The sequence below is a fragment of the Microlunatus phosphovorus NM-1 genome (assembly GCF_000270245.1).
GTDB lineage: Bacteria > Actinomycetota > Actinomycetes > Propionibacteriales > Propionibacteriaceae > Microlunatus > Microlunatus phosphovorus.
This window is the reverse complement of record NC_015635.1, coordinates 3860512-4091197: the sequence shown is the minus strand read 5'-3', so window position 1 is coordinate 4091197 and position 230686 is coordinate 3860512. Positions and strand designations below refer to the sequence as shown.

At 67.1% G+C, this 230686-nt stretch carries 216 protein-coding genes, 5 tRNA genes and 2 pseudogenes; 151 read left to right on the top strand and 72 right to left on the bottom strand.

The features are described 5' to 3' along the window. The first annotated feature begins 48 nt into the window (after positions 1-48). Complete coding sequence (locus MLP_RS29040) at positions 49-363, top strand: helix-turn-helix domain-containing protein (RefSeq protein WP_013864650.1); 315 nt, start codon at positions 49-51, stop codon at positions 361-363. A 52-nt stretch (positions 364-415) separates the two neighbouring features. On the opposite strand, the gene MLP_RS18315 is transcribed toward MLP_RS29040, so the two are convergent. Then, the gene (locus MLP_RS18315) at positions 416-658 is read right to left on the bottom strand and encodes a hypothetical protein (RefSeq protein ID WP_013864649.1); all 243 of its coding nucleotides are present in this window, start codon (positions 656-658) and stop codon (positions 416-418) included. Next, on the bottom strand, positions 655-1032 hold the full coding sequence (locus MLP_RS18310) for a hypothetical protein (RefSeq protein WP_013864648.1): 378 nt from the start codon (positions 1030-1032) through the stop codon (positions 655-657). Before MLP_RS18310 ends, MLP_RS18315 begins: the two co-directional genes overlap by 4 nt. A 218-nt stretch (positions 1033-1250) precedes the next feature. Here MLP_RS18310 and MLP_RS28675 point away from each other — a divergent pair, with 218 nt between their 5' ends. Together MLP_RS28675 and MLP_RS28670 are read left to right on the top strand one after the other, a co-directional pair. Then, entirely contained in the window at positions 1251-1700 is a 450-nt protein-coding gene (locus MLP_RS28675) for an LOG family protein (protein WP_197536439.1), read from the top strand. Then, positions 1618-2238: a DNA-processing protein DprA gene (locus MLP_RS28670; RefSeq protein ID WP_197536644.1), complete on the top strand. Its 621-nt coding sequence runs from the start codon at positions 1618-1620 to the stop codon at positions 2236-2238. Before MLP_RS28675 ends, MLP_RS28670 begins: the two co-directional genes overlap by 83 nt. Before the next feature lie 12 nt (positions 2239-2250). Here the strand turns inward: MLP_RS28670 and MLP_RS18300 are convergent, their stop codons facing one another. Continuing rightward, positions 2251-3228 (bottom strand): helix-turn-helix transcriptional regulator, encoded by a 978-nt coding sequence (locus MLP_RS18300; protein ID WP_013864645.1) that lies wholly within the window; start codon positions 3226-3228, stop codon positions 2251-2253. 125 nt (positions 3229-3353) lie between these two features. On the opposite strand from MLP_RS18300, the gene MLP_RS18295 reads away from it, so the two are divergent. The 5 genes from MLP_RS18295 to MLP_RS18275 all read left to right on the top strand — a co-directional run bounded on the left by MLP_RS18295 (position 3354) and on the right by MLP_RS18275 (position 7083). After that, positions 3354-3749: a RidA family protein gene (locus tag MLP_RS18295; protein ID WP_041790242.1), complete on the top strand. Its 396-nt coding sequence runs from the start codon at positions 3354-3356 to the stop codon at positions 3747-3749. Between the two features lie 75 nt (positions 3750-3824). Next, positions 3825-4307, top strand: a complete 483-nt coding sequence (locus MLP_RS18290) for a DUF488 domain-containing protein (RefSeq protein ID WP_013864643.1) — start codon at positions 3825-3827, stop codon at positions 4305-4307. Then, on the top strand, positions 4304-4678 hold the full coding sequence (locus tag MLP_RS29555) for a DUF4186 domain-containing protein (protein ID WP_013864642.1): 375 nt from the start codon (positions 4304-4306) through the stop codon (positions 4676-4678). The genes MLP_RS18290 and MLP_RS29555 overlap by 4 nt, the downstream gene beginning before the upstream one ends. Positions 4679-4710: 32 nt before the next feature. Continuing rightward, on the top strand, positions 4711-6048 hold the full coding sequence (locus MLP_RS18280; RefSeq protein ID WP_156821214.1) for a replication-associated recombination protein A: 1338 nt from the start codon (positions 4711-4713) through the stop codon (positions 6046-6048). Positions 6049-6246: 198 nt separating this feature from the next. Further along, positions 6247-7083 (top strand): helix-turn-helix transcriptional regulator, encoded by an 837-nt coding sequence (locus MLP_RS18275; protein WP_231851337.1) that lies wholly within the window; start codon positions 6247-6249, stop codon positions 7081-7083. Between the two features lie 2 nt (positions 7084-7085). Here MLP_RS18275 and mobF read toward each other — a convergent pair whose 3' ends face one another. Beyond that, positions 7086-10625: a MobF family relaxase gene (gene mobF / locus MLP_RS29035; protein WP_231851336.1), complete on the bottom strand. Its 3540-nt coding sequence runs from the start codon at positions 10623-10625 to the stop codon at positions 7086-7088. Between the two features lie 119 nt (positions 10626-10744). Then, positions 10745-10939 carry a hypothetical protein gene (locus MLP_RS28095; protein ID WP_156821213.1) on the bottom strand — a complete coding sequence of 65 codons (195 nt, stop codon included), beginning with the start codon at positions 10937-10939 and terminating at the stop codon, positions 10745-10747. Between the two features lie 14 nt (positions 10940-10953). Here MLP_RS28095 and MLP_RS29550 point away from each other — a divergent pair, with 14 nt between their 5' ends. The 19 genes from MLP_RS29550 (at position 10954) to MLP_RS18175 (ending at position 31126) form a co-directional block, all read left to right on the top strand. Next, positions 10954-12054: a DNA cytosine methyltransferase gene (locus MLP_RS29550; protein ID WP_013864638.1), complete on the top strand. Its 1101-nt coding sequence runs from the start codon at positions 10954-10956 to the stop codon at positions 12052-12054. Positions 12055-12289: 235 nt separating this feature from the next. Then, positions 12290-12535, top strand: a complete 246-nt coding sequence (locus MLP_RS18260; protein ID WP_013864637.1) for a YHS domain-containing protein — start codon at positions 12290-12292, stop codon at positions 12533-12535. A 91-nt stretch (positions 12536-12626) separates the two neighbouring features. After that, the gene (locus MLP_RS18255; RefSeq protein WP_156821212.1) at positions 12627-13148 is read left to right on the top strand and encodes a DUF6153 family protein; all 522 of its coding nucleotides are present in this window, start codon (positions 12627-12629) and stop codon (positions 13146-13148) included. Between the two features lie 294 nt (positions 13149-13442). Beyond that, positions 13443-13886, top strand: coding sequence for a DUF305 domain-containing protein (locus MLP_RS18250; protein WP_197536437.1), 444 nt, complete (start codon positions 13443-13445; stop codon positions 13884-13886). Between the two features lie 162 nt (positions 13887-14048). Beyond that, on the top strand, positions 14049-14915 hold the full coding sequence (locus MLP_RS18245; protein ID WP_013864634.1) for a F510_1955 family glycosylhydrolase: 867 nt from the start codon (positions 14049-14051) through the stop codon (positions 14913-14915). Between the two features lie 32 nt (positions 14916-14947). Next, positions 14948-17467 carry a heavy metal translocating P-type ATPase gene (locus MLP_RS18240; RefSeq protein WP_013864633.1) on the top strand — a complete coding sequence of 840 codons (2520 nt, stop codon included), beginning with the start codon at positions 14948-14950 and terminating at the stop codon, positions 17465-17467. Next, the gene (locus MLP_RS18235; protein ID WP_013864632.1) at positions 17464-19014 is read left to right on the top strand and encodes a multicopper oxidase family protein; all 1551 of its coding nucleotides are present in this window, start codon (positions 17464-17466) and stop codon (positions 19012-19014) included. The genes MLP_RS18240 and MLP_RS18235 overlap by 4 nt, the downstream gene beginning before the upstream one ends. A gap of 104 nt (positions 19015-19118) precedes the next feature. Next, positions 19119-20057 (top strand): helix-turn-helix domain-containing protein, encoded by a 939-nt coding sequence (locus tag MLP_RS18230; RefSeq protein ID WP_013864631.1) that lies wholly within the window; start codon positions 19119-19121, stop codon positions 20055-20057. Positions 20058-20387: 330 nt separating this feature from the next. Then, a complete protein-coding gene (locus MLP_RS18225) occupies positions 20388-21461 on the top strand; it encodes an ArdC-like ssDNA-binding domain-containing protein (protein ID WP_013864630.1) in 1074 nt (357 codons plus the stop codon). Beyond that, entirely contained in the window at positions 21461-22402 is a 942-nt protein-coding gene (locus MLP_RS18220; protein WP_013864629.1) for a bifunctional DNA primase/polymerase, read from the top strand. Before MLP_RS18225 ends, MLP_RS18220 begins: the two co-directional genes overlap by 1 nt. Next, entirely contained in the window at positions 22399-23094 is a 696-nt protein-coding gene (locus MLP_RS18215; protein WP_013864628.1) for a DUF2637 domain-containing protein, read from the top strand. The genes MLP_RS18220 and MLP_RS18215 overlap by 4 nt, the downstream gene beginning before the upstream one ends. Then, positions 23091-23498: a hypothetical protein gene (locus MLP_RS18210; RefSeq protein WP_013864627.1), complete on the top strand. Its 408-nt coding sequence runs from the start codon at positions 23091-23093 to the stop codon at positions 23496-23498. Before MLP_RS18215 ends, MLP_RS18210 begins: the two co-directional genes overlap by 4 nt. 17 nt (positions 23499-23515) lie before the next feature. Beyond that, entirely contained in the window at positions 23516-24457 is a 942-nt protein-coding gene (locus MLP_RS18205) for a hypothetical protein (RefSeq protein WP_013864626.1), read from the top strand. Continuing rightward, positions 24457-25452, top strand: a complete 996-nt coding sequence (locus MLP_RS18200; RefSeq protein WP_013864625.1) for a ParB N-terminal domain-containing protein — start codon at positions 24457-24459, stop codon at positions 25450-25452. The genes MLP_RS18205 and MLP_RS18200 overlap by 1 nt, the downstream gene beginning before the upstream one ends. Positions 25453-25503: 51 nt before the next feature. Then, positions 25504-26190, top strand: a complete 687-nt coding sequence (locus tag MLP_RS18195; RefSeq protein WP_041790236.1) for a hypothetical protein — start codon at positions 25504-25506, stop codon at positions 26188-26190. Between the two features lie 67 nt (positions 26191-26257). Next, positions 26258-27808 (top strand): M23 family metallopeptidase, encoded by a 1551-nt coding sequence (locus tag MLP_RS18190; RefSeq protein WP_197536436.1) that lies wholly within the window; start codon positions 26258-26260, stop codon positions 27806-27808. A gap of 173 nt (positions 27809-27981) precedes the next feature. Next, entirely contained in the window at positions 27982-29109 is a 1128-nt protein-coding gene (locus tag MLP_RS18185) for a tyrosine-type recombinase/integrase (RefSeq protein ID WP_013864622.1), read from the top strand. After that, entirely contained in the window at positions 29106-29450 is a 345-nt protein-coding gene (locus MLP_RS18180) for a helix-turn-helix domain-containing protein (protein WP_013864621.1), read from the top strand. Before MLP_RS18185 ends, MLP_RS18180 begins: the two co-directional genes overlap by 4 nt. 8 nt (positions 29451-29458) lie before the next feature. Further along, positions 29459-31126 carry a hypothetical protein gene (locus tag MLP_RS18175; protein ID WP_013864620.1) on the top strand — a complete coding sequence of 556 codons (1668 nt, stop codon included), beginning with the start codon at positions 29459-29461 and terminating at the stop codon, positions 31124-31126. Between the two features lie 31 nt (positions 31127-31157). Here the strand turns inward: MLP_RS18175 and MLP_RS18170 are convergent, their stop codons facing one another. Next, positions 31158-31538, bottom strand: coding sequence for an ArsR/SmtB family transcription factor (locus MLP_RS18170; protein WP_013864619.1), 381 nt, complete (start codon positions 31536-31538; stop codon positions 31158-31160). 90 nt (positions 31539-31628) lie between these two features. On the opposite strand from MLP_RS18170, the gene arsM reads away from it, so the two are divergent. From arsM to MLP_RS18150, 4 genes are all read left to right on the top strand, one after another. Continuing rightward, positions 31629-32438: an arsenite methyltransferase gene (arsM, locus tag MLP_RS18165; RefSeq protein ID WP_013864618.1), complete on the top strand. Its 810-nt coding sequence runs from the start codon at positions 31629-31631 to the stop codon at positions 32436-32438. A 59-nt stretch (positions 32439-32497) separates the two neighbouring features. Continuing rightward, positions 32498-33166, top strand: coding sequence for an aquaporin (locus MLP_RS18160; protein ID WP_049804779.1), 669 nt, complete (start codon positions 32498-32500; stop codon positions 33164-33166). Further along, positions 33163-33564 (top strand): arsenate reductase ArsC, encoded by a 402-nt coding sequence (locus MLP_RS18155; protein ID WP_013864616.1) that lies wholly within the window; start codon positions 33163-33165, stop codon positions 33562-33564. Before MLP_RS18160 ends, MLP_RS18155 begins: the two co-directional genes overlap by 4 nt. 135 nt (positions 33565-33699) lie before the next feature. Beyond that, positions 33700-34056, top strand: a complete 357-nt coding sequence (locus MLP_RS18150; protein ID WP_013864615.1) for an inorganic diphosphatase — start codon at positions 33700-33702, stop codon at positions 34054-34056. 113 nt (positions 34057-34169) lie between these two features. Here the strand turns inward: MLP_RS18150 and MLP_RS18145 are convergent, their stop codons facing one another. Next, on the bottom strand, positions 34170-35402 hold the full coding sequence (locus MLP_RS18145; protein ID WP_013864614.1) for an MFS transporter: 1233 nt from the start codon (positions 35400-35402) through the stop codon (positions 34170-34172). A 51-nt stretch (positions 35403-35453) separates the two neighbouring features. On the opposite strand from MLP_RS18145, the gene MLP_RS18140 reads away from it, so the two are divergent. Next, positions 35454-36038 (top strand): CGNR zinc finger domain-containing protein, encoded by a 585-nt coding sequence (locus MLP_RS18140; RefSeq protein WP_013864613.1) that lies wholly within the window; start codon positions 35454-35456, stop codon positions 36036-36038. 107 nt (positions 36039-36145) lie between these two features. Here the strand turns inward: MLP_RS18140 and MLP_RS18135 are convergent. Beyond that, positions 36146-36400: pseudogene (locus MLP_RS18135) on the bottom strand (IS1380 family transposase); the annotation flags it as partial. A 250-nt stretch (positions 36401-36650) separates the two neighbouring features. On the opposite strand from MLP_RS18135, the gene MLP_RS18130 reads away from it, so the two are divergent. The 4 genes from MLP_RS18130 (at position 36651) to MLP_RS18115 (ending at position 40277) form a co-directional block, all read left to right on the top strand. Further along, positions 36651-36917, top strand: a complete 267-nt coding sequence (locus tag MLP_RS18130) for a DUF6112 family protein (RefSeq protein WP_013864611.1) — start codon at positions 36651-36653, stop codon at positions 36915-36917. 149 nt (positions 36918-37066) lie between these two features. After that, positions 37067-37387, top strand: a complete 321-nt coding sequence (locus MLP_RS18125) for a DUF6112 family protein (protein ID WP_013864610.1) — start codon at positions 37067-37069, stop codon at positions 37385-37387. A gap of 31 nt (positions 37388-37418) precedes the next feature. Continuing rightward, positions 37419-38804, top strand: coding sequence for a hypothetical protein (locus MLP_RS18120; protein ID WP_041792916.1), 1386 nt, complete (start codon positions 37419-37421; stop codon positions 38802-38804). Between the two features lie 3 nt (positions 38805-38807). Beyond that, the gene (locus tag MLP_RS18115; protein ID WP_013864608.1) at positions 38808-40277 is read left to right on the top strand and encodes a PrgI family protein; all 1470 of its coding nucleotides are present in this window, start codon (positions 38808-38810) and stop codon (positions 40275-40277) included. A gap of 54 nt (positions 40278-40331) precedes the next feature. On the opposite strand, the gene MLP_RS18110 is transcribed toward MLP_RS18115, so the two are convergent. Then, entirely contained in the window at positions 40332-40598 is a 267-nt protein-coding gene (locus MLP_RS18110) for a hypothetical protein (protein ID WP_013864607.1), read from the bottom strand. 166 nt (positions 40599-40764) lie between these two features. On the opposite strand from MLP_RS18110, the gene MLP_RS18105 reads away from it, so the two are divergent. Continuing rightward, positions 40765-41595, top strand: a complete 831-nt coding sequence (locus MLP_RS18105) for a hypothetical protein (protein ID WP_013864606.1) — start codon at positions 40765-40767, stop codon at positions 41593-41595. Then, positions 41592-43106, top strand: a complete 1515-nt coding sequence (locus MLP_RS18100) for an ATP-binding protein (protein WP_013864605.1) — start codon at positions 41592-41594, stop codon at positions 43104-43106. The genes MLP_RS18105 and MLP_RS18100 overlap by 4 nt, the downstream gene beginning before the upstream one ends. Here the strand turns inward: MLP_RS18100 and MLP_RS18095 are convergent. Further along, a complete protein-coding gene (locus MLP_RS18095) occupies positions 43078-43674 on the bottom strand; it encodes a GNAT family N-acetyltransferase (protein WP_013864604.1) in 597 nt (198 codons plus the stop codon). The two genes, MLP_RS18100 and MLP_RS18095, sit on opposite strands and share 29 nt — an antisense overlap. Before the next feature lie 23 nt (positions 43675-43697). Beyond that, positions 43698-44045 carry an ArsR/SmtB family transcription factor gene (locus tag MLP_RS18090; RefSeq protein WP_013864603.1) on the bottom strand — a complete coding sequence of 116 codons (348 nt, stop codon included), beginning with the start codon at positions 44043-44045 and terminating at the stop codon, positions 43698-43700. Positions 44046-44133: 88 nt separating this feature from the next. On the opposite strand from MLP_RS18090, the gene MLP_RS18085 reads away from it, so the two are divergent. From MLP_RS18085 to MLP_RS18060, 6 genes are read left to right on the top strand one after another with little or no spacing between them, the layout of a single operon-like run. Beyond that, positions 44134-45453 carry an FAD-dependent oxidoreductase gene (locus MLP_RS18085; RefSeq protein WP_013864602.1) on the top strand — a complete coding sequence of 440 codons (1320 nt, stop codon included), beginning with the start codon at positions 44134-44136 and terminating at the stop codon, positions 45451-45453. Next, the gene (locus tag MLP_RS18080) at positions 45450-46514 is read left to right on the top strand and encodes a flavin-containing monooxygenase (protein WP_013864601.1); all 1065 of its coding nucleotides are present in this window, start codon (positions 45450-45452) and stop codon (positions 46512-46514) included. Before MLP_RS18085 ends, MLP_RS18080 begins: the two co-directional genes overlap by 4 nt. 32 nt (positions 46515-46546) lie before the next feature. Further along, positions 46547-47752: an MFS transporter gene (locus MLP_RS18075; protein WP_013864600.1), complete on the top strand. Its 1206-nt coding sequence runs from the start codon at positions 46547-46549 to the stop codon at positions 47750-47752. A gap of 48 nt (positions 47753-47800) precedes the next feature. Then, positions 47801-48160, top strand: coding sequence for a Cd(II)/Pb(II)-sensing metalloregulatory transcriptional regulator CmtR (gene cmtR / locus MLP_RS18070; RefSeq protein ID WP_007633539.1), 360 nt, complete (start codon positions 47801-47803; stop codon positions 48158-48160). Continuing rightward, positions 48157-50064, top strand: coding sequence for a heavy metal translocating P-type ATPase (locus MLP_RS18065; protein ID WP_013864599.1), 1908 nt, complete (start codon positions 48157-48159; stop codon positions 50062-50064). Before cmtR ends, MLP_RS18065 begins: the two co-directional genes overlap by 4 nt. Further along, positions 50061-50369 carry a hypothetical protein gene (locus MLP_RS18060; protein WP_013864598.1) on the top strand — a complete coding sequence of 103 codons (309 nt, stop codon included), beginning with the start codon at positions 50061-50063 and terminating at the stop codon, positions 50367-50369. The genes MLP_RS18065 and MLP_RS18060 overlap by 4 nt, the downstream gene beginning before the upstream one ends. 135 nt (positions 50370-50504) lie before the next feature. Here the strand turns inward: MLP_RS18060 and MLP_RS18055 are convergent, their stop codons facing one another. The 8 genes from MLP_RS18055 to MLP_RS18020 all read right to left on the bottom strand — a co-directional run bounded on the left by MLP_RS18055 (position 50505) and on the right by MLP_RS18020 (position 57557). After that, a complete protein-coding gene (locus MLP_RS18055) occupies positions 50505-50909 on the bottom strand; it encodes an arsenate reductase ArsC (protein ID WP_013864597.1) in 405 nt (134 codons plus the stop codon). A 15-nt stretch (positions 50910-50924) separates the two neighbouring features. Beyond that, positions 50925-51926, bottom strand: coding sequence for a metalloregulator ArsR/SmtB family transcription factor (locus MLP_RS29030; protein WP_013864596.1), 1002 nt, complete (start codon positions 51924-51926; stop codon positions 50925-50927). Continuing rightward, complete coding sequence (arsB, locus tag MLP_RS18045; RefSeq protein WP_013864595.1) at positions 51923-53023, bottom strand: ACR3 family arsenite efflux transporter; 1101 nt, start codon at positions 53021-53023, stop codon at positions 51923-51925. The genes MLP_RS29030 and arsB overlap by 4 nt, the downstream gene beginning before the upstream one ends. Next, entirely contained in the window at positions 53020-53346 is a 327-nt protein-coding gene (trxA, locus tag MLP_RS18040; RefSeq protein WP_013864594.1) for a thioredoxin, read from the bottom strand. Before trxA ends, arsB begins: the two co-directional genes overlap by 4 nt. Next, a complete protein-coding gene (trxB, locus tag MLP_RS18035) occupies positions 53343-54317 on the bottom strand; it encodes a thioredoxin-disulfide reductase (protein WP_013864593.1) in 975 nt (324 codons plus the stop codon). Before trxB ends, trxA begins: the two co-directional genes overlap by 4 nt. A gap of 89 nt (positions 54318-54406) precedes the next feature. Then, positions 54407-56131, bottom strand: coding sequence for a hypothetical protein (locus tag MLP_RS18030; RefSeq protein WP_049804778.1), 1725 nt, complete (start codon positions 56129-56131; stop codon positions 54407-54409). 26 nt (positions 56132-56157) lie between these two features. Continuing rightward, positions 56158-56487 carry a helix-turn-helix domain-containing protein gene (locus MLP_RS18025; RefSeq protein ID WP_013864591.1) on the bottom strand — a complete coding sequence of 110 codons (330 nt, stop codon included), beginning with the start codon at positions 56485-56487 and terminating at the stop codon, positions 56158-56160. Beyond that, positions 56484-57557 (bottom strand): tyrosine-type recombinase/integrase, encoded by a 1074-nt coding sequence (locus tag MLP_RS18020; RefSeq protein WP_197536434.1) that lies wholly within the window; start codon positions 57555-57557, stop codon positions 56484-56486. The genes MLP_RS18025 and MLP_RS18020 overlap by 4 nt, the downstream gene beginning before the upstream one ends. 192 nt (positions 57558-57749) lie before the next feature. Between MLP_RS18020 and MLP_RS18015 the strand changes: the two genes are divergently transcribed. The 6 genes from MLP_RS18015 to MLP_RS26620 all read left to right on the top strand — a co-directional run bounded on the left by MLP_RS18015 (position 57750) and on the right by MLP_RS26620 (position 63226). After that, the gene (locus tag MLP_RS18015; protein ID WP_013864589.1) at positions 57750-58298 is read left to right on the top strand and encodes a hypothetical protein; all 549 of its coding nucleotides are present in this window, start codon (positions 57750-57752) and stop codon (positions 58296-58298) included. Then, positions 58295-60103: a type IV secretory system conjugative DNA transfer family protein gene (locus MLP_RS18010; protein ID WP_013864588.1), complete on the top strand. Its 1809-nt coding sequence runs from the start codon at positions 58295-58297 to the stop codon at positions 60101-60103. The genes MLP_RS18015 and MLP_RS18010 overlap by 4 nt, the downstream gene beginning before the upstream one ends. A 48-nt stretch (positions 60104-60151) precedes the next feature. Beyond that, on the top strand, positions 60152-60589 hold the full coding sequence (locus MLP_RS18005) for a single-stranded DNA-binding protein (RefSeq protein ID WP_013864587.1): 438 nt from the start codon (positions 60152-60154) through the stop codon (positions 60587-60589). Continuing rightward, positions 60586-61164, top strand: coding sequence for a hypothetical protein (locus MLP_RS18000; RefSeq protein WP_006594214.1), 579 nt, complete (start codon positions 60586-60588; stop codon positions 61162-61164). The genes MLP_RS18005 and MLP_RS18000 overlap by 4 nt, the downstream gene beginning before the upstream one ends. Positions 61165-61166: 2 nt before the next feature. After that, positions 61167-61373: a hypothetical protein gene (locus MLP_RS17995; RefSeq protein ID WP_218881135.1), complete on the top strand. Its 207-nt coding sequence runs from the start codon at positions 61167-61169 to the stop codon at positions 61371-61373. Between the two features lie 173 nt (positions 61374-61546). Next, the gene (locus tag MLP_RS26620; protein ID WP_013864586.1) at positions 61547-63226 is read left to right on the top strand and encodes a recombinase family protein; all 1680 of its coding nucleotides are present in this window, start codon (positions 61547-61549) and stop codon (positions 63224-63226) included. Here the strand turns inward: MLP_RS26620 and MLP_RS17985 are convergent. From MLP_RS17985 to MLP_RS17975, 3 genes are all read right to left on the bottom strand, one after another. After that, positions 63219-63294 (bottom strand) — tRNA-His (locus MLP_RS17985). The genes MLP_RS26620 and MLP_RS17985 overlap by 8 nt on opposite strands. 85 nt (positions 63295-63379) lie before the next feature. Beyond that, entirely contained in the window at positions 63380-64036 is a 657-nt protein-coding gene (orn, locus tag MLP_RS17980; RefSeq protein ID WP_013864585.1) for an oligoribonuclease, read from the bottom strand. Then, a complete protein-coding gene (locus MLP_RS17975) occupies positions 64033-65250 on the bottom strand; it encodes an MFS transporter (protein WP_013864584.1) in 1218 nt (405 codons plus the stop codon). The genes orn and MLP_RS17975 overlap by 4 nt, the downstream gene beginning before the upstream one ends. A gap of 71 nt (positions 65251-65321) precedes the next feature. Here MLP_RS17975 and MLP_RS17970 point away from each other — a divergent pair, with 71 nt between their 5' ends. Next, positions 65322-65669: a DUF2200 domain-containing protein gene (locus MLP_RS17970; protein ID WP_013864583.1), complete on the top strand. Its 348-nt coding sequence runs from the start codon at positions 65322-65324 to the stop codon at positions 65667-65669. Positions 65670-65874: 205 nt separating this feature from the next. Here the strand turns inward: MLP_RS17970 and MLP_RS17965 are convergent. Next, positions 65875-65947 (bottom strand) — tRNA-Arg (locus MLP_RS17965). A 45-nt stretch (positions 65948-65992) separates the two neighbouring features. Between MLP_RS17965 and MLP_RS17960 the strand changes: the two genes are divergently transcribed. The 8 genes from MLP_RS17960 (at position 65993) to ettA (ending at position 76713) form a co-directional block, all read left to right on the top strand. Beyond that, positions 65993-66706: an alpha/beta fold hydrolase gene (locus MLP_RS17960; protein ID WP_013864582.1), complete on the top strand. Its 714-nt coding sequence runs from the start codon at positions 65993-65995 to the stop codon at positions 66704-66706. Between the two features lie 255 nt (positions 66707-66961). Continuing rightward, positions 66962-68431 (top strand): PrsW family intramembrane metalloprotease, encoded by a 1470-nt coding sequence (locus tag MLP_RS17955; protein ID WP_013864581.1) that lies wholly within the window; start codon positions 66962-66964, stop codon positions 68429-68431. A 25-nt stretch (positions 68432-68456) separates the two neighbouring features. Next, positions 68457-70406 carry a P-loop NTPase family protein gene (locus MLP_RS17950; RefSeq protein WP_013864580.1) on the top strand — a complete coding sequence of 650 codons (1950 nt, stop codon included), beginning with the start codon at positions 68457-68459 and terminating at the stop codon, positions 70404-70406. After that, positions 70406-72094 carry a GTPase gene (locus tag MLP_RS17945; RefSeq protein ID WP_013864579.1) on the top strand — a complete coding sequence of 563 codons (1689 nt, stop codon included), beginning with the start codon at positions 70406-70408 and terminating at the stop codon, positions 72092-72094. Before MLP_RS17950 ends, MLP_RS17945 begins: the two co-directional genes overlap by 1 nt. Positions 72095-72411: 317 nt before the next feature. Further along, positions 72412-73224: a hypothetical protein gene (locus tag MLP_RS17940; RefSeq protein ID WP_156821210.1), complete on the top strand. Its 813-nt coding sequence runs from the start codon at positions 72412-72414 to the stop codon at positions 73222-73224. A 202-nt stretch (positions 73225-73426) separates the two neighbouring features. Beyond that, positions 73427-74014 carry a single-stranded DNA-binding protein gene (locus MLP_RS26615; RefSeq protein WP_013864577.1) on the top strand — a complete coding sequence of 196 codons (588 nt, stop codon included), beginning with the start codon at positions 73427-73429 and terminating at the stop codon, positions 74012-74014. Between the two features lie 187 nt (positions 74015-74201). Next, positions 74202-74876: a CBS domain-containing protein gene (locus MLP_RS17930; protein ID WP_013864576.1), complete on the top strand. Its 675-nt coding sequence runs from the start codon at positions 74202-74204 to the stop codon at positions 74874-74876. Between the two features lie 154 nt (positions 74877-75030). Further along, a complete protein-coding gene (gene ettA, locus MLP_RS17925) occupies positions 75031-76713 on the top strand; it encodes an energy-dependent translational throttle protein EttA (RefSeq protein ID WP_013864575.1) in 1683 nt (560 codons plus the stop codon). Positions 76714-76814: 101 nt separating this feature from the next. Here the strand turns inward: ettA and MLP_RS17920 are convergent, their stop codons facing one another. The 3 genes from MLP_RS17920 to MLP_RS17910 all read right to left on the bottom strand — a co-directional run bounded on the left by MLP_RS17920 (position 76815) and on the right by MLP_RS17910 (position 81755). Next, positions 76815-78107 carry a ferredoxin reductase domain-containing protein gene (locus MLP_RS17920; RefSeq protein ID WP_156821209.1) on the bottom strand — a complete coding sequence of 431 codons (1293 nt, stop codon included), beginning with the start codon at positions 78105-78107 and terminating at the stop codon, positions 76815-76817. A gap of 130 nt (positions 78108-78237) precedes the next feature. Further along, positions 78238-81138: an FAD-binding and (Fe-S)-binding domain-containing protein gene (locus MLP_RS17915; RefSeq protein WP_013864572.1), complete on the bottom strand. Its 2901-nt coding sequence runs from the start codon at positions 81136-81138 to the stop codon at positions 78238-78240. Between the two features lie 158 nt (positions 81139-81296). After that, complete coding sequence (locus MLP_RS17910; RefSeq protein ID WP_013864571.1) at positions 81297-81755, bottom strand: MarR family winged helix-turn-helix transcriptional regulator; 459 nt, start codon at positions 81753-81755, stop codon at positions 81297-81299. Between the two features lie 98 nt (positions 81756-81853). On the opposite strand from MLP_RS17910, the gene MLP_RS17905 reads away from it, so the two are divergent. The 4 genes from MLP_RS17905 to MLP_RS17890 all read left to right on the top strand — a co-directional run bounded on the left by MLP_RS17905 (position 81854) and on the right by MLP_RS17890 (position 87056). Continuing rightward, positions 81854-82405 (top strand): YceI family protein, encoded by a 552-nt coding sequence (locus MLP_RS17905; protein ID WP_013864570.1) that lies wholly within the window; start codon positions 81854-81856, stop codon positions 82403-82405. A 194-nt stretch (positions 82406-82599) separates the two neighbouring features. Continuing rightward, positions 82600-83760 carry an acyl-CoA dehydrogenase family protein gene (locus MLP_RS17900; RefSeq protein WP_013864569.1) on the top strand — a complete coding sequence of 387 codons (1161 nt, stop codon included), beginning with the start codon at positions 82600-82602 and terminating at the stop codon, positions 83758-83760. Positions 83761-83770: 10 nt separating this feature from the next. Beyond that, positions 83771-85027, top strand: a complete 1257-nt coding sequence (locus MLP_RS17895) for an acetyl-CoA C-acetyltransferase (protein WP_049804776.1) — start codon at positions 83771-83773, stop codon at positions 85025-85027. A 211-nt stretch (positions 85028-85238) separates the two neighbouring features. After that, a complete protein-coding gene (locus MLP_RS17890) occupies positions 85239-87056 on the top strand; it encodes an AMP-dependent synthetase/ligase (RefSeq protein WP_013864567.1) in 1818 nt (605 codons plus the stop codon). A 37-nt stretch (positions 87057-87093) separates the two neighbouring features. Here MLP_RS17890 and fabG read toward each other — a convergent pair whose 3' ends face one another. Beyond that, on the bottom strand, positions 87094-87849 hold the full coding sequence (fabG, locus tag MLP_RS17885; protein ID WP_013864566.1) for a 3-oxoacyl-ACP reductase FabG: 756 nt from the start codon (positions 87847-87849) through the stop codon (positions 87094-87096). Between the two features lie 37 nt (positions 87850-87886). On the opposite strand from fabG, the gene MLP_RS26610 reads away from it, so the two are divergent. Both MLP_RS26610 and MLP_RS17875 read left to right on the top strand, forming a co-directional pair. Continuing rightward, entirely contained in the window at positions 87887-88726 is an 840-nt protein-coding gene (locus MLP_RS26610) for an acyl-CoA thioesterase (protein ID WP_013864565.1), read from the top strand. Between the two features lie 127 nt (positions 88727-88853). After that, entirely contained in the window at positions 88854-89933 is a 1080-nt protein-coding gene (locus MLP_RS17875) for an alcohol dehydrogenase catalytic domain-containing protein (RefSeq protein ID WP_041790222.1), read from the top strand. Positions 89934-89991: 58 nt separating this feature from the next. On the opposite strand, the gene MLP_RS17870 is transcribed toward MLP_RS17875, so the two are convergent. Beyond that, positions 89992-90663, bottom strand: a complete 672-nt coding sequence (locus MLP_RS17870) for a TetR/AcrR family transcriptional regulator (RefSeq protein ID WP_013864563.1) — start codon at positions 90661-90663, stop codon at positions 89992-89994. Positions 90664-90888: 225 nt separating this feature from the next. On the opposite strand from MLP_RS17870, the gene MLP_RS17865 reads away from it, so the two are divergent. After that, positions 90889-91443 (top strand): hypothetical protein, encoded by a 555-nt coding sequence (locus MLP_RS17865; protein WP_013864562.1) that lies wholly within the window; start codon positions 90889-90891, stop codon positions 91441-91443. 80 nt (positions 91444-91523) lie between these two features. Here the strand turns inward: MLP_RS17865 and MLP_RS17860 are convergent, their stop codons facing one another. Further along, positions 91524-92009, bottom strand: a complete 486-nt coding sequence (locus MLP_RS17860) for a globin (RefSeq protein WP_013864561.1) — start codon at positions 92007-92009, stop codon at positions 91524-91526. Between the two features lie 193 nt (positions 92010-92202). On the opposite strand from MLP_RS17860, the gene MLP_RS17855 reads away from it, so the two are divergent. Then, entirely contained in the window at positions 92203-92631 is a 429-nt protein-coding gene (locus MLP_RS17855; protein WP_013864560.1) for an OsmC family protein, read from the top strand. Positions 92632-92862: 231 nt separating this feature from the next. Here MLP_RS17855 and MLP_RS17850 read toward each other — a convergent pair whose 3' ends face one another. Beyond that, positions 92863-94317 (bottom strand): HNH endonuclease signature motif containing protein, encoded by a 1455-nt coding sequence (locus MLP_RS17850; RefSeq protein WP_156821208.1) that lies wholly within the window; start codon positions 94315-94317, stop codon positions 92863-92865. 192 nt (positions 94318-94509) lie between these two features. On the opposite strand from MLP_RS17850, the gene MLP_RS17845 reads away from it, so the two are divergent. Next, on the top strand, positions 94510-95046 hold the full coding sequence (locus MLP_RS17845) for a GNAT family N-acetyltransferase (protein ID WP_041790220.1): 537 nt from the start codon (positions 94510-94512) through the stop codon (positions 95044-95046). A gap of 118 nt (positions 95047-95164) precedes the next feature. On the opposite strand, the gene MLP_RS17840 is transcribed toward MLP_RS17845, so the two are convergent. Beyond that, positions 95165-95479, bottom strand: coding sequence for a hypothetical protein (locus tag MLP_RS17840; protein ID WP_013864557.1), 315 nt, complete (start codon positions 95477-95479; stop codon positions 95165-95167). A gap of 130 nt (positions 95480-95609) precedes the next feature. Here MLP_RS17840 and MLP_RS17835 point away from each other — a divergent pair, with 130 nt between their 5' ends. Together MLP_RS17835 and MLP_RS17830 are read left to right on the top strand one after the other, a co-directional pair. Further along, positions 95610-96131 (top strand): 2'-5' RNA ligase family protein, encoded by a 522-nt coding sequence (locus MLP_RS17835; protein ID WP_013864556.1) that lies wholly within the window; start codon positions 95610-95612, stop codon positions 96129-96131. 63 nt (positions 96132-96194) lie between these two features. Then, complete coding sequence (locus MLP_RS17830; protein ID WP_041792893.1) at positions 96195-96959, top strand: inositol monophosphatase family protein; 765 nt, start codon at positions 96195-96197, stop codon at positions 96957-96959. Positions 96960-97094: 135 nt separating this feature from the next. On the opposite strand, the gene MLP_RS17825 is transcribed toward MLP_RS17830, so the two are convergent. From MLP_RS17825 to pyrR, 5 genes are read right to left on the bottom strand one after another with little or no spacing between them, the layout of a single operon-like run. After that, positions 97095-97655: a mycothiol transferase gene (locus MLP_RS17825; RefSeq protein WP_041790218.1), complete on the bottom strand. Its 561-nt coding sequence runs from the start codon at positions 97653-97655 to the stop codon at positions 97095-97097. Positions 97656-97700: 45 nt separating this feature from the next. After that, positions 97701-98378: a mechanosensitive ion channel family protein gene (locus MLP_RS17820; protein ID WP_013864553.1), complete on the bottom strand. Its 678-nt coding sequence runs from the start codon at positions 98376-98378 to the stop codon at positions 97701-97703. Between the two features lie 3 nt (positions 98379-98381). Further along, the gene (locus tag MLP_RS17815; protein ID WP_041792891.1) at positions 98382-99665 is read right to left on the bottom strand and encodes a dihydroorotase; all 1284 of its coding nucleotides are present in this window, start codon (positions 99663-99665) and stop codon (positions 98382-98384) included. A 5-nt stretch (positions 99666-99670) separates the two neighbouring features. Further along, positions 99671-100633, bottom strand: coding sequence for an aspartate carbamoyltransferase catalytic subunit (locus MLP_RS17810; RefSeq protein ID WP_013864551.1), 963 nt, complete (start codon positions 100631-100633; stop codon positions 99671-99673). Next, positions 100633-101280, bottom strand: coding sequence for a bifunctional pyr operon transcriptional regulator/uracil phosphoribosyltransferase PyrR (gene pyrR / locus MLP_RS17805; protein WP_013864550.1), 648 nt, complete (start codon positions 101278-101280; stop codon positions 100633-100635). The genes MLP_RS17810 and pyrR overlap by 1 nt, the downstream gene beginning before the upstream one ends. Positions 101281-101365: 85 nt before the next feature. Between pyrR and MLP_RS17800 the strand changes: the two genes are divergently transcribed. Both MLP_RS17800 and MLP_RS17795 read left to right on the top strand, forming a co-directional pair. Next, the gene (locus MLP_RS17800; protein ID WP_156821207.1) at positions 101366-101656 is read left to right on the top strand and encodes a hypothetical protein; all 291 of its coding nucleotides are present in this window, start codon (positions 101366-101368) and stop codon (positions 101654-101656) included. Beyond that, positions 101643-102035, top strand: a complete 393-nt coding sequence (locus MLP_RS17795) for a DUF5130 family protein (RefSeq protein WP_013864548.1) — start codon at positions 101643-101645, stop codon at positions 102033-102035. Before MLP_RS17800 ends, MLP_RS17795 begins: the two co-directional genes overlap by 14 nt. Positions 102036-102318: 283 nt before the next feature. Here MLP_RS17795 and pepN read toward each other — a convergent pair whose 3' ends face one another. After that, positions 102319-104886 (bottom strand): aminopeptidase N, encoded by a 2568-nt coding sequence (pepN, locus tag MLP_RS17790; RefSeq protein ID WP_013864547.1) that lies wholly within the window; start codon positions 104884-104886, stop codon positions 102319-102321. A 64-nt stretch (positions 104887-104950) separates the two neighbouring features. Between pepN and MLP_RS17785 the strand changes: the two genes are divergently transcribed. Then, positions 104951-105655 carry a mycothiol-dependent nitroreductase Rv2466c family protein gene (locus tag MLP_RS17785; RefSeq protein WP_013864546.1) on the top strand — a complete coding sequence of 235 codons (705 nt, stop codon included), beginning with the start codon at positions 104951-104953 and terminating at the stop codon, positions 105653-105655. 4 nt (positions 105656-105659) lie between these two features. Here MLP_RS17785 and MLP_RS17780 read toward each other — a convergent pair whose 3' ends face one another. Continuing rightward, a complete protein-coding gene (locus tag MLP_RS17780; RefSeq protein ID WP_172641594.1) occupies positions 105660-106490 on the bottom strand; it encodes an extensin family protein in 831 nt (276 codons plus the stop codon). 152 nt (positions 106491-106642) lie between these two features. On the opposite strand from MLP_RS17780, the gene MLP_RS17775 reads away from it, so the two are divergent. The 3 genes from MLP_RS17775 to MLP_RS17765 are packed head-to-tail and all read left to right on the top strand — an operon-like array spanning position 106643 to position 107819. Next, a complete protein-coding gene (locus MLP_RS17775) occupies positions 106643-107092 on the top strand; it encodes a ribose-5-phosphate isomerase (protein WP_041792883.1) in 450 nt (149 codons plus the stop codon). Between the two features lie 56 nt (positions 107093-107148). Then, positions 107149-107388: an AbrB/MazE/SpoVT family DNA-binding domain-containing protein gene (locus MLP_RS17770; protein WP_013864543.1), complete on the top strand. Its 240-nt coding sequence runs from the start codon at positions 107149-107151 to the stop codon at positions 107386-107388. An 11-nt stretch (positions 107389-107399) separates the two neighbouring features. Continuing rightward, entirely contained in the window at positions 107400-107819 is a 420-nt protein-coding gene (locus MLP_RS17765) for a type II toxin-antitoxin system VapC family toxin (RefSeq protein WP_197536432.1), read from the top strand. A 10-nt stretch (positions 107820-107829) separates the two neighbouring features. Here the strand turns inward: MLP_RS17765 and MLP_RS17760 are convergent, their stop codons facing one another. Continuing rightward, positions 107830-108027, bottom strand: a complete 198-nt coding sequence (locus MLP_RS17760) for a hypothetical protein (protein WP_013864541.1) — start codon at positions 108025-108027, stop codon at positions 107830-107832. Positions 108028-108067: 40 nt separating this feature from the next. Between MLP_RS17760 and MLP_RS17755 the strand changes: the two genes are divergently transcribed. The 3 genes from MLP_RS17755 to MLP_RS17745 are packed head-to-tail and all read left to right on the top strand — an operon-like array spanning position 108068 to position 111475. Then, on the top strand, positions 108068-108874 hold the full coding sequence (locus MLP_RS17755) for an Fpg/Nei family DNA glycosylase (RefSeq protein WP_013864540.1): 807 nt from the start codon (positions 108068-108070) through the stop codon (positions 108872-108874). Then, on the top strand, positions 108847-110583 hold the full coding sequence (locus MLP_RS17750; RefSeq protein ID WP_013864539.1) for a hypothetical protein: 1737 nt from the start codon (positions 108847-108849) through the stop codon (positions 110581-110583). Before MLP_RS17755 ends, MLP_RS17750 begins: the two co-directional genes overlap by 28 nt. Further along, a complete protein-coding gene (locus MLP_RS17745; protein WP_013864538.1) occupies positions 110576-111475 on the top strand; it encodes an alpha/beta fold hydrolase in 900 nt (299 codons plus the stop codon). The genes MLP_RS17750 and MLP_RS17745 overlap by 8 nt, the downstream gene beginning before the upstream one ends. A 90-nt stretch (positions 111476-111565) precedes the next feature. Here the strand turns inward: MLP_RS17745 and MLP_RS26605 are convergent, their stop codons facing one another. The 3 genes from MLP_RS26605 to MLP_RS26600 form a co-directional block, all read right to left on the bottom strand. Then, positions 111566-112381 (bottom strand): glycosyltransferase family A protein, encoded by an 816-nt coding sequence (locus MLP_RS26605; protein ID WP_013864537.1) that lies wholly within the window; start codon positions 112379-112381, stop codon positions 111566-111568. 128 nt (positions 112382-112509) lie between these two features. Next, positions 112510-113154 carry a response regulator gene (locus MLP_RS17735; RefSeq protein WP_013864536.1) on the bottom strand — a complete coding sequence of 215 codons (645 nt, stop codon included), beginning with the start codon at positions 113152-113154 and terminating at the stop codon, positions 112510-112512. Beyond that, positions 113151-114407 carry a sensor histidine kinase gene (locus MLP_RS26600; RefSeq protein WP_013864535.1) on the bottom strand — a complete coding sequence of 419 codons (1257 nt, stop codon included), beginning with the start codon at positions 114405-114407 and terminating at the stop codon, positions 113151-113153. Before MLP_RS26600 ends, MLP_RS17735 begins: the two co-directional genes overlap by 4 nt. 141 nt (positions 114408-114548) lie before the next feature. Here MLP_RS26600 and MLP_RS17725 point away from each other — a divergent pair, with 141 nt between their 5' ends. Further along, the gene (locus MLP_RS17725) at positions 114549-115472 is read left to right on the top strand and encodes a CPBP family intramembrane glutamic endopeptidase (protein WP_013864534.1); all 924 of its coding nucleotides are present in this window, start codon (positions 114549-114551) and stop codon (positions 115470-115472) included. 172 nt (positions 115473-115644) lie between these two features. On the opposite strand, the gene MLP_RS17720 is transcribed toward MLP_RS17725, so the two are convergent. Then, a complete protein-coding gene (locus MLP_RS17720; RefSeq protein WP_041790214.1) occupies positions 115645-115944 on the bottom strand; it encodes a DUF503 domain-containing protein in 300 nt (99 codons plus the stop codon). 156 nt (positions 115945-116100) lie between these two features. Here MLP_RS17720 and MLP_RS17715 point away from each other — a divergent pair, with 156 nt between their 5' ends. After that, the gene (locus MLP_RS17715) at positions 116101-116850 is read left to right on the top strand and encodes a gamma-glutamyl-gamma-aminobutyrate hydrolase family protein (RefSeq protein ID WP_013864532.1); all 750 of its coding nucleotides are present in this window, start codon (positions 116101-116103) and stop codon (positions 116848-116850) included. A 20-nt stretch (positions 116851-116870) separates the two neighbouring features. Here the strand turns inward: MLP_RS17715 and MLP_RS17710 are convergent, their stop codons facing one another. Beyond that, complete coding sequence (locus tag MLP_RS17710; RefSeq protein WP_013864531.1) at positions 116871-118334, bottom strand: DNA polymerase IV; 1464 nt, start codon at positions 118332-118334, stop codon at positions 116871-116873. Positions 118335-118487: 153 nt separating this feature from the next. Between MLP_RS17710 and glgX the strand changes: the two genes are divergently transcribed. The 7 genes from glgX to MLP_RS17675 all read left to right on the top strand — a co-directional run bounded on the left by glgX (position 118488) and on the right by MLP_RS17675 (position 129471). Then, a complete protein-coding gene (gene glgX, locus MLP_RS17705; protein WP_013864530.1) occupies positions 118488-120686 on the top strand; it encodes a glycogen debranching protein GlgX in 2199 nt (732 codons plus the stop codon). A 61-nt stretch (positions 120687-120747) separates the two neighbouring features. Further along, positions 120748-121947 (top strand): ferritin-like domain-containing protein, encoded by a 1200-nt coding sequence (locus tag MLP_RS17700; protein WP_013864529.1) that lies wholly within the window; start codon positions 120748-120750, stop codon positions 121945-121947. Then, complete coding sequence (locus MLP_RS28360; protein WP_013864528.1) at positions 121944-122789, top strand: hypothetical protein; 846 nt, start codon at positions 121944-121946, stop codon at positions 122787-122789. The genes MLP_RS17700 and MLP_RS28360 overlap by 4 nt, the downstream gene beginning before the upstream one ends. Then, positions 122782-126228, top strand: coding sequence for an AAA family ATPase (locus MLP_RS17690; RefSeq protein ID WP_172641593.1), 3447 nt, complete (start codon positions 122782-122784; stop codon positions 126226-126228). Before MLP_RS28360 ends, MLP_RS17690 begins: the two co-directional genes overlap by 8 nt. After that, entirely contained in the window at positions 126209-127282 is a 1074-nt protein-coding gene (locus MLP_RS17685) for a DUF917 domain-containing protein (protein WP_013864526.1), read from the top strand. Before MLP_RS17690 ends, MLP_RS17685 begins: the two co-directional genes overlap by 20 nt. Before the next feature lie 31 nt (positions 127283-127313). After that, positions 127314-128357, top strand: a complete 1044-nt coding sequence (gene mgrA, locus MLP_RS17680) for an L-glyceraldehyde 3-phosphate reductase (protein WP_269453401.1) — start codon at positions 127314-127316, stop codon at positions 128355-128357. Positions 128358-128499: 142 nt separating this feature from the next. Beyond that, complete coding sequence (locus MLP_RS17675; RefSeq protein WP_013864524.1) at positions 128500-129471, top strand: ferritin-like domain-containing protein; 972 nt, start codon at positions 128500-128502, stop codon at positions 129469-129471. Positions 129472-129519: 48 nt separating this feature from the next. On the opposite strand, the gene MLP_RS17670 is transcribed toward MLP_RS17675, so the two are convergent. After that, positions 129520-130587 (bottom strand): Ldh family oxidoreductase, encoded by a 1068-nt coding sequence (locus MLP_RS17670; RefSeq protein ID WP_013864523.1) that lies wholly within the window; start codon positions 130585-130587, stop codon positions 129520-129522. A 156-nt stretch (positions 130588-130743) separates the two neighbouring features. Beyond that, positions 130744-131847 carry a PAS domain-containing hybrid sensor histidine kinase/response regulator gene (locus MLP_RS17665; protein WP_172641592.1) on the bottom strand — a complete coding sequence of 368 codons (1104 nt, stop codon included), beginning with the start codon at positions 131845-131847 and terminating at the stop codon, positions 130744-130746. Between the two features lie 341 nt (positions 131848-132188). Between MLP_RS17665 and MLP_RS17660 the strand changes: the two genes are divergently transcribed. The 8 genes from MLP_RS17660 (at position 132189) to MLP_RS17625 (ending at position 139571) form a co-directional block, all read left to right on the top strand. Then, a tRNA-Pro gene (locus MLP_RS17660) sits at positions 132189-132261 on the top strand. 66 nt (positions 132262-132327) lie between these two features. After that, positions 132328-132401, top strand: a tRNA-Gly gene (locus tag MLP_RS17655). A gap of 152 nt (positions 132402-132553) precedes the next feature. Next, positions 132554-133936, top strand: coding sequence for a trigger factor (gene tig / locus MLP_RS17650; protein ID WP_013864521.1), 1383 nt, complete (start codon positions 132554-132556; stop codon positions 133934-133936). Between the two features lie 491 nt (positions 133937-134427). Further along, positions 134428-135045, top strand: coding sequence for an ATP-dependent Clp protease proteolytic subunit (locus MLP_RS17645; RefSeq protein WP_041792870.1), 618 nt, complete (start codon positions 134428-134430; stop codon positions 135043-135045). Between the two features lie 11 nt (positions 135046-135056). Further along, the gene (locus MLP_RS17640) at positions 135057-135722 is read left to right on the top strand and encodes an ATP-dependent Clp protease proteolytic subunit (RefSeq protein WP_013864519.1); all 666 of its coding nucleotides are present in this window, start codon (positions 135057-135059) and stop codon (positions 135720-135722) included. Positions 135723-135858: 136 nt separating this feature from the next. Further along, complete coding sequence (clpX, locus tag MLP_RS17635; RefSeq protein ID WP_013864518.1) at positions 135859-137148, top strand: ATP-dependent Clp protease ATP-binding subunit ClpX; 1290 nt, start codon at positions 135859-135861, stop codon at positions 137146-137148. Between the two features lie 29 nt (positions 137149-137177). Beyond that, the gene (gene nhaA / locus MLP_RS17630) at positions 137178-139073 is read left to right on the top strand and encodes a Na+/H+ antiporter NhaA (protein ID WP_013864517.1); all 1896 of its coding nucleotides are present in this window, start codon (positions 137178-137180) and stop codon (positions 139071-139073) included. A gap of 57 nt (positions 139074-139130) precedes the next feature. Next, positions 139131-139571, top strand: a complete 441-nt coding sequence (locus MLP_RS17625) for a hypothetical protein (RefSeq protein WP_013864516.1) — start codon at positions 139131-139133, stop codon at positions 139569-139571. 57 nt (positions 139572-139628) lie between these two features. Here the strand turns inward: MLP_RS17625 and MLP_RS17620 are convergent, their stop codons facing one another. After that, entirely contained in the window at positions 139629-140420 is a 792-nt protein-coding gene (locus MLP_RS17620) for a carbon-nitrogen hydrolase family protein (RefSeq protein ID WP_013864515.1), read from the bottom strand. A gap of 152 nt (positions 140421-140572) precedes the next feature. After that, entirely contained in the window at positions 140573-143158 is a 2586-nt protein-coding gene (valS, locus tag MLP_RS17615; protein WP_013864514.1) for a valine--tRNA ligase, read from the bottom strand. 231 nt (positions 143159-143389) lie between these two features. Here valS and MLP_RS17610 point away from each other — a divergent pair, with 231 nt between their 5' ends. Further along, a complete protein-coding gene (locus MLP_RS17610; RefSeq protein WP_013864513.1) occupies positions 143390-144274 on the top strand; it encodes a phenylalanine 4-monooxygenase in 885 nt (294 codons plus the stop codon). 545 nt (positions 144275-144819) lie between these two features. Here the strand turns inward: MLP_RS17610 and MLP_RS17605 are convergent. Next, positions 144820-145245: an Rrf2 family transcriptional regulator gene (locus MLP_RS17605; protein ID WP_013864512.1), complete on the bottom strand. Its 426-nt coding sequence runs from the start codon at positions 145243-145245 to the stop codon at positions 144820-144822. Positions 145246-145337: 92 nt separating this feature from the next. Here MLP_RS17605 and MLP_RS17600 point away from each other — a divergent pair, with 92 nt between their 5' ends. Further along, positions 145338-146180, top strand: coding sequence for an NAD(P)H-binding protein (locus tag MLP_RS17600; RefSeq protein ID WP_013864511.1), 843 nt, complete (start codon positions 145338-145340; stop codon positions 146178-146180). 236 nt (positions 146181-146416) lie between these two features. Here MLP_RS17600 and MLP_RS28090 read toward each other — a convergent pair whose 3' ends face one another. Beyond that, positions 146417-146638: a hypothetical protein gene (locus tag MLP_RS28090; RefSeq protein ID WP_156821204.1), complete on the bottom strand. Its 222-nt coding sequence runs from the start codon at positions 146636-146638 to the stop codon at positions 146417-146419. Between MLP_RS28090 and MLP_RS17595 the strand changes: the two genes are divergently transcribed. The 3 genes from MLP_RS17595 to MLP_RS17585 all read left to right on the top strand — a co-directional run bounded on the left by MLP_RS17595 (position 146605) and on the right by MLP_RS17585 (position 149396). Beyond that, positions 146605-147327 (top strand): ABC transporter substrate-binding protein, encoded by a 723-nt coding sequence (locus tag MLP_RS17595; RefSeq protein WP_156821203.1) that lies wholly within the window; start codon positions 146605-146607, stop codon positions 147325-147327. The genes MLP_RS28090 and MLP_RS17595 overlap by 34 nt on opposite strands. An 87-nt stretch (positions 147328-147414) precedes the next feature. Next, a complete protein-coding gene (locus MLP_RS17590) occupies positions 147415-148962 on the top strand; it encodes a bifunctional folylpolyglutamate synthase/dihydrofolate synthase (RefSeq protein ID WP_013864508.1) in 1548 nt (515 codons plus the stop codon). Positions 148963-149024: 62 nt separating this feature from the next. Continuing rightward, positions 149025-149396 carry a DUF4233 domain-containing protein gene (locus tag MLP_RS17585; protein WP_013864507.1) on the top strand — a complete coding sequence of 124 codons (372 nt, stop codon included), beginning with the start codon at positions 149025-149027 and terminating at the stop codon, positions 149394-149396. A gap of 133 nt (positions 149397-149529) precedes the next feature. Here the strand turns inward: MLP_RS17585 and MLP_RS17580 are convergent, their stop codons facing one another. The 4 genes from MLP_RS17580 to MLP_RS17565 form a co-directional block, all read right to left on the bottom strand. Continuing rightward, entirely contained in the window at positions 149530-150456 is a 927-nt protein-coding gene (locus MLP_RS17580; protein WP_013864506.1) for an HAD family hydrolase, read from the bottom strand. A 42-nt stretch (positions 150457-150498) separates the two neighbouring features. After that, positions 150499-151455, bottom strand: coding sequence for a formylglycine-generating enzyme family protein (locus tag MLP_RS17575; RefSeq protein WP_013864505.1), 957 nt, complete (start codon positions 151453-151455; stop codon positions 150499-150501). A gap of 46 nt (positions 151456-151501) precedes the next feature. After that, entirely contained in the window at positions 151502-153001 is a 1500-nt protein-coding gene (locus tag MLP_RS17570; protein ID WP_013864504.1) for an arylsulfatase, read from the bottom strand. A gap of 275 nt (positions 153002-153276) precedes the next feature. After that, complete coding sequence (locus tag MLP_RS17565; RefSeq protein ID WP_013864503.1) at positions 153277-154263, bottom strand: nucleoside-diphosphate kinase; 987 nt, start codon at positions 154261-154263, stop codon at positions 153277-153279. 172 nt (positions 154264-154435) lie between these two features. Between MLP_RS17565 and MLP_RS17560 the strand changes: the two genes are divergently transcribed. The 8 genes from MLP_RS17560 to MLP_RS17525 all read left to right on the top strand — a co-directional run bounded on the left by MLP_RS17560 (position 154436) and on the right by MLP_RS17525 (position 163843). After that, positions 154436-157495, top strand: coding sequence for a Na+/H+ antiporter subunit A (locus MLP_RS17560; protein ID WP_013864502.1), 3060 nt, complete (start codon positions 154436-154438; stop codon positions 157493-157495). Continuing rightward, entirely contained in the window at positions 157492-158022 is a 531-nt protein-coding gene (locus tag MLP_RS17555) for a Na(+)/H(+) antiporter subunit C (RefSeq protein WP_013864501.1), read from the top strand. Before MLP_RS17560 ends, MLP_RS17555 begins: the two co-directional genes overlap by 4 nt. Beyond that, entirely contained in the window at positions 158019-159548 is a 1530-nt protein-coding gene (locus MLP_RS17550) for a Na+/H+ antiporter subunit D (RefSeq protein WP_013864500.1), read from the top strand. The genes MLP_RS17555 and MLP_RS17550 overlap by 4 nt, the downstream gene beginning before the upstream one ends. A gap of 22 nt (positions 159549-159570) precedes the next feature. After that, positions 159571-160215, top strand: coding sequence for a Na+/H+ antiporter subunit E (locus MLP_RS17545; protein ID WP_013864499.1), 645 nt, complete (start codon positions 159571-159573; stop codon positions 160213-160215). Then, positions 160212-160616 (top strand): monovalent cation/H+ antiporter complex subunit F, encoded by a 405-nt coding sequence (locus MLP_RS17540; protein WP_013864498.1) that lies wholly within the window; start codon positions 160212-160214, stop codon positions 160614-160616. Before MLP_RS17545 ends, MLP_RS17540 begins: the two co-directional genes overlap by 4 nt. Further along, on the top strand, positions 160613-161008 hold the full coding sequence (gene mnhG / locus MLP_RS17535) for a monovalent cation/H(+) antiporter subunit G (protein ID WP_013864497.1): 396 nt from the start codon (positions 160613-160615) through the stop codon (positions 161006-161008). The genes MLP_RS17540 and mnhG overlap by 4 nt, the downstream gene beginning before the upstream one ends. A gap of 133 nt (positions 161009-161141) precedes the next feature. Continuing rightward, a complete protein-coding gene (locus tag MLP_RS17530) occupies positions 161142-163073 on the top strand; it encodes a TIGR03960 family B12-binding radical SAM protein (RefSeq protein WP_013864496.1) in 1932 nt (643 codons plus the stop codon). 125 nt (positions 163074-163198) lie between these two features. Further along, positions 163199-163843 carry a pyridoxamine 5'-phosphate oxidase family protein gene (locus tag MLP_RS17525; RefSeq protein ID WP_013864495.1) on the top strand — a complete coding sequence of 215 codons (645 nt, stop codon included), beginning with the start codon at positions 163199-163201 and terminating at the stop codon, positions 163841-163843. 28 nt (positions 163844-163871) lie between these two features. Here MLP_RS17525 and MLP_RS17520 read toward each other — a convergent pair whose 3' ends face one another. The 6 genes from MLP_RS17520 to MLP_RS17495 form a co-directional block, all read right to left on the bottom strand. After that, on the bottom strand, positions 163872-165122 hold the full coding sequence (locus MLP_RS17520) for an MFS transporter (RefSeq protein WP_013864494.1): 1251 nt from the start codon (positions 165120-165122) through the stop codon (positions 163872-163874). Positions 165123-165212: 90 nt separating this feature from the next. Next, on the bottom strand, positions 165213-165650 hold the full coding sequence (locus MLP_RS17515) for a DUF6884 domain-containing protein (protein WP_156821202.1): 438 nt from the start codon (positions 165648-165650) through the stop codon (positions 165213-165215). 65 nt (positions 165651-165715) lie between these two features. After that, complete coding sequence (locus MLP_RS17510; protein WP_013864492.1) at positions 165716-166819, bottom strand: glycosyltransferase; 1104 nt, start codon at positions 166817-166819, stop codon at positions 165716-165718. Positions 166820-166913: 94 nt separating this feature from the next. Then, a complete protein-coding gene (locus MLP_RS17505; RefSeq protein ID WP_013864491.1) occupies positions 166914-168353 on the bottom strand; it encodes an FAD-binding oxidoreductase in 1440 nt (479 codons plus the stop codon). 231 nt (positions 168354-168584) lie between these two features. Next, entirely contained in the window at positions 168585-169139 is a 555-nt protein-coding gene (locus MLP_RS17500; protein ID WP_013864490.1) for an SRPBCC domain-containing protein, read from the bottom strand. Continuing rightward, positions 169132-169452 carry an ArsR/SmtB family transcription factor gene (locus MLP_RS17495; protein WP_013864489.1) on the bottom strand — a complete coding sequence of 107 codons (321 nt, stop codon included), beginning with the start codon at positions 169450-169452 and terminating at the stop codon, positions 169132-169134. Before MLP_RS17495 ends, MLP_RS17500 begins: the two co-directional genes overlap by 8 nt. A 118-nt stretch (positions 169453-169570) precedes the next feature. On the opposite strand from MLP_RS17495, the gene MLP_RS17490 reads away from it, so the two are divergent. The 3 genes from MLP_RS17490 to MLP_RS17480 all read left to right on the top strand — a co-directional run bounded on the left by MLP_RS17490 (position 169571) and on the right by MLP_RS17480 (position 175164). Then, positions 169571-170275: a TIGR03936 family radical SAM-associated protein gene (locus MLP_RS17490; protein WP_013864488.1), complete on the top strand. Its 705-nt coding sequence runs from the start codon at positions 169571-169573 to the stop codon at positions 170273-170275. A gap of 354 nt (positions 170276-170629) precedes the next feature. Next, complete coding sequence (locus MLP_RS17485) at positions 170630-173644, top strand: Rne/Rng family ribonuclease (RefSeq protein WP_013864487.1); 3015 nt, start codon at positions 170630-170632, stop codon at positions 173642-173644. Positions 173645-173685: 41 nt separating this feature from the next. After that, positions 173686-175164, top strand: coding sequence for an FAD-dependent oxidoreductase (locus MLP_RS17480; RefSeq protein ID WP_013864486.1), 1479 nt, complete (start codon positions 173686-173688; stop codon positions 175162-175164). Here the strand turns inward: MLP_RS17480 and MLP_RS26595 are convergent. Next, on the bottom strand, positions 175161-178145 hold the full coding sequence (locus MLP_RS26595; RefSeq protein ID WP_013864485.1) for an MFS transporter: 2985 nt from the start codon (positions 178143-178145) through the stop codon (positions 175161-175163). The two genes, MLP_RS17480 and MLP_RS26595, sit on opposite strands and share 4 nt — an antisense overlap. 99 nt (positions 178146-178244) lie before the next feature. Beyond that, positions 178245-178640: an ArsR/SmtB family transcription factor gene (locus tag MLP_RS17470; protein WP_013864484.1), complete on the bottom strand. Its 396-nt coding sequence runs from the start codon at positions 178638-178640 to the stop codon at positions 178245-178247. A 53-nt stretch (positions 178641-178693) separates the two neighbouring features. Here MLP_RS17470 and MLP_RS17465 point away from each other — a divergent pair, with 53 nt between their 5' ends. Continuing rightward, entirely contained in the window at positions 178694-179935 is a 1242-nt protein-coding gene (locus MLP_RS17465; protein ID WP_041792845.1) for a sodium:proton exchanger, read from the top strand. 35 nt (positions 179936-179970) lie between these two features. Then, positions 179971-180618, top strand: a complete 648-nt coding sequence (locus MLP_RS29545) for a nucleotidyltransferase domain-containing protein (protein WP_083843864.1) — start codon at positions 179971-179973, stop codon at positions 180616-180618. A gap of 205 nt (positions 180619-180823) precedes the next feature. Here MLP_RS29545 and MLP_RS17450 read toward each other — a convergent pair whose 3' ends face one another. Then, positions 180824-181189, bottom strand: a complete 366-nt coding sequence (locus tag MLP_RS17450) for a DUF3037 domain-containing protein (RefSeq protein WP_013864481.1) — start codon at positions 181187-181189, stop codon at positions 180824-180826. Between the two features lie 47 nt (positions 181190-181236). After that, the gene (locus tag MLP_RS17445; protein WP_013864480.1) at positions 181237-181995 is read right to left on the bottom strand and encodes a HipA family kinase; all 759 of its coding nucleotides are present in this window, start codon (positions 181993-181995) and stop codon (positions 181237-181239) included. 185 nt (positions 181996-182180) lie between these two features. Here MLP_RS17445 and rplU point away from each other — a divergent pair, with 185 nt between their 5' ends. From rplU to MLP_RS17420, 5 genes are all read left to right on the top strand, one after another. After that, entirely contained in the window at positions 182181-182489 is a 309-nt protein-coding gene (rplU, locus tag MLP_RS17440) for a 50S ribosomal protein L21 (RefSeq protein WP_013864479.1), read from the top strand. A gap of 25 nt (positions 182490-182514) precedes the next feature. Further along, on the top strand, positions 182515-182781 hold the full coding sequence (rpmA, locus tag MLP_RS17435; protein WP_013864478.1) for a 50S ribosomal protein L27: 267 nt from the start codon (positions 182515-182517) through the stop codon (positions 182779-182781). Positions 182782-182938: 157 nt separating this feature from the next. Beyond that, a complete protein-coding gene (gene obgE, locus MLP_RS17430) occupies positions 182939-184429 on the top strand; it encodes a GTPase ObgE (protein ID WP_013864477.1) in 1491 nt (496 codons plus the stop codon). After that, entirely contained in the window at positions 184419-185612 is a 1194-nt protein-coding gene (gene proB / locus MLP_RS17425; RefSeq protein ID WP_013864476.1) for a glutamate 5-kinase, read from the top strand. The genes obgE and proB overlap by 11 nt, the downstream gene beginning before the upstream one ends. Positions 185613-185748: 136 nt before the next feature. Beyond that, positions 185749-186969 carry a glycosyltransferase gene (locus tag MLP_RS17420; RefSeq protein ID WP_156821201.1) on the top strand — a complete coding sequence of 407 codons (1221 nt, stop codon included), beginning with the start codon at positions 185749-185751 and terminating at the stop codon, positions 186967-186969. On the opposite strand, the gene MLP_RS17415 is transcribed toward MLP_RS17420, so the two are convergent. Then, the gene (locus MLP_RS17415) at positions 186917-188167 is read right to left on the bottom strand and encodes an FAD-dependent oxidoreductase (RefSeq protein ID WP_013864474.1); all 1251 of its coding nucleotides are present in this window, start codon (positions 188165-188167) and stop codon (positions 186917-186919) included. The genes MLP_RS17420 and MLP_RS17415 overlap by 53 nt on opposite strands. A 194-nt stretch (positions 188168-188361) precedes the next feature. Here MLP_RS17415 and MLP_RS17410 point away from each other — a divergent pair, with 194 nt between their 5' ends. From MLP_RS17410 to MLP_RS17340, 16 genes are all read left to right on the top strand, one after another. Next, on the top strand, positions 188362-190032 hold the full coding sequence (locus MLP_RS17410) for an ABC transporter substrate-binding protein (RefSeq protein ID WP_197536430.1): 1671 nt from the start codon (positions 188362-188364) through the stop codon (positions 190030-190032). 105 nt (positions 190033-190137) lie between these two features. After that, a complete protein-coding gene (locus tag MLP_RS17405; protein ID WP_013864472.1) occupies positions 190138-191163 on the top strand; it encodes an ABC transporter permease in 1026 nt (341 codons plus the stop codon). Between the two features lie 22 nt (positions 191164-191185). Then, positions 191186-192118, top strand: coding sequence for an ABC transporter permease (locus MLP_RS17400; RefSeq protein WP_013864471.1), 933 nt, complete (start codon positions 191186-191188; stop codon positions 192116-192118). Positions 192119-192286: 168 nt separating this feature from the next. After that, a complete protein-coding gene (locus MLP_RS17395; RefSeq protein ID WP_013864470.1) occupies positions 192287-193387 on the top strand; it encodes an ABC transporter ATP-binding protein in 1101 nt (366 codons plus the stop codon). Then, a complete protein-coding gene (locus tag MLP_RS17390; protein WP_013864469.1) occupies positions 193380-194483 on the top strand; it encodes an ABC transporter ATP-binding protein in 1104 nt (367 codons plus the stop codon). The genes MLP_RS17395 and MLP_RS17390 overlap by 8 nt, the downstream gene beginning before the upstream one ends. Further along, a complete protein-coding gene (locus MLP_RS17385; RefSeq protein WP_013864468.1) occupies positions 194480-194983 on the top strand; it encodes a methylated-DNA--[protein]-cysteine S-methyltransferase in 504 nt (167 codons plus the stop codon). Before MLP_RS17390 ends, MLP_RS17385 begins: the two co-directional genes overlap by 4 nt. A 260-nt stretch (positions 194984-195243) precedes the next feature. Further along, complete coding sequence (locus MLP_RS17380) at positions 195244-196128, top strand: siderophore-interacting protein (protein WP_013864467.1); 885 nt, start codon at positions 195244-195246, stop codon at positions 196126-196128. Positions 196129-196459: 331 nt separating this feature from the next. Beyond that, positions 196460-197071, top strand: coding sequence for a PQ-loop domain-containing transporter (locus tag MLP_RS17375; RefSeq protein WP_013864466.1), 612 nt, complete (start codon positions 196460-196462; stop codon positions 197069-197071). 29 nt (positions 197072-197100) lie between these two features. Next, positions 197101-198336, top strand: a complete 1236-nt coding sequence (locus MLP_RS17370; RefSeq protein WP_013864465.1) for a glutamate-5-semialdehyde dehydrogenase — start codon at positions 197101-197103, stop codon at positions 198334-198336. Positions 198337-198406: 70 nt separating this feature from the next. Further along, complete coding sequence (locus MLP_RS28085) at positions 198407-198559, top strand: hypothetical protein (protein ID WP_013864464.1); 153 nt, start codon at positions 198407-198409, stop codon at positions 198557-198559. A gap of 109 nt (positions 198560-198668) precedes the next feature. Beyond that, on the top strand, positions 198669-199295 hold the full coding sequence (nadD, locus tag MLP_RS17365; protein ID WP_041792834.1) for a nicotinate-nucleotide adenylyltransferase: 627 nt from the start codon (positions 198669-198671) through the stop codon (positions 199293-199295). A gap of 47 nt (positions 199296-199342) precedes the next feature. Then, positions 199343-199711, top strand: a complete 369-nt coding sequence (gene rsfS / locus MLP_RS17360; protein WP_013864462.1) for a ribosome silencing factor — start codon at positions 199343-199345, stop codon at positions 199709-199711. Continuing rightward, the gene (locus tag MLP_RS17355) at positions 199708-200334 is read left to right on the top strand and encodes a histidine phosphatase family protein (protein WP_013864461.1); all 627 of its coding nucleotides are present in this window, start codon (positions 199708-199710) and stop codon (positions 200332-200334) included. Before rsfS ends, MLP_RS17355 begins: the two co-directional genes overlap by 4 nt. A gap of 85 nt (positions 200335-200419) precedes the next feature. Continuing rightward, positions 200420-201619 (top strand): MFS transporter, encoded by a 1200-nt coding sequence (locus tag MLP_RS17350; RefSeq protein ID WP_172641590.1) that lies wholly within the window; start codon positions 200420-200422, stop codon positions 201617-201619. Between the two features lie 224 nt (positions 201620-201843). Further along, positions 201844-202119: a GlsB/YeaQ/YmgE family stress response membrane protein gene (locus tag MLP_RS17345; protein ID WP_013864459.1), complete on the top strand. Its 276-nt coding sequence runs from the start codon at positions 201844-201846 to the stop codon at positions 202117-202119. A 102-nt stretch (positions 202120-202221) separates the two neighbouring features. Next, positions 202222-202294, top strand: a tRNA-Ala gene (locus MLP_RS17340). Positions 202295-202357: 63 nt separating this feature from the next. Here the strand turns inward: MLP_RS17340 and MLP_RS29540 are convergent. Then, entirely contained in the window at positions 202358-202795 is a 438-nt protein-coding gene (locus MLP_RS29540; RefSeq protein WP_407939016.1) for a DUF6308 family protein, read from the bottom strand. A gap of 290 nt (positions 202796-203085) precedes the next feature. On the opposite strand from MLP_RS29540, the gene MLP_RS17335 reads away from it, so the two are divergent. Then, complete coding sequence (locus MLP_RS17335) at positions 203086-205374, top strand: AAA family ATPase (RefSeq protein ID WP_013864458.1); 2289 nt, start codon at positions 203086-203088, stop codon at positions 205372-205374. A gap of 27 nt (positions 205375-205401) precedes the next feature. Here MLP_RS17335 and MLP_RS17330 read toward each other — a convergent pair. Further along, positions 205402-205711: pseudogene (locus MLP_RS17330) on the bottom strand (transposase); the annotation flags it as partial. Between the two features lie 192 nt (positions 205712-205903). Here MLP_RS17330 and MLP_RS17325 point away from each other — a divergent pair. The 3 genes from MLP_RS17325 (at position 205904) to MLP_RS17320 (ending at position 209174) form a co-directional block, all read left to right on the top strand. Then, a complete protein-coding gene (locus MLP_RS17325) occupies positions 205904-207106 on the top strand; it encodes an ISAs1 family transposase (protein WP_013863144.1) in 1203 nt (400 codons plus the stop codon). A gap of 138 nt (positions 207107-207244) precedes the next feature. Beyond that, positions 207245-207469 carry a hypothetical protein gene (locus MLP_RS28080; RefSeq protein ID WP_013864456.1) on the top strand — a complete coding sequence of 75 codons (225 nt, stop codon included), beginning with the start codon at positions 207245-207247 and terminating at the stop codon, positions 207467-207469. 532 nt (positions 207470-208001) lie between these two features. Beyond that, positions 208002-209174, top strand: a complete 1173-nt coding sequence (locus MLP_RS17320; protein ID WP_013864455.1) for an SIR2 family protein — start codon at positions 208002-208004, stop codon at positions 209172-209174. Between the two features lie 394 nt (positions 209175-209568). Here MLP_RS17320 and MLP_RS17315 read toward each other — a convergent pair whose 3' ends face one another. From MLP_RS17315 to MLP_RS17300, 4 genes are all read right to left on the bottom strand, one after another. Further along, a complete protein-coding gene (locus MLP_RS17315) occupies positions 209569-211653 on the bottom strand; it encodes a GmrSD restriction endonuclease domain-containing protein (protein ID WP_013864454.1) in 2085 nt (694 codons plus the stop codon). Positions 211654-211752: 99 nt separating this feature from the next. Beyond that, on the bottom strand, positions 211753-212622 hold the full coding sequence (locus tag MLP_RS17310) for an IS3 family transposase (RefSeq protein ID WP_041790759.1): 870 nt from the start codon (positions 212620-212622) through the stop codon (positions 211753-211755). Positions 212623-212642: 20 nt separating this feature from the next. Continuing rightward, positions 212643-212936 (bottom strand): transposase, encoded by a 294-nt coding sequence (locus tag MLP_RS17305; protein ID WP_013861031.1) that lies wholly within the window; start codon positions 212934-212936, stop codon positions 212643-212645. 37 nt (positions 212937-212973) lie between these two features. Beyond that, on the bottom strand, positions 212974-213318 hold the full coding sequence (locus MLP_RS17300) for a DUF262 domain-containing protein (protein WP_231851334.1): 345 nt from the start codon (positions 213316-213318) through the stop codon (positions 212974-212976). A 354-nt stretch (positions 213319-213672) separates the two neighbouring features. On the opposite strand from MLP_RS17300, the gene MLP_RS17295 reads away from it, so the two are divergent. The 11 genes from MLP_RS17295 to MLP_RS28635 all read left to right on the top strand — a co-directional run bounded on the left by MLP_RS17295 (position 213673) and on the right by MLP_RS28635 (position 229783). Then, positions 213673-216963 carry a helicase-related protein gene (locus MLP_RS17295; protein WP_013864452.1) on the top strand — a complete coding sequence of 1097 codons (3291 nt, stop codon included), beginning with the start codon at positions 213673-213675 and terminating at the stop codon, positions 216961-216963. Beyond that, positions 216956-217624, top strand: a complete 669-nt coding sequence (locus MLP_RS17290; RefSeq protein WP_013864451.1) for a DUF4391 domain-containing protein — start codon at positions 216956-216958, stop codon at positions 217622-217624. The genes MLP_RS17295 and MLP_RS17290 overlap by 8 nt, the downstream gene beginning before the upstream one ends. A 33-nt stretch (positions 217625-217657) precedes the next feature. After that, on the top strand, positions 217658-219643 hold the full coding sequence (locus MLP_RS17285; protein WP_013864450.1) for a site-specific DNA-methyltransferase: 1986 nt from the start codon (positions 217658-217660) through the stop codon (positions 219641-219643). Beyond that, positions 219643-221607, top strand: a complete 1965-nt coding sequence (locus tag MLP_RS17280) for a site-specific DNA-methyltransferase (protein ID WP_013864449.1) — start codon at positions 219643-219645, stop codon at positions 221605-221607. Before MLP_RS17285 ends, MLP_RS17280 begins: the two co-directional genes overlap by 1 nt. A gap of 8 nt (positions 221608-221615) precedes the next feature. After that, a complete protein-coding gene (locus MLP_RS17275; RefSeq protein WP_013864448.1) occupies positions 221616-223268 on the top strand; it encodes an RNA-binding domain-containing protein in 1653 nt (550 codons plus the stop codon). 128 nt (positions 223269-223396) lie between these two features. After that, positions 223397-226474, top strand: a complete 3078-nt coding sequence (locus MLP_RS17270) for a type III restriction-modification system endonuclease (protein WP_013864447.1) — start codon at positions 223397-223399, stop codon at positions 226472-226474. Between the two features lie 101 nt (positions 226475-226575). Continuing rightward, positions 226576-227325 carry a hypothetical protein gene (locus MLP_RS17265; protein WP_156821198.1) on the top strand — a complete coding sequence of 250 codons (750 nt, stop codon included), beginning with the start codon at positions 226576-226578 and terminating at the stop codon, positions 227323-227325. Between the two features lie 81 nt (positions 227326-227406). Then, complete coding sequence (locus MLP_RS17260; RefSeq protein ID WP_013863144.1) at positions 227407-228609, top strand: ISAs1 family transposase; 1203 nt, start codon at positions 227407-227409, stop codon at positions 228607-228609. A 16-nt stretch (positions 228610-228625) separates the two neighbouring features. Further along, positions 228626-228850: a hypothetical protein gene (locus tag MLP_RS17255; RefSeq protein WP_013864445.1), complete on the top strand. Its 225-nt coding sequence runs from the start codon at positions 228626-228628 to the stop codon at positions 228848-228850. A gap of 99 nt (positions 228851-228949) precedes the next feature. Continuing rightward, positions 228950-229222, top strand: coding sequence for a hypothetical protein (locus MLP_RS28640; RefSeq protein WP_013864444.1), 273 nt, complete (start codon positions 228950-228952; stop codon positions 229220-229222). A 12-nt stretch (positions 229223-229234) separates the two neighbouring features. Continuing rightward, positions 229235-229783, top strand: a complete 549-nt coding sequence (locus MLP_RS28635; RefSeq protein ID WP_269453400.1) for a Fic family protein — start codon at positions 229235-229237, stop codon at positions 229781-229783. Positions 229784-229914: 131 nt separating this feature from the next. On the opposite strand, the gene MLP_RS17245 is transcribed toward MLP_RS28635, so the two are convergent. Then, the gene (locus tag MLP_RS17245) at positions 229915-230136 is read right to left on the bottom strand and encodes a hypothetical protein (RefSeq protein WP_013864442.1); all 222 of its coding nucleotides are present in this window, start codon (positions 230134-230136) and stop codon (positions 229915-229917) included. Between the two features lie 24 nt (positions 230137-230160). Here MLP_RS17245 and MLP_RS26590 point away from each other — a divergent pair, with 24 nt between their 5' ends. Further along, the gene (locus MLP_RS26590; RefSeq protein WP_156821197.1) at positions 230161-230628 is read left to right on the top strand and encodes a DUF6301 family protein; all 468 of its coding nucleotides are present in this window, start codon (positions 230161-230163) and stop codon (positions 230626-230628) included. Positions 230629-230686: the final 58 nt, after the last annotated feature.

Here is a 230686-nt window from a genome sequence, read left to right as displayed (position 1 = left end):
GTGTCTCAGCGCCCGGAAACCGCCCCGACGCAGGACTCTCGGGGCACCGTGGTTCGGAGGATTGAGAATCTTCAAACCTTTCTCACCGCCTCCGAGGTCGACCGACTCGTAGACGACTATCTCGACGGCGCGACGGTCAACGAGCTGGCTGACAGGTACGGCGTGCATCGCGCCACGGTGTCGGCTCATCTGACCCGGCGCCGCGTCGGGCGTCGTCGTCCGGGGCTCGGGGTCGATGAAGCGGCCGAGGCCGTGCGCCTCCACCTCGGCGGTGTCTCGATGAGGGCGATCGCGCAGAGCATGGGCGTGGATCGCAAGGCCGTGCGGCGTGCGCTGGTCGAGGCATCCGCGATTAGCGCGTGAAGCAGATGAAGGCCACCGGGGAGAGTTCCCGGTGGCCTTCCTGTTGCCAACCTCAGTTGCCGACATCCTGGGGCGGCTCTTGTCGAGGTGGCGCGGCGGCATCGCGTCGCTCCTGACGTTCGGCATCGGTGCGTGCGAGGGCCATGCCAATGAAGAGCTGAGCGAGCTTGTGTAGGTCCGGCTCGGTGCGCGGTTCGGCCACGATGCGGTAGTTGCGCATCCGCGCAGGCGGGGTCTTGCGTGGCTTGCTCGTCGTGGCCGAGTCGTCTGAGCGATCGACTTCGCCGGCGCTCATCGGGACGCTCCCGCCGTCTCGACCTCATGAGCCTGTGCTTCCTCGCGGTGCACGTCGGTGCTCGCGCGTCGGTCAGGCCGGGTCACGCGGATGTACCGCCGAAGCACAAGCGTCACCGGGTCGATCCGAAGCATCTTGAAACCGTTCCAGGTGAACAGGATCACCAGCGCGTTGAGCCAGCCAGGGCCGTCGTGGTTGAGGATCGTGGTGCAGATCGCGGCGGCGTAGAAGAACATCGCGGCCAAGCCGACGGCGAGCAGGAACCACCTGAGTCCATGACGACCGTGGGTGCGGATCAACAGGATGTTGGTCGGCGCGTACCTGAGCAGCCGGTAGCGGATGCTGAAAATCGTGGAGAGTGCGAACTGAGTCATGTCGGGCCTCGTCTTGTCATAGCAACGGCGCAGCTGACCGCTGAGGCAGCTATGAGTGAGTGCCCACGAGGGGCCGTCCCGAAGGACCCGCAGAGTTGAGAACCTGCCTCGTCCTCAACTGTACGTCTGAGCTGCGACGAAGGGAACCCCTATCGGTGGCACTCGGCGGTGCACCTCGTCGGTGACCTTGGAGTGGAAGGACACCGATCATGGCGACGTTGGCGGAGCAGGTGCAGGGCGAACGGATGGCGCGGATTGTGCTGTCGATGCTCGCTGAGCCGGACGATCTGACGACCGGATACATCCTGGGTCGCCACGGCGGCGTTGCGACGCTGAGCCTGGTGGAGTCCGATCACTACGTGACGGGGCTGGGGCGTGCCGACGTTCTGTTGTGGCGTGAGCGCCTGCGGGCACGGATCGCGCCCGACCTGATGGAGCGCGTGGCCGAGGCCGAGCAGTACGGGTTCGGCACGCTGATCCCGGCGGATCGAGAGTGGCCCGCCGGGCTGGACGACCTGGGCGACCGCGCCCCTTATGTGCTGTGGACGCAGGGCGCGTCGTCGTTCCTAGCGACGGCGCTGAGCGATCGGAACGATCACCGGTGCTCGCGCGTCCACCCACTACGGCGAACACGTCACCAGCGAACTTGCGGCGGGTCTGGCCGATGAGGAACGGGTGGTCATCGCCGGCGGCGCGTACGGCATCGACAGTGCGGCGCACCGGGGCGTGCTCGCCGCCGGCGGACAGACGATCGCTGTCCTGGCAACGGGCTTGGATCGCCGCTACCCAGCCGCACACACCGAACTGCTGGATCGGATCGGCGACACCGGCCTCCTGGTGAGTGAGCTCCCACCGGGCACCACACCGACGCGGGAGAGGTTCATCTCACGGAGCCGGCTGATGGCCGCACTTTCGGGCGGCGTGGTGATCCCGGAGGCGGGCGTGCGGTCTGGGTCGCTTGCGACTGTGCGCGCCGCGCACGACCTCGGCCGGAGCATCGGCGCAGTACCCGGCCCCGTGACCAGCGCCGTCAGCAACGGCCCAAACCAACTCATCAAGCAAGGGGTCGCGTCCGTCGTCAGTCAGGCCAGCGATGTCATCGCCCTGCTCGACGCAGACGAGAGGGCCGATCGGAGCGTTACACGATCGGTGATTGGCCGCGACTTTCGTCACGCGACCCCTGGGGGTTCTGGCCTCTCTATGTGAGCCGAGAGTTCGCTACGGACCAACTTCCTGCGAGTAGCGCGTGGCCAGAATGGTTGCGCGGTCGCGAAGGGCTGTTCGCAGCGAGTCGGGGGCCAGCACGTCCGCGTTGGTGTCGAGTTGCCAGATGGCCCAGACTGCGTGCCGCAAGTCCTCGAACATCACTTCCAGCCGCACCCAGCCATCAGCTTCGAGTTCCTCGGCCCGAACGGCGCGGGCACTGCTGAGCAGTTCTTCTCGCCGGGACGGGTTGACGCGGACGAGCACGGGAATGTGGTTCTCGGAGAGGAACTGCGCAGTCCGCTCAGCCCAGATGCGGTCAAGGTCGACCTGTTCGGGACGCTCGGCGGCTTCCGGTAGTTCTTCGGCGCTTAGCATCCGCGAGAGTCGGTAGGTTCGGCTGTCTCCGTGCTTGGTCGCTAGCAGATAGGTGCGGTCGCGGACGGTGACCAGCCCGATCGGATCGACAGTATGCGACCGGGGCTCTTTGTCGGGGGCGGCGTAGTCGAAACGCAGTCGATGTCCGACGAGGACTGCTTGGCGGACCTCGCGCATGACGGCGGGAGGAACGTCCTCGGTGACGAGCTTGCGGGAGAGGAGGTCGGTCTCGGGCTCGACCAGGAAGCGCCGGGCGGCATCGTCCAGGCTGGCTCGGTGACCGTCGGGCAGAGCGTCGACGACCTTGCGCATCGCGGATGCCAGCGCCGAACTGAGTCCGAACACCTGTTCTCCGCGGCCTGACCCTGCCGTCAACAGCGCGAGGGCTTCATCGTGGTTCAGCCCGGTCAGTTCGGTGCGGAACCCCGGCAGTAGCGAGAACCCACCGTGCCTGCCGCGATCAGCGTAGACCGGCACTCCTGCGGTGGACAGCGCCTCGATGTCGCGGAGCACCGTGCGCGTGGACACTTCCAGCTCTCCTGCGAGGTCTTCGGCGGTCATCCGACCGCGCTGGCGCAGCAGCAGCACCAGCGAGACCAACCGATCCGCACGCATGTCTCCATTCTTACCAAAAAACATGACACAGGGTGTCGTGATTGGTTGGAAGGCTGGTCTTGTGGGCGTCGAGGACGGCAGCAAACGGCAGCCGGGCGCTCACAGTCGCAACGATTGGAGTGGCAATGGAACGTTCAGCAGTCAACCCGGTGACCTGGTCGCTGGAGATGGGGTTCAACCAAGGCGAGGTGGTCTCCGGGCAGTCGCGCACCCTGTACATCTCGGGGCAGACCGCGATGAGCAAGGATGGTCGGCCCGAGCACGATGGTGACATCGCCGCGCAGCTCGCGCTTGCCGTGGACAATCTCGAAGCCGTGCTCGCGGAGGCGGGCATGTCGCTGGCGAACCTCGTCCGCCTGAACGTCTACACCACCGACGTCGACGCGCTGTTCCCGCACTACGGGGTCCTCGCCGGTCGACTGGGTGCTGCCGAAGTCGCGCCGACGACCACGATGCTCGGAGTCACCCGGCTTGCGATCCCTGGCCAGATGGTCGAACTCGAAGGAACTGCCGTCGCGTAGCGCGACCACGCCGCTCTACTGCTGCTCGCGCCAGCCCTCACCGGCGCGAGCAGCAGGGCGGAAAGGAGAACCCCTATGCCCACGATCAAGACCATCGGTGTCTACGGCTTCAACGCCGACTCGTTCCTGCAACGACTGGAGGGAGCCGAAGTCACAGTTCTGATCGACGTTCGCCAGCGGCGCGGCGTCCGCGGGCCCGAGTACGCCTGGGCCAACTCGCTCCGCCTCCAAGGAGCCCTCTCCCATGCCCGTATCGAGTACCAGCACCGCCGTGAACTCGCACCAACGACCGAGCTTCGGCATCTTCAATACGCGGAGGACCATCGTCAGGGAGTCGGGAAGCGCAACCGGCGCGAGCTTGCCGTCGAGTACACACGCCGCTACACGGCCGAGATACTCGATCACGCCGACCTGACGACAATCGCTGAGTCGCTGCCGACTGGAATCACCGCAGCACTGCTCTGCGTTGAACGTGACCCCGAAGCGTGCCACCGCTCTCTCATCGCGCAGCGGTTTGCCGAAGAACACGGACTCTCCATCCAGCACCTCCGGCCATGACCGACGCACTCGACAGGAGGCTGGAGCGAATCGGCCGGCACCACTTCCGAGCCAAGTTCCGGCTGCAAGGCAGAGACAAAGCCGTTGTTGACCTTCGTGGTCTAGCAGTAGTTCGCAAACACGCCGACGAGTTGATCCGGGCACGGCTCGCCCCCGCCAATCCTCGCAACGACGGTAAGCAGACGCCATATCGTGGCCACCCTGTCTTCGTCGCCCAGCACGCCACGGCAACCTGCTGCCGCACCTGCCTGGCCCGCTGGCATGACATCCCCGCTGGCCGTCCGCTCGATCACTCCGAACGCTCCTACGTCGTGGAAGCGATCTGCCGGTGGATTCAGAACCAGTACGCCCCACATCGGCCACCGCCGTAGAACGCATGAAGCCGAGACCGCCCACCCGAAAGATGAAACCAACTGTGAACAGACTTCCCATAGCGATCAACATGCCGCTTGCGGTTCGGATGCGCCCACGCTCGCTTGACGAGGTTGTAGGACAGCAGCATCTATTGCAGAGCGGTTCACCGTTGCGGGTACTCGCTTCTGCTGACGGCGCCGGCGCGGTGTCGGTGATCTTGTGGGGACCGCCGGGAACCGGCAAGACCACGCTCGCTCAAGCCATCGCTCATTCCAGTGGGCGATCATTCATCGAGCTGTCCGCAGTCAGCTCCGGGGTCAGAGAGGTTCGTGCAGCGATGGAACGAGCCCAGGCCGACCTCGACCTCTATGGCACTTCAACGGTGCTATTCCTAGACGAAATCCATCGGTTCACCAAGTCTCAGCAAGATGCCTTGCTGCCGGGCGTAGAGAACGGGTGGGTGACGTTGGTCGCCGCGACTACGGAGAACCCATCCTTTTCGGTCGTCAGCCCGCTGCTCTCGCGCTCGCTTCTCCTTACGTTGGAGCCCCTGGCGGACGACGAACTGCGCGCGCTCTTGTCACGGGCCATCACCGATGACCGGGGCATGGCAGGCAGCATCGAAGTGGCCGACGATGCGCGCGAAGTCTTGATCCAACTTGCTTCGGGCGATGCCCGGCGTGCGCTGACTGCGTTAGAAGCCGCTGCTGCGACCGTAGCCGCCGACAAGGCCACTGAATCGGCGGCCAAGCCGGTCGTGACGGTTGAAGTCGTAGCAGCATCCGTTGACCGTGCGCTGCTGCGCTACGACCGCGACGGGGACGAGCACCATAACGTGACCAGCGCCTTCATCAAGTCGATGCGCGGATCGGACCCGGACGCTGCGATCCACTATCTCGCCCGCATGATCGAGGCAGGCGAAGACCCGCGCTTCATCGCCCGCAGGCTCGTTGTACACGCCGCAGAGGACGTTGGAATGGCGGACCCTCAGGCGCTTCTGATCGCAGTCGCCGCCGCCGAAGCGGCCCAGTTGATCGGCTGGCCCGAAGCAAGAATCCCGTTGGCTGAGGCCACCATCTACATCGCGACAGCTCCCAAGTCGAACACCGTGATCGCCGCTATCGACGCCGCCATTTCTGACGTACGTCGAGGCGGGTTCGGCGTCGTGCCGATTCACCTACGACACTCGCACAACCGTGGCGCCACACTGCTCGGCCCCGGCAAGGGCTACAAGTCGCCACATAACGATCCCCGAGGCGTGCTTCGTCAGCAATACCTTCCCGACCAACTGGCAGATCGCTCCTACTACCAACCCACGGACCGCGGCAACGAGCACGCCGTACGCGACCGACTCGACAAGATTCAGCGGATCACCAAGGGGATGTAAGTGCCAGCTCGCCGACGCCGGAGAGGCGGTCATGTCCTCGGTGTCGAACAGTCGGCTTCCTACGGGCACGGCCGTGGCTAGTGCGATATGGCCATCCCATCGCGCGACAGGTGCGTGGAAATCCCCTGTGCCTTCGCACCGATTATCGCCAACACACGAACAGTGCATCGCCCGGTCGGGCCACTCGCCTACGACTGCGTGAAGATCATCGTCGTCAGGGATGGCTCCGCGATCCTGTTCAGCGAGTTCGGCCAGAAGCCCGTCAAGGTCGGCGACGTGATCGTGCTGGGCGCGAACACTCTCTGCGGCAGCGAGCCCGAAGGTCGCATCACGGTGACGACGATCTATGCAGACACCGACTATGTGATCGACCAGGTGTTCTGGCAGCATGTCGGCTTCCTGCAAGACCGACTCGATGCACTGGAGTTCGCCGCAACGATCTATACCGAGCCGGCGCAGATTCTCCGTCTTGGCGAGGATCGGGCGGGTCAGTTGATGCCGTGGCTGGACGAGCTGGTCGCTCTGAGTATCGAGGCGCGGCCCGTCGAGAACTTTCACCGGATGCAGGCGCTGTGGTTCTCCATCGCCCATGTCATCTTCCCGTTCATCAAGACCTCACCGATCCGCACGTCCTCCACGCAACGAGCGACGGGCTGGCCGACCCAGCCCCGGCATCGCCGGTTTGCGCCGATCCGTAGTGAGGCCCGGCGGGGCGCGGAGTTGTTGCGGGCCGATCCGGTTCGGCACTGGTCGGTAGGCGATCTGGCCGACGAGTTGCATGTGTCGAAGTCGCAGGTGGGTCGGGTATTCGTGGAGGCGTTCGGGAAGTCACCAATCGCGTATCTGACGATGCTGCGTACCGAGCAGATGGCCGGGCTGTTGCGATCCACCGAGATTTCAATCGCGGCGATCGCCCATGCTGTCGGGTGGCATGACCCCGACTTCGCGGCACGGCAGTTCCGGCGCAGCGTCGGCGTCACGCCGAGCAAGTATCGGGCCATCAGCCGCCGGCACGCTGCACAGCAGACGGGCTGAACTCAGAGGGTTCGCGCGGGGCGCGTGGTGGCCGACCTCGCAGGTTCGGGCTGCGTCTCGTCCGTGATGGCGCGTGCGCGATCGAGGGCAGCGCGGGCGCGGGCGGCGTCGATCTTCTGCCGGGTGCTCTGCGGTGCGGGGCCGAGCGGGCTTCGGTCGTCGGTGATCTGGTAGCGGTCCCGGTACGCCGCAACGATGACGGCCGCGCGCCGCCAAGCCCTCCGCTGCTTCGCGTCCTTCGGCGCCGGGCCGAGTTGGGCTGTCCACAGTGCCTTGTCGGTAAGCGCGCCCGTGAGCACGGCGTCGGCGCGGGCCTCGATCAGCTCATGGCGCTCGTCCAGCGCTTGGCGCATGTCGTCGGCCATCGGCCCGTGCGCGTATGGGATGAGGCCGGCGATGAGCCGAGGCGGTTTGCGTGTGCGGCCGGACCCGGCAGGCCGGGCCGTGGCGCGGGCGACGCGGGCGTGGATCACCGAAGCGATGTCGTCCGCATCGCCCAGCCCCCGCGCGGCGATGAGACGCGGCAGCAGGGTGTCGAGGTCGTGGTGGTTGGCTTCGGCGTGCCGAAGCTCGGCCGACAGGGCCGGGTAGGCGTCAGAGTCGAGCACAGCATCGACCTGCGCACTCGCGAGTCCGGCGGCGGCAAGGAGGGCGCCCCAGCGGTCGTGTTGGGCGGCTTGGGCGATGGTTTCGTACTCGGCAGCGAGCTGGCCGATGTTGCTCCACCGTTCGTGCTCGGCGGTGATCGTCTCGTGCGCGGAGAGTTCGGCGCCGATGTGCTGGATCACACCGTAGAGCACCGATCGGGCGGTGGCGTCTGGGTTGTCGCTGGGGTGCGGCACCCCATGGCTGTCGTCGGGCCGATCGAGAACCACGTAGGCGTAGTTGCCGTCAGCGCCGCGGGTCATGGCGACGTAGAAGTTCTCCCGCGTCGTGGTCGCGGTGGCGATGACGTGCGCGGTGTCGGTGGTCACGCCTTGCGCTCGGTGGGCGGTGATCGCGTAGCCGAGGTCGAGGTGTTCGGCCACGTAGTCAGCGGGCAGGACGATCCCGCCACGGCGCCGGCGGCCGACCGGGCGGATGCTGACCGACCCGTCCGCGTGGACGCCGGCGACGGTCCAGCGGTCGCCGTTACGGACCCAGGAGCGGCCGTTGCGGAGGCGGCGGTCGTTGTGGCGAGTGATGACCAGATCGCCTTCCGATACGGCGGTGCCGTCATGCAGCCCGACTTCACGGGTGCCGTGCACGGTGCCGTCAATGATCCTGTCAGCTCGTGCGCGGGCGTTGAGGGCGGTGACGGTCTCGTGGGTCTCGGCGACGAGGATCGACGCCCGCCCGGCGGCGAGGTCGTGCCGCCACGCGCCATAGGCGGCATCGATCATGGCTTCCTGTTCGCCGCCGGTGATGCGGTCGTGGTCGATGAGGGTGTCGATCGCCTCGGGCCGGCCGTGGCGGAGCTGGAGGGAGGTGGTCTTCTCCCACCGGTGGGTGAAGCGGTGGATGTCGAGTAGTTCGGGGGTGTCGTCGCGGGCGTGGACGAGCATCGAGAACGCGCCGCCGGCGTCGACCGATTGGAGTTGCCCCCAGTCACCAACCAGCAGCGTCTTCGCGCCGGCTTGCTCGGCTTCGGCGGTGATGCGGTCGAGAGAGGCGGTGCCGGCCAGGGATGCCTCGTCGATGATGATGAGCTGGCCGGCCTCAAACGTGGTGCCGTGCATGAGGTGGTTCTGCCACCATTTCGCCGTGTTCTCCGTGACGACCCCCAGATCGTCCGCGAGGACCTGCGCGGCGACGGCGGACGGGGCGAGTCCGACCACGGAACCGGGGCCATGCTCCTTCTCCCATGCTCGGCGGAGCGCGTTCATGGCGGTGGTCTTGCCTGCGCCGGCGGGGCCGACCAGTACGTCGAGGGTGCGGCCAGAGACGGCGATCGCCGCGAGGGCTGCGGCTTGATCCTCACCGAGCATCCGGCCCCTTGGGTCGGGACGGCTGGTGATCTGCTCGACCGTCTCCAAACCCACCACCGGCCCCGCGAGAGTGTCGGCGCGGGCAAGGAGTCGGTCTTCGGCGGCGAGCAGGGCTTCGGATGAGAACAGGACCGAGGCGTGTGGCCGGAACCGTGAGGTGCCATCAGATCGGCGGAACTGCACCGGGCTGGACGCGAGTTCGGGAGGGGTCAGGCGCAGCGAGGCTTGTTCGGCGGCATCGACTACGAGCCCGGTGATCGCCTCCCGATCCAGCATCGTGCCGAACCGCCAGCCCATCATCTGCCGGGAGGCTTCGGCGTGCAGGTTCCAGCGCATCCACGTCGACCGCTTCTCACTTACGACCGCCATCACCGACAGCCCGACCTCGCGCACGACATCCAGCGGCACGTCATCGGCCCGCAATACCCGCGCCGGTGCGTCCGCTGCCTGGCGGGTGAGGGTGCGTGCCCAGCCGGTCGCGTCCTGCCCGAGCACCCGGCCGGCGCGTTCTCGCCATTGGCGGGTCAGGTCTGCGAGCGAGTGGATGTGCTTCTCCGGCCGGGTCGCCAGGGTCGCTTGGGCGCGCAGCTTCAACACGATCCGCGCGGAGGGCTGCCGGCCGTGCGTGGCGACGTACTCGGCGATGAGGCGTTCTTTCTCAGCCTCGATGTGATGTGACCGGGTGGAGAACTCACCGATCAGTTCTTCGGTGACGCCGACGAGTTCCCAGGCGGGGTTGCGGTCCCGTCCCCGGTCGCGGCTCTCCCACTCGATGCCGAGAGTCCGGGTGAGCTGGTCGGCCAGGGCGGCGTTGTAGAGCTCGGAGACCGCGACGACCGCGGCGTGCATCGGCCTGCCGGCGAGGGCGCGCCACTTGCCGTCTTGGGCGGTCTTGACCTTGTTGCTGATGACGACGTGGGTATGCAACTGCGGATCGCCCGCCCGGGAGTCGTAGTGATCGAACGCGGTTGCGGCGACGCCGAGGACATCGACGTGCGCAACCGTGCCCTCGGGGCCGTCCGCGCCGGTGCGAGTGACTGCAACCTCGCCTTCAATGAACGCAACCAGCTCTGCAACCGCCGCATGATGCGCGTCCGCGATCAACGCTTGCGTCCCGGCGTCGGCGACCGCCCACAACGCCGACACGCTCTTGGGCACCGAGAACGTGAAGTCGAACCCCGCCACCGCACGCCGCGTTCCACGCTCGATTTCCTCGGCCTCGATCCGTGCCGTCTCGACCGCCCGCGCCGCCGGCCCCAACTCGGCGTCGAGGGCTTTGATGCGGCGTTCGATCCGGTCGGCCACGGGCGCGAACGTCGGGTACGCCTTGCCGAGCGGGTCACCAGTGATCGGATCACGACCCGACCCGATCAGCAGCTCGAGCTGCGCCTCCGACACCTCCGAGCCGGTCGTCAGCTCGCCGTGCCCGAGAGCGGCGAGGCCCTGGCCGATCCAGAACCCGGGCGGGTTCCCCGCCTCGGCGTAGTAGCGCGTCAACGGCGTCGAGAGGGAGCGGTCACCGTCACCGGCCGCGACCGAGCGGAGCAGGTACTTGTAACCATCCCCGGCCGTCATCACGCGCATCGAAACCGTCACCAGCAGCCTCCCTTCCGTGCCCGCAAGGTGAGCCGGACCCCGCCGCTCTCGGCCGCGTCAACGCGCGGTTGCGCCTCTACAGAAAGACGTGTGGTGGCTCAGGTGGGGCCGGGCGACTCCGGCGGGGAGCGAGTTGGCGCGGAGCCAACGTCGCGGTTCTCGAAGGTGCGCGGGGCGGGGATCGTCGCGGCGTGCCGCTGATCGACGGATGGCAGTTCGGGACGGTGGTGCACCTGCCGGATGACCAGCCCGGCGACGACTTCCCTTACAGAGTCCGGTCGGGGATCACCCATCGGCCGGAGCCCTCATGCACGACCCCACTCAGCACGACCGCCCACTCAGAGTCGGATCGCTCTTCTCTGGGTACGGCGGGCTCGACCTCGCTATCGAACACGCCCTCGGGGCGGAGACGATCTGGTTCTCCGAAATCAACAAGCACGTCGCCCGCATCTTCTCCCACCACTGGCCTGACGCCCCGAACCTCGGCGACATCACCACCATCGACTGGCGCGACGTCGAACCCGTCGATGTGCTCTGTGGTGGATTCCCCTGTCAAGAAGTATCGGTCGCCGGCCGACGTGCCGGCCTCGCGCCCGGCACACGATCCGGCCTCTGGACACACATGGCAGCCGCGATCGACGTTCTTCAACCCGAGCTGGTCGTCATCGAGAACGTGCGCGGCCTGCTCTCCACGATGGCCGTCCGCACACCCTTGGAAGGAGACGACGATGAGCACCGCGACCCCGACGATGCAACCCCCGACCCTGCAACCCTTCGCAACCTGGAACTCGACCCGTGGGGTTTGGGAGACAACGCAGCTCGACCTCTCCGGGCGGCCGGCGCCGTTCTCGGAGACCTGGCCGACCTCGGGATGGATGCACGATGGATCGGGCTACCCGCTTCCGCCATCGGCGCACCACATCCCCGCTTCCGAGTCTTCATCCTCGCCCACCGCATTCTTCCGGACACCGGTAGCGACGGATGCCAAGCGCGGAGGGGAGACGGTCGATCAAGTTCGGGCTCGGCGGGGCACTATCACGTTGAGCCATCAGCTCATCGACTTTGCGCTTCACGGACCGGATGGCTCGCCGAGCAAGCAAGCCGAGCCGGAGACGCTGTGGCACCTGATCGACGGCATCTTCACCGCTGGGGACGCTACGCCGGAGCCATCGCCCGATGGGAACACATCACCGGACGGGAAGCACCAGCCCCCGCACTCTTGAACCTCCTGAACGAAGGCGAAGGGCCACGACCAGCACCCGAGTTCGTGGAATGGATCATGGGGCTCCCGGCCAGATGGGTCACTGACCCCGACCACGGACTGACGCAGAACCAGCAGATCACCGCCCTCGGCAACGGGGTCGTTCCGCTTCAAGCCTCGGCTGCCTTGGCGCTGTCGATGACTTGATGAACGACGGCGGGCGATGAGCACCCGCCCAGCCGCGACATGGCTGCATCGGAGCGGGCCTTTGAGCAGCATTGCTCGACGATGTGCGTGTCGGCATCGGATCGATCGATGGGATGGGGGTGCAGCCGATGTCAGTATACCCCTATGGGGTATTGTTGGAGGTAGTCGCGCAACGTCAGCTACGACGTCGGCGCAGAATCACGGCAGCGGAACATCGTTAGAGAGGACGTGGAGCATGTCGAGTCACGATCATCATCACGATGGGCACGAGGCGCAGTCTCACCCTCATCACCATCACCCGGCACCGGACGCGGAGAACTTGGTGCGGTGTCCGGTGATGCCGAACAATCTGGTGGACCCGGAGCGGGCTGAGCAGCAGGGCCTGTACCGGGATTACGAGGGCAAGCGGTACTGGTTCTGCTGCGCCGGATGCGGCCCGCTGTGGGACGCCGACCCCGCGCGATACGCGCACGCCGCCTGACCGGTTGAGCATCGCCGCCACGGGCGCTCAGGTGGCTTCGTGGCGCGATGCTTTACCGTAGTGAGCAACGATCATGCAAACCGTGAGGCTTATGGACTCGGAGGTCGAAAGGAGGACGGCGATGGGTGCTCTTCGCTCGGTGATGACCGGCGGGTCGCCTCGTCGTCCTGGCCTGCTCGTGTTCGGCCTGCTGATGATGGTGATCGCTGGGCTGTTCGCGATGCACGTTCTGAGCATGTCCGGCCCGATGGGGCATACCTCCCCGACCCTGACGATCGAGACCGAACACATCGCTGCCAAGGCGGGTCCGGACGAGGCCATGTCGGCCCCTGTAGCGGATCAGATGGCCGGCTCCAACACGAGCGATGCCGCCGCAGCCGGTGAGACGCACTGTGATGGGTGCGGGGAACCGGCACCGAGCCATTCGATGCTGATGCTGGGGTGCGTGATCGCGCTCCTGATCGGCTTGGTCCTCCTGCTCGCTCCCAGGCTACTGGGCCGCGGGTGGCTGACGCGGCTGCTTGCTGTTCGCGCGTTGCCGCTGCTGGGGGGCGCGGTGCTGCCACGCGCGCGTCCGCCTTCTCTCATCGTTCTTTCGATCAGTCGCACCTGAGTTGCGCTGTGGCGTCCCACGGACCATCGGGTTCGGGTGATGCCTGTCTGTCATGCCCCGACCGGGGTGTGGATGGACCGCGACTCTTCATTCGACTGACGAAAGGACAACTTCATCATGCGTATGCGCATGGCTGCGCTGGCTTCGACCGCGCTCATTACGACTCTGGTGCTCGCCGGTTGCGGGCAGAATAACGACCCCGGCGGGATGCCCGGGATGGATCACGGCTCGTCAAGTTCCAGCCCCTCCTCGTCGGAGGCTAGCGGAGACTTCAACGCTGCGGACGAGATGTTCGTGACGATGATGATCCCGCACCATCAGCAGGCCATCGAGATGGCTGATCTGATCCTCGGCAAAGACGGGATCGATGAGCGGGTGGTGACGCTGGCTCAGCAGATCAAGGACGCCCAGGGGCCCGAGATCGAGACCATGCAGGGCTGGCTGCAGGAGTGGGGTCTGCCCTCACCCGACCCGTCCATGGGCGGCATGGACGGCATGGACCACGGCGGCGGCATGATGTCCGAGGAGGACATGACCGCGTTGGAGTCTGCGACCGGCGTCGAGGCGACCCGACTGTTCCTGCAAGGAATGATCGAGCACCACAACGGCGCGATCATGATGGCCGAGATGGAGCTGTCCAACGGGCAGAACCCGGATGTGCTGGAACTGGCGCAGCAGGTCATCGACGGCCAGAAGGCCGAGGTCACCACGATGCAAGAGATTCTGGACAGCCTCTAGCCGTCCTCGACAGGAGCGGGCGTGGGAGCCCGACCACCCATGGTGCGGGCTCCCCACCGTCCTGCCGCTGCTCTTGACACCGGTGCGCTTCGCGGCCGGCTCCCTTCGCCTACCCATCGGCCGTATCTGTCGTCGTCCTGCTCTCCCGGAAGGCCCCCTTTGATGTTCTCTCGTCTTCGTTCCTCACCTTGCCGCGCGCTCGTCGCGCTCGCTGCCGCCGTAGCTGCTGTCACTGTGCTTGCTGGTTGTGGCACCTTCTCCACGCCGTCTCCGGCGGCGCAGACTCCGGTCGCGTTCGGGCACATCCATGCGGTGGTGCCCGAGGCCGGTGCCACGATCCTGGTCGCTACCCATATGGGCCTGTACCGGGTCGATGCCGAAGGCTCTGTGGAAGGTCCGTTGGGTGGCTACGACTTCGACGTGATGGGCCTGACCGTCACGGACGGCGTGCTGATCGCTTCCGGGCATCCCGGCATGGACACGCCTTCGGAGTTGGGGTCACCGAATCTTGGCATCATCCGCAGCGAGGACGGCGGGCAGAGCTGGGAGCCGCTCGCGTTCACGGGCGAGGAGGACTTCCACGTCCTGACCGCCGGTCCCGATGGGCAGGTGTACGGGATCGGGTCGAGCAGTCCCGTGGTACAGATCAGCGGCGACTCCGGCAGCACCTGGATGGCTGGCAGCGAGATAACCGCCGCTGATCTTGCGGTCACCGCAGACGGCGTGATCTATGTGGCCACCCAAAGCGGGCTGTTCGCCAGCGACGACAACGCTGCCGCCTTCGGACTGGTTGCTGATGCACCCACGCTGTATCTGCTCGATGCGGCCGGAAACGAACTGGTCGGTGTCGATACCGATGGGCAGCTCTGGCGGCGCAGCGGCCAGGCGGCGTGGACACCGATCGGTACCGCGCAGGGGACCGTCGCAGCCCTCGGTCTTGCCCCGTCAGGTGTCGTCCATCTCGTGGACGACCGCGGCATCGTCGCCCTCGACGGCGACCAGGCCACCACCATCCTGCCCGCCCTGTAGGGCTGGGCTGAACAACAGTCATAGGAAACGCCATGAACAAGAAGATGAACACCGTCGTCCTAGAGGTGGCCGGTCTGCATTGGGCCTCCTCTTCACAACTCGCCGAGAAGACCCTGGGGCGACGGCCCGGAGTGGTCACCGTCGAGGTGAACCCGGTCGCGCAGACCGCGAATGTCACCTACGACCCCGAGCTGACATCTGTCCAGCAGCTCCGCGCCTGGGTCACCGAGTGCGGATTCCATTGTGCCGGACAGTCCGTGCCGCAGCACATCTGCCACCCCAGCGACGAGCCGCACGCCTCGCGCTCGACGGCCCCTCCCTCCCACCACGACAGCGCGCCGCAACATCACCACCACGGAGCAACCGGCGACACGGGGCACGATCACTCCGCCCATGCCGGCCACGACATGGCGCTGGCCTCGCCGGAGCCGGCTCACGCGCATGGCGACTCGGCACCGGCAACCGCGCAGGATGTGATGGGGCACGGCGGCCACCACGGCGGCATGTCGATGGACGCGATGATCCGTGACATGCGCAACCGTTTCCTGGTCGCGCTGATCCTGTCCATCCCGATCACCTTGTGGTCTCCGATCGGCCGGGAGGTCATCGGGTTCACCGTCTCGGCACCGTTCGGGCTCCGGGATGACGTGTTCTCCCTGATCTTGTCGCTGCCGGTGATCTTCTACGCGGCCTGGATCTTCTTCGACGGCGCCTACCGGGCGCTGCGCGCGAAGACGCTGGACATGATGGTGCTGGTCGCGGTCGGTATCGGCGCGGGCTGGCTCTACAGCCTCGCCATCACCCTGACCGGCGGCGGGGAAGTGTTCTACGAAGCCGCCAGTGTGCTCGCCACCTTCGTACTTCTCGGCCACTGGGTCGAGATGCGCGCCCGCGGCGGCGCGAACGACGCCATCCGCCGACTGCTGGAACTCGCCCCGGCCCGCGCGGTCGTGATCCGCGACGGCAACGAGGTCGACATCCCCACCGCCGAGGTCGTTCCCGGTGATCTGCTGCTCGTCCGGCCAGGCGCGAAGGTCCCGACCGATGGGGAGGTGGTAGACGGCACGTCGGAGGTCGATGAGTCGATGGTCACCGGCGAGTCGATGCCGGTCGAGAAGACGCCCGGCTCGGCCGTGATCGGCGCGACCGTGAACACGGTCGGCACGCTTCGAGTACGGGCGACAAAGGTCGGTGCCGATACGGCGCTGGCGCAGATCGTGAAACTGGTGCAGGAGGCGCAGAACTCCAAGGCTCCCGGTCAGCGGCTCGCGGACCGGGCCGCGTTCTGGCTGGTGCTGGTCGCCCTGATCGGCGGCACCCTCACGTTCCTGGTCTGGTTCCTCGCCGGTGCGGAGGTGCCGATGGCGATCCTGTTCGCGATCACCGTGGTCGTCATCACCTGCCCCGACGCCCTGGGCCTGGCGACCCCGACCGCGATCATGGTCGGCACCGGATTGGGCGCCAAACGCGGGGTGCTGTTCAAGAACGCCACCGGCATCGAGACCGCCGCCCGGATCGACACCGTGGTGTTCGATAAGACCGGCACGCTCACCAAGGGCGAGCCCGAAGTCACCGACTATCTCGCGGTCGGCACCGACGACCTGGACCTGCTGTCCTTCGTCGTGGCCGCCGAACGAGAATCGGAGCACCCTCTGGCGAAAGCGATCGTCGCCTACGCCGACGCCCGCGACATCCCACGCCGCACCGCAACCGCGTTCCGCAACATCACCGGGCAAGGCGCGATCGCCACCGTCGACGGGCACCGGGTCGTGCTCGGCAACACCCGGCTGATGGCCCAGGAACGGATCGACACCAGCCAGATCGACGCCGCACGCGAAGCCCTCGCGGCAAGCGGGCGCACCGCGATCATGTTCGCCGTCGACGGCGACATCGGCGGGGTGATCGCACTGGCCGACGCCCCCCGCGAGACCGCGAAAGCCGCGATCGACGCCCTCCACGAAGCCGGTATCGAGGCCGTCATGCTGACCGGCGACAACCAGCCCACCGCGCAACGCATCGCCTCGCTGCTGGGCATCGACACCGTGATCGCCGACGTGCTGCCCGAAGACAAGTCCGCCAAGGTCGCCGAGCTACAGACAGCCGGGAGGAAGGTTGCGATGGTCGGCGATGGCGTCAACGACGCACCCGCGCTCGCCCAAGCCGACCTCGGCATCGCGATCGGCGCCGGCACCGACGTCGCGATCGAGACCGCCGACGTCGTTCTCATGCGCTCCGACCCACTCGACGTGCCGGTCGCGCTGCGGATCGGGAAAGGCACCCTGCGCAAGATGCGGCAGAACCTCGGCTGGGCCATCGGCTACAACGCCATCGCGCTGCCCATCGCCGCCGGTGTGTTCTACCCGGCGTTCGGGATCATGCTCACCCCGGAAATCGCGGCGATCAGCATGTCCGGCTCCAGCGTCATCGTCGCGGTCAACGCCCTGCTCCTCAAACGACTCCGCCTGCCCGACCAAGCACCCGCACCAGGCAGCGCCGCCGCGAGCGAGCCGGCCGGGCCGGTTGAGCCTTCCCCGAACGGGGCACTCCGATGAGCCCGGCCAGCCGGCTCCCGCTCCGTCATGATTCCGGCCTCGGCATAGAGCGGCTGTGGAGCAGGCGCGCGTTTCTCGGCCTCGGCCTCGGAGTGGGCGCGGCGGCGACGCTCGCCCTCGCCAGCTGCACCTCCTCCGCCGCCTGGGTGAACCCGGACAGCGCCGCCGTGCGAGACCGGGAACGGCAACGGGGCGGCAACGGAAAGACCACCGCAGTCACGCTCACAGCGGCATCGGCCAGCCTGGACCTCGCCGGCACCACTGCTCAGACCTTCGCCTACGGCGCCGTACCCGCCCCGATCATCCGCCTCGGAGCCGGCGACACCCTGAAGGCGACCGTCCGCAACCAGCTCCCCGTCGAAACCTCCGTGCACTGGCACGGGCTCGCACTGCGCAACGACATGGACGGCGTGCCGCCCGTCACCCAGCAACCCATCGCTGCCGGTGGCACGTTCAACTATGAGTTCATCGCACCCGATCCGGGCACCTACTGGTTCCACCCCCACGTCGGCGCGCAGCTCGACAGCGGGCTGTACGGAGCGCTCATCATCGAGGACCCGACCGAGCCCCTGTCCTACGACGACGAGTGGGTCATCGTCCTGGACGACTGGCTCGATGGCGTCACCGCCACCCCCGAGCAAGTCCTCGCCGAGCTGTCACGCGGGATGAGCGACATGGGCGGGATGGACGACATGTTCATGCGGATGGGCAACACCCTCATGGGCGCCACCTCCGACCTGCTCGGCGGCGACGCCGGAGACGTCTACTACCCGCACTACCTCATCAACGGCAAACCTGCCGCCGACCCGGCCCAGTTCACCGGCACACCCGGCGGCCGAGTACGGATACGACTCATCAACGCCGGCGGTGACACCGCCTTCCGAATCGCGATCGGCGGGCACCGCCTCACCGTGACCCACACTGACGGATTCCCCGTCGAACCTGTTGAAGTGGACAGTGTTCTGCTCGGCATGGGCGAACGCTACGACCTCCTCGTCACCCTCGGCGACGGCGCGTTCCCACTCGTGGCACAGGCCGAAGGCAAACGCGAACGCGCCTTCGCCGTAGTGCGCACCGGCGGCGGCGGAGCACCAGCATCGGATGTCAAGGTCACTGAGTTGGACAGCGATCAGGTCGGCACCGCCGCGATCCTCACCGCTACTACCGGCGTGGCTCTCGACGCCAAGGCTGCCGACCGGGAGATCACCCTGACGCTCACCGGCTCGATGGCCGACTACGACTGGGGCATCAACGGCCAGCGGTTCGACCCGACCCAGCCGCTGCGCGACGCGCAGGCGGTCCGGGCCGGTGAGCGAGTGCGCCTCCGTCTGGTCAACGAGACCGAGATGTGGCATCCCTTCCACCTACACGGCCACACCTACCAGCACTCAGACGGTGGGCCGCGCAAGGACACCTCGATCATCCTGCCAAAGCAGACCCTGACCATCGACTTCGACGCCGACAATCCCGGCCAATGGGCCGCACACTGCCACAACATCTACCACGCCGAAACCGGCATGATGACCGTCATCGGCTACCAGACCTGACGCGCGGGTCATACGAATCGTCGGCACGGGCGACAGTCTCCACTGGTTGATATTGAACGCGCGATGGCACGGTCATGGTGAACGGATCAACACCAGGGCCAGGCATGACGCCCTACGCGGCCTTGTTGGCTCGAACCCGCACCATTCATCGGCCGGTGGGGCCGGTGGCGTATGACTGCGTGAAGGTGATCGTGGTCCGTGACGGCTCCGCAATCTTGTTCAGCGAGTTCGGACAGCAGCCAGTTACCATCGGCGATGTGATCTTGCTCGGCGCGAACACGTTGTGCGGGTCGGAGCCCGAGGGACACGTCAGTGTGACAACGATCTACGCTGACACGGACTACGTGGTCGATCAGGTGTTCTGGCAGTACGTCGGACTCTTGCAGGATCGACTCGATGCCCAGGGGTTCGCCAATACCGTGTACACCGAGCCGGCGCAGATTCTCCGTCTCGGGGAAGATCGTGCCGGGATGCTCATGCCGTGGCTTGACGAGCTGGTGGCGCTCAGCGTCGATGGCCGGTTCGTGGAGAACTTCTACCGGATGCAGGCGCTCTGGTTCTCCATCGCTCATGTCATCGCACCGTTCATCAAGACCTCGCCGATCCGCACCTCCCCGACGCAACGGGCGAGAGCGTGGCCGGTTTCGCCTCGGCACCGCCGGTTCGCGCCGCTGCGTGGGGAGGCCCGAAAGGTGGCGGAGCTCCTGCGCGCTGATCTGGCGCGTCGCTGGTCGATGGGTGACCTCGCTGATGAGGTACACCTGTCGAAATCTCAGGTGGGTCGGCTGTTTGCGGAGGCGTATGGCAAGTCGCCTATTGCGTATCTGACGATGCTGCGCACGGAGCGGATGGCTGGGCTCCTGCGCACGACAGATGCGTCGATCGCGGTGATCGCACGCGAGGTGGGTTGGGACGCGCCTGACTTCGCAACCCGACAGTTCCGCCGAAGCGTCGGCGTGACACCGCGCCGATACCGCAGTCTGAGTCGAACCCACGCCAGTCGCGAATCACCGAGCGATCCGCATGGACTCCCGCACTCCTAGTAGACACCAAGCGACCAAGGCCCTCGCCTGAGTTCGTGGAGTGGCCGATCGGGCCTCATGGCTGGGTCACGAATCCGGCCGATGAGGCAGCGCCGGGCTGCCGGCGTTTCCGCGTGAAGCGCGCACGATTCCGAGCGATAACCGCCGGATCGGTCACCATCCCCGCTGTGGGCGGGTCTGGGCGTGTAGTCCGGTAGAGACTCGTTGGGTTCCTCATGCGACCTGACAGTCTCGGTCGTCCCCTGGCTCGTCTCGTCTCCTTGATTTTCCCGGCGTACCTCACAGTCGCACGGCCGCCCCTCGGCGGTCTTGGCGAAGGGAGGTCAGACGATGGCTGTGACGGAGGAAGCGCGGGCTGCGCGGGACGCGAAGCTCGATGAGCTGCATGAGCGGCTGACTGGCGCGGTGGAGACGCTGGTGTCCGGTGAGGACTGGGCGCGGGCGTTGGAGTTCGCGGCTCGGTTCCGGTCGCGCTCGTTCAACAACACGCTGCTGATCTGGGTCCAGCACGAGGCTGCGTTCGAGGCCGGCCGGGTGCCGAACCCGGTGCCGTCATTCGTGGCTGGGTATCGGCAGTGGCAGCAGCTCGGCCGTCAGGTGCAGAAGGGCCAGCCAGGCTACATGATCTTCGCCCCGGTCACTGGCCGCTTCGCCTCATCGAACCCGGCCGATCCGTCGTCGTGGCGCAGGTTGGGGCCACGGGAGAAGCACAAGGTCAACGAGGTCGTGCGTACCCGGATGGTGGGCGCTCGGCCCGCCTACGTGTGGGACGTGACGCAGACCGAGGGCGATCCGATCCCGGAGACTCCCGCGCCGAAGCTGCTGGACGGCGAAGCACCGGCGGGGTTGTGGGACGGCCTGGTCGCGCAGGTCGAGGCGCTGGGGTTCGAGGTGGTGCGGGTAGCGGATGCCGGGCAGATCGGGGGCGCGGACGGCCTGACCGACTACACGACGCGGCAGGTATCGGTTCGCACCGACGTGACGGAGGTCAACCAGGTCGCCACATTGGTGCATGAGCTGGCGCATGTGCTGATGCACGACCCCAAGGATGAGGAAGCCCGCCAGCACCGCGGCATCCGAGAGGTGGAGGCCGAATCGGTCGCGTTGATGATCGGCGCCGCGCACGGCATGGACACCAGCGGCTACACGATCCCGTATGTGGCGGGGTGGGCGTCGTCGGTGAAGGACACCGAACCGGCGGAGGTCATCAAAGCCACCGGCGAGCGGGTGCGCAAGACGGCGCTGGGCATTCTCGACCAGCTCGATACCTTCCAGGTCGCCAACGGCACCCCGCCCGGCCTCACCCGGGACGTGCCGGCGTCGGAGGCGTCGTCTCGGTCGGCGGCACCGCTGCCCGAGCGCCCGTCGGCGGGTGCGCCGGCGCTGGCGGGACGGGGGCTGTGATGGCTGGCCAGGATGCGCTGGAAGTGCTCGCCAAGGCGGGCCGTGGCTGGCGGCTGAATCATGCGGCGATGCTGCTCGCTGAGGGAGGCGTGCCCGTGTTCCCGTGCGCGCCGGGCGGCAAAACGCCGTTGATCCGGGACGGGCAGGGCTTCCTCGACGCGACAACCGACAAGCGGCAGGTACGGGCATGGTGGCGCCTACACCCGTGGGCGAACATCGGCATCCCGACCGGCGCCGCATCAGGCCTGGTCGTGGTGGACGTCGATGTGCATCGCCCGGTCGATGGCCTGCGTGCGTTCGTCCGTGCCGGCGACGCTGGCCTGGTCAAGGGTTGGGGTCTGCTGGTGAGCACACCGACCGGCGGGCAGCACGCCTACTTCCCGGCGATCCCGGGCGTGGAGCAGCGTTCCTGGCAGGCCGGGAGTGTGGGTATCGACTTCCGGGGCGACGGCGGCTACATCATCGCCCCGCCCTCGATCCGCATCATCGACGGCATCGCCAGCCGGTACAAGGTCGGAGGCGGCGAATACCTCGGGCAGCCGTTGCCTGTGGACTCCGAGCGGCTGCGTGACTTCCTCGACCCCCGCCCCGCCCCGACCCATCACGCCGTGCCCGCTCGGGACAGCGACGGTGCGGACGCGGACAGGTTGGCGGCGTGGCTGAGCCGGCAAGCGACCGACCGGAATCTGAAACTGTTCTGGGCCTCGTGCCGTCTCGCCGAAGGCGGCGTCCCTGTCACCGATGCGGTGGATGCGATGGTGACCGCGGCGCAGTCGGACTTCGGCGAGCGGGAAATCACCCGCACCGTCCACAGCGCCTACCGAAGCGTCGGCGCGGGAGCCCGCCAGCGCGCGCCCGCCGACGCTCCCGGCGCGTCTGCCGATGGGTTCGCTCGCTGTGATCGGGCAGCGCCAGAGTCCGCGTCGCGGGGTTTGTCGTGACCGGGTGGAGTGGCCGCAGGTGGGCGGTCATCACCTCGGTCGTTGGGACCGTGTTCATCGCGGCCGGCGCGTTCTGGCTGTCCTTCACCGCACTGGCGGACCTCGCCCACCGCGCCGGTATTGGGGAAGGGCAGGCCTGGGCATGGCCCCTGATCGTCGATGGCGTGATCGTCGTCTCCACCGTCGCCGTGGTCGCGCTCGCGGGCGAGCGGGCGGCCTGGTATCCGTGGACACTGCTGATCGGCGGTGCCGCGGTGTCGGTGACCGCGAACGCGCTGCACGCGATCGTCGCCGCCGACGCCGACGTACCGGCCGGGCTCGCGGCGGCGGTCGCGGCTGTCCCGCCCGTGGTGCTGCTCGCCTCGACCCATCTGACCGTCGTCCTCATCCGCACCACCACCCAACCTGCCACCGAAGCGGCCGGCGTTCGTGAACCGGTCGCGCTCGAAGCTGTGCCGACCGAATCGCCTGCCGTGGCGTCACCGACCCCGGAGTTGGCACGGCTCGTTCCTGCCGAGGTGCCGGATCGTCGGGTGCGGGCGGCGGAGCTGAGGGAGTCGGGGTGGTCGAACAAGAAGATCGCCCGGACGCTCGATGTGCATCCCTCGACAGTGGGCCGCTGGTTCGCCGACGCGCACCAACCCGATGAGCCCGAGCAACCACGGGCTGTCTTGGAGGGAGCGACACCATGAGCACCGATGACCTGATGCGCGAGCAACCACCCCGCCGCATCGAACCCGAACAGGCCAAGAAGCCCGACACCGAAGCAGCCGAGGCGGCCGAGGCGGCGGGGACGCCAGATGCGGTCAAGCAAGCGTCTGCCCGCCGGCAGGCGGTGCGAGAGCGCATAGATCAGGTGCGCGGCCGGGGCGTGGAGTGGGTGCGCCCGACCGATCTGATCGTGCGTTCCAGCGGGACTCTGGCGGGGCGTGGGATCGAGTTCAACAGCGAGCAGGGCCGCCGGCTCCGCTCAACCATCGTCACGGGGGCGCGGTCGGTGTCGGAGCGGGCGAAGCGGTTGCCGCCGTTGTCGGCGTTCGGTCGTCGCGGCCAGCACGTCGAGGGTCCGGCACGGTCCGGGGTCGGGATGAGGTAACGGGGTGGTGATGAGTCATGGACACCCAGCACGACGGGGTGACGGTCGCCAGGAGCGACCGGCGCACCTGCCTGCCAGGAGGTGCCCTGACCATGACCACAACCACCAAGACGACGGCGACCGATCCGGCGGGTGAGGACTACACCAGCGGTGAGGGCCTGCGCGCCCTGCTGCACCGGCTCCACGACGCCGGCCCCGGAGCGTGGGAACACGACCCGGTAGCCGCCGAACTGATGACCTACGCCGCGGAGAAGTACACGCCGCTGGCGCGCAAGCACGGCCTGGACCCGTGGGAGGCCGCGTCGGCGGCGTTCGACGTGATGCGCACCCGCGCCGCCCGCGAGGCCGACGACCCCTGGGCCGTCGTGACGCATGCGGTACGGATCACCTGCATCGCCGAAGAGCGCGGCCAAGGACTGCTGTGCTCGGTGCATCAAGCCCGGCGTCCGCACATCTCCTGCTTCCACGACCCCGAACGGCTCTCCGAACGCGAGAACACCCTGTCGGACTACCACCCGGCGTTCCACGTCACCGACCCCCACCACCACGACAACGACGAACCCGATGCGGATGTGGGTGAGCCGGCGTCGGTGACCGGCGCGGTGGAGGACGCGATCTTGTTGTTCATGCTGCTGGGCTGGCCCGAGGGCACCGCCCGCCCGGCGATCGAGCACGTCTGCGAAGCCCTCGCCCGGATCGGGTCACGCACCGGCACCTATGAGGCGCTGCGCCGCGACCGGCACGCCCGCGCCCTGCTCGATGTCCCCGCCGCCTCGTGGACGGTGCTGCTGCGAGTGCTGCTGGGCCGCACCACGCCCGGCTACGGAGCAACCGGCGAAGGCCGCGGCATCCTGCTGCGGCTCCTGATCGGCGAAGGCCTGCCCGTCCTGCTGGGCAATGACGGGCTCGTAGCGACCATCAGCCACGCCGCACCCCACACCCGACGCAGGGGTGCGTGATGACCGCGGCGACAGGGCACATCGAACTCGACCGGACCGTCGAGTCGATCCAGGTCGGCCGCCGCCACCGCCGAGACCTCGGTGACCTCGACGCGCTCGCGGCGTCGATCGAGCGGGACGGGCTGCTGCAACCCATCACCATCACCCCGGACGGGCTGCTGGTGTGCGGAGTACGGCGGCTCGCGGCGATCAAACAGCTCGGCTGGCGCACCGTCAACGTCTGGGTGCGCTCCAGCATCTCGGACAGGTTGGGGCACCTGCTGGCCGAGCAGGACGACAACCAGCTCCACAAGACTCTCTCCCCGCTGGAAGCCGCCGGCCTCTACCGCGAAATCAAGACGTTGATGGCCGAGGACGCCGCCCGGCGGGACGCTGCGACGCAGTTCTCGACTGAGAATCAGCCCCGGTGGAACGGGGGTGGAAACTTTCCACCCCCGTTGACCCCGCCGGGCAAGGTTCGCGAGCAGGCCGCCGCGATGATCCCCGGCGCTCCCTCGTACAAGACGATGGACAAGATCGGCTACCTGCAACACCTCGCCACCGACCCCGACACCCCCGAACCGCTGCGCGCTGAGGCGCAGGCCGGGTTGGTGAAGATCGAGGCCGGCGGGCCGGTCGATCCGGTGTATCAGCGCATCCGCGACATCCACCAAGCCGCCGACGACGCCCATCTGCACGACCTGGCTGAACAAGCCCTCGCCCGCGTGGACGCCCAGACGAAGGAGCAGAAGGGCAAGAAGAAGCGGGCGAAGAAGCCCACCCCTGCTGCGCCTGTGGTGCCGGATGCCAGGTATGCGGTGCGGGCGTTCGTGCTGACCTGGACCGAACTTGACTCGTGGTGGCTGCACTACGACCTGGACGAGCTCGCGGCCCAGCTCACCGACGAGCAGGCCGAAGCGTTCTACGCGACCGCCGAAGGCGCCCGCCGGTTCGCCACCGACCTCCACGCCGCACGCCAACAAGAGTCAGAGGCTCCGCGCCTGCGCGCCCTCTGATTCACGATCCTCGGCTGTGGCTGGCTGGCGGTCGGGGTGCACCTGAGGGGCATGAAGACTTCTCCCGCTCCGTCGTTTCCGCGTGGCCGTCTGGTCGCGCTCATCGCCGCCGGCCTGGTGCTGCTGATCCTCGTCGGGGTCGGCGTCTACGGCCTCATCCTCGGCCCCCGCACCACCAGCACCCCGGCACCCGAACCCGCGCCGTCGCCGTCGCCGTCTCACACGCTGACGACGCCTGGCCCGTCGTCACCGCGGTTGCCTGTGGTGCCCCGGTCGGCGGACCCGGAGACGTTCGCCCGCAAGGTCGCGGAGGCGATCTTCGCGTGGGACACCACCAGCGGCCTCATGCCCCTGGACTACACGGCCGCGATCCTCGATGTCGGTGACCCGTCCGGCACCGAACAGGCCGGCCTTGCCTCCGACCTGGCGAGCTTCTTGCCGACGCGGGAGGCGTGGATCGAGCTGCGCAAGCACGAGACCCGCCAACACCTCACCATCGACTGCGCGGTCATCCCGGAGGCGTGGGCCGATGCCGTGGCGCAGGCACAACCCGGCCAGATCGCACCCGGCACGACCGCGTACACGATCGAGGGCACCCGGCACCGCGACGGCCTGTGGAACGGCGAACCCGTATCCAGCGAGCACGCCGTGTCGTTCACCGTGTTCATCGTCTGCGCCCCGGCCTACCCGACCTGTCACCTGTTGCGGCTGTCCCAGCTCGACAACCCGCTGCGATGAGGACAGGCGTCTCGTGTTCAAGAAGTTCGCTGTTCTCGCGCTCGCCGCGCTGTTCTTCGGCCCGGCGATGCTGCTGCTGGCGATCGGGGTGCTGATGAACCCCGCCGCCATCGCCGCGTGCACCACCACCGGCACGCTCTCGGTCGGCAACGTCCCCGACAGCCTCCAAGTGACCACCGCGGACGGCTACACCTTCACGCTGAACAAGCGGCAGCTCACCCACGCCGCGACGATCATCACGGTCGGCGGCCGGATCGACGGTGTGGGCCGGCCTGGCGTGAAGGTCGCGCTGATGGCCGCGCTCACCGAGTCCACGCTGCGGATGCTCACCAACACCGGTACCTACCCCGAGTCCGCGAACTACCCCAACGACGGCAACGGCGGCGACCACGACTCACTCGGCCTGTTCCAGATGCGCCCGCAATCGGGATGGGGCACCGTCGCCGAGTTGATGGACCCGAACTACCAAGCCGCCGCGTTCTTCGGCGGCCCTGACGGCCCGAACTATCCGAGCCCGCGCGGCCTGCTCGACATTCCCGGCTGGGAACGGATGGACCCCGGTGAGGCCGCCCAGTCGGTCGAGGTCAGTGCGTTTCCCGACAGGTACCGCAACTACGCGCCCGTGGCTGATGCGATCCTCGACGCCCTCACCCGCACCGGCGGACGTGGCGGCCCCGTCGTTGGCGTGACCGAGTCGTCGCGCGTGGTGTTCCCGCTGCCGGAAGGGACTTGGGTCAAGACCGACGGGTTCGGGCCGCGCATCCATCCGATCACCGGCGAGCACTCCTTCCACACCGGCCTGGACCTGGCCGCCCCGGCCGACACGTCGATCCTCGCCGCCGCAGACGGCACCGTGACGGTCGCCGAGTTCAGCGGTGGCTACGGCGGGCTCATCGTCATCGAGCACGCCATCAACGGCAAGACCGTCGCGACCGCCTACGCGCACATGTGGCAGGCCGGCATCCTCGTTCATGTCGGCGACCGCGTGAGCGCCGGGCAGCACATCGGCGATGTCGGGACATCCGGCATGTCCACCGGCAATCATTTGCACTTCGAGGTCCGCCCCGGCGGTACCAACGGCGAAGCGATCGACCCGGCGAAGTGGCTCAACGACCACGGCGCGGCGAACCTCCCCGAAGCCGCTTCCGGGCCGGCCGAGGGATGCCAGACTGGTACGGCTGGCGCGCCGACCCCGTTGACGGGTGACCCGGATCAGATGGTGGACGACCCCACCAGCAACGGGAAGATCACCGCGCGGCTCGCGCACCTCATGGCCCAGACCAAGGCTGCGTTCCCCGACACCGGCTGGGGCTGCTACTCACCGAGGCCGGGCACGAAGTCGGAGCACCCGCTTGGGCGGGCGTGCGACATCACCTTCGGCAACGCCATCGGCCACTATCCGACACCCGCCCAGTTGGAGGCCGGGTGGAAGGTCACCAACTGGATGAAGGACAACGCCGAAGTGCTCGGGGTCGAGTACCTGATCTGGCAGGGCAAAATCTGGTCCCTCGCCCGCGACGACCAGGGGTGGCGGCCCTACAACGGCGGCGGAATGCACGACCCCGGCAACGTCACCGGCGGCCACTACGACCACCTGCATATCACCGTGAAAGTATAATCTCGGAAGTTGCATCTAATGCACGATTCATGCACTTGCTGCACGGCGGAATCGCGCCGATCCGCGGCGATGCGGCAAGCCTGAGTCTAGTGCGTGGCCCGCCCCTGACCTGGCGTTTCGTGGCTTGGATTGCATCAGATGCATGAATCGTGCATCTGATGTAGCCTCTTGGTATGGGCCTGAACGACGAACCTCCGCCGCTGTCGGGCGGCGTGCTGCCGTTGGGGAACGTCTCGTTGCTGAGGCCAGCGGAGCAGTTCTTCGATGAGATGTTGGCGGGCTGGACGACGCAGCAAACCTCGCGGATGCTGGCGGCGCAGACGATCAAGACCAGGGCCTCGCAGGTGCGCCGGTTCGCCGACTTCTGCAACACCCCTCCGTGGGAGTGGTCCCCGGCCGATGTCGAGGAGTGGACGACCTCGCTGGTGTCGGGTCCGCGGCCGTTGGCGGTCTCGACGGTGCGGGCGTATCAGAACGCGGTGGCCTTGTTCTGCGACTACCTGATCGACCACCGCTACGGCTGGGTCGACCGCTGCGTCGACCTGTTCGGCACGCACCCGACCCAGGTCTGCCATGAGTGGAACACTGTCATCCACACCAGCGACCACGAGGCACGCCCTGCGGTCCGGCCCTTGTGTCGGGCGGAGTTGCAGGCGTTCTTCGACTACGCCGACGATCTGGTGGATCGGGCGCGTTCGTCGGGCCGGAAGGGATGGCAGACGCTGTTCCGCGACGCGACCTTGTTCAAGACGATCTACGCCTTCGGGCTGCGCCGCCGCAAGGCAGCGATGCTTGACCTGCACGACTTCACCCGCAACCCGCAGGGCTGGGAGTTCGGCCGGTTCGGGGTCTGCAATGTCCGCTGGGGCAAGGCGATGAAAGGGTCACCGCCTCGCCGTCGGGCGGTGCTGGCGGTGTTCGACTGGACCCGCCCCGTCATCGAGGAGTACGTCACCGAGGTCCGGCCCCGGTTCGACATCGCGAACGAGTCGATCCTGTGGCCGACCGAGCGACAGACTCGCATCCGCCTGGAGCACATCGACGACCGGTTCGCTGACTGGCGTGACGACCTCGGCCTGGACCCGGTGCTGCATCCGCATTGTCTGCGGCACTCCTATGTGACGCATCTGATCGAGGACGGCTTCGACCCGCTGTTCGTGCAGCAGCAGGTCGGGCATCGCTGGGGATCGACCACCGCCCTCTACACCGGCGTCTCCGGGGACTACCGCAACCGCACGCTGCGCCGCGCCCTGGATGCGGCGTTCACTCCACCGGAAGCGATCGAGGGAGGATCACGATGACCAAGACCGTCGCCTACCACTGGCACCTGCGCAAGATCATGGGCGAGCACGGCATGTTCGCCACCACCGACCTGGTGCCGCTGCTGGCCGACCGGGGCGTGGTGATGAACGCCAGCCAGGTCTACCGGATCGTCAGCGGAACCCCGGAGCGGATGAACATGCAGCTCCTCGCCGCGCTCTGCGACATCTTCGGCTGCACGCCGAGCGACCTCATCGAGCCCTACGTCGCCGCATCGTCGCGGCGGGGCCGCAAGACCGGCACCACCGACAAGGCCAAGCCACCGACGAGCGGGAGTAAGAACCGCCCGACGCGCGCGGTCATCAAGCCCGCTGGGGACTGAGCGACCGAGTGGCGTCCACGATCGTCCTCGGCACCTGCTTCCGCTGCGGACGGGTGAAGAACCTGCGCTGGAACCATGCCCTGGACCGGGGCGAGTGCCGGGCCTGCCGCGCCCGCCGCGCACAGCACGAGCTCTGCACCGGCTGCGGCAGAACACGGCGGGTCAACGCCCGCACGAAGGATGGCGGGGCGGTCTGCGTGACCTGCTACGCCCGCACCCGAGCGGCGGAGGATGCCTGCGACGACTGCGGCAGGGTGGGGCCGCTCGCCACCCGAGCCAGCGGCACGAGCGGCCCATCGGCGCGAAGTCTCTGCGCCCGCTGCTACCGCAACCCGCACCGTCCGTGCGGGGTCTGCGGCAGGTCGCGGCGGGTGGCGTTGAAGGCCACCGCCACGAGCCCGGATGTTTGCCCGACCTGCTACCAGGCGCCGGTGATCGACTGCTCGATCTGCGGCCAGCACGCCCTCGGTCGCCGCACCACGAACCACGGCCGGCCCCGCTGCTTCGCCTGCCAAGCCACGCAACGCATCGACGCCGCACTCACCGGGCACGACGGGATGATCCGGCCTGAGCTGATCCCGGTGCGCGACGCGCTGGTGGCGACCGAGCGGCCGCGGTCGCTGCTGAACAACTGGCACAACCTCGCCAGCCTGCACCTGCTCACCGACATCACCCAGGGCAGGATCGAACTGAGCCACGACGGCCTGGACGCCATGCCGCAGGTGTTCTCGGTGACCTACCTGCGCGCCATGCTCGTCACCGCCGGCGCGTTGCCGTCCCGCGATGAGAACGCCGCCCGGCTGCACCGCTACGTGAGCGACATCGTCGCCGAGGTGAGCGATCCCGAGCTGCGCGGGATGCTGTCCCGCTACGCACGCTGGCAGGTCGCCGGCCGCGCCAAGACCAACCGGCACGGAGTCATCTCTGCCGCGACCGCAGACCGCTGCCGGCGCGATATCCAGACCGCCAAGGGCTTCCTCGATCACCTTGCCGTCCACGGCCACGGCCCCGACGACTGTCCGCAAGCCTGTCTCGACGCCTGGCTGGTCACCGACCGCAGCGGACGGCTGGACTTCATCCGCTGGCTCAAACGCGGCGGCCACCTGATCCGATGCGCACTGCCCCACCCGGTGCCCCAGAAGAACCCCGGCCACGAGGTCGACCCCGAAGCCCAGCTCGCCCTCGCCCGCCGCCTCCTGCACGATCCCGACGCCGCCAGCACCGAGGACCGCGCCGCGGCCTGCTTGATCCTGCTCTACGCCCAGCCCGTCGCCAAGATCGTCGCCCTCACCACCAACGACCTCCTCACCCGCGACGACGGAACCTACCTGCGCCTGGGACCCGAGCCGATACTGCTCATCCCGCCCCTCGACGGGCTGCTCACCGCACTGCCGGCCGCCAAGCCCTTCGGCACCGCGAGCACCCTGGCCGATGCCCGGTGGCTGTTCACCGGCAAGAACGCCGGCACCCACCTGCATCCCGCCTCGCTCATGGCCCGGATGAACCGACTCGGGATCAGAGCACGGGCCAGCCGCAACACCGCAATGCTCCACCTGGCCTCGACCACGCCACCGGCGGTGTTCGCCGAACTGATCGGGATCAGCATCGGCAACGCGACCCGCTGGGCCGAACTCTCCGGCGCCTCCTGGAACCGCTACGCCGCCCAACACCGATAACCGACAACCATCGACAACGCCCTGGCCCAGGTCAGCAGGACGAGCCGACTCCGGCCCGCAATGACTGCGGATCAAGCACGCCGCTGAGCATCGCCAGCGTCTCGGGGACGATCGCGTAATAGGCCCACTTGCCGCGCTGCTCGCGGGTGACCAGCCCGGCGTCGACGAGCTGCTTCATGTGATGCGACACCGTGGGCTGGGACAGCCCGACCGGCTCGGTCAGATCGCACACGCACGCCTCGGCACCGGACTGCGCGGCGATCATCGACAGCAGCCGAACGCGCGTGGGGTCGCCCAGCGCCTTGAACGTCCGCGCCAACCGCTTCGCGTCGTCTGCCTCCATCACGCCCGCGGTCACCGGCGCGCAGCACCCGGCAGCGTCCGTGGTCAGCAGCGGAAGCGAAGTCGTCATGCCTTCACACTACCCAACGCATTGACATCTGTCGATGCATCGACCATTATCGATGTGACTTGATTCCTTCCGACACGAACGGAGCACACCATGACCGAGAACACCGAGAACGCCAGCGAGAGCGCCGGGCTGCGCGAGCAGGTCCGCGCCCGCTACGCCGGAGCCGCGACCGCGGTCAAGGCCGGCACCCGCAACGCGAACCTGCTGGTCGAGGACTCCTGCTGCGGCCCCGCCGCGTCCTCGTGTTGCGGCACCACCGCCGAGCGGAGCTTCGGCGCGAGCCTCTACGACGACGCCACCACCGCCGGGCTGCCCATCGAGGCAGTCGAAGCCAGCCTGGGCTGCGGAAACCCGACCGCGGTCGCCGACCTCCACGAGGGCGAGCGAGTCCTCGACCTGGGCTCCGGCGGCGGCATCGACGTGCTGCTTTCGGCCCGGCGCGTCGGGCCTACCGGGTTCGCCTACGGGGTGGACATGACCGACGAGATGCTGGGCCTAGCCCGTGAGAACGCGGCCAAGGCGGGCGCGAGCAACGTGGAGTTCTTGAAGGGCACCATCGAGGACGTGCCGCTGCCCGACGAGTCCGTGGATGTGGTGATCTCCAACTGCGTCATCAATCTCTCCACTGACAAGCCCGCCGTCCTCGCCGAGATGTTCCGCGTCCTGGCCCCCGGCGGACGCATCGGCATCTCCGATGTCGTCGCCGAAGACCACCTCACCCCCGAGCAGCGGGCCGAGCGCGGCTCCTACGTCGGCTGCATCGCCGGAGCCCTCGCCAAGACCGAATACCTCGACGGGCTCGCCGCAGTCGGGTTCACCGACGCCACCGTGGAGTTCACCCACGAAGCCGCCGACGGCATGCACTCCGCGATCATCCGCGCCACCAAGCCCGCCGGCTGAGCTCCACGCCGGCGCCCGACGTGACCGACGCAGCCCTTGCCGCGCCCTCCGCTCGCGCGATGCCAACGCGCGGCGGGCTGGTCGGCGTCGTCGCCGCCGAAGCGACCGGGACCGCGCTACTGGTCGCGGCGATCATCGGCTCGGGTATCGCCGCCGACCAAGCCTTCCCCCACAGCCCTGGACTGGCGCTGCTGGTCAACGCCATCGCCACCGGCGCCGCCTTGGCCGCGCTCATCGCCCTCGGTCAGGTCTCGGCCGCGTTCTACCCGCTCGTCACGCTCGTGGCCCGCGCCCGGCGGGACCTCTCGACCCGGCAGGCGGCCGCGGCGATCGGAGCGCAACTCACCGGGGCCGCGCTCGGGGTGACCCTCGCCAACATCATGTTCGCCCTGCCGCCGCTCACGCTCGCGACCGCTGAGCGCGCGGACGGGCCGGTGCTGCTGGGCGAGTTCATCGCCACCGTCGGGCTGCTCCTGGTCGTCGTCCTGACCGCCCGCACCCGCGATCCGCTGCGCGTCGGTGTCGCGGTCGGCGGCTACATCACCGCAGCCATGTGGTTCACCAGCTCGACCGCGTTCGCCAACCCCGCCGTCACCCTCGCCCGCATCGGCACCGACACCTTCACCGGCATCAACCCCGCCTCCGCGGCGATGTTCCTCGCCGCCCAAACCCTCGCGCTGCCCGCCGCTTACTTCCTCGCCCGCCTCATCACCAGGAGCACCCCATGACCGAGAACACCCCGACCGTGCTGTTCGTCTGCGTCCACAACGCCGGACGCTCCCAGATGGCCGCCGGCCTCCTCACCCACCTCGCCGGGGATCGCATCGAGGTCCGCTCCGCCGGGTCCGAGCCCGCCGACCAGCTCAACCCCGCCGTCGTCGCCGCGATGGGCGAGGTCGGCATCGACATCACCGCCGAACAGCCCAAGCTGCTGACCACCGATGCCGTCCAAGCGGCCGATGTCGTCATCACGATGGGCTGCGGCGACACCTGCCCGATCTTCCCCGGCAAACGCTACGAAGACTGGGAACTGGACGACCCCGCCGGCCAGGGCATCGAGGCCGTCCGTCCGATCCGGGACGAGATCGAACGCCGCATCCGCGACCTCATCACGCAACTCACCTGACCGCCCGGCCGTCGCAGGAGCGCCTGACGCACCTGCACGGCATGAAGCTCGCAACACTCACCAGGTTTCATCGAAGCGTGGAACCCCGGCTATTCCGGCACTTCGATCATCCGACCCTGCCGGTGAACTAGCTACATGACAGACGCCAGCTCGGAGCCCTTTTTTGAAGCGCTTGTCCATCTGGTGCAGACCTCAGAGGTTGTCATAGATCGTCCGCGCGGCACGACACATCCGCGCATCCCAAATGCGATCTATCCGGTCGACTATGGGTACCTTGAGGGAACCATGAGCGCCGATGGCGATGGAATCGATGTATTCGTCGGAACCGATGGCAGCGCCGGAGTCGTAGCGATTCTCCTAACCGTAGATCGGGCAAAGCGAGACACCGAGGTCAAGGTTCTCTTGAACTGCACGCCCGGCGAAGTGAGCAAGGTGCAGCGATTCGTGAAGGACGTGCTGAAGATCGGCGGGTTATTGGTGGAGAAGCCTTGACATATTGAGTACCTCGGCCTGATCCAGCGATTCGCGTGATCTGCGGCGCTCAATCCATCGAGCAGGCGACCTTACGATATCTGGGACAAAGTGGCTGCGGTCAACGTGCGACACTATGCGCTCTCGGGCGTGTTCATCGAGGCTATCCGTGTTCGCATTCGTAGCAGAGGGAACGATGCCGCGGTTCCGACGGCGAGGATGCTGGAAGTGGTGAGGACGGACTGCACACCTGTCCAGTTCGCGAGCACGGCGGCGAGCGCGGAGCCGACAGGCAGGGCACCCCAGCTGATCACTCGGGATGCCGAGTAGACGCGCCCGAGGAGGGCACCGGGGGTCTGCTCCTGTCGGATGACGGCGACCAGGATGCGCCACACGCTCGATCCGGCGCCGGCGAGCACGATTCCGCTCGCGATCGCCCACAGCGGCGCGCCGATCGCCGCTGGCAGTACGAGCAGCACCGTGCCGACCAAGTCGGCGAACAGCAACGTCGGGACAGACACGATTCTGCGGAGCTTCGGGATGAGGATCGCGGCCGCGATGCCGCCGATCGACATCGCAGCGATCAGCCAGCCGTAGCCGACCGGGCTCAGCGCCAGGGGGCCAGGGTCGACCGCGTATACGACGAAGACGGCGAGCCAGGCGCTCCATACGAGGTTCATGGTGGCGGTGAACGCCGTCAATGGCCGGAGTACGGGATGTCGCCACAGGAAGACGAGTCCATCCCGGACTCGACCCTGATCGGTGGACGGCTTTCGTGGCTCGCGCTGTGATCGGCGCCGGAGCGTGCGGAGCAGGAACACGCAACCGAGCGCAGTGACCGCGTAGAGCGCACTTCCCGTCGCTGCGGCGAGCGTGGCGGACACGCTCACGAGGGCGCCAGCGAGCGGCGGACCCGCGAAGGCGTTCAGCGTGTTTGCCGTCGCTTCGAGCCGGCTGTTCGCGCCGGTGAGCAGCGGGGCGGTCACGAGGCGTGGCACGGATGCCGTGATCGCCGTGTCGACCACGGTCTCGGCAACTCCGTAGACCAGCGCTGCGGCGAACACGGCAGGCAGCGCAGTCACGTCGGCCACGATCGCCCAGGTCAGCAGCGCCAGTGCGCCTGCCCGCATCATGTTTGCCGCCAGCAGCAGGCGTCCCACCGAGACTCGATCAACGACCCATCCGGCGTGCAGCCCCACGAACGGCCACGCCACCGTCGCCACCGTTGCGACCAGGGCGACTTCGGCCGCGCTCGCACCGGCGGCGAGGGCGATCAGCGGCAACGCGGTCAAGACGACGCCGTCGCCGAGATTCGCGGATGCCGTGGTCAGCCAGAGCACCCGGAACGGACCAGACATGCGCACCATCTAACCAGTGTAAGCTATGTTACCGGTTAGGTTTCGCGATAGACTGATCCGGTGGACTCCACTGAGCCTGAACGCCTCGATCATGTGGCCGGCTCGTTGTGCCTGGAGCTGGCGAACACGATCCCGAACCGGATGGTGGTCACCGACCGAGACTGGCTGATCGACCCGGGCGTCGAGGCATGGTCACGCTCCGTCGGACTGCCCACGACCGGAGGCTCGCAGCAGAAGGAACGCGATGACCTGATCGCGCTCCGCGATGCGATCTACCGCACCTTCGCTCCGCTCGCCAGGCAGGAGACGCCACCAGCGGACGCCGTCGACACGCTCACATCTCTGCACGCGCACGGCCTGATCGACTTCGGCTACGAGGTGACCGCGGGGGCCGCATCGCGGCGCTGGCCGACGCGGGTCAGCCACCCGGTTCTGGTCGCCCGGATCGCGACGTCAGCGATCGACCTGCTCACCGACCCACAGCTCGAACGCGTACGGGAGTGTCCCGGTTGCGGCTGGCTCTTCATCGACGCAAGCCGCAACCGTAGCCGCAGATGGTGCTCGATGGAGACCTGCGGCAACCGCAGCAAGGCTCGACGCCACCAGAGCCGAGCAAGGACCATCAGCACTCCCAACCACTCATAGCCCCACGATTCCCTGCAACTCACTTGAGTTGCCCTTGCTCGTCTTGCTAGTGTCATGCGCCAGCAATTCACTACCTATGTTGTGGAATGGGGTATGGCCGTATCACCCGGCTCGGCGCGCAGCGTCGCGAGGTCGGAGAGCGCGTCCCCGCCGAGCGCAACGGTGATCGCGAGGTCGAGGATCACCTTGCCCGGATCGTGCCCCGCGGGCCGGCGCCGCCACCGCCCTAATGCAGCCGACAGGGCCCGATCCAGGCCCGCAGCGCGCACGGTCTCCGTCAACAGCACACCACCCGCGTGACCGACCGGGGGCACGTCCGCCGTGACAATATGAGGGCGTGGATACGACCCGGTAGTCTTCACCCTGAAGGTGCTCCTCGAACTGAGCGACTACGGACTCTAGACAAGTCCTATCCTCCCAGATCAGGAGCACTTTCCACGTTCACAACACGGACACCGGCGACCTCACCAACGAAAGCCCGAGACTAGCCTGAGTCAACTGGCGCACCTGTCAGGCATGAGCCTCCACCTTCTCGCGAACAGTCCTGGCTCCTACTGCCGGGGGCCACTCTGCCACATCGATCATCCGACTCTCTGGGCGGGCTGATCGAGGATGGGTGTCTTTCCCGATTTCGACGGGCTCGGCGGCATCGGCGGCCTCCGCGCCGTGGTCGGTGCGCTCCTGACGTTCGTTCTGATCGTCGCCGTGCTCATGTTGATCGTCTCGGCGATCGTGTGGGCCATCGCGACGGCTCACGGCAACTACGCGACCGCCAGCAAGGGACGCATCGGCGTCCTCGTCGCCGTCGGTGCCGCCGGCCTCGCCGGAGGCGGCGTGGCCTGGATGAACTGGCTGCTCAACCTGGGGCAACAACTCTGACGCCAAGACAACTTAGAGCCTCTCGATGCCCACGTCCTCACCGGCGTGGGCATCGTCGTCTCCGCTTCGAGGGGTCACGGGGTGCACCTGTCGCGTGTACCCCGTCTGCGAGTCCGCGGGCGGGCCGCCCGTCGCCAAGGAGACCCACCGTGTTCGATCTGCTCGCCAACGTCACGTCCGCGCCGCTGCTGGTGCCGATGGACATCAACATCGACCCCAACACCAACGGCCTGCCGGGGATCAACCAGCTGCGCACCATCGTCGGCGCCGTGATGTCCATCGGCCTCATCCTGTCTGTGCTGGCGTTGATCGTGTCTGCGATCGTGTGGGGCTTCGGCGCGAACTCCTCCAACCCGCACCTCGCTTCGCGCGGGAAGATCGGCGTCCTCGTCTCCTGCGGCGCGGCGGTGATCTGTGGAGCGAGCGTGACGCTCATCAACTTCTTCTGGAACGTCGGCCAGTCCGTCTGACCCGCCTCATCGTCGAGAGCTGGTGTTCGTGATGGGCGTGTGCGACGTTCCCGTGATCTCCTCAGTCTGCGATGCCGTCGGCGAAGGAGCCGCGTCGTTGGTCGCGGCCCCGTTCGACTGGCTCGCCCAGGCGATGGGTGCCGCCGCCGGGTGGCTGTTTGAGGCGGTCTGGTCGGTCTTCGACACCACGACTCTGGTGGATGTCACCAAGCCCGGCTACATCGCCGTCTACAACCTGCTGTTCGGCATCGCGGTCTTCGTGATGCTGATCTTCTTCTGCCTCCAACTCATCACCGGCTTGATCCGCCGCGACCCCACCGCCCTCACCCGGGCCGCCCTCGGACTGGCGAAGTCCGTGCTCGGGTCGTTCGTGGTCATCACGTTGACGGCACTGCTGCTGGAAGTCGTCGACCAGTTGTGCATCGGGACCGTGCAGGCCGCCGGGGAGACCACCGAGTCGATGGGCGACAAGATCGCTCTCCTCGCCGCAGGGCTGGTCGGCATCAACATCGCCGCTCCCGGCGTGGGCGCGATCATCACGATCTTCATGGCCGGCCTCGCGATCACCGCCGCCGCGATCGTGTGGCTGTCCCTCCTCGTCAGGAAGGCACTCCTGCTGGTGGCGGTCGTGTTCGCGCCGCTCGCGTTCTCTGGCGCCTCGTGGGATGCCTCGCGGGGGTGGATCGGGAAGTGGGCGATGTTCGTCGTCGCGCTGATCTGCTCCAAGCTCGTGCTCGTCGTGATGTTCCTTGTCGCGATCACCCAGGTCTCGGCACCGATCGACGCCGATCTCGCCTCGGTCAGTGATCCCATCGCGGGGATCGTGCTGATGGCGATGGCCGCGTTCGCGCCGTACCTGACGTACAAGTTCATCGCGTTCGTCGGGTTCGACATGTACCACGCGATCGGCTCCGAGCAGGATGCCAAGAGCGCCCTCAACCGCCCGATCCCGGTGCCGACCAAGCCGCAAGGCGGCGGCGACCCGAAGAGGGTGCTCGACGGAACCAGCAGCGGCGGGAACGCGGGCGGAGGTTCCGGCGGAGGTAGCAGCGCACCGCCACCGCCAAAGACCCCAGCACCGGCACCCGCCGCGAGCGGCGGAGGCGCAGCCGGTGGAGGCGCCGCAGCAGGTGGCGGCGCAGCGGCAGCCGGCCCCGTGGCCGCCGGCCCCGTGGCCGCCGGGGTCGTGGTCGGCGCGAGTGTCGCCAAGGGTGCAGCGACCGCCGGCCCAAAGGCCGGAACCGCGCTGGGAGCCCAGGGCGAGCACGCCGCCGACGCAGCCGCGCAGACACCGCCACCGCCCGCAGCCTCACCTGCGGCACCGCCGTCGAGCCCTGCACCACGACCGCCGAGCACCGACCCGTCACCGCCGCCGAAGCAGCCCCCGCCGCCCGCGCCACGCCCACCGAAGGAGTAGACGATGAGCAGCACGAACCACGACCGTCCCGCCGCGGGCGAACTCGTGCCGGTGAAGTTCTCCCGCCTCACCCGCCGCGGTGTCCTCCTCGGCCTGTCGCTGACCCAGCTCATCACGCTCGCCATGGGCGGTGCCACGCTCATCGGCGCGTTCTACGCCGGCGGCGGCATGCTCCTCGCCTACACCGCGCCCATCTGGGTACTGGCCGCCGCGCTGACCTGGATACCCATCTCGGGCCGGCCCATCGTGGAGTGGCTGCCCATCGCGTGCTGGTGGCTGTGGCGCACCACCGGCGGGCAACTGCTGTACCGGCGCAGGATCGTCGTCCCGCGCCCCGTCGGTACCCTCGCCCTGCCCGGCGACATGGCGCGACTGCGCGAGTACACCGACCCCGACACCGGCGCCGGGATGATCCACGACCCCCACTCGGCCACGTTGACCGTGGTGTGCGAGGTTACCCATCCCGCGTTCGTGCTCCTCGATCCCGGCGAGCAGGAACGCCGCGTCAGCTCCTGGGGCCGCGTGCTGGCCACGGTCTGCCGCTCCGGGCGGATCGCCACTCTTCAGGTCTTGGAGCGCACGCTGCCGGACTCTGGCACCGGACTGGCCGAATGGTGGGCCACCCACGGCACCCCGGACGGATCATGGGCAGCCGACACCTACGCCGAACTCATCGACCGCGCCGGACCCGCCGGCGAACGCCACGCCACCACACTCTCACTGTCACTCGACATGAAGACCAGCGCGCGGCAGATCAGGACTGCGGGCGGTGGGATACGCGGTGCCGCCGCCGTCCTGCGGCAGGAAATGAACACCCTCGTCGCCGCGCTCCGCTCCGCCGACCTCTCGCCCTCGGGATGGCTGACCCCGGGGCAGATCGCGGTGATGCTGCGCTCCGCCTACGACCCAGCCATCGCTGCCACCCTGGAGCGGCACGGCAGGCTCGGCCAGTCGCTCGCGACTGCGGGGCCGGTCGCAGTCACCGAGACCTGGGGACGGCTGCGCACCGACTCCGCCCAGCACGCTGTGCTCTGGGTCAGCGAGTGGCCGCGGTCGCTGGTGTATCCGGGGTTCCTGTCGCCGGTGTTGCTGTCCACCGGCATCCAACGGTCGTTCTCGCTGATCTGCACCCCCATGCGCTCCGACGCTGCGGCTCGCGACATCCGCAAGAAGAAGGTCGAGCACATCTCCGACCAGGCCCAGCGGGCCAAGATCGGCCAGATCGAGGACGCCTCGCAGACCGCCGAGTACCACGACGTGCTCCAGCAAGAAGCCGACCTCACCGCCGGACACGGCATCCTCCGCTACACCGGCCTCGTCGCGGTCTCCGCATCCACCGTCGAGGAACTCGATGCCGCAGTGGCCGCGATCGAGCAGGCCGCGATCCAAGCCTCCTGTGAGACGCGGCTGCTCGTCGGCCAGCAAGCCGCCGCATTCACTGCCGCCGCGCTCCCGCTCTGCCGGAAGGTATAGGGCTGCGATCCTGACGCTCGAACTCAATCAGCAGACGGATGCATCTCGCCGACTTCAGAGGCCATAGTTCGTCTGCCAGTACTCCGCCAACTTCCGTTCGATCTTGGACTTGATGGGGTACAGCTCGGCACGCAAGACCTTCTCGTCGGCAGACAAACTCTTGCCCGCCTCAATCTTCGCTTCGATCCTGTCGAGTACCTCTGTGATCGCCTCCAAGCTGATGCTGGCGGCAGCGTCATAGCCCTCAACGATGAGGCCCAATTGCCCGTTCCGTCTTCCGGTCTCAATCGCGTCGATCATCGCGTCGCCCCAGCTTCCCATCGGGCACCTCCTGGTAGTCCTTCACCCCATGATCTCATTTGGGCCATGCCGCCGGGCAGCTTGCAGTCGCACCTCTTGGTAGCCACGGCGCGCCGCTGCCTCTGACTCACGTCGGCTGGGCACGTAGGCGCACCTCCAGGACACACAACGTGTCAGGAGGTCCACCATGCCCACGTTCTTCGATTCGACTGCCGACGCCGCAGAGGCACCCGAAGCCTTGCGCGGACTCGCTCACGCGAGCCGGGGCTTCGATCAGCCCGCCGAGATGTATGGGGTGATCGGTGATCTCTCCTCGGGGATGCGCTCGCTGCGGCAGGCGCTCGACCAGATCGCTGATGTTCACGAGCGCAAGGCCGCGCACGCCTTCAACGACGCCGGGAGCCACGAGGCAGGAGTGCGGGACGCTCGCGCTGCTGCAGAAGAGCTTCGTCAGGCGGCGAGCCTGATCGACCGGGCGTACGACCGGCTCGCGGAAGGGTTCATCGCGGCGGGGCGGATCGCCTGGCGCCCCGAGCCCGCCGTCGAGGAGGCCGCGCGGTCGCGGTGGGTCAGCGTGGTATTCCTCCAGGGCGAGGAGGCCGGCCGGCCGTTGCGCATCCTCGGCGAGCTGGGGCATGTCGATGCGGTGGACTTCCTCGCGCAGTGGGACTACGGCGACGAGACCACGCAGGCCGCGCTGGAGAACGGATACGTCTACGACGAGCCCGGCGAGGGCACCAACGACCGGGTGGCGATCTCTGGTGACTACGCGCTGGTCGTCAACCCGCACGTCGGCTACGTCTCGCTCCTGCGCCGCTACACCGAACCGGAGGCAGAGCGCCCGGACGCCGAACAGGTCGGACCGGCTCCGGTGCAGCCGGGGCCGGAGCTGCTGGTGTCGTACTCGTCGCCGGGCGCTTCGCCGCGGGCCGATGTGCCCGCGGCGAAGCGGGATGGGTCATGGTTCGAGCCGGCCAAGATCACGGCGGTCAAGCAGGCGCGGGGGCTGGTGCGGTGACCGAGAATCGCGCACGGCTGCACACCGCCGTTCTGGTCGCACCGTCGAAGGAGCGGCGCAAGCTCCGCAAGCAGCGCCGCAAAGCCGAGGCCAGGCTCCACACCGAGCAGCGAAGGACCGCGATCGCCGCCGCGAAGGCAAAGGCCGAGGAGGAGCGCGCCGAGCGCCGCGCGACGGTCTATCTACCGAAGGCCGGCGAGCCGGGTGCTGCGCGGTTGCGCACGCCGGGTCGGTTCCATTTGACGCGGCATCAGGACACGTCGGCGACGCTGGCGGGTGCGTACCCGTTCGTCGCCGAGGGCGGTCTCGGTGCCGATGGCGTGTTCGTCGGCCAGGACCTCTACTCCGGCGGGAGTTTCGTCTACGACCCGTGGGTGCTCTACGCACGCGGCATCATCACCGCACCCAACGTGGTGCTGGCGGGGATCGTCGGCTCAGGCAAGTCCTCGCTGGCCAAGTCCCTCTACACGCGGTCGCTGCCGTTCGGGAGGCGCGTGTACGTGCCCGGCGACCCGAAGGGCGAACACACCGCCGTCGCCAACGCCGTCGGCGGCAGAGCCATCGTCCTCGGCCACGGCCTCAACACTCGCCTGAACCCGCTCGATGAAGGCCACCGGCCCAGCGGCCTCTCGGACGAGCAATGGGCATCGACCGTCGCCGCGCGACGCCGTGACCTGATCGGCGCGCTCGCAGAGACCGTGCTCGCGCGCGGGTTGTCGCCGTTGGAGCACACCGCGATCGACATCGCCCTAACCCAGACGGTGCGAGAGAACGACGTGCCGATCCTGCCGATGGTCGTCGATCACATCCTCAGCCCGAGCACCGATGCCGACGGCAGGCTGGCCGAAGACGGCAGGCTCGTCGGCCACGCACTACGCCGGCTCGTCGCCGGCGACCTGGCCGGACTGTTCGACGGGCCTTCCACGGTCGCGTTCGATCCGTCGTTGCCAATGATCTCGCTCGACCTCTCGCGGGTCACCGAGAACTCAACCCTGATCTCGGTGTTGATGACCTGCTCGTCGGCGTGGATGGAGTCCGCGCTGCTCGACCCGAACGGTGGGCAGCGGTGGGTGATCTACGACGAGGCCTGGCGGCTCATGTCCCACCCGGCGCTGCTGCGGCGGATGGATGCACACTGGCGACTCGCCCGGCACTACGGCATCGCGAACATGCTGATCTTCCACAAGCTCACCGACCTCGACAACGTGGGAGACCAAGGCTCCGCCATGCGCTCCCTGGCCAACTCACTTCTCGCAAACGCCGAGACGCGGATCGTGTACCGGCAGGAGTCCGACCAACTCGGACCGACCGCGACCGCACTCGGCCTGACCGGCACCGAGCAGCAGCTCTTGCCGAACCTCGGCGTCGGCCAAGGACTGTGGCGGATCAAGGCCAGGAGCTTCGTCTGCCAACACCAGCTCCACCCCGACGAACTCGCCCTGTTCGACACCAGCAGCCGCGCAGCGGGAATTCCCCGCAAGTTCAGGATTCCTGAAGTCGATTCGGCGTGAATATGCGGGTCGAGAGGTCGCTGGAGCGTGTGTGAGTGTGCGTGTTCGCGGAAGATGCAACCTCAGCCTGGCTTCTTGCCGGATCACCAGGGGTGCGGCGTTCGACGAGGATGGTGTCGCGCCAGCGGCCGGCGTGCGGGCCGTAGTCCATACTGGCGATGCGTTCTCGCCTGCCGACGGTGCGGAATCCGGCGCGCTCGTGAAGGCGCAGACTTGTGGTGTTTTCGGGGAAGATTGAGGATTGGACCGTCCAGACGCCCGCGTGGTCGGCGACGGCGAGGAATGCGGTCAGGAGCCTGGAGCCGGCGCTTTGTCCTGCAGCATCCGGGTGGATGTAGATCGAGTGTTCGACGACGCCCGCATAGGCGGTCCGTGTTGAGGTGGGGGCCGCGGCGACCCATCCGATGACCCGATCTGCGGAGTTGAGGGCTACCAGGCTCAGCTCGGAGCGTTTGCAAGTGATGAACGCGGCCCAGTTCGCGGGCGGCAAAGCTTCGAAGGTGGCGTGCCCGGTGGCGATCCCGGCTTGGTAGATGCTCGCGACCTCGGGCCAGTCGGACTCGACCATCGGCCGGAACCGGGAATCTGGCGTCAGGAGAGGAACGCCCGCGCGGCAGTGGCGAGCGTGTCGGTTGTGGGCTGGTAGTAGGCCCACTTACCGCGTTGCTCGCGGGTCACGAGTCCGGCTTCGACAAGGAGCTTCATGTGGTGTGACACGGTCGGCTGCGACAGTCCGACGGGTTCGGTGAGGTCGCACACGCACATCTCGCCCTCGCTGCTGCCGACGATCATCGCCATGAGCTTGACCCGGGTGGGGTCGCCGAGCGCTTTGAACACCCGGGCGAGCTGCTGTGCGGTCGCATCGTCGAGCGGTTGGCCCGGGATGCAACAGGTCGAGGCTTCGGGGGTGCTCACGATGGTCGCGGGAAGGGTGTTCATGGCTCCATTCTGCCCTACGCATTGACATCTGTCGATACGTGAGGCAGGCTTGCTCATATTGAAGAACGTCAATGCATGGAGGTTGGGTATGGTTTCCGTCGTCGTTATCGGTGCAGGCCCGCAGGGGCTCGCAGCGGCCGCGCATCTACTGGAACGCGGATTGAACCCGCTCGTGCTGGAGGCCGGTGATGGTCCGGGGGCAGCTGTTGCGGAGTGGGGACATGTGCGGCTGTTCTCGCCGTGGACGGAGCTCACCGATGCGGCGTCTCGTCGCCTGCTGGAGCCGACGGGGTGGGTGGCGCCGGAGAAGGGCTATCCGACCGGGGCGCAGTGGATCGAGGGGTATCTCGCTCCGCTTGCGGACGCGCTGGGCGACCGGGTCCGGTATGGGGCTCGTGTGGTCGGCGTGGCGCGCAAGGGGCGAGATCTCGCGGTCGATGCCGGGCGAGCGGAGCAACCGTTCGTCGTGCACGTCCGCCGCACGGATGGTGGGCAGGAGCGGATCGAGACCGACGCGGTGATCGACGCGTCGGGCACCTGGTACACCCCGAATCCCGCGGGCGCTGACGGTCTCCCCGCGCTCGGCGAGGAGGCTGCAGTCGATGCGGGGCTGGTGGAGCATCGCATGCCCGCGATCGACGATGCCCTGGGCTTGGCCGGTCAGCATGTGGTGGTGGTCGGCAACGGTCATTCTGCGGCGACGACGATCGGGATACTGTCGCGGGTAGCGAAGCGGGTGCCGGGGACGCGGATCAGCTGGGTGCTGCGCCGCGGCACGGTCGGCAACACGTTCGGCGGCGGGAGCGGGGACGAACTGCCCGAGCGCGGTGCGCTGGGTCAGCGGGCGAAGAAGGCGGTCGAGGACGGGCTTGTGGATCTCGTCACCGGGTTCCGTACCGAAGAGGTAGCGGTCGAGGACGGGCAGGCTGTGCTCCTCGCGAAAGACGGCCGCCGTTTGGAACCGGCATCGCGCGTGTTCGTCGCGACCGGGTTCCGGCCTGACCTGTCGTTCCTGTCCGAGATCCGGCTCGATCTCGACATGCGGTTGCAGGCTCCGGCGAAGGTCGCTGTCGAGGTGGACCCGAACCTGCATTCGTGCGGCTCCGTCCGTGCCACGGGAGCGGCGGACCTCGCACACCCGGAGCCGGGGTTCTACATCGTGGGGGCGAAGTCGTACGGGCGGGCGCCGACGTTCCTGGCTCTGACCGGGTTCGAGCAGGTCCGCAGCGTCGTCGCGGCGATCGCCGGCGACCGTGAGGCTGCCGCGCGCGTCGACCTCGTCCTGCCGGACACAGGGGTGTGTGGCGGGTCTGGCCTGTTCGACGCCCCGGACGATCAGGCGGCCTCGGACTCGTGCTGCGCGCCCGCGCCGCAGCTGGTCCAGATCGGCGCGAGGACCACGAGATGAGCCGGGGCCGCCTGCTGATCGTCGGCGGCGGGCAGTCCGGCCTCGCCGCAGCCCGCACCGGACGCGACCGGGGCTGGGAACCGGTCGTCCTGGAGGCCGGTGACGAGCCGGTCGGGTCCTGGCCGTGCTACTACGACAGCCTGCGCCTGTTCTCCCCACGCCGGTTCAGTTCCTTCCCCGGGTATCGGTTCCCCGGTGACCCGGACGGCTACCCAGGGCGCGACGAGGTCGTCGAGTACATCCGCGGATACGCCGACCAGCTCGGCGTCGAGGTCCGGACCAATGCCCGCGTCGTCGACGTCACCGCCGACGGGCCGGCGTTCACGGTGGAGTTGGTTGACGGGAGCAGCCTGGTCGGCGACGCGCTCATCGCCGCTTCCGGTTCGTTCGGCAATCCCCACGTGCCGTCGATCCCCGGCCGGGAGGCATTCGAGGGTCGTGTTCTGCATGTGGCCGACTACCGGTCGCCGGAGGAGTTCGCCGGGCAGCGGGTCGTGGTCGTCGGCGCGGGCAACTCCGCCGTGCAGGTGGCCCACGAGCTCGCCGAGCACGCGGAGACGTCGCTGGCGGTGCGGGACCGGGTCCGGTTCGCGCCGCAGATGATCGCCGGACGCGACCTGCACTGGTGGCTGCGCCTCACGCGCGCCGACCTGCTCCCGCCATCGGTCCTCGAACGGCTCGTCACCGGCACCCCGGTGATCGGGACCGACACGTACAAGCGGGCGCTGGAGGCGGGCCGGCCCGACCAGCGGCCCATGTTCACCGCGTTGTCCCCGGACGGGGTCGTGTGGCCTGACGTCTCCCGGGAGCAGGTCGACGCCGTGATCTTCGCGACCGGCTACCGGCCGCACCTGACCTACCTGACCTCGCTCGGCGTCCTCGACGGGGCCGGCAGGCCGAGGCACGACCGCGGTGTCTCGACCGCGCTGCCGGGGCTGGGCTTCCTCGGCCTGGAGTTCCAGCGGTCGTTCTCCTCGAACACGCTGCGCGGGGTCCACCGCGACGCCCAGCACGTCGTCGACGCCCTGACCAGGCTGCCGCGGGGTGCCGCCGTTGCCTGAGTGAGCCCGGACCCCGCCCATCGCTGGGAGCGGTGCTGGCGGCGCTGTGCGTAACCGAGATCGTCTCCTGGGGGCTGCTCTACTACGCCTTCCCGGTGCTCGCGCCACGGATCAGCGCCGACACCGGCTGGTCCTCGATGGCCGTCACCTCGGCGTTCTCGGCGGCACTGGTGGTCTCGGCGCTGGTCGGGGTGCCGATCGGCCGCGTCATCGACCGGCGCGGACCGCGGCTGGTCATGACGGTCGGGTCGGCCCTTGGAGTCCTGGCTCTCGTGGTGATCGGCACGGCATGGAGCCTGCCGGTCTTCGTCGCCGGCTGGGTGCTCGCCGGGGCCGCGATGGCCGGGGTGCTCTACCCGCCGGCGTTCGCCGCGATCACCGGCTGGTTCGACGCACGCCGCCTCGGGGCACTGGCCACGCTCACGCTCGTCGCGGGCCTGGCCAGCACGGTCTTCGCGCCGCTGACGGCGACCGCCGGCGAGCAGCTGGGCTGGCGGGCGACCTACCTGTGGGCGGCAGCCACCCTCGCCGTCGTCACAGTGCCGGCCCACTGGCTCCTGCTGCGACACCCCTGGCCCGCGCGCGGGCATCGCGACGCGCCCGCCGCCGACAGCGCCCATGCCGTCGCGGTCCTGCGCAGCGCGCGGTTCTGGCTGCTCACGGGCGGTTTGACCGCGGCGTCGCTGGCCATGTACACGGGCCTGCTGGCCCTGGTCCCGCTCATGCTCGAGCGCGGCCTCGACGCCCGGGCCGCAGCCTGGGTGCTCGGCCTCGGGGGCGTCGGCCAGGTCGCCGGACGCCTCGTCTACACCGGCCTGGCGCACCGGGCCTCGCTGACCGCGCGCACCGCCGCCGTGTTCATCCTGGTGACTGCGAGCACGCTGGTCCTGGCCGTGGTGCCGGGCCCGGTGGGCCTGCTGATTGCGGCGTCGATGCTCGCCGGAGTCGGCCGCGGGATCGCCACGCTGCTGCAGGCGACCGCGATCACCGACCGCTGGGGAGAGCGCGCCTACGGCCACCTCTCCGGCGTCCTCGGCCTCCCGGTCCTGCTGGCCGCTGCCCTCGCCCCGTTCGCCGGGGCCGTCCTCGCCGAGGTGACCGGGAGCTGCGCGAGGGCATTCGCCGTCCTGACCGCCCTGGCTGCAGTCGGGACGGCCCTGATGATCGCCAGCGCGTGGACGAGGGCCTGCGCGGAGCAGCCACTCCTCCCGCCGCGTGGCGTTCATAGTCGAAGTTGAGGTTATCGGAGCCGACAATAGGTCAGCGTTCACTGTATAGTTCAGTGTATGCTGACTATTGCTTCGCGTCTTGACGTCATGAACCGGCTGGGCCGGGCCATGGCGGATCCGACGCGTTCCCGGATCCTGATGACCCTGCTGGACGGCCCGAGCTACCCGGCCGTGCTCTCGCGCGAGCTGGAGCTGACGCGCTCGAACGTGTCGAACCATCTGACCTGTCTGCGCGACTGCGGGATCGTGGTCGCCGAGCCCGAGGGGCGGCAGACGCGCTACGAGATCGCCGACCCGCACCTCGCGGCGGCGCTCACGGCGCTGGTGGACGTGACGCTGGCCGTGGACGAGCACGCGCCGTGCGTGGATGCCGAGTGCACGGTGCCGGGCTGCTGCGGGACGGGAGCGGGCGCGTGAGCGCGGCGTGCGGCTGCGACGAGCCGGAGACCCGGGTCGGCGAGGAGGCCGAGGAGGAGCGGCCGTGGTGGCGTGACCGCGGGATCATGGTTCCGGTGTTCTCCGGCGTCGCCTTCGGCACGGGCCTGGTCCTGGAATGGACGGGTGCGGAGATCCCGGCGCTGGTGGCGTTCTGGATCGGCCTGCTGCTGGGTGCGTCGACGTTCACGCCCGGCGCGGTCCGCAAGCTGTTCACGGGCAAGCTGGGCATCGGGCTGCTGATGACGATCAGCGCGGTCGGCGCGGTGATCCTCGGCTACGTCGAGGAGGCCGCGGCGTTGGCGTTCCTGTACTCCATCGCCGAAGCGCTGGAGGACAAGGCCATGGATCGCGCCCGCGGCGGGCTGCGGGCGCTGCTCAAGCTGGTCCCGGAGACCGCGACCATCCGGCGGGATGGCGCGTCCGTGGAGGTCGCCGCGAAGGATCTGGCCGTTGGTCAGCTGATGCTCGTGCGTCCGGGTGAGCGGATCGCGACCGACGGGATCGTCCGCACGGGCCGGTCGAGCCTGGACACCTCGGCGATCACCGGGGAGTCGATCCCGGTGGAGGTCGAGCCCGGCGACGCGGTGTCGGCCGGGGCGATCAACACCGCCGGTGCCCTGGAGGTCGAGGCGACCGCGGCGGGTACCGACAATTCGCTGACCACGATCGTGGAGCTGGTGGAGCAGGCGCAGGCGGAGAAGGGCGACCGTGCCCGCCTGGCCGACCGCATCGCCCGGCCGCTCGTGCCTGGCGTGCTGATCCTCGCCGCTCTCGTCGCGATCATCGGCTCGCTGCTGGGCGACCCGGAGCTGTGGATCACCCGCGCCCTCGTGGTGCTCGTCGCCGCGTCGCCGTGCGCGCTGGCGATCTCGGTCCCGCTGACCGTCGTCGCCGCGATCGGCTCGGCGAGCAGATTCGGCGTGATCATCAAGTCCGGCGAGGTCTTCGAGCGGTTCGGCGTGATCCGCCACGTCGCCGTCGACAAGACCGGCACCCTCACCCGCAACGAGCCCGCCGTCACCGCCGTGCTCACCACCGAGGGCGTGACCGAGGCGCAGGCGTTGGCGTGGGCTGCGTCGCTGGAGCAGCACAGCACCCACCCGCTGGCCGCCGCGATCACCGCCGCCGCCCCCGGAGCTCCCGCCGCCTTGGACGTGACCGAGCAGGCCGGGCACGGCATCGAAGGCAGCATCGACGGGGCCAGGGTCACAGTCGGTAGCCCCCGCTGGCTGGACGCGGGGACGCTCAAGGACCAGGTCGCGGGCTTGGAGGAGCAGGGCATGACCGTCGTGATCGTGCACCGCGACGACGCCCCGGTCGCCGCGGTCGGTGTCCGCGACGAGCTGCGCCCCGAGGTCCCAGAGGTGGTCCGCACCCTCGCCGCCCAGGGCGTCGGGGTGACGATGCTCACCGGTGACAACGCCCGCACCGCCCGGGCGCTGGCCGCGCAGGCCGGGATCGAGGACGTGCGCGCCGAGCTGCGCCCGGAGGACAAGGCCACCGCGATCAGCGAACTGGGCGGGCACGGCTCGGTCGCGATGATCGGCGATGGCATCAACGACGCCCCCGCCTTGGCCGCCGCGGACATCGGCATCGCGATGGGCGCGACCGGCTCCGACGCTGCGATCGAGTCCGCCGACGTCGCCTTCACCGGCCACGACCTGCGGCTCCTCCCGCGGGCGTTCGACCACGCCCGTCGCGGCAGGCGCATCATCAACCAGAACATCATCCTGTCGCTGCTGATCATCGCCGCCCTGCTGCCGCTGGCCCTGTTCGGCGTGCTGGGGCTGGCCGCGGTGGTGCTGGTGCACGAGATCGCCGAGGTCGTCGTCATCCTCAACGGGCTCCGCGCGGCTCGGACCCGAAAAGAGCGGATCGCATGAAGGTCGAACTGTTGCACATCCTCGACTGCCCGAACACGGACATCGCCGAAGCCAACGCGCGTGCTGCGCTGGACGCAATCGGATTTGTGGACGTGGCCGTCGAACTGGTAGCCATCCGGACCGAGGCCGAAGCGACGAATTCTCCGTTCGGAGGATCACCCACGCTCCTAGTCGACGGCGTCGACCTGTTCCCGACCGCACCGGTCCGCTCGCTCGCGTGCCGCGTCTACTCGACGGAAAGCGGATTCGCCGGAGCGCCCACGCCGGAGCAGATCGAAGCAGCGCTGCGAGGCGCTTCTCGATAGAGCGACAACCACTGGGGACGCAATTAGCGGGCCACACCCGCGGCACAACGATGTTCCCCGCATGGATCGAGCTCCCTCAAGAGCATGGGAGGGGCAAGCGCCGATGTTGCTTGCCCCTGCGGCGCTCACACTCCCTCAGACGAGCAGCTCTGCCAAGAGCGCTTCGATGCGCCCCTTGATCTCGTCGCGGATCGGGCGCACCGCCTCGATGCCCTGTCCGGCGGGGTCGTCGAGCTTCCAGTCCTCGTACCGCTTGCCCGGGAAGAACGGGCAGGCGTCGCCGCAGCCCATCGTGATCACCACGTCGGAGGCCTGCACCGCCTCGGTGGTGAGCACCTTCGGCTGCTCGGCGGTGATGTCAATCCCTTCCTCGCGCATGGCTTCGACGGCCACGGGGTTGATCTGCTCGGCGGGCATGGACCCGGCCGAGCGGACCTCGATGCGGCCTGCGGCGAGGTGGCGGAGGTAGCCGGCGGCCATCTGGGAGCGGCCGGCGTTGTGGACGCAGACGAACAGGACAGAGGGCTGCTGAACGGTCATGAACTTTGGCTTCTTTCAGTCGGTGAGGGTCGCGAGGAGGGCGCGGACGCGGGACTCGATGTCGTGTCGGATCGCGTCGACCCCTTGCGGGGAGGCGAGGGCGGGGTCGCCGACGGCCCAATCCTCGTAGCGGACACCCGGGATGATCGGGCACACGTCGCCGCAGCCCATCGTCACCACAACGTCCGCGGCGCGGACGGCGTCGTCGGTCAGCGGCTTCGGGAACGCATCCCGAGCCTCCTGCTCGCCTTCGATCTCGACGAGCAGGGAGCGCACGTGCGGGTGCAGGTCCGACGCCGGGGTCGAGCCTGCGGAACGGGCGATCACTCGGCCGTCGGCGAGCTGGTTGACGATGGCGGCGGCGAGCTGGGAACGGCCCGCGTTCTGCACGCACACGAACAGCACCTGCGGCACCCCCGAAGACCGATCCCGGGTGAGGTCGGCGAGGCGCTGGCGGGCGAAGCGCTCGGTCAGCGGGATCATGTGCTGCGTCAGCTTCGCCGACCGCACCAGGCCCGCGTAGGACTCGCGCACGATCGCGATCACGACATCACGGTGCAGCCCGGTCAGCTCGTTGGCCAGTTCCTCGGCGAGCCGGGTCACGCGGGCGTCCATCTGCCGCAACGCTTCAACTCGCGCCTGAGCGTCCTCCGGCTCGTCGGCGACTGCCGCTGGTGCGAACGCGTCGAGGAGGGCCGCGACGGCGCGCTGCTTGCCCGGCGCGATCCGGTACCAGACCCACGTACTGCGCCGCTCGGACCGCAGCATCCCGGTCTCCTTCAACACCTTCAGATGGTGGGAGACGGTCGGCTGGGACACGTCGGCGAGCTCCGCGAGATCGCACACGCAGGACTCGCCGCGCGGGTCGGTCGCGATCGCGGACAGCATCCGCAGCCGCAGCGGATCCGCCAGCGCCTTGAGCGCCCCGGCCACAGTCGCAGCTGCGTCGGCGCCGATCGCGTGCATCGCGGAGGGCGCGCACGCCTCGGCGTCGGGAAGGACAGCGGTGTCGGTCATGACGTCCTCGATTCGATCGTGGATTCGGTGGCGTAGGGGTCGGTGCGGAACCAGGCTTTCGCCGCCCAGAGCGAGACGTAGACCAGCCCCACCAACACGGGCACCTCGATGAGCGGGCCGACGACCCCCGCCAAGGCCTGCCCGGAGGCCGCGCCGAAGGTGCCGATGGCGACCGCGATGGCCAGTTCGAAGTTGTTCCCGGCCGCGGTGAACGCGAGCGTCGTCGATCGCGCGTAGCTCAGGCCGATGCCCTTGCCGAGCAGCAGCCCCGCGAACCACATCAGCCCGAAGTACACCAGCAAGGGAAGTGCGATCCGGGCGACGTCCATCGGCCGGGAGGTGACCTGTTCGCCCTGGAGGGCGAACAGCAGCACGATCGTGAACAGCAGGCCGTACAGCGCCCACGGCCCGACCCTCGGAAGGAACGTCTCCTCGTACCAGTCGCGCCCCTTCCGCTTCTCGCCGATCCACCGCGAGGCGAACCCCGCGGCGAGGGGGACGCCGAGGAAGACGATCACATTCAGCGCGATCTGCCAGACCGAGATCTCCAGCCCTTGCGTGTCCAGCCCCAGCCAGCCCGGCAGGACGGTGAGATAGAACCAGCCCAGCAGGGAGAACGCGACGACCTGGAACACCGAGTTGATCGCCACCAGCACCGCGGTCGCTTCCCGGTCACCGCAGGCCAGATCGTTCCAGATCACGACCATCGCGATGCAGCGGGCGAGCCCGACGATGATCAGCCCGGTGCGGTACTCGGGCAGATCCGGCAGGAAGATCCAGGCCAGGGCGAACATCACCGCCGGCCCCACGAGCCAGTTCAGCACGAGCGAAGAGACCAGGAGCTTCTTGTCTCCGGTGACGGCGGCGACCTTGTCGTAGCGGACCTTCGCGAGCACCGGATACATCATCACCAGCAGGCCCAGCCCGATCGGGACCGAGATCCCACCGACCTCCATCGCGGACAGCACGTCGGAGAGCACAGGCACGAACCGGCCGAGGAGGAGACCGGCGACCATGGCGAGGCCGATCCACAGCGGCAGCCACTTGTCGAGTGTGGAGAGCCGTTTCGGTGCGGTGCGGGTCACGGTGTCGGTCATGCGAGCAGCTCCTCGATCTTCGTCGCGTAGACGGGCTTCGGGTGCGCGCCGATCAACACGTCCACCCGTTCCCCGTTCCGATAGAACCCGAGGGTCGGGATCGAGGTCACGCCGGCCGCGGTCACGGTCTCGGGGTTCTGATCGGCATCGACCTTCACGATCTTCACCCGGCCCGCGTACTCACCGGCGAGCTGGTCCAGGATCGGGGCGATCGCCTTGCATGGCCCGCACCAGGCCGCCCAGATGTCGACCACGACGGGCAGCTCGGAGTCGAGCACCTCGGCCCGGAACGTGGCGTCGGTGACGGGGGTGACGGTGCTCATGCGGAAACCTCCAGAACAGGTGCGGAAACGGTGGCGGGAGCAAGGTTCGACAGGTAGTGCTGGGCGTCCTGCGCGGCCGCGCAGCCGGTGCCCGCGGCGGTGATCGCCTGCCGGTACGTGTGATCGACGAGATCCCCGGCCGCGAACACCCCGGCCAGGTTCGTCCGCGTCGACGGGTGCGCGACCCGCACGTACCCGTCCGCGTCGGTGTCGACCTGGCCGGTCACGAGATCTGAACGCGGGTCGTGCCCGACCGCGACGAACACCCCCGTCGCGTCGAGTCTCCGCTCGGTCCCAGTGACGCTATCGCGCAGCGTGAGCCCGGTGACCTGCTCGTCGCCGAGGATCGCGGCGACCTCGCTGTTCCAGGCGACCTCGATCTTCGGGTCGTCCAGCACGCGCTGCGCCATGATCTTCGACGCCCGGAACTCGTCCCGGCGGTGCACGACGGTCACTTTCGACGCGAACCGGGTGAGAAACAGGGCCTCCTCCATCGCGGAGTCTCCGCCGCCGACCACGGCGATCTCCTGGTCGCGGAAGAAGAACCCGTCGCACGTCGCGCACCAGGACACTCCGTGCCCGGACAAGCGGTCCTCCTCGGGGAGGTCGAGCTTGCGGTACGCGGAGCCCATCGCCAGGACCACCGCCCGCGCCCGATACGTGGCCCCGGCACCGGTCTCGATGATCTTCACGTCGCCGTCGAGGTCGAGGCGGGTCGCGTCGTCGTAGACGATCTGAGCGCCGAACCGTTCAGCCTGCGCCCGCATCGACTCCATCAACTCCGGACCCTGCACACCATCGACGAAGCCGGGGAAGTTCTCCACCTCGGTCGTCGTCATCAACGCCCCGCCCGCGGTCAACGAGCCGGCGATCACGACCGGGGCAAGCCCCGCACGAGCAGCGTAGACCGCCGCGGTGTACCCGGCGGGACCGGACCCGACGATGACCAACTCGACCTCTTGATTCGACATGTATCTATATTGACGCTTCTCGAAGCACGCGGCAAGTCGGCGAGGCGCATCTGGGTGGTGTTTGCCGAAGGTTCATCTTCCGAGGGCGGCTACGCACTGTCGGCCGTGATGTTCTGCGGTCCCGTGGCGGTGTGGGAGTAGCGCAGCGCGGTCTCGATGCCGATGCCGAAGAGGTCGCAGATGCGCCTGACGTCGCCGCCGGCCTGCTCGACTTCATAGAGAATCCGGTCGGTGCGCAGGGCCTGGGCTGTCACTCCGGCCTTCTTCCAGGGGAAGTTCCGGCCGGGCGGCGAGAGACGGGGCGCGGTCTGGACGGTGACGAGCAGGTAGGGGTTCTTCGTTTCCGGCCAGCGCTGGGCACGGTGGTCGAGCCACGCGCTCAGGCGGACGCGGACAGGTTTCGCGAGCGGGATGAAGCGGACGTCGGGCATTCGCAGACGTCCGTCGATGATGTCGGTGAGTTGGATGTGCTGGACCTGCTGCGTGGTCAGGGCGTGGAAGGCGACGAGCGAGACGGCCAACGCGATTGCGGGGTCGGGGTTGACCAGGGCGTCGCGGATCGCCGTGGGCTCCATTGGCAGCGGTGTGTTGCGCCGCGGGCCGCGCAGCGGGATCGCATTCGTCGGGTCGGTGAAGACCTGCTTGCGGCCGCGCAGGATCGTGAACAGACTGCGGAAGCCGAGCAGCATCGTATGGCGACGGGAGGGGTCGTCAGGGAGGGCGGCGAGGATGTCTTCGGTGCTGATCCCTGCGAGGCTGGTGCGCCCGTCGTCGACCCAGCGAGTGATCGCGGGGAGGATGCCGTACATCTGGCCTTTGACGGTCATCGTGTCGCGGGGCTGACGGCGCGGCGGGGTCTTGGAGCCGTCGACCATGATGTCGCGCCAGAGCTCGAGCTGGGATCGCATCGGCTCAGGAAGGGCGTGAGTCTTGCGTTCGAAGAGCTTGGTGAACGAGGGCACCCGATCGTCGATGAGGAGCCCGGCGTCTTCGAGGACTTCGATGGTGGAGCGGATGTTGCTGCCGTCGTCGTAGCTGCGCATCGCGAGGATGTCAGAGGCGCGAAAGCGCAGATTCGCGCCGGGGAACACGAGCTGCAGGACTTTCAGGGTGCGCCTGACCTGGTTGGTCTGTCGCTTGCTCCAGGCGTACTCGCGGGCTCGGGCGTAGAGGAAGTGGTCGGTACGGCTGGTGATGTCGCGCAGCCGGATCTCGTTGGAGCGCTGACGGAGGCGTTCGGGGTCGGGGTCGATATGAAACAGGACCGGCTGGTAGCTGGCGGGAACCGGCGGCGGCGTGTTGATGACCTTGAGCGCTTCGCGGATGCTCATCGCCATCGGCAGGCGGAGTTCTGCGGGCCGGCGGGAGTCGTTCATCGAGGCGAGGAAGAGCTGCTGGCCGTACGTGCGGGCCGCGTCGAGGTCGAGCGGTTCACCAGGCGTCTGGTGGTAGCGGGCGGTTTCCAGGCAGAGGCGGCAGTAGCCCTGCTCACCGATGGTGACCTCGCGGTGGCAGGAGACGCACTCGCCCTGCGGGTAGTGCGTGAACCACCAGCGGCACTTCCAGCACCGCCAGTTGCGTTGCCGGTAGACGCCCCAGGCGAGGCAGTCGCGGCAGGAGCCGATGAAGCCGGGGCTGCCGGGGTGACAGTGGGCGCAGAGCCCTTGGCTGTAATACTCGGCCGATCCGCACTTGCTGCACGCCGGCGGTGTGAACGGGCCGCCGGGGATGCAGTCGTAGCAGAAGTCGATTCGGGGTGTGAGCCACGCGGCCGGCTTCACCCCGCACGCAGTGCAGGGCAGCGGCGGACTCAAGGGTCCGTCCGGGCCGCGTGCCGGACTCATAGCGGCGGCGCCGGCCGATCGTTCTTCGGACCGAACCGGGGCGCGACCATATTCGTGCTCCCACTCGCTTCTACCCGCCGACGGGCGCCGGGCTTGCGGGCTCGGACTTTCTCGGGCTCGGGCACGAGAAGATCAGTCGGCTCGCAACCGAGGACATGGCAGATGACATCGAGATCGTCCAGCCGGATCGTGGTCGGGGTGCCCGTCCACAGCCCGGACATCTTGCCCTGGCTGATCTCTAGCCCGGCGTCGGCGAGCATCCGCCGCAGTTCCGCCGACTTCCAGATGCCGCGCTCGGCGGCCTGGACTCGCAGGTTCCATTTCATCGCGTGGTCATCCCTTCAAATCGGTCTTCCAGCCGTTGGTTCGCTTGCATCCACGAGTCCTCGACGTGCTCGCCCGGAACGTGGATGTACTGCGTCGTGGTCGCCAGCCACTGATGCCCCAGCAGCTCTTGCAGGGCTTTCAAATCCATGCCCGCCAGATACAGCGACGACGCGCAGTAATGGCGGAGCACATGCGGTGTCATCCGTCCTCCGGCCCAGGCGGGCAGGAACCGCTCAGTCGCTCGGGCCAGGCCTCGCCGGAGCACATCGTCGCTGGCCCGCCAGGAACGACCGAGCTCGTGATCGAACCGCTCGGACGGGATCATCGGGGCATCCGGGTCATCCCAATCAGGGCCGAACCGATGCCGCACATCGCCGAGCCACCAGTCGATGAGCTTGTCCGCCCCGTTGATCGCAGGCACCAGACGCTGCTTCGACCCTCGTCCGCGCGAGCCTTTCCCGAACCGGACATGCAGCTTACCCAGCGCCCCGAGATCGGGCCGCCAGTCACGGATGTCGAGCTTCGTGCTCTCCGTGATGCGCACCCCAACCCTTCGCCAGAGCGACGCAGCAAAGTAGTTCCTGGCAGCGGGCAGGTAGCGCCGCTCGTCCTGGAGTGAGGCGGCCCACCCACCGAAGAGCCGATCGATCTCCGCATCGGACGGCGGCACACGGACCTTACCCAGCGACGAGCCGGACTGCCGGTTGTACTCGTCGATAGGCTGCTCGATCACCCACTCGGTCAGCGCGTTGATGTCACCCTGGTACCGGGCGATGGCAAAGTCGTAGAACTGCGCGATCGCGCCAGCCTTGCTCGCCCGCGTCGTGACCGCCAGCCCAGCCCGACGCAGCCCGGCCAGAAAAGCGTCCGCGTCGGAGGGCCTTGCTTGCCACAGCGGGACGTCGAGATGGTGACGGAACTCGAACACGACTGCTCTGGACTGCGCGATGTAGCCGTCGCTGAGCCCGGCGGCAGCCATCGCGAGGGCGTACTGGTCGATGATCTCCTGCTCGAAGTCGGCAGCGTCCTCCTCGGACCGCCAGCCCCTGGCAGTTCCGATGCTCCGCATCGCGGCGAGCTTCATCACTCCGCAGCTTCACGAATTGTGACCATGCATCAAGAATACTGCAAAAGTGTCAGGAATCATGATGGTTCGTCAGGATTCTCGACAAGCGGTAAGTCCGTTGCAGCGGGCGGGCGGAGCGCACCTGAGAGACATGAACCTCGGTCAAGAAGATGCGGCTATAGAGACAGGCCACCGATGAACCTCACCAGCCCACGCCGATCCACCCCGAACGACGACGACACGACCGCTCCCGTCGAGCTGCCGCACGTCCTCGTCACCGTCGCCGCAGACGGCACCGTCACTGCCACGGTCGACGGGACACTTTTCGCGTCCCCGGACGTGAGCGCGTGGACGCGGGCGACGTTCGGACCGCTCATGGATGCCATCACCAAAGACCGCACCATCGCCGTCCGAGTCGAAGTGCGCGAGAGCGACGGCAGCGTCTTCACCGACATCCTCCGCACCCGCAAGCCCCGACGCGCAGCGGCCCCGTCTGAGACGCCTGTGCCGGAGACTCGTCGGAGTCGCCACGCTCGCCGGGTTCCGCGCTTGGCTGAGGTCACAGGTCACGGGTTCCTGCCCGGCGAGGATGTCGCCGTCGCGACGATCGTCTCCCACACTGACGCCACCGGAACCGGCGAAGCCCGGACGCTCGTCGACCTCGACGACCTGCCCGACGGCACGCACGAGGTGATCCTGTTCGGGCGCATCTCGGGCACGCTCGCGGTGCGGCGGCTGACATGAACCAGCGGCAGGCCGGGGGCATGGGCGACGAACTCACCAACGCCGCCTTGATTGGCCTGATCGGAGTGTTCGGGATCGCTCTCGTCCTCCGCGCCGCTGGCAGTGTTGCCGCGTTTCTCACCGGCGCGCCGCAGCCCGACGCTGGCGCGGCGGCGGGGCTTGGCGTGCTGTTCGACCCGGGTGATCCGGCGACCGCGCTCGGTGCCGACGGGCTCAATCCGGTCGTCTATTGGCTTGTCAGCGCCGCGCTTCTGGGTGGGCTCGCCGCCGGGATCGTATGGGTATGGATCGTTCTGCGCCGCCACACGCGGAAGACAGAGACCGACCCGCACCGACTCGCGGGGATCGCGACCAGCCATGAGGTCAAGGCCGCAGCCTCCGCGAAGGCACTGCTTCACCGCGCGGCCACGCTGCGGCCCTCCTTGGCGTCGCCAGCACCGCAGGATGTCGGCTACCTGCTCGGTGCCAGCCGTGGAACGAAGATCTGGGCATCGGTCGAGGACTCGATCCTGCTGATCGGCCCACCCCGCTCCGGCAAAGGCCTGCACGTCGTCATCAACGCGATCCTCGACGCACCCGGCGCAGTCGTCACCACCAGCACGAGGCCCGACAACCTCACCGCGACCCTCCGCGCCCGACGCCGCAAGGGCGGGCCAGTCGCCGTGTTCGACCCCCAACACCTCGCCGAAGGCATCCCCGCCGGGCTGCGCTGGTCACCCATTCGCGGCTGTGACGATCCGCTGACCGCGATGATCCGCGCCAACGGACTCGCCGCCGCCACCGGACTCAGCGCAGGAGGGGTCGAGTCCGGCGGGTTCTGGGAAGGCAAGACCCGCACCGCACTCCAGAGTCTGCTGCACGCCGCAGCGCTCGACGGACGCCCGCCCGCCGAGCTGTTCAGGTGGACTCTTGACCCCAGCGCCGCATCCGAGGCCGTCGCGATCCTCAACTCCCACCCGAACGCGGCGATGGGCTGGGACGACTCACTGGCCGCGATGATCGACGCCGACCCCAAGACCCGCGACAGCATCTGGCAAGGCGTCTCCCTCGCCCTCGCCGCCCTCGCCGACCCTCGCGTACTCGATGCCGTCACACCAGGCCCGAACGAACACTTCGACCCCGAAACCTTCCTCACCGAGCAAGGCAGCCTGTACCTGCTCGCCACCGGCGCCGGAGCAGGAGCCTCCGCATCGCTGGTAGCAGCGTTCGTCGAAGACCTCATCGAAACCGCCCGACGACTCGCCTCCCGCTCACCCGGAGCCCGGCTCGACCCGCCACTGCTGCTCGCACTCGACGAGATCGGCAACCTCGCCCCACTGCCGTCCCTTCCGACGCTCATGGCCGAAGGCGGCGGCACCGGCATCACGACCATGCCGGTCTTGCAGTCCCTCGCCCAAGCCCGCGACCGGTGGAGCGAGCACCAGGCCAGCGCGATCTGGGACGCCAGCATCGTCAAGATCATCCTCGGGGGCGCGTCGAACAGCCGCGACCTCCAAGACCTGTCCACGCTCATCGGTGAACGCGACGAGTACACCGACAGCGTGACCCTCGGCGACCACGGCACCCGCTCCAACCAGCGCTCGATCCGCCGCGTCCCGATCCTGCCGCCAGACCGCATCCGCACCCTGCCTTTCGGCACCGGCATAACGATGCTCCGCTCAGCGCCGCCCATCGTCACCGACCTCCGCGCCTGGCCGACCCGGCCCGACGCCGCACAGCTCCGCAGTGATCGCGACGAACTCGAAGCCCTCCTCGCCGTCCCGTCTCCTGAGCGCGGACCTGGGCGCGGGAGCGCACCTGCCTGACACAGCGGCCACGCACGGCTGGTCGCCCGAGTTCAGGAGGAGGCCATCATGGCCATTCGCACCCACCAGTCCATCTCCGGTTTCGTTGCCTCGGACCCGCAGCTCAGCTACACCGAGCGCGGTGACGCGCGCCTGTACATGAAGGTCGGGATAGAGCACTACCGCAAGGAGCCCGACAACTCCTTCACGCAGTTGGAGACGACCTTCCACGACCTCATCGCGTATCGCGGCGCCGCCGAGCAGGGAGCTGCGCGGCTCGCCAAGGGCGACAACATCATCGCCGACGGACGGGTGCGCGGCTACTCCTACGAGCGAGACGGCCAGCGGTACGAGGGCGAGGAGTTCATCGCGACGCGCATCGGTCACGACCTGGCCCGAACCCGCTACCAGGTGGACCGAAGCGAACGCGCTTCCGGCCGCGATGCCACGGCCTTCGCCACCCCTCAGCAGGCTGCGCCGTCCACCGCGACCGCCATTGGAATGTGAGCGACGCCACCATGAGCGATCAGTTCTTCCAAGAGCACGGCGACGCGCCGCCCGAGGCAGGCCCGGCATCACCACGATTCGACGTACCTGAGCCGCCGCATCCAGTGAACTGGAACCTGCTGACCGCCAACGATCTCGAAGCCGAATTGCTTGAACTGAACCGATGGGTGGACTGGCTTCGCCACACCTACGGTCTTCCGGCCAGTGTCGTGCCGCCCTACTGGCATCGGCACCCCGAACTCCTCTGGGAGCTGTCGGCACTGCACCTGCACTGGCTGTGCGCGTACGACCCGGAGCAGAACGGCTCGGCACCGCTCGGCTGGCATCGCGACTTCGCCGATACCCGCGCTCGTCTCCGCGATTGGGTGGCGGCCTGCGGCACTCGGCTCGACCGGGACCGCCCGACTCGCCAGACGAGCTGGCCGGGGGAAGACCCTGCGCCGTCCATCGAGGACTCACCGATCACTGATCGCGACGAGGACTTCGTACGGTTCGTGATCGATACGGTGGCGGCACGGCAGGAGGCAGAGGATGCCTTCTTCGCAGGCGTCGATCTGGAGACCGGCGAGGTGTGAGGGTGGCGCGTCGCTATGAGCGGAAGACCGGGCAGCGCCAGCAGAGCGAGCGCGAGCTGACGGTCCGTGCCGAGTTCCATGAGCCGCCCGACCTGGACAAGCTCTGCGAGCTGCTGATCCGCCTCGGACTCCAGCAGTCAGGCTCGTGCCGCTCGGAAGCCGCGACGCGACCGAAGCGCCCTCGTGCCGGGGCGAGCGCGTCGTCGTAGAATGTAGGCATCCGTCGCGGATGGCGGATGTTGTGGTCCTAGCGCTTCGCCTCGGCGGGGCAAAGTAAACGTGGCCGACTTGGCCTAGTCCTACAGCCTTCGGGCTCTTCTCACGATCAACATCCGCTCACACAAGTCCGCGTCGACAAGACCAGTGACTGTGGAGAAGAGCCATGACGATCATCGACGCGAACCGCACCGCGATAGACAGCCTCGTAGCGCCAACCCCGTTCCCCGGATCGTTCGCCGTCTCCTACCTGCGGGTCTCCACGAAGGAGCAGGCGGAGAAGGGCGGTCAGGCCGAGGGCTTCTCGATCCCGGCGCAGCGCGAGGCCAACCAGCGCAAGGCCGACCAGCTCGGCGCAACGATCATCGAGGAGTTCGTCGACGCCGGCGAGTCCGCGCGCAAGGCCGACCGACCCGAGCTGATGCGCATGATCCAGTACGTCACGAAGCACAAGACGAACTACTGCATCGTCCACAAGGTCGACCGGCTCGCCCGCAACCGAGCCGACGACGTGACCATCCACCTCGCGCTCAAGGACGCCGGGGTCACACTGGTGTCGGCCACGGAGAACATCGACGAGACCCCATCGGGGATGCTGCTGCACGGCATCATGTCGTCGATTGCCGAGTTCTACTCCCGCAACCTCGCCACCGAGGTCGTCAAGGGCCTGTCACAGAAGGCCGCGCAGGGCGGCACCGTGACGAAGGCACCCATCGGCTACCGCAACGTCGGCGTACGCGACGAGTTCGGAAGGGAGATACGCACTGTCGAGATCGACGAGGAACGAGCCCCACTGATCCGGTGGGCGTTCCAGGTGTTCGCCTCCGGCGACTGGACGACAAGCCAACTCCACCAAGAGCTGGTGGCGCGCGGGCTGACCAGCGCCGCGACACCTCGACGGCCCTCCCGACCCATCGCGAAGTCGTCGGTGCACCGGATGCTGACGAACCCGTACTACAAGGGCAGCGTGCGCTACCAGGGCGTGACCTACGCGGGTGCGCACGAGGCCATCGTCCCGGGCGAGGTGTGGGACCAGGTGCAGACCGTGCTCGGCACACACCGATCCGCGGCGGACGCCACCCAGGTGCACGATCACTACCTGAAGGGCACCGTCTTCTGCGGGCAGTGCGGCGCGCGTCTGATCGTGTGCAACGCCAAGAGCAGCCAGGGCACGATCTACCCGTACTTCGTATGCGCCAGCCGCCATGGTGGCAGGGGCGACTGCACCCGGCAGGCGATGCTCATCGAGCAGGTCGAACGACTCGTCGAACGCTTCTACGCGCGGGTCCAGATCGACCCCGAAACGAAGCAGGCGCTCTCGGCGATGCTCCATGCCAGGTTCGACGAGATGATGTCCGAGGGAGCAGCGGAACTCGGCGGCCTCGCGAACCGTAGAACTCAGCTCGAAGGCGAGCAGCAGAAGCTGCTCCAGGCACACTACGCCGGCGCCATTCCACTCGACCTTCTCAAGCGGGAGCAGGACCGAATCACCGCGTCGCTGGAGACCATCGAGTACCGGATCAACGCGCACCACGGCCACTACGCCGACGCACGAGCGAACCTCAATGACTCGCTGACGTTACTGTCGAACGCCGCTGACATCTACGCCCGCGCCGACGACGCAAACCGTCGGCTCCTCAATCAGGCACTGTTCAAGGCGATCTACATCGACGAGGACAACGACGTGCGCGTCGGCTACCGGACCCCCTACGACGGGCTCAGCATCCCGGACTTGCAGGCCGACGCCCTGAGCTGGGCCGCCCAAGCAAAGAAAGAGGGCCAGGTTGGAACCTCGACCAAGGGTGGCCCCTTGGTCGAAAGTTCAAACCTGACCCATCTGGGGTGAGTGACGGGACTCGAACCCGCGACTTCCTGGACCACAACCAGGTGCTCTACCAGCTGAGCTACACCCACCATTGCGGCTGACACCTTGGCGTCAACAGCGACGTGAAGCATAGCGGTCACGGGGCGTCTGGACGAAACGAGTTCAGAATCGAACTCATTCGGTGGTGGCTGGCTCCGGCAGGACCGGCTCGCTCGGTCCGTCCGGACCCAGATTCAGGGTGCCTTGGTGCCGGGCCGCGATTTCCTTGCAGGTCGATGAGTCGGGCCCAGGCAGCGGGACGAAGAGCGCCTCGCGGTAGTAGCGCAGCTCCTCGATCGACTCCCGGATGTCAGCCAGCGCTCGGTGATTGCCGGACTTGGCGGGGGAGTGGAAGTAGACCCGCGGATACCAGCGTCGGGCCAGCTCCTTGATCGAGGAGACATCCACGTTGCGGTAGTGCACGTGGCTCTCCAGCGTCGGCATGTCCCGGGCCAGGAAGGCGCGGTCGGTGCCGATGGTGTTGCCGGCCAGCGGGGCCTTGCGGCCGTCTGGCACGTGTGCGCGGATGTAGTCGAGGACCAGTTCTTCCGCGTGCTGCATCGACAGACCATCGGCGAGCAGCTCGAGAAGCCCTGAGGTCTGGTGCATGTTGCGGACGAAGTCGCCCATCTGCGTCAGCGCCTCGTCCGACGGCTTGATCACCACGTCGACGCCTTCGCCGAGCACGTTCAACTCGCCATCGGTGACGACGGCGGCGACCTCGATCAGCGCATCGTTGATGAGGTCGAGACCAGTCATCTCGCAGTCGATCCAGACCAGTTCGTCGCTCACCGCTGAGATTTTACGGGTATCCAGCGGGCCAGCCACGCGGAGCCGAGCCAGGTGATCGCTCCCATCACGACGGTGGCCAGGCCCAGCGTGGCAATCGCGCTGATGGCGCCGATCGCCAGCGGGCCCAGCGCGTTGCCCAGATCGGCGCACAGTCGCCACCCACCGAGGAATTGCGAACGTCCTTCGACCGGCGCTGCATCCGCCCCCAGAGTGAGGACCACACCAGAGGAGATTCCGTTGCCCAGCCCCATCAGGCAGGCGACCGTTCCCACCGTCACGGCGGTGTCGGTCAGCGGCAGCAGGACGAATCCGACACCCAGGGTGATCATGGCGGGAATGGCCACCGCGGCGCGGCCGTACCGGTCCATGATCGCTCCGCCCGGATAGAACAGCAGGATGTCGACGCCCGCGGAGATGCCGAAGATAATGCTGGTGGTGGCCGCATCGATGCCTTGGGCCTCGGCCCACAGCGGGATGATCGCCTGTCGAGTCGCGCGGGCTGCGGAGAGTACCAAGACCCCGGTGCCCAGGGTGAGCAGGATGCGTCGGTGTTTCGCCAGCACCGAGAAGACGGTCGGCTGCGCCTGGCTGGGATCCTGGCGGCCGCCGCGCTCGTCACTGCCAGGCTTGTCTGCCGGCGGAGCCAGGTCCGGCAGCAGAGCGGACAGGCCGGCGGCGAGCAGGCTCATCACGGCGGCGAACACGTACGCGCTGGCGATGTTCGACCTAGTGACAATGATCGCGCCGACGAACGGTCCGACGAAGCTGCCGATCCGGAACACCCCGCCCAAGGTCGACATCGCCCGGGCTCGGATGCGCAGCGGTACGGCCGCCGTCAGGTAGGTCTGCCGGGCCAGGCTGAAGACCGCGTTGGCCAGGCCGGCGACGAATACGGCTGCGGAGAGCAGGACTACCGTCGGCGCGAGGAACGCTCCGATCAGCGCGCACACATCGATCAGGCACGCGAGTATCAGCGCCCGCCGCTCACCGATCCGCGCGGCCAACGCGCCCGCCGGCAGGTCGCCGACCAACTGCCCGATCCCGAGCATCGCGACGACCAGCGCGGCGACCCCGATGCTTGCACCCAGCTCACGAGCTGAGAGAGCGACCAACGGCAGGATCGCGCCTGCCCCGATCGACACCAGCAATGTGGGCCCGTAGACCGGAATCGCGACCTGCCGCCAACTGAACGTCTCGGCGGGATCGGGTTGCATAGCCGGACCATCCTACGGGGATCGGGCCTCGCGTATCTCCAGGCGCAGTAGGTCAGCGTTCGCCTACCCTGATGAAGGTGAGCAGGGTCTTCGGCATCAGCTTCTCCTCGGTCTATCCCCTCTACGTGGCCAAGGTGGAGAAGAAGGGCCGCACCAAGGATGAACTGGACCAGGTCATCGGCTGGCTCACCGGCTTCGACGAGTCTGAGCTCATCGAGCATCTCGACGCAGGCACCACGCTCCAGGACTTCTTCGCTGCTGCTCGACTCAATCCGAACGCCTCGTTGATCACCGGCGTCGTCTGCGGGATCCGCGTGGAGTCCATCGACGACCCCCTGATGCAGAAGATCCGCTACCTGGACAAGCTGGTCGACGAACTCGCCAAGGGCAAGTCAATGGAGAAGATCCTCCGCTCCTGACCTGAGCGAGCCCGTCGCGAGCGACCACGCAGCGGAGCGCCCGTTTCCCCGAGCGAGCGTTAGCGAGCGAGCCCCGTCGCGAGCGACCGAGAGCAGAGCGCGGCTCTGCCTGGACTGAGGAGAACGCAGACACGCTCTTCGTCTGCGGTCGACGAGGGAAGGCAGAGTCTTGAGCGCGTCGCGAACAGCGAGTGACGACAGCCAGCGCCCCCGGTAGGAATCGAACCTACGACCAAGAGATTAGAAGGCTCCTGCTCTATCCGCTGAGCTACGAGGGCCGGGACCGGCATCATAGTTCGCTCGGGACTCGGTAGCCTCCCGTTATGAGCATCGCGCCCGCCGTGGTGAGAAGACAGTTGACGATCTCAGGTGGACTCACCCTGGGCTATCGCGAGTGGGGCCGTCCCGACGGTCCGGTGGTGATCTTGTTGCACGGCCTCGGATCTGACGCCGATGACTGGGCGCTGGCCGGCCCTGGCCTCGGTCGGCGTTTCCGGGTGATCGCGCTGGACGCCCGGGGGCACGGGCAGAGTAACTGGGCGGACTCCTACGAGCTGACCAGTCTCCGCGACGACGTACTCGCCGCGATGGATGCCCTCGGAGTCGTCGCCGCGGCTGTCGTGGGTCACTCCATGGGCGGTGTGGTCGCCTATCTGCTGGCCGCGACTCATCCTGATCGGGTACGCGCTCTGGTCCTGGAGGACATGCCCGCTCCGGTGCCGGCCGACCCGCCGCGCGAGATCCCTGAGGGCCCCGAGCCGGGCGAGATGACCGACTGGGAGGCTGTTGCCGCGCTTCGAGTGTGGCGCAACGACCCCGATCCGATCTGGTGGGACTACGCAGCCGAGATCAGCGCCCAGACCCTCGTGGTGGGAGGGGACCGATCCGACCTGCCACAGGACCGCCTCGCCGAGCTCGCTGCACTGATTCCTCGCAGCAGCCTCACCTCGCTCGACACCGGCCACTGCGTCCATGCCGAGCGGCCGGGTGAGTTCCTCTCCGTCGTCACCCCGTTCCTCGACGGCGCTATCCGCTGACGCCGGCTGAAGACCGCGAGAAGGAGGTCTGGCACCAAGATCGCGACGGATTGGGTGCCAAACCTCCTTCTCGATCCGCCCCGAAGCCAAGGGATCGTCTGCGGCAGCGGTCCCGGATCTCGCGGACCCGAACCGGCCTGGACCGCAGGTACGCTGGCCCGCATGCCGGCCACCACTGCGACCCCTGCCCCTGGGGACGCCTCGTCGGCACCCCCAGTAGCGCCCAAGACTGACGGTCGCGAAGGCCCCACACGCATGAAGAAGCGTCGCAGGCCCGCCGATCCCGTCGTCGCGGCGCGGAAGGCTCGTCGCCGAAACAACATTCCAGCCGAGCCGAACGCCGCTGAGCCCATTCCGAAAAGGATCCTGCGCTCGCCGCTGGTGTGGCTGAGCGTGGTCATGCTGCTGGCGTACGCGGTGTGCCTGGTGCTGCTCTATCGACAGGTGGTCCCCGACCAGCAGGTGCCCGGTGGTCTGATCCCTGGTCTGGGCACCGAGGCGATTCCGATCGCTGCCCGCTATGCCGCCATCACCGCGATCCCGTTGTCACTGCTCTTCTTGTGGGCGGACCGTTTCCGGCCGCAGCGCTTCTGGGTCTGGCTGATGACCTTCGGCTGGGGCGCCTGCGTGGCGACCTTCTTTTCTGCGCAGATCAACACCTGGGCCGCCTCTCATCTCAGCATCGTCGGGGACGGTGATCCGGCGACCGGCGCGCGAGCGGCCATCTATGTCGCCCCGTTCGTGGAAGAGGCCGCCAAGGCAACTGTGCTGTTCTGGCTGGTCATCCTGATGCGCTACCAGTGGGTCAGCCGGGTCAGCGGGATCGTGCTCGCCGGTCTGTCCGGAGCCGCGTTCGCCTTCGTGGAGAACATCCTCTATTACGGCCGTGCCTACCGGTACGCCGCCCGCACCTTCGGTGAGGTGGCACCCCTCGACGCGCTCCAGGACCTGTTCATGCTGCGCGGGGTGATGACCTTCTTCGCCCACCCGCTGTTCACCGCGATGACCGGGATCGGGCTCGCGGTCGCGGTGCGGTCCAAGAGCAAGGTCGTCCGGGTGGTGGCGCCGCTCGCCGGCTACACGGCGGCGGCGTTCCTCCACATGTGCTTCAACGCCTCCGCGTCCTTGCTGCAAGGCCGGCAGCTGTTGCTGATCTATCTGCTGGTGGCGATCCCCCTGGTGATCGGCATGGTGATCTTCCTCATCCGGCAGATCCTGCGGGAGGGCCGGCTGATCCGGACCCGGCTGGTGGACTACGTACGGCTGGGCTGGCTCCCGGAAGCCGACCCAGCCGCGCTGTCGAGGGTGCGGACCAGAGGGCGGGCCCTGTGGCAGGCGATGTTCCTCGGCTCGGCCGCCTTCCTGGCCACGGTGCGGATGCAGCGGACGGCGACCGAGCTGGCCTACTTGCGGGACTCGGTGGTGCGGGGCATCGTGGACACTGCGGGAGCGGAGCGGGAGAAGCTGTTGTTGCACCGGATGTATGCCCTGCAGGGGCTGGCGGTCGTCCAACCGGCCGCTCGGGCGGCGTACCCGGCGTTCCGGCGCCGTCGGACGATCCCGGCCACGCCTGCGTACGCGCCCGCGGGCTTCCCCGGACCGGCCGGACTCGGTGGCAACTATCCGGCGCCACCGCCCCAGAGCTACCCGGTCAACGGTCTGCAAGGCCAGACTGCTATCCATTACTCCGAGGTCGACCCCACCTGGAAGCCGCCCGGTCAGTGACCTGACCCAGTCCGTGCTTTCGCCGATGTGGGCCGAACAGGAGGTGTTGGTGGTTGGTCTGGACGGGGCGCTGCTGAGCCTGCGAGATGCCCTCGCCGCCGTGCGGCTGCCCATCGACCTGCCCGGCACCGGCGAGCAGCGGCAGGCCGCGACGGAGGCGGCCAAGCAGCTCGATGACTACATCCTGCCGCGGCTGGCGACGATCGATGCGCCGTTGCTGGCCGTCGTCGGCGGCTCCACGGGCGCCGGAAAGTCGACCCTGGTGAACTCCGTGGTCGGTCGCCGCGTGTCCGCGCCCGGCGTGATCCGTCCGACCACACGCGCGCCGGTCCTGGTGCATCACCCCGACGACGCGAAGTGGTTTGCCGACCTGCGCATCCTGCCCGGTCTGGCGCGCTCGTCCGGGGTGACCAGCGACACCCGTTCCCTCCAGCTGGTCACCGAGCCCAACGTCCCGCCGGGATTGGCCATCCTCGATGCGCCCGACATCGACTCGGTCGTGGCCGAGAACCGCCAACTGGCTACTCAACTGCTCGCCGCCGCCGATCTGTGGCTGTTCGTCACCTCGGCCGCGCGCTATGCCGATGCTGTGCCGTGGGACTTCCTGCTCGCCGCAGCCGACCGCAGCGCCGCGGTGGCGGTCGTTCTCGACCGGGTGCCGCCGCGCGCCATGGCGGAGGTGCCGGCGCACTTGGGCCGGCTGATGGGGGAGCGTGGGCTCGGCCGTTCCCCGCTGTTCGCGGTACCCGAGACCGATGTCGACGCCGAAGGTCTGTTGCCGGTCTCGGCGATCCAGCCGATCCGGTCGTGGCTGGCGCGGTTGGCCGCCGATCAGGCCAGCCGTGCTGCAGTGGTCCGGCAGACCCTGGATGGTGCGATCTTCTCTGTCGTACGTCGTGGCCCGACCTTGGCGGATGCCGTCGACGAGCAGGCCGCCACCCTCAGCCAGCTGCGGGCCGAGGCGGATCAGTCGTACGCGGAGGCGGTCCGCACGGTCGGCGTCCAGTCCGCGGACGGCACGTTGCTGCGTGGTGAGGTGCTGGCCCGCTGGCAGGAGTTCGTCGGCACGGGGGAGTTCTTCCGTGCGGTCGAGGAGAAGATCAGCTGGCTGCGGGACAAGATCGGTTCGGTGTTCCGGGGCGAGCCGCCCGGTGCCAACAACCTCAAGGTCGCGGTCGGTTCCGGGCTGGAGGCGTTGCTCCGTAGCGAGGCCGACGCGGCCGCCGAACGGGCCGAGGCATCGTGGCGGGCCAACAGCGCCGGGCGCCAGCTGCTCGCTCGCGCGCATACCGATCTTGGTCGCGCGACGGCCGACTTCGACGAGCGCGCGGCATGGGTGATCCGTGACTGGCAGGGTGCGGTGTTAGAGCTGGTCGCCGACACCGGGATGAGCAAGCGGTCACGCGCTCGGTTCATGGCGCTCGGCGTGAACGGCGTCGGCGTCGCACTGATGATCGTCGTGTTCGCCCAGACCGGCGGGGTCACCGGGGCCGAGATCGGCATCGCAGGTGGCACCTCGGTGCTGGCTCAGCGGGTGCTGGAGGGAGTCTTCGGCGATCAGGCCGTCCGTACCCTCGCCAAGACCGCCAAGGACGAGTTGGACAGCCGCGTCGAGGCGTTGATGTCGGAGGAGCTGGTGCGCTATCACCAGGTGCTGGACGAGACGTTGGGTGATCCCGAGGCGGCTGATCGACTGCGTGCTGCCGTATCGGCCGTGGAGCGAGAGCTGGGCGCGGCATCGGTCGACGGACCAGGAGCGTCGGGTCCCACCGTTTCAGATCCCGGTGTCTCCAGTCTGGGTTCGTCGGTGCCGGAGGTGCCCGCGCTTCCGCAGACTCCCCAGACGCGACCGGGTCTGGAAGGGCTGAGGGTGCAGCAGATCCCGTATGGGCGAGGCGACGATGACGACGAGGACATCGTCGATGCCGAGCTGGTCGCCGACGGCGAGGACCGGACCTCGGACGGGTATCGCTGATGGGGATCTTCGGGCGCAAGCAGGCAGCGGAGCCGACTGCGGGCCTGGCTGACCGGGTCCGGGCCCTGGCTGAGGCCGTCGAGGCATGTCAGGGACGGGTTGACGAGGAGATCGTCGCCGAGGCGCGCCGGGTGACCCAGCAGGTCGATCAGCGGCTGGCGCTGTCGGGATCGGCCACGGTCGTGGCTTTGGCCGGGGCAACCGGTTCGGGCAAGTCCTCGCTGTTCAACGCGGTCTCAGGGACCGATCTCGCCCGCGTGGGCGTACGCCGACCGACGACCTCCGAACCGTTGGCGGTGACCTGGGGCGACGAGCCGACCGAGGACCTGCTGGACTGGCTGCAGGTGTCCCGCCGTCACGCCATTGCTACTGAGGGAAACGCTGCCGGCGCCCGACTGGACGGCCCGGGTGGGTCGGGTGGACTAGATGGGCTCGTGCTGCTGGATCTGCCCGATCATGACTCCACCGAGAAGGGCAATCAGCTGCAGGTGGATCGGATGGTCCGGCTGGTCGACGTGATGGTGTGGGTGGTCGACCCGCAGAAGTACGCCGATGCCGTGCTGCACGATCGCTATCTCAAGCCGCTGGTCGAGCACGCGCCGGTGATGGTGGTGGTGCTGAACCAGGTCGACCGGCTCGACGCTGCGCAGCGGAAGGCCTGTCTGCGGGACCTGCGCCGGCTGCTGGATTCGGAAGGACTGACCCGGACCGAGATCCGCGCGGTGTCAGCCGAGACCGGCGAAGGCCTGGTGGAGCTCCGCCAGTTGATCGCGGACCGGGTTGCCGGCAAGCTGGCCGCCGCACGTCGGCTCTCCGCCGATGTCGCGACGGTCGCGGACCGGCTGGCTGCGGCCTCGGGCTCCGCCGCCGCGCCGGAACTGAGCAAACGCAGTGTCTCGGCCATGAATGCGGCGATGGCCGAGGCGGCTGGTGCGGAGGCGGTCGCCGAGGCGGTCCGCGACGCCTGGCGGGTGCGGGGCGCCGCCGCGACCGGCTGGCCGGTGGTGGCCTGGGTGGGCCGACTCAAGCCTGATCCGCTGCGTCGCCTGCACCTGGACCGGCTGCCGACGTCAGCGAAGGGGCCGCCGAAGGCGATCGACCCGACCGCGGTGGGCCGGACCTCGCTGCCGGCCCGGTCGGGAGTACAGGCGGCGCGGGTCGACACGGCGGTGCGTGCGTTGGCGGATGAGGCGTCTGCGGGCCTGTCTCGGGGCTGGGCCGATGCGGTGCGAAACGCCGCACGTGCCGAGGAACCGCGACTGGCCGACCGCCTGGACCGTGCCGTGGCTCGGACCGATCTCGACATCGACCGGCGCCGCCGCTGGTGGCAGTTGGTGCGGGTGCTGCAGTGGGTGCTGCTGGCGGCGGTGGTGGCTGGCCTGCTCTGGCTGGGCTCGGCGTTCGTGCTGGCCTATCTGCAACTCCCCCCGCTGCCGGACGTGACCTGGGCCCGGCTGCCGGCGCCGACTGTGCTGGTGCTCGGCGGCATTCTCGCCGGACTGCTGCTGGCCGGCGCCAGCCGGATCGGGGTGGTGGTCGGTGCCGGCCGCCGCGAACGGACCGCTCGGACGGCACTCCGCCGGTCCGTAGCGGGAGTGACCAACGAGCTTGTGGTGCAACCCATCCAAGCCGAGCTGGATCGCTATGCCCGTGCCCGTACGGCCCTGGAACGCGCCACTCGCCGCTGATTGCCGTCCAAGCCGGCACAGCCGATTGTCGGTTGGGACTCTGCCCGAAGGGGCAACTGTCAAGCCTTGTCTTTGTCTGGCGCGGAAACTTACGCTGGTTAGATCTCCCGTGGGCCCGGTCAGCGCAGGAGGCAGGGATGTTCGAGTACGTACATGATCCGAAGCGCACCCTGCCAACGGTCTTGCGGCGGTCGGCGGTAGACATTCCCGGTGCCTCTCAGCTCCTCATGCTGCAACGGCAGGCCGGTAATGCCGCGACCGCCCGTGCCCTGCATAGCTCATTCAGCGCCAGTCCGGTGGTGCTCCAGCGGGCGTTGGTGGCCGGCAAGCTCAACGTCGTGGGCGAGACCCACACGCAGAGCGATAAGCGCCGGCCGGTCGAGAAGGCATTTTGCAGGGAGATGACCGGCAGTACCAACTACTGGACAGAGGCCGAGTTCCCGGACCTGCACATGGCCGTCCCCGGTCGTCGAGCCCGCGCTCAGGCGCAGCCTGGGCGCGACGCAAACGCAGACCTGATGGAGTTTCGGGCTGCTCACGCCGCCGCGATGCTCATCGGTCAGTACGAACGTACGGCGCAGGCGGCTGACATGCTCGTCGCCAGTGGAGTCAACGGATCGGGGCTGCGGACGTTCATCGATCAGGACTTCAGGAAGCTCGTCAAGTACAAGACGAGGACCGAGCGTGCCTGGCAAGCTACGCAGACCCCCGAAGTGAACAGCGCTGTCAAAGACGTCTTCCAGAGCGTCGAACGCATCGAGAAGGCATTCCTGGCCGCCGTGTCGACCGCGAGCAAGAGGCGCCAGGCGCTGGAGTTCCTACGCGATGCCAATGGTCCGGTCAAGCAGCTGGCCGCCCCGCTGGCGAAGGCAGTCGGCTTTCCAGGCTCGACCAACTTGGCCCACGAGATGCGCACCGCCAGGTCAACGATGATGGGCCTCGCGGCGGAGTTCTCCGGCCAGAAGGGTGTCTGGAAGGTCGGAGATCTCCACATCGCTGACGTGCTCGACGGTTCGGCACATACACAGCAGGTCAAGGCCAACTACGAGAGCAAGGATGATTTCAACGCAGAACTCGTCGCCTGGGCTCGTCAGAAGCGTCAAGAACGAGCGGCGCAGAACCAGACCTGAGCGGCATCGGTGGGCTTCCGCTCGAGACATCGACACCTGATGCGGTTCTTGCGATCGCTCGGCGGTGTGCGAGTTGTCCACAGGCCGGATTCGACCTCGAGCGTTGTCCACAGATCTGCGAAAGGCCCGTACGAAAACGCCTGACGTCCTTTGTGTCTAGACAGGGCGCCGGGAGGTCCGGGCCCGAGAGAGGACTCAGGACATGGACGCGTACGTGCAGTTGACCGGCAACGTCGGTGGAGCGGTGGAGTTCCGCACCGGCCGCCTGAACGCGGTGCCGATCGCCAGCTTTCGGCTGGCTCACACACCGCGGATCCGGCGGAACGGAGAGTGGGTCGACGGCCCGACCACGTGGATCTCGGTCACCTGCTTCCGGGCACTCGCCGAGAACGTGGCGGCCAGCCTGCACCGCGGCCAGCCGGTCCTGGTCGCCGGACGGCTGCGGACCAACGTGTGGGAGAAGGACGGCGTCACCTACGAGCGACTGATGCTCGAGGCGATGACCGTCGGTCATGACCTGTCGCGAGGGACGGCGAGCTTCACCAAGACCGCGACCGAGAGCCCGACGGATGAGCGTGCCGACAGCCTGGGGGAGATGCTCCATCACATCGAGAATCAGCACCGCGATTCCGGCATGGAGGACGAAGACCCTGAATCGCCCGGCGCGGGATGTGCCGATGGGTCCAGCACGGACGAGACCGGTGGAGGCGACTCCGCCACCGGGAACCGGGTCGGTGCGGACCCTTGGGCACGGATCGAGGAGGACGGAGTGGTCGCCGGCGTGGGCTGACGGTGCCGGGCGTGGGCTGACGGCGCCGGACTGCTGCGGAGTGGACTGCCTGCGTCAAGACTTCGGCTGAAAGGGCGCCGCTGGCGTCGGGCTGAGGACTTTGGTCCCTATCTCCTGGGACCGGAGGGGGCTAGCGGTCGGCGCGCCGACTTGCCAGGCTTGGTCAAACTCTGGCGAGGAGGCTGCGATGCGCGCGAAGGACATCATGACGACCCCGGCTGTCTGTGTGCGGCCGTCGACCCCGATCGCCGAGGTCGCTGCGATCCTCGCCCAGCGTGGGTTCTGCGCGGTGCCGGTCATCGATGACGACGACCAGCTGGTGGGCCTGGTAACCGAGACCGATCTGATCAGGGAGCGGTTCGGACTTCACCCACAGCCGCCGACGAGCGGTCGCGACCGACCGCCGAAGACGATGGCGGCACAGGTCATGACCTCACCGGTCGAGTTCGTCCGGCCCGAGGCGACGCTGTCCGCGTTGGCCAAGTGCATGATCAGTGGGCGGCGTCGCAGCATGCCGGTCGTCGAAGGCAGCCTGGTGGTCGGCATGGTCACCCGGCGTGATGTGGTGGAGACGATGGCTCGCAGCGACGACATGATCCTGACGGGCGTGCGCAAGGGCCTGGAGCGCGCCGGACTCCGGCAGCGGTGGCTGGTCCGAGTGCAGGCCGGGGTGGTGCACCTCTTCGGTGACAGCGATCTCAAGCATCAGCAGGAGGCGACCCTGGTGGCCGAGTCGGTTCCCGGGGTGATCCGGGTGACGGTCACCGGACCGCCTCGGACCGGGTTGATGGGCCCGAAGCCGATGAGTTCGGCCGGTCGACGGCCGTACGCCGCGCTCCGGGTTGCCGAGACGCATCGCTAGGAGGGTCGTGTCGAACGGCGGCCGTTGTGAGCGGTGTCTAGGTGTCCGCGCAGTAGGTCGGCGTTTGACGTCACCCTCCTACCCGGCTTTCGGGTAGGTTGGGCCGAGCCGGTGAGGTTCCCGGCGCCACCCAACGCGAAGGTTCGTACGAGGTATGCCTGAGTTCATCTACTCGATGCACAACGTCCGCAAGTCCCTGGGGGACAAGGTCGTCCTGGACAACGTGACGCTGTCGTTCTACCCCGGCGCCAAGATCGGTGTCGTCGGGCCGAACGGCACCGGCAAGTCGACCCTGCTCAAGCTGATGGCTGGACTCGAGAAGCCGAGCAACGGCGATGCGATGCTGGCCAAGGAGGCGACGGTCGGCATCCTGCTCCAGGAACCGCCGCTGACCGAGGACAAGACGGTGCTGGAGAATGTCGAGGAGGCGGTCGCCGACACCAAGCGGCTGCTGACCAGGATGGATGAGCTCGGCGCCGCCATGGCCGAGCCCGACGCCGACTTCGATGCCCTGATGGCCGAGATGGGCGATGTGCAGACCGAGCTCGACCACCGCAACGCGTGGGACATCGACTCCCAGCTCGAGCAGGCGATGGACGCCCTGCGCTGCCCCCCGCCGGACGCCCCGGTCGACGTGCTGTCCGGGGGCGAGCGCCGCCGGGTGGCGCTGTGCAAGCTGCTGCTCCAGCAGCCGGATCTGCTGCTGCTCGACGAGCCCACCAACCACCTCGACGCGGAGTCGGTGCACTGGCTGGAGGGCCACCTCAAGGCCTATCCCGGCGCCGTGCTGGCCGTCACCCACGACCGGTACTTCCTGGACAACGTCGCCGAGTGGATCCTCGAGCTCGACCGCGGCCGGACCCACCCGTACGAGGGCAACTACTCCACCTATCTGGACACCAAGAAGGCTCGGCTGCAGATCGAGGGCAAGCGGGACGCGAAGCGCGCCAAGATCTTGGAGCGGGAGCTGGAATGGGCCCGGTCCAACCCGAAGGCTCGGCAGGCCAAGAACAAGGCCCGGCTCGCCCGCTACGAGGAGCTGGCTGCTGAGGCCGAGCGCAATCGCAAGCTCGACTTCGAGGAGATCAACATCCCGCCGGGCCCACGGCTGGGCAGCAACGTGCTCGATGTACGGAACCTGGTCAAGGGCTTCGGCGACCGGACGCTGTTCGACGGCCTCAGCTTCAATCTGCCGCGCGCAGGCATCGTCGGTGTGGTCGGCCCGAACGGCGTCGGCAAGTCGACGCTGTTCCGGATGATCATCGGCGAGGAGCAGCCCGACGCCGGTGAGCTGAAGCTCGGCGAGACGGTCAAGATCTCCTATGTCGACCAGGGGCGTACCGGTCTGGATCCGAAGAAGAACGTCTGGGAGCTGGTCTCCGATGGTCTCGACCACATCAAGGTCGCCAGTTTCGAGATGCCGTCCCGGGCCTACGTCGCCTCGTTCGGTTTCAAGGGCCCTGACCAACAGAAGCCGGCCGGTGTGCTGTCCGGTGGTGAGCGGAACCGGCTGAACCTGGCGTTGACGCTCAAGATGGGCGGCAACCTGCTGCTGCTCGACGAGCCGACCAACGATTTGGACGTGGAGACACTGCAGTCGCTGGAGGACGCGCTGCTGGAGTTCCCCGGTTGTGCCGTGGTGATCTCCCACGACCGCTGGTTCCTGGACCGGGTGGCCACGCACATCCTCGCCTGGGAAGGCGACGACGAGAACCAGGCCCAGTGGTTCTGGTTCGAGGGCAACTTCGCCAACTACGAGGCCAACAAGATCGCCCGCCTGGGAGCCGAGGCGGCGCGGCCGCACCGGGCGACCCACCGCCGACTGACCCGCGGCTGAACGAGGAGCCGACAAACGGAGCGGTCGGGCGCGGTCATCGGGAAGCGACCCTCCGACGATGTCGGCAGGTCACGCGCAGACTGATCTCTCACGAGCCGGTCTCAGGAATCGAACGTCGGCCCGTACCAGCGAAGCCCGAGATCGGCACAGGCTGCCGCGACCCGGTCTCGTGCTCCTGGGTTGCCGACCACGAAGACGGCTCCCGTCCCGAGGGCGGTCGCGGTCACGAGCCTGCCGAGATCTGGTCGGGCGTCGGTCGTGTCGATCAGCGTGGTCTGACCACCGGCCAGCACCTGGTCGACGAGCGCGTCGCCGATGGTCGCCCGGTGATCACGAGCGATCCACAGGCAGCGCAGTCCCGGCTGCCGCCGATCGAGCAGATAGAGCAGCACCGGACCGATGCCCGCGCCGGTCGCGATCACGAGAACCTGCCGATAGGCCCGCGCGTTTCCCATGAACCCGTAGCCACGCATCGTCCGCACCAGGAGCGAGGTCGGCGGACGCCCCTCCTCACAGCGCCTACCGAGCCGCTCGGTCCAGTCGCCGGCGCGACGAATCACCAGGCAGAACCGGTCGGGTCCTTCCCGGCCACAGGTCGACACTGCGAACGCGTGCCACTCGCGGCCCTCGATACTGACCCGAAGGAAGTCGCCGACCCGCCGCTGGCCGGGGAGGGCGAGCACCACCAGGCCGGGCGTCACCTCCAGCACCTCGACCGGAAGGCGGCGTACGCTCAGCCAGGGCTGGGCCACCGCCGCCACGACCGCCGCGAGGAGCAGCAGCGTCGGGATCATCTCGGCGGATCGATCGGCCGCCGCGGCGCTGGCGAAGCGTTGCACCACGAGCGCGATCAGCACTGCCAGCGCCGACCAACCCACGACACGGTGGATCAGCTCGAAGCGCTCGTGCCGGGTGGGCCGAACCGCATCGCGAGCCGCCCAGGACATCGCCAGCAGAGCTATGACCAGGATGAACAGGACGACCGCGACCGCCGGCGGCCTGGCCAGGTGCTGGGTGGCCGCCAGGACGAGCCAGCCGATGGCCGCCAGCGCCATGGCCCGATGGAGCTGACCGAGGTGGTTGAGGAGCTGGTGTCGCCGATAGCCCGGCCGGGCGCCGATCTTCCTGCCCACGGCCGAGAGCAGTGCGTCATGGCGGGCCAGCACCGCGACCAGCAGCGCAGCCAGCGATGCCTCGGTCGCGCGTCCGCTGACAGCCAGCGGCAGCAGCGTGACATTGAGGGCGAGCGCCGTCAGCCACCACACGCGTCGTGCGGCGCGGTGCGGCTGGTGCCAAGTCCAAGTCCAGGTGGTGCCGGTCCGGGCCGAGGAGGCCGCTGGCGCCCCCGCAGCCAGCGCCCCTGTCGCCCCCATCAGCCACCCCGATACAGCCACGATGTGAACCCCGAATCACCAGAAGCCGTACTCATGACAGTACGCAGCCTCCGCAGGCCTCGCTGTCACCTGTGTGACACCCTGGCTGTCACCTAGAGCACAGCCGCAGTTCTGGTCCGGGATCCACCTGTCACGTGGGGTTTGCGCCAGAAGATCCCCGGTGCGGGGCCAGCAGCTCGGCGAGCGTGATCCCGGTGCGTCCGGCGAGCTCGGCGAGCTGGGTACGACAGGAGAACCCGTCGGCGAGCACGATTGCGTCCGGATGGGCCTCGACGGCGGGCAGCAGATCGTGTTCGGCCACCTTCACCGAGACCTCGTAGTGGCCCTTCTCGACTCCGAAGTTCCCTGCCAGGCCACAGCAGCCGCCGAGTGTGGTCACCGTCGCCCCGGATCGCTTCAGCAGCGCAGCATCGGCCTGCCAGCCCAGCACCGAGGCGTGATGGCAGTGCGGCTGCACCACGAGCTCGACGCCGGTCAGATTCGGGGGAGTCCAGCCGTCGGTTCGAGCCAGCAGCTCGGCCAGGGTGAGCACGCCCGAGGCCACCTCTGCCACTCGCGGATCATCGGGCAACAGTTCGCGGGCGTCGCTGCGCCACACCGCGGTGCAGGACGGTTCCAAACCGACCACGGGTACGCCCGCGGCGACGTAAGGGTGCAGCACGTCCAGACTGGCGCGGAGCTGGCGCCGGGCCCCTTCCCGCTGGCCGGTCGAGATCCAGGTCAGCCCGCAGCAGACGCTTCGATCAGGGAACTGCGGCGTGTAGCCAGCCGATCGCAGCACTTCGACCATGGCCTCCACACCGCCCCCGGTGAAGCAGTCGGAGAACGAATCGACCCAGACCAGGACCGGCTTGGCCTGCTCCGGGGTCTCCGGCCCGCCATTCAGCGCCGACCCACCATTCAGGCCGGGCTCGCTGCCGGGCGCCGTTGAGGTCAGGGGCACCCGCTGCCGAGCTGGACGATCGGCGAACCGCGGCAACTGCCGCCGCTGGTCCACCCCTGCGGTCCAGCGGACCAGCCAGCGCAGCCCGGGCAACGAGGTGGTCAGGTTCACCAGCTTCGCCAGCATCGGAGACTTGGTGATCAGCCGTCCCCAGCGCGGCAGCCAGCCGAGCGCATAGTGCGAACGCGGCCGCAGCTTGCCCGCGTACGTGTGATCCAGCACTTCGGACTTGTACGCCGCCATGTCGATCCCGGTCGGGCAGTCGCGCGCGCAACCCTTGCAGGACAAGCACAGATCCAGTGCGCTGTGCACGGCCGGCGACTTCCAGCCGAGCTGGACGAGCTCGCCGTTGACCATCTCCTGCAGCACCCGGGCCCGGCCGCGAGTGGAGTCCTTCTCGTTGCGGGTGGCCTGATAGGACGGGCACATCACCCCGAGGCTGCCGGTCGTGTCCGCCAGGCACTTGCCCACGCCGGAGCACTGGTGCACCTCGTTGCTGAAGCGGGACGGGGCGCGTCCGGCTAGGGCGGCAGCGCGGAGATCGGCGTCGACCGGCCGCGGGTCGACCAGCACCCCGGGATTGAGCAGATTGTCGGGATCGAAGGCGGCCTTGACCTCGCCGAACAGCGCGATCGCCGCGGGGGAGTACATGGCCGGCAACAGCGCCGAACGGGCTCGCCCGTCGCCGTGCTCGCCCGACATCGAGCCGCCATACCCGGCGACCAGCCGTGCCCCGTCCTCGACGAAGGCGCGATAACGGGCCGGACCGTCGGCCGAGGTCAGCGGGAAATTGATCCGAATGTGGACACAGCCGTCGCCGAAATGCCCGTACGGCAGGCCGAGCAGTCCATGGGAGTCCAACAGGGCTTCGAAGTCGCGCAGGTAGCGGCCCAGCATGGCCGGCGGGACGGCGGCGTCCTCCCAGCCGCCGTACGCGGGGTCGGGCAGCGACACCCCGGCCAGACCGGCGCCGTCCTCGCGGATCTTCCACAGCGCCGTCGCCTGCGCCGGATCGGTGACGACCTCACCGGCCAGGCAGCCGGAGGCGGCCAGCAGCGCGGTTGCCCGTGACTCCAGCTCGCGGGGATCGGTGCCGACCAGTTCGGCGAACACCCAGCCGTCGCCGCGGGGCAGTGGTGGCACCGCGCTGTCGCCACGGGTCCGCCGGACGACGTCGACGATCTGGCGGCCCAGTCCTTCGATGGCCGTCGGAGTGAACTCCAGCAGCACCGGGGTGGCGTCGGCGGCGTCGGCCATCGACGGATAGCCGAGCGCGATCATGATCTTGTGCGGGGCATCGGCGACGAGTCGTACGGTCGCCTTGGTGATCACGGCGAGCGTGCCCTCGGTGCCGGTCAGGAACCGGGCGACGTTGAACCGGTTCTCCGGCAACAGATGCTCCAGGCTGTAACCCGACACCTGCCGGCCGAACCGGCCGAACTCGGTCCGGATGGTGGCCAGATTGCCCGCCACCGTCGACTGCAGGGCATGCAGCGCGGCCGAGGAGTTGGCGTCGACCCCCGTCCGACTGTCGAGCACCAACTGCTCGCCGGAGCCGGTGACCACCTCCAGGGCGATCACGTTGTCCGCGGTCTTGCCATAGCCCAGCGCCCGCGGGCCGCACGCGTTGTTGCCGATCATCCCGCCGATGGTGCATCGGGTGTGTGTCGAAGGATCCGGGCCGAAGCGCAGCCCGTACGGGGCCGCCTCGCGTTGCAGCATCGCCTGCACCACGCCCGGGTCCACGACGGCGGTGCGCTGCTCCGGGTCGACGGCGTGCACCCGGTTCAGGTGCTGGGCGACATCGACGACTAGACCAGGGCCAACGGCATTGCCGGCACACGAGGTGCCAGCGCCCCGGGTCGTCACCGGCATGCCAATCGAACGAGCACCGTCGAGCACCGTCAAGAGCTCCTCGACGGTACGCGGCCTGGCTACCGCCTGGGGCACCACCCGATAGAGCGAGGCGTCGGAGGAGTACAGCGCCCGGGTGAGCTTCGTCGTGTCCAGTACCTCACCAACACCTCGGCGGCGCAGCGCGGCGGTGAGATCGGCGGCGGGAGCGGAGATGGCGAGTGTCGTCGGCATGGTCGATGCCGATCGTACGGGAGCGGGGTCTCTACGTACTGCGCTGCTCGCCGGCGCTCGGGGGCCGCTCGTTCGTCACGGATCGACCCGAGACGGAAAGACGTGTCTCGGCTAGATCCGCTCCTGCACTCCCGGCCGCGCCGGCTGCGCTGCGACGGTTACTGGTCGTCGTCCGAGTCGACGGCGAGCACGGCGGCGAAGGCTCGGCCGAGTGCTTCGTAGTCCTCGGGGTCGACGGCATCGACGAAGAACCGCCGGACGGCCTTGACATGACTCGGCGCGGTCTGCCGCAGCATCTCGTACCCGGTCTCGGTCAGCTGAGCCCACACGCCGCGTCGGTCGGTCGGGCAGGTCTCACGTTCGACCAGGCCGGTCTTCTCCATCCGCGCGATGGTGTGCGTCAGTCGTGACCGGGACTGGTGGACGGCATCAGCCAACTCCGACATCCGCAGCCGTCGATCCGGCGACTCCTCCAGCACGACGAGGATCTCGTACTCCGGCAGATCGAGTCCCGAGCGGCGCAGATCGGCGTCCAGTTCCTCGGTCAAACGCGCCACGCCGAGCAGGTAGGTCCGCCAGACGCGCTGCTGCTCTTCGGTCAGCCATTGCACAGCCACGGACCTTAGCCTAACAGGGTTATTGACAATTCAACTAAAGGTGCTAGAGTTGACGTTAGCTGAACAATCAACTTTCGCCCCGAAGGAGACGCCTCATTATGACTCAGCAGATTGCGACCACCGGTCTCGTTGCCGGCACCTGGACCATCGACGCCTCGCACTCCGAGGTGGGCTTCAGCGTCCGCCACCTGATGAGCAAGGTCAAAGGCCGGTTCACCGAGTTCAGTGGCACCATCGTCACCCGCTCGGAGGATCCGACCGAGGCCAGCGTCGAGGTGACCATCACCTCCGCTTCCATCACCACCGGCAATGCCCAGCGCGATGCCCACCTGCAGTCGGCCGACTTCTTCGACCCGACCAACGGTGGCACCCTGGCCTTCACCAGCACCGGCATCTCCGGTGACGCGGACGGCTACGTCATCTCCGGCGACCTCACCATCAACGGCATCACCAAGCCGGTCAAGCTGGCCGCCGAGTTCCTCGGCGTCGCGGTCGACGCCTTCGGTGCCACCCGGCTCGGGGCCGAGGCGACCACCTCGATCGATCGCAAGGACTTCAACGTCACCTTCAACATCCCGCTGGACGGCGGCAAGCTGCTGATCGGCGACAAGGTCGACATCACGCTGGCCATCGAGGCTGTCAAGGCCTGACGCCTGCGACCCCCGCGGGGTCCCTGTGCGGGGTGGCCGAGATTGTCGGGGAGTCTCGGCCGCCCACGGTTTGTTCCACTGTCCCCGTCAGGCGCGGACGGTGGAACAAAAGTCTGGCCGACTGGCGTGTGCAAGTTGCTACTGGCGAGTAACCTAAGGGATCTCGCCGGGCACCGATGCAGGGGGGCACACGCATGCAGCGCACCATCTTCGATGACGACCACGAGGCGTTCCGCGACAGTTGTCGGACCTTCGTGGATCGGCGGCTCCGTCCCCAGCAGGAGAAGCACATCGCGAACCACGAGTTCGGTCGCGAGATGTGGCTGGAGCTGGGGAAGCAGGATCTGCTCGGGCTGAACATCCCCGCCGAGTACGGGGGCGCCGGCGCCGACGACCCGCGCTTCTCGATGGTGCTGGCCGAGGAACTGTCCAAGCTGGCCTTCGCGTACTCCTCGTGTGTCGGTATCCATGCCGACTGCGTCGCGCCCTACCTGGTGGATCTGTGCACCGAAGAGCAGAAGCAGCGCTGGCTGCCGAAGTTCTGCACCGGTGAGCTGCTGACCGCCATCGCCATGACCGAGCCGTCCGGTGGCTCGGATCTGGCCAATCTCAAGACCGCCGCGGTACGCGATGGCGGGTCGGATGGCGAGGGCGGCTGGATCCTGAATGGGTCCAAGACCTTCATCACCAACGGCTATTCCGCCGACCTGGTCGTGGTGGCCGCCCGGACCAGCCCGGAGAAGAAGGCCCGCGGCATCACCCTGTTCGCCGTGGAGACCGGCATGCCGGGCTTCGAACGCGGCCGCAAGCTCGACAAGATCGGTCAGCCCGAGTCCGACACGGCCGAGCTGTTCTTCGCCGACGTGCGGGTGCCCGCCGCCAATGTGATCGGCGAGGTGGACCAGGGCTTCATCTACCTGATGGAGCGGCTGGTGGCCGAGCGGATCGGTGCCGCGGTCAGCAACATCGCCCATGCGCGGCAGATCCTCGACGAGACCATTGCGTACGTGAAAGAGCGGCAGGCATTCGGTCAGCCGATCGGCTCGTTCCAGGCCAATAAGCACAAACTGGCCGAGCTGGTCACCCAGTGCGAGGTCACCCAGGCCTTCGTCGACGCCTGCGTCATGCAGCAGGTCGACAAGTCGCTCAGCGCTGTCGACGCGGCGAAGGCGAAGTGGTGGTCGGCGGAGGTGCAGAACTCGGTGCTTGATGCCTGCGTCCAGCTTTGGGGTGGCTACGGCTACATGAACGAATATCGGGTCGCTCGGGCCTGGACCGACGCCCGCGTCACCCGGATCTGGGCCGGCTCCAACGAGATCATGAAAGAGCTCATCGGCCGGGATCTGGGATTGTGAGGGTGTGGTGATGAACACCGTGCCCTTTGATTCTCGCCCTGCTGACCGCGACGCCGTGATTGTCGCCACCGCGCGGACGCCGATCGGGCGGGCGGTGAAGGGCTCGCTCGCCAGCGTTCGGCCCGATGATCTGGCCGCCGGCGTGTTCTCGGCGGCCTTGGCCAAGATCCCGGCTCTCGATCCGGCCACCCTCGACGACATCTACCTCGGCTGTGCCGAACCTCGGGACGAGCACGGCGGCAATATGGCCCGCCGGGTCGCCGTCCAGTTGGGTCTCGACACCGTGCCCGCTGCGACCGTCAACAGGTTCTGCGCCTCCAGCGTCCAGACCGCGCGGATGGCCGCGCATGCCATCTGGGCGGGGGAGGGGGACGCGTACGTCTCCGGCGGAGTGGAGTGCGTCTCGCGCTACCGCGGCTTCGGTTCGGCCGGGGTCGATCCCGCTGACACCCAGAACCCGCTGTTCGCGGAGGCCGGCGAACGCACCCGGCGGATGGCTGAGACCAACGAGAGCTGGCACGATCCGCGCATCGACGGGGAACTGCCGGACATCTATATCGCGATGGGGCAGACCGCGGAGAACGTCGCGACCGCGTACGGGATCACGAGAGCCGACGCCGACGCCTTCGGGGTCCGCTCCCAGAATCTGGCCGAACGGGCCATCGCCGCAGGTGTCTTAGCGTCCGAGATCGCGCCGGTCACCCTGGCCGACGGGACCGTGATCAGCACCGACGACGGACCCCGGCCGGGCACCACGCTGGCGGCCGTCTCGGCGCTCAAGCCAGTGTTTAGAGCCGACGGCATCGTCACGGCCGGCAACTGCTGCCCGCTGAACGACGGAGCCGCCGCCGTGGTGATCATGAGCGCGGCCCGGGCCGCCGAGCTCGGGCTGACGCCGCTGGCCCGGATCGTCGGCTCGGCCGCGACCGGACTGAGCCCGGAGATCATGGGTGTCGGCCCGATCGAGGCGACCCGCAAGGTGCTCGCTCAGACCGGGCTCTCGCTGTCCGACATCGGGCTGGTCGAGATCAATGAGGCCTTCGCGGTCCAGGTGATCGCGTCAGCGCGCGCTATGGGGTTGGACGAGGACCGGCTCAACATCCACGGCGGCGCGATTGCTCTGGGCCACCCCTTCGGCTCGACCGGTGCCCGGATCATGACGACCCTGATCAACGCCATGCAGCGACACGATGTCGAGTTCGGTCTGGAGACGATGTGCGTCGGCGGTGGTCAGGGCATGGCGATCATCCTGCAACGACTCTCCTGATCCCGGTCCTGCTCTTCCCGGGCTCTGGTGCCTGGATCTCGGTGTGTTGGATATTGGGGTCCTGACCCCATATTGCGCGCTGAGGCTCGATGCGGGACCTTTGCCATCCCCGACACTGGCCACTGCCCACTAGGCTTACTGGGTGACTGTCGCCACACAGCGTCGGTCCGATCCCTGAACCCTGATCCCTGAACCCGAAGGTGACTCAACGATGATGCCCCTCGAGCAGCAGCAGGAAGTGCTGGCCAACCGACCCAGCAGTGTCGGAGCGATGCTCCAGGACCGGGTCGCGGCCTCCGGCCCGCGCGAGGCGTTCCGCTATCTCGACGGCGGTCGCTGGATCTCGCTGACCTGGAACGAGACCAAGACCGCGGTCTACGAGGTGGCCGCCGGGCTGCTCGCGCTGGGCCTACAGCTCGAGGATCGAGTCGCCATCGCCTCCGGTACCCGGATGGAGTGGATCCTCGCCGACCTAGGCATCATGTGCGCCGGCGGGGCGACGACGACGGTCTACCCGACCACCCAGCACGAGGATGTCGCCTACATCCTGCGCGACTCCGAGTCCAAGGTCGTCTTCGCCGAGGACGACTTCCAGGTGGCCAAGGTCGTCGATCATCTCGACGAGTTGTCGGTGGTCAAGATCGTGCAGTTCTCCGGCAAGGCCGACCATGAGCTGGTCGTGTCCTGGACCGAGTTCCGTGAACTGGGGCGCAGCCATCTGGTGGAGCAGCCGGGGTCGGTGGACAACGCCATTGCGGCTACCCGGCCGGACACGCTGGCCACCTTGATCTACACCTCCGGCACCACTGGCCGCCCGAAGGGTGTCCGGCTGACCCAAGACGCGTGGACGTACGAAGGTGCTGCGGTCGAGGCGTACGACATCATCAGCCCGGACGACCTGCAGTACCTGTGGCTACCGCTGTCGCATGTGTTCGGCAAGGCGCTGATCGCCATCCAGCTCAAGATCGGCTTCACCACCGCGGTGGACGGCGTGATCGAGAACATCGTCGACAACCTCGGGGTGGTGAAGCCGACCTTCATGGCGGGGGCACCGCGGATCTTCGAGAAGGTCCGCGCCAAGGTGATGACCGGCGCGCAGAGCGGCGTGAAGGGCAAGATCTTCAACTGGGCTTTCAGTGTCGGCTACAAGACGATCCCTGGTCGGTTGGCAGGCAGCGAGCCGGCCGGCCTGCTCGGCATCCAGTACGCGCTCGCGGACAAGCTGGTGTTCAGCAAGCTCAAGGCGCGGATGGGCGGCAACATCAAGTTCTTCGTCTCCGGTTCCGCGGCGCTCAGTCGCGAGGTGCAGGAGTGGTTCTATGCCGCCGGACTGCTGATCCTGGAAGGCTATGGGCTCACCGAGACCAGTGCGGCGACCTTCGTCAACGACCCGCGGGCGACCCGGTTCGGCACCGTCGGCCCGGCCGTGCCCGGCACCGAGGTCAAGATCGCCGACGACGGCGAGATTCTGGTGCGCGGGGCTGGTGTGATGAGCGGCTATCACGGCAACGACGAGGCCACTGCGGAGGTGCTCACTGCCGACGGTTGGTTCTCCACCGGCGACATCGGCGAGCTCGACGATCACGGCTACCTCCGGATCACCGATCGCAAGAAGGACCTGATCAAGACCTCCGGCGGCAAGTATGTGGCACCGCAGAAGGTCGAGGCCGCGGTGAAGGCCGCCAGCCCGTACGTGTCGCAGGTGCTGGTCCACGGCGAGGGCCGCAAGTACATCAGTGCGTTGGTCACCCTCGATCCCGAGGCGATCACGACCTGGGCGAAGGAGAACGGGCAGGAGTCTGCTGACCTCACCGCGCTGTCAGCGTCACCAGCGGTGAAGGAGTTGATCAACGGCCAGGTTGCTCAGGCCAATCGCAAGCTCGAACGCTGGGAGACGATCAAGAAGTTCGAGATCCTCCCGCAGGAGTTCACCGTCGACGGCGGCGAGGTCACCCCGAGCCTGAAGATCCGGCGCAAGGCGGTCGAGAAGAAGTACGGCGACACCCTGAACACCCTCTACGAGGATTGAGTTGCCGCCGCTGGGGCGATGCTAGTTTTTGGGCGCCCTAGGCCCTGGGGCCTCCGGCGACATAGATGACCTGACCGGAGACGTAGCCGGCGTCCTCGCCGCAGAGGAAGGCGGCGACCGCGGCGATGTCGTCCGGCGTGCCCACCCGGCCGACCGGGATCTCGCGGCTGACGGCCGCCTTCCAGTCCTCGAAGTCGACGCCGAGCCGGTCAGCGGTCGCCTGGGTCATTTCGGTGTCGATGAAGCCCGGCGCGATCGCATTGGCGGTGACGCCGAACTTGCCCAGCTCCAAGGCCAGCGTCTTGGTGAAGCCCTGGATGCCCGCCTTCGCGGCAGCGTAATTGACCTGGCCGCGGTTGCCCAGCGCAGAGGTCGAGGACAGGTTGACGATCCGGCCCCACTTGGCCTCGATCATGTGTGCCTGAGCCGCCCTGGTCATCAAGAAGGCGCCCCGGAGATGGACGTTCATCACCGCGTCCCAGTCGTCGCTGGTCATCTTGAACAGCAGGTTGTCGCGGATGATCCCGGCGTTGTTGACCAGGATCGTCACCGGCCCGAGTTCAGCGGCGGCCCGCTCGACGGCTCGAGACGCGGCGTCCTCGTCGCCGACATCCGCGCCGATCGCGATGGCCCTGCCACCGGACTCGGCGATGGCATTGGCGGTCCGGGCGGCACCGTCGGTGTTCAGATCCACCGCAGCCACCGCGGCACCTCCCGCAGCCAGTCGACGGGCGATCGCCGCGCCGATTCCACGGGCAGCACCGGTCACCACAGCAACTCTGGATGTCGTCATGGCAGGAGAGTAGTGGGTTGCTGATAGGCATGGACCTGTGGTGTACCGCTACCTGTGTCCGATGCGCTGGGGCGACATGGACGCGCAGGCGCATGTCAACAACGCCGCGTTCGTCGATTATCTGCAGGAAGCCCGGGTCGACTTCCTGCTGAACGGACCGCCGGTGATGCACCGGCTGCTCGATACCGGCGTACTCGTCGTCCAACATCAGGTCGAGTACCTGTCACCGGTCCGGTTCCACGATCGTGGGCTGGCCATCGACTTGTGGGTGGACTCAGTCGGCGCGAGTCGGTTCGTGATCGGCTATGAGATGCGCGACGGTGATCGGGTGGCTGTCCGAGCGCGGACAACGGGTGCGCCCTACGATCTGGCCGGCGCCGGGCTGCGTCGGCTGACCGCCGAGGAGCGAGCGGTCTTCCTCGAGGGCGTCGAGACCGATCACGAGTCGCTGCGGGTGCTGCCCAAGCAGACCTGGACCGCTGGCGGTCACGACTATCCGCTCCAGGTGCGCTGGTCCGACCTCGACTCCTATGCACACGCCAACAACGTGAAGTACTACGACTACATCCAAGAGGCGCGGGTCGCGCTGATGACCCAGACGCTGCGCTGGTCGTCACGGAACTCTCCCGACGCCGATGATGTCTGGGTCGTCGTTCGCCAGGACATGGACTACCGCCGGCCGCTGGACTTCCGGGTGACGCCCTATCGGGTCAACACGGTGGTGACCGACGTGGGCAACCGATCGATCAGGCTGGCGGCGCAGATCGATGATCCGGAGTCCGGGACCGTCTACGCGCAGGCGCGAACCGTGCTGGTGGGCCCCCAGCCCCTGGATGAGACTCAGCGGGCTGCCCTGGCGGAGCTGGTTCCGCGCTGACCCTTGTGCCGGGGCATTAGTTTCTGGCTGAACCACCGATGTCGGGGACAATCCGGCAACTAACTCCAGGTGACTCTGGTTCAGGCCCACCTGGCGGCCACTATCTGGCCTGCGAGAGGCTTGCGGCATGAACGTACCTACCAGCATGCAAGCCGTCGTCTGCCACGGTCCGGAGGACTACCGGCTGGCGGAGGTGCCGGTGCCGACCCCCGGGCCCGGTGAGGCACTGGTGCAGGTCGAGGCCGTGGGAATCTGCGCCAGCGATCTGAAGTGCTACCACGGCGCCACCAAGTTCTGGGGAGACGGAGACCGAGCGGCGTACGTCGAGACCCCCGTGACGCCGGGACATGAGTTCGTCGGCAGGGTGGTCGCGCTGGACGACACGGCCCGTCAGCGGTGGAGCGTCGAGGTGGGGGACCGAGTCACTAGCGAGCAGATCGTGCCCTGCTGGGAGTGTCGCTACTGCGTACGCGGCCAGTACCACATGTGTGCACCGCATGCGATCTACGGCTTCAAGCGGCGTACGCCGGGAGCGATGGCGGCGTACATGATCTTCCCGGCGGATGCGCTGGTGCACAAGATCAGCGCCGAGCTGCCGCCGGCTCACGCCGCGTTCGTGGAGCCGTTGTCGTGTGCGCTGCACGCGGTCGAGCGGTCGGGGATGCGATTCGACGACGTCGTCGTGGTGGCCGGCTGCGGGCCGATCGGACTGGGCATGATCGCCGGCGCCCGCGCCAGGTTCCCGCGCCGGGTCATCGCCCTCGACCTCGCACCTCAGAAGCTCGACCTGGCCCTGCGCTGCGGTGCCGATGAGGCGTTGAACATTGCGGAGACCGACGTGGTGGCCGCCGTGCGCGATCTCACCGATGGCTACGGAGCCGATGTCTATCTGGAGGGCAGCGGGCATCCGTCTGCGGTCGGGCAGGGGCTGAGTCTGCTTCGCAAGCTCGGCACGTACGTCGAGTACAGCGTGTTCGGCAGTGACGTCAGCGTCGACTGGTCGATCATCAGCGACGACAAGGAGCTGGACGTGCTGGGTGCTCATCTCGGCCCGCACACCTGGCCGGCCGCGGTACGTCTGCTCGAGTCCGGGATCTTGCCGATGGATGACATCTGCACCCATCAACTGCCGCTGGCCGAGTTCCAGCGCGGTCTGGACCTGGTGGGCAGCGGTGCGGAGTCGGTCAAGGTGTCGCTGATTCCCTGAGCTCACTCGCGTCGCGGTTCCCGTAGGAGCAGGCAGGCGGTCGCCCGGATGCCTCGAATCAACGGAGTGGGACGTCGCCTGACTCGTCCGCTTCAGGCCCCAGCAGCCGGTGAACCGCGTCGCGGAGCACCGGTCCCTCGGCACCCGCTGTGAAGCCATCGTCGGTGGCGATCCGGTCGGCGAAGCCGTCGGTCAGCACCGTCAGCCACGACGTCAGCCGGGCAGCGGTGAGGTCGGTGCGGATGCTGCCTTGCTGTTGTGCCAGCTCGACCCAGCCGAGCAGCCCGGTCTGGGTCGCCCGATCATCGGCAGCAAGGGCTGCCGCAAACTCGGGACGCGACATCACCGCGCCGACCGCTCGGACGAAACCGGCCATCCGTCGATCGGAGAAGTCCTCGATGGTCTGGTCGATCCAGTCTCGCAAGACACCCACGGCGTCCTCGCGGCCGGACTGCTCGTCGAACCAGGCGGTGGTTTCGGCGGTCCCGAGTTCCAGGATCCCCAGCAGTACGTCCGCCTTCGTCGGAAAGTAGTGGAAGAAGGTGCCCGAGCCGATCCGTGCTTCTGCGCAAATGGCGGCAGTTGTCGTTGCCTCATAGCCGTCGGCGGCGAACCGAGTCAGCGCAGCATCGATGATCCGGAGCCGGCGGGCGGCGTGGCGGGCTGGGTCGACCGTACGCGCCACCCTCGTCACCTCCTTCTTCGACCAAATTGGTTCCGACTTCACCACCAGGCACAGCCGACAGGTGAGTCCAATGCGTGCCGATCCCGGCCCTTATTCCTAGAGTGTGCACTCCGCTATAGCTATATTAGTAGAGTGAGCACTCTACCAATCGATCAATCGAGCGTTGATCAAGCGGCCCGTGCGGCCGATTGCTGGTCGCTGAACCGGGATGGGTGTCTGCATGAGGTGGAGATTCGAGAGCTCGGTCTCCACCGGCGGATCGTCTGGCGCGTGGACGGTGAGACTGTGGCGGAGGGCAAGTCCTACGACGAGCGGGCCGTGTTGGTGGCCGATGGTCACGGATCGATTGGACTCCACTTCCGTACGTTCGCCGGCACGAGGCGAGTGACCTGGTTCGAGCACACCAACGCTCCGGCTGCGCTGGCAGCGAACAAGACGCTGGTCGGCGGGGTGGATCTCGAACCGGAGGCGGGTTCGAAAGCGGCTCGGCGCCGGATCTGGATGCACCAGCACCCGCGCTTGTACGCCGGTCGGCAGATCGTCCTCGCGGCAATAGGTCTGGCGGCCGGCGTTCTGGTCACCTGGCTCCTGGGTCGTCTTTGGCACCTCATCCCCTGGGACTGGGTGCCGCAGATCAAGCTGCCACGGATTCCGTGGCCGGATATTCCCTGGCCAAGCATTCCCTGGCCCGGCCTCCCCGACATCAATCTGCCTGACTGGCTGGGCACGGTGCTGGATGCGGCCAAGTTCGTGGCACCGGTCGTTTTCGCGGGATGGCTGGCCGTACGAGAGTCGCGTCGCCGACGCGAGTCGAAGCGACGGTAGGACCCTGACAGCGGCACTGAGCCACCCGGCGAACCTGAGCGGTGCGACGGATCGTCCTACTCGGTGTACGGCTGTCGCGGTCAGACGATCCGAAGTCCCTGGGAGGGCCCGGGATCTTCGTCCAGTGTGTTCACCATGAAGTGGGCAACCCGCTCCATGTATGCCCAGAGCTCGGCTTCGTGCTCAGGGGCTAGGTCGATCGAATCAATGGCATCGCGCATGTGCCGCAGCCAACGATCACGCTGAGTCGGAGTGATGAGGAACGGGGCGTGCCGCATCCGCAGTCGGGGGTGACCGCGCTGATCGCTGTAGGTGGTCGGGCCGCCCCAATACTGCTCCAGAAACATCCGGAAACGATCCTCCGCCGGGCCCAGATCCTCTTCGGGATAGAGCGCGCGCAACGGCGGATCGCCGGCCACACCCTGATAGAAGCGCCGGATCAGCTTCTCGAACGTCGGGTGTCCGCCGACGGCGTCGTAGAACGTGGCGGGTGTCGCGGCGCCGGGCTCGGGGGTCGCAGGGCCGCCGGCGGAGCCGGCGGAAGCAGGAGCAGGGGAGGTGGACATGATGGACCCATTGTCTCCCACCGGTCGCAGGTGTCTCTGCAAGTCTCTCTCCAGCGCAGGGTGACGCGCATCGATGTCCGGGTCGGACCCCGGCTGGTCCACTCGGCGAGGGGCGCTGGCAGTATGGGTGAGGTTCGCGTACGTCCTACCCACCTCGTTCATACCGTCTAGATCGTCATAAGGGAGTGTCAGCATGGCAACAGTCCGCACCGCCAACGCCCATTGGGAAGGTTCGCTTCTGGAGGGCTCCGGCACCGTCGAGCTCGCCTCCTCGGGCCTGGCCACCTTCGATGTGAGCTGGCCAGCTAGATCCGAGGCAGCGAACGGCAAGACCAGCCCGGAGGAGCTGATCGCCGCGGCCCACTCGACGTGCTACTCGATGGCGCTGTCGCACGGACTCGCCGGCGCTGGCACCCCGCCGACCACCGTCGACACCAGCGCCGACGTCACCTTCCAGCCGGGCCAGGGCATCACCGGCATCCACCTGACGGTAAAGGCCGCTGTTCCCGGCCTGACCGCCGAGCAGTTCGCTGAGGCCGCCGAGAACGCCAAGAAGAACTGCCCGGTCTCGGCCGCCCTTACCGGCACCACCATCACCTTGGACGCCACCCTGGTCGAGTGATCGGATCCGATCCTGCTTGAGCAGCCTCGCTCTGAACTGAGTTGAGTCTGCCGATCACCGGGTCGTGACTATCTATCGAGGCATCGTGCCCAGACGGGGACGATGCCTCGATGTGTCTCATTCGCTGGTCTCACTTGCTTGCGTCGTTCCTGAACGACCGCATGCCGCCGCAGGTATGGATCTGCGGCGGTCGAGGCGAAGCGAGTGGAAAGGCGGAGCGAATGGAAACCGTCAGCCTGGTGGTCCTTCGGCACCAGGGTCTGGCGGCGGTTCTGGTTCGGTTGCCGGGTTGAGGTCCAGCGGGTCTTGGGGGTGCCAGTTGTTGATGGTGATGCGGTGGTTCAGGATCGGTCGCTGTTGTGGGTCGATCCAGCGGGGTGGGATCCAGACGGGGAGTCCATCGCTGTTGATCTGGCATTGCCAGCCGCGTTTGGCGAATTGGTGGTGGTGAAACGCACAGACCAGGGTGAGGTTGCCGATATTGGTGTTCCCGCCGTCTTGCCAGGCGATCACGTGGTGTCGTTCGCACCATTGCGGGGCGACATCGCAGCCCGGGAAGGTGCATCCGGAATCTCGGGCATACAACGCCAGGGTTTGGGCGGTGGAGGCGATCCGTCGGCTGCGGTACAGGTTCAGCACCGCACCTTTGGGGGTTTTCACACACCAGGCGATGTCGGCTTGATCGGCGAGGTCGCGGACGGTGTCCGCAGAGGCGGGGGTGCCGTCGGCGTAGCTGCCGATACCGAACTCGCGCAGGAATTCTTCCCAGCTGATGTGGACCAACACCGTCGCCGGTGTCCCGCCCGATGCCGGCACCTCTTGCCCACGCAGCAACGCGTCCAGCAGGGTTTCCAAGGCGTCATGTTGGCGTTGCCCGACGCTCCGCTTGTCCTCGATCACCCGCTTCCCCTTCTTGCTACGGCTGCCGTCAGCATGGTCGGGTTGAACGGTGGTGGGTTGGGGTGTGGTCAACGGGTCGAGCAGCGCGGCGAGTTTCTGCCCGGCGGTGCCGGTGAGGATGAACTCGCCGGCCCAGCAGCCGTCCTTGCGGTGCCGGACCCGCAGGAACCGGCGCTCCCGTTGCGCAGCGTCATCGCAGGGCAGGATCCCGTCGGGGTCGATCGCCTCGGCCAGTCTCGCCGCGAACACGGTCAAATCCTGGTAGCCGAGTCGGCTGGCCTGCTCGATCAGCATCACTTCCCCTGCGGTGATCGACTCCGGGTCGCAGTGCCCGACCTTGCGCAACGTCTGATCGATCAACGACACCTGTTCCGGGGTCACCGCACCGTCGCGTTGCGCCTGTGCGAGGTGTTCCCGGATCGGCGGCAATGGTTCGCCGAGCATCGAGGTCCGATCGGCCAACTGCTCGGCGGCTTTGACTCGACGCACCGCTTCCCCGGTCGAGATCCGGAGTCCGTTCTTCAACACCCCGACCATCGACCGTTCCGACAACACATTCGGGTGGCCTTGCTCGGTGCCGTGCTGGATCAACGCCCGATCCACCACGGGCAGGGTGTTACGCAGGGTTTCCCACTGTTGCAGGGTCTCGACCAGGCTGAGTGCACCCAGGTCGGTGTGGGCGCCGTCGTCGATCAGCTTGATCAGGTGCTGCAGCGAGGTGCGGACGGTATCGACCGCGGCGTGCAGTGGATGACTGTCCGCCTGCGCCGCTTCTGTCGAATACATGTTCATATTCTAATCGTGTACGTGTTCGACCACAAGACCTGAATCCAGAGATTTCCCAACCAGATAACAAAGTTACGGACGTGATTGGTGGTGCACGATTGATCAGATGGTTCTGGCAGCAGCGGCATGACCTGACGGTGCCCACTGCCATCCGAATAGAGCTGTCGGTGGAGACGGAGTACCTTCGCCGAGGTGAACCACGAACGGTCTTCGGTGCGTCTTCGCCCTATCGTCCATTCCGACGCTGATCGGATTCATGAGTGGGCGGCGCAGCCGGAGGTGTGTCGGTATCAGCCGTGGGGCCCCAACACTCGCGCCGACACGGAGGCGTTCGTCGCCGAAGCGGTCAAAGCCTGGGAGGTTCGCCCTCAACGACGATGGGCGTGGGTAGCCGTTGATCCGTCAGACATCGTTGTCGGCAACGGAGAAGTGAACCTTCGTGGGCACGGCCGCGCTGAGATCTCGTACGTCGTCCACATCGAACTGTGGGGCAAGGGTATCGGTTCAGCAATCGGGGATCAGTTGACAGGCTGGGCCTTCACGCACCTGGCCGGGTTGGAGCGACTGGAAGCCACGTGCGATCCGCGTAACAGTGCCTCGGCATCGGTGCTCAGGCACGTCGGCATGACTTACGAAGGAACCCTTCGGCATGTCCAGCTGATTCGCGATGGATGGCGCGACTCCCAGGTCTTCAGCATCTTGCGCAGCGAATGGGCCGCGAATACCTGACCGCACTAACTGCAGTCGAGCACTGCGTCTCGTCTCGCGGGCTCCCTCTGGCGGTCTCACGGTCAGCCCACACGGCTCATCGGAAACGACCGTGTTCGGGACCCGGCTCGGTGTGACATCACAGGTCGAGAGTCAGCTCCACCGAGCTGATGACTTTGCGCTTCTCCCGTGCGTACTCGATCTCGCGTCGTGTCGCTGGTCCGACATAGCCGCCCTCGCTCACCACACGGATCTCGTCCGCGAGATCGATCCGCCGCAGGTGCAGCTCGCCCAGAGCCGCGCGCCTGGATGGCGTCAGTTCTTCGCTGATCGCTTCGGGACCGAGCACGATCACCCCTTGGGAGGTCAGCCGTTGCCGCTCCGACTGGAACAGGCTCTGGAAGCGCAGCGAGCCGCAAAGGCACACCACCTTGGGTCGTTCGACGGCGTCCATTCAGAAACCTCCTCGCTGTGACGAATCGGACGTTGGTGATGCTCGCATGCCCTTGGCCAAGGCAATGTCCGAGATGCACGTCGAGTAGATAATCAACATGGTTTCAAGCCAATACCCCTATGCTCTTGACGTGCTGCGCAGCGGGCTGATCATCGAAGTCTCGGCAGCCGAGCCCGCGACCGGGGAATGGCGTCGACAGCTGGATCCTCAGGCGGTGCTCGGAGTGCCGCCCCACCTGACGGTGCTGTATCCCTTCGTCGCGCCCGACCAGATCGATGCCACGACCATTACTGCCGTCGAACGCGCTCTCGCTCCAGTCAGGTCATTCGACTTCGAGTTGGCGCGCATCGACTGGTTCGGCGATCGCAGTGTCCTCTGGCTGGCGCCAGATCCGGTCGAGCCGTTCCAGCAGATCACTGCTGCTTTGGCGCAGGCATTCCCCGAGTATCCGCCGTATGGCGGAGAGTTCGACGGGCTGACGCCGCATCTCACGGTCGCTACGCGGGGCACGAGCTCGGAGCTTCGCCGAGCTGAGGATGAGCTCCGGCGAGGCCTGCCGATCCAGGCCACCGCAGACGCAGTGACGCTGATGGTCGAGCTGCCCGACCGTCGCTGGCAACGCCGACAGGTCTTCGCACTCACCGGTCGCTGACGTTCGATTTGGTTCGTTTCCGACTGGTACGTGGTCGCGCCCGTGAGCACTAGGGTGCCGGATGTGGATCTCGCAGCAGCCCGTGACCTTGCGATCGAGCTGGCCCAGAAAGCCGGCGACCTGGCGGTTCAACACGCTGCCAGCGCAGCGGCGCTGCCCAAGGGCCACGCTGGTGATGTCGTCACCCATGTCGACCAGGAGGCCGAACGCCTCATCGCCGCCGTCATCAACGCTGTCTATCCCGATCACGCTGTCCTCGGCGAGGAGTTCGGCCTGCAGGGCGATCCGGACGCGGAGTACCGCTGGTTGGTCGATCCGCTGGACGGCACCAACAACTACGTGCTCGGACTTGACCTGTACGGCGTCTGCATCACCTTGTGTCGGCGCGGGGAGCCGCTGGTGGCCGTGGTTCACGACTCGGCCCGCGGTCGCTCCTACGCCGCGATCGTCGGCCACGGAGCGACCCTCAACGGCACTCCGGTGCGGATGTTGGCGCCGGAACCACTGGATCGAGTCACCGTCTCCTGGCTTCAGGGGTACGCGGTCGGTGCCGACGATCCTGCTGGTCAGCGTATGTTTCGCAGCCTGGAGCGCAGCTGCAAACGAGTCTTGCGTACCTGGGCTCCCTCCATCGACTGGGGTCTGATCGCCGTAGGCAGGGTCGCGGCAATGATCGCCTATCGCAACGAGCCGTGGGACCTCGTCGGTGGTGCCCTGATCGCCCGCGAAGCCGGCGCAGACGTCCTGACCTCAGCCGACGGCGAGATCGTGCTTGTCGCCCATCCCGACATCATCACCGAGCTCGCGGCTCTGGCCGGGATCGAGTAACGGATCGAGCAGGCGGGACGCTTGCCCGACCTGGGCCCCCGGATCTGCTCGATCTTGTCGGTGTCGCTCTATCTTCTGGTAGTGCAGATCCGACAAGATCGAGCAGATCTGACCACCGAGCTACTGACCACGGAGCTACTGACCGACGCGACCGTCGATGCACTCACGCAACAGATCGGCGTGGCCGCAGTGCCGGGCGTACTCCTCGACTCGGTGCACGTGCAGTTCGCGAACAGCGATGCCGTCAGACCCCAGTCGCTCACCCAGATCCGGGTGTTCGGCGAGAACGGCGTCGGTCGCGGCCTGCTCGCGGGCCAGGTCGGCGTACGCCGCGGCGACGACTGCGTCATCGGGGACGGCGCCATCGAAGTCCGCATCTCGCTGACCATAGAGCTTGGGCAGCGGATCACCGGGCGTGATCCAGTTGCGCCAATCCCGCTCGGCCGAGGCGAGATGTCGGACCAGACCGAGCAGCGACATGGTCGACGGCGGCACTGATCGCCGAGCCAGTTGCTCAGCGTCGAGGCCTTCACACTTCAGCAGCAGCGTCAGGCGATAGCTGGTGAGATAGTCCAGCAGGGTTGGCAACTCGCCATCGGGACTGGGGTCCTCGTTGTTGCGGGGATCGTCGTCCGGGTCGAGCCACATGTCGGCGTACACGGTTGATTTCGTCCAGCGTTCGGGTTGACCTGCCATATCGCCATCGTGGTCCGATCCGACGGAGATTGCCACCGGGTTTGCTCAGTCGGTCGCCGGAGCCTTGGTGTCCTGATCCGACTCGGCAGGCGGATCAGGCTCCATGAGGTGCACGTTCAGGTGCTGGAACGTGGTCGGCGGCCGCTTCGGGCCACCCTTGCTGTAGTTGGCCAGCCGGAGCACCTCGCCGTTGCGGACGTACCAGACGGTGCCGTCATCGGCACGCAGTTGAGTGACCCGCAGCCCGATGTCTTCCACGGTCCCTGACGCCAGTTGCATGTCCACGTAGTCGCCGACGCCGAACTCGTCCTCGAGCAGCAGGAAGACGCCGGACACCAGGTCCTTCACGATGCTCTGCGTGCCGAAAGCGATCGCGGCAGCCACCACCGAGGTGCCCGCGACGAGAGTCGTCACGTTGAACCCCAGCTCCGACAGCACGGCGACCGCGGTGATGATCAAGATCACCACCGTGACGATGCTCGTGCCCAGCGAGCCGAGGGCACGCAGCCGCTGGGCACGACGCTGGGCAGGCAGTCCGGAGGCATCCTCCAGGATCTCGGCGGCCCGGGACTTCACGGGTCGCCGGATCGCCTGCTCGACGGCCCGGTTGATCAGCTTGTGCACGAGCCAACGGGCCAAAATGGCGAAGAGGAGCAGGAAAGTGATCCTGGTCGTCTTGACCACGATCACGTTGTCGATGATCGTCTGCAGCCATTCAGGCATGGCCTAGCCCTTTGGCTCGCGCGAGTAGGTCACCCGGCCCCGCCACACCGTCGCCGCCACTGGGTCCGGCAGGTCGCGGCCGTGCCACGGGTTGTTGCGGGACAGCGAAGCCGACGCATTCCGGTCCACGACCGCCCTGGCAGACGGATCGACCAGCACCAGGTTGGCCGGTTCCCCGATCCGCAGTGGACGGCCCTGGTGCGCCAGCCGAGCGATCCGCGCAGGCTCGTACGACATCCGCTCCGCCACGCCCGCCCAGTCCAGCAGCCCTGGCTTCACCATCGTCTCGATCACCACCGCCAGTGCCGCCTCCAGACCCAGCATGCCGGGGGCGGCGTCGACGAAGGCGTGCTCCTTGTCGTGCCGGGCGTGCGGCGCATGGTCGGTGCCGACCGCGGCGATGGTGCCGTCGGCCAGCGCCTCCCGGAGCACGGTGACATGCTCGTCGGGCCGCAGCGGCGGATTGACCTTGTACGTCGGGTCGTAGCCCACGACTTCCGAGGTGGTGAGCATCAGGTGATGCGGGGTGACCTCGGCGCTGATCGGGATGCCGCGTTTGTGGGCCCAGCGGAGCACGTCGACGGTCTCGGCGGTCGACACGTGGCACACGTGCACCCGGGAACCGGTCAGCTTGGCGAGCTCGGCGTCTCGGGCGACGATGGTCGCCTCCGCCGCCGGCGGCCAGCCGGGCAGCCCGAGCTTGCCGGACAGCTCACCCTCATGACAGCAGGCGTCGCTGCCGGCCAGTCGCGGATCCTGGGCGTGCTGGGCGATCACCCCGCCGAAGGCGCGGACATACTCCAGGGCGCGTCGCATCAGCCGGGCATCGGACACGCAGCGGCCGTCGTCGGAGAACACCCGTACGCCGGCCGCGGAACGGGCCATCAGCCCCAGCTCGGCCAGCTCAGCGCCGGCCAGTCCCTTGCTCACCGCACCGACCGGTACGACCTCGGCGGATCCTTCCCGACGGCCGACCGCCCACACATGCTCGGCGGCCTCGGCGGTGTCGGTCACCGGCGTCGTGTTGGCCATCGCGAGCACGGCGGTGAAACCGCCGCGCGCCGCTGCCTGGGTGCCGGTGGCGATCGTCTCCGCGTCCTCCCGACCCGGCTCCCGGAGATGGGTGTGCAGATCCACCAGACCAGGCAGCGCGATCAGCCCGTCGGCGTCGATCCGCTCGACGTCAGAACCGGCCTCCGCCGGATCGGCGAACACCCCGTCGCGGACATACAGATCTGCCCGCCCCGCGCCGACCAGGTCCGCTCCGACGATCAGCAACTCACTCACCCCACTCACGCAACAACCTCTCGTACGCGGGCCAGGGGCATCTCATCCGCCCCGCCCAGCAGTTGATAGAGCACCGCCATCCGCACCGCGACGCCGGCGGCCACCTGATCGAGCACCAATGACGATGCGGCGTCGGCGGCCTCGGCCGAGATCTCCAGACCTCGGTTCATCGGTCCCGGGTGGCAGATCGGCACGCCTGGTCGCAAGGTCGCGAGTCGGTCCCGGGTGAGCCCGTACCCGATCGTGTACTCCCGCGCCGTGGGGAAGTAGCCGCCGCTCATCCGCTCCCGTTGAACGCGCAGCATCATCACCGCATCCGCTGCAGGAAGCACCGCATCCAGGTCGGTGCTGACCGAGACCGGCCAGGTGTCGACCCCGGACGGGAGCAAGGTCGGCGGCGCCACCAGCACCACCTTCGCGCCCAGGGTCTGCAGGAGCAGCACGTTGCTGCGGGCAACGCGAGAGTGGGTGATGTCGCCGACGATGGCGACGGTACGCCCGGCCAGATCGCCGCCGTCGAGGCCACGGAAGTGACGCCGCATGGTGAACGCATCGAGCAGCGCCTGCGTCGGGTGCTCGTGGGTGCCGTCGCCGGCGTTGAGGACATGGGCGCCGATCCAGTTGGTGACCTGCCAGGGAGCACCGGAGGCCATGTGTCGGATGACGAGAGCATCGACGCCCATGGCCGCGACCGTCATCACCGTGTCGCGCAGCGACTCGCCCTTGGACACCGACGACCCCTTGGCCGACACGTTGATGACGTCGGCCGACAGCCACTTGCCCGCGATCTCGAAGGACGAGCGGGTGCGGGTCGAGTCCTCGAAGAACAGGTTCACGACCGTCCGACCGCGCAGTGCAGGCAGCTTCTTGACCGGCCGGCTCTGCACCGCCGACATCTCCTCCGCCAGGTCGCAGATCTCGGTGATCTCGGCCAGGCTGAGATCGCCGGCGGACAACAGGTGACGCATCAGGCCTCCTCGGAGAAGTCGGCGGGATCGGCGGGCGAGTCGGCCGCGATGCTTCCCGGTGGTCGGGAGATGGTCACCTCGGTCACGCCATCGGATTCTTCCAGCCGTACGCGGACCCGCTCGGAGGCGGCCGTGGGCAGGTTCTTGCCGACGTGATCGGCACGGATCGGGAGCTGCCGGTGACCGCGATCCACGAGCACGGCCAACCGGACCACGCGCGGCCGGCCGATGTCGCCGAGGGCATCCAGCGCTGCCCGGACCGTACGCCCGGAGTAGAGGACGTCGTCGACCAGCACCACGACGGCATCGTCGATGGGCCCCGGCAGGTGGGTGTGGCCGACCGCGCGGGTCGGCTGGCGGCGCAGGTCGTCGCGATACATGGTGATGTCCAGCGATCCGGTAGGAATCGCCACCCCCTCGACATCGGCCATCGCCGCGGCCAGTCGGTGGGCCAGGTGCACGCCGCGGGTCGGGATACCGAGCAGCATCAGGTCCTTCGCGCCCCGATTCGCCTCCAGGATCTGGTGCGCCATCCGGGCGCATGCCCGGGCGATCCGGTCGGCGTCCATCACGACTCGGGTGCTCTCCGTGCCGGGAACTGGGTCGCCGGACAGGCCGGTCGCGGGCGTGGGCGACGTCTCTGACACGCAGGATCCTCCTGATAGTGGCGTGCTGCTGTGGGCGCACCGGTCCATTACCGCTACGGTATGGAGGGTGAGTGGACTGCTGAGCATGCTAGTGCCCCTGGAAACGCTACAGGGTTGGCCGCCGGCCCCGAATCCGTCGCTGCTCCACGCTTTGGGACTGATCTTCGGAGTGCCGATCCTCATCGGGCTGGTGATCGCCGGCCTGTCCTATGTAGGCACCGGCAGCGACCTGCGCCGATTCGGTCCGGCGGTTCATCCCGTCAAGACCTACGCCGACCCCGTCGCGGTGGAAGGCGGCACCGGTGCCGGGCCGGCGAGCATCGAAGCCTCGGCCGGTATCGACACAGAGACAGGGGGCACCAGTGCTCGGTGGTGAAGGTCTGAGTTTCAGCGACCGTCGGCAGATCGAGAACGCCCTGGCCATGGCCAGGCGGGTCAGCGATCTCGACTTCGAGGCCTACATCGGACCGGCGGGTGCCGACGCCCGGGCATACGCACTGGCGTTGCACGGTCAGCTGGCACGACCCGACAACTCGGTGCTGGTGCTGTGTGACCCGGATGCGCGGGCGCTCGAGATCGTGACCGGGCAGGACACTCGCCAGTATCTCAGCGATGCCGACTGCCGGCTTGCTGTCGCGACGATGACTTCCTCGTTCCTGGCCGGGCTGTTCGTCAACGGTCTGGCTCGCGGCATCTCCCAGCTCGGCGAGATCGCCCATCACCCCGAGACCCTGCACGCCGCCGGTTTGTTGTAGTAGTCGTCGACTCGCTGTTCGGCTGCGCTCCCAAGACTCCGTCTTCGCTCCTCGTTCGCAAACGGAAAGACGTGTTTGCTCTCTCGTCGTTCCAGACGGAGCCCTCGCTCCGCCTCACGGCCGCTCGCGACGGGAGTCGTCGACTCGCTGCTCCGCTGCGCGCCGATTGGTCCTGTCTTCCCTCGTCGATCGCAGACGATAAAGCGTTGTCTGCTCTCTCCTCAGTCCAGACAGGACCGGGCGCTCCGCCTCACGGCCGCTCGCGACGGGTGTCGACGAGAACTCAATCCTTCTGCTGGCAGTTCAGGGCGCGGGCGGTGTTGTCGCGGCCTTCGATGATCGGACGGCGGACCGAGTCCACGAGGTCGGTGGCGGCCAGCCAGGCATCCAGCTGGATGATGAACGGCTCCAGCTGCTCGGGCACCGGGAACAGATAGCGCAGCACGTTCTCGCGCAGCGCGTAGCCCTTGGTCGCCCAGCCGCCCTCGCCACGCGAGATCTGCTCAGCAGTGCTCAAGAACCGCTCCACGTACGGAGCCAGCACCGCGCCCTGGCCGCGCTGCCAGAACGCCAGCGTGATCGCCCGCTGGGTCCCGTTGGGCACGTCATCGGCCTCCGTGGCCAGTCGCCAGGCCTCAGCCTTGGCGGATTCGGTCGGCCGGGCCGCCTTCGCCGCAGCGGCCTGCTCGGCGCCCGTCACGGTCTGATCCCGGTCGGCCTCGGCGTCGATCGCGGCCGCATCGAGTCGCCCGAGCCGGGCCAGGTTCACCACCGCCGACCAGCGCAGCTCAGGGTCGATCTCGACGCCCACGGGTACGCCGGTGCCGGTCAGCCACGCCGCCAGCCGATCCGCGCCCTGAGCATTCTCGGCCGCATTGGGGAACGCTTTGACCAACGCGAGCTGTAGATCCGAGCCGGGCAGAGCGGCGTCCATCAACCCAGTGATGCCCTCCTGCCAGCGCCACAGCACCGCCGCCCGCCGTGCCGGCGGAGTGTAGTGTCGCGCCGCGCTCGCCGCCTGACCGAGGACGGTCCGCACCGCGACCGGATCCGACTCGACGGCCACCGCCGACAGCACCAGCTCGACATAGTCCGCGGCGGCCATCTCGCCGTCGCGGCACATGTCCCAGGCCGCAGCCCAGCACACCGCCCGGGCCAGCGCGCTCTCGACATCGGCGAGCCGAGCGACCACGGTGGCCAGCGAGACCGGGTCCAGTCGCACCTTCGCGTACGTGAGGTCGTCGTCGTTCACCAGCAGCAGATCCGGTCGCGGCTGACCGACCAGCTCGGGAATCTCGGTCCGCTCGCCGGCGATGTCGTGCTCGAGCCGGGCGACGCGAATCAGTCGACCGTCCCGGTCGTCATAGCAGCCGATCGCGATCCGATGCTGGCGCAGGGTCGGATGCTGCGGATCGGCACCTTGGACGACGGCGAACGAGGTGATGATGTCGGATTCGTCGACGGTGAAATCCGGGCGCAGCGTGTTGACCCCCGTCGTCTCCAGCCACTGCTGTGACCAGTCCGAGAGGTCCCGGCCCGAGGCGGCGTGCAAGGCCGCCAGCAGATCGGATAGGGACGTGTTGCCGTACGCGTGCCGCTGGAAGTACTGCTGACAGCCGGCCAGGAACTCATCCTGGCCGACGTAGGCGACCAGCTGGCGGAGCACCGAGGCGCCCTTGGAGTAGGTGATGCCGTCGAAGTTCTGCTCGACCGCTTCCAGATCGACCATGTCGGCGGCGATCGGGTGGGTCGAGGGCAGCTGGTCCTGGCGGTAGGCCCAGGTCTTGAAACCGTTGGTGAACGAGGCCCAGGCGGTGTCCGGGTCGTCGGCGATCTGGCTGAGGCCGAAGTTGGCGGCCCAGGTCGCGAACGACTCCTTGAGCCACAGGTCGTCCCACCAGCGCATGGTCACCAGGTCGCCGAACCACATGTGGGACAGCTCGTGCAGGATCGTGTCGTCGCGGACCTGATAGGAGGCCGGCGTCGCGCGGCTGCGGAACACGTACTCGTCCCGCAGGGTGACGCAGCCGACGTTCTCCATCGCACCGCCGTTGTATTCGGGGACGAACACCTGGTCGTACTTCCCGAAAGGGTAGGGCTGGGCGAACCCTCGCTCGAACACCCCGAAGCCCTGCTCGGTTACGTCCCAGATCCGATCGGCGTCCAGATGCTCGGCGAGTGATCTGCGGCAGTAGAGAGCGGCCGGGATGTCCCCACTTGGCGCATGCAATATGCGCTCGACCCCGTAGTAGGAGCCGGCGATCAGTGCAGTCAGATAGGTCGAGATGGGCTTCGTCTCGGCGAAGGTGAAGCGCGCGTAGCCGTCACCGAGTGACTCGGTGCCCAGCAGGGCGCCGTTGCTGACCACGGTCCAGTCCGCCGGCGCGACCGCGGTGATCGCGAACTCGGCCTTCAGATCGGGTTGTGCGAAGCAGGCGAACATGCGCCGGGCGTTGGCGGGCTCGAACTGGGTGTAGAGGTAGGTGCAGGAGTCGGCCGGATCGACGAACCGGTGCAGACCCTCGCCGGTCCGGCTGTAGCGACAATGGGCCAGCACTCGCACGCTGTGCGGTCCCTCGCTCACCTTCAAAGGCAGCCGAGAGTCGGCAAAGGTGGCGGGGTCGAGCGGCACCCCGTCCAGCGTGGCTGCCTCGACGTGGTCGGCGATCAGGTCGACATGCAGTTCCCCGGCATCGACGGCGTCGAAGGTGATGGTGGTGTCGCTGCGGAACAGTCGCTCGGGATCCTCGACGTGCCGGCCGCTGAGATCGACCTCGATCGCATAGGTGTGCGTGCGGATCAGCTCTGCCCGGGCCCTGGTCTCCGCCCTGGTCAGATTGTCGGGAAACATGAGGGCGATCCTGTCATGAAGTAGGGGGCCGTTGGGGCCCGAGTGGGGCGCTTATGGTGTGACTATGACATCTGACAACACTGCGGTGGCAACTGTTGACATCGTTGACACCGCTCTTGGGACTGACCCCTCTCGTGAGACTGACTCGGGCCGCGACGAAGACACCGCTCTGGACACCGTCGACTTCTGGTTCGACCCGGCGTGCCCCTGGGCCTGGCTCACCTCGCGCTGGATGCTGGAGGTGGAGAAGGTCCGGCCGGTACGGACGACCTTCCATGTGATGAGCCTGTCGGTGCTCAACGAGGGACGTGATCTCGACGCCGGCTACCGCGAATTTCTGGACACCAACTGGGCCCCGGTCCGGGTCGCGCTGGCGGTTGACGAGGAGTACGGCTCGGAGAAGTTGCGGGAGTTCTACACCGCCATCGGGACCCGGATTCACCCGGGCCAGGCGGAGCGGGATCGAGCCACCATCGAGGCGGCGCTCGCCGAGGTCGGCCTGCCCGTCAGCCTGGCGGATCGGGGCGATACCGATGCCAACGACGCGGCCCTCCGTGCCTCGCACCATGCCGGGATGGACCCGGTCGGCATGGACGTCGGTACGCCGGTGCTGCATGTCAACGGCGCGGCATTCTTCGGTCCGGTCATCACCCCCGCTCCGAAGGGCGAGGCAGCCGGCAAGCTGTTCGATGCCGTGGTCGCGCTGGCCAGTTTCGAGGGCTTCTACGAGCTCAAGCGGACCCGGACCGTCGGGCCGATCTTCGGCTAACCCCTCAGTCCGGTCCGGCGCCGCGGCGGGTGCTGGCGTCCAGCAGGGCCATCCAGGTCGGCTGGTCGGTCAGCTCACCGCTCACCTCCAGGCCGTCGAGCACGGTCGCGACGGTGCCTCGGGTTGCCGCGTCGTACCGGCCGGTGATCTCCACCGGGGAGTCCCACAGGTGCGTGAGCATCCCCTGGACGGCCTGCACCTGGGCCGGCGAGCGCGTGCTGAAGGACGACATCGCCGACCCGGAGCGTCCGTTGTCGAGATGGATGTGGTTGTGGTGCCGGTCGTCGTAGAGATAGGTCAGCACGTACGCGAAGTGTTTGTGCGCGGAGGCCGCCAGTGCCCAGTAGCGCCGCCGGACAGCTGCCATGGTGCGGTCCGGACCGGTGCGCCATTGGTCGTAGCGGCATGAGACCTGCTGCCCGTCGCCGAGTCGCAGCCGCGCGAGGTCGAAGGCTCGGCCTGCGTTGTGCCACGACGAGCAACGGTCCGTGCCGTCGGTCCAGGTGCCGTACGTCCACAGTTGGCGGAGGTCCCACCCGGTGAGCTCAGCGAGGTCGGCCAGCCAGGCCGCCAGCTGTTCCGCGAAACCCTGCTCGATGGCGAACTCGCTGCGCCGGCGATTCACCTCGTACACCAGAGGCAATGAGGCGAGCCTGCCGAAGCGGGGCAGCGACGCACGGGCGACGCAGGTCGGGCCGTTCCTGGCTCGGTCGACCGGCCGGTCGGGGAGCCCGAGATCAGTGACGGTGCAGCCTGACAGACCGGCCAGGCTGCTCAGCCCGATGGTCGCGCCGAGTCCCAGCAGCTGCCGGCGCGAGATGGGCTGACCTGACACCTCGCAACTGTAGGAGGGTGACACCACCCACCGGGGTGGCCCTGCTCACCTCGCCCGGACGTCCGGCTGTCGGCGTCGGGCCTCGGCAGCGTCGTCGGCTCGGGCGGGCACCTCTGAACGGGCGCGTCGGATCCACCTGGCACACTGCTGCCATGCGCGTACACATCGGCACCGACCACGCCGGATTCGAACTCAAGCAGCACTTGGTGAGTGAGCTGACCGCCAAGGGATACGAGGTCGTCGACCACGGGCCGGCGGAGTACGACCCGGAGGACGACTATCCGGTCTACTGCCTCCCGGCGGCGCAGGCGGTCGTCGACGATCCCGGCTCGCTCGGCATCGTGATCGGCGGCTCGGGCAACGGCGAGGCGATCGCAGCCAACAAGGTCGACGGCGTGCGCTGCGCGCTGGCCTGGAGCGAAGAGACCGCCAAGCTCGGCCGGTTGCACAACGACGCCAACGTGATCTCGGTCGGAGGCCGGATGCACACCCCGGAAGAGGCGACCGGATTCATCGAGCTGTTCCTGGAGACGGCCTTCAGCGGGGACGCCCGACATCAGCGCCGGATCGACCTGCTCGCCGACTACGAGGCGGGCCGCTAGCGGATCGCCTCGCCAGCGACCGGGAGCCGCTGGGATCTCGCTGGTAGCCTGTTCCCATGGAGGCCATCATCGACTCCGGGGGACGCATCGTGCTTCCCAAGCATCTTCGTGACGCGCTCGGCCTGACGCCCGGCACCAAGGTTGACATCTCGCCGTACGGGACCGGTGTGCAGGTGACACCTGGCGGGCGGACGGCCCGATTGGAGCGGGAGCCAGACGGTCGGCTCGTGGCGCGCGGCGACGTGGAGGTCACCGACGATCTGATGTACGCGCTGATCGACTCAGGTCGGCGGTGACCGATTCACCGGTGACCGATCCACCAGTGTCGGTGGACACGAGTGTCGCGGTGCCACTGCTGGTAGCTTCCCACCAGCACCACGACGCCGTCGCTGAGTGGGCGCGTGGTCGCGCACTGAGTGTCAGCGGCCACGCACTCGCCGAGACGTATTCCGTTCTGACCAGGCTTCCTGGCAATTCACGCGTCGCCCCCGGCGATGCCGTCGTGCTTATCGACGAGAGCTTCGGCGGGGTGCTGGTGTTGTCCGCCGATGCAGCACAGACGGTTCACCGAGAGCTGTCCGGCAGCGGGATTGCCGGAGGCGCCACCTATGACGGCTTGATGGCACTGGCTGCTCGTGAGCATGGCGCGACCCTGGCGACCAGGGACGCGCGGGCGCGGGCGACGTACGAGGCGTTGGGTGTTGCTGTCGAGGTGGTCGTCACCTAGTGGGGTGGGTCTAGCGGCGGCCGTCGACGCGGGCCAGTAGCTTCTCGAGCACGTCGAGGGCCATCCGCTCGTCTTCGTCATCGGGCCGGGAGATGTCGCGCGCCCGCATCGCGCGATCCAGGGTGAGAAGTCCGGAGACTCCGTCGCGGCCGAAATCGCGGGGCCAGAGCTCGCGGGGGTCGACCCCGCGGGCAGGAGCACCTGTCATAGTTGTCAGCCTATGGCCTCAGACCGACAGATTCAGTGAGATGCCCGAAGGTCACACCCTGCACCGCCTCGCCGGACTGCTCAATGACAGCTTCGGCGGGCGCAGCGTACGCGTCAGCAGTCCCCAGGGCCGCTTCGCTGCAAGCGCAGCTCTGCTCGACGGCACGACCATGGTCGCTGCGTGGGCCCACGGGAAGCAGCTGTTCTGTGATTTCGAGCACGATCGCACGCTGTACATCCATCTCGGTCTGATCGGCGGACTCGACATCGGGCCGCCGGCTCCGGTCCGAGGCGAGGTCCGCGTACGACTGGCCACCGATGACGCGGTCGCCGATCTACGGGGACCGCAGGCCTGCGCTCTCGTCACGCCGGAGGAGGTCGCGGCGATGACCGCCAAGCTCGGGCCGGATCCGCTGCAGGCCGGGGCCGACCCCGAGCTGGCTTGGGCGAAGATCAACCGGTCGGGCCGCCCCATCGCGGCCCTGCTGATGGATCAGTCGGTGCTCTCGGGCGTCGGGAACGTCTACCGGGCAGAGGTGCTGTTCCGGAACCGGATCGACCCGCACCGGCCCGGCAAGCAGCTGTCCCGGCGCAGCTGGCGGGCGATCTGGTCCGACCTGGTCGAACTGATGCCGATCGGCGTCCGGGATGGACGGATCGACACGGTCCGGCCCGAGCAGACGCCGGAGGCGATGGGGCGACCACCGCGAGTCGACGACCACGGCGGTGAGGTGTATGTCTATCGCCGGGCGGGCCAGGCCTGCTTCATCTGCGGCAGCCGAGTGCGCACCGAGGTGCTGGCCGCTCGGAACCTGTTCTGGTGCGGGCGATGTCAGCGGCGCGGGTGAGTGCGGCCACGACCGTACGCCAGGCCGGCCGACTGCGCTTGACGGTCGACGAGACGGGTCGGATCACCTCCGTGGCCGAGCGCCGACATCTGGAACGGCCCTTTCTGGCCGAGGTCGATCTCGCGCCGGCGATCGTGGCGGGAGGGGTCGAGTCTTGGCTCGATCGGGAGGTCGGTATCGATGACGACGAGATCGACATCACCGTACGGCGCGAAAACTCACTCAGTGTCAATCTCCGGCACAGCCTGAGCACAGGATGGGCGAGCAGGCTGCTGATCGTGAACACAGGAGCCGAGCCGCTGGTGGTGGAGCGGCTGCCGCTCCGAGTGCGACCGGCCCCGGGACACCGGGTCTCGGCACTCGCCGCCGGCTCTCGGATCTGCTGGACCGCGCAAGCCGAGGACGGCCACGGCCCGCTGCTGACCGTGCGCCTGACGGCCGGCGCTGCCGCGAGCATCGGGGCCGAACACATCGAGTTCGGTGGGTTGCGGCTGACGCCGGGCCAGCGCTACGTGGCGCAATTGCGCTGGGAACTGCTCGCCACACCACGGTCGGTAGTCGTTGGACCGGGCCGGGACGTGCTCGTTGCCCGCGCGGTCTATGAGGTCGGGGAGTCCGCGCTGCTCCCCGATGACCCCGACGCGGCGCTTGTCGTGCCGCCCGACGTGGCGGTGGACAGCATCGAGGAGGCCGACCTCGCGGGCCGGGAGGTCTTCGTCACCAGCCCCGGCCGTCATGAGATCGAGCTTCGTTCGGCCGAGGGCGATGTGCGGTGGGAGCTCAGCTGGGTGCGTCCACTGGCGGATCAGCTGCAGGCTTGGGCCGACACGATGCTGGCTCGACCACGGACGTCCGCCGGCGTGGTGGCGATCGAGGATCTGCCGTCGGCGATCGTGCTCCAGGCCGCGCTCGGCGCGGGTGGACTCGAGGACGCCGACGATGCGTCCGACGCGCTGGATCTGCTGACCGCCCGACTGCTCGACGGCCCAGCTCCTGGCGGAGGCGCCAACCCGCAATCCGTGCTCTATCTGCTGGGCGAGCACGGGCGTACCGGTGACCTCGACGTCGTCGATGCAGCGGTGCGGCAAGCAGAGATCCTGCTGGCCCAAGGCGCTCCGCCGATGCCAGGACTCGGCCTGGCCGTGCTGCGGATGGTGCTGGCGACGGCCAGCGGCGAGCTCGGATCGTCGACGGCCGGTCGAGTGTCGAGCGTGGTTGCCCAGTGTGTGGCGCGGGCTGCGCAGCACACGGGTGACGGTGACGACAGGGGCCGTGACGACCGGGGTGGCGAGGAACAGGACCCTGGGATCAGTGCGGTTCGGCGGGCCGCCGAGCTGGAGCTGCTGTTGGCCGTCCTGCCGCTGTTGCCACCCGATCCGGGACACCATCAGCGGATATCCGAGCTGGTACGCGTGCTGGGGGCCGCGCTGGGCGGCGGACTGCCCGGGAGACTGCTTCGACCGCCACCGGTGACCGAGCACGCGTACCTGGTCGCGGTGCTCCGGATGCTGCCCGAAGACGGCTACCCCGAGGTCACTCGGTCCTGGGGAGCGCCGGCGGCCTTGTTGGCCCAACAGGCCACTCTGCAGGTGCTCGATCGCCTGACGCTGGGCACGGAGGTGGGCACCGACCCGGTCGCGCACCTCGACCCGAGTTCGGAGATCGCCGCGGCTGCTGCGTGGCTCGCCTTGGTGCAGCGTCATGGCTGAGGCACCTGCCGGGGCGATGGACGGTGCCCAGCCCGGAGCCATCCTGGAGTGCGATGCGGTGCTGGGAGCCCGGACGGCGCACCTCACCATCGAGCGCGGCGAGGGACCACCACTGATCCTGATCAGCGGTTGTGGGATGCCGTCCTATGTATGGGATCCAGTGGTGCGCCACCTGCCCGGCCGTCAGATCGTGCGGCTCGATCGCCCTGGGATGGGCGGCACGCCCTGGCCCGATCAGCTGCCGACGCTGGCGGAGGAGACCGACACTCTGATCGGGCTTGCCGAGCAGCATCCAGGTGGTGTCTTTGTCGCCCACTCGATGGCTTCCTTCCATGCGGAGGCGGCCGTTCGGCGACGCCCCGAGCTGGTCGCCGGACTGGTGCTGGTCGACGGCAGCGCCGAGCCGGCCGTGCGGAAGCCGATCGGCGAAGGGGCCTGGTTGGCCGTCGCTCGGGCTGCCGAATGGGCCGCGCAGCACCGGCCGTTGGCGGCGCTCGGTCCGGTCGTGGACCGGATCACCGTGACCGCGCAGAGCCGGCGCCGGCTGCTCGACCCGATGGACTCCCGGTCGCTGACCACCTACGCCAGCGCCGACGCCGTCGCCAGTGTGATCACGGAGTGGGCCGGTTACCGGCGGCAGGCCAACGACCTGCTCCAGCTCCGTGCCGAGACCCGGTGGCCGATCGGACTGCCGGTCGAGGTGATCACTGCCGGGAGAGCCGGGGGAGGGCGCTGGGTCGCCGCTCAGCGTGAACTGGCCGAGCTGCTGGGCGGCAATCAGACGGTGCTGCCAGATTCACGGCATCTGGTCATGCTCGACGAGCCGCACAGGATCGCCTCGGCTACCGAGCAGGTCCTGGCCGTCATTGCCGAACGCACCGAGCGGTCATAGTCGCCCGCCCATTCCAGCCGTCCCGCCTGCGACACACGCGCAACTCGATTGCTCGCATTGATGAGAGTCTCATTGATGCGAGTCTGCGGCTCAGGCGCTGCGCTCGCCCGGCCAGCCGTCGCCGAGCCGTTCGACCCGGCCGGCCCCGATCGGCGTACCCCGGTTGGCGATCCGTGGGGCCACCGCTCGACCGACCACATACTTCAGGATCGGACGCATCGCGGTGCCGTCCAGCGACTCGATCTTCGCGATATCGGCAGCCAGGTCCTCGCATTCGGTCAGCGACACCCGGTCCAGATCGGTGTGCTGCACGACGCGCAGGAACTTGCGCTCCCGGATGAACGTCGGACGCAGGAACATCCGGAGGCTGCGGATCAGCAGGTCGGTGTCCTCGCCGGACCAGCCCTTGAACCGGGCACTCTCGTCGTAGCCGCCGAGCAGATCGAAGTTGGCCTTCGAGAGGGCGATGCGCCCCATCGACCCCTTGTGCACTCCGAGATTGAGCCGGTTGTCCAACCGGTTCGTCGCAACGATCGCGTTCGGTCGATGGGTGAAGATCGCCCGCAGATACTCCACAAAGCCGAATCCGACGAAGTTGTCCGCGTCGACGTTGCACACGAAGTCACCGGTCGCCAGCGCGTGCGCCATGTTCTTGGCGTGGCTGTGTCGGAAGCGGGTGTGCCCCTCGGACCGGGCGAATTTGAGGATGCCGGCGTCGAGGTAGGGCTGCAGCGTCGGATCGGAGGTGATCCACTCGGCGAGGTCATCGGGGCTGCTGTAGTCCAGGACCACGAACTCCACGGCGTCCGGGCGTGCCCAGTCGACGCTGTCGGCGAGGTTGCGCGGCAACGTCTGCTTCAGATGATGTGCCCGACCCATGCAGGTCGTGCACAACGAGATCTTCATCTGGCGTCCAGCTGGCCTTCGGGTGGTGGGAAGTGTGGTGAGCCCCCGAGGGGTCGATCTGCTTGCAATGCTATGTCCAAACCCAGCGTGACCTGGGGTGCGACTCACCCGGCCGGCGACCAAGATCGCTAGAGGCCGGATCGGCTGAGCAGGAGGGCCAGCGCGGTGCGGTCGCGGACCGCCAGCTTGCGCAGCAGTGCGCTCACGTGGTTCTTCACCGTCCCCTCGGCCAGCACCAGTTCGGCGGCGATCTCGCCGTTGGTGCGGCCCGCCGCGACATGGGTGGCGACCAGCCGTTCGGTGCGGGTGAGCAGGGCGAGTGGGTCGTCGGCGTTGTCGGTGGCTGCAGTGCCGCGGGCAGCAGCGCTGCGCAACGCGACGCCGGCGACCCGTGGATCGATCACGACTCCGCCGTCGCGTACTGCGGCGATCGCCTCCGCCAAACGTTCGGGCGAGACATCCTTGAGCAGGAACCCTGCCGCCCCGGCGCGTACGCCATCGCGCACCAGTTCGTCGGTGTCGAAGGTCGTCAAGATCACCACCGGCAGGCTGGGGTGCTCGCTGCCGCATCGCCGAACCAGCTCGACGCCGCCCATGCCGGGCATCTGCGCGTCCGCCAGCACCACCTCCGGATGGTGCTTGGCGATCATGGCCAGCGCTTCGTGGCCATCAGCGGCCTCGGCGACCACCTCGATCCCGCCGGCCGCCTCCAACAGCAGCCGGACACCGCGCCGCAGCAGTTCCTGATCATCGACCAGGACGATCCTGATCATGGCATCGCCCCCGTTGTCAGCGCTCCCGTCGTCAGCGCAACTCCAGTCAGCGGAATGGTGGCGGCCAACTCGAGACCGGTATCGGAGGCCCGTACGTCGGTTCGTCCGCCGAGCGCGCCGGCCCGCTCGGCCAGCGAGCGGAGCCCGAAACCCGGGGTCACCGCGGCGGTTCGCCCGCCATTGTCGACCACCGCGAGGGCGAGCTCGGAACCGTGGATCCGTTGGCTGACCTCGACCCGGGACGCTGAGGAGTGCCGGATCACGTTGGTGAGCGCCTCCTGGACGAACCGCTGCCGGAACCGGGCCAGTTCGCCGTCGAGGTCCGCACCGGCGGTGTCATCGCTGACACGCACCGCCAGCCCGGTGCCTTCGAACGAGGAGGCCAACGCGGCCAGGTCCGCCACACCGCCTTCGGACACACCGCTCGGGTGCAGCGCCCGCGCGAGCAGCCGGATGTCGGCCAGGGTCTTCGCGGCCTGGCTACGCGCTTCGGCGACTTCCGCCCAAGCCCGGTCGGGGTCCTTGTCGCGCATTCGTTCGGCGAATTGCAGCGACATCATCATCACCGTGACCTGATGCCCGATTCCGTCATGGAGATCCCGGGCGACGCGCTGCCGCTCCTGCAGTGAGGCCAGTTCGATCGCGGATTCGGCCCGTATCCGGACCTGGACGGCGAGCGCTGCGTTGGCGCGGCTCTGCTGGTCGATCTCGGCAAAGAGCCAGGCGACGATCAGCCCGAATCCGAACAGCAGTGAGGAGCCCACCGCTTGCTGGGCGATCCATTGCCAACCTCGGCCGGAGACCACGAAGACCACGGCCTGCAGGACGACCATGCTGACCACGACGAGCACGCCGGCCCGCAGTCCATAGGACCGCAGCAGCAGGATCAACGCGACGACGAAGAGGAACATCGGGTGGGGCTGATCTCCGATGGCGAAGAGGCTGGTGACCACCAGCGTGAAGGCGATCGCGATGGCATCCAGCCGTTGCGGCCGTTCGGGTGGCGGCTGCATCTCTCGCCGCCAGGCGAGCCACAGGATCATCGCGACCAGGAGCACGATGGCGTAGCCGATCGTGCGGGCGAGCTGGCTTTCCATCATCGCCAACTCGATGATCCGCGTTGCCGCGGCCAGGATCGACAGCGTCACCACGACGTCGAGTGCGAGCGCGGCCCGATCGCGTACCGGCCGCCGGCGACCCTGGTCGTTGCCTCCGCGCGTTGACCCTGCGAGAGCCGAATCGAGAGCCACCATGCCTGTCAGCCTAGGGTTCGTTCGGGGTGGGAACCCGTGGCGGTAGACATCTGAACCCATGACCGTGGTCATGGTTGCCTCCCTGCGATCCATGACGCCGGCCGGGCGCGACGGAGTCCCCGGCTCGGCAGGGTATGTGTCATGAACGAATCAGCGCACATCTCACCTCAGCCATCGTCGACCCAGCGATCGTCGACTCAGCCGGTTTCGAGCGAGCCTGGTGGTTCGGTGGCCGAGGGTCCGAGCCGACCGGGTCGGCTGCTCCACCTCCTGATCCTGCTCGGACCGGTGGCCGCCCTGCTGTTGGCGAATCTGGCGATCGCCGGGTTGATGCAGGTCTTGCTCCCGCTGGACCTGGATGCTCCGGCCTGGATCCTGACGGTCATCGTGGTGGGCCAGTCTGCGGCGGTCTGCGCACTGGTGGTCCTGTTCTGTGCCCTGCTGCTGCGGGTCCAGGGCCTTCGGCTGCGAGATGCAGGTCTGTGCTGGACGAGGACCAGCTGGGCAAGTCTGCTCGTGGGTGTTGGTGTCGGCATGGCGGTGGTGCTGGCCGTTGGTCTGCCGCTGACCTGGTCGGGCTTGCTGAGAACCAGCCCGGGCTTCGGGCTTCCCTGGTGGGGATTGGTGATCGCGGGACTTGCCCAGGCGTTTCTGCTCCAAGGCCTGCCCGAGGAACTGCTCTTCCGCGGCTATCAGATGACCGCTTTGCGTACGCGCCCGATCGTCGCGCTGTTCATTTCTGCCGCGGTCTTCGGCGTCATACACCTGGCTTCCAGTGGAGGACAGCAGAATGTGCTCGAGCGGATGCTCTATCTGGTCATGCCGTTCGGCTTTGCCATCGCCGGCGGTGCCTTGATGATTCTCCTCGACTCGCTGTGGGCGGCAGTCGGCGTACACGGCGGGGTGCACGTGGGATCCCTCATCGGTCTGTTCGTCGGACTGGGCAGCGGCCCGGCGTTCTGGGTCGGCTGCGGACTGGTGTGGACCATGCTCGGGCTCGTCCTCCTGGCCGTCGCCAAGCGCCGGGGCAAGCTCGACGGGCTTTGGACCGGTCCGACCCGCTGAGTTGGTGATCTCGCGGCGCCGGGTTCTGGTACCTGGGGTCGTACGTGGCCCGGCGGCGCGAAACGTGCATGGTTCACGTTGGGGTTTGAATCGGATGTGGCCCGGCGGCGCGAAGCGTGCGTGGTTCACGCGGGAGTCGCGATCGTACGTGGCCCGTGGGCGTCAGATGACGCTAATCCTCCGGTCCGCGCAGCCGGCGCTCCGCCGAGACCAGGGTGAACTCGGGATGACCGCTGACCTGTCGCTCGATGGTGTCCAGAACCTCGGTCAGATGCGCGGGGTCGCCGGCCACGACCGCGACGGCGATCCCCGCTCGACGGTGCAGATCGTGGTGGGCGACCTCGGCGACGCTCACCGCGTACGTCCGTTTCAACTCGGCGATCAACGGCCGGATCACCGAACGCTTCTGCTTCAGCGAGAACACCTCACCGAGCAGGAGGTCGAACTCGATCACTCCCACCCACGCGAACATGGCAGGCAGGTTATCGCTCACCGGCAAGCACTGGCGCGGCGTACGGGCGGGCAACGCGCGCGGATGGTGGGATATCGAGCGGATCCGCCGGTCGGGGCAGCAGAATGCGCTCATGACCATGTTGACTGGTCGCGCTCCGCGCCCCGCGGTCGGACCATGACCAGACCGGTGATCGGGATCTCGTCCTACCGAGAGCAGGCCCGGTTCGGCGCGTGGGACACCACCACAGATCTGTTGCACGCGAACTATGCACGCTCCGTGGAGGCCGCCGGCGCGGTGGCGGTGCTGTTGCCGCCACAGAGTGCTGGTGCGGCCGAGGTCGTGGGACGGCTCGACGCGTTGATCATCGCGGGTGGGGCGGACATCGACCCGGCACGCTATGGGGCGATGCGGCACCCGATGACCCAGCACAACAGGCTGGATCGAGACGCGTGGGAGTGGGCACTGTTGGACGCTGCCGAGGCGGCGCGGATCCCGGTGCTGGGGATCTGCCGTGGCATGCAGCTGATGGCGGTGCGAGCCGGTGGCAGGCTGGAGCAGCACCTGCCGGACGTGGTCGGGCATGGCGAGCATGCACCCGCGCCGGGTGCCTTCGGGTGGACCCCGATCCGGACCACGGCCGGTTCGACGGTGCGCCGGTTGGTGGGCGACGAGGTGCAGGTCACCTGCCACCACCACCAGGCCGTCGCCGATCACCCCGGCTTCGAGGTGACGGCTCGGGCTGCGGACGGCACGATCGAGGCGATCGAAGATCCGGAGCGTCCCTTCTGGATGGCCGTGCAATGGCACCCCGAATACGGCGACGACCACGGGCTGTTTCGTGGACTGGTCGCCGCCACCGGCGCCGATGCTGTCCCGACCGCGCTCACCGAGTCAGTCGCACCACCCACGGCGGCTTGTCGGTAACGCGGCCCGGCGGCAAACCTCTAGGCGACCGCGCAGCGTGGGCGATACGGCAGCGGGTCGGCTCGGTGCAGAGCCGGGTCGGCTTCGGCGAAGGTCCTTACCGGCCCGGGCCCGGTCTGCCAGCTCTCGAACCGTACGGTGACCCGGCCCAGCCCGGATCCCCAGACCCAGCCGCGGCCGTGCTCGTCATGCTCGACATCGATGCCGGGCAGCCACCGGTGTCCATGTCGGGCGGTCACGCCCGCTACCGGTATGTCCGGGCCCGTGACACCGGCCACCGGCACCTCCGCCCCGGCACCGTTCTGGCCCCCGACGCCACTCTCGCTCTCGGCAACAGATCCAGCCGCTGACTGCCTGACCGTGCCTGACTCGTCGGCGGAGTCCGGTGAGTCGGTCGGATCGTTCCCGCTTTCGTCGAAGAGCTGATCCTGGACGACCTCGGTCAATCCGGCCACCCCGACGCCGAGCAGCCGGATCCCGCCGGTGAGGTCGATGGCGTCCAACAGACCGCGCGCCAGCCGGGCGATCTCGTCCGGGGTGTCGATGGGGGAGCGCAGCGTCGTCGACCGGGTCTGGGTGGAGAAGTCATGGCGGCGCAGCTTCAGCGTCACCGTCCGAGCGAACAGCCCGGCCGAGCGCAGCCGCGCGGCGACCTGGCGGGCATGACGTTCACAGATGGCCGTCAAGGTCGCCCGGTCCACCAGATCGGTTTCGAAGGTGTCCTCCATCGAGATTGACTTGGTCTCCCGCTCCGGCTCCACGGGTCGGTCGTCGCGCGCGTACGCCAAATCGGTCAGCCCTTGGGCGTGTGCCTTGCCGATCAGCTGGGCCACCTCGGCGACCGAGACCCGCTGCAGGTCGGCCACCGTGTGGACCCCGATGCGCTGCAGCTTCTCCGCGGTCACCGGGCCGACTCCGGGGATCACGCTGACCGGCAGCGGTTCGATCAGTGGGACCTCCGCGCCGGGGGCGACCACCACCAGCCCGTCGGGCTTGCCCAGCTCGGTGGCGAGCTTGGCGATGAACTTCGACGACCCGATGCCGACCGAGGCGGTCAGCCCTCCAGTGGCCGCCGCGACTTCCGCTTTCAGTTCGCCGACCAGCCGACGCAGCCCGGCGTCGGTCAGCTCGACCGGTCTCCGGGCCTGGGCCAGATCGACGAATGCCTCGTCCAGCGAGAGCGGCTCGACCGCAGGCGAGAGCTCCCGCAGGATGCTCATCACCTCGTGGCTGGCTGCCCGGTAGGCCTCGAACCGGCCGGCCAGGAAGGCCGCGTGCGGTGCGCGCCGCCGCGCTTCGTGGGCGGGCATGGCCGAACGCACCCCGAACCGGCGGGCTTCGTACGACGCGGTGGCCACCACTCCCCGCTGGCCGATGCCGCCGACCACGACGGCCTTGCCCCGCAGTGAGGGCTTGTCGCGCTGCTCGACCGCGGCGAAGAACGCATCGAGGTCGAGGTGCAGCACAGACGGCTGAGAGCGCACGACCCCATTCTGACCGGACCCTCCGACACCGGTCCGCGACAAGGTGGCCTGCGCATCTCGGAGCGCGGACGGGTATCTTGCATCCCCACGGTTTCGCGGCATCGGTGCCACCGACGAGAATGGCCACGTACGACCGACCGAGAGGACCAGCAGATGGACATCTGGCCGGGCAAGTCCTACCCCTTGGGAGCGACGTACGACGGCAGCGGCGTGAACTTCGCGATGTTCTCCGAGGCGGCGACCAGGGTCGAGCTCTGCCTGCTGGACGACGAGGGCGAGGAGACCCGGTTCGAGCTGACCGAGGTCGACGGCTACGTCTGGCATGCCTACCTGCCGGGCGTTCAACCAGGGCAGCGGTACGGCTACCGGGTGCACGGCCCGTACGACCCTGGGCAGGGCCCGCGCTGCAATCCCGCCAAGCTGCTGTTGGATCCGTACGCGAAGGCGATCGAGGGCATGATCGACGGCGACGAGTCGCTCTACTCGTACCGGTTCGACGACCCGAGCCAGTTCAACGACGACGACTCCCGCGGCCACACGATGTTGTCGGTGGTCGTCAACCCCTACTTCGACTGGGGCCATGATCGTCCGCCGGGGCACGAGTATCACGAGTCGGTGATCTACGAGACCCATGTGAAGGGTCTGACCATGACCCATCCGGACGTGCCGGAGGAGATCCGCGGCACGTATGCGGCCCTCGGGCACCCGGTGATCATCGATCACCTCAAGAGCCTGGGTGTGACGGCGGTTGAGCTACTGCCGGTGCATCAGTTCGTCAACGACCCGCACCTGGTTCAACGGGGCCTGTCGAACTACTGGGGCTACAACACCATCGGGTTCCTGGCGCCGCACAACACCTACTCCAGCGGCGGGGGGCGCGGTCAGCAGGTCACCGAGTTCAAGGCCATGGTCAAGGCGCTGCATGCGGCGGGCATCGAAGTGATCTTGGACGTGGTCTACAACCACACCGCCGAGGGCAGTCAGCTGGGCCCGACGATCGCCTACCGGGGCATCGACAACGCCATGTACTACCGGCTGGTCGACGCCGATCGCTCGCACTACTACGACACCACGGGCACCGGCAACAGCCTGCTGATGCGCAGCCCGCATGTGCTCCAGCTGATCATGGACTCGTTGCGCTACTGGGCCCAGGAGATGCACGTCGACGGCTTCCGCTTCGACCTGGCCGCGACCTTGGCCCGGCAGTTCCATGAGGTCGACAAGCTGTCGGCGTTCTTCGACATCATCCAGCAGGACCCGGTGATCTCGCAGGTGAAGCTGATCGCCGAGCCGTGGGACCTGGGCGACGGCGGCTATCAGGTCGGCAACTTCCCGCCGCTGTGGACCGAGTGGAACGGCAAATACCGCGACACGGTCCGCGATTTCTGGCGGGGCGAGCCCAGGAGCCTGGGTGAGTTCGCCTCGCGATTGACCGGTTCGTCGGATCTCTACAACCACTCCGATCGGCGGCCCACTGCCTCGATCAACTTCGTCATCGCCCACGACGGCTTCACGCTGCGCGATCTCGTGTCCTACAACCACAAGCACAACGAGGCCAATGGTGAGGACAACCGGGATGGTGAGAGCCACAACCGGTCCTGGAACTGCGGCGTCGAGGGGCCGACCGAGGATCCCAAGATCGAGGCGCTGCGGCTCAAGCAGCAGCGCAACTTCATCACCACCTTGATGCTCAGCCAGGGTGTCCCGATGCTGGCGCACGGCGACGAGCTGGGCCGGACCCAGGGCGGCAACAACAACGTGTACGCCCAGGACAACGAGATCTCCTGGGTGGACTGGGACCTCGATGCCGACTCGCGGGACCTGCTCGCGTACACGTCGGCCGCGATCGAGCTGCGCCGCAAGCATCCGGTCTTCCGGCGGCGCCGCTTCTTCGCCGGCGATGCCAAGCACGGCGGCAAGAGCGAGCTCGGCGACATCTTGTGGCTGCGTCCCGACGGGCACGAGATGGACGAAGGCGACTGGAACTCCGGCTTCGCCCGCAGTCTGATGGTGTTCTTGAACGGAGATGCCATTCCCGAGCTGGACGCCGCCGGCCGCAGCGTCAGCGACGATCATTTCCTGCTGCTCTTCAACGCCTGGTCCGAGGCGATCAGCTTCACCCTGCCGCCGGCGGCCCTGGGCAACAACTGGCTGGTCCGGCTGGACACGCATCACGGCACGGTGGATCCGCCCGATGCCAATCCGTGGCGAGCCCGGTCGAAGCACTCGATCCAACCGCATTCGATCGTGGTCTTGTCGACGTCCGTGGTGCCCGACGAAGAGCGGCAGGCATCTCGGTCCCGCGCGCGGCGGGTCAGCCCGACCATCGCGCGCACCTCGCAGCGTCGGTAGGCAAACTGCCCGACAGACGGCCGTTTATTCCGACCGTCGGAAAGACGAGTAGCATGCGGATGTGGTGGCCTACACCCGAGCTGACCTGCTCACCCTCCTGGCGGAGGCCGCCGAGGTCGAGCACTCGCTGATGTGCCAGTACCTGTTCGCCGCCTACTCGATGAAGCGTTCAGGTCTCACCGACGAGCAGCAGAATCTGGTCTTCGACTGGGAGCGGACCATCCTGCTGGTCGCCCGCCAGGAGATGGAGCATCTCGGGCTGGTGATCAACCTGACCACCGCCGTCGGCGGAGCGCCGACCCTGGGTCATCCCACTTTTCCCTATCCCACGTCGCTGTTCGGCCACGAGATGGCGCTCGAGCCGTTCTCGGTGCCGGTGCTGCAGAAGTTCGTCTGCTTCGAGCGTCCAGACACCGTGCATCCCGTCGATGCCTTCTGTCGCGCGGCACCGCTGACGACCAAGCCCTACCAGACGGTCGGCGAGCTGTATGAGCGACTGCGTACGATGCTCATCGCCTTGGCGGCCCAGACGCCGGATCTGTTCATCGGGCCACCGGATGCCCAGGTGGTCGGCGGACAGCTCGGCACCGATTTCCCGCGGCTCGGCTGTCTCGGCGGCGGCTACGACGTGTTCATGCGTCCGGTCACCGATCTGCCCAGCGCCCTCGCCGTCATCGACCTGGTGATCGAGCAGGGCGAAGGTGCGCCGATGGACCATGAGATCTCCCACTACCGGCGTTTCCTGGACATCCTGCAGGACTTCGACGCGCACTCGTTTGCCGCAGCTGAGCAGGTGCTCTCCAATCCCACGGCCGCGGCGATCACCAATCCGGCGGCGAGCGCCGTGTTCAGTCTGTTCGACGAGGCGTACGGGGTGCTGCTGGCGATCCTGGCCCGGATGTTCTCCCACAGCGACGAGACCGAGGACGATGTGGCCGTGTTGCGCTCGGTGGCATTCATGCCACTCATGACGATGGGGATCCGTCCACTGGCCGAGTTGTTGACCACGATGCCGGCACATCTGCCCGACGACGGCTGGCGGGCCGGGCCCTCGTTCGACAGCCACGGGCCGGTGCTGGTGCTGCCGCATCGTGCGGCGGCCTGGACGGTGCTCTCGGAGTCCTTGGACGGGTTGGCGGCCCGGGCCCTGGCGACGGCAGGAGAGCCGGGGATGCCGAAGCGGCTGCGCTACATCGCGCAGTCCCTCAATCTCATCGCCCAACGACTGTCAGCCGGGCTGGGGATGGTGGGTGCGCCGTGATCACGCTGCATTTCGAGGGCTGGTTCCAATGCCGGATGGCCACCGATCCGGACCCGACCGACGAGCCGCACGGGGTGAGCGGCCCCACCTTCACTGTGGCGGGGGAGCCGCCCTTCGACCGGCTGATCCGACTCCAGGACCCGGTCTGTCCGCGCTTCCCCCATCTCGACGACATCGGTGTCAACGTCGTCCGGGTGGAGGTCGACGGAGCGACCGCCCCGGAGCATCCCCTGCTGGGCGCGGCGGTCTCGCTGACCGACGCCGAGTTCCTGCAACGCAACCTGATCACCGTCCCGAACGCGTTCACCGTGATCATCGACCCGTTCGACCTCACCATCGCCGGCAACGGGATCGTGCTGCGTCGCGCCGCGCTCTGGGATGTGACTCGCCCCGAGCTGCGACTGGATGACGTGTTCTTGAACCAGGCGCTGCTCGCGCCCAGGCTCAACACGATCGAGATTCAGTCGGTGATCGCGGCCGAAGCGACCGGCCTGGTGAACTACCCGGAGGTACGGCGGCAACGCCGTGACGACCTCCGTCACCAGCTGGACCAGACCACCGATCCCACCGCCAAGCTGGCGCTGGTCAAACGGATCCGCGCCATCGAGGCGGACGCGATCATGGCCGGGCAGCGGCTGGCGGCGGAGCAGTTCATGGGTATGCGCGCGGGCTACGCCTTCCCGCTCAACGGCGAGGCTCTGGTCAGCGATGCGGAAGGCCGGCTCGGGGGGACCGTGGGCCGGTCCCAGCTGTGGCCGGTGGAGTTCTGGCTCGGTGGCTACGACGTCGACGCCCTGTGCGCCTACATGCGCGGCCAGCTCTCGGTTCCGTTCCGTGCTTGAGGTAGTCCCGCGCTTCGTGGTCGAGCGCCTCGCCGAGGGACGGACCGCGGGTCGGGCGCCCGGGGCGGCGGTCTATGTCGACATCGTGGGATTCACCGCGTTGGGTGACGCGCTGGCCGGTGCCGGGCCTCCTGGTGCCGAGGCGGTCGCCTCGACCGTGCAGTCGGTGATGATCCCGATCGTCGAGGCCGTCCACCGGCAGCACGGGTTCGTCGCCTCCTTCCCTGGTGACGCGGTGCTCGCCCTGTTTCCGGCCGAGGAGCGGTTGGCGGCTCCCGGCAGACGCGCGATCGAGGCGGCCGAGGCGATGCAGGCGTCGATCTGTGCGCTTGGCCCGCAGCGCGCGCCGTACGGACCGGTGCAGATCGCGGCCAGAGTGGGGGTGGGTGCGGGCGAGTTCAGCTGGACCGTGTTGAGCGCCGGCGAACGTCGCACCTTCGCGATCGCCGGATCGGCTCCCGCCGCCGCAGTCGAGGCGGAGCAGCACGCCGGGCCGGGCCGGGTGAACTCGCATCCGACGATCGAGCAGCCGCTTCCGCTCGGTGGTTCGCGGCAGGCAACCGGACCCGTGACCGAATCCGATCTCCATCGTCTGGCTCGAGGATTCGTCGGGCCCGATCTGGTCAGCGACCTGGGCGCCGGTGAGTTCCGACCGGTCACGACGGCGTTCATCGAGACTCCGGTGAATGATCTGGAATCGGTCGTCACGAACGTGTTCGATCTGCAGAACCGGTTCGGTGGGCACCTCGATCCGGTGGAGATCGGCGACAAGGGCTGCGTCGTCCGACTGGTCTGGGGAGCGCCGATTCGACACGAGGGCGATGACGCCCGCTGCCTGGCCTTCGTCCACGAGCTGCGTCGACGCCATCGGCGGGTCCGGATCGGAGTGACCACCGGGACCGCCTTCACCGGTTTCGTCGGCACCACCCAGCGCATGGGCTATGTGACGTACGGCTCGCATGTCAACCTCGCGGCACGGCTGATGTCAGCCGCTGAACCCGGGCAGATCCTGGTGGCCGGCGCCCTCACCGATCTGGCGAGCGCCTCGTATGTCCTGCAACTCGAAGGCGAGCGCAGATTCAAAGGCTTCGCGCGGCCGATCGCCGTCGCCACCGTCGCGGAGCACCGTGACCCGGTGCCCGACGAGGCGGGCTACGTCGGCCGGGAGCCGGAGTTGGCTGCACTGGAAGAGTTCGTGCGGCACGGATCCGGGCTGGGACTGGTCGCCGGCCCGCCTGGGATCGGGAAGAGCTCGCTGGTCGCCCAGGTTCGGCAACGAGCAGCCGACCTGCGCTGGATCTCGGCCGCTGCCGACCCCGTGTGGCGCGAGCCGTTCCAGCCGCTGCGTCGGGTGGTCGCGGACCTGCTCGGTCAGACCAGTCACGCCTCCCGCAGCGACAACGAGCTCCGGCTGCTGGCCGGACTGGAGTCCCTCGGCCTGTCCGAGCACCGGATCCAACTCGGCGCCCTGGTCGACCTGTTCTGGCCGGAGTCAGCTGCTGTGCTGGCCGACCGAGCAGCGCGCCGCGGTGCGGTGCTGGCGGCCGTCACTGCGTTGTTGGCCGCGGTATGCGCTCGGCAGCGGGTGGTGCTGCAGATCGACGACCTGCACTGGAGCGACCAGGAGACCATTGCCTGCCTGCCAGAGCTGGTTGCGTCCCTGTGCGAGGCGCCGTTCGTGCTTGTGGCGACCAGCCGGGACGAGGCCGCAGTGGACCTCGCGCCTTCGCTCGCCCTGCGGCTGGACGAGTTGAGCGAGACCGGCCTCGGACTGCTGGCTGAGCGGGTCGTCGGTGGTCCGCTGGCGTGGCCGACAGTGACCTGGCTCGCCCGGCGAACCAGTGGGAACCCGTTCTTCGCCCAACAGGTGCTGCTGCATCTGCGGGAGCGACGGCAGCTGCTGCCCGGTCCCACCGGATGGGTGCTGGGCCCTGGTGGCGTCGCCGTACCCCCGTCCGTGGGAGCCGTCGTCGTCGCCCGGCTCGACGGTTTGCCCCGACCGCTGCGGTCCATCGCGAAGAGCGCGGCCGTGCTCGGCGCTCGGTTCGAGCTGGCCGAGCTCCGGGCGCTCGCCGGACGCGCCGAGGGTCCGGAGCTGGATGCCCTCGTCGCCCAGGGCACCGACGTCGGACTGTGGCGACGATCCGGGACCGTCATCGAGTTCGTGCACGCGCTGGTCCGCGACGCCGTGTACGAGACGCTGCTGGTCGTCGCCCGGAGCCGGCTGAATCTGCTGGCGGTCGCCGTCATCGAGGAGCTGTACGCCGACGACCTGGGACCCCACCTGCACCGGCTGGCCCACCACCTGGTCGCCGCCGGTGACCCGGTGGCAGCGCGGCGGCGCGAGCGGCAGGCCGCCGATCGGGCCCTCGGGCTCGGTGCCTTCCACGAGGCCGGCGCGTACGCGACCGCCGGGCTCCAGCTCGAGGTCGGCGATCAGGTCGTGGCCGAAGAGGCTACCCAGGATGAACTCGAGCTATGGCTCGCACTGGCCTCCAGCCGGCTGATGACGGTCGGGCAGAGCGCGGCGGAGACCAAACAGGCCTACGACCGGGCCGCGGAGCTGGCCGGCGAGGCGGCCGAGACCCGGGCCGGGTTCCGGGCACTGTTCGGATTGCGGACGTTCTACCTGTTCCGTGGCGATCATGTCCGGGCGCTGGAGATGGCCGAACGCTCGCTGGTGATCGCCGAACGGATCGGCACCGCCGATGTGCTCGAACAGGCACATCTGATGGTGGGCAACTCCCGCTTCTGGGTCGGTGATCTCGACGAGGCTCAGGCCCATCTGGACATCGTGCTGGGGGCCGACGTGGACGTCCGACCGGACGTACATCGAGCCGGCTTCGCGCAGCATCCCCGATCCACCGCGGTGCTTCCGGCCGCGTTGACGGCGTGGCTGCGCGGCGACCGGGTGGGCGCGCTGCGGATCGCGGAGACCGCGGCGACGACTGCCGTCGATCCGTTCGGCATCACCATGAGTCAACAGACCATCGGCTATCTGCACTGTCTGAACGGTCAGGTCGATGCCGCTCACCGGGCGGCGTCGGCGATGCTGGAGCTGGCCGTCAAGCACAACTTCGGGATGTACGCCGAGACCGCCCGACTCCAGCTCGGCTGGGTCCGGGCGCGGCTGGGGGCGCCCGACGACGGACTGCGGGAGATGGTCGAGGCACAACAGCGGATGCTCGCCGACGGCACCCGAGGCGGCAACTCGCTGCGGGTCGTGCTGCTCGCCGACGCCAGCCTCACCGCTGGCCGGTACGACAGTGGCCTGACCCTCGCCGAGGAAGGGCTGATCGACGCCACCCAGCGGCGTGAGCTCGCCTTCCTTGGCGTGCTCGCCAGACTCCGAGATGACCTTGCGGCGGGCCAGTCGCCCGACCGCCCGACCAACGACGCTCACCGAAGGGAGCACCTGGATGAGCACGCAGCTCTCTGACACCGATCTCGAGGACATCCTGAACGGAGCCTGCCTGTACGGCGCCGGTGGGGGAGGCCCGTACACCCTCGGCCAGTCCTTGGTCGCCGACATCAAGGCCGGCAAGAAGCCGGTGCGGCTGGCGACCCCGGCGGAGATGACCGGCACGGACAGCTGCTGTGTCTCGGGTGGAGTCGGCTCGCCGTCGGCGGCGGCCAAGGGCTTTGACCTGCACACCGCCAGAACCGCCTTCGACCAGCTGGCCTCGACCTGGGGAAGGCCGTTCACCCACGTGATGCCGATCGAGCTGGGAGCGGCGAACACGATCCTGCCGATGACCGTCGCGGCCGTGGAGGGGATCCCGATCCTTGACGCGGCTGGTGCCTATCGCGCCGTACCGCAGATCACCCAGACGGCCTTCGCGCTCCATGGCCTGCCCGTCGGCGGCGTGGTTCTCGCCAACGCCACCCAGCAGGTTGCCTTCACGGCCGGCAGCGCGGCCGACACCGATGCCACCATGCGCGCGATCATCTCCGGCGGCACCTTCACCGACGACGCGGGGCTCGCGCTGTGGGCGATGGACGCCGCCGCCGCTCAGCGGGGATCCCTGACCGGCACCACCGAGAGCGCCCGCCGGCTCGGCGCCGCCCTCCGGACCGCGCTACAGGCCGGCCAGGACCCGGTGGCCGCGGTCGCGGCGTCGCTGCAGGGTCGGGTGCTGATCAAAGGCACGGTCGCCGACGAGCAGCAGCAGATGGGCGAAGGCACCGACACCGGGCTGCTGGTGATCAAGGACGAGGCAGGACGCGAGGTCAGCGTGGTCAGTCAGAACGAGAACCTGGTCGCCTGGTCCGCGGACTCCACCCGACCGGCGGCGCTGGCCCCCGACCTGATCGTGACCATGACCGTCGACGGGCAGCCTTTCTCCAACGCCGACCTGCAGTTGGCCGACGGCAAGCAGGTCGCGGTGATCGTCGCCCCGACCGCTGCGGCGATGCGCGAGCCCGCGATGATCGCAGCCTTCCTGCCGGTGATCCGCTCCGCCGGCTACTACGGAGCCTGGTTCGGAGTGTGATCGTCATCCGGACCGGCGCGGGATGACTACGATCGCAGCCATGTCCTTCATCGCCGCCGACAACCGTTATGACGTCCAGCCCTACCGCCGGTGCGGGCGGAGCGGGCTCCTGCTGCCCGCCGTCTCGCTCGGCTTCTGGCACAACTTCGGGGATGACAAGCCGATCGAGACTCAGCGCGCAATCATGCGACGGGCGTTCGACCTCGGTGTCACCCATTTCGACCTGGCCAACAACTACGGGCCGCCGTACGGCGCTGCCGAGACCAACGTCGGGCACATCCTGGCTCAGGACTTCCGCGCCTACCGCGATGAGCTGGTGATCTCCAGCAAGGCGGGCTGGGACATGTGGCCGGGCCCGTACGGGAACCTCGGCTCGAGGAAATATCTGACGGCCAGTCTCGATCAGTCGCTGCAGCGTCTCGGGCTGGACTACGTCGACATCTTCTATCACCACCGGCCGGACCCGGATACGCCGCTGGAGGAGACGATGGGGGCGCTGGACTCGATCGTGCGGGCCGGCAAGGCGCTCTATGTCGGGGTGTCCTCCTATTCGGGTGAGCGCACCGCGCGGGGCGCGGCCATTCTGCGTGAGCTCGGTACGCCGATGCTGATCCATCAGCCGTCCTACTCGATGTTCAACCGCTGGATCGAGACCGATCTGCTTGATGTGCTGGATCGCGAGGGCGTCGGCTGCATTGCCTTCACTGCGCTGGCGCAGGGACTGCTGACGAATCGCTATCTCGATGGCATCCCGGCGGACTCCCGTGCTGCCGCGGGCAAATCGCTGTCCACCTCGATGATCAACGAGGAGAATCTGGCCCGGATCCGGGCACTGAACGAGATCGCCCAGGGTCGCGGCCAGTCACTCGCTCAGCTGGCGCTGGCCTGGGTGCTGCGGGATCGGCGGATGACCTCGACCCTGATCGGCGCCTCCAGCGTCAAGCAGTTGGAGGACAACGTCGCGACCGTGCAGAACCTCGACTTCAGCGACGATGAGCTGGCTGCCATCGACCAACACGCCGTCGAGTCCGGCGTTGACCTGTGGGCGGCAGCCCGGAAAGCTCCGAGCGACTGAGCTCACAAGGGCCCAGAGCGCGGGCCGGGCAAGCCGAGAGACGGTTCACACGGGGCGGATATTTAAGCGGAATTTGTTCTGCTACCGTCCGAGAAGATGGGCTCGTCACCCCCGGCGGCCCGGTCATCGAAAGTAGGGCGTCGTGAAACTCTCCCTGGACAAGTGGGACCTCGATCATCTGCAGACTCACCTGCAGGCTGCGGCCGAGTTGGAAGCCTGGACCATCCCGTTCTATCTCTCGGCGATGACCTCCATCGTCAACACTGACTCGGAGGCGTACGCGTTGATCCGGTCGGTGGTGAACCAGGAGATGCTGCATCTCCAGCTGGTCAGCAACATCGCGAACTCATACGGCTACAGTCCGCGCATCGGCCCGGAGGTCTTTGTCTACGAGGGCACCACGGTCCCGCACCTGGACTTCACCTTGGATCCGTCTGGTCCGACCGGACAGTTTGCTCCGTATAGTGCTGAGATCGGCCCGCTCGATGAGTTGCGGATCAATGCGATGTGCCTGATCGAGTACCCCGAGTGGGACACCGGCGGCCGTCCGGACTTCCACGACACGGTCAGCGAGTACGGCAGTATCGGCGAGTTCTACGACGCGCTCGAGTACGGCGCGGCGCTGTTCGTCGAGCACATCAAGGGCGGTGTCAACCAGGTCAACTGGTTCGACGATGCCTATGACGGGCTGACCTTGACGGTGAGCAAGAACGGCGTCCACGGCCTGGCAGAAGTCGCCCTGCTGCTCGACATCGTTCGAGACCAGGGGGAGGCTGCCAAGGAGGTCGATGCGATCAAGAAGGAGTTCCAAAGCTCCAAGGACGACCCGGAACCCGCCGCGAGTCACTACGAGAAGTTCATGAAGATCCGCGCCGAGGGACCTCCGGCCACCTACGAGGTCAAGGACCCGGCCCTCTACAGCCCCGACGACCTCGCCTTGCAGAACAGCGTGGTCGAGAAGTTCGCCCATCTCACCGATGCGCTCACCGTCTTCCTCTCGGGCGGCGATGACAAGGAGTTCGGCAAGGTCATGGCGCCGTTGGCCGACGACCTTCAGGCGTGTTGGAAGCAGGGTGTCGCACCGCGGTTCAACCGGCCTCCAGACCCGCGATAAGGCCGGGCCGGTTGGTCGGGTCGTCGCACTCAGGGCGAGTGACAGCTGCTAGTCGGCGACCGCGTCGAGTCCCAGACTCTCGAAGCGGTTCAGCTGCTCCACCTCGGCCGCCGTCAGGGTGATCCCCTCGGCAAGGCTCCGCTCGCGGGCGAGATAGCGACGTTGGCCGGGCAGCCGAGCACCTTGGCCCAGGATCGCGTCGAACAAGACCTCGGCGCGCTGTGCCGGGTCGCCCGGTCGGCCGGCGGCGAAGCGGGCCGGGTCGAACGCCAGGATCAGCTCACCATGCGAGGGGATCCGGGCGTCGGTGCCCATGTTGGCCAGCGACTCCGGGCTGGTCAGGTCGCCGATCATGATCCCGCCCAGCAGCTCGATCATGATCGAGATGGCCGATCCCTTGTGGCCGCCGAACGGCAGCAGTGCGCCGGCCAGTGCCGCTTCCGGGTCCGTGGTGGGCCGGCCTTCTGCGTCGATCGCCCAGCCGTCCGGCAGCGGCGTACCGGCTCGCAGATGCAGTTCGACCTCGCCACGGGCCGCCATGCTGGTCGCGAAGTCGAAGACATAGGGCGGACGACCTGGACGCGGCCAGCCGAACGCGATCGGGTTCGTGCCGAGCAGCGCCTCACGCCCGCCGGACGGAGCGACCGCCGTATAGCTCGGACACAGCGCCAACGCGGCCAGACCGAGCTCGGTGAGCGCCTCGACGTCATACCAGAGCGCAGAGAAGTGGGCGGTGTCGTGGATCACCAGAGCAGCGAGACCCAGCTGTCGAGCTCGCTCAGCCAGCACTGGTACGCCGACCTCCAGCGCCGCACCGGAGAAGCCGTCGTGTGCCGCAACCCGGACCACGGCAGAGCCATCGTCCTGCAGTTCGGGCACGGCGGTGGCATTGACCTTCCCCGCCCGGATCGTCCGCAGACAGCCCTCGATTCGATAGATCCCGTGCGACGCGGCTCCATCACGTTCACCGGCGGCGATCATCCGCGCAATCGGGCCCGCCTGTTCGGCAGAGAGACCTGCGTTGCGGAAGATCGCTTCGACGCGCTCGTAGAGCTCTGTGAAAGTCACCGTGGCCTGTTCGCCGGCTGTTGCGTCGCCGGTCGATCGAGATGTCACGTCGGCGGTCGTTCATCAGTCACGGCTAGATCCTGTCCAGCTCGGGTGCACGGGCACCTGAGCGTACTCAGGGTTCGGTGGGTTCTCCGGCGGTGACGAGTATCTGGTCGAATCCGACATCGAGGTGGCACTCGAACCGCCGCGAGGGTCCGGCTGTCAGCTGGGTCCGCTGCGCTGGAGCCGCACGGTGAACCCGAACACGCTGCCGGTGCCTGGTTCACTTTCGACTGTGAGGTCACCGCCCATGGCTCCGACGAGCTGTCGGGAGATGGCCAGCCCCAGGCCGGTGCCGCCGAAGCGTCTGGTGGGCGAGGCATCGACCTGGGAGAACGGCTCGAAGATCCGGTGCTGGTCCGAGCGGGCGATACCGATGCCGGTGTCGCGGACTTGGAACCTGATGTCGGCGGCTGCTGCCGAACTAGCCACGACCTGCGCCGATATCTCGACTTCACCGTCGTCGGTGAACTTGATCGCGTTCGACACGAGATTCAGCAGCACCTGACGTAGCCGTGCCGGATCGCCGTGCAGAGATGTCGTCAGCCCGTCGCACAGCCGCGCATTCAGCTCGAGCCGCTTGGTCATGGCCTGTCTGGTCAGGAGGCCGGTCACTTCCTCGAGCAGCTGGTTGACATCGAAGTCGACGACCTCGAGCCGAATGTGCCCAGCTTCGATCTTGGAGAAGTCCAAGATGTCGTTGATGATCGTCAGCAGGCCTGCGCCGGCGGTCTGCACTCCGGCGACATAGCGCAGTTGCTGCTCATCAAGCTCGGTTGAGAGCAGCAGCTCCGCCAAGCCGATGACTCCATTCATCGGAGTCCGCATCTCATGGCTCATGGTGGCCAGGAAATCGGACTTGGTTTGCAGCGCCTCCGAGAGCTGCTCTTCTCGGCTTTGTAGCGCGTCGCTGAGCAGCCGGCGCTCGGTGATATCGCTGACGAACGCAATCAGGCCAAGGTGGGTGCCGTCATCGCCAAGCCAGGGACTGTGGCTGATCACGGTCCAGACGTGTCCGCCGTCGCGTCGTAGCAGAAGACACTCAGCGCTCTCGGTCGTGCCACCCGCGAGCCGCTGCCGGGCCAGGAAGTCCGCTCCTTGGCCGCGGCCGACGTCGTCCAGCACATCCAGCACCGTGATCGAGCCCATCTCGGCGACGGTATAGCCAAGCAGGCTGGCCATCCGTTCGTTGACATAGACCGTGCTTCCGTCCAAGTCCCACACCCAGATTCCCTCATTGCCCGACTCGACGATCTGGCGATACATGGCAGCGTCCTGCGCCGCCGCCATCGGACGGGACGAGTCGACGTTCGACGAGTCGACGTTCAATGGGGTGGGCTCCCGACACTCAGGTCTGGCGTCGGAAGGTGAGTGAGCAACTCGGGCAACAGCACGAGGTCCCTCCTCTCCGGCGAATTGTTACGGGGACAGGATAGAACCTTGGTGCTGCCCGAGCCGCACTCCAGCGGCGACACGGTCGGTCAACAGTCGTGCTCGTCCTTGCTTCCATCTCGGTGTCTGGGTTTCGCGGTTGGCGAACTCATCGCTTCCCCATACACTCATCGGGCGTCGTGTCGCCGATCCGTCGTACGGGTTGTCGGCGGTGCCGGGGCGTAGCGTAGTGGCTAGCGCGCCTGCTTTGGGAGCAGGAGACCGCAGGTTCGAGTCCTGTCGCCCCGACGGTTGTCTTGCTGACCACCCGATTCCGTGCGAGTCCGGTACGGTTCTGGTTCGGCAGTACGCCGCGCGGGTGTAGCTCAATGGTAGAGCCCCAGCCTTCCAAGCTGGTCATGCGAGTTCGATTCTCGTCACCCGCTCCACTCCTGACCGTCCGGCTGACGGGCTCTTGCGATTTGGACCGGTTTCGGGCCGACCGTAGGATTGCCGGGGCTCACGTGCGAGCCCGCTTCCGAGCGTGCCCGGTTCGATCCTGAACCGAGCCTGCCTTCGATCCCAATCAGGAGTTTCTAGCGTGCCCAGCAGTGTCGACCGGCTGAGCCCCACCCGGGTCAAGCTCACCGTCGAGGTGTCGTTCGACGACCTCAAGCCCAGCATGGACAAGGCCTACCGTGAGATCGCCAAGTCGGTGAACATCCCCGGTTTCCGCAAGGGCAAGGTCCCGCCGTTGGTGATCGACCAGCGCTTCGGCCGGTTCACGATCATCCAGGAGGCGTTCAACGACGCACTGCCGAAGTTCTACGGGGAGGCCGTCGCCGAGAACGACCTCAACCCGCTCGCCCAGCCTGAGGTCGAGGTCACCAAGCTGGAGGACGGCGAGGTGATCGAGTTCACCGCCGAGGTCGACGTACGTCCCGACTTCGACCTGCCTGACTTCGCCACCTTGTCGGCCACCGTCGACGCCATCGAGGTGACCGACGAGCAGATCGATGCCCAGCTCAATGGTCTGCGGCAGCGTTTCGGCTCCAAGAGCGTCGTCGAGCGGCCGGCTGCCAGCGGCGACCTCGTCACCATCGACCTCGCGGCCAGCAAGGACGGCGAGGAACTGCCCGACGCCACCGCGGAGGGTATGGAGTACGAGATCGGCAGCACCGGCATGCTCGATGGCTTGGACGAGGCTGTCACCGGGCTCTCCGTCGGCGAGTCCGCGGACTTCGTCTCGACCTTGGTCGGCGGTCCACAAAAGGGCGAGCAGGCTGACATCCACGTGACCGTCACCCAGGTCCAGGAGCAGGAGCTGCCCGAGCTGGACGACGAGTTCGCGCAGATGGCCTCCGAGTTCGACACCCTGGACGAGCTGCGTGCCAGCCTGGTCGAGCGGCTGACCAATGCCGGTCGACTGGATCAGGCCGCCAAGGCTCGCGATGCGGTGCTGGAGGGCCTCATCGAGCAGCTGGACATCGCACTGCCGGAGAACGTGGTCGCCACCGAGGTCGAGGCCCGCAAGACCTCGATCCAGTCTCAGCTCGACGGTGCCGGCATCGACCTCGACGACTATCTCGCCGAGACCGGGGAAGCCGAGGACGCCGACAGCTTCTGGGCCGATGTGGAGAAGCGCTCCGCAGACGCCATGAAGGCCCAGCTGGTGCTGGACAAGACCGCCGAGGAGGCCGGGGTCACGGTCGAGCAGAACGATCTGACGCAGCACATCTTCCGCAAGGCGCAGGAGGAGGGCACCGCGCCGCAGCAGATCCTCGCCCACATCCAGGAGCACCCGCACCACATCGACGAGTACATGCTGGAGATCCGGCGGGGCAAGGCGCTGGCCACGATCGTGGAAGCTGCCACCGTGACCGACAGCAATGGAGATGTCGTCGAGATCGTTCGGATCCAGCCGGACGGCAGCCTGGCCGATCCCGCCGCAGCGGACGCCGACGCCGACGAGGCGGCAGAGTAAGAGCCGAAAGAAGCACACCCTCGATCGAACAGGGTCGAGCTACGCGTACGGACGATCTGTCCGTACGCGTAGTTTTTTTGCCGCACCTGCGGTCTCTTTGGGAGATCTTGAGCTTATCTAGATGAACTCTCAAGCGTTGCGCGAGGTTCATTCGCCAATATGGGAACGCGCTGAGATACCTCAGTTCGCTGAGCCCGAATGGGGAGAGGCTCTTCGTACTCGTCGCAGCGCAGGCTCGACGAGACGTAGTTCGGGGGAACGCAATCTCGGGGACAACTGAGCCACTGACCCGATGGTCAGGTGTCAGGCTGCGGCCTGATCCCTGGCCATCGTTCAGTTTCTGGCCTCGAATCTGGAGCCGCTCGTGGAGGATCATGCGCCGGCAACGACACCCGAGTGCGCCGACAGCGAACACGACCGGAAAACGCTCGGCACGCCGAGTCCGCCGGGGTAGGTTCATCGGCGTGAACGCACACCATCCGAACGGGTCGCTGCCGGGTCTGAGCCCGCGGGCCGCCGGACGAGCAGGCGGCGTCGGTCTCGACGACAACGTCTACCAGTCGCTGCTGCAGAACCGGATCATCTTCTTGGGCTCCGAGGTCCGCGATGAGAACGCCAACGCCATCTGCGCCCAGATGCTGCTGTTGAATGCGGAGGATCCGGACAAGGACATCTACCTCTACATCAACTCACCCGGCGGCTCGGTCGACTCCGGCATGGCGATCTACGACACCATGAACTGGATCTCCAACGACGTCGCCACGGTGGCCATGGGGCTGGCCGCGTCGATGGGGCAGTTCCTGCTCTGTGCCGGCACCAAGGGCAAGCGGTACGCGCTGCCGAACAGCCGGATCATGATGCACCAGCCGTCGGGCGGCCTGGGTGGCACCGCCAGCGACATCCGGATCCAGGCCGAGCAATCGCTGCACATCAAGGCAACGATGCAGAAGCTGATCGCCGAGCACACCGGTCAGACGCTGGAGCAGATCGAGTCCGACTCCGACCGCGACCGGTGGTTCACCGCCGAACAGGCGCTGGCCTACGGACTCATCGACCACGTGTTCACTGCGGCGGCACAGATCCGTTCCGACGAAGCGCCGAACCAATGAGGGAGCCGAGCATGATGACCACCGACCGGCCGGGGTTCACGCCGCACCTGGAGGATCGTCGCTTCGCTCCGACGATGGACTACTACATCCCGCAGTGGGAGGAGCGCACCTCGTACGGGATGCGCCGCATCGACCCGTACACGAAGCTCTTCGAGGACCGGATCATCTTCCTCGGCACCCCGATCAGCGACGAGATCGCCAACGCGGTGATGGCTCAGCTGCTGTGCCTGCAGCAGATGGACTCCGAGCGCGACATCGAGATCTACATCAACTCCCCGGGTGGCTCGTTCACCGCGCTGACCGCGATCTACGACACGATGCGCTACATCAAACCCGACGTACGGACGGTGTGTCTCGGGCAGGCCGCCTCCGCCGCCGCAGTGATCCTGGCGGCCGGCACCAAGGGCAAGCGACTCGCCCTGCCGAACAGCCGGATCCTGATCCACCAGCCGGCCACCGAAGGCGGCTATGGACAGTCTTCCGACATCGAGATCCAGGCGAGGGAGATCCTGCGGATCCGGTCGCTGATGGAGGAGATGCTGTCCGGCGACACCGGCAAGTCCGTCGAGGAGGTCAGCCGCGACATCGAGCGCGACAAGTACCTCACGGCCGAACAGGCCAAGGAGTACGGGATCATCGACGGCATCCTGACCTCGTTGAAGGCCGTCCCCGTCTGACCCACCGCCCGGCTTCGGTGTCGCATCGAAGCCGGGCACCGGCACACCACGGACCGGGTCCTCCCCACCGGGGACGCTGGCCGTTATCGTGAGAGTTCGAGCGCTGAGGCCCGGACCGGAGAAGAGGAGGTGGGGCGTGGCCCGCATCGGAGAGAGCGGCGACCTGCTCAAATGCTCGTTCTGCGGAAAGAGCCAGAAGCAGGTCAAGAAGCTCATTGCCGGACCTGGTGTCTACATCTGCGACGAGTGCATCGATCTCTGTAACGAGATCATCGAGGAGGAGTTCTCCGAAGGCTCGGAGGTGGGTCTGCTGGAGGATCTGCCCAAGCCGCAGCAGATCCGGCAGTTCCTCGACAGCTACGTCATCGGCCAGACCGGCGCGAAGAAGGCGCTCGCCGTCGCGGTCTACAACCACTACAAGCGGGTGCAGGCGCAATCGACCACCCCGTCTCGACGCTCCGAGGATGACGGCGTCGAACTCAGCAAGTCCAACATCCTGCTGATCGGTCCGACCGGCTGCGGCAAGACCTATCTGGCGCAGACGCTGGCCAAGATGCTCAACGTCCCGTTCGCCATCGCCGATGCGACGGCGCTGACCGAGGCCGGCTATGTCGGCGAGGACGTCGAGAACATCCTGCTGAAGCTGATCCAGGCGGCCGACTTCGACGTGAAGAAGGCCGAGACCGGCATCATCTACATCGACGAGGTCGACAAGATCGCCCGCAAGAGCGAGAACCCCTCGATCACCCGGGACGTGTCGGGCGAGGGTGTCCAACAGGCGCTGCTCAAGATCCTCGAGGGTACGTCGGCCTCGGTGCCGCCCCAGGGCGGCCGCAAGCACCCGCATCAAGACTTCATCCAGATCGACACCACCAACGTGCTGTTCATTGTCGGTGGGGCCTTCGCCGGACTGGACCACATCATCGCCTCCCGGGTCGGCAAGCGGCCGCTGGGCTTCAACAACGACATCGAGAGTCGCAAGGCGGCCTCCGAGGATCCGTTCCATGACGTACGGCCCGAGGACCTGGTCAAATTCGGGCTCATCCCGGAGTTCATCGGTCGGCTGCCGATGATCGCCTCGGTCAGCCCGCTGGACCGCGCCGCCCTGATCCGGATTCTGATCGAGCCGCGCAACGCGCTGATCAAGCAGTTCAAGAAGCTGTTCGACCTCGATGGGGTCGACCTGGAGTTCACCCCCGATGCCATCGAGGCGATCGCCGACCTGGCGCTGCTGCGGGGGACCGGCGCACGCGGGCTGCGGGCGATCCTCGAAGAGGTGCTGCTCAACATCATGTACGACGTGCCGAGCCGCGACGACGTGGCCCAGGTGATCATCACCGCCGAGGTGGTCAAGGACTCGGTGCTGCCCACCCTGGTGCCGCGTGACAAGTTCGCGAAGCGGGAACGGCGCGAGCGGTCCGCCTGATCGCCAGACGCGAGCGGACTCATAGTCGCGTGCCCGGCAGCTCCGGACTGTTGCTGCGGCTTCGTACCCGCAGTCAGACCGTCACCGGTCGCATCTCGGCCGCACTCTCCCGGATTGCCGAGAACACCGTGCAATCCGCGGCCATTCTGGTCGCGGCGACCCTGCTCGCGGTCGTCTGGGTCAATTCGCCGTTCGGCGACACCTACGACGAGTTCTGGCATCTGAAGGCCGGCTTCGTCCTCGGCCCGTACGAGCTGATCCTCGACCTGAAGCATTGGGTCAACGACGGGTTGATGGCGCTGTTCTTCTTCACCATCGGCTTGGAGGTCAAGCGTGAGCTCGCCATCGGTGAGCTCACCGATCGACGCCGGGCCGCCGTGCCGATCGTTGCCGCCGTGGCCGGTCTGCTGCTGCCGGCGCTGATCTTCCTGGCCTTCAACGCCGGCACGGCCGCCGCCCACGCGTGGGGCGTCGTGGTCTCCACCGACACCGCGTTCGTGCTGGCCCTGCTGGCGCTCGTCGGGCCCAAACCGGGCACCCGGCTGCGGCTGTTCCTGGTCACCCTCGCGGTTGCCGACGACATCGGCGCGCTGACCATCATCGCGTTCTTCTACACCGAGTCCTTGTCCTGGGGCTGGCTGGGCCTGGCGCTGCTCGGCTTGGCGGTGGTCGGACTGCTGCGCTGGCTGCGAGTTCGCCGAGACGGCGCGTACCTCGCGGTGGGGATCCTCACCTGGATTGCGGCGTACCAGTCGGGGGTGCACGCGACGCTGGCCGGCGTGGCGATCGCGCTGATCCTGCCGGTCTACCCGCCCAAGCGGGAGGCGGTCGAACGAGTCGAGGAGGTCACCCGCGCGTTCCGCCAGAGTCCCAGCGCCGAGTATGAGCGCCTGGCTCGCCGGCAGATCACCAGTTCGGTGGCGATCAACGAGCGACTCCAGGTCCTGCTGCGGCCATTCGTCGCCTTGGTAGTGCTGCCATTGTTCGCCCTGGCCAACGCGGGGGTGTCACTGAGCGGAGAGTCGTTGGCGGCCGCCGCGACCTCTCGGCTGACCTGGGGTGTGATCGCCGGTCTGGTGGTCGGCAAGCTGGTCGGAGTGTTGCTCGGTGCCCGGTTGGCGGCGCGGACGCCCTGGGCGGAGCTGCCACCCGGGCTGACCCACAAGCAGTTGGCCGGCGGCGCGGCGCTGGCGGGGATCGGGTTCACCATCTCGCTGTTCATCGTCGACTTGGCCTTGGACGATCCGGCACTGCAGGACCAGGCGCGGGTCGGGGTGTTCGCCGCGTCGCTGATCGCCGCGGGACTGGGCGCGTTGAGCTTCTATCTGGGTCGGGCCGATGCAGCGCTCAGCGGCCCGCCGGTCGAACTGCTACGACCCGTCGATCCGGACCGCGACCACATTCGCGGCCGAGTGGACGCGCCACTGACCCTGGTCGAGTACGCCGACTTCGAGTGCCCGTTCTGTTCCAAGGCGACCGGATCGATCGCCGAGTTGCGGGAGTGGCTCGGCGACGACCTGCGCTATGTCTTCCGGCATCTGCCGATGGAGCAGGTCCACCCGCATGCCCGAGCCGCTGCGCTGGCCAGCGAAGCCGCCGCCGTGCAGGGGCGGTTCTGGGAGCTGGCCGACCGGATGTTCGCTCATTCGGACGCGCTCGAACCCGACGACCTGCGTGAGTATGCCGCCGACATCGGGCTGGATCTCGAGCGGTTCGACGAGGATCTGCGGACGCGACGGTACGAGAAGCGAGTGGACGACGACGCGATCGACGCCGAGACGTCCGAGGTGCACGGCACCCCGACCTTCTACGTCAATGGACGTCGCCACCTGGGACCCTACGACGCCCAGACCTTGGCTATGGCGCTGGTTGATTCTGCTCCGGAAGCTGATCCCGATCCGGACGCGTCGGCCGCCAACGACTGAACCGGTCGCTGTGGCTGTTCGGTAGCTACGGCACCATCGGATGGAACACTGTTGATCATGTCGGCTCAGGATCCCTGGACACCGCATGGTCACGCGCCCGGGCCGCCCCCGCCGGCCGGCGGTTGGGCCGGTTCGACCCCGTCCTATCCGCCTCCTCCGGGCCAGTTTCGCCCGCCGACACCCGTACCCGCGATCTTCGGCCGGATCATCGCCTTCGCAGGCGTTGCCGCCGCACTTACCTGCTCGGTGATCTGGTTCTTCGTCGGCGGGATGTCTCTCGCCGCCGGTCCGCTCTGCGTGGAGTGCGCCCAGGGCTGGCTACCTCCGGTCGCCGTGGGCGTGCTTGGTCCTGTGCTGCCGCTGGGGCTTTGGACCGTGACGCTAATTCTCCAGTGGCGACGTTCGCTGTTGCTGCTGTGGAGCCTGCTGGGCTGGCCGATGCTCGGGGCGGTCAACATCTGGGCGATCGAGCGCTTCGCGATGCTGTTCAGCCAATGACCCGGATTTCTGTCGAGCTAGCGACAACCATTCATGGTTGCTCGACAGAAGTTCGGCCTAGAGACGGCGGTTGGCGAGCACCGGGATCGCCTGGCGTACGGGCTGGACGTCGGCGGGGTCGAGGTCGGCGACGAGGAGTCCAGGTTCTCCGCCGAGGGCGCCGAGGACGGTCCCAACGGGAGAGACGACCGCGGAGTGGCCGACGCCGGTCGGTGCGTTCGTCGGGTTCTCGATGCCGAGTGTCGCTGGGTCGGCCTGGCCGACGGCGGCGATGAAGCAGGTGCTGTCCAGGGCTCGGGCCCGAGCCAGCAGCTCCCACTGCTCGACTTTGCCGGGACCCGGCGCCCAGGACGCCGCGACACAGATCAGCTGGGCCCCCCGATCTGCCAGCGTGGTGAACAACCCTGGAAAGCGGAGGTCATAGCAGAGCGCGAACCCGACATCGACGCCGGCGATCTCGACCACCAGCACCTCTTCGCCGGGGGCGACCGTGTCCGATTCGGTGAACCCGAAAGCGTCGAACAGGTGGATCTTGTCGTACGCGGCATCGATCCCACCTCCCACGATCCGCAGGGTGTTGCGGACCCGACCGTCGTCGGAGGGGGTGAACATGCCGGCCACGATCACCAGCGCGTGCTCGTCGGCGATCCCGGCGAGCCGTCGTGCCCATGGCCCGTCGGCAGGTTCGGCGATCTCGAGCAGCGGCAAGCCGAAGCAACGCATGGTCGCCTCAGGGCAGAGGAGCAGGTCCGCGCCCTGCTCGGCCGCCCGCCGGGCCGCGTCGGCGACCAGGTCGAGATTGGCGTACGGATCGGCGCCGGAGATCAGCTGAGCAAGTGCGATACGCATCCGGCTGCTCCTCTCTGTGTTGTCGTCACTCGCTGTTCGCAGCCGCGCTCCGCTCACGGCCGCTCGCGACGGGTTGTTCGTGCTCGGGTTTGTCGGTCCTGCTCGGTCTGCAGACCGAGCAGGACCGACAAACCCGAGCAGATCCTACGGGGTCAGGCGGGCGGGACCAGGTCCACGTCGACATGCAGCGGTACGTCGGCGGCACTCCACTGGATCTCGCCGACCAGCCGGCCGACGGCGCGCAGATCTGGCTCGATCTCCTTCAACCGGTCCAGCACGTCGGCGCCACCGGTGAACTCGGCCCGGGACACCTCGGTCCGCATCGACACCTTGGCCTGCGACTTCGCGCCGCGAATGGCAGCCAGCGCCACCGCGAGGTCGTCCAGCAGCAGTGCGTCGCCGGCCACCTCGACCTCCTCCGCCGTCGGCCAGGTCGCCAGATGGATGGAGCCCTCCTGCCACCAGGACCAGACTTCCTCGGTTACGTACGGCATGATCGGCGCCAGCAGCCGCAGCAGCACCTTCAACGCGATCGCCAGCGTCGCCTGGGCTGAAGCCGCCCCGGAACCATCGGAGTACGCGCGCTCCTTGACCGTCTCCAGGTAGTCGTCGCAGAACGCCCAGAAGAACTTCTCGGCGACGTCGAGCGCACCGGTGTAGTCGTACGCATCGAACGCCGCGGTGGTCTCGATGATCACCCACTCCAGACCGGCGAGCAGCGCTCGGTCCAGCGGCTCGGTCACCGCCGCCAAATCAGCTGCTCCCGCATCGCCGGGGAAGCCGAGCACGAACTTGGAGGCGTTCAGCACCTTCATCGCCAGTCGCCGGCCGACCTTCATCTCCTTCTCGTCGAAGGGGGAATCCAGGCCGGGCCGGGCCTTGGCCGCCCGCCAGCGCACCGCGTCGGAACCGTACTGGTCCAAGATCTCGGTCGGCACCACCACATTGCCCTTGGACTTGCTCATCTTCTTGCGATCCGGGTCCATCACGAAGCCGGAGATCGCCGCCAGCGCCCATGGCAGCTCGTGGTTCTCGAAGTGCGCGCGAACCACCCGGGAGAACAGCCAGGTACGGATGATGTCGTGCGACTGTGGCGCCATGTCCATCGGGAAGGTGAGTGCGAACAGCTCCGGATCGCGCTCCCAGCCACACACGATGTGCGGGGTCAGCGACGAGGTCGCCCAGGTGTCCATGATGTCTGGATCGGCCGCAAAGCCGCCGGGAATTCCCCGCTGGTCAGCGCTGTAGCCGGCCGGCACCGCCGAGGAGGGATCCACCGGCAGGTCGGCCTCGTCCGGCAGGATCGGTGCGTCATAGTTCGGCTCACCGGCGCCATCCAGCGGATACCAGACCGGAAAGGGCACCCCGAAGAAGCGCTGCCGCGAAACCAGCCAGTCGCCGTTCAGCCCACCCACCCAGTTGTCGTACCGGTGCTTCATATGTTCGGGCACCCACGCAAGCTCCTCGCCACGAGCGAGCAGCGCCGCCTTCAGGTCGGCGTCCCGACCTCCGTTGCGGATGTACCACTGGCGAGTGGAGACGATCTCCAGCGGCTTGTCGCCCTTCTCATAGAAGTTCGCCTTGCGCTGGGTCGGGGTGGGCTCGCCGAGCAGATCGCCGGACTCGCGCAGCCAGGCCACCACCTGCTCACGGGCGCTGAAGGTGGTCTTGCCGGCCAGCTGCTCCCAGCGGCCCGCATCGCCGATCCAGGACGGCAGCTCGCGCAGGATGCGGCCATCCCGGCCGATGATCACCCGGGCGGGCAGCTGCAACTCGCGCCACCAGGTCACATCGGTCAGATCGCCGAAGGTGCAGCACATGACCAGGCCGGAGCCCTTGTCGATCTCGGCTGCCGCATGGGTCACCACTGGCAACTCCACCCCGAACACCGGGGAGGTCACTGTTTTGCCGATCAGATCGGCGTACCGCTCGTCGTCCGGGTGCGCGATCAGCGCCACGCAGGCCGGGATCAGCTCGGGTCTGGTGGTCTCGATGATCGCCTGGGCGCCGTCGGCCCGATGGAAGGCCACCTTGTGATAGGCGCCGGGGTAGTCCCGAGCTTCCAACTCAGCCTGCGCGACGGCGGTCTGGAAGGTCACGTCCCACAGCGTCGGCGCCTCGGACAGGTACGCCTCACCGCGGGCCAGATTGCGCAGGAACGCCAGCTGGGAGACCTTCACCGAATCATCGGCGATGGTCGTGTAGAGGTCCGGCCAGTTCACGCTCAGACCCACCCGGCGCCACAGTGCTTCGAACGCCTTCTCGTCGATCCGGGTCAGCTCGTGACACAGCTCGACGAAGTTGCGACGACTGATGCCTACCTGCCGCTTGGGGTCTGGCTTCGCCGGCGGGGTGTAGTCGGGCTCGTACGGCACGCTCGGGTCGTACCGCACGCCGTAGTAGTTCTGCACCCGCCGCTCGGTCGGCAGCCCGTTGTCGTCCCAGCCGATCGGATAGAGCACGTGCTTGCCGCGCATCCGTTGGTAGCGCGCGATCAGATCGGTGTGGGTGAAGGAGAACACATGCCCCACGTGCAGCGATCCCGACACGGTCGGCGGCGGGGTGTCGATGCTGAACACCTGGCTGCGGGACTCGGGTCGAGTGAACGCGTACGTGCCTTCGGCCTCCCAGGTCGCCGCCCACTTGTCCTCCAGACCCTCCAACGCCGGCTTCTCCGGTACGACGCGCGCACCGGCAAGGGGCGCGTCGAGACTCGGGGCAGCAGGCGTGGCAGACATGAGAGAGATTCTAGGGAGCCCGCCGGAGTCCCCGCGAACGCGTTTCACCTGGTCGTCCGGCGCCGCGGTTTCGCGGTCGCCTCGGCTGCGCATTTTGTCCAAGGGTCCACGTGCCAGGGGGACCACGGAACAAAAGTTGCCCAGTGGGGGAGCGCAGTCTTTCCCATACGCGCTTGAAGTGGTGTCCTGGTTGCCTGATCCAGCCCGCTCGCCGGCGAGGAGGCCCGCGCGATGTTTGAGGAAGCTCAGCTCTATTCGCCGGTGTCGCACCATGACGACGGCACCGTCGAGGTGCACCTGGGAGCCAACCACCCAGGCTTCAACGATCCCGACTACCGCGCCCGGCGCAACGCGATCGCCGCTCGGGCGGTGGCCTGGCAGCCGGGTGAGCCGTTGCCGCGGATCGACTACACCGAGGGTGAGACCGCGATCTGGCGACAGGTCAGCCACGAACTGGCCGACAAGCACCGGCGCCGGGCGCACCCGGAATACCTGGCGGCCAAGGAGCGACTCGGCCTGCCCACAGAGCAGATCCCGCAGCTGGACGAGGTCAGCGCCGCCCTCACCGGACTAACGGGGTTCAGCTATGTCGCCGCCCCCGGGCTGGTCGAGCTGCGCGAGTTCTACTCCTCCCTCGGCGATCGGGTGTTCCACTCGACCCAGTACGTGCGGCATCCTTCCGAGCCGCTCTACACCCCCGAGCCCGACGTCATCCACGAGGTGCTCGGGCACGGCAATCAGCTGGCCAGCCCACGTTTCGCCGCGCTGACCCAAGCCGCCGGGGCCGCCGTCGCGCGCGCCGAACGGGACGAGACCGTCCAGGTGATCGCCGACATCTTCTGGTTCACCATGGAGTTCGGGGTGATGTTCGATGGCCCGGACCTGAAGGCGTACGGGGCTGGCATCTTGTCCAGCTATGGCGAGATGGACGAGTTCAGCCACATGGAGATCAGGCCGCTGGACCTGGTCCAGATGGCCACCCTGAACTACGACATCACCAGCTATCAGCCGATCCTGTTCGCCGCCGAGTCGGTCGGCCATCTCGAAGACGTGGTCGGCACCTTCTTCGCGGCGTGTGACGACGAGGTGCCCGAACGGATGCTGGCAGCGGCCTGACCTCCTGCGCCGGCGGGCCAAAGCTGAGCAGCAGGGGCGCGGGTGTCGCGTACGTTTCGAACCGGCGGGCCAAAGCTGAGCAGCAGGGGAGCGGGAGCTGCGTACGTTTCGCGCCCGCGGGTCAAGGACGTCCGCGGCAGGGTGCGATCCGAGCACGTTTCGCGCCCGCGGGCCAAGGACGAGCAGCAGGGGAGCGGGAGCTGCGTACGTTTCGCGCCCGCGGGTCAAGGACGTCCGCGGCAGGGTGCGATCCGAGCACGTTTCGCGCCCGCGGGTCAAGAACGCGCAGCAGGGGGCGCGGTAGCTGAGTACGTCTCGAACCGGCGGGCCAAAGCTGAGCAGCAGGGGCGCGGAAGGCCTGTACGTTTCGCGCCCGCGGGCCAAAGCTGAGCAGCAGGGGAGCGGGAGCTGCGTACGGTTCGCGCCCGCGGGTCAGAGACGAGCGCCAGGGGGCGCGGGCGGGAGTTGCGTACGTTTCGCGCCCGCGGGCCAGAGACGCGCGGAGCCCGTCGGTGTTCAGCGGGGGAACTGCGGTCGGTCCGTTGCTAAACGCTGACCTGGGCGGCGAGGTCGGCGACGCTTACTGCGCCGAGCGTGCGCCGCACAGACTCACGGACGAGGGCGTCCAAGTCGGTCAGTGAGTGCTGTATTGATCGACCGACCGGGCAGGCAGGGTTGGGCCCGTGCAGGCCGAGCACGTGCTCGTCCGCCTGCACCAGGCTCCAGACGTCGGCCACGCCGATCTGCGCTGCCGGTCTGGTCAGTCCCCAGCCACCTCGCGGGCCGGGACGGGAGGAGACGAGTCCGGCTTCTCGCAGCGGTCCGAGAACACGGCGTACGTGGACCGGATTGACGTTGGCACTCTGGGCGAGTTCCTCGGAGCTCACCGCTCGAGCCTCCGCGGCTGGGCTGGCGAGGTAGGTCAGGACGTGCACCGCGACGGCGAAGTGGGTGCTGGTCGGTCTCGCCATGCGATCCATCCTTTCATATCGTCGCAACTCTCACTACAGTTCTAATCGCACACATTCGTCGTCAGAGTAAGCACAATTCTAGGAGATCCCGCATGACCATCGCCCTCACCGGTGCTGCCGGCAACCTCGGTCGACTCGTTGCCGCGCGCCTGATTGCAGCGACCGATCCGTCCCAGGTCGTCTTGATCACTCGGCGCCCCGAGGCGGTCGCCGATCTGGTGGCTCTCGGGGCCACGGCGCGCCCGGCGGACTTCACCAAGCCGGACACGCTGCCGGCCGCATTCGCCGGCGTCGACCGGTTGCTCATCATCTCCGCCGACGACGTAGGCACTCGGCTGCCTGGTCAGCTCGCCGCGATCGAGGCCGCCAAGCAAGCCGGTGTCGGGCACCTCTTCTACACCTCGGTCACCAACCCGGTCGCGGAGAATCCCGCCGGAGTGGTGCCGTCGCACCAGGCCACCGAAGAGGCCATGGCCGCGAGTGGACTGCGCTGGACTGCCCTGCGGAACAACCTGTACTCCGAGTTCCAAGTGCCCACCATTCAGCAGGCCGCGGCCTCGGGCAGCCTGGTCACCAATGCCGGCGCCGGGCTCACCTCCTACGTGACCCGCACCGACTGTGCCGCTGCGGCGGCAGGCGCGCTGCTGCACCCGGACCCGGCACAGGTCTACGACATCAGCGGTCCGGCCGGCGTCTCGACACGAGACCTTGCCGATCTTGCGGCCGGTCTGCGGGGTGGGTCGGTCGAGGTCGTCGACGTGAGTGACGAGCAGTACGTGGCGGGCCTGGTCGCCGCCGGACTGCCCGAGCTGGTGGCCGGACTGCTCGCCTCGTTCGGCACCGCCACGCGGGAGGGCTTCATGGATCTGACCACGAGCGCGGTCAAGGACCTGACTGGCCAGGACCCGACGCCATTGAGTGCAGTGGTCGACTGACACGCAATCTCTTCCGGTCTTCCGAGCTTGGGTCCGCCTGAATCAGGATAGCCTTACCTGACTTTCGCGCCTCAAGGGGATCCGATGCCACTGTCACGCCGCCACTTCCTGCTCACCACGGCCGCGCTGGCCACCACCGTGGCCGGACTGTCCGCATGCAATGCCTCGGCAGGGTCGGGCGGCACGGTCACCAATGGTACGCCGGCGCCGCCGGCCAGCGGTGTCGAGGAGGGGGCCTATCCGGTCACGATCGACCACAAGTACGGCAGCACGACCGTCGAATCCGCGCGCCAGCGGATCGTCACGGTCGGGCTGAAGGAGCAGGACGACTGCGTGGCACTCGGCGTGGTGCCGGTCGGCTCGACGACCTGGTTCGACCTGGGGAAGAGCAAGCTGTTCGGCCCCTGGGCCACGCCGGCCCTGGCTGCCGCGCCGGAGCCCAAGGTCCTCACCGACACCGACGGGGATCCAGTTCGAGAAGGTCGCCGAGCTACAGCCGGACCTGATCATCGGGATCTACTCCGGGATGACGAAGAGCGACTACGAGAAGCTCAGCAAGCTCGCGCCGACGATCGCGCCCTTGAAGGAGTACGAGGAATGGGGCGTCCCATGGGACGCTCAGGCCACCGTCGTGGGCCAGGCGCTGGGCCGGCCTCAGCAGATGACCGTCCTGGTTGCGGACGCCAAGAAGCGGGTTCAGGCCGTCAAGGACGCCAACCCGGAGTTCGCCGGCAAGACCGCCCTGGCCGCCACTCCTTGGGAGGGCGTGTTCGTGTACGGGTCGCAGGATCCGAGGTGCCGGCTGCTCGCTGACCTCGGCTTCAGCCTGCCCGCTGATCTGGACAAGGTGACCAAGAGCGCCTGGGGTGGTGACCTCAGCGATGAGAGTGTCGAGTTGCTCGACGTGGATGCCTTGGTCTGGCTGGTGGAGGGCAACGGCCGCAAGGACATCGAGGCAAACAAGGCCTACACCTCACTCGCGGTGCACAAGGAGGGCCGCGAGATCTTCACCAAGCCCGGTGACGGTGTATACGAGGCCTTCTCGCTGATGACGGTGCTGAGCATCGGTTATCTGGTGGAGGAGCTGGGTCCGCGTCTGGCGGCTGCGGTGGACGGGAATCCGAGCACCTCGACAGAGAAGTCGTAGCCGCAGACAACGCGTGAGTTCACGTGGGGAGTACGCCACGCAGATTCACACGTTGATCGGAGGGCGGCCCACTAGACTCGGAAGGCCATGTCGCAGACACCCACGCTTTCCCCCGATGCCTCGCACGCCGAGATCGTCGCCGCCCTCACCCGACGCTGGCCCGAGCACCGGATCGCGCCGAGCCTGGGCCGAATCACGGCGCTGACCGAGTTGCTCGGCGACCCTCAACGGGCCTATCCGGTCATCCATCTCACCGGCACCAACGGCAAGGGCAGCACCGCGGCGATGATCGACGCTCTGCTGCGGGCCGCCGGGCTGCGGACGGGACGCTTCTCCAGTCCGCACGTGATGTCAGTGACCGAGCGGATCGCGCTGAACGGCGAGCCGATCTCCGAGGACCGCTTCGACGAGATCTATCGCGAGCTGGAGCCTTACATCGAGCTGGTGGACGACCGCCAGATCGACGGCGTCGCGATGACCTTCTTCGAGATCATCACCGCGATGGCGTACGCGGCCTTCGCCGATGCCCCGGTCGACGTGGCCATCGTCGAGGTCGGGCTCGGTGGCAGCTGGGACGCGACGAATGTCGCCGACGGCGACGTCGCAGTGATCACTCCGATCGACATCGACCACGCACACCTGCTCGGCGAGACCACCACCGAGATCGCCCGAGAGAAGGCCGGCATCATCAAGCCGGGCGCGCAGGCCATCCTGGCCGGCCAGCCGATCGAGGCGGCGCACGTGCTGCTCGAGCGATGCGCGGAGGTCGGGGCGCTGGCGCAGCGCGAAGGCCTGGAGTTCGGTGTGCTGGAACGGATGCCTGCCGTCGGTGGTCAACTGCTCCGGCTCAATGCCGCCGAGGGCCCGGTCGGTGACATCTTCCTGCCGCTGTACGGCTCCCACCAGGCGGCCAACGCGGCCCAGGCTCTGGCGGCGGTCGAGGCGTTTCTGGGCATGAAGGCGCTCGACCCGGAGGTTGTCCGGGAGGGTTTCGCGACCGTCGCGATGCCCGGCCGGATGGAGGTCGTACGCCGTTCGCCGACCGTCGTGCTGGATGCCGCGCACAACCCGCACGGCGCCCGAGCGGCCGCCGCGGCCGTGACCGAGGCGTTCGAGTTCACGCCGCTGATCGGGGTCATCGGTGCGATGGCCGACAAGGATGTCCGTGGCGTCCTCGAGATCTGGTCGGGGGTCATGCAGCAGGTCGTGGTGACTCAGGTCGCCTCCACCAGCCGTGGGATGCCCGCCGAGGAACTGGCCGTGCTGGCCGCGGAGGTGTTCGGGGCCGAGCGGGTGACCGTCGCTCCGCGACTCGACGACGCCATCGAGACGGCGGTGACCCTGGCTGAGTCCGACGGCGTCGGCGCCCCTGGCGTCCTCGTCACCGGATCCGTCGTGCTGGTCGGGGAGGCAAGGACCCTGCTGGTCCATCAGGACGCGGATCAGGAGGGCACCCCAGAGCCGGACTCGACCGACGACTGGGACGCGCGGGATGCGGACCTGGTCGACGCGCACCTGACCGGGGAGACCGTCGAGGGCGAGACCCTGGCCGATCCCGAGGCCGACGATGACGATCCTTTCGCCGATGATTCCGACGACGATGCGCACGATCACGACAGTTGGGACGAGCGATGAGCCAGGGGGTGGGTCGGCGGGGAGAGAGTGAGGGGGTGGGTCGGCGGGGAGAGAGTGAGGGGGTGGGTCGGCGGGGAGGGAGTTACGCGCTGCCGAACACCAACCCGATGCGGGTGGTGATGCTCACCCTCCTGCTCTTCGAGGTGGTCGTGTTCGGCCTGGCCGTGCCGGTGATGATCTTGGTATCCGGCGTACCCGCCGGGACCGCCTTTGCCGCCGGGGGTGTCGGGGCGCTGTTGGCCGTGACCGCGGCCGGTCTGCTGCGCAAACCGGTCGGCTATCTGATCGGCTGGATCACCCAACCGGTGGGCATCCTGCTCGGGTTGTTCACTCCCGCCATGTACGCGATCGGCGCCATCTTCGCCGGGCTCTGGGTGCTGTCTTTCGTGCTGGGCCGGCGGCTGGAGCAGCAGACCGCGGCCCGCGCTTCCTGAGAGATCGTCGGAGCGTCCGGCGCGGCGTGCATGCGATCGCGACATCGATTTCACCGGTGCCCGCCGCAGGCAGCCGCGCCGAGGCCGTGGCCACCGCGCGCCGGCTGCGCTATCTGTAGCCTCGCCGACCCACTCAGTGCCCGACTGGGCCTGCGGGGAACACCGACTCCCAGTCAGTGGCCATGCTTGCCACCGTCCAGCCGCGGCGCGCGGCCAGCGCGGTGATGGACTCCGACTCCGTCAGGGTCGCCGACTCGCTGGCGTAGGCGAACTCCCGAGCACTGTCGTCGTGGTCGACCAGCAGCGCTAGTCCTGGTCCAGGTCCGGCGAGCGCCCAGTCGAGCATGTCGGCATCGCCGGCGGAGTTGCCGGCCGCCAGCAACGGGCGCCGACCGAGCTGAGTCTGGATGTTCGTCACCTTGGCCGGGCCCTCGTTCGCCCCGCCGATCAGCCGAGTCGTCCTCCGTAGCTCGGGTGCTCCCGCCGCAGTCCGGCCGAGCTCATGCTCGATCAGAGTGCCGACCACCAGCTCCGGCGCGACCTCGTACAGCTCAGCACTGATCGCTCGCAGGAAGTCCGCGCCGCCGCCGGTCACGATGCCCACCGTGAACTCGCGCTGACGGAGCTCGTCGATCAGCTCGAGCATCGGGAGATAGCGCAGATCGGCCAGGCGACGCCCGAGCACCGGGTGGCTCATCCGACCGGCGAAGTCGCGGACCCGGTCGGTGAACTCCTCGGGGGTGAGACCTGCGAACAGATCGGCCAGGGCGATGGCGATGCGCGGCAGCCCGAGCTCGGCGATCCGGGCCGAGTCACCGGCCAGCACGGCCGCGAACTCGGGCCGCTCGGCCACAGCGGGATCGACTGCGGTGCGGCGTCGGAGCTCGTCGGCGAAGAAGTCGTACTGGACGTACGTCGGCCGCTCGCACCACAAGGTGCCGTCGTTGTCGAAGTACGCGACTCGATCCGACACCGCGACCGCCTCGGCTGCCTGCAGGAATGCCAGCAGCGCATCCCGAGTGGGGCTCGGTCGCCAGGACGGCAGTATCGCTTCGCTCATGGTCTCCTCGTCCCGGTCTCCTCGTTCACCCTGGCTCCTTGTTCACGACGGCTCTTCGGGCTCATCGGTGGCCGGCCAGACGCAGCGGAAGCCGATGTGGCTCATGCCAGTGTCGACCGGCTGTGGTCGGCGCGCGGCCGGCCGGTAACGCAGGCAGTAGCTGTCGGCGCACAGGTGCGAGCCACCCTTGATCACCTTCCGCGGGATCGCGAACTGCGGCTGCCGCGGGTCGAAGCTGTCGGAGATCTCGCCGCCGCGCGGGTTGACCGGCACACAGCACGGCTTCGCGGCGTCCTCGGGGTGTCGCGACGTCCACCAGTCCTGGGTCCACTCCCACACGTTCCCCGCCATGTCGTGCAGGCCGTATCCGTTGGCCGGGAAGCTGCCCACCGGAGCGGTACGCAGCCAGCCCGACTCCCCGGTCGACCGCCAGGGGAAATCGGGTCCGTCCCAGGTGTTGGCCATCAGCCGGCCATCCGGGCGGGCCGCGTCGCCCCAGGTGAACGCGGCACCGGCCAGCCCGCCGCGGGCCGCGTACTCCCACTGGGCCTCGGTGGGCAGCGCCGCGCCGCACCAGTTCGCGTACGCGGCCGCATCCTCGTACGCGATGTGCACCACCGGGTGATCGGCCAGCTCCGTCAGGTCGGATCCCGGGCCGAGCGGGTGTCGCCAGGAGGCGCCCGGTACCCACATCCACCATTGGCTGAGGTGGCGCAGATCGACCGGTCCGGGCGTCGGGGTGAAGACCATCGAGCCCGCCACCAGGTTCTCTGCAGGTGCGCCGGGAAAATCGGCCGGGTCCAGCGGTCGCTCGGCCACCGTCAGATAGCCGGTGGCGGTGACGAATGCGGCGAACTCCGCGTTCGTCACCGCAGATCGCTGAATCCGGAACCCGTCCACCCGCACCCGGTGGGTGGGTGCCTCCTCCGGGTAGTGCCGGTCGGAGCCCATCGTGAACGTGCCACCGGCGATCTCGGCGGCCTGCTCGAGCCCGGTCATGAGTCGCGTCTGGTCATGAGTCGAACCCGTCATGGGTGGCGGACTCTCATGAACTCGGCACACCCGCCTGGAGCTTCTTCATCACCCGATCGAGATTGAAGCTGGCCGGGGCCTGCCGCGGCGGGTACTCGGCCAGACTGGCGATCATCCGCGCCACGTACGCCTGCGCAGGCACGAACAGCCAGACGTGGTCGAAGACCCAGTCGAAGTAGGTGTTGGAGGTGATGTCCGCCCGTTCGTACGGGTCGGTGCGCAGGTTGAAGACCTTCGGCGCACGCAGGATCGTGTAGGGCTCGAGCCACACATTCAGTGTGCCGGGTGCCCGCTGCTCCATGAACACGATCTTCCAGTTGTCGAAGCGCAGCGCAGTGAGATCCCCGTCGTCGGAGACGTAGAAGAAGTGCCGCCGCGGACTCTCTTCGACCTCACCGGTGACATACGGGAGCTGGTTGTGGCCGTCCAGATGCACCCGGTAGCTGGTGCCAGCGAGCTCGGTGCCCGCCTTGAGCTTGGCAGCGATGTCTGGTTCGCCGGCGGCGGCCAGCAGCGTGACGAACCAGTCGTTGTGACTGACGATGCCGTTGAGCACCGTGTCCGGCGGGATGTGACCGGGCCATCGGACCAGCGCTGGGACCCGATAGGCGCCCTCCCAGTTGGAGTTCTTCTCGTTCCGGAACGGGGTCATGCCGGCGTCGGGCCAGCTGTTCATGTGCGGGCCGTTGTCGGTGGAGTACATCACGATCGTGTTGTCGGCGATGCCCAGTTCGTCCAGGCAGTTCAGCAGGTCGCCGACGATCTCGTCGTGGTCGACCATCGTGTCGTGGTAGTCGGACTGCCACCGTCCCGCTCGCCCCTTGCTCTCGGGCTTCGGGTGGGTGCGGAAGTGCATGTGGGTGGAGTTGAACCAGACGAAGAACGGCTTGTCGGCGGCCGTCTGGCGCTGGATGAAGTCGACGGTCGCGTCGCGGAACTCCTCGTCGCAGGTTTCCATCCGCTTCTTGGTGAGCGGTCCGGTGTCTTCGATCCGCTGCGTGCCGTCCTCGTTGGCCCAGGACTTGATCACGCCGCGCGGTCCGAACTTCTCCCGGAAACCGGGGATCTCCTCCTCGGTCGGATAGTCGTACTGCTCCGGCTCCTCCTCGGCATTGAGGTGGTAGAGGTTGCCGAAGAACTCGTCGAAGCCGTGTGCGGTCGGCAAGAATTCGTCCCGATCGCCGAAGTGGTTCTTGCCGAACTGGCCGGTCGCGTAGCCCTGTTCCTTGAGCGCGGTCGCGATGGTGGGGTCCTCGGCCCGCAGTCCGATATCGGCGCCCGGCATGCCGACCTTGGTCAGCCCGGTGCGGTAAGGGTTCTGGCCGGTGATGAAGGCGGCCCGACCGGCCGTGCAGCTCTGCTCGCCGTAGTAGTCGGTGAACCGGACTCCCTCTTCGGCGATCCGGTCGATGTTGGGGGTGCGGTAGCCCATCAACCCGTCGCTGTAGCAACTGAGGTTGCTCTGTCCGATGTCATCGCCCCAGATGATCAGAATGTTCGGCTGCTCCGCCATGCTCGCTCCTTGATTCACAGCTGACCGGGTGGTCGGTTCTGTGATTGAGCATGCCGACTGGAACGCCGGGCGGCATCACCCCAGGTGAATGAAACCTGCCGCAGAGTGTCCCGGTCAGCCTTTGGTCTCGCGGGGGCCCCAGAGCAGGTGTTGGGTGATCGTCTCCCGGCACAGCGCGCAAGTCATCCCAGCGATGCCGATCCGGGCCTGGCGACGCGAGGGACTGTCGCGAAACCCAGCCAACGAGACTGTCCTCCCGGCTGGGGACGGTCCGATCAGTCCACCGAGCTCGCGCCAGCCAGCAGCGTCGCCGCGGCGCCCGCGTCGACGCCCTCGGTCAGGTCGAAGGCCGAGCCACGCTCGCCACCGGCCTCTAACGTCGGATTCTCTGCCAGGGCGGCGATTCCGTCGGCATCGAAGCCCGCGTCGGCCAACACCGAGGAGAAGCTGTAATCAGCCAGTGAGCCGCCGAAGAACCGGGTCAGCTCGACCAGGCCCTCCAGGGGGCCGGCCGACATGTGCACGCCGTTGAAGTTGTACGAGACGGTCGCCAGCCCGAAGGCCGCGGGATCGGCGAAGAGGGTGCCGCGGATCGACGCCGGATCCGCCTTCGACGGATCGGTGGTGCCGATCAGGTCACCGCGCAGCGACTGCCACGCGGTGTCGCTGCTGCACCGCAGGAAGGCGCAGACGGTGTCCTCGGCGGTGAAGAAGCTCAACTGCCGCGGATGGAAGCCGTTCAAGATGATCACCGGCTGCCCATCGACCGAGGCTGCCACGGCGTAGCTGCCCGGACCGAGCCGTCCGACCGTCTGATTGGCGAACAGCACCCCGAGCGCGTACGGGCTGAACTCCGGATACGCGTCCAGGAACTGGTGCCCCCCGAGCACGAGAGCGCCACCGGCCAGCTCGTCGGCATACTGCTCGCTCAGGGCCTGTTCGGTTGCCTCGGTGAGCGCAGAGCGGCCGAGCCGGGAGATCTTGTTGATGACGCCGTAGTGGTCGGCCATCGCGCCGCTGGACTCCAGCTCGGGGCCGGTCAGGATCAGCGTCTGGTGCACCGTCACGCCGTACGTGTCCAGCAGGGAAGCGAGCAGGTCCCAGACCTTCTCCAGATCGGCACCGGACAGCCGGCCGAGCTCGGGCTTGCTGAAGACTACGAACTCGTTGCCCGCAGGTGCGTCTCGGCGGCCGCGAGCGATGTCATCGTCCGAACCCGGAAATCGCTGATCGACCGCTTCGCGTACCTCTGCTGCACTCATGGCGCCAAGCCTGCCGGTCCTGCACTGTTGGAGCAAACCGGTACGCGACCGAATCGATACCTCGGCAGCTGTCCCAGCAGTGTCGCCGTGTCGGTGGCCTCGGTTAGGGTCGTGTCCACCACCACGAAACCCCACGACGAAGCCCCCGCCTGCCCACCGACGAGAGGCCGACGTGACCCTTCTCATCGCCGTGCACTTCGCGGTGGCGTGTCTCGCGCCGCTGCTGGTGCGAGCGCTGCGCGCCCGGGCGTTCTTCGTCCTCGCCGCCGTGCCGGCGGTGGCGTTCGGCTGGCTGGTCGCCCAGGCATCCGTGATCGTCCCGGGCGAGTCGCTGGAGTGGTTCACCCCGTGGATCCCGGCCCTCGGCGTCGACCTGTCCTACCGGATGGCGACCCTGCAGTGGGTGCTGGCGCTGCTGGTCACCGGGGTCGGTGCGCTGGTGTTGTTCTACTGCCGCTGGTATTTCCCCGAGCCGGACATCCCGGCCCGCACCGGTGGACTGCTGCTGGCCTTCGCCGGCGCCATGCTCGGCTTGGTCACCGCCGACGACCTGATCCTGCTGTACGTGTTCTGGGAGCTGACGACCGTCTTCTCCTATCTGCTGGTCGGCCACAGCCCGACCCGGTCCGCCAACCGCCGTGCCGCCCTGAACGCCCTGATCGTGACCACCTTCGGCGGACTGGCCATGTTGATCGGCATCATCATGATCGGCGTCGGCGCGGGCACGTTCTCGATCTCGACCGTGCTCGCCGACCCGGCTCGACTGGGCGACGGACCGCTGGCGATCGCTGCGATCCTGTTGCTGCTGGTCGGCGCGATCACCAAATCCGCCCAGGTGCCGTTCCACTTCTGGCTGCCGGGCGCGATGGCGGCACCGACCCCGGTGAGCGCCTATCTGCACGCCGCGGCCATGGTGAAGGCGGGCGTCTACCTGGTCGCGCTGCTGGCGCCGGTCTTCGCCGACCTGCCCGGCTGGCGGCCGGTGGTGCTCACCCTGGGCGCGGCGACCATGATCATCGGCGCCTGGCGGGCGCTGCGGCAGCACGACATCAAGCTGCTGCTCGCCTTCGGCACGGTCAGCCAGCTCGGCTTCTTGATGGCCATGTGCGGACTCGGCACTCGGTCGGCCATGCTGGCCGGAGTCGCCATGATCGTCTCGCACGCCCTGTTCAAGGCGGCGCTGTTCCTGGTCGTCGGCGTGGTCGACCGCGCCACCGGCACTCGCGACATCCGCAAGCTCTCCGGCCTGGCCAAGCGGCTGCCCGCGGCGGCCGCCGCTGCCACGGTGGCCGCGCTGTCGATGGCCGCCGTGCCGCCGCTGATCGGATTCACGGCCAAGGAGGCCGCGTTCGAGTCGCTGGTCTATCTGCTGCCCGACGGGGACCAGACCGGGATCCCGCCGCTACCGGCGCTGCTCCTGCTTTGTGCCCTGGTCACGGGCTCGGCGCTGACCGTCGCGTACACGCTCCGTTTCCTGTGGGGCGCCTTCGCCACCAAGGATCAGGCAGAGCCGACGGAGGTGAAGACCGAGCCGGTCGGATTCGTCGTGGCGCCGGTGATCCTGGCGGCCGCCTGCCTGGTCGGTGGATTCGCCGGGCCGGGTCTGACCCGGGTGTTGGACCCGCTGGCGGCGACCGCGGAGGTCGGCAAAGAGAGCCACGGCATCGCCTTGTGGCACGGCGTCACCATCCCGCTGCTGATGTCGGCGGTCGCGCTGGCCGGTGGCGTGACGTTGTTCCTCGCCCGGGGCTGGTTCGCCCACGTGCAGCGGACCTTCCCGCGGTCCCGGGAGGCCGAGGAGGTCTACCAGTCCGTCATGCGCGGCCTCGACCGCACGGCCGTCGAGGTCACCGCCCGGACGCAGCGTGGTTCGCTGCCCATCTATCTCGGCACGATCCTGCTGGTGCTGGTCGTGCTGGCCAACGGCGTGCTGTTGCGGATGCCCGAGTGGCCGGCCGCGCTGCGGCTGTGGGACACGCCGGGACAGCTGCTGGTCGGCGCGACCATGATCGTCGTGGCCGTCCTCGCAGCCACCACCCGCGGTCGGGTGAAGGCGATCATGCTGGTGGGCGTCACCGGTTACGGCACGGCGCTGATGTTCCTGCTGCATGGCGCGCCCGATCTGGCGCTTACTCAGATCCTGGTCGAGACCGTCACCGTGGTGGTGTTCGTGCTGGTCGCGCGCAAGCTGCCGAAGTACTTCACCGACGAGCCGCTGCACTCCTCCCGCTGGTGGCGGCTGGTGATCGCGATCGGCGTCGGCTGCACGGTGGTGGCGGCGGTCTATCTCGCGGCCGGTGCTCGGGTGGCGGCGCCGATCTCGAAGGCGTTCTACGATGCCGCGTACACCTTCGGCTACGGCAAGAACATCGTCAACGTCACGCTGGTCGACATTCGTTCCTGGGACACCATGGGCGAGATCTCGGTGCTCGTGGTCGCCGCCACCGGGGTGGCCAGCCTGATCTTCCTGCACCGCCGCTACACCGAGATCGAGGCGCCGTCCGGCGCCAGCCGGCCATTCCGACGGATCATCCGCCAACCCGCACCACGCGCGGCCAACAGCACCCAGGGGCCGATGACCTGGCTCCGCGGCACCGAGCAGCTCTCGCCGATCAAGCGGTCGATCATCTTCGAGGTGATCACTCGGTTGCTGTTCCCGGTGATGATCCTGGTGTCGCTGTTCTTCCTGTTCAGCGGGCACAACAATCCCGGCGGCGGATTCGCCGGCGGACTGGTCGCCGGCATGGCTTTGATGATCCGCTATCTCGCCGGCGGCCGGCACGAGCTCGACGAGGCCGCGCCGGTCGATGCGGGCTGGGTGCTCGGTGCCGGACTGCTCACCTCGGGCCTGGCGATGATCGCACCGCTGCTGGTGGGCGGCCGGATCGGGCAGAGCTTCGAGATCGAGATCCATGGTCCCTACGTGAGCTATCTGCCCACCCCGTGGGGAGAGGTCACGCTGCTGGGCGAGATCCACCTGGTGACCTCGGTGTTCTTCGACATCGGCGTCTATCTGGTGGTGATCGGGGTCATGCTCGACCTGGCGCGCAGCCTCGGTGCCGGCATCGACCAGCATGAGGAGGAGGACCGTACGCCGGCTCTGGAGAACGCCGGACCACGAGCCGAGGCCGCGGCACTGCTCACTCGGAGCGCGGAACGGTCCCGGGCCGCCGAACGCGCGGGCTATGCCGGGTCTTCCGGGGCGGTCGAGTCGGAGGCGGGGACACCATGAGCTCGAGTCTGACGCTGCTGGTCGTCGCCGCGGTGCTGATCTGTGCCGGGGTCTATCTGATGATGGAACGCTCCCTGACCAGGATCCTGGTCGGCGTGCTGATGGCCGGCAACGGCGTCAACCTGCTCTTCCTGGTCGCCTCCGGATCGCCGGGTGGGGCACCGTTCATCGGCACCGATAAGGGCCGGGACATCTCCGACCCGTTGCCGCAGGCAATGGTGCTGACCGCGATCGTGATCACTCTGGCACTGACCGCGTTCCTGCTGACGATGGCCTATCGCAGCTTCCAACTGCATGGGCACGACGAGGTCGCCGACGACGTCGAGGACCGTCAGATCGTGCTGCTCGCCGAGGCTGATCTGGCGTCGGCGAGCTTCGACGAGGCCGACAGCTCGCTGCCGTCGGAGGACGACGCCGAGCCGGAACTCGACGAGCCCGAGGAGACCGAGGGGGATCCCGACTCGCCAGAGTCGGGCAAGGCTGACCCGGACAAGGCTGACCCGGACAAGGCGGAGGCGGGCCGATGAACAATCTGCTGCCGTTGCCGGTCCTGTTGCCGCTGCTCGGTGCCGGTCTTGCGTTGGTGCTGGGCCGCCAGCCCCGGGCACAGCGGGCGGTGTCCAGCATCGTGCTGCTGGCCGTGGTCGTGGTCGCCGCCGTACTGGTCTTCCTCACCGACCAGCATGGCGCGATCGTGCTCTGGGTCGGGGCCTGGCCCGAGCCGCTGGGGATCGCGTTGGTCGCCGATCGGCTGTCGGCGCTGATGCTGCTGGTGTCCTCGATCGTCAGTTTCACCGTGCTGGTGTTCTCGATGGGCCAAGACATCGAGGAACGCAAGCGGGAGACGCCGATCTCGATCTTCCACCCCACCTTCCTGGTGCTCTCGGCCGGTGTCTCCAATGCCTTCCTGGCCGGCGATCTGTTCAACCTGTTCGTCGGATTCGAGATCTTGCTGTTCGCCTCGTACGTGCTGCTGACCCTCGGCGGCACCGGCCAGCGGATCCGGGCGGGCACCACGTACGTGCTGGTCAGTGTGCTGTCCTCGTTGCTGTTCTTGATCGCGATCGCCTGCATCTATGCGGCCTGTGGCACCGTCAACCTGGCGCAGCTGTCGCTGCGGTTGCCGGAGTTGTCGCCGAGCGTCCAACTGATGCTGCAACTGCTCCTGCTGACCGTCTTCGCCATCAAGGCCGCCGTGTTCCCGCTGTCGGCGTGGCTGCCCGACTCCTATCCGACCGCGCCGGCCCCGGTGACAGCCGTGTTCGCCGGCTTGCTGACCAAGGTCGGCGTGTACGCGATCATCCGCACCCAGACGCTGTTGTTCCCGGACAGCCCGCTGACCGGCCTGCTGATGTGGGCCGCCTTGGCCACCATGATCATCGGGATTCTCGGCGCGGTCGCCCAATCCGAGATCAAGCGGATGCTGTCCTTCACCCTGGTCAGCCACATCGGCTACATGATCTTCGGCATTGCACTGGCCGATGTGGGCGGCTACGCCGGCGCGATCTTCTACACCGCGCACCACATCACCATCCAGACCACGCTGTTCCTGGTCACCGGGCTGATCGAGCGGCGTGGCGGCAGCACCTCGTTGAACGAGCTCGGCGGGCTCGCCGCGCTCTCCCCGATGTTGGGAGTGCTGTTCTTCGTGCCCGCGATGAATCTGGCCGGCATCCCACCGCTGTCGGGGTTCGTCGGCAAGATCGGGCTGCTGGAGGCCGGTGTGGAACACGGCGGCGCGCTCGCGTACGTGCTGGTGGTCGGCGGCGTGGCGACCAGCCTGCTGACCCTGTATGCGATGGCCAAGGTGTGGAACCGCGCGTTCTGGCGTGCGGTGCCGGACAGCACGCCGAGCGGGAACCCGCTGGTCGTTCGTCGCCGTTCGGTGCTGCTGCCCCGAGGCATGGTGGTGACCGCCGGCTTCCTGGTGCTGATCGGCTTCGGGATCACCTTCGTGGCGGGTCCGCTGTACGGCTACTCCGACCGGGCTGCAGCCGACCTGCTCAGCGGTGTCCCGTACGTCCATGCGGTGCTGCCCGAGGGAGTGCGATGACCGACGTGCCTGAAGGAATGCGATGACCGGCGACCAGGAGACCCGGCTGGGCGGCGTCATCGGCGATCACGCGCCCGAACAGCCGACCACGCCGCGACTGACGACCCGACGGCGTCGACCGCAGTTGAGGGTGGCCCTGGTGGCAGCGGTGGTCTGGGTGCTGCTCTGGGGTGATCTGTCGATCGCCAACCTGGTGTCAGGGTTCGTGCTCGGGCTGTTGATCACCTGGGTGTTCCCGCTGCCGCCGATCGACTTCCACGGCCGGCTCCGGGTCTGGGCGCACACCAAGATGATCGCGATCCTGCTGTTCGATCTGGTGCGCTCCAGCATCGTGGTGGCTGCACAGGCGTTCCACTTCGGGCACACGGTCCGCAACGCCGTCGTCCGGGTCGAGCTGAGGACCCACTCCGACCTCTATCTGACACTGACCTCAGAGCTGGTCTCGCTGGTGCCGGGCAGCCTGGTGATGGAGGGGCGTCGTCAGGAGAGCGTGCTCTATCTGCACGTCATGGACGTCAGATCTGAGGCCGACATCGTCGCCGCCCGGCGAAGTGTGCTGGCGGCCGAGGAGCGGGTAATCCGATCGTTCGGCTCCGACGCGGAGATCGCGGCCATCGAACAGGGCCGCGCCGGCTGGACCCGGACCGAGAAGGGCCAGGGTCGATGACCGGCGCAGCGAGCGTGATCATCATGATCGGCGTCGCGTTCCTGGCCGCGGCCATGGCGCTGACCCTGGTCCGCATGACGCGGGGACCGTCAACGCTGGACCGGGTGATCGCGGCCGACGTCGTGGTCGCCGTGGTGATCGCAGCCCTGGCGATGGAAGCCGCGCTCAACCATCACACCACCACCATCCCGATCATGGTGGTGCTGTCCCTGCTCGGCTTCGCCGGTTCGTTGAGCATGGCGAAGTTTGCCGCGGACCGAGATCGGACCGGGAAATGGCGGGATGCTGCAGCGTCGGCTTCGGCGTCGGATAGCTCGGCGCAGGGCGGGGCCGGGCGGCGAGAGTCCGAATCGGATGGGTCCCGGCAGGGAGCGTCGGAGCATCCGGAGGCCAGCCGATGAACCCGGTGCTCGACATCGTGGGTGCGGTGTTCCTGCTGCTCGGCGCGATGCTCTGCTTCGCCGCCGCGGTGGGGCTGGTCCGCTTTCCGGACGTGCTCACCCGGATGCATGCGGCGACGAAGCCGCAGACCCTGGGGCTGCTGTTCGTGATCGTCGGCGTCGCGTTCTCGCTGCAGAGCTTCAAGCCCTTGGGCATGCTGGTGCTGGTGGCGATCCTGCAGTTGCTGACCGCCCCGGTCTCCGCGCACATGGTCGCGCGGACGGCCTATCGCACCGGGCAGGTTCGAGAAGATCTGCTGGTCGAGGATGATTTGGCCGACGATCTGGCGGAGGCCGGTTTCCACCTGTCCTCCGGTGAGGACGAAGGGGAGAGCGCCGACCACAGGGATTAGCGATCACTGGCACAAGCTGCGGGTTGATCACCGTTGTCAGTGACGGGCCCGCAGCTAACGTGCCGTGGCGGTACCGCCAGTCCGCCCAACCCGGCCTGCAGCGCCCCATGCCGAAGTCTCTTACCCTGGGACGGTGACCATCGCCCCCACACCGTCACTCTTCGCGCAGCTGGAACCGTTGCTGGCCAGCGTGAGCAAGCCGATCCAGTATGTCGGCGGCGAGTTGAACAGCGTCGTCAAGGACTGGGAATCCGTCGAGGTCCGGTGGTGTCTGATGTACCCGGATGCGTACGAGATCGGCCTGCCCAACCAGGGGATCGCGATCCTCTATGAGGTGTTGAACGAGCGAGACTGGATTCTGGCCGAACGGACGTACGCCGTCTGGTCCGACCTGGAGAAGCTGATGCGGGAGCACGGCATCCCGCAGTTCACCCTCGACAACCATCGTCCGGTCGGCGACTTCGACGTGCTCGGAGTCAGCTTCGCCACCGAGCTCGGCTACACGAATCTGCTGAATGCGATCGACCTGGCCGGCATGGCGCTGCATGCGGTGGATCGTGATGAACACGAGCCGATCGTGTTGGCTGGTGGCCACGCCGCGTTCAACCCGGAGCCGATCAGCGACTTCATCGACGCGGCGGTACTCGGTGACGGCGAGGAGATCGCTCTTGCCATCTCCGCGGTGATCCGGGAATGGAAGACCGAGGGCCGTCCTGGCGGCCGAGACGGGCTGCTGCTCCGGCTGGCCGAGACCGGCGGCGTCTACGTACCGAGGTTCTACGACGTCGCCTATGGACCTGACGGCTCGCTGGCGTCGGTGACGCCCAACCGGTCCGGGGTGCCGGATCGGGTGGTCAAGCACACCGTGATGGACCTCGATTCGTGGCCTTACCCGAAGAAGCCGCTGGTGCCGCTGGCCGAGACGGTGCACGAGCGCTACTCGGTGGAGATCTTCCGTGGTTGTACGCGAGGCTGCCGGTTCTGCCAGGCGGGAATGATCACCAGACCGGTCCGGGAGCGCAACATCGAGACGATCGGGGCCATGGTGCAGGCGGGCATCGAGGCCACCGGTCTGGAGGAGGTCGGGCTGCTCAGCCTCTCCAGCGCCGACCACTCCGAGATCGCACCGGTGACCAAGCAACTCGCCGATCGCTACGAGGGCACGAATGTCTCGCTGTCGCTGCCCAGCACCCGGGTGGACGCGTTCAACATCGACCTGGCGAACGAGCTGTCCCGCAATGGCCGGCGTTCCGGTCTCACCTTCGCGCCCGAAGGTGGTTCGGAGCGGCTTCGCAAGGTGATCAACAAGATGGTCAGCGAAGACGACCTGATCCGCACCGTCGCCGCTGCGTTCGCCAATGGCTGGCGGCAGGTGAAGCTCTATTTCATGTGCGGTCTGCCGACCGAGACCGACGAGGACGTGCTCGGGATCGCCGATCTCGCGCAGAAGGTGATCAAGACCGGGCGGGAGGCCAGCGGTCGGCGCGATATCCGTTGCACGGTGAGCATCGGCGGCTTCATTCCCAAGCCGCACACCCCGTTCCAGTGGGCTGCCCAGTGCGATGCGGACACGATCGACCGGCGGCTGAAGCTGCTCCGCGACACCGTTCGACAGGATCGCCAGTTCGGCAAGTCGATCGGCTTCCGCTATCACGACGGGAAGCCGGGGGTGGTCGAGGGCCTGCTGTCCCGCGGCGACCGACGCGTCGGCGCGGTGATCGAGGCGGTATGGCGCGACGGCGGCCGGTTCGACGGCTGGAGCGAACACTTCTCGTACGACCGCTGGATGCGCTGTGCCGAGCTGGCGCTGGAAGGGACCGGCGTCGATGTCTCCTGGTACACGACCCGGGAGCGGGACTTCGACGAGGTGCTGCCCTGGGACCACCTCGACTCGGGCCTAGACAAGGACTGGCTCTGGCAGGACTGGGAGGACGCGCTGGACGAGACCGAGGTCGAGGACTGTCGCTGGACCCCCTGTTTCGACTGCGGCGTCTGCCCCGACCTCGGTACGCAGATCCAGATCGGCCCGACCGGGCGCCAGCTCCTGCCGTTGACCCCAGTCTGAGGTCCGACCTCGATCTGGTCGTTGCCAGGAGGATGACGACTTTGGTGAACGCAGCTCGACCCTAGGAGCGAGTCGGCGCCGAATTCCCGTTGGCGAAGACCGGCATCTGGGTAAGAGTTGGGCCCATGACCATCGGTACAGACCAGATCGCCGGTATCGACGAGATCACCACAGACGCCGAGCTCACGGCGTTGATCGGCGAACCCATCCAGCGAGTCAAGGACAAGGTCCGGCCGGCCTTGCATGAGCTGGACCGGCAATGGCTGGCGGCGTCCCCGTTCTGTCTGGTCGCGACCAGCGATGCCGACGGACGCTGCGATGTCTCGCCGAAGGGCGATCCGGCGGGGCGGCTGGCGTACGTGCTCGATGAGCGGACTATCGCCATCGCGGAGAGACCCGGCAACCGGCGGGTCGATGGCTACCGCAACATCCTCGCCAACCCGCACGTCGGGCTGGTCTTCTTCATCCCCGGCCGGGGCGACACGCTGCGGATCAACGGCCGCGCCCGGCTGGTCCGGTCAGCGGACTTCTTCGAATCCATGGTCGTCAAGGGGCATCGGCCGATCCTGGCGCTGGTGGTGGAGATCGAGGAGGTGTTCCACCACTGTGCCAAGGCATTCCTGCGCTCGCAGCTCTGGGAGCCGGAGAGCTGGTGTGACCCGCTGCCGTCGAGAGCGGCGATCGCGAAGGCGCTGGATGCCCCGGACAAGACGCTGGAGGAGTTGACTGTCTACTACGGCGAGCAATATCGGGAGAAGCTCTACCGGTGATCGTCGGGTGAGGCCGTGGCAGATCCGGTCAGCTGATCCGTGCTCGCCGAATGGGCGAGAGCGCCAGGATCGCGGCCGCCACGACGAAGATCATCGCGGCCGCAGCGAGTGTCGGAGCGAAGCCGAGGCGGTCGGCGGCGAGACCGGCAAGTGGGGAGACGACCACGACGACCGCCCGGTTCAGCGAACGCATCGTGGTGTTCGTACGAGCCTGGAGCCCGTCCGGGGTGAGCGCTTGCCGATAGGTCATCTCGTGTGAGTTGCTGAGACCCATGGCCCAGCCATGGCCGAACTGGCCCACGCCCAACACGGCTGCGGCTGTCCAACCAGCGGGGACGAATCCCGCGGCGAGCATGACGACGACGGCACCGCCGGAGACCGCGTACGCACAGATGATGGCTCCGCCGGTGCCGAGCCGGTGGCCGAGCGTGGTGCTCAGCACGGCGCCACCCAGGGCGCCGACACCAGCGGCTCCGTAGACCAGACCGAGCTGGAATGCCGATAGATCGAGCTGCAGGAATGCGTACGGCGCCACCGCCACCAGCAGTGTTGCCTGGGCGGCGAACCACGTGTGGGTCCCTGCTGCCAGCCGAGCAAGGCCCGAGCCGCCATAGACCCACCGCACGCCGTCCCGGATCTCCGCAGTGAGCGCCCGAACGTCCAGCTTCGCCGACGACGCGGCAGCCGGTTCGGGAACGCTGCGCAAGGTGGCGACCATCGCCGCCGAGAACAGATAGCTGATCGCGTCGACAAGCACTGCCAGCGGTGCACCGATGACTCGGATCAGCGCGCCGGCAACGGCGGGGCCCGCCGTTTGAGCGACCGCATCTGCACCATCCAGCCGAGCATGGGCGCGCTGCAGTTGGTCGCGGGGGACCAATCGCGGCACGAAGGACATCGAGGCCGCGTCGTTGACCAGGGTGACAGTTCCGAACAGAAGCACGATGACCAGCAACAAAGGAAACGTGAGGACGCCGAGCAGCCAGGTGACGGGGATCGCTCCCAGCAAGATGGCTCGGATCAAGTCGGTGGCGACCATCACCGGTCGACGCCGGACGCGATCGACCAGCGCCCCGACGACCAGACCCAGAACCAGATACGGCAACCAACGCGCCGAGCTGAGCCAGCCCACCTCCACCGCGCCGCCGTGGAGCGTCACTACTACCAGCGTCTGCAGCGCCAACAACGTCACAGCGGTGCCGAAGCCCGAAACCGCCTCGCCCCACCAGAAGCGCCGGAATCCCGGTGGCAGATCTACGCGCCGGTTCCGGAGATTCACACGCTGACTCAACCAGACCAGTTGCCGTCCGACCGCTTCGGGATGCCGGAGGATTCCTGAGCGTTGCCGGAGCGATTGCCAGCCGGTGCGTCAGGCGCCGCATTCAGGAATGCGTCGATACCAAGTGGACCACTCACTCCATGCCACACCGGCGAGTGGCAGTTGCAGGGTCGCTCCGGCGGCTGCCAGGGGCGCGGAAATCGGGTCGACGTACGACTGGGGTGCGTGAATCTCCACCACGAGACCGTCGAGGTCGCCGCAGATTGTGGTCAGCTTGGCAACCACCCACAGTCCCCACGCCGACCGGTAGTGCGACGGCATCTCGTTGAGGTCCGTGTCGTAGGGTGCGAGCCAGTCGCGTGGTCGAACGAGTGCATGCTCACCGGACAAGATGAACCACGGCGACGAAGACCGTTCGGCGTAACTGCGGGCCAGCCGGAACCGATCAGCGCTGTAGAGCTCGCGTGCCTCTGTTGGATGGTCGAGCTTCTCGTACGAGCAGCTCACCAGCAACACGTCGTAGCTCACGATGCTGACGGTGACAGAGGCACCGGTGCACTGCAACTGAGTTGCCGTCCAATTGCACCGCTGATTCAGCGAGCAATGCGGCTGAGGTGCTCGACAACTGCGGCAGGCTCGGGTAGCGCCAAGGTCGAGCTACGGAGGGCCAAGACTCGGCTACGCATGTTCCCGTCTGCCCGAACCGCCGAAATGACTCTGGCGATCTCGTCCGGCGTCGCAGTCATGGGATCCAGGACTCGACCCAAGCCCAGGTCATGTACGCGGTCGGCGGTGAACGGCTGGTCGGCTCCCATCGGGAACACGACCTGGGGCGCTCCACCCAGGACGGACTGCAGGAACAACCCGCTACCACCATGGTGAAGAACAACACTGGCACGAGGAACCAGGGCGGCGAGGTCGACGTACTGCCGGATCTTGATGTGCGCGGGCTGATCGCCGAATCGCGATGGGTCCAGATCGCGTCCGACTGCGAGAGTGGCTGGGGCATCGAGCAGGGCGAGGGCGCTGAGTATCCGGTCGAACAGATCGCCGGACTCCGTGTTGAACTCTGTGCCCAGCGTGGCAACGATCGAGCCGTCGGGCTGGGGTGCAGCTCCGGAATCGGGACGCATCCAGAGGGCGTTCGAGGGTGCGGGATGGGCGGGGTCCCGCATGGACGGGTCGAATGGGACGACGAAGGCGTCACCGTACGGGCGGACCGGCCCCGACATTCCGAGGTCGTGGCCGAGCGCCGTCAGCGCGTCGTGAAGCAGCCTGGGCCGAACGATGGCCCCGGAGACGGCGACGGCGACAACGGCGACGGGAATGCCTGCCTGCTGCGCTGCCCCGATGGCTCCGAAGTCGACTTCGTCGCAGACAACGAGGTCCGTACTCGCCAAATCGGCACTGATCGCGGCAGCCGAGGTACGCGCGGCATCGCCGGCAAAGTGACGTGCGATGACCGCCAGCTCGTGTTCGATGTCGACCGGCGCCAGGGGAGCAATCTCGTCTGCAAGCTGGCTTCGCTGATCCGGTCGCCCAGCGATGGTGCGGTAGATCTCGCGGGGAGCGGTCTGTGTCGCAGAGGCGCTCCCTCGCAGCGTGAGCTCGTGGCCGGCAGCGGCGAGGGCTCGATGCAAGGGAATCTGCGGATGCAGATGACCGGCCCCGCCGACGAAGGAGCATACGACGCGCACTCCCGGACGCTATCCGGGTTGCTCGATCGTGACAATGGATAGTTTCATCCCCGACATCGGGGACGAAACTATCCATTGTTTGACGTTTGCCGCCTCAGCGGCTGGGCCGGCCGTCCTCGTAGAGCCGAGGCACCTGGTGGTTGGCGGCGAAGACCCCGTTCGGGTCGACCGCGGACCGGATCCCGGACAGCCGACGCCAGGTCAGCTCGTCGTAACCTTGACGGGTGTCGACGGCGTCCTCGACGAAGTTGAGGTAGGTCCGACCCCCGGTCCACGGCGCCAGCGCCCGCGTGAAGGCGGCTGCGTCGGCGCCTACCTGCAACGCCACCTCAGGCGACATCACAGGGCCGCCACCGAAGGCCAGGAACTGCCCGTCGAAGTGCGAGACCGCGCCGCCACCATCGGCGGGGTGGGACAGGGCACCGCCGAGCTGGCGGAGTTCGCCCATCATCAATGAGGTCGACGTGCGATCGCCGACCGCGGACAGGAAGGCATCGATGCCGGCCTCGGGCAACTCACGGATCATCGCCGTGCCGCTGATCCCGGACCCGGAGCCTTCCGGATCCATGTGCAGCCTGGTCAGCGAAGCCGCCGGCACCCGCAGGAACGTGTCCAGCTCCGGCTTGAGTGAGCGCAGACCAGCCAGGATGCGGTCAGCCCGATCATCGGAGGCGAGGACGGCTCCGTCGATCACGACAACCGAGCGCCCTCGCAGGAAGGCCGGCAGATCCGGCAGCGGCGGCAGATGCAGCACCCGGAACGAGGCGGTGACCTGGTCAGGCGCTTCGACCGCCCAGGTCGACCAGCGACGCAGCACTTCCTCTGCGCGACTGATGTCGAAGACCATCAAGCCGGCGTACGCGGAGGGGATCTCGAACAGGGAGAACTCGAGCGCGGTCACCACGCCGAAGCTGCCACCGCCCCCGCGGAGAGCCCAGAGCAGCTCCGGATCATGGTCCGCGTCGGCCCGGACGATGGTCCCGTCGCCGATCACCACCTCCGCCGCGGTGACATGATTTGCGGCCAGACCCAGCTGGCGCGCATACCAGCCGATGCCACCGCCGAGGCTGTAGCCGGCGATGCCGACATCGGGTGACGAGCCATGCAAGGCAGCCAACCCGTGCTCGGCCGCCGCGGTGACCGCCGGATCCCAGATGGTGCCACCGCCGACGCGCGCGATCCGCCGGACCGAGTCGATGGTGACCGAGGACAGGGCGCCGGTCCTGACGATGACGACATCGTCCAAGCCGCGCTGAGCAAGAGGGCCGGCGTTGTGCCCGGTGGACTGTGGGGCGATCCGCAGACCCAGCTCGGCGGCCAGGCGGACGAGCCGGGAGACGTCGTGCGCGGTCTTGGGTTTGGCCACCGCGGCGGGTCGTTGCTCGACGGCCCGATTCCAGGCAAGTCTGGATTCGTCGTAGCCGGGATCGGTCCGGAGGTGCACCGGGCAGCTGGCGAGTTCGCGCAATGCGGCAGCAGCGGTGCTGGTGGAGTCGGCGGGTTGAGGTCGGCCTGCGGTGAGGTCGATGGTCACGGTTGTGATCCCTTCGAAGAAGACTGACGGATGTGTCAGGTGAGCCGCCCGCCTCGGGGTGGTCCCGTTCGCCGGTAGGCGTTGGGATGTTGGGTGGACACCGAGGAATCAGAGCAGCCGTCCCCCTCGACCGATACGGCTCGCCGCTGTCATCTGAGTGACAGCGGGTGCGTACGAATCTGAGCCATGTCAGCGCGGACTCGCTCGTGCGCCGACTGGGATCCGCCAGGCTCAGCCGAGACCGAAGCGCTGCTTGTACGCCTCCTCGAACCGGAACACGACCGCGTCGATCTCGGTCATCGGGGGTGCGCTGCCGCGATCGAGCAGCAGGATGAGCTCGGTCAGGCAGATGTGGTAGCCGGCTGCGGAGCTGACAGCGCCCGCCAGGTCAGGGTCGGCCGGCCAGGTGGTGAAGGTGAGCTCGGTGCCGTCGGCGACCGAGGCCAACTCCCAGAGCAGCACATCGCCGCCCCAGGTCCAGCCGAATCGGCTGGGCGGCTCCCAGATCTGGATCTCGCCGCTCAGCACAGGCTCGGTGATGCCGTACTTCGCCACGTGCCCGGGCCAGAACGGCAACGTGATCGGTGCTTCGGCCCGGCGCTCGCCGACGATGTCGCAGGGCATCCAGAACCGCAGTTGATCGGATTCGGTGAGCGCACGCCAGACTCGTTCGACCGGGTGGCGGTAGCGGCGGACGAACCGCAGGCCCACTCGGTCGCCCTCGTGGATCAGCTCGCCCAGGTCCGCGGCACCTGCCAAGGCGTCGACAGCTTCCAGGTCAGTCATCGTTCTCCTCCATCCGATCGAGGTGGTCGCCGAGGGCGTCGAGGCGACGCGCCCACGTGCGGCGATAGGGCTCCAGCCACTGGTCGAGCTCGCGCAGCGGCTCGGGCCGTAGTCGGTACCAGCGGCGTTGCGCCTCCGGCCGCACCACGACCAACTCGGCATCGCGAAGCGTCTTCAGGTGTTTCGACACTGTCGGCTGGGCGAGACCGACCAGCTCGACCAGCTCGGTGACCGAGCGATCGCCGTCGCGGAGGGCATCCAGGATCCGACGGCGGTGCGGCTCGGCCACGACCTCGAACAGGCTGGCGGTCATACAGTGAGTATGCGTTATTGGCAATATTGCCGTCAAGCAATGTACTGCCGGGAGGATCGTCGGAATCGATGGGAGTCGAAGCGACCACAGCTGGCACTCGGGTCGGTAGTCTCCGGGCGTGACGTCTCGCCCCCAGCCGGAACAACAGGCGCCGCCGGTGCAGTGGCTGCGTATCCGGTACGCCCGGCGCGGCCGAGCGCGCTTCACCAGCCACCGCGACTTCGGTCGCGCGTTCGAGCGGGCGTTGCGCCGGGCGCGGGTGCCGATGGCGTACTCGTCAGGATTCTCACCGCACCCGCGGATCTCGTACGCCAACGCCTCGCCCACCGGTTCGGCAAGTGAGGCAGAGTATGTCGAGATCGGGTTGGCGGAGCAGTGTGACCCGGAGCAGGTCCGGGCGTCGCTGGACGAAGCCCTGCCGATAGGGCTGGACATCGTCGCCGTGCAGGTGGCACCGGGCGACACGCTGGCCGACCTGCTCACGGCCTCCCGGTGGCGGATCGATGTGGTCGGCATCGAACCCGTTGTCGCCGAGCGTGCAGTGGAGACGTTCCTGGCGCGAGAATCGGTCGAGGTCTCGCGGATGACCAAGTCCGGACTGCGCACCTTCGATGCCCGGGGCGCGGTGCTCCAGTTGCGCTACGAACCAGGGCGGCTGATCTCGACCATTGCTCACCAAGTGCCGCTGGTCAGGCCGGATGATCTGCTCAGCGCGCTGGCTGAAGTGGAGCCGGACTGGCGTCCGACCCATCCGCCGCTGTTGACCCGGTTGTCCCAAGGCCGCCTCGACTCGACCACCGGGGAGATCACCCCGCCCCTGTGATGTGGGCGGCTCTGCGTCTGGCTCGTGCTTCGATCGTGGGGCGGTCTGGTGCTCTCCGTGGCGACTGCGACCGGGCTGCCGGGGTGACGATTCGGGTGGCCTTTGGGACGTGTGGGATACTGGTTGACGGCTGAGGTGCACCCGCACCTCATTCGGTGACTTCCCGCTCCACGAGGTGACAGCTCGCGGAGACTGCGGGTGAGCTATCTCCACCGCGACGAACCGCCTGACGGCGTGCTCGACCGCGGGTGATCGGCTCCCAGCCATCGACGCCACAGGCTTCCGCGACGCGGTCACCCCAACCGCCGTTGCGACCGACATGAGGTGCCCTCGCGCACCTGCAGAGGAGTACGGATGCTCGATCACGAGCCCGACACGTCCAACATCGACAACCCAGGCAGCAGTCCGGCCGCCGCACCGACGTCCGCCGATCCGGCGTCCACCGAAGCTGCGCCGCCGCGCAGGCGCCGCCGCGCAGCTACCCGGAAGGCCGGCCCGCCATCGGTCAGCGCACCGGCGATGACCGCCGAGGCCGACCCTGCGGTGAGCGCTGAGGCTGCTCACGCCGGGGCCGTCCCCGTGGCGACCGAGGTCGAGGCTGCCGCGTCAGGCACCGCCGCGGCGCCGACCGAGAGTGTGCCGACCGAGGCGACGCCGGTCGCGGATGCTGCAGGGAAGCCGGCCGAGGAGAAGCCGGCGGCCAAGAAGGCCACCCGCAAGCGGGCCGCGAAGGCGCCGGCCGAGGGCAGCAGCACAACCCGTACGCCACGCAAGCGCGCCACCAAGAAGGCGGCAGCCGCGGCGAGCGCCCCGACGCAGCCGGCCGCCACCGAGCCCGCAGCGTCCGAGCCGACCGGTGACGCCGGTCAGCAGAACGTCGACGCCGCGGCTGCGCTCGATGAGATCAGGCTGGCATTGGTGGCTGAGCAGCCGGCGGCTGCGATGGCCGAAGCGACAGCTTCGGCGCCCGCGGACGACGCGAAGGCGGAGCCGACTGTGGGCAGCCCGGCCGCGGACGCGACCACGGAGGTCAGCTCGGCGACGGATGTTGCCCCGACCAGCGAGGTCGGCGAGATCACCCAGCCCATCGAGAGCGATGAGGCTGCCGAAGCCGAAGAGGAAGCGGCACCGGCCGAGCAGGCCGAGACAGACTTGGCTGGCGCAGACCAGGCCGGGCCCGGCGAGATCACGACCGACGAGTCCGAATCGAGTGAGACCGACGAGTCTCAGATCGGCGAGTCTCAGATCGGCGAGTCTCAGATCGGCGAGGCGGAGACCTCGGCCACGGCTGAATCGGCCACGACCGAATCGGACGAGACAGCCTCGGACGCCAACGAGCAGACCGCCGAATCTGACGAGGACGAGGACGGTACGCCACGTCGGCGCCGTCGTCGCCGGGGAGGTCGGCGTCGTCGCCGGGGTCCGGACGCCGAGAACGACAATCGTCGTGACGATGCTGAGCAGGACGGCGACACGTCGGCGCCCGAGTCCAATGCCGCCAACCCTCCGGCCGCTCCGACCCCCGCCGCCAACGACGCCGAGGATGGCGCGAGTAGCGGCGACACTGCCGATGCCGAGTCAGGTTCCGACGAGAGCAGTGAGGACGGCGGACAGCGTCGCCGTCGTCGTCGGCGTCGTCGGCGCGGTGAGGACAACGCACCGGCCGCCGATGACCCGGTCGACGTGGTGGTCCGCGTACGCGAGCCCAGATCGCGCAAGCAGGCCGCTCAGGAGGTCAGCGGGATCGAGGGATCGACCCGGATGGAGGCCAAGCGGCAGCGGCGGCGCGAGGGCCGCGAGGCGGGACGTCGCCGCGTACCGATCCTGAGCGAGGCCGAGTTCTTGGCCCGGCGCGAGTCCGTGGTTCGCAAGATGATCATCCGGCAGCGCGAGGAACTGTCGCAGATCGCGGTGCTCGAGGACGACATCCTCGTCGAGCACTACGTCGACCGCGAGTCGGCCGCATCCTTGATCGGCAACGTCTACCTCGGTCGGGTGCAGAACGTGCTGCCCTCGATGGAGGCGGCGTTCATCGACATCGGCCGGGGCCGCAATGCGGTGCTCTATGCAGGCGAGATCGACTGGGACTCCTTCGGAGCCAACGGCCAGCAGCGCAAGGTCGAGAATGTCCTCAAATCCGGTCAGACCGTGCTGGTGCAGGTCACCAAGGACCCGGTCGGCGCCAAGGGCGCTCGCCTGACCAGCCACGTCACGCTGCCCGGCCGCTACATCGTGTACGCACCCGGCGGCCATCTGTCCGGCATCTCGCGCAAGCTGCCCGACACCGAACGCCGGCGGCTCAAGGCGATCCTCAACGAGCTGGTCCCGAACGAGGCGAGCGTCATCGTGCGTACCGCCGCCGAGGGCGCCAGCGAGGACGAGCTGGTCCGCGACGTCAACCGGCTCAAGGCGCAATGGGAGGACATCGAGCGCAAGGTCAAGGCCGGTGGCGCGCCGAAGCTCCTCTACGGGGAGCCCGATCTCACCGTACGGATCGTCCGGGACCTGTTCACCGAGGACTTCGCCGAGCTGATCATCCAGGGCAACGGCTCGATGACCGACGCGTACGACGCCGTGGACGCCTACGTGGGTCACGTCGCGCCGCACCTGCATGACCGGATGCGGCGCTGGGACACGGCGGCCGAAGGTGACCTGTTCGCCAGCTACCGGTTGGACGAGCAGATCGCGAAGGCCCTGGAGCGCAAGGTGTTCCTGCCCTCCGGCGGCTCCTTGATCATCGACCGCACCGAGGCGATGACGGTGATCGACGTCAACACCGGCAAGTTCACCGGCAGCGGCGGCAACCTCGAGGCGACCGTGACCAGCAACAACCTGGAGGCGGCCGAGGAGATCGTGCGCCAGCTCCGGCTGCGCGACATCGGCGGCATCATCGTGATCGACTTCATCGACATGGTGCTGCCCAGCAACCGTGAGCTGCTGCTCCGTCGCCTGGTCGAGTGCCTAGGGCGCGACCGGACGCGGCATCAGGTCGCCGAGGTGACCAGCCTCGGACTGGTGCAGATGACCCGGAAGAAGATCGGCACGGGCCTGCTGGAGGCGTTCAGCGTCGAGTGCGAGCACTGCCATGGTCGTGGGTACGAGGTCAGCGATGTCCCGGTGGAGACGCAGAAGCAGCCGGACGGCGGCTCGCGGGATCAGCGTGGCCGGGGTCGTGGGCGCGGCAACTCGTCGAACTCGAGCTCGAACGGTTCGGCCAGGCCGCCGTTCCCGATGCCGGCGCCACCCTTGAATCGTCCTGAGCCGGTGCCCGTTGTGGCCGTCTCGGAGCCTGCCGAAGCCGGGTCGGAGCCTGTCGAGGCTGCGACAGCAGACAGTGCCGTCGGGCAGGACGTGGTCACCACCGACTGAGGATCGCGCCGAATATCCGCGGTGCCCGCTAGGTTGGCGGTGTGCCTGAGGACAGAGCAGACCTCCAGCCGCTGGCGGTGGCGATCATCGGTGCCGGCCCATCGGGGATCTATGCGGCCGAGGCGCTGACCCACCAGCTCGACGTACCGGTCGACGTCACGGTCATCGACCGGCTGCCGGTGCCGTTCGGACTCGTGCGCTACGGCGTCGCTCCGGACCACCCGTCGATCCGTTCGGTACGCAACACGCTGGAGCGGACGCTGGAGAAGCCGGGAGTCCGCTTCTACGGCAATGTGTCGATCGGCGCCGACCTGACCGTGGACGAGTTGCGGGACAGCGTGGACGCGGTGATCTACGCGTTCGGCGCGGGCAGCGACAAGCGGCTCGACATTCCTGGTGAGGACCTTTACGGCAGTGTGGCCGCCGCGGAGTTCGTCTCCTGGTATTGCGGACATCCCGATGTCCACCCCGACACTGGCGGTGCGGTCCTCGGTGCAACTGAGGATGGCGATGAGGGCAGCGTCGGCGAGGGTCGAACGGGGGAGGGCAGGCCGAACCGGTTGGAGGCGGAGCATTTCGCTCAACTGGTGGCGACCACACGTGAGGCCGTCGTCGTAGGCGTAGGCAATGTGGCGCTCGATGTCGCCCGGATCCTCACCAAACGGACCGGTGAGCTGGACGCCACCGACATGGCCGACGAGGTGCTCGACTCGTTGGGTCGCACCACGGTTTGCGACGTGCATGTGCTCGGTCGTCGAGGGCCGGCGCATACGGCCTTCACCACCAAGGAGCTGCGCGAACTGGGCCAGCTGCCCGATGTCGATCTGCTGGTCGATCCGCTGGATCTGGTGCTGGACGAGACCAGCCTGGCCGTCGTCGCTTCGGACAAGGTGGCGGCCCGCAACCTCGTCGTACTCCGGGAGTGGGCCGATCGCCCGGTCGGCCAGGCGTCGCGTCGGGTGCATCTGCACTTCTGGACTCGGCCGGTTCGGCTGATCGGGACGGAGCGGGTCAGTGGGGTCGAGGTCGAACGCACCGCGCTCGCGGCCGACGGCTCTGTCGTAGGTCGGGGGGAGCCGCGGGTCATCCCCGCGCAGCTCGTGGTTCGTTCGGTCGGCTATCGCGGCGAACCGCTGCCCGGCGTACCCCACGACGCTCGCACCGGCAGGGTGCCGCACGCCGAGGGCCGGGTGATCCGCGACGGCGAGTTCTCACCCGACGAATACGTGACGGGCTGGGTCAAGCGCGGCCCCACCGGGGTGATCGGCACCAACAAGTCCGACGCCGTGGAGACCGTCACCTCGCTGCTGCATGACGTCAGCGATGGGGCGCTGCTGCCTCAAGGCCGGGTCGGGCTGCTGGCGAAGCTCTTTGCCGAACGGGGGATCGAGCCTGTCGGCATCGACGGCTGGCACCGGATCGACGCCGCCGAGCTGGAACTGGGCCAGTCGCACGGTCGGGTACGGACCACCTTGGCCCATCGCAGCGACCTGCTGGCCGCGGCCGAATCCGTTGATTAGCGTCTTCTGGCATCTGGTCCACGCCCGATGTGGACCAGACACCAGAATTTCCACGGTTGGGGCGGGTACGGAGCGGGCGGGTCGGCAGCATCTGGGTCCGGTACGGCGACGCGGTGCACCGTGATCACCAGCTCGTCGGCGGTGCTCTCCAGGGTCAGGAAGTTCTTGTGAAATGGGGGCGTGTCGGAGGAGAAGACCTCCGACACCTTGCTCTGCAGCGGTCCACCCGGCTCGCCGAGACCCGGCCAGGTGATCCGCCCGGCTGTCCATGCCTTGAGCGGAATGTCCGCCGGCCGAACCGCCGGCTCGTCGGTGGGCGTGGCCGGCGGATCAGCGTAGAGCGTCCCCGGCGGTATGCCCAGTCGCACTTCGATGAACCTGGCCGCCTGCTCGTTAGTCTCGAAGTACGGGCCCTTCCAGTAGCTCGGCCGGAGCAGGAGCTGGGCGTTCAGGAAGCTCATGTGGCCGAGCGTCACGCTGGTCAGCAGGGCGACCAGCACCACCAACGTACCGAGCACGACCTGGGACGGCCAGTCCCGCAGCAGCGGATCCATCACCGGCTGGCCGACGACGAACGCCTGACTCAGCACCAGGGCCACGATGCCGACGAAGGCGATGACGATCGCCAGCAGATAGCGACGGTGGAACCTGCGCCGGAGCCAGCCGACGAACAACAGCAGTCCGACGGTCGTGAAGATCACCAGCGGCAGACCGGAGGCCGCCCGGTTGACGGGCGAGTCGCCGGCGCAATAGACGATCCAGGCCACCGTTCCGGCGAGTAGCACCGGGCTCGGCAAGTGGTGGGTGACGGCGCTGACTCGACCCCACGACCAGCGCTTCCTCTCGAGCTTGGTCAGACCGCGTGGGCGGGGGACGCTGGCCGCCACGACTGCCAGCGCCTCCGTAGCAGCGAGTACGACGACTCCGGCCGCCGCCACCAAGCCGAGGGTGAGCCCGACCCCGGCCACCGCGCCGGTGACCAGCCAGGATCGCCCGACTGCCTGGGTCAACTGGCACAGCACGATGATCGCGACGGACAGCGGAACGGCCGGAGCGAGGACCATCCCGAGCCGGTTCCAGTTCTTGACGAGCCAGTTCCGTACCTTGATCCGCCACGTCTGCTGGTCTTCGGTGACGGCAACCTGGTGCTTGGCGCGGATCACGTAGCCGATAGCCCCGACCACCAGCGGGATCAACCCCGCCGCCGCGATTGCGCCCCAGGACGGCTCCGCAGACGCCGCGTACGCGAGTCCGGCGCTGACCAGGCTGAGCAGCACCAGCCCGACGGCGAACACCCAAGTGGGCAGGGTGCGGCGGAAGTCGGCTTTCGGCAGCCACCAGCCTGAGCGGCGCAAGGCTGCGCTGACCACGCAGTTGTAGCCGGTCAGGACGGCCCACCAGGTGAAGTAGAGCGAGAAATGCTCGGGATCCAGGGCTTGTGCGACACCGGCGGTCACGATGCCGAGCAGAAAGCCGCCGACGGGGGCAAGGACGCGGGCGACCGTCGTTTCTCGGGTGATCCGCTTGGTGAGAAGCAGCCGAATCGCTCCGATCGCGAGCAGGCAGAGGACAGCGCCGGTGGTCACGGTGGGGATCGCGTCAGCCAGACCGGTCAGTTGGAGGCCGAGCACTACCAGCCCACCGAGGACGATCAGCAGCAGGAAGAGGAGCGTGCGTACCACGCTCGGCACCAGGAGATCGGCGAAGAAGCGCAGCGAGGTCTCGTAGCTCGGAAAGACAGATCTCGGCTTGGCGGGGTCCGGCTGCAGGTCGTCTTGAAATCGAGCATCGCGATCGAGACTGACATTCGGGTGGGTGGCATGGGTGAACGCGCCGCCGCCTCCGCTCACCAGGTGATACTGCGGGAAGCCCTGGGTCTGCTTCCGCTCGTACTTCTGATAGTTGTGCGTGTCACCGCCCAGGGTGGCGATGTACTCGTAGTCCTTGTCGATGACCAGGTTCCAGACCGAATCCGCCTTGCGAGCCGAGCGGCGATGACCGATATAGCAGGGGACGATCTTGCCGTTGACCACCAGCGGTTTGCCGGTGAGCAGCACCTTGGGGCCCGTCAACCGCGAGATGCGTTCCAGCCAGTCCCATTGCTGCTCGTCGATGTTGCCGCCGATGCCGGTGTCGATACAGACCAACAGCAGATGCGGCATACGAATGGCGAAGTAGGGACCGGGCTGGTTGATGGCGTACGTCTTGTCGAAGCTTTGGGTGATCGGATGACTCTCGTGCCGGTGTCGGGCCTCAGCCCGCGCTGGACGGGGGCGGCGCCACAGCACGCGAATCAACCGGCTCCAGATCCACGTTTCGCGGGTGGGCGCGTAAGCGGCCGAGGGCAGCGGTTGCTGGTCGACGAAGTGGTACATGAAGCCGGCCAGTCCGTCGTACCAGTCGTGGTTGCCGGGCAGCGCGATGATCGGCGGCTTGACCAGGAACTTGACCTTGGAGTTGTCGTCGGGTTCCGGGGTCCGATATGGCCGATAGAGCCCGTCGACATAGTCGTCGACATCGCCTGCCGGATAGATGACATCACTCATGATCACGACGAAATCGCAGCCGGCGTTGGCTGCCGCGGCGATGGCCGGGCTGACGACGTACTGCGAGGGATCCTGCTCACCGGTGTCCCCGACCACCAGGAAGCGCTCGGCTCCTTTGCGGTCGATGATCAACCAGTCGGCGAGTTCGTCGACCGGCAGGTCAGAGTAGGCACGTCCGGCGGGCTGCGGCCACTCGGGGTCCGGCCGGGAGGGCCGCTTGGGGTCGGACCGGATCTGCTCCACCCAGGCCTGGCGCAGCTGATCGACGAGCCCGTCGCTGGCTCGACCCAGGGCGTCGTTGACCGAGTCGATCAGGGAGCGCGCCGAGATCCAGGACAGACTGCCCCAACGGGTGGGGTGGTCCTTCAGAAGCCTTTCGGCGGCCCGCCAGTCCGAGGGCTCCGGATCCAGATCGTCATCGACCCTGACGTGCATCGCCGACCCCCCACTCCTCGCGTGAGTCAGTCGTCATCGAGACGCCGTCACCGAGGCAACCAGATTGGCACGACGGTGAGCCCCGTGACTAGAGCATCTCTACTGGGGTCGGACGAACGGCGGGTCCGGAGCCAGCGTGCCGTCGGGGGCGATGTGCTCGAAGATCTGCTGCACCAAGGTGAGGACGTGCGGGTCATCGACGGTATAGATCTGTCGCCGACCGTCGCGCCGCGCGCTGATCACCCCGGCCAGCCGCAGCTTGCTCAGGTGCTGGCTGGCGGTAGCGATGGACACCCCGACCCGATCGGACAAGGTGCCGACGTCGTACTCGCCCTCGGCTGCCAGCGCGACCAGATGCAGGCGTACCGGCGTAGCCAGCAAGGCGAAGGTCCGAGCGGCCACATCCAGCTGCGGTCGGGTCGGCTCGGGGATCACCAGGCCATTGTGACCGTACGCGAGGTGTCTGTGATCGGCGGCACACGGCATGAGGTCCATTTCGATGGTTCTTCACTTGCGCAATTGCCGAAACGTCGGGCAGGATGGCCGGCATGCGCAAGGCTCTTCCGCCTGTCCTGGGCTGCCTCCTGGTCGCGGTGCCGGCCCTGGTCTCCCGCCTCCTCGGCGTTCAGTTGGCCCCTCAACTCGGGCTGCTGGTCTTCGGTGCCGGGGTAGTGGCGGCCTCGTTCGTGCTGGCCTGGGCGGCCGAATCGGCGGAGGCCGACATCAGCGGCGGGCTTGCCATCGCGATCCTGGCCGTGATTGCAGTGCTGCCCGAGTATGCGGTGGACCTCTACTTCGCCTACACGGCCGGTCACAACCCGGAGTACGTGCAGTATGCGGCCGCGAACATGACCGGATCGAACCGGCTGCTGCTCGGCCTCGGCTGGTCGGCGGTGGTCGTGGTGTCGCTGATCGTGGCGAGCAGGCGCGCCGGCAAGCCCGTGTCTGCGATCGTGCTCGATTCCCGCTATCGGCTCGAACTCGGCTTCCTGCTCGTCGCCTCCTTGCTGGCGCTGATCGTTCCGTTGACCGGGCGAATCCACCTGGTGTTCGGCCTGATGATGCTGGGATTGTTCGTCTACTACCTCGTCCGGGTCTCCGGTGGGGATGACGATGAGACCGAGGAGTTGGTCGGTCCGGCGGCGCGGATTGCCGCGCTGCCCGCGCGGACCCGGCGCCCGGTCGTCATTGCCATGTTCGTCGGTGCGGCGGTGGCGATCCTGTTGTGCGCGGAGCCGTTCGCGGAGTCGCTGATCGGGTCCGGGGAGGCGCTGGGCGTCGATCGGTTCCTGCTCGTCCAGTGGCTCGCTCCGCTCGCCTCCGAAGCGCCTGAGTTCATCGTGGCCTTGATCTTCGCGATCCGCGGCCGGGCCGGGATGGCGATCGGCATGCTGATCAGCGCCAAGGTGAACCAGTGGACGCTGCTGGTCGGCAGCCTCCCTGTGGCGTACCTGCTCGGTGGCGGCGACTCGGCCATGGTGCTCGACGCCCGCCAGGTGGAGGAGATCGTCCTGACCGCGGCCCAGACGCTGATGGGTGTCGCGATCCTGCTTACGCTGCGCTTCCGGCTGTGGGCAGCTCTCGCGCTGTTCGGCCTGTTCGCCGTGCAGTTCGCAATCCCGGGCACCCAGGGCCGACTCTTGTTGTCCGCGGTCTATCTCGCCGTCGCGGCGGTCTTGTTCGTGGTCCACCGGCGGCAACTGTGGCCGACCCTCAGCGCCCCCTTCCGCCGGCGCCCCGTCGAGGCTCCGGCAGCACCCCAGCGCGACCTGGTGGACGTCGAGCTGTAGTTGTATCCAGGTCAATTGACCTGGATGCAACTCATATGAGCGCTATTCTGGTCATCACCATGGACCTTTCCTACCCGATGCAATCAGTGATCCCGAACGCGTATGGATCAGTGCTCGGCGTCCTCGCGCGGACGACAGAGCCCCTCAGCGGCCGACGGATCGCTGCCCTGACCCGCCCTCGTTTTAGCCAGTCTCGAGTCAACGCTGTCCTGGCGGAGCTGGGCCGAGATGGGATTGTCGATATCGAAAGTCGACCGCCTGCGATCTACTACCGACTCAACCGCGAGCACATCGCTGCCCAAGGGATTCTGGCTCTGGCGTCGATGTGGCAGACCCTCCTCAACCGCATCCAGGCGGAACTGGGCGAGTGGTCAATAGCGCCGATAGCGGCATGGTTGTACGGGTCCGCCGCACGCTCAGAGGCGGACTCGAACAGCGACCTTGACATCCTCATTGTCCGTCCAGACCAGGTGCCGAGCGATGAGGGCTGGCAGCGGCAGATCGATGGTCTTGCTGAGCAGATCCGTCGCTGGTGTGGTAACCCGTGCGAGCCCTTGGTCCTCACTGAGAGTGAACTCCGGGCAGTCGTCCAGCGCGATGATCGGCTCGTAGGTGAACTGCGGCACGATGCCATCCATCTCGGTGGCACCCGGCCAGCGGCGTTGCTAGGGAGAGCGAGTTGAGCGCATCAGAAGAGGCCAGACTTCACCTCGCGAAGGCACGTGAGTTCCTCGATGCAGCCGAAACCAGCCGCGATCTCGGCCTCGACAATGCCGCAACACCCCTCGCGAGAAGTAGCTCCTGGTTGTGATTTCGCGAGAATTGGAACCGGAAGCTACTTCTCGATGGCGGATCAGGGTGAACGGGCCCAGCGACGCTAGACGAACGCTAGACGAGGCGGGTCATCAGGTCGGCGAGGGTCTGTTCCGGGTTGCTGGTCACCCCGGCGTGTACGGGGGAGGGCTGCACCACCGAGGACTTCGGGGCGGTCAGCATGCCGAACCTGGTAGCCAACCCGGTGTTCTCCCGGGCGGAGCCGACCGGCTCATCGCAGGCCCTGGCGATGGCCCCGACCGCCAGCCGGACCGCCTCGACATCCGCCTCGGCCGACAACGCACGCAGTCGGCTGCCATCGACCGCGACCGCGGCGCGCAAGAAGTCGTACGCCTGGCAATAGAGGATGACGCCGACATTGATGAACTCGCCGCGGTCGACGCGGGGCACCGCACGCAGCACGGCGTACTGGAATGCCATCCGCCGACGACCCTGCCCATTCGGTTCACCCGCCCCACTCGGCCCACTCACGGGAGCCACCGCTCGGCGGCATCGAGTCGGGCGAGCAAGAACTCCTGATATCGCGATCTAGCAGTTGCAGGATCCTGCGGCGCCTTCGGATCGGGCCGCGTCGGATCGGGCGCCAGCCAGGCATCGGGCACCTCGGCCAAGATGCCGGTCAGCAGGTCCGGTGTGACCAGGGCAGAGAGCCGATCATGGACGTCCCGAGGTCGGCCGAGCCCACCGAGCACGTGGTCGCCGTAGTCGTACGCCGACTCGGCGAACCGTCGCGGATCGCCCCACGAATGGTGGAATCGCAGGCAGGCGCCGTGATCGATGGCCCACAACTTCCGGTGCCACAGCAACAGGTTGGTGTTGCGGCGGCTGCGGTCGACATTCGCCACGAAGGCGTCCAGCCAGACGACCAGCGATGCGTCCTCGACCGGGATGTCGAAACTACGGTCGTACCCGATCGAGCCCGGCAGGAAGTCCATCGCCAGGTTCAGCCCCGCGCTGGCGCTGACCAGATCCTGCACTTCCTCGTCAGGTTCGCGCCGGCCGATCTCGGCATCGACCTCGATCAAGGCGAGCTCGGGCACCCGGACGCCAAGCTCCTGCCCGAGTCGACCGACGATGATCTCCGCGACCAGCGCCCGGGGTCCCTGGCCGGCACCGGTGAACTTGACCACGTACGTACCCAGGTCGTCGGCCTCCATCAGGCCCGGCAGCGAGCCGCCCTCCCGCAACGCGGTCAGGTACGCCGTAGCGGTGATGTGAGGAAGCACGGGTCAGAGCCTAGAGTTGCATCGGGGTGGGCATCCAGTAAGTTTGTCGAGAGTTTGACCCGCTCGTTGTGCGCAGGTAGATTTGACCCTCGGTGTGCGCGCAGGTGCACCCCTGCGGTGTGTCCCAGGCTCAGGCGTTGAGGACCACCACCACCCAAGTCGTGAAACGAAAGAGTAGGTCAGGCGTGTACGCGATCGTGCGCAGTGGCGGCCGTCAGCACAAGGTGGCCGTCGGTGACGTCCTCGAGATCGACCGGCGGTCCGACGAGCCGGGGAGCAGCGTCGCGCTGACCCCGTTGCTGGTCGTCGACGGTGAGAACGTGACCTCCGACGCGGCCGCTCTGGCCGGCGCGAAGGTGACCGCCGAGGTGCTTGCCGAGACCAAGGGTCCGAAGATCCGGATTCTGAAGTTCAAGAACAAGACCGGTTACCGCAAGCGTCAGGGTCACCGGCAGAAGTACACCCAGGTCAAGGTCACCGGGATCGAGAGCTAGACCGAGCAGCTAGGAAAGCACTGAGATGGCACATAAGAAGGGCGCGTCCTCGACCCGCAACGGTCGTGACTCCAACTCCCAGCGGCTGGGCGTGAAGCGGTTCGGCGGCCAGCAGGTCAACGCCGGCGAGATCATCGTCCGCCAGCGCGGCACCCACTTCCACCCGGGCGAGGGCGTCGGTCGCGGTGGCGACGACACCTTGTTCGCCCTGGTCGAGGGCCAGGTCGACTTCGGCACCCGCCGTGGGCGCCGGGTCGTCAACGTGCGACCGGCCGAGGCCACCTCGGCCTAGGTCCACGCACTCCGGTCAGCGACCGGATCACACACCTAACGACAGAGGGTGGCCCAGCTGACGGGCCGCCCTCTTGTCATGTTTGTCGAGTTAGCACGGCCTGAGCAGGTTCTGACAAGACTGGTGCCGATGTACCAGAGGAAAGAGGGCGGCCCTCGTGGCAATCCCCACCTTCGTGGACCGGGTGACCTTGCACGCCTCCGGCGGCAACGGCGGCCACGGCTGCGCCTCGGTGCACCGGGAGAAGTTCAAGCCGCTGGGCGGACCGGACGGCGGCAACGGCGGTCACGGCGGTTCGGTGATCTTGAAGGTCGACGGTGGGTTGACCACCCTGGTCGACTTCCACCGGCAGTCCCACCGTCGCGCGGAGAACGGCCAACCCGGCAAGGGCGGGCACGCCAATGGGGCCAACGGCGACGACATCGTGCTGGCGGTGCCCGACGGGACCGTGGTCACCGATGCCGACACCGGCGAGCAGTTGGCGGACCTGACCGGCGACGGTACGGAGGTGGTGATCGCCGCCGGTGGCCGGGGCGGGCTAGGCAATGCGGCACTGGCGTCGTCGGCCCGGAAGGCTCCCGGCTTCGCCCTGTTGGGTGAGGAGGGCGAGTCCCGGACGGTCACCCTCGAGCTCAAGGTGGTCGCCGACGTCGGGCTGGTCGGCTTCCCGAGCGCCGGCAAGTCTTCCCTGGTGGCAGCCATCTCCCGTGCTCGGCCCAAGATCGCCGACTACCCGTTCACCACCCTGGTGCCCAACCTCGGGGTGGTCGTCGCCGGGGACACCACCTACACCGTCGCCGACGTGCCGGGCCTGATCGAGGGAGCCTCCGAGGGTCGAGGGCTCGGCCATGACTTCCTGCGGCACATCGAGCGCTGCGCGGCGATCGTGCAGGTGCTCGACTGCGCCACCTTCGAGCCGGGCCGGGACCCGGTCACCGATCTGGATGTGATCGAGGCCGAGCTGGCTGCGCACGGCGGCCTGGAGGATCGGCCCCGGCTGGTCGCGTTGAACAAGGTCGACGTGCCGGACGGGCATGAGCTGGCCGAGATCGCCAAGCCCGAGCTGGAGGCTCGTGGACTCCAGGTGTTCGAGATCTCCACCAAGTCCGGTGTCGGTCTGCAAGCGCTGAGCTTCGCGATGGCAGCGATCGTGCGGGAGCGCCGGGCAACCTTGCCGCCACCCGTGCCGCCGCGGATCGTGATCCGACCCGAGCCGGTCGCCGGAGCTGACGAGTTCACCGTCGGTCGCGAGAACGAGCTGTGGCGGGTACGCGGGGTCAAGCCGGAACGCTGGGTGCGTCAGACCGACTTCGGCAATCCGGAGGCCGTGGGCTATCTGGCCGACCGGCTGAACCGGATCGGCATCGAGGACAAATTGCTGGAGCTCGGCGCCCGGGCGGGCGACGGAGTCGCGATCGGCGGTGCCGACGCCGTGGTGTTCGACTTCGCTCCGCAGATCGACATCGGTGCGGAGATTCTGTCGCGCCGCGGTGAGGACCAGCGGTTTGCCGAGGAGCGCCCGGCCGCGGTACGCCGGCGTGCCAAGGACCGCGCCTATCACGCGGCCAGGGCGGACGACGCGTACGAGGCCGGTGCCGCCCATGACGGCGAGGACGTCGAGGGAGGCGATCGATCCGATGACGAGTAACGGCGCCGCTGCCGCGCGTCCGGAGATCGCTCGCCCCGAGATCGCCCGTCCCGAGATTGCCCGCGCCCACCGGATCGTGGTCAAGATCGGGTCGTCGTCACTGACCACCTCCGACGGCGGGATCGCGCCGGGGCAGGTTCAAAAGCTGGTCGACACCTTGGCCGGCGCACGCGCCGGTGGCCGCGAGGTCGTGCTGGTGTCCTCCGGAGCGATCGCGGCCGGACTCTCCCCGCTGGGGTTGCGGAGCAGACCCCGAGATCTGGCCACGCAGCAGGCGGCTGCCTCGGTCGGCCAGGGCCTGCTGATGGGCTACTACACCCACCTGTTCGCGACCCATGGGCTCGAAGTCGGTCAGGTGCTGCTCACCGTGGACGACGTCACGCGGCGCGGGCACTATCGCAATGCCTATCGGACGTTCGGCCGGTTGCTGGAACTCGGCGTGGTCCCGATCGTCAACGAGAACGACACCGTGGCCACCCACGAGATCCGGTTTGGCGACAACGATCGGCTCGCCGCCTTGGTGGCCCACCTGGTACATGCCGAGGCGCTGATCCTGCTCAGCGACGTCGACGCCCTCTACACCGGGCATCCCCGGCTGCCGGAGTCCCGTCGCGTTACCGACGTCTGGTCCGACGACGATCTGGAGGGAGTCGACATCTCCAACCGGGGCAGTGCGGTCGGCACCGGTGGCATGATCACCAAGGTCGATGCGGCCAAGATCGCTACCTCAGCAGGGATCCCAACCGTGCTCACCTCGGCGGCGCAGGTGTCTGGCGCCGTCTCAGGAGCCGGTGTGGGCACTGTCTTCCATCCCACCGGCAAGCGACGGCCGACGAGACAGCTGTGGTTGAAGCACGCCTCCGACGCCAGCGGCGAGCTGGTGTTGGACGACGGCGCCGTACGAGCCGTGGTGACCCGCAATGCCTCGTTGCTGCCGGCCGGAGTGACCGAGGTCCGGGGTCGGTTCCGGGCAGGGGAGGCGGTCGACCTGGTCGACCTGCGCGGCACGGTCGTCGGTCGGGGACTCGTCAACTTCGATGCCGATGAGCTTCCGGGTCTGTTGGGCAAGACGACCCGGCAGATCGCTGCCGAGCTCGGCAACGGCTATGACCGCACGGTCGTCCACAAGGACGCCCTGGTGGTCATGACAGATTTCGATAATCTGCCACACACCAATAGCTAACTCGCGTTAGGTTGCCGCGATCGCCAGGAATGGGGCAGATTATCGAAACTACTGGCGAAAGCGGAGCGCCGGCAGTCCCTCTGGGACTGCGACAAACCCCTAGGAACTCCGACCCACTCGGTGCCATCGTGTGATCATGCGCATCCTCGTGTCGACCACGGCGAATGTCGGGCACTTCGAGCCGCTACTCGGCATTGCGCGGGCCTGCCGCGACGCCGGTCACGAGGTGCGGGTCGCGGCACCGCGCTCCTTCGACGCGACGGTCGCGCGTACCGGCTTTCCCTTCCAGCCGTTCGACGATGCGCCGCCGGAACTCATCGGTCCGGTGATGAGTCGGCTGCCGGAGCTGTCGTTCGAGGAGGCCAACGCCACCGTCGTTCGGGAGGTGTTCGGCCGGATCGACGCCCAGGCTGCCCTGCCGGCCCTGGCCGCAGCAGTCGAGGCGTGGCGTCCCGATGTCATCGTACGCGAGCCGGCCGAACTCGGTTCGCTCGCCGTGGCCGAGCGGGCCGGCATTCCGCAGATCCAGGTCGCCATCGGGATGGCCGAGATGGTCCGACTGTTCGCCGGGCAATTGGTCGAGCCGCTGACCGACCTCGCCACGATGGCCGGGCTGCCCGACGATTCCCTGAACCGTGCTCTTGCGGGAGTGCCGACGCTCAGCTCGGTGCCGGAGGTCTTGGACCGGGCCGGCGACGTCGCCTTCTCCGACGACGCGGTGACCTACCGCTTCCGCGAGGATCCGCCGGCGCCGGCGGCGACACCCCTGCCGCAGTGGGGCGATCCCGGGCTGCCGTTGGTCTACGTCACTTTCGGGTCGGTGACCGGGTCGTTGCCACCCTTCGCCGGGGTATTCCGGCAGGCGCTCGACGGTCTGGCTGACCTGCCGGTCCGGGTGCTCATGACGGTCGGTCGCCAAGTCAGCATCACCGACCTCGGGCCGGTGCCGGCCAATGCCCGGGTCGAGCCGTGGTGGCCGCAGACCGACGTGCTGGCCGAGGCCGCGCTGGTGCTGGGACACGGCGGCTACGGGACCACGATGGGCGCGATCACAGCCGGCGTGCCCCAGGTGGTCGCACCGATCTTCACCACTGACCAGGCGGTCAACGCCCGACACATCGCTGCCGTCGGCGCGGGCCGCGCGGTCAGTCCCGGTCCGGACGTGGTCGTCCGGGCATGTCAGGAGGTGCAGTCGGTGCTGGAGGACCCGAGCTATCGACATCGGGCGGCAGTGGTCGCCGCGGCGATCGCCGCACTGCCCTCGACGGCGGACACCGTCGCCGTCATCCGGCGGATCGCCGGGATCACGACCTCACGTGTTCGGGCAGGAATCCCCGCCCGACCGCACGCGCAGTGACCCGGCGGACCAGCGGCTGCAGCAGCGCGAGAGCAGTACGCGCCGGTCGGGAGAGTGCCCGTGGCCGAGGAACGCCGCCATGTCCGACTCGGGCGTGCGCCCGCTGTTGGATCCACTGCATCGGTCGTACGGGGCGGGCGCGCCGACGTTGCACCGCATCAAGCGCAGAAAGCGGCACCGACCCATGGCGCAACAGAGGGCCGGCCACCGTATTGGCCAACGCGACGGCATCCTGGATTGCGTAGTTCACCCCGACCCCGCCGACCGGTGACATGGCATGTGCCGCGTCGCCGATGCAGATGAGACCGTCGCGATACCAGCAGGGCAGCCGATCGACCTGGACCGAGAGCAGCCGTACCTGCTCCCAATCCCGGAGCTCGCCCACCACTGACCCCAGCACCGGCGCGGTCGCGGTCAGTCGACGACGGAACGCGGCGAGACCGGCAGCGCGGACGTCGTCGAACCCACCCTTGGGAATCACCAGGCCGCCTTGATAGCGGTCGCCGCGGTCGATGGTGAGGACCATGCTCCGGCCGTCGAGGTACGTCAGGGTCGAGGGTGGCGGATTCGGCGGCTTCGGCAGACTGAACCACAAGACGTCGATCGCGACGCCGAGCTCGTCCGGCACCAGGCCGGCGGCACGACGGACGCGGGACGTACGCCCGTCGGCGGCGACAGTCAGCGGTGCGTGGAACTCGAGCTCTCGCTCGACACCTCCCTCGGTCGCCGTGGCCCGGACTCCGACCACCCGATCCCCGTCGGTCAGGATCTCGGTGGCTGCCGTACACATTCGCAGCTCGAAGCCGGGAAAGACGGCAGCCTCCCTGGCCAGGAAGTCCAGAAAGGTCCATTGCGGCGCGAGCACCAAGAAATTGTCCGGCGGCTTGAGCGTGGAGAAGTCGATCATGGTGAGCCGCTGCCCGTCCACGACGGCGTCGAGCGTCGACAGCCTGGTGACCGGCAGATCGAGAAATCGCCGGCGCAGTCCCAGCTCGCCGAGCAGCGTGATCGTCGACGGATGGATGGTGTCGCCGCGGAAGTCACGCAGGAAGTCCGCATGCTTCTCCAGCACCGTGACGCGCAGGCCGCGTCGGGCCAGCAGATAGCCCGCCATCAGGCCGGCGGGCCCACCTCCGGCAATGACGCAGTCGCGCGTTACGACCTCGACGTCCACTGCGGGCGTCCTCGTTGGCTCCACCTACCTGAGGCTACCTGCGCGCCACCGGGCACAAGTGCTAACGGTTCGGTACGCATTCACCACAAGACTTGCGCTCTCAGGTGCCTTCTGGACTAAGGTCAGCTTTCAGCCGAGGATGATTCTGGCCTACAGATCCGCCCGCGCCCATCGGTCCGATCTCGGTCCGGGCGCGCAAGAGACACGAGGTGACCATCGTGCGAAACAGAACAATCTTCCGTCGGGGGATAGCCGCCGTCGCGGCCTTGGCCCTGGCGGGAACGCTGGCGTCCTGCGCGCAGAGCCAGCGTGAGACAGACTCCTCATCGGAGCAATCAACCAGCCAGGACTTCGTCTTCGCAGCCTCGTCCGATCCGGTGATGCTCGATCCGGCGATGGCCAGTGATGGCGAGACCTTCCGCATCGCCCGGCAGCAGTTCGAGGGTCTGATCAGCACCAAACCCGGCACCACCGAGCTGGAGCCGCTGCTGGCCACCGAGTGGAAAGCCTCCAGCGACGGCAAGTCCTTCACCTTCACCCTGCGGGAGGGCGTGAAATTCTCCGACGGCACCGACTTCAACGCCGAGGCCGTCTGCGCCAACTTCGAGCGGTGGTACAACTGGACCGGCGTCAACCAGTCCGAGAACATCAGCTACTACTACGGCAAGCTGTTCCGCGGCTTCAAGACCGGCAAGACCGGCGGCATCTACGACGGCTGCACCGCCGTCAGCCCGACCGAGGTGACCATCAAGCTCAACAGGCCGTTCGCCGCGTTCGTCGACGCGATGACGTTGCCCGCGTTCTCGATGCAGAGCCCGACCGCGTTGAAGCAGTACAACGCCGACGACACCTCCGGCACTGCCGATGACCCGCGGTTCTCCGCGTACGCCACGGAGCACCCGACCGGCACCGGACCGTTCGTGTTCGAGAAGTGGGAGCGGAACCAGCAGGTCACGCTGAAGCGCAATGACAACTACTGGGGCGACAAGGCCAAGGCTGATCGGGTGATCATCCGGACCATCTCCGACCCCAAGGCCCGGACCCAGGAGCTGCAGGCCGGCAACATCGACGGCTACGACCTGGTCGGGCCGGCCGATGTCCAGCCGCTGAAGGACGCAGGCTTCCAGATCCAGAACCGGCCTGCCTTCAACATCCTCTACCTGGGCATGAACCAGAAGAACAAGGCACTGGCCAAGATCAAGGTCCGGGAGGCCATCGCCCACGCGATCGACAAGCAGGCCGTCGTCAAGTCCTCGCTGCCGGACGGGTCCATCACCGCGACGCAGTTCATGCCCGATCTGGTCGAGGGCTACAACGACCAGATCAAGGACCCGGACTACAACGTCGACGAGGCCAAGAAGCTGCTCGCCGAGGCGGGGGAGAGCGATCTGGTGCTCAAATTCGCCTATCCGACGGGCGTTTCCCGGCCTTACATGCCCTCACCCGAGGACACCTTCGCGGTGATCAAGTCCCAGTTGGAGAAGGCCGGCATCAAGATCACGCCGGTGGCGGCGAAGTGGAGCCCGGACTACCTCGACATGATCCAGGGCGATGCAGGCACCAGCAAGCACGACATCCATCTGCTCGGCTGGACCGGCGACTACAACGACCCGGACAACTTCGTCGGCGTCTTCTTCGGGGGCAAGTCCTCGGAGTGGGGCTTCGACAACCCCGAGCTGTTCAAGGCCCTGGCCGACGCGCGGGAGCTGCCGACCCGTGAGCAGCAGGTGCCGGCATACAAGCAGATCAATGCCGACATCGCGGAGTTCGTCCCCGGCATCCCGCTCGCTCACCCGGCGCCGTCGCTGGCGTTCGCCAAGGGCGTGCAGGGGTACGTGGCCAGCCCGGTGCAGGACGAGGTCTGGAACAACGTCACCGTCACCCGGTGACCTGACCTGGGCGTGACTGCGTGGTGGCACCCTGGACACCCGGGTGCCACCCGCAGCATGCTGAGTCCCTGATCATCCCGACCCCCCGGGAGAGGCGGACAGTCCATGCTCAGATTCGTCGTCCGGCGGATCCTGCTGATGATCCCGGTGCTGCTGGGCTTGATGGTGTTGCTGTTCGCCTGGGTCAGGGCCCTGCCCGGTGATCCCGCCCGGGCGCTGCTGGGCGAGAAGGCGACGCCGGAGTCGATCGCCTCGGTGAACGCGCAGTACGGCTTCGACAAACCACTGCTCCAGCAGTTCGTGATGTATGCCTCCCAACTGCTGCAAGGCAACTTCGGCAACTCCCCGCGTACCGGTGAGCCGGTGCTGGGCACCTTCCTCGAGCGATTCCCGGCGACCATGGAACTGGCGATCGCTGCCTTGATCTTCGCGGTGGTGGTCGGGATCCCGCTCGGCTACTGGGCGGCCAAACGAGCCGGTGGCTGGCTGGACACCTTCGCCGTCGGCACCTCACTGGCCGGGGTCGTCATCCCGGTGTTCGTGCTGGCGTACTTCCTCAAGCTCATCTTCGCCGTCGGGCTGCCCGGACCGTTGCACGTGCTGGCGGTGCTGCCGTCCTCAGGCCGGCAGAACCCACGGATCGACGCCACCCACATCACCAACTTCTATGTCCTCGATGGTCTGTTGACGCGTGAGTGGGACGCCGCCTGGGATGCGATCGTGCACCTGATCCTGCCGGCCATCGCGCTGGGCTCGATCCCGCTGGCGATCGTCGTCCGGATGACCCGGGCGTCGGTGATCGAGGTGCTGGGGGAGGACTACGTACGCACCGCCAACGCCAAGGGCCTCGCGCCGGGGTTGATCACTCGGCGGCACGTGCTGCGCAACGCGCTGCTGCCGGTGATCACCGTGATCGGCCTGCAGACCGGCGCGCTGCTCGCCGGGGCGGTGCTGACTGAGCGGGTGTTCGCGATCAACGGCATCGGGTCCTATCTGTTCGATGCGATCAGCAGTCTGGACTTCGCCGTCCTGCAGGGCTTCATCCTGTTCATCGCGGTGATCTATGCCGTGGTGAACCTGCTGGTCGATCTCTCGTATGGGTTCATCGACCCCCGACTGAGGACGAGGTGACGGGAATGGAGGTGCTCTGCCCGTGACCGCACTCGATGCAACGCAGGGCCCGATCGCCGAGGGCCTGCTCGGCGCGCCGCAGGAGGACGAGCGGGGCACCAGCCTGTGGCGAGGCGCGTTCCGCCGGCTGCGCCGCAGCCCGTCGGCGATCATCGGCGCCGCGATCGTCGCTGCCCTGGTGCTGGTCGCGGTGCTCGCGCCGGTGCTCACTCCGTACCAGCCGGCCTCGACCGAGTGGATCGACCAGGTGACCCCCAGCTCGGTGCCGGGACGTTCGCCGGGCCACCCGCTGGGGCTCGACTCCTTCGGCTCCGACATGCTCACCCAGCTCCTGTACGGGGCACGCCAGACCCTGGTGATCGGTGTCGTGTCGACCATGATCGGGGTGATCGGTGGGGCGTTCCTCGGGGTGCTCGCCGGCGGGCTCGGCGGCTGGTGGGACACCGGCGTAATGCGGTTTGTGGACATCCTGCTGTCCATCCCGTCGCTGTTGCTGGCGGTCAGCATCGCCGCCCTGCTCGGTGCCAATCAGTGGTCGATCATGATCGCCATCGGGGCCGCTCAGATCCCGATCTTCGCGCGACTGCTGCGCGGTTCCATGCTCGGCCAACGACGGCAGGACTACGTGCTGGCGGCATCGTCACTCGGGTTGCGAAGTCGCCGGATCGTGATGAGTCACGTGCTGCCCAACTCGCTCGGACCGCTGATCGTCCAAGCCACCCTGGTGCTCGCGACCGCGACCATCGAAGTCGCCGCACTGTCCTATCTCGGCCTGGGGCAGCCCGACCCCGCGGTCGCCGAGTGGGGGCGCATGCTGGTGAAAGGTCAAGACCGGCTGCAGAGCGATCCGCGACTGACCATCCTGCCCGGCCTGTGCATGACCATCACCGCGCTCGGCTTCACCCTCTTCGGTGAGGCCCTGCGTGAGGCCCTGGACCCGAAGTCCAGGCGGTGAAGTGATGGGCACCGTGTTGGATGGTCGCGCTCCGCGCTCCGCGGTCATCGACTCCGCGAGGTCTCGCTCGTTCGTCGCGATTCTGTGCGACGGCTCTGTCGGATCTGCTCGCTTCACTCGCGGGTGTGTCGTCCAGAATCGCTCCTGCACTCGCGAGAGGCTCCGTCGATGACCGGGTTCGACACGACGCTCACCCGGGGCCGGCCGCGGCCGAGAGCCAACCGGGAGGAGAACCTGCTCGAGGTCGACAACCTGTCGGTCACCTTTGCACGCAAGGGCTCCCGGCCGGTACGTGCGGTCGACGGCGTCAGCTTTGAGGTCCGACCCGGCCAGATCGTCGGCATCGTCGGAGAGAGCGGCAGCGGCAAATCCGTCACCTCGCTGGCGGTGATGGGGCTGCTACCGCCGCGCGGCGTCCAGACCGACGGCCAGATCCGCTATCGCGGTCAGCAGCTGTTGGGCGCCAGCACCGCGGAGCTGAACCGGCTCCGAGGCCGGGAGATCGCCATGGTGTTCCAGGATCCGATGAGCTCGCTCAACCCGGTGATACCGATCGGGTTGCAGGTCACCGAAGTGCTGGTGCGGCACTCCGACGTGTCGCGCAGCGAGGCAAGGGTCGAGGCCGAGGACCTGCTGCGCCGCTGCGGCATCCCCGATCCGGGACGCCGGCTGAAGGAATATCCGCACCAGCTCTCCGGTGGCATGCGGCAACGCGCCCTGATCGCCATCGCCTTGGCCTGCAAGCCGGCGCTGCTGATCTGCGACGAGCCGACCACAGCGCTCGACGTGACCATCCAGGCGCAGGTGCTGGAGCTGCTGAAGGAGCTGGTCAACGACCTCGACACCGCGATGATCATGATCACCCACGATCTCGGCGTGGTGGCCGGTCTGTGCGACGTGGTGAATGTCATGTACAGCGGGCGGATCGTCGAGTCCGCGAACCGTCGGGAGCTCTTCGCCCATCCGCGGCACCGTTACACCGAGGGATTGCTGGCCTCGATCCCGCGGTTGGACAGCCCGCCGGGTGAGCCGCTGCGGCCGATCCGGGGTACGCCGCGGGACGTCATCGCCTGGTCGAAGGCCTGTGCGTTTGCGCCTCGGTGCGACCATGCCGACGAGCAGTGTGCGACCGCCGATCTGCCGCTGCTCGCAGATGGCCCCGGTGATCACCTGATCCGCTGCGTGCATCCAGCGCCGGCCGAAGGCGACCCAGGTGCGGACGGTCCGGACAAGGGCGGCGCGGGCAGGGGAGGTGTGGTCGATGTCTGACGGCTCGAACCTGCTCGAGGTCACCGGACTCGAGGTGCACTTCCCGATCAAGCGCGGCCTGCTGATGGACCGTACGGTGGGTCACGTCCGGGCCGTCGACGGCGTCGACCTGACCGTGGCGCGAGGACAGACCTACGGTCTGGTGGGGGAGTCCGGCTGCGGCAAGTCGACCTTGGGCAGGGCGCTGTTGCGCCTGGAGGAGCCCACCGCGGGCCGAGTACTGTTCGACGGTATCGATGTCGGAGCACTCAAGCCCGAGGCGCTGCGCAAACTCCGTCCGCGGATGCAGATGGTCTTTCAGGACCCCTTGTCCAGCTTGGATCCCCGGCAGTCGGTGGAGAGCCTGCTGGTCGAGCCCCTGCGGGTGCACGGCCTGTCGGCGCAGGACCGCGACGAGTACGGCAAGGACTCCGCGGCGTCGTATCTGGCCAAGGCGGCCGCCATGCTGGAGGTGGTCGGGCTGCCGCGGTCGGCGATGTCGCGCTATCCGCACGAGTTCTCCGGCGGGCAGCGGCAGCGCATCGGCATCGCCCGGGCCATCGTGCTGAACCCCGATCTGGTGATCGCCGACGAGCCGGTCAGCGCGCTGGATGTCTCCGTCCAGGCGCAGGTGATCAACCTGCTGGAGGACCTGCAGGATCTGCTGGGTCTCACCTATCTGGTGATCGCCCACGATCTCGCGGTCGTCCGTCACATCAGCGACACCGTGGGGGTCATGTATCTGGGCCGCCTGGTCGAGGAGGCGCCGAGCGATCGGCTCTACGAGCGGCCGCTGCATCCGTACACGATCGCGCTGATGTCCGCGATCCCGATCCCCGACCCGGAGGTCGAGGACCGGCGGGAGCGGATCCTGCTGCGTGGTGATCTGCCGAGCCCGGCGAACCCGCCGAGTGGCTGCCGGTTCCACACTCGCTGTCCGTATCGGCAGCCGACCCGATGTGACACCGAGGTGCCCGAGCTGCGGGAACTGCCGGGTGTGGACGAGGCTCAGCCGGGCGGCCGGACGCATCGGGTGGCCTGTCATTGGGCGGAGGAGATCGCCAATGGTCGGATCACGGTCAACGACCCCGGGCTGGTGGTAGAACCGATCAGATGAGTGAGTTGGCGGCGCTGGACACTCCGATCGGCCGGATCGTCGTGACGGCGGGGGCGGAGGGTGTCCGCCGGATCTCCTGGCGGGTCGTCGGACGGACCTCGTTGGGGCACTCGGAGGCACCGGTCCCCGGCAGTGCGCTGGATCAGGCCGTCACCGAGTTGTCCGAGTACTTCGCCGGCACCCGACGCGAGTTCAGCGTGCCGGTCGAGTTGGACGGGCTCACCACGTCGACTCGGCAGGTGCTGCTGGCGTTGCAGCAGGTTCCGTACGGGTCCTCGGTCACGTACGGAGAACTGGCCGAGTTGAGCGGGACCGGGCTGCCGGCTCGGGCGATCGGCTCGGTGATGGGAGCCAACCCGGTGCCGATCCTGATCGCGTGTCATCGGGTGCTCGCGGGTGACGGGCTCGGTGGCTACTCCGGTGGACTGCCTGGTCAGGGGCTGGAGACGAAGCGTTGGCTGCTCGAGCACGAAGGCATCCTGCCGCCGCGATTGCTGTGAGCGGTGAAGCGATTCAGCGCGGGCGCGAAGTTTTTACGTCACTGGTGAGAAATTGCTGAGGCTCGTCGAAGAATGCTGCTCCGGGCCGGGGTTTGTGTGTCAAGATGGAGTATCTGGTCGATTTAGGGTTACCTAACCGGCGCGCGCTGCGACTCAGGCGGGGCGGGTCGGCGGGTGGAAACCTCGGGCGGGTCGGCGGGTGGACACCCCAAGGGGGCGGGTCGGCGGGTGGAAGACAGCGTGAAGGGACAGAGGGCGACATGACGGCGCTTCCTGAGGCCTACTTCCGGGCTGAGGTGCTCGAGGTGCGGAGTCTTTCGTCGGTGATGCGACGAATCGTGCTGGGCGGGGCCGGGCTCGCCGGCTACCAGTCCTCGGGGATGCCGGACGAGTGGTTCCGGCTGATGGTTCCGCCGGAGCGCCAGCGGCATGTCGAGCTGCCGATCAAGCACGGGCAGCAGTTCCATTTCGCCAATCCCCAGCCATCGCCCCGGTGGTACAGCCTGCGGCGGTGGGATCCCGAGCATTGCCAGGTGACTGTCGATGTGGTGGTGCACGAGCATGGTGCCGCAACCCGGTGGGCCGAGACCGTCGAGCCCGGTGACGAGCTGCTGATTTCGCAGCCGCATGGCCGAGGTATCGACACCACGGCCGACTGGATGCTGATCCTTGCCGATCAGACGGGTATTCCGGCCGCCTGTCGGATCCTGGAGAACTTGTCGCCACAGCAATATGCGCACGCGATCTTCGAGGCCCCGAATGAGGAGGCGACCTTCAGGCCGACTTCGCCGGCGCAGTTGAAGGTCTGCTGGGCCTACAACCCGTCGCCGGCCACCATCCCCAGCCCGCTGAGTGCGGCGGTGCGGACCATCGAACTGCCACCGGGTCGGGGCTATGTGTGGATGGCCGGAGAGGCCGCCTGTGCCCGGGACGTGCGGCGCTATTTCCGGCACGAGCTCAAATGGCGCTCGCCGCAGTTCGACATCGTCGGCTACTGGCGGCCCAACCAGGACGCCTATCAGCGGCGCTATCGCGAGGTCGAGTCCCAGGTTGCCGAGGTGTATGCCAACGGTCGACGTACCGGCCTTCCCGACGACGACATCCTGGACGAGGTCTACAGCGTGATGGAGTCCCGCGGCCTGTAGTCCGCCGCGCGGAGGTACGCCCTGCCGTGCCCCTGCGGCGCCCCGTTTGGCCCCTGGGTCCTACCCTCCTGCGGCGGGAGAGTTGCCCTGGCGAGGGAATTGCAGGGCAGTAACTACGGCGCTGTGACTCACTGTGAGCAGGCTCACCCAGCTTCTTCTAGAACGTTTCTGTTGAAACTTCACTCGGCGCCTACGATGGTCCACGACCGCGCCGCGAGGGAGCCCTCCGGGCGGTCTGACCTCGGCACCGTGGCCGCCGACCTTCTGTAGACACTCCATTCACCACGTTCATCGCGGCTGCCCTGTGCGCCGCTAGAAAGACTGATCTCTCGTGCTCGTCGTAGCCCTGGGTTGGGCTGCTGCCACCCTTGCTTCTATCGCCGCTCTCCCGCAGGTCATCAAGCTGCTCCGCAGCGGGACCACTGCAGGGATCTCCCTCAATGCTTGGCGTCTGATGCTCGCCGCCAACGTGGCCTGGACCGGCCACGGTGTGGTGACTGGACACCTCAACATCGTGATACCGAACGCGCTGCTCCTGCTCTGCACCCTGGTCATCTTGTTCCGGCTGCGCAGTGACCGTGGCGTCAGCTGGGTCGCGACCTTTGGGCCCGGTCTCGTCCTCGGATTGCTCAATCTCGGCATCAACGTGGCCTTCGGGCCGGTCGCTTTCGCGATTGCGGCCGGTATCCCGTCGGCATGCGCTCAGGTCATCCAGTTCCATGAGCTGCTCCTGACCCCGCGGATCGCGGGCATCTCGCTGCCGTTTCTGGCGATGAACACGGTCAACCAGACCTTCTGGCTCGGCTGGGCGCTGCTGGTGGACGAGCAGTCGGTCATCCTCGCCGCCTCGGTGATGAGCGTGTTGATGTGCATCAACCTGACCTGGTGCCTGCTCCGTCGCCACGGCCTCGTACGCGCTCGCCTGGCGCTCATGTCCGCTTGAGGTTGGCTGCGCTCGGCTAAATTGGCGGCGTGAGTGTCACTGAGCAAGCCGTACGTGCCCGAGAAGCGGCCCGGGTGCTCGCCAAGACTCCGCGGGCGGCCAAGGATGCCGCCCTCCAGGCGATGGCCGATGCGCTGGCCAAGGCCGAGACGGCGGTGCTCGAGGCGAACGCGGTCGATGTGGCGCGGGCCGAGGCGAACGGCACCAGTGCTGCCCTGATCGACCGGCTCCGGCTGACCCCGGACCGGATCGCCGGCATGGTGCAGGGACTTCGGGATCTCGCCGGACTGCCGGATCCGGTCGGCGATGTGGTCCGCGGCTGGACGAATGCCAACGGCGTCGAGGTACGCCAGGTGCGGGTGCCGTTCGGCGTGGTGGGCATCATCTACGAGGCCCGCCCGAACGTGACCGCGGATGCCGGCGGCATCTGCGTCAAGTCCGGCAACGCCGCGCTGCTGCGCGGTTCCTCCTCGGCGGCAGACTCCAACGCGGCCGTGGTCGAGGCGCTGCGGCAAGGCTTGGTCGACGCCGGGCTGCCGGCCGATGCCGTCCAACTCATTCCCGGCCCACGCGAGGTCACCACCGAACTGATGGCGGCTCGCGGACTGGTCGACGTCCTCATCCCGCGCGGCGGGGCGGGGCTGATCGACACGGTGGTCCGCAACAGCCAGGTGCCGGTGATCGAGACCGGTGTGGGCAACTGCCACCTCTATGTCGATGCCACCGCCGATCACGAGATGGCGCTCGCCATCCTGCTCAACGCCAAGACCCAGCGGCCCTCGGTCTGCAACGCGGTGGAGACCCTGCTCGTGCACGCCGAGGCCGCCGCCAGCTTCGTACCGCAGGCTCTCCAGGCGCTTGCTGGAGCCGGGGTCACCGTGCATGGTGATGGGCGCGCGGCGGCGTACGGGCAGGTGCTCGCAGCCACCGAGACCGACTATGCCGAGGAGTATCTCTCCCTCGATATCGCCGTCGCGGTCGTCGACGATCTGGATGCGGCGCTGGCGCACATCCGCCGCTACAGCACCGGGCACAGCGAGACGATCGTCACCGAGTCGCAGCGCTCCGCCCAGCGGTTCACCGCCGAGGTCGATGCGGCCGCAGTGCTGGTGAACGCCTCCAGCAGGTTTGTCGACGGTGGCGAGTTCGGCTTCGGTGCGGAGATCGGCATCTCCACCCAGAAGCTGCACGCCCGCGGTCCGATGGGGCTGCCCGAGATGACCTCGACCAAGTACGTGGTGGTCGGCAGCGGTCAGGTGCGATGAACCGCTAGGCTGCGGTTACACGTCCTTCGTACGAGAAACCCGTACGAGTGAGCCGAGGGAGAGGTGCGAGGTGGGCTTCGGTCTGACACTGCTGGAAACGGGGGCAGAGCATCACAACGCGTTGCCGATCCCGGCCTGGGGCTTCGGCATCATCGCCTTCGCGTTGCTGTTCATCCTCATGTTCGTGACCTATTCGATCGGCAAGGGCCGGCCGCACAGCTGACCGGCGCCAACCAGCGACCCCTGCCGTGACCGACCCCACCGGTCGCGTTCCCGCTCCTGCCGTCAAGGAGCCCGGTGTTAAAGAGACCGGGCGGACGCCGGCGCTCGGGCTGGCGCGCGATCCCGACGTACAGCCTGGCCATCGCTATCGGCTGGGCGTGATGGGCGGCACCTTCGACCCGATCCACCATGGCCACCTGGTGGCCGCCAGCGAGGTGGCGAGCCGGTTCGGCCTGGACGAGGTGGTCTTCGTGCCCACCGGTCAGCCCTGGCAGAAGTCGCACAAGAAGGTCTCCTCGGCCGAGGACCGCTATCTGATGACGGTGATCGCTACCGCTTCCAACCCCCGATTCAGTGTCAGCCGGGTCGACATCGACCGGGGCGGGCCGACGTACACCGTCGACACCCTGCGCGATCTGCATGCCGAGCGCGGCGACGACATCGACCTCTACTTCATCACCGGTGCCGATGCGTTGGCCCAGATCCTGACCTGGCGTGATGTGGAAGAGATGTTCCGGCTGGCCCATTTCGTCGGCTGTACCCGGCCCGGGGTCGAGTTGCACTCGCCGGTGATCGAGGGGGTGCCGCCGGAACGCATTACCCTGTTGGAGGTGCCAGCCCTGGCCATCTCCTCGACGGGATGCCGGGAACGGGTGACCGCGCGTCAGCCGATCTGGTATCTGGTGCCCGACGGCATCGTGCAGTACATCGCCAAGCGCGGTCTCTATCTGAGCTGATCGACGCCTGGCTACATCGAAGAAGCTCGACTGACGAAGAGAGATCCTTGACCGCCACCGACCACGCCCTCCAGCTCACCCAGGCCGCCGCCGCGGCAGCGGCCGACAAGCTCGGCACCGACCTGGTCGCCTTCGACGTTTCCGAGCAGCTGGCCATCACCGACGTCTTCCTGATCATCACCGCCGCCAACGAGCCCCAGGTGGGCGCCATCGTCGACGGCATCGAGGAGGCGCTGCGGGAGCTGGATGCCAAGCCGGTACGCCGGGAGGGCGACCGCGAACAGCGCTGGGTGCTGCTGGACTACCTCGATCTGGTCGTGCACATCCAGCACAACGACGAGCGTCGGCTGTATGCCTTGGAGCGGCTGTGGCACGACTGCCCGGCCATCCCGCTGCTCGTCGACGAGCGTCGGTGACTGCCGCCCAATTGGTCGTGCTGCGGCACGGCCGGACGGAGTGGAATGCGGCCGGGCGGTTGCAGGGTCAGGCCGACGTGCCCTTGGATGCACGAGGGCTGTCGCAGGCCGAGCAGGCGGCGCCCGTGCTGGCCGAGCTTGCGCCGTCGGCGATCTACTCCTCCGACCTGATCCGGGCTCGGCAGACTGCGGAGCCACTGGCGAAGGCGTGCGGGCTGCGGGTGGTCACCGACCCGAGGCTGCGCGAGATCCACGTGGGCTCGTGGGAGGGGCTGAGCATCGAGGAAGCCCTGGCGGCGATGGGGCCGCGGGAGGCGAAGCGGTGGCTGGCAGGCGAGGACGTACGCCGCTCGCCGACCGGCGAGACCGTCTCCGAGGTGGGGGAGCGGGCCGGCGCCGCATTGGACGAGATCGGTTTGGCCGCCCCGGATGGGTCGACCGTGGTCACCGTGATGCACGGGCTGGCCGCGCGGGCCGCGGTGTGCTGGCTGTCCGGATTCCCCATTGAGACGTGGAAGCGGCTGAGCGGGCTGCACAACTGCGGCTGGATTATCGTGGAGCGACACCGCACTGGCGACTACTGGCGGATCACGGAATACAACGTGACGGCGCCACGCGAATGAGCCTGTGATGACCGAACCTTCGGGGCCTGAACCTTCGGGAACTGAACCGTCGAGAACTGAATGGTCAGGGAGGCTCGCGCCGGAGTTGCCGCCGCTGGCGGGCGCGGCGCGGGTGCTGATGCTGATCGCGCTGGTGCTGGCCGCGTTCAATCTGCGGCCGGCGGTGACCAGCGTCGGGCCGGTGCTGGAGGAGATCCGGGCCACGCTCGGCATGGGCGGGCTGCTCGCCGGACTGTTGACGGCACTGCCGGCGGTGTGCTTCGTGGCCTTCGGTGCGTTGGCGCCTCGGCTGGTGGCGCGGACATTCCCCAGCCGGGTGCTGTGGATCGCGCTGGCCGCCGTGACGGTCGGGCTGGCGCTGCGGCCGTTCCTACCAACCTCGGTCACCTTCGTGCTGCTCAGCTGCCTGGCCCTGGGCGGCATCGGGGTGGCCAACATCATGATGCCGGTGATCGTCCGCCGGGCCTTCCCGCATCGTGTCGGGTTTGCCACCGGCGTCTATTCGATGGGACTGACCCTCGGTGCGGCGATCGCGGCCGCGGTGACCGTGCCGCTGAGCGCGGCACTGGGCGGCGACTGGCGCTACGGGCTGGTGGCCTGGGCGGTGCCGGCCGGGCTGGCACTGGTGGTCTGGATGGGCGTGGCCCGCTGGATCCGGCAGCGGTCGGGTGGTCCGCCGCCGGGTGCGACCAGCGAGGGGTTGCGGATCAGCCGTAGCCGGACCGCCTGGGCGGTGGCGCTGGCGTTCGGACTGCAGGGCATGCAGGCGTACATCACGATGGGCTGGGTGCCCCAGATCTACCGGGATGCGGGACTGTCGGCCACGTACGCCGGTGTGCTGCTGGCGCTGATTCCAGCCATCGGGATCCCGACCTCGTTCCTGGTGCCGACCATCGGGGCGCGGATGCGGAGTCAGAGCGGGCTGATCGTCGGGCTGACGGCGTTGAGCCTGGTCGCCTACCTCGGGCTCTGGTTCATGCCGACGACGGTGCCGTGGCTGTGGGTGGTGATCATGGGCGTGTCCCAGGGCACGTTCCCGCTGGTGCTGGCGATGATCGGGATGCGGGCCCGGACCTCGGCTGGCGTGGTCAGCCTGTCATCCTTCGGGCAGAGCATGGGCTATCTGATCGCGATCCCCGGTCCCATCGTGGTCGGTGCCCTGTACGGCGCCACCGGCGGCTGGGACATTGCGCTGGGTTTGATGATCCTGCTGCTCGTGCCCCAGGCGATTGCCGGCTATTTCGCCGGTCGGCAGCGGTACGTCGAGGACGACCTCGGCTTGTGATCTTCTCGCTGAGCTGAGTTGAGTGGTTCCGTACGGCGTGGTTCTGCTTGACGGCGGGTGGTGCGGCCGGGCGGGCGTCGAGAGGTGCGCAGATGTAGCTTCAGCCGAGATGAAACAGCATCAAGGCACCTCTCGACCTGCTCGATCGATGGATTGGTCGCGAGTGGCGGTCCGCGGTGGCGCGGCAGCGTGGGGGATTGGGCCGACTGACCTAAGATGCACGGGTGTTGATCCTCGGACTCATCGTCTTCGGCTTGATGGTCGGTACGGTCGCCCAACTGATCCTCGGCCAGTCCGGCTGGAAGATCAACTGGACGATGGCCCTGGTCAGCGGCCTGATCGGGTCGTTCGTCGGCGGGCTGCTGATCAGCCTGCTGAGCGGCGACGGCATCCAGCTGCGGCCCAGCGGCATCATTGGCTCGATCATTGGTGCCGTGCTGGTCACCCTCGCCTACCAGTGGTGGCAGAAGCGCTCCTCCGGCTCCTCGAAGGCCGCCTGAGCAGCGGCCGTCCAGGTCGTCGGCTCGATTTCACCTGACGGCGGCGAGACTGTAGTATCGACCGGGCGTTCGGGGCCGGAAACGGGCCGGTACGCACAACGCGGGGCTATGGCGCAGTTGGTAGCGCGCTTCCATGGCATGGAAGAGGTCAGGGGTTCGAATCCCCTTAGCTCCACGAGAGTTTACCTAGTCAGAGTTCATTTGATCCTGACGTAGCACTTCGATTCCGAAGCGACTTCTACCTTGAGGCGCACGGGCCTGCATCTGTCCGGGTATTTTGGCGTGTTCCGGGCGGGTACGGAATACCGCGCTGGACAGGGTGAGAGTTGCCTGTCGGCTCGTTTTGCTCCACCACCCTCACACCCTGTTGAGTTGCTTTCTGGTGAATCGCGTCGAGTCTGGGCGGCGAAGCCGTCCGGGCTGTGGATTCGACAAACACCAGGTTACGGTCGGGACCGAGTTCGGCCAGCAGCGCCCTGAACCTGGAAGCTTGACGTTCAAGGATCTTCATAGCCGCCCGACCTGAGACATAGGCCGACAGCAAGCTGACGGCCACGAGGTCGTCGGAGGTGATGACGTCGACCGAGGCTCGGGGTGGCAGAGGGTCGAAAGAGTCGAAGCTTCCGCCGGTGTAGCCGCTGTCCACGCCAGCGGGTGAAGCGAAGTGGGCGTGCAGCTTGTGAACTGCGCCGTCGAAGGCGTCATACTGTAGCGAGGGCGCCGAATTGACCGGTTCTCAACCTCAGACTCCGTTCTCCTGGTCTTGAATCACGACAATCAGCCGTATGGCGCGAACACCGACAGGCACTCAAGGCCGGATGCAAGGGCGCTGGCGGATTCAATCGCGGCTCCGCTCCAACCGCTACGCGATGACCGCGCTTGTTATCCTTTTCGGGCGTGCACGTTGATCTTCCTCACCTCTGCCCTGCTGGCCATCCTGTCGGTGGCTGCAACTAGGGTTCAGTTGTGCTTCGCCGACTCGATCTCAACGCTCCCTGGCGGTCGCTTAACCGGGGCTTCTGGTCTGACGACTTTCCGCTCGGCTGTCGGACGGTGATCTACGGCCACAACGGCAGCGGCAAGTCGACCTTGTCGGAGCTTATGCTCGGACTCGCCGAGGGGTCGTCAGTGACTGGTGTGGTTTGGGAGCACCCTGACAAGCAGCGGATCACCGTCAACGTGGGTGGAGCGAGCCCATCACCGTCGATGGCCGTCTTCACTCGCAAATGGGTGGACGCCAACCTCTCGGAATTCCTCGACGGCGCCGGTGCCTCGGCCATTGTGACGTTGGGTCGCGAAGCCATCGATGCCAAAGAGGAAGAGGCTCGGCTCGTAGGCGAGATCGAGAGACTGCGAAGTGAGGCCAGCGAAGCGGAGAAGCGGCGGAAGGCGGCGAATGTACGGGTCGATCGGCTGGCCCGCGAAGTCCAGGACCGGATCGTCTCCGAACTCAAGGAGTTCGATTACAACTATTTCACGAAGAGCCGCTTTTCGGTCAACAAGGTCCAAGACGATCTGCGGGGCTTCAAGGGCACGGTTCCCGACAGTAACGCCCACGCTGAGGCTCTGAAGCGACTGGGGGAGGGAGCCCCCGCGCCTGTTGCTGAAGTCCCCGCACCACCCGCAGGTATCATCACCACCCTCGATGGCTTGACGGGTCTCCTTGCCGAGACACCGACACGTGTCGCCATTGCGGCGCTGGAGGGCAACTCAGCAGCCCAAACATGGGTTGAGCGTGGACTTAAGCTTCACGAGGAGCTCGATCACTGCTTCTTCTGCGCTGGGGAGGTAACGGGCGAGCGGCGCACGCAACTTGCTCGCCACTTCGACGAGAGTTGGCTCCAGATCCGGGGAAATGCCAAGGACTTGCTCGGAGCTGTCACACGTGAGAAGCAGTCGCTCTCTGCTTGGCGTTCGGGTTTGCCGATCATCGCAAGTCTGGCCGGCAATCTCCAGACGATGTACAGCGAGGCCGTGGGGAGGGTGAATGTTGAGGTGGATGAGCGGGTCGCTGCGCTGGAAGCTGTTGAGACGGCTCTCGATGCCAAGGTTCATGACCCGAGCGCCACACCCGAAGCTCCCGATTGGTCGGTGCTGGCCAGCGCACCGTCCACCACAGCACTTGAGGAGGCAATAGCCGGGCACAACGATCAAGCTCGTCGCCATCGCGAGGTGACCACCGAGCGAATGCAGACAGTCTTGGATCACCTGATTGGCTCGCAGCACGAGGCCTTCCGTGGGCTGGAGGGACAGGCCAAGGAACTCGGATCCAAGAGCGCGACGAGCAAAAGGGCTGCGGAGCAGGCGGAGCGCCGGCTGGATGAGGTTCGCCAGGCTCAGTTCACAACGAAGGATATGGCGGATACGCTGACTCGCGATCTGGCTCGCGTTTACGGTAAGGACCACCTCACCGTCGCGGTAACTGAGGACGGGAAGTCCTACGCTTGTCGCCGAGGCGACAAGCCCGGAACGGACCTCAGCGACGGGGAGCGAACGACCCTATCGCTGCTTTACTTCTTGCGAAAGCTAGAGGACGAACAGGTCCCGGGCAGTGACCCGTCACAGCGGATCGTGGTCATCGACGATCCATCCAGCTCTCTCGACCGTGAGGCGCTGTTTGCCACGCACCAGTGGCTTGCGGACACACTCAAGGGCTTCGGGCAGTACGTCGTATTGACGCACGACTTCAGCCTCTTGCGGCTGTTCATCAAGTCGCACAAGAACGCGTGGGGCAGATCGATGAAGCAGATTAAGCAGGGCGACGCGGATGAGATCCGTTTCCCCAAGGTGGCCTTCTTGGAGATGTATGCGGCTGTTGTCGACGGCGAGCGTCGTTCGATGGTCGGCAAGCTCCCGAGGCTGCTGGTCAATAGCACGTCGGAGTACGCCTACCTCTTCTCGATGGTCATGGCTGGAATCGCAGACTCCGAAGATCACGAGCGCCTCTTCCTGCTGCCGAACGCCGCTCGCCGGGCGCTCGAGGTCTTTGCCAGCTACAAGGCACCACATCGGACTGACTTCCTCCAGGCGCTGGAGGCGCTTGTCCAAGCTCAAGACGGCGAGCCGTATCGTGACGTCTACGATTTCTGCAACCGGTTCTCGCACGGTGAGGGTAGTGAGAGTATTGACGTGCTCGACGCCCGTGCTGTCCACGGCCAGATCCGGCGTTGTATGGAGTTCTTGCGAGCAGTCGATAGCGAGCACTTCGAGCGAATGTGCACAGCTACGGACACCGACCCGACCGTGCTGCTGTAGTGCTAGTGGCCTGTAGTTGAGACGTGTTTACGTTTGCGGTTTGGTCCAGATGAACGGGTGTTTGCGGCGGTTCCAGCCGGGTGATGAACTCGCGGATCTTGGCCATCAGGTCCAGCTTCGAGGGGAACGAGCCCCGGTGGACGGCCTGGCGTTCGATGATGCCGAACCAGACCTCGACCATGTTCAGCCACGATCCCGAGGTCAGGGTGAAGTGGACATAGATCTGGGGGTTCGCCGCTAGCCAGGCTTTGACCTTGGCGTGTTTGTGGGTGCTGTAGTTGTCCATCACTAGGTGCAGCTCGATGTCGGGGTATGTGCGGGCCACGTGTTTGAGGAACGCTGTTGCCCAGCATGATCAGCCGCATCTGGACGCCCGGCTGGGCCGGATCGCAGGGCTTGTTCAAAGTCGTGGTTGCGGCGTGGTGTCGGGTTGACACGCCATGGGTGAGGTATAAGCCGGGCGGGCACGGTGGATACCGGGATCGTGGTGGGTGCTTGACGTCCACTGCCGATCGATCGGAGTCCTGCCGTGCCCGCACCCGTATCTTCTCTCATCCCGGCCGCTGATGCGCTGCGCGCCCATCAGGTCGAACCCGGTCACGGTGTTCCGGTCGAGGTGTGGGAGGTGTTGTCGATCATCACCGATCCGCGGGGCCGGCGGGGCCGCCGGTATGAGCTGGCCACCGTGCTGGTGGTCGCGTTGGCCGCGGTGGTCGGCGGATCACGGAGTCTGGCTTCGATCGCCGGATGGGCAGCGGATCTGCCCACCTGGCATTGGCCACGGTTGGGGATCACCCGGCGGCCGCCGAGCCTGTCGACGATCCGCCGGGTGCTGTTGCGGGTCGACCCGGAGGTGGTGGACGCGGTCCTGCACGCCTGGCTGGCCACGCTGACACCGGTCTCGTCGCGGTGGCGGGCGGTCGCGGTGGATGGCAAGACCTGCCGCGGCGCCCGCGGTGTGGATGGGTCGAGGGTGCATCTGTTCTCGATCGTCGACCATGCCACCGGGGTGCCGTTGGGGCAGGTCAACGCCGGCGGGAAAGATCATGAGATCGCCGCGTTCGCGGCGGTGTTGGACCGGATCAACCTCAACGGCGTCATCGTCACCGCCGATGCTCTCCACACGCAACGTGGCCATGCCCACTATCTGCACCGGCACGGCGGCCGGTACGTCTTCGTGGTGAAACGGAACCAGCCCACCTTGTACGACCAGCTCGCCGGGCTCCCGTGGAGCAAGGTGCCGGTCGCTCATCGTGTGGTGGAGAAAGGGCATGGGCGACGGGAGTCCCGTACCCTGCAGCTGACCGGTGTCCGGGCCGGGATCGGGTTCCCGCACGCCCGGCTCGTCGGCCGGATCGTGCGGAACCGGACCGAGACCGCCACCGGCGAGACCACGCAGGAGATCGTCTATGTGGTCACCAGTCTCGGCTGGTCAGACATCGCCCCGGCCGACCTCGCGACCTTGGTCCGTGGTCATTGGAGCATCGAGAACAAGGTGCATTGGGTGCGTGATCTCACCTTCGACGAGGACCACTCCACCGTGCGCACCGGCACCCTGCCCCAGCTGATGGCAACCCTGCGCAACACTGCGATCGGACTCCTCCGACTCCGCGGGAAACACACCAACATCGCCGCCGCGACCCGCAGCCTCGGTCGCCAAACCGGCCAACTGCTCGACCTGATCGATCACGCCCAGGTCACACCAGTCACAACAGAATCAACTTTGAATTGACCCTGGGCCGGATCGCCCGGTGTCTGGGCGGGCTCACCAGGCAGTGGCGGTTCGACCCCGGATGACGACGGTCTGCCAGCGCGGTTCCTGCCGGGTTGCCGCCACCTTCGCCGGGATCGGGATGGAAAGCAGTACGGCGTGATGGTCAAGATCTGCTCACCCCGGGCGGGCTACCGCAAAGGGGTGGTGGAGAAGGTAAACCACACCGCAGCGCAGCGCTGGTGGCGGACCCTGGCCGACGACATGAGCATGGAGGAGGCGCGGGTTGAGCGCGACCGTTTGCAGCTGTCCGTGCGACACCCGGCTCCGGCGCAGCCACCCTGCCGACCACAAGGCGACTGCGGCCACGGTCGCGGCCCGTGAGCCGCTGCGGCCGCTACCGCCGGTGGACCAAATGGACCAACAGTTTCCAGCGTCTCGGCTGTTGAACGGCTGACTTGACCATCCAATCGGCTCCTGACCAGCGGTGAGATCTGTTTGCTCAGCCGTCATGAGGGGTTTGCAGCAAGGAATCTTATATGATTTGCGTCACAATCGTCTGGGGACAACGCTGGGGTTGAGCTGTGTATAAGTTGGCCAGGTCTGTGGATATCTAGGGTTCGGTCTGTTGGAGGTGGAGCGGATGACCGCCAAGTGGAGCGTGTCGAGTGTTGAGGCTGTCAATCGCACTACATCGACGTAGTTACAGGGCGGGGACTCGATCGTAGAATTGAGCAGACGCAAAGGCCCCGGCCGGAGCGCAGTCCGATCGAGGCCTCTACAGATGTGATGTGGTAGTCCCATTCTGTAGTTCTGGGCTACGGGAATCAAGTTCCGAAGCCCTGTTGCGTGGTCGTTTCTGCATCCGACCGGAGCCTCGGCGTTGGCACATCCACTCAACGCCCAGGAGGATCTCATGGGACGCAAGACCACCATCGCAGCGCTCATCGGCAACGGCATGACCATTGCCTACAACCCGGAACTCACGATTCCGCGCATTACGCAGAGGATCATTGAGCGGCTCGACAGCGCCGGCGACGACGACACTCAGCAGGCGCAACTGATGCGCAAGGTCGCAGAGCGGGCCGGGCGCACCCACGCCGCCGCCGACTTCGAGGAGTTGGTGTCTCCGTTTGACGAATTGCGCGACACATTGCCTCTGATCAGGAAGATGGCCACACTCGCTGGCGACGCCGGACTCCGGATCGACCGATCTTTGCGAGACTCTGCGGAGTTCGCCCAGCTGGTCTACCGACATGGGGTCAGTCACGTCCTTGATGTAATCGCGGCCGAGTCACGAGCGCACGAGGATGCGATGAACCCGATCCGCAACCTCCTCACTAGCATCGTGAACACCGCGCAGGGTGGCGAGGTGACCTTCGCGAACCTCAACTACGACGCGTTGCTGATGGCCGGGCTCTGCTCCAATTACGAGAACGCGATGTGTGACCTCGCCGATGGTCGCGGCGGCCAGATCGAGAAGATGATCAGCCCAGACGCGGTGGCCCACGGTCGGCCCCTTCGCACGACCGCTAACCTCCCGTTGAGCAGGCACGTGACGCTGATTCACCTACACGGATCGTTGGCCTGGCTGCGTGAGCCCCGCACCGGAGTCGTCTACCGCTTCAACATGGCCGATGTCCGAGATGCCAACTTCTGGACACGGTGGCGGGAGGGGAGCACTGACTGGTCGCCGGTTGTGGTTCTCACGAACCAGACGGGCAAGACCAACTTGATCAAGAAGGATCCCTTCAAGCTGGCTTACGAAGTCTTCTACCAGCGTCTGCTGACCGCCGACAAGTGGTTGATCGCCGGAACCTCTTTGCGCGACGAGGGCGTTAACCAGATGCTCCAGCTGGCATGGTCGCGAAGGACGACCTGCCCTCAAGTGCTGGTGGTCACCCGCAGCAGCAACCCGACAGAGCGGCAGATCCTCGACGCCATCGGCTGGGATCCGGTATGGGCGGGCGACCCGGATCCCACGAAGTGGCTCACGATCTGCCGCGACGGGATCTTGGAAGCGCCAGACACCTTAGACTGGGCGTGGTGGTCAGCGTCGGGCGTCGTGCTGCGAGCATATGCTTCCTAGCCGCCCGGGTGCGATGGTCACCTGCTGTGGTCGGCACAATAGCCACTGGCGTAGACACGCGGTGACCATGACGCCCAAGACATGCTCGCGCTGTCACCGACTCTTGATCCATGAACACACTCCGCCTGGTCAGTCGTGGCCGACCGTAGCCCCGCCGTCGAAGATGTCGTCCATAGCGGCTGCGCCTCGGGTTAGTACTGGGGAGAGTTCTTTGCGATAGAGCTTTCGGTGGTCACAGATATCCACGGCGAGGCTCGCATGTCAAGGGCGCGCGTTCCCTCGGATCACTGAGTCCGCCCGTCAGACTGTGACTTTCTCGCCGTTGACTTTACGTGTTGGATAGCGAAGCGGCGTCGCTCGCTGGGATCGCTGAGCGTGTGTACCCGGCTTCGTTTCAGGCACTCGCCTTCGAGGGCGAGGGCGGTCCGAGGGTGCGCGTGACGCGCCATGCCGTGGCGGTGCCAGCCGTCATCCGATAGCGCCAGCGGCCGTCCTGCTCGTGTGACTCGATCGGCGGGTTTGATCGTTCGAAGTCGTTGTAGACCTTGCGGGCCATCGCACCCGTGATCCCGGCGACTTGCTCAGGGGTCAAGCCGATGACTGCGAAGTCAGGCCCAGCGAGCAGCCGGTCCGCTCGTTCAGTGGCTACATAGTCGAGCAGCCGCAGGGTGAGCTCCGCCGTACCGGAGGCGTAGTTGGCGAGGTCCTCCTCGTTCCACTCGATTCGAGGCAATGCAGCCGTCCAGTGCGGATCTCGGGGCTTCTCGCCGCGGAAGGCCGCGCGAACGTCGACGAGACGGCGGCCATCGGCCAAGCTCCAGAACGTCCACCCGTTCGTCACGCTGCCCTTGACATGCCTGCCGGCCCCGGACGGTGAACCGAACAGCTGCCCATCAACTTCGAGCATGCCATCGTCTCGCACCAGGGTCTGCTTCGACGTCCAGCTTCCCTGTCGTGGTGTGAGGATGGTGCCGGGTTCGAGCAATCCGGCCGCTACGAGGTCCTTGACCTCGACCCAGTCCTGACTCTTGTCTCGCGGATCGACAACCTGTCCGGTGTGCCCCTCCGGAGCCGGCCACACTCTCAGCAGAACGTCAATGAGTTGGTCGCTCCGAGCGTCGATCGTGCCCTCGTTCCATCCACCTTTGCTGCCTTGGCGGAGCAGCCGGCTGTTCAACAGCAGTGTGTCGTGCTCGCGCAGCCTCTCCCGCTTCACATTCCAGGCCGAGTTCGACACCTTCGAGTTCAACGAGCTGGTCAGCAGCGTCAGGTTGCCGAGGCGGTGGACGTGGGCGCCCCGCTCGATCTCGGCATCGAGCCCGTCAACCGGCCAGTTGTCTTGCCACTTCTGCGGCAGCACGTGCTCGATCGGGTAGCCGCGTCGGGGCACCTGCGGCTGGTTGGTGCCCCGCCTGAACTCGTTCTCGACCGCTTCGAGGAACAGCCGGAGCCGGGCCACCTTGAATCGTCGATAGGCGGCCTCACCGGTGAGCGCAACACGGATCTCCTCGTCCCCGGGCCAGTAGGTGCTGGACACGTTGAGCCGGGTGAGGTGACCGCGGACCCGGTCGACCAGTTCGGACGCGGGCGCTTCCCCGTGGATCCTGATGATCTCGGCTACGACACGGCCCAGGTCTGACGTCGTCAGCCGAAGGAACATCCGGCGCATGATCCAGCTCTCGGCCAGCGCTACCACACTGTCGATGACATCATCGGGCAGATGGCGATCAGGCTCGTGGAGCCAGATGAGCAGGGGTTTCAACAGCTCCAGCTCGCTGGCCTTCATCCGGTAGACCGACATCTCGACAACTCGCAGCTGCCGATCCCGGTCATCGGCAGCGACAGTCCACGACTCGTAGAGATCTGCTTGCTGCTTGATCGTCGGCAGCAGGTCCGCCATCTTCTGTCCGGCATCGTGCTCGACGTAGACCTTGAACCGAGAGAACGTCTGCTGGGGGCTGATCTCTTCGCCCAGGCGCGAGGCTAGCCACTGGTTGAGGAAGAGCGAGCTTCGGCTCACGCGGTAGCGACCAACGGTAACCTCGGTCTCCCAGAATCGTGTGTCGAACGGCCAGTCTTCGGCGTAGGCGCGGCGGGTGTTGGCTCCCTCTGCCGCCAGACGTTGGAAGACGAAGTTCTTGATCAGGTCCGCTGCCGTCAGTGGTGTGCCGCGCGCGTTGAGCGTCTCGAAAATCTCCTGCGAGTTCTCGATGGCCGTGAGGTTGATCGCGACCAGCTGCAGCCCGCTGGTCAGCACCGCAACAAGCGCGTTGGCTCGCGCGGCATAGGCGTCGTTGTCCGCGCCACCAAGCCAGGTGGCGACGGCGTCGGCGAAGAATGCATGGGCCCGCGTGATCTTCGATGACGCGTGCTTCAGGTCTTTGTGGTCGATCGGCGGCTCAGCGTCCATGACTTCGTCGAAGGCCGCGTGGTCGCGGTTGGTGTGACGGATCTTGAGTCGAGACTCGCCCGGAGGCACGAACGTGGCCTGGTTGTGGGTCAGACTCTCGAGCTGGCCGGCAAGTGTGTCGAGTCCCGCTGAGGTTCCCCCTGTTCCACGGACACTCGGGGTTGAGGGTCAGCCCGGACGGTCTGACCCTGTGGAACGGGTTTCAAACTCTATCGGCGACAGCATTCCAATACTCGAATGCCGACGTCTCCGATTATACCATGATTCTATCCATCGAAACATCGCGTTGGCAAGCTCGTCCCGGGTGAACCATACCTGCGAATCGAGCAGCTCGAGTTGCATTCTCTCCCAGAAGGACTCCATCATCGCATTGTCGTAGCAGTCGCCCACACTGCCCATCGACGGCACCAGCCCGGCATCATAGACTTTCTGACTGAATGCCCACGATGTGAATTGCGACCCGTGATCGGAATGCATGATCGTGTTATTGTCGACGTCCATCGGGTTGCGCCGCAGCACCGCCATCCCGAGCGCGTCGACCACGAGCTCCTTCCGCATGTTGTCGTCGATGGACCAGCCCAGGACCCGGCGGGACCAGGCGTCCATGACCGCGGCGCAGTACACCTTGCCCTCCACCGTCGGGTGCTCGGTGATGTCGGTCAGCCACAACCGGTTCGGACCGTCCACCGTGAACCGGCGGTTGACGAGGTCCTTGGCGGGGATGGCGTGCGGGTCCCGGATCGTGGTCCACGACCGACGCCGCCGGTACAGGCCCTGGATGCCGGCCTGGCGCATCAGCCGGGCGACCCGCTTCTGGTTCACCTGCAGGTCGTGCCCCAAGACCAGCTCGGCGTGCACCCGCGGCGCCCCGTACGTCTTCATGTCCTCATCGGCATGGATCTCCTCGATCAGCTTCAACAGCAGCGTGTTCTCCTGTTCCCGTGCCGATGCAGGCCGGCCGCGCCAGTCGTAGTATCCCGACCGCGACACATTCAGCACCCGGCAAGCCACCGCGACATCAATCCCGTCATCGGCCATTTCATGGACCAGCCCGTACACTATTTTGGGAGAACATTCTCCTGGGCAAAATAGGCGGCCGCCCTTTTCAAGATCTCGACTTCCATCTCCAGGCGCCGTTTATCCCGGCGCAGCTCGACCAGCTCCTTCTTCTCCCGACTGGTCAACGCCGTCTCGCTACCACCGGCAGCGTCGGTCTCGGACTGCTCCATCCAGCGACGCAGACACGATTCGGAAATTCCCAGATCTTTCGCCAACTCAGCAACTGGCTTGGACCGCTCACGAGCAAGCTCGACCGCACGACGGCGGAACTCAGGCGGGTGAGGAGCAGGCACAACGACATCCTCCCTGGTGACCAGTGGCCACCTCAGGTCAGGTGTCCGTCAAACGGGGGGAAGTCCACGCTGACTCGAGGACGGATGCCGCAGCATCCATCAGGACCTGGAGTGTGGTGAGCCGCTGCTGCCCGTCGATGATGTTGCTCGCCTGCATGTTGCCGAGCTGCCCGTCATGGGCTTGGACAACCACCGCACCGAGAAAATGCGTCGCCGTGGAGAAGGGATCGCGAAGCCTCACCTCAGCCAGGCGGCGGATGTCACCCCACAACGGAGCCCACTGTTCCTCCTGCTCCCACACATAGGGCCGCTGGAAGAGCGGCACGACGAGCTGCTGCGGAAGACTGAAGATTTGCATCGGGGTCCGGACATTAGTTTCCACGGACGCCATCATGCCCTGTTGCAGCCGCGGCGCTCAGCGGGACGTTCGCCCTCGCCAACCTAGCTGGACGTGAGTTCTCGGTCTCACACCGCCGCCGGGCTCGGCGACGATGCGGCCCTCGAATCGTCACCGCATCTGGGCTCGGTCAGGCCTCCACGGAGGCGGAGTCACATCGGGAGTCAACCTCAAACGACCTAAACGTACCGCTCCAGTACTATCCAGGGACGTTGGCCTGCGCGGGTCACGGAGTGAGGAGGGCCGGCGTGGTTGAGCGGTGGTTGTTCGCTGACAACGATGCCGTCCACCTCGGGGTAGTCAGCACTCCCGCTTGCGGCAGGGACAGCGAGTAGTCGAGTGCGGATCATCAACAACGTCACTGACCTTCTGGGCGACGATCTCAGGACCGAGATCGTGCCGGGTTCGAAGGTGCGTATCGCCGCATCGACGTTCTCCATCTTCGCGTTCGAAGCACTGCGCAAGGAACTGGAGAGGGTCTCCGAGTTGGAGTTCATCTTCACGTCGCCGTCGTTCGTGACCGAGGAGGTGACGGACAAGCTCCGCAAAGAACGTCGCGAGTTCTTCATCCCCGGCGGGCAAGCCGAGAAGAGCCTGGCTGGGTCCGACTTCGAGATCAGGCTGCGCAACAAGCTCACCCAGCGTGCCATCGCACGGGAGTGTGCGGACTGGGTCCGGCGAAAGGTCGCCTTCCGCTCGAACGCCACCGGTAACCCGATGCAGCAGTTCGCGGTCATCGACGATAAGGCCGCTTACACCCAGCTCCAGGGGTTCACCACCGCCGATCTCGGCTACGAACGCGGCAACGCCGTATCGAGCTTCGTGAACAGGCTTGACGAAGCCCCGATGACCGAGCAGTACATGCAGCTGTTCGACCAGATCTGGAACAACCCCGAGCAGGTCAGCGATGTCACCCAGGCCGTCCACGACCACATCGCCAGCGTGTACACCGAGAATTCCCCGGCACGCATCTACTTCCTGATCCTCTACAACCTGTTCGCCGAGTTCCTCGACGACATCAACGAAGACGTCCTGCCGAACGACCGCACCGGCTACCAGGAGACGAAGGTCTGGCAGGCCCTCTACAACTTCCAGCGCGACGCGGCCACGGGCATCATCAACAAGCTCGAGACCTACAACGGCTGCATCCTCGCTGACTCCGTGGGCCTTGGAAAGACGTTCACCGCGCTTGCCGTCATCAAGTACTACGAGCTCCGCAACAAGTCCGTGCTCGTGCTCTGCCCGAAGAAGCTTGCCGAGAACTGGACGAACTACAACGCCAATCTCACGACCAACATCTTCGCCTCCGACCGCTTCAACTACGACGTGCTCGCCCACACCGATCTCTCCCGCACCAAAGGCGAGTCACTCGGTCTGCGACTGGATCGAATCAACTGGGGCAACTACGACCTCGTCGTGATCGACGAGTCCCACAACTTCCGCAACGCCGACTACGCAGAGGAGAAGGAGTCGCGTTACCAGCGCCTCATGCGCCAGGTCATCCGCGAGGGCGTGAAGACCAAGGTGCTGATGCTCTCGGCCACGCCGGTGAACAACCGGTTCAACGACCTCAAGAACCAGCTCCAGCTCGCCTACGAGGGCGAGTCAGAGAACCTCGCCCAGCACCTGAGCATGTCCACGACGGTCGAGAAGGTGTTCTCCGACGCGCAGCGCGTGTTCAACGAGTGGTCCAAGCTCAACCCCGAGCACCGCACCACCGACCGTATCCTCCAGATGCTCGACTTCGACTTCTTCGAATTGCTCGACTCTGTCACCATCGCCCGCTCCCGCAAGCACATCCAAGCCTTCTACGACACCACCGAGATTGGTGCCTTCCCGGAGCGACGTCCACCGCTCTCCATCCGCGAGCCGCTCACGGACCTGCCGGACGTGCCCGGCTTCAACGACATCTTCGAGCAGCTCCAGGCACTGACCCTCGCTGTCTACACCCCGCTCGCGTACGTGTTCCCGAGTCGGCGCTCCAAGTACGAAGACCTCTACAACGTCACCGCAGGTAGCGCCCGCTCCAACCTCGGCCAGGCTGGACGCGAGCAGGGCTTGAAGAAGCTCATGACCGTCAACCTGCTCAAACGGCTGGAGAGTTCGGTTGAGGCCTTTCGCCTCACGCTGACGAAGATTCAAGGGTCCGTTACCCGTACTCTCGGCAGGATCGCCAGACACACCGGCAACGTTGCTGATTTGAGTTCGGAGCTCCTGGGGCTCGACTTCGACGTTGACGATGAGGATGACGCGAACATCGAAGCCCTGTCCTTCGGCGAGAAGATCAAGATCGACTTCGGCGACCTCGACATCGAATCCTGGCAACGGGATCTGTCGAATGACCGCGAGACCCTGCGGGAACTCCTCGCCGAGATGCGCAAGGTCGCCCCCGACCATGACCTCAAACTCCGCAAGCTCAAGCAGCTCATTGACGACAAGGCTCAACGCCCGATCAATGACGGCAATCGCAAAGTGCTCGTGTTCTCCGCCTTCGCAGACACCGCCGACTACCTCTACCGGGAACTCGCCCCCACACTCGCGACCGCCGGACTGGACACAGCTGTCATCACTGGTGGCAGTCACGGTGCGAAGACGAGCCTGGGAACAGGCTTCGACTTCCAACAGGTCATGTCGCTGTTCTCGCCCCGCTCCAAACAGCGCCACCTCACGATGCCGCGTGAGACGCGCGAACTGGATGTGCTCATCGGCACCGACGTGATCAGCGAGGGCCAGAACCTCCAGGACTGCGATTACCTGATCAACTACGACATCCACTGGAACCCCGTACGCATCATCCAGCGCTTCGGGCGCATCGACCGCATCGGCTCCACCAACAGCCAGATTCAGCTCGTGAACTTCTGGCCCGACATCTCCCTTGACGAGTACATCAACCTCAAGGAACGCGTCGAGAGTCGCATGGTCATTGCCGATCTCGCCGGCACCGCGGATGACAATCTTCTCACCCTCGAAGACTCCGATGCCGCCTTCCGTAAGGAGCAGCTCCGCAAGCTCCAGGACGAGGTCATTGAGCTCGAAGACGTCCGAACCGGGGTCTCGATCACAGACCTCGGGCTCAACGACTTCCGCATGGACCTGCTCGGCTACATCAAGGAACACGGCGACCTCACCGCCTCGCCGCGCGGGCTCCACGCCGTGATCCCCGCGGACCCCAGTAAGGGACTACGACCAGGCGTCATCTTCGCCCTCCGGAACCTCGCCGCAGATGAGGCTGTGCCTTCTGCGAAGGGTGCCAACCGAGGCAACCGACTTCACCCGCACTACCTCGTCTACCTTGATGACCAGGGCGAGGTCATCGCGAACCACACCGAAGCGAAGCACCTCCTCGACCTGCTCCGTGCCGGCTGCCGTCCCTACGAGGAACCCGTCACCAATGTGGTCGGCGCGTTCAACGCCGCGACCAGCGAGGGCGCGCAGATGGGCAAGTACTCGGCGCTGCTCACCGATGCGATCCATTCCATGATCGATGTCACCGAGGAACGTGACATCGACAGCCTCTTCAGCGGCGGCAGCACGACCGCCCTGACTCAGGCCATCGCCGGGCTGGACGACTTCGAGCTGACCGCATTCGTCGCCGTCGTAGACCCCGCCGAAGGCGGCACCGATGACTGACCTGCTGTACCGCTGGCCCGAAGCCGCGAAGTTCGGCAAGCGAGTACCCAAAGAGAAGTTCTACGAGCACGGCACGGTCAGCACCGCAGTCCGCGAGAAGTTCATCACCGAAGTCCAACGCATCACCTGGGCCTACAAACTGGCTGAGACCACGATCAACCTGCCCGGCACGTCGGCGGTGCCCGAGGTGCAGGTCTTCACGATCGACTCCAAGACCGACGACGTCAGCGAAGCCGTTCTCAGTGCCATCGACAAAGCCATCCCGTTCCCGATCATCTTCGAAGTCACTCGCAGCCTCACTGAGCGACCCGGTGTGCGAATGGTCGCAGCACATAAGCAGATCGGAGCTGGGACTCCCAAGCTCAGTGCCTACTATTCGACCGGCTGGCAACCAGGAGACGTAACGCGGCAGCCCTTGCCCACTGCGATCACGCTGGCCACGCTCTACGCGGCACTCCTGCAGCCGCTGACACCGCTGGCCGCTCGTCCTGGCGAGGAAATGTCAGAGGTCGCCGACAGACTGGCTGCCGTGCGCAAGCTCGAACGTGAGGTCGCGTCCTTGGAGCGAAAGCTCCGCGCCGAGCCACAGCTCAACCGCAAGGTCGAGCTCCGCCGCACGCTCAAGACCAAGCAACACGAACTGACTGAGTTGGTCGAATGAAGGGCAGAAGGTAAACCAGTGGAGAGACTGCGCATGACATCACCCGACCTCACGCAGGCCAACATCGACAAGATCGTGGAGTTGTTTCCCAGCGTCGTCACCGAGAGCCTCGACGCCGACGGCCACCCCGTACGAGCGGTGGACTTCGACCTGCTGCGCCAGGAACTCAGCGACCATATCGTCGAAGGGCCACAAGAGCGGTACCGGCTCGACTGGCCCGGCAAGCGCGCCGCCGCCTTCGCGGCTAACGCGCCGATCGCCAAGACTCTCCGTCCCGTTCGCGAGGAGTCAGTCAACTTCGACACGACCAGGAATCTCTTCATCGAAGGTGACAACCTCGATGCACTCAAATTGCTCCAGGAGTCGTACCTCGGCAAGGTGAAGCTGATCTACATCGATCCGCCCTACAACACAGGGAGCGACTTTATATACGATGATGACTTCGCCGAAACGACTGACGAGTACCTCCTGCGTTCTGGTCAGAAAAATGATGACGGACTGAGGCTCACTGCAAATTCAGAATCGAACGGAAGATTCCACTCCGACTGGCTGAGCATGATGTATCCACGACTCAAGCTTGCCCGTTCTATGCTGCATGAGCAGGGTGTACTGCTCGTCAGCATTGACGACACCGAGATGGCAGCACTTCGCATGGTTGTCGATGAACTCTTTGGGCGCGGCAGCTACATCGGTACACTGATCCACCAACGCGCAAAAGGCGGTGGAAACGCTAAGCACCTTGTTCGTGGTCACGACTACATTCTGGCTATAGCTCGTGATATTTCCCTTGTGCCGCCTTTGCGTCGCGACAAGGTCGTACAAGGTCGGACAGAAGTCATCGACGGGGTCCTTTACCTCATCGACGACGATGTCCTCCGCAAGACTTTTGGCAAGTATGAGACTGGAAGTGAGCGTCGCTGCCTTTACGAAGAGGTTCTCGAGTACAAGGGTGAGGCAAAGAAGCGGGAGATCGATGCCGATATTGCTGCGGGAACGCTCTTCCTGATTCCTTGGACGGGTGGGCATGTTATTGCTCGACGGACCCCCGTTGCGGAAGCGCGGTCGAAGTTGTACTCGATCATCAAAGTTCTTTCTGAAGAGGGCAGCGCTGACCTTGAGTCTCTCGACATGGCGGGCGTCTTCTCCTACCCGAAGCCTCGACGCTTGATGCAACAACTTGTCCAGGCTTCTACTACGTCGCCGGGCGACATTGTTCTCGATATGTTCTCCGGTTCGGGATCGACTATTCACGGCCTATTTGAGCAGTCGGTGGCTGATGGGATGCCGCGACAGTTCATCGCAATGCAACTACCTGAGAACCTGGATGAGCAACTCCTGAAAGTTGCTGGCCCCGCGAAGTTCACGGTGCAGGTCGGGATAGATTTCGTAGATTCTTTGGGTCGTGCGCACACCATCGCCGAAATTTCTAAGGAGCGCATCCGCAGAGCTGGGATCAACGCTGCGAAGCTTGCTGGCCTAGCGGCTGGCGAACTCGACTTCGGGTTCAGAGTCCTTCGCGTAGACACAACGAACGTGGCGGATGTAGCAACGAGTGTCAACCAACTTGGCCAAAGAGAGCTTGACGATCTGATCAGCAGTGTGAAACCCGACCGAACGGGTGAAGACCTGCTGTTCCAGGTGCTACTCGACTGGGGTCTGGAACTTACGATGCCGATCCAGAAGGAGACGATCGATGGCTTTGAGGTGTACGACGTTGAGGAGGGCGCGTTGATCCTGTGTGCACGTCCGGGTGAGGCGCACGATCTCTCTCTCTCTCTCTCTCTCTCTCTCTCTCTCTGGCTGCCGCGGCCATCGCAGAACGTCAGCCGCTCCGAGTCGTGTTCCTCGACGAGGACTTCGCGGACGACGCGGAGCGCATCAACGTCGAGCAGATCTTCCGCGAGAAGTCGCCTCACACCGAGGTTAGGGCGATATAGGTGCCGCTTCTCACACTCCACACCAGGGCACCTGCTCTCATCTGGGAGCGGGTTGTGCTCCTCGTTGTGTGGTGGTGCGTGATGGAGAAGCGCGCACTGCATACGCCCGATCTTGCGGCTCGCAACATCGAGAGGATCGCCGAACTCTTCCCTACTGTCATCACCGAGTCCCGCGATCCTGATGGCAACGTGATCACCGCCGTTGACTTCGATCTGCTCCGTCAGGAACTCTCCGACTATGTCGTGGAGGGTCCGCAGGAGCGGTATCGGCTCGATTGGCCTGGCAAGCGCGCTGCCGCCTTCGCGGCGAATGCACCGATCGCCAAGACTCTCCGCCCCGTTCGTGAGGAGTCGGTCGACTTCGACACCTCCAAGAACCTCTTTATCGAAGGTGACAACCTGGATGCACTGAAATTGCTCCAAGAATCGTATCTGGGCAGGGTGAAGTTGATCTATATCGACCCGCCTTATAACACCGGTAATGACTTCGTCTACGAGGACGACTTCGCAGAGACCAGCGCTGACTACCTTGGCCGCTCGGGCCAAGAGTCCGAGTCAGGTGACCGGCTTGTCGCGAACCCGGAGTCGAAGGGTCGCTTCCACTCCGTCTGGCTGAGCATGATGTACCCGCGACTGAAGCTGGCGCGTAGTCTGCTGACCGATGACGGGGTCATAATCACCGCGATCGGCGACCAGGAGCAGGCAAATCTCCGCCTGCTCCTCGATCAGGTATTCGGAGCCGAGAATTTCATCTCTGACGTCGTGTGGCAGGGCGGTCGTAAGAACGACTCCCGCTACGTCTCCAACGGCGCGGACTACATGCTGATCTACGCCAAGAACGAGGTCCAGCTCAGCGAACTCGGTGTGCGGTGGCGCGAGCCTAAGGTCGGTATCGACGCGGCGCTGGCGAAAGCCTCCTCTATTTGGTCGACCCGTCAGTGCGATGACGAAGCCTCCCTCCAATGGAAGGCCTGGCTCAAGAGCAAGAAGACCGCCGGAGAGATCACTGATTCGGTGGCGCGGTACGACCAGCTTCAGTCCGGGACGGGCCGACCGATGAACACCTACGGCAACATCACGTGGCCCGGCCGGGGCGGGCCCACGTACACGGTTCTCCATCCGACGACGCGCAAGCCGGTAACGCCTCCGAAGACCGGCTGGCGCTTCCAGAAGGAGGAGATGGATCGCCGGATCGCGGCGGGCCAGGTCTGGTTCGGCCCGGACGAAACCGCGATCCCTCGCGGGATCTCCTTCCTCGACGAGACGAACGAGCAGGTTGCGATCTCGGTGTTCGAGCAGGACCGCAAGGCCGCGAGCACTGACATGCGCAACCTCATGGGCGAGATCGTCTTCGAGAACCCAAAGGACCGGCGCGTACTTGCGCGTTGGCTCCGTCTCGTTACCGGTGGGACGAAGGACGCCGTCGTCCTCGACTTCTTCGCGGGCTCTGGTTCGACTGGCCACGCCGTCATGGACCTCAACGCAGCAGATGGAGGGCATCGCCGATACATCCTCGTCCAGCTTGACGAGGCGGTTGACCACCCAGACTACGACACCATCGCCAGCATCGCCCGTGAACGCCTACGCCGCGCCGGCGCCCTGGTGAAGCAGGAAGCAGGGCTTCTGGACAGCAGTCTGGACATCGGCTTCCGCTCCTTGCACGTCGACAGCAGCAACATGGCTGATGTCCGAAGAACCGCAGATGAAACAGAACAGCTTGGCCTTGACGCGCTGCAACCAAGCATCAGATCTGGCCGATCGGCAGAAGACCTGCTGTTCCAGGTGCTCCTCGACTGGGGTCTCGAATTGTCGCTGCCTATCGTGCGCGAGGCGGTTGACGGTCGGGAGGTCTTCTCGGTCGATGACGATGCGCTGATCGCCTGCTTCGCTGAGTCTGTGACTCCCGAGGTGGTGCGGGCGATCGCGGCACGTGGTCCCTTGCGCGCGGTCTTCCGCGACGATGCCTTCGAGTCCGATGCCGCGCGTATCAACGCCGAGCAGGTGTTCCGTGAGGTGTCGCCCGCGACAGCGGTAAGGACTATCTGAGGAACGCTATGACCCTGACGAACGACGAACTCACTGAGCTCCTCGACCGGATGCTGGCCGGCTGGGAGAACGAGGTTGTCGAGTTCAAGGAGGCTGCGCGTCAGTTCTCTGCGGACAAGACCGGTGAGTACGTCTCGGCCCTGAGCAACGAGGCGAACCTGCGTGGGCTCGCGTCGGGGTGGCTCGTCTTCGGTGTCTCGAACACTCGGCAGGTCGTGGGCACGACGCATCTCATCGATGTCCACCAGCGTCAGACGTTAAAGCACCATATGCATCAGTCGATCGACCAGGGACTGACTGTCCGCGAGGTCTACGAGGTCATGCACTCGGGCAAGCGCGTAGTGCTTCTGGAGGTGCCGGCGGCACCCCGAGGCATTCCGATCTCGTGGAAGGGCGACTACCGCGCCCGTGCAGGCGAAAGCTTGGTGCCGCTCTCGCTGGACAAACTGGATGAGATTCGTCGCCAGTCGTTCAGCACCGACTGGACTGCAGTCTCCTTGCCCGGTGCGACGCTGGATCACTTGGATCCGGAGGCGATCCTCCGCGCTCGACAGGGGTTCGCTGAGCGTTACCCTCGGCTCGTCGAGGAACTGGCTGGCTGGGACGACGCCACGTTCTTGTCGAAGCTCCGACTCATCATTGATGGTCAAATCACGCGAGCGGCCGTGATCCTGCTCGGCAAGTTCACCTCCAGCCATCTGCTGAGCCCGCACATGGCGGAGATGTCGTGGAAGCTCTCAGGTCCGGAGTCGGCGTACCAGCACTTTGGGCTGCCGTTCCTGTTGAACGCCAGCGCTCTCGTTAACCGAATCCGGAACATCCAGCTTCGCCTGATGCCGCCCAACGAGCTCATCTACCGCGAGATCAGCAAGTACGACGAGCGCAGCCTGCTCGAGGCGATCTACAACTGCATCGCGCACCAGGACTACAGCCGTATGTCTCGCATCATCGTCATCGAACGACTGGATCGCGTCGAGTTCATCAGCGTTGGACAGTTCTTCGACCGATCCCCAGAGGACTACATGGTCAACGAACTCGTCCCGAGGGGCTACCGCAATCCGGTGCTCGTGGAGGCGATGACAGAGCTCAACCTCATCGATCACATGGGAAATGGCATCCACCGGATGGTGCAGGACCAGATGCGTCGGTTCTTGCCGCTGCCCGACTATGACCTGAGCGATCCCGGAGAGGTGAAGCTGACGATCCATGGAGCGGTGATCGATGAGTCTTACTCTCAGCTGCTCATGGTGCGGACCGACCTGCCCATTGAGGACGTACTGGCCCTGGACAGGGTTCAGAAGAAGCTGCCGATCCGCGGCGAGGCTGTGGCCCATCTACGAAAGGCGAAGCTCATCGAGGGTCGCAAACCGCACCTGCGTATTGCGGAGGCGATCGCTGGTGCAACCGACCGGCTCGCAGACTACGTCCGGACTCGTCCTCAGACCGATGCGCACTACGCAGCCCTCGTCGTCGACTTCCTGCAACGCAACGGCAGCGCGTCGCGCGCTGACGTCAACGCAGTTCTGGTTCCCTTGCTGCCCGAGATGCTGACTGCCCAGCAGAAGCGGAACAAGGTGGCGAACCTGCTCTCGAAGCTCCGAGCTGAGGGCACGATCAGAAACGCAGGAACTCGCTCGCACCCCAGATGGGAGCTTTCGTAGATGCCGACGATTCACATGAGTTATCCAAGCCAGAGGTTCATTCCGGGGGGAAAATCCCTAGTCAGGCCGCCATACCCTTTCTTAAATCCGTGCCTTCGACTCGACGCATGCAGAAAGGAAGGTTCCCGATGAAGCTCCAGTTCAAGGTCCAGCAGTACCAGACCGATGCCGTCGATGCTGTCGTCGAGACCTTCGCCGGGCAGCCGAAGTATGACGGTATCGCCTACCGGATCGACCCCGGCAGGGCTCGTCCCGTGACCGCGCCGGCACTGTTCGAGGCGGAGGAGCGCCCGGACGCCGGCCTGCGCAACGCTGAGATCGCTCTTTCAGGAGCGCAGTTGTTGGAGAATGTGCATGCGGTGCAGCGTTCGCGGAACCTCCCGCTGTCGGCCAAGCTCGCCTTCAGTGCCGCCGCTCCGGGGGCTCCGAACCTCGATGTGGAGATGGAGACGGGCACCGGCAAGACCTACGTCTACATCAAGACGATCATGGAGCTACACAAGCGGTACGGCTGGTCGAAGTACATCATCGTGGTGCCGTCGGTCGCGATCCGCGAGGGCGTGAAGAAGTCGTTCGACGTGACTGCCGAGCACTTCCAGCAGCTCTACGGCACCAAGCCGCGCTCGTTCATCTACAACTCGACCCAGCTGCACGAGCTTGAGCGGTTCAGCTCCGATGCCGGGGTGCAAGTGATGATCATCAACATCCAAGCGTTCAATGCGCAGGGCAAGGACCAGCGCCGCATCTATGACGAGCTTGACGACTTCCAGTCCCGCCGCCCGATCGACGTGATCAAAGCCAACCGCCCGATCGTGATCATCGACGAGCCGCAGAAGATCAGTGCCGACAAGTCGCTCAAAGCGCTGGCTGAGTTCAACGCGTTGATGCTGCTGCGGTACTCGGCGACGCACAAGGTTGAACACACCAAGGTGCACCGGCTCGACGCGCTCGATGCGTACAACCAGAAGCTCGTGAAGAAGATCGCCGTGCGCGGCATCACCGTGAAGGGTCTCGCCGGCTCGACTGCCTACCTGTACCTGGATGCCATCGAGATCGCGAAGGGCGCCAAGCCTCGCGCGCGGGTCGAGATCGAGGTGCAGACGGCGGCAGGCATCAAGCGGCAGATCAAGCGCCTCGACATGGGCTCAAACCTGCATGCTGTGTCGAACGGGATCGAAGCATACAAAGACTTGTTCGTCACCGAGGTGGACGCCAACCGTGACGTGATCGAGCTGAGCAACGGCGATGTGGTTGTGGCGGGGCAGCTCGCCGACCGGGATGTCACCGAGGAGACCAAGCGGCGCATCCAGATTCGCGAGGTAGTCCGTGCCCATCTGGACAAGGAGCGCGAGCTGTTCAGCCAGAGCGTCAAGGTGCTCTCGCTGTTCTTCATCGACGAGGTCGCCAAGTACCGCGACTACAGCCGCGAAGACACCCTCGGTGACTATGCGCGCGTGTTTGAGGAGGAGTACGCGGCGATCCGCGACGAGGTGCTTGGCGAACTCACCATCGACGCGGCGACCGAGGAGTACCAGACCTACCTGCGCCGTGACGACGTACGGAAGGTGCACGAGGGCTACTTCTCCATCGACAAGAAGACCAAGCACCAGATCGACGGCAAAGTCTCCGGACGCGGGGACGACAAGGGCCAGTCCACCGACACCGACGCGTACGACCTGATCCTCAAAGACAAGGAACGCCTGCTGTCGTTCGCCGAACCTGTCCGGTTCATCTTCTCCCACTCGGCACTGCGCGAGGGCTGGGACAACCCCAACGTGTTCGTCATGGGCATGCTCAAGAAGAGCGACAACACCGTCTCCCGCCGCCAGGAGATCGGACGAGGCCTGCGGTTGGCGGTCGACCAACACGGCGAACGGATGGACAACCCCGTCACCGTGCACGACATCAACGAACTGACTGTCGTTACCGACGAGTCCTACACCGACTTCGTGGCCGGCCTCCAACGCGAAATCTCCGAGTCGCTAGCCGCACGGCCACGCAAGGCCAGTGTCAAGTTCTTCGTCGGCAAGACCATCCAGACACCATCTGGTGAGTCGGTCATCGAGGAAGCCGTCGCCCAGGCGCTCTACAAGTATCTGGTCAAGAACGACTACGTGAACGAAGACGACACGATCTCCGAGGCCTACAAGCAGGCCAAGGAATCCAGGACTCTCGCCGCGCCGACCTCCGAGGCGCTCAAGACGGTCATCGACTTCGTGTGGCCGCTGGTCGACGCCCTCTACCTGGACCTGCCGGTGCCCACCGATGATCGCAAACCGAAGAAGATCCCGCTGAACGAAGCCAACTTCGCCCGCAAGGAGTTCCAAGCGTTGTGGGGTCGGATCAACCACCGCGCCGTTTACCAGGTCGAGTTCGACTCAGCGGAGCTGATCAGCAAGTCCATCGAGCACCTCGACCAGAACCTCAACGTCGCGGCGCTGCAGTACGTCGTGCAAGCCGGCCAACAGCGGGAGCAACTGGAGGCTGATGACCTCACCAGCGGTACGGGCTTCGCGGTTCAGACCACGCGGACGCACACGGAGACCGTGAGCGCGGGCTCACAGGTGAAGTACGACCTGCTTGGAGAGATCACCGAGAAGACCCATCTCACCCGCCGTACCGTTGCTGCGATCCTCCGCGGGGTCACGCCAGCAACCTTTGCCAAGTTCCGCCTCAACCCGGAGCAGTTCATCACCGAGGCGGCGCGACTCATCAATGAGCAGAAGGCCACGGTCATCGTCGAGCATCTCGCCTATGACGCGCTCGAAGACCGGTTTGACTCTGCGATCTTCACCGAGAACCAGACCGCCCAGGACTTCTCGAAGGCTGGGTCGAAGCTCAAGAAGCACGTGTACGACTACGTGGTCACCGACTCCAAGATCGAGCGCAAGTTCGTCACCGAACTCGACACCAGCCACGAGGTCGCCGTCTACGCGAAGCTCCCGCGAGGATTCTTCATCCCCACGCCAGTCGGCGACTACAACCCCGACTGGGCCATCGCCTTCACCGAGGGCAGCGTGAAGCATGTCTACTTCGTCGCTGAGACCAAGGGCTCGCTGTCCACACTCCAGCTCAAGGGCGTCGAGGACGCCAAGATCGAGTGCGCTCGTAGATTCTTCGAGAAGATTGCCCAGAGTCACGGCCAGGACGTCACCTATGGCGTCGTCACCGACTACACCGAGCTGATGCAACTCGTTTCGGCGTAGGTGAATAGCAGATGACGCGTGTGGTGTCCGTCCGGCGGGAGGCTCCCGATCGGAGCCGTCCTCATGCCCAACTGTCGGAGGTGTAGGCGAGCATGTTCGCCATGGGATCCCGGTCAGGCCATGCTTTCACCAGTCTTACGACGGAGATCGGTGACAAGAACTCACCGCTTCGCCAGCACTTCGACGCGCGCTTCCCGAACCGGCGTCCGCTACAAGTCGAGTTCAAAGGCTCGGCCTGCCAACTCTTGGTCGACCCTGCCGGCGCCAATCCTGGCTCGCTTGGGGCAGCGTTCGACTTCATGGTGCGGATGATTCTGGACCCGAGTCATGTACCGCTGGTTGCCCTTCAGGGCATCCGTCCCGGCTCGAGGATGCTGAACGCCGTGCTCGACGTCGTCGCTGTCGCGCAGCGTGCCGCAGTGGGGAGTCGTGAGGGCCGCGCGGCGGAGGAGCTGATTCGAGCATGCTGGCTGTTCGCGCTCACGACTGAGGTCTATCGGACGGGGATACGGCCTGGTTCGCCGCTGATGGTCCTGGGGTCGCGAGCCTCGGTCAGTGCTGAACTGCTTCTGGGTCTGGCGCCGGACGCCGCAGTTGACGAGATGCAGGAGTTGCATCTGCTCGCGGTTGAGCATCTCTATCCGAGGGTGCCGGTCGGCGCGAGTCTGGCGTTGGGCCCTACCTTCGCCGGCTCCGAACTGTGCAATGCGGACGCTGACGTGATCTTCGACGGTTGCCTGCTCGATATCAAGACTCGTCTGGGTGACAAGACGGCGAGAGGCAGATCTGATGGCAGGGCTTGTTCAAAGTCGTGGTTGCGGCGTGGTGTCGGGTTGACACGCCATGGGTGAGGTATAAGCCGGGCGGGCACGGTGGATACCGGGATCGTGGTGGGTGCTTGACGTCCACTGCCGATCGATCGGAGTCCTGCCGTGCCCGCACCCGTATCTTCTCTCATCCCGGCCGCTGATGCGCTGCGCGCCCATCAGGTCGAACCCGGTCACGGTGTTCCGGTCGAGGTGTGGGAGGTGTTGTCGATCATCACCGATCCGCGGGGCCGGCGGGGCCGCCGGTATGAGCTGGCCACCGTGCTGGTGGTCGCGTTGGCCGCGGTGGTCGGCGGATCACGGAGTCTGGCTTCGATCGCCGGATGGGCAGCGGATCTGCCCACCTGGCATTGGCCACGGTTGGGGATCACCCGGCGGCCGCCGAGCCTGTCGACGATCCGCCGGGTGCTGTTGCGGGTCGACCCGGAGGTGGTGGACGCGGTCCTGCACGCCTGGCTGGCCACGCTGACACCGGTCTCGTCGCGGTGGCGGGCGGTCGCGGTGGATGGCAAGACCTGCCGCGGCGCCCGCGGTGTGGATGGGTCGAGGGTGCATCTGTTCTCGATCGTCGACCATGCCACCGGGGTGCCGTTGGGGCAGGTCAACGCCGGCGGGAAAGATCATGAGATCGCCGCGTTCGCGGCGGTGTTGGACCGGATCAACCTCAACGGCGTCATCGTCACCGCCGATGCTCTCCACACGCAACGTGGCCATGCCCACTATCTGCACCGGCACGGCGGCCGGTACGTCTTCGTGGTGAAACGGAACCAGCCCACCTTGTACGACCAGCTCGCCGGGCTCCCGTGGAGCAAGGTGCCGGTCGCTCATCGTGTGGTGGAGAAAGGGCATGGGCGACGGGAGTCCCGTACCCTGCAGCTGACCGGTGTCCGGGCCGGGATCGGGTTCCCGCACGCCCGGCTCGTCGGCCGGATCGTGCGGAACCGGACCGAGACCGCCACCGGCGAGACCACGCAGGAGATCGTCTATGTGGTCACCAGTCTCGGCTGGTCAGACATCGCCCCGGCCGACCTCGCGACCTTGGTCCGTGGTCATTGGAGCATCGAGAACAAGGTGCATTGGGTGCGTGATCTCACCTTCGACGAGGACCACTCCACCGTGCGCACCGGCACCCTGCCCCAGCTGATGGCAACCCTGCGCAACACTGCGATCGGACTCCTCCGACTCCGCGGGAAACACACCAACATCGCCGCCGCGACCCGCAGCCTCGGTCGCCAAACCGGCCAACTGCTCGACCTGATCGATCACGCCCAGGTCACACCAGTCACAACAGAATCAACTTTGAATTGACCCTGGATCTGATGGGGTGAGCTTGCAGGACCTCTACCAACTGCTGGGATACGTACTGTTCGATCGGCCGGACGAGTTTGGCATCGAACAGGTCGGCATCTACTCAGCCCGTTATGCCCATCTTGTGACCTGGCCGATCGATACGTTCCTGGCGACGCTTGCGGGTCGGCCGGTCGACCTGGCCGCTGAGCGTGAGCTGACCTGGGCGCTCCTGCAAGGTCGACCTTCACCAACGGGGTGACTTCAACCAGATCGGGCGGTCTGCCGCAGTGTTACGCACCCGGCGACCCAAACGATCTACGTACAACTCGATGACGCGATCGAGGACCTCCGCTCCCGCATGGGCGGACTGCCCAGCCCCGCCGAGGCTGAGGAGATCTGGTCCGACCTTTGGCACCAGGAGGCGCATCACTCCACGGCGCTCGAGGGAATCACCCTGATCCTCAACGAGGTGCGCAAGCTGCTCGCCGAAGGGCGCGCCGTCGGCTCGAAAGAACTGAAGGAGTACATGGAGGTCATCGGCTACGGCGCGGCTGCGAAGTGGGTCTATGGCCAGTCCATGACGCCGGTCTGGAACGTCGCGCCCCATCCACACGCGGCTCCCGGCAACTGACGCCGGCGCAACATCCAGCCGTTCCCAGAGGTTGACCACTTGATGACCGACTGGGTGGCTGGGGTGAACAAGCTCCGCGAACTCAGCGAGGCCCCGTTTCCCGAGCGCCTGGCGAAGATCCACAACGACTTCGAAAGGATCCACCCGTACCTGGATGGCAACGGGCGCACCGGGCGACTCTTGCTCAACCTCCTACTCGTGCGGCTCGGCTACCCTCCGGCGATCGTCTTCAAGAACGAGCGTACGAAGTACCTGAAAGCGATGCGCAAAGCCGACCAGGGCGAGTATGGCCCACTGGCTGAACTCATCGCCCGTGCTGTGACCAACAACCTCTACCGATTCGTGGTGCCGGCTGTCGCTGGGCCCGCACGGCTCGTTCCGCTCGCGAGTCTCGTTGACCCCAAGAAGGGCATTACCCCCACCTCTCTTCGAGTCGCCGTTGAACGTGCTCGCCTCCGCGCTCAGAAGGCCGACAACGGCATCTGGCTGAGTTCGAAGAACTGGGTCGATGAGTACCAGCGAAACAAGCACAAGCGAGCGAAGCCCTCGATGGGTAGGTGACACACGGAGCGCGAGATCGGTTGGGTCAGGTTCGTTATCGCCGCGCAATGCTGTCGATTACAGAACATCGCCTTCGTTGTGAACCGTGTTCAGCCCCTCTCGCCTCCAGTCGGGCGGGCAGGTCATCGTGTTCAGGCCTGGTGATGCGCCCCCTGTTGGCGACCGCGCTCCAAGGCTTGCCGCAAGATGTAGGTCGGAGTCCCGTGGCTGATGCATTGGGCGATCGCCCTGGCCGGAGTCGCCGTCGGGACCTCCTCCCACCAGCCGATCTGTTCGGGAGATAGGTCCTCGTAGTGGACCTTGTAGCGGTGTCCGCCTTCGCGGCGTAGGCGTCGTTGCTTGCCAAGCGTCACGTGGTAGGTGTCTAGGTTGGACCAATGACGTGGAATGCGATGAGTGCTCGCCGGGCGTACGAGTTGATCGAGTTCTGGATTGCCACGCCCTGGCCGCTCACTCGACCCGAGGTGCAGGAACGCGCGGCGCAGTTGGGTTGGGTTGTCGAACGGAATGCGCTGATGAACCCGGTCGATGGGTTGACACAGCCCGCTGTACTCACCGGCGTCCTGCCCGATGGCACGTTTGGCAGTCTCGGTTTCCGAGTCACCGATGTCGTGCGAGACGGGGGTACCCAAGGCGCGGAGTTCCTCGACGACCAGTTCGCGCTGATGGTCAGGGAGGGTGTCGAGCGGTGGGGGACTCCACGATTCAAGCGAGGTCGAGCGCAGACCGCCGAGTGGCATTTGCTCGACGGAGCCCGTGTCGTCGCGCGGCGCTCAAACACGTCGGTCGTGCTGGAATACACCACGCCGCAGCAGTCGGCCGAGTTGCATCGTCGAGGCGAATGACCGATGGATTGTGCGTATGACCTCGCGGACGACCTCGTTAGAGTGGCGACATAACTAC

Excerpts from the sequence above, each read along its gene's own strand:
- MLP_RS18315 (WP_013864649.1), bottom strand. The coding sequence starts at position 658 with ATGAGCGCCGGCGAAGTCGATCGCTCAGACGACTCGGCCACGACGAGC.
- MLP_RS18310 (WP_013864648.1), bottom strand. The coding sequence starts at position 1,032 with ATGACTCAGTTCGCACTCTCCACGATTTTCAGCATCCGCTACCGGCTG.
- MLP_RS18300 (WP_013864645.1), bottom strand. The coding sequence starts at position 3,228 with ATGCGTGCGGATCGGTTGGTCTCGCTGGTGCTGCTGCTGCGCCAGCGC.
- MLP_RS18295 (WP_041790242.1), top strand. The coding sequence starts at position 3,354 with ATGGAACGTTCAGCAGTCAACCCGGTGACCTGGTCGCTGGAGATGGGG.
- MLP_RS18290 (WP_013864643.1), top strand. The coding sequence starts at position 3,825 with ATGCCCACGATCAAGACCATCGGTGTCTACGGCTTCAACGCCGACTCG.
- MLP_RS29555 (WP_013864642.1), top strand. The coding sequence starts at position 4,304 with ATGACCGACGCACTCGACAGGAGGCTGGAGCGAATCGGCCGGCACCAC.
- MLP_RS18280 (WP_156821214.1), top strand. The coding sequence starts at position 4,711 with ATGAAACCAACTGTGAACAGACTTCCCATAGCGATCAACATGCCGCTT.
- mobF (WP_231851336.1), bottom strand. The coding sequence starts at position 10,625 with ATGACGGCCGGGGATGGTTACAAGTACCTGCTCCGCTCGGTCGCGGCC.
- MLP_RS28095 (WP_156821213.1), bottom strand. The coding sequence starts at position 10,939 with ATGGGTGATCCCCGACCGGACTCTGTAAGGGAAGTCGTCGCCGGGCTG.
- MLP_RS29550 (WP_013864638.1), top strand. The coding sequence starts at position 10,954 with ATGCACGACCCCACTCAGCACGACCGCCCACTCAGAGTCGGATCGCTC.
- MLP_RS18260 (WP_013864637.1), top strand. The coding sequence starts at position 12,290 with ATGTCGAGTCACGATCATCATCACGATGGGCACGAGGCGCAGTCTCAC.
- MLP_RS18255 (WP_156821212.1), top strand. The coding sequence starts at position 12,627 with ATGGACTCGGAGGTCGAAAGGAGGACGGCGATGGGTGCTCTTCGCTCG.
- MLP_RS18245 (WP_013864634.1), top strand. The coding sequence starts at position 14,049 with ATGTTCTCTCGTCTTCGTTCCTCACCTTGCCGCGCGCTCGTCGCGCTC.
- MLP_RS18240 (WP_013864633.1), top strand. The coding sequence starts at position 14,948 with ATGAACAAGAAGATGAACACCGTCGTCCTAGAGGTGGCCGGTCTGCAT.
- MLP_RS18235 (WP_013864632.1), top strand. The coding sequence starts at position 17,464 with ATGAGCCCGGCCAGCCGGCTCCCGCTCCGTCATGATTCCGGCCTCGGC.
- MLP_RS18230 (WP_013864631.1), top strand. The coding sequence starts at position 19,119 with ATGACGCCCTACGCGGCCTTGTTGGCTCGAACCCGCACCATTCATCGG.
- MLP_RS18225 (WP_013864630.1), top strand. The coding sequence starts at position 20,388 with ATGGCTGTGACGGAGGAAGCGCGGGCTGCGCGGGACGCGAAGCTCGAT.
- MLP_RS18220 (WP_013864629.1), top strand. The coding sequence starts at position 21,461 with ATGGCTGGCCAGGATGCGCTGGAAGTGCTCGCCAAGGCGGGCCGTGGC.
- MLP_RS18210 (WP_013864627.1), top strand. The coding sequence starts at position 23,091 with ATGAGCACCGATGACCTGATGCGCGAGCAACCACCCCGCCGCATCGAA.
- MLP_RS18205 (WP_013864626.1), top strand. The coding sequence starts at position 23,516 with ATGGACACCCAGCACGACGGGGTGACGGTCGCCAGGAGCGACCGGCGC.
- MLP_RS18200 (WP_013864625.1), top strand. The coding sequence starts at position 24,457 with ATGACCGCGGCGACAGGGCACATCGAACTCGACCGGACCGTCGAGTCG.
- MLP_RS18195 (WP_041790236.1), top strand. The coding sequence starts at position 25,504 with ATGAAGACTTCTCCCGCTCCGTCGTTTCCGCGTGGCCGTCTGGTCGCG.
- MLP_RS18190 (WP_197536436.1), top strand. The coding sequence starts at position 26,258 with ATGCTGCTGCTGGCGATCGGGGTGCTGATGAACCCCGCCGCCATCGCC.
- MLP_RS18185 (WP_013864622.1), top strand. The coding sequence starts at position 27,982 with ATGGGCCTGAACGACGAACCTCCGCCGCTGTCGGGCGGCGTGCTGCCG.
- MLP_RS18180 (WP_013864621.1), top strand. The coding sequence starts at position 29,106 with ATGACCAAGACCGTCGCCTACCACTGGCACCTGCGCAAGATCATGGGC.
- MLP_RS18170 (WP_013864619.1), bottom strand. The coding sequence starts at position 31,538 with ATGACGACTTCGCTTCCGCTGCTGACCACGGACGCTGCCGGGTGCTGC.
- arsM (WP_013864618.1), top strand. The coding sequence starts at position 31,629 with ATGACCGAGAACACCGAGAACGCCAGCGAGAGCGCCGGGCTGCGCGAG.
- MLP_RS18160 (WP_049804779.1), top strand. The coding sequence starts at position 32,498 with ATGCCAACGCGCGGCGGGCTGGTCGGCGTCGTCGCCGCCGAAGCGACC.
- MLP_RS18155 (WP_013864616.1), top strand. The coding sequence starts at position 33,163 with ATGACCGAGAACACCCCGACCGTGCTGTTCGTCTGCGTCCACAACGCC.
- MLP_RS18150 (WP_013864615.1), top strand. The coding sequence starts at position 33,700 with ATGACAGACGCCAGCTCGGAGCCCTTTTTTGAAGCGCTTGTCCATCTG.
- MLP_RS18145 (WP_013864614.1), bottom strand. The coding sequence starts at position 35,402 with ATGGTGCGCATGTCTGGTCCGTTCCGGGTGCTCTGGCTGACCACGGCA.
- MLP_RS18130 (WP_013864611.1), top strand. The coding sequence starts at position 36,651 with ATGGGTGTCTTTCCCGATTTCGACGGGCTCGGCGGCATCGGCGGCCTC.
- MLP_RS18120 (WP_041792916.1), top strand. The coding sequence starts at position 37,419 with ATGGGCGTGTGCGACGTTCCCGTGATCTCCTCAGTCTGCGATGCCGTC.
- MLP_RS18115 (WP_013864608.1), top strand. The coding sequence starts at position 38,808 with ATGAGCAGCACGAACCACGACCGTCCCGCCGCGGGCGAACTCGTGCCG.
- MLP_RS18110 (WP_013864607.1), bottom strand. The coding sequence starts at position 40,598 with ATGGGAAGCTGGGGCGACGCGATGATCGACGCGATTGAGACCGGAAGA.
- MLP_RS18105 (WP_013864606.1), top strand. The coding sequence starts at position 40,765 with ATGCCCACGTTCTTCGATTCGACTGCCGACGCCGCAGAGGCACCCGAA.
- MLP_RS18095 (WP_013864604.1), bottom strand. The coding sequence starts at position 43,674 with ATGGTCGAGTCCGACTGGCCCGAGGTCGCGAGCATCTACCAAGCCGGG.
- MLP_RS18090 (WP_013864603.1), bottom strand. The coding sequence starts at position 44,045 with ATGAACACCCTTCCCGCGACCATCGTGAGCACCCCCGAAGCCTCGACC.
- MLP_RS18085 (WP_013864602.1), top strand. The coding sequence starts at position 44,134 with ATGGTTTCCGTCGTCGTTATCGGTGCAGGCCCGCAGGGGCTCGCAGCG.
- MLP_RS18080 (WP_013864601.1), top strand. The coding sequence starts at position 45,450 with ATGAGCCGGGGCCGCCTGCTGATCGTCGGCGGCGGGCAGTCCGGCCTC.
- cmtR (WP_007633539.1), top strand. The coding sequence starts at position 47,801 with ATGCTGACTATTGCTTCGCGTCTTGACGTCATGAACCGGCTGGGCCGG.
- MLP_RS18060 (WP_013864598.1), top strand. The coding sequence starts at position 50,061 with ATGAAGGTCGAACTGTTGCACATCCTCGACTGCCCGAACACGGACATC.
- MLP_RS18055 (WP_013864597.1), bottom strand. The coding sequence starts at position 50,909 with ATGACCGTTCAGCAGCCCTCTGTCCTGTTCGTCTGCGTCCACAACGCC.
- MLP_RS29030 (WP_013864596.1), bottom strand. The coding sequence starts at position 51,926 with ATGACCGACACCGCTGTCCTTCCCGACGCCGAGGCGTGCGCGCCCTCC.
- arsB (WP_013864595.1), bottom strand. The coding sequence starts at position 53,023 with ATGACCGACACCGTGACCCGCACCGCACCGAAACGGCTCTCCACACTC.
- trxA (WP_013864594.1), bottom strand. The coding sequence starts at position 53,346 with ATGAGCACCGTCACCCCCGTCACCGACGCCACGTTCCGGGCCGAGGTG.
- trxB (WP_013864593.1), bottom strand. The coding sequence starts at position 54,317 with ATGTCGAATCAAGAGGTCGAGTTGGTCATCGTCGGGTCCGGTCCCGCC.
- MLP_RS18025 (WP_013864591.1), bottom strand. The coding sequence starts at position 56,487 with ATGAAATGGAACCTGCGAGTCCAGGCCGCCGAGCGCGGCATCTGGAAG.
- MLP_RS18020 (WP_197536434.1), bottom strand. The coding sequence starts at position 57,557 with ATGCGGAGCATCGGAACTGCCAGGGGCTGGCGGTCCGAGGAGGACGCT.
- MLP_RS18015 (WP_013864589.1), top strand. The coding sequence starts at position 57,750 with ATGAACCTCACCAGCCCACGCCGATCCACCCCGAACGACGACGACACG.
- MLP_RS18010 (WP_013864588.1), top strand. The coding sequence starts at position 58,295 with ATGAACCAGCGGCAGGCCGGGGGCATGGGCGACGAACTCACCAACGCC.
- MLP_RS18005 (WP_013864587.1), top strand. The coding sequence starts at position 60,152 with ATGGCCATTCGCACCCACCAGTCCATCTCCGGTTTCGTTGCCTCGGAC.
- MLP_RS26620 (WP_013864586.1), top strand. The coding sequence starts at position 61,547 with ATGACGATCATCGACGCGAACCGCACCGCGATAGACAGCCTCGTAGCG.
- MLP_RS17975 (WP_013864584.1), bottom strand. The coding sequence starts at position 65,250 with ATGCAACCCGATCCCGCCGAGACGTTCAGTTGGCGGCAGGTCGCGATT.
- MLP_RS17970 (WP_013864583.1), top strand. The coding sequence starts at position 65,322 with ATGAAGGTGAGCAGGGTCTTCGGCATCAGCTTCTCCTCGGTCTATCCC.
- MLP_RS17960 (WP_013864582.1), top strand. The coding sequence starts at position 65,993 with ATGAGCATCGCGCCCGCCGTGGTGAGAAGACAGTTGACGATCTCAGGT.
- MLP_RS17955 (WP_013864581.1), top strand. The coding sequence starts at position 66,962 with ATGAAGAAGCGTCGCAGGCCCGCCGATCCCGTCGTCGCGGCGCGGAAG.
- MLP_RS17950 (WP_013864580.1), top strand. The coding sequence starts at position 68,457 with ATGTGGGCCGAACAGGAGGTGTTGGTGGTTGGTCTGGACGGGGCGCTG.
- MLP_RS17945 (WP_013864579.1), top strand. The coding sequence starts at position 70,406 with ATGGGGATCTTCGGGCGCAAGCAGGCAGCGGAGCCGACTGCGGGCCTG.
- MLP_RS26615 (WP_013864577.1), top strand. The coding sequence starts at position 73,427 with ATGGACGCGTACGTGCAGTTGACCGGCAACGTCGGTGGAGCGGTGGAG.
- MLP_RS17930 (WP_013864576.1), top strand. The coding sequence starts at position 74,202 with ATGCGCGCGAAGGACATCATGACGACCCCGGCTGTCTGTGTGCGGCCG.
- ettA (WP_013864575.1), top strand. The coding sequence starts at position 75,031 with ATGCCTGAGTTCATCTACTCGATGCACAACGTCCGCAAGTCCCTGGGG.
- MLP_RS17915 (WP_013864572.1), bottom strand. The coding sequence starts at position 81,138 with ATGCCGACGACACTCGCCATCTCCGCTCCCGCCGCCGATCTCACCGCC.
- MLP_RS17905 (WP_013864570.1), top strand. The coding sequence starts at position 81,854 with ATGACTCAGCAGATTGCGACCACCGGTCTCGTTGCCGGCACCTGGACC.
- MLP_RS17900 (WP_013864569.1), top strand. The coding sequence starts at position 82,600 with ATGCAGCGCACCATCTTCGATGACGACCACGAGGCGTTCCGCGACAGT.
- MLP_RS17895 (WP_049804776.1), top strand. The coding sequence starts at position 83,771 with ATGAACACCGTGCCCTTTGATTCTCGCCCTGCTGACCGCGACGCCGTG.
- MLP_RS17890 (WP_013864567.1), top strand. The coding sequence starts at position 85,239 with ATGATGCCCCTCGAGCAGCAGCAGGAAGTGCTGGCCAACCGACCCAGC.
- fabG (WP_013864566.1), bottom strand. The coding sequence starts at position 87,849 with ATGACGACATCCAGAGTTGCTGTGGTGACCGGTGCTGCCCGTGGAATC.
- MLP_RS17875 (WP_041790222.1), top strand. The coding sequence starts at position 88,854 with ATGAACGTACCTACCAGCATGCAAGCCGTCGTCTGCCACGGTCCGGAG.
- MLP_RS17860 (WP_013864561.1), bottom strand. The coding sequence starts at position 92,009 with ATGTCCACCTCCCCTGCTCCTGCTTCCGCCGGCTCCGCCGGCGGCCCT.
- MLP_RS17855 (WP_013864560.1), top strand. The coding sequence starts at position 92,203 with ATGGCAACAGTCCGCACCGCCAACGCCCATTGGGAAGGTTCGCTTCTG.
- MLP_RS17850 (WP_156821208.1), bottom strand. The coding sequence starts at position 94,317 with ATGTATTCGACAGAAGCGGCGCAGGCGGACAGTCATCCACTGCACGCC.
- MLP_RS17840 (WP_013864557.1), bottom strand. The coding sequence starts at position 95,479 with ATGGACGCCGTCGAACGACCCAAGGTGGTGTGCCTTTGCGGCTCGCTG.
- MLP_RS17825 (WP_041790218.1), bottom strand. The coding sequence starts at position 97,655 with ATGGCAGGTCAACCCGAACGCTGGACGAAATCAACCGTGTACGCCGAC.
- MLP_RS17820 (WP_013864553.1), bottom strand. The coding sequence starts at position 98,378 with ATGCCTGAATGGCTGCAGACGATCATCGACAACGTGATCGTGGTCAAG.
- MLP_RS17810 (WP_013864551.1), bottom strand. The coding sequence starts at position 100,633 with ATGCGTCACCTGTTGTCCGCCGGCGATCTCAGCCTGGCCGAGATCACC.
- MLP_RS17800 (WP_156821207.1), top strand. The coding sequence starts at position 101,366 with ATGCTAGTGCCCCTGGAAACGCTACAGGGTTGGCCGCCGGCCCCGAAT.
- pepN (WP_013864547.1), bottom strand. The coding sequence starts at position 104,886 with ATGTTTCCCGACAATCTGACCAGGGCGGAGACCAGGGCCCGGGCAGAG.
- MLP_RS17785 (WP_013864546.1), top strand. The coding sequence starts at position 104,951 with ATGACATCTGACAACACTGCGGTGGCAACTGTTGACATCGTTGACACC.
- MLP_RS17775 (WP_041792883.1), top strand. The coding sequence starts at position 106,643 with ATGCGCGTACACATCGGCACCGACCACGCCGGATTCGAACTCAAGCAG.
- MLP_RS17770 (WP_013864543.1), top strand. The coding sequence starts at position 107,149 with ATGGAGGCCATCATCGACTCCGGGGGACGCATCGTGCTTCCCAAGCAT.
- MLP_RS17760 (WP_013864541.1), bottom strand. The coding sequence starts at position 108,027 with ATGACAGGTGCTCCTGCCCGCGGGGTCGACCCCCGCGAGCTCTGGCCC.
- MLP_RS17755 (WP_013864540.1), top strand. The coding sequence starts at position 108,068 with ATGCCCGAAGGTCACACCCTGCACCGCCTCGCCGGACTGCTCAATGAC.
- MLP_RS17745 (WP_013864538.1), top strand. The coding sequence starts at position 110,576 with ATGGCTGAGGCACCTGCCGGGGCGATGGACGGTGCCCAGCCCGGAGCC.
- MLP_RS26605 (WP_013864537.1), bottom strand. The coding sequence starts at position 112,381 with ATGAAGATCTCGTTGTGCACGACCTGCATGGGTCGGGCACATCATCTG.
- MLP_RS17735 (WP_013864536.1), bottom strand. The coding sequence starts at position 113,154 with ATGATCAGGATCGTCCTGGTCGATGATCAGGAACTGCTGCGGCGCGGT.
- MLP_RS26600 (WP_013864535.1), bottom strand. The coding sequence starts at position 114,407 with ATGGTGGCTCTCGATTCGGCTCTCGCAGGGTCAACGCGCGGAGGCAAC.
- MLP_RS17725 (WP_013864534.1), top strand. The coding sequence starts at position 114,549 with ATGAACGAATCAGCGCACATCTCACCTCAGCCATCGTCGACCCAGCGA.
- MLP_RS17720 (WP_041790214.1), bottom strand. The coding sequence starts at position 115,944 with ATGTTCGCGTGGGTGGGAGTGATCGAGTTCGACCTCCTGCTCGGTGAG.
- MLP_RS17715 (WP_013864532.1), top strand. The coding sequence starts at position 116,101 with ATGACCAGACCGGTGATCGGGATCTCGTCCTACCGAGAGCAGGCCCGG.
- glgX (WP_013864530.1), top strand. The coding sequence starts at position 118,488 with ATGGACATCTGGCCGGGCAAGTCCTACCCCTTGGGAGCGACGTACGAC.
- MLP_RS17685 (WP_013864526.1), top strand. The coding sequence starts at position 126,209 with ATGAGCACGCAGCTCTCTGACACCGATCTCGAGGACATCCTGAACGGA.
- MLP_RS17665 (WP_172641592.1), bottom strand. The coding sequence starts at position 131,847 with ATGTATCGCCAGATCGTCGAGTCGGGCAATGAGGGAATCTGGGTGTGG.
- MLP_RS17640 (WP_013864519.1), top strand. The coding sequence starts at position 135,057 with ATGATGACCACCGACCGGCCGGGGTTCACGCCGCACCTGGAGGATCGT.
- MLP_RS17625 (WP_013864516.1), top strand. The coding sequence starts at position 139,131 with ATGTCGGCTCAGGATCCCTGGACACCGCATGGTCACGCGCCCGGGCCG.
- MLP_RS17620 (WP_013864515.1), bottom strand. The coding sequence starts at position 140,420 with ATGCGTATCGCACTTGCTCAGCTGATCTCCGGCGCCGATCCGTACGCC.
- valS (WP_013864514.1), bottom strand. The coding sequence starts at position 143,158 with ATGTCTGCCACGCCTGCTGCCCCGAGTCTCGACGCGCCCCTTGCCGGT.
- MLP_RS17610 (WP_013864513.1), top strand. The coding sequence starts at position 143,390 with ATGTTTGAGGAAGCTCAGCTCTATTCGCCGGTGTCGCACCATGACGAC.
- MLP_RS17605 (WP_013864512.1), bottom strand. The coding sequence starts at position 145,245 with ATGGCGAGACCGACCAGCACCCACTTCGCCGTCGCGGTGCACGTCCTG.
- MLP_RS17600 (WP_013864511.1), top strand. The coding sequence starts at position 145,338 with ATGACCATCGCCCTCACCGGTGCTGCCGGCAACCTCGGTCGACTCGTT.
- MLP_RS17590 (WP_013864508.1), top strand. The coding sequence starts at position 147,415 with ATGTCGCAGACACCCACGCTTTCCCCCGATGCCTCGCACGCCGAGATC.
- MLP_RS17580 (WP_013864506.1), bottom strand. The coding sequence starts at position 150,456 with ATGAGCGAAGCGATACTGCCGTCCTGGCGACCGAGCCCCACTCGGGAT.
- MLP_RS17575 (WP_013864505.1), bottom strand. The coding sequence starts at position 151,455 with ATGACCGGGCTCGAGCAGGCCGCCGAGATCGCCGGTGGCACGTTCACG.
- MLP_RS17570 (WP_013864504.1), bottom strand. The coding sequence starts at position 153,001 with ATGGCGGAGCAGCCGAACATTCTGATCATCTGGGGCGATGACATCGGA.
- MLP_RS17565 (WP_013864503.1), bottom strand. The coding sequence starts at position 154,263 with ATGAGTGCAGCAGAGGTACGCGAAGCGGTCGATCAGCGATTTCCGGGT.
- MLP_RS17555 (WP_013864501.1), top strand. The coding sequence starts at position 157,492 with ATGAGCTCGAGTCTGACGCTGCTGGTCGTCGCCGCGGTGCTGATCTGT.
- MLP_RS17550 (WP_013864500.1), top strand. The coding sequence starts at position 158,019 with ATGAACAATCTGCTGCCGTTGCCGGTCCTGTTGCCGCTGCTCGGTGCC.
- MLP_RS17545 (WP_013864499.1), top strand. The coding sequence starts at position 159,571 with ATGACCGGCGACCAGGAGACCCGGCTGGGCGGCGTCATCGGCGATCAC.
- MLP_RS17540 (WP_013864498.1), top strand. The coding sequence starts at position 160,212 with ATGACCGGCGCAGCGAGCGTGATCATCATGATCGGCGTCGCGTTCCTG.
- mnhG (WP_013864497.1), top strand. The coding sequence starts at position 160,613 with ATGAACCCGGTGCTCGACATCGTGGGTGCGGTGTTCCTGCTGCTCGGC.
- MLP_RS17525 (WP_013864495.1), top strand. The coding sequence starts at position 163,199 with ATGACCATCGGTACAGACCAGATCGCCGGTATCGACGAGATCACCACA.
- MLP_RS17500 (WP_013864490.1), bottom strand. The coding sequence starts at position 169,139 with ATGACTGACCTGGAAGCTGTCGACGCCTTGGCAGGTGCCGCGGACCTG.
- MLP_RS17495 (WP_013864489.1), bottom strand. The coding sequence starts at position 169,452 with ATGACCGCCAGCCTGTTCGAGGTCGTGGCCGAGCCGCACCGCCGTCGG.
- MLP_RS17485 (WP_013864487.1), top strand. The coding sequence starts at position 170,630 with ATGCTCGATCACGAGCCCGACACGTCCAACATCGACAACCCAGGCAGC.
- MLP_RS26595 (WP_013864485.1), bottom strand. The coding sequence starts at position 178,145 with ATGCACGTCAGGGTCGATGACGATCTGGATCCGGAGCCCTCGGACTGG.
- MLP_RS17470 (WP_013864484.1), bottom strand. The coding sequence starts at position 178,640 with ATGGACCTCATGCCGTGTGCCGCCGATCACAGACACCTCGCGTACGGT.
- MLP_RS17465 (WP_041792845.1), top strand. The coding sequence starts at position 178,694 with ATGCGCAAGGCTCTTCCGCCTGTCCTGGGCTGCCTCCTGGTCGCGGTG.
- MLP_RS29545 (WP_083843864.1), top strand. The coding sequence starts at position 179,971 with ATGAGCGCTATTCTGGTCATCACCATGGACCTTTCCTACCCGATGCAA.
- MLP_RS17450 (WP_013864481.1), bottom strand. The coding sequence starts at position 181,189 with ATGGCATTCCAGTACGCCGTGCTGCGTGCGGTGCCCCGCGTCGACCGC.
- rpmA (WP_013864478.1), top strand. The coding sequence starts at position 182,515 with ATGGCACATAAGAAGGGCGCGTCCTCGACCCGCAACGGTCGTGACTCC.
- proB (WP_013864476.1), top strand. The coding sequence starts at position 184,419 with ATGACGAGTAACGGCGCCGCTGCCGCGCGTCCGGAGATCGCTCGCCCC.
- MLP_RS17420 (WP_156821201.1), top strand. The coding sequence starts at position 185,749 with ATGCGCATCCTCGTGTCGACCACGGCGAATGTCGGGCACTTCGAGCCG.
- MLP_RS17405 (WP_013864472.1), top strand. The coding sequence starts at position 190,138 with ATGCTCAGATTCGTCGTCCGGCGGATCCTGCTGATGATCCCGGTGCTG.
- MLP_RS17395 (WP_013864470.1), top strand. The coding sequence starts at position 192,287 with ATGACCGGGTTCGACACGACGCTCACCCGGGGCCGGCCGCGGCCGAGA.
- MLP_RS17390 (WP_013864469.1), top strand. The coding sequence starts at position 193,380 with ATGTCTGACGGCTCGAACCTGCTCGAGGTCACCGGACTCGAGGTGCAC.
- MLP_RS17385 (WP_013864468.1), top strand. The coding sequence starts at position 194,480 with ATGAGTGAGTTGGCGGCGCTGGACACTCCGATCGGCCGGATCGTCGTG.
- MLP_RS17380 (WP_013864467.1), top strand. The coding sequence starts at position 195,244 with ATGACGGCGCTTCCTGAGGCCTACTTCCGGGCTGAGGTGCTCGAGGTG.
- MLP_RS17320 (WP_013864455.1), top strand. The coding sequence starts at position 208,002 with ATGGGACGCAAGACCACCATCGCAGCGCTCATCGGCAACGGCATGACC.
- MLP_RS17310 (WP_041790759.1), bottom strand. The coding sequence starts at position 212,622 with ATGGCCGATGACGGGATTGATGTCGCGGTGGCTTGCCGGGTGCTGAAT.
- MLP_RS17290 (WP_013864451.1), top strand. The coding sequence starts at position 216,956 with ATGACTGACCTGCTGTACCGCTGGCCCGAAGCCGCGAAGTTCGGCAAG.
- MLP_RS17285 (WP_013864450.1), top strand. The coding sequence starts at position 217,658 with ATGACATCACCCGACCTCACGCAGGCCAACATCGACAAGATCGTGGAG.
- MLP_RS17280 (WP_013864449.1), top strand. The coding sequence starts at position 219,643 with ATGGAGAAGCGCGCACTGCATACGCCCGATCTTGCGGCTCGCAACATC.
- MLP_RS17275 (WP_013864448.1), top strand. The coding sequence starts at position 221,616 with ATGACCCTGACGAACGACGAACTCACTGAGCTCCTCGACCGGATGCTG.
- MLP_RS17270 (WP_013864447.1), top strand. The coding sequence starts at position 223,397 with ATGAAGCTCCAGTTCAAGGTCCAGCAGTACCAGACCGATGCCGTCGAT.
- MLP_RS17265 (WP_156821198.1), top strand. The coding sequence starts at position 226,576 with ATGGGATCCCGGTCAGGCCATGCTTTCACCAGTCTTACGACGGAGATC.
- MLP_RS28640 (WP_013864444.1), top strand. The coding sequence starts at position 228,950 with ATGGGCGGACTGCCCAGCCCCGCCGAGGCTGAGGAGATCTGGTCCGAC.
- MLP_RS26590 (WP_156821197.1), top strand. The coding sequence starts at position 230,161 with ATGACGTGGAATGCGATGAGTGCTCGCCGGGCGTACGAGTTGATCGAG.